This window comes from Bifidobacterium lemurum (assembly GCF_014898175.1).
Lineage (GTDB): Bacteria > Actinomycetota > Actinomycetes > Actinomycetales > Bifidobacteriaceae > Bifidobacterium > Bifidobacterium lemurum.
This window is the reverse complement of the sequence record NZ_CP062948.1, coordinates 632,907-863,592: the sequence shown is the minus strand read 5'-3', so window position 1 is coordinate 863,592 and position 230,686 is coordinate 632,907. Positions and strand designations below refer to the sequence as shown.

158 protein-coding genes, 4 tRNA genes, 3 rRNA genes, 1 other RNA gene and 1 pseudogene (2 of these 167 only partly in view) are annotated in these 230,686 nt (G+C 62.7%); 118 read left to right on the top strand and 49 right to left on the bottom strand.

The annotated features are described in order from the left end of the window. Positions 1–2,182: the 5' portion of an LTA synthase family protein gene (locus tag BL8807_RS03300; RefSeq protein ID WP_226847453.1), read on the bottom strand. The gene continues 107 nt to the left of window position 1, outside the view; only the first 2,182 of its 2,289 coding nucleotides appear in the window; it begins with the start codon at positions 2,180–2,182; the stop codon falls past the left edge of the window. A gap of 147 nt (positions 2,183–2,329) precedes the next feature. Here BL8807_RS03300 and BL8807_RS03295 point away from each other — a divergent pair, with 147 nt between their 5' ends. Further along, the gene (locus BL8807_RS03295; protein ID WP_072724563.1) at positions 2,330–3,244 is read left to right on the top strand and encodes an HAD family hydrolase; all 915 of its coding nucleotides are present in this window, start codon (positions 2,330–2,332) and stop codon (positions 3,242–3,244) included. Here the strand turns inward: BL8807_RS03295 and BL8807_RS03290 are convergent, their stop codons facing one another. After that, positions 3,245–3,841, bottom strand: coding sequence for an NUDIX hydrolase (locus tag BL8807_RS03290; RefSeq protein ID WP_072724562.1), 597 nt, complete (start codon positions 3,839–3,841; stop codon positions 3,245–3,247). Between the two features lie 22 nt (positions 3,842–3,863). Next, the gene (locus tag BL8807_RS03285) at positions 3,864–5,474 is read right to left on the bottom strand and encodes a hypothetical protein (RefSeq protein WP_143147961.1); all 1,611 of its coding nucleotides are present in this window, start codon (positions 5,472–5,474) and stop codon (positions 3,864–3,866) included. 288 nt (positions 5,475–5,762) lie between these two features. On the opposite strand from BL8807_RS03285, the gene BL8807_RS03280 reads away from it, so the two are divergent. Continuing rightward, positions 5,763–6,785, top strand: coding sequence for a hypothetical protein (locus tag BL8807_RS03280; RefSeq protein ID WP_072724559.1), 1,023 nt, complete (start codon positions 5,763–5,765; stop codon positions 6,783–6,785). Positions 6,786–6,971: 186 nt separating this feature from the next. Here BL8807_RS03280 and BL8807_RS03275 read toward each other — a convergent pair whose 3' ends face one another. Continuing rightward, on the bottom strand, positions 6,972–7,664 hold the full coding sequence (locus tag BL8807_RS03275; RefSeq protein WP_072724557.1) for a PIN domain-containing protein: 693 nt from the start codon (positions 7,662–7,664) through the stop codon (positions 6,972–6,974). A gap of 42 nt (positions 7,665–7,706) precedes the next feature. After that, on the bottom strand, positions 7,707–8,147 hold the full coding sequence (locus BL8807_RS03270; RefSeq protein WP_072724555.1) for a helix-turn-helix domain-containing protein: 441 nt from the start codon (positions 8,145–8,147) through the stop codon (positions 7,707–7,709). A gap of 224 nt (positions 8,148–8,371) precedes the next feature. Between BL8807_RS03270 and BL8807_RS03265 the strand changes: the two genes are divergently transcribed. The 5 genes from BL8807_RS03265 (at position 8,372) to yicI (BL8807_RS03245) (ending at position 15,510) form a co-directional block, all read left to right on the top strand. Then, positions 8,372–9,388, top strand: coding sequence for a LacI family DNA-binding transcriptional regulator (locus tag BL8807_RS03265; protein WP_072724547.1), 1,017 nt, complete (start codon positions 8,372–8,374; stop codon positions 9,386–9,388). A 341-nt stretch (positions 9,389–9,729) separates the two neighbouring features. Next, complete coding sequence (locus BL8807_RS03260; protein ID WP_072724545.1) at positions 9,730–11,031, top strand: ABC transporter substrate-binding protein; 1,302 nt, start codon at positions 9,730–9,732, stop codon at positions 11,029–11,031. 122 nt (positions 11,032–11,153) lie between these two features. Next, positions 11,154–12,119 (top strand): carbohydrate ABC transporter permease, encoded by a 966-nt coding sequence (locus BL8807_RS03255; protein ID WP_072724543.1) that lies wholly within the window; start codon positions 11,154–11,156, stop codon positions 12,117–12,119. A gap of 3 nt (positions 12,120–12,122) precedes the next feature. Then, positions 12,123–13,007, top strand: coding sequence for a carbohydrate ABC transporter permease (locus BL8807_RS03250; RefSeq protein WP_072724541.1), 885 nt, complete (start codon positions 12,123–12,125; stop codon positions 13,005–13,007). 88 nt (positions 13,008–13,095) lie between these two features. Beyond that, on the top strand, positions 13,096–15,510 hold the full coding sequence (yicI, locus tag BL8807_RS03245) for an alpha-xylosidase (RefSeq protein WP_193057494.1): 2,415 nt from the start codon (positions 13,096–13,098) through the stop codon (positions 15,508–15,510). 252 nt (positions 15,511–15,762) lie between these two features. Here the strand turns inward: yicI (BL8807_RS03245) and BL8807_RS03240 are convergent, their stop codons facing one another. Continuing rightward, positions 15,763–16,410, bottom strand: coding sequence for a YesL family protein (locus BL8807_RS03240; protein WP_072724536.1), 648 nt, complete (start codon positions 16,408–16,410; stop codon positions 15,763–15,765). Positions 16,411–16,875: 465 nt separating this feature from the next. On the opposite strand from BL8807_RS03240, the gene BL8807_RS03235 reads away from it, so the two are divergent. The 9 genes from BL8807_RS03235 to BL8807_RS03195 all read left to right on the top strand — a co-directional run bounded on the left by BL8807_RS03235 (position 16,876) and on the right by BL8807_RS03195 (position 31,307). Beyond that, positions 16,876–17,928 carry an ABC transporter permease gene (locus BL8807_RS03235; protein WP_226847452.1) on the top strand — a complete coding sequence of 351 codons (1,053 nt, stop codon included), beginning with the start codon at positions 16,876–16,878 and terminating at the stop codon, positions 17,926–17,928. 31 nt (positions 17,929–17,959) lie between these two features. Next, entirely contained in the window at positions 17,960–18,883 is a 924-nt protein-coding gene (locus BL8807_RS03230) for a carbohydrate ABC transporter permease (protein ID WP_072724534.1), read from the top strand. Positions 18,884–18,943: 60 nt separating this feature from the next. Then, positions 18,944–20,710: an extracellular solute-binding protein gene (locus BL8807_RS03225; RefSeq protein ID WP_072724532.1), complete on the top strand. Its 1,767-nt coding sequence runs from the start codon at positions 18,944–18,946 to the stop codon at positions 20,708–20,710. A gap of 145 nt (positions 20,711–20,855) precedes the next feature. Beyond that, positions 20,856–22,325, top strand: coding sequence for an alpha-L-fucosidase (locus tag BL8807_RS03220; RefSeq protein WP_072724530.1), 1,470 nt, complete (start codon positions 20,856–20,858; stop codon positions 22,323–22,325). A gap of 53 nt (positions 22,326–22,378) precedes the next feature. Further along, entirely contained in the window at positions 22,379–24,508 is a 2,130-nt protein-coding gene (locus BL8807_RS03215; RefSeq protein WP_072724528.1) for a beta-glucosidase family protein, read from the top strand. An 88-nt stretch (positions 24,509–24,596) separates the two neighbouring features. Then, a complete protein-coding gene (yicI, locus tag BL8807_RS03210) occupies positions 24,597–26,636 on the top strand; it encodes an alpha-xylosidase (RefSeq protein WP_072724526.1) in 2,040 nt (679 codons plus the stop codon). Between the two features lie 129 nt (positions 26,637–26,765). After that, positions 26,766–28,292: a glycoside hydrolase family 43 protein gene (locus tag BL8807_RS03205; protein WP_072724524.1), complete on the top strand. Its 1,527-nt coding sequence runs from the start codon at positions 26,766–26,768 to the stop codon at positions 28,290–28,292. Between the two features lie 51 nt (positions 28,293–28,343). Then, the gene (locus tag BL8807_RS03200) at positions 28,344–30,374 is read left to right on the top strand and encodes a beta-galactosidase (protein WP_072724522.1); all 2,031 of its coding nucleotides are present in this window, start codon (positions 28,344–28,346) and stop codon (positions 30,372–30,374) included. A 36-nt stretch (positions 30,375–30,410) separates the two neighbouring features. Continuing rightward, positions 30,411–31,307 (top strand): ROK family protein, encoded by an 897-nt coding sequence (locus BL8807_RS03195; protein WP_226847450.1) that lies wholly within the window; start codon positions 30,411–30,413, stop codon positions 31,305–31,307. Here BL8807_RS03195 and BL8807_RS03190 read toward each other — a convergent pair. Both BL8807_RS03190 and BL8807_RS03185 read right to left on the bottom strand, forming a co-directional pair. Continuing rightward, the gene (locus BL8807_RS03190) at positions 31,285–32,079 is read right to left on the bottom strand and encodes a TetR/AcrR family transcriptional regulator (RefSeq protein ID WP_072724520.1); all 795 of its coding nucleotides are present in this window, start codon (positions 32,077–32,079) and stop codon (positions 31,285–31,287) included. The two genes, BL8807_RS03195 and BL8807_RS03190, sit on opposite strands and share 23 nt — an antisense overlap. Positions 32,080–32,118: 39 nt before the next feature. After that, positions 32,119–32,937 carry an alpha/beta hydrolase gene (locus tag BL8807_RS03185; RefSeq protein WP_072724518.1) on the bottom strand — a complete coding sequence of 273 codons (819 nt, stop codon included), beginning with the start codon at positions 32,935–32,937 and terminating at the stop codon, positions 32,119–32,121. 161 nt (positions 32,938–33,098) lie between these two features. Here BL8807_RS03185 and BL8807_RS03180 point away from each other — a divergent pair, with 161 nt between their 5' ends. Beyond that, positions 33,099–34,580, top strand: a complete 1,482-nt coding sequence (locus BL8807_RS03180) for a glycoside hydrolase family 1 protein (RefSeq protein ID WP_072724516.1) — start codon at positions 33,099–33,101, stop codon at positions 34,578–34,580. 25 nt (positions 34,581–34,605) lie between these two features. On the opposite strand, the gene BL8807_RS03175 is transcribed toward BL8807_RS03180, so the two are convergent. Genes BL8807_RS03175 through BL8807_RS03165 form a run of 3 tightly spaced genes read right to left on the bottom strand, consistent with a single transcriptional unit; the run spans position 34,606 to position 36,670 of the window. Further along, entirely contained in the window at positions 34,606–35,175 is a 570-nt protein-coding gene (locus BL8807_RS03175) for an ATP-binding protein (RefSeq protein ID WP_193057493.1), read from the bottom strand. Then, the gene (locus BL8807_RS03170) at positions 35,172–35,915 is read right to left on the bottom strand and encodes a hypothetical protein (protein ID WP_158217119.1); all 744 of its coding nucleotides are present in this window, start codon (positions 35,913–35,915) and stop codon (positions 35,172–35,174) included. The genes BL8807_RS03175 and BL8807_RS03170 overlap by 4 nt, the downstream gene beginning before the upstream one ends. Beyond that, positions 35,912–36,670, bottom strand: a complete 759-nt coding sequence (locus tag BL8807_RS03165; protein WP_072724511.1) for a LytR/AlgR family response regulator transcription factor — start codon at positions 36,668–36,670, stop codon at positions 35,912–35,914. Before BL8807_RS03165 ends, BL8807_RS03170 begins: the two co-directional genes overlap by 4 nt. A 182-nt stretch (positions 36,671–36,852) precedes the next feature. Here BL8807_RS03165 and BL8807_RS03160 point away from each other — a divergent pair, with 182 nt between their 5' ends. The 5 genes from BL8807_RS03160 (at position 36,853) to BL8807_RS03140 (ending at position 46,304) form a co-directional block, all read left to right on the top strand. Continuing rightward, positions 36,853–39,873, top strand: coding sequence for a glycoside hydrolase family 3 N-terminal domain-containing protein (locus tag BL8807_RS03160; protein WP_083570138.1), 3,021 nt, complete (start codon positions 36,853–36,855; stop codon positions 39,871–39,873). Positions 39,874–40,488: 615 nt separating this feature from the next. Next, positions 40,489–42,015 (top strand): 16S ribosomal RNA (locus BL8807_RS03155). A 464-nt stretch (positions 42,016–42,479) separates the two neighbouring features. After that, positions 42,480–45,542 (top strand): 23S ribosomal RNA (locus BL8807_RS03150). 162 nt (positions 45,543–45,704) lie between these two features. Next, a 5S ribosomal RNA gene (gene rrf, locus BL8807_RS03145) occupies positions 45,705–45,821 on the top strand. The 16S, 23S and 5S rRNA genes sit together here, the layout of an rRNA operon. Before the next feature lie 231 nt (positions 45,822–46,052). After that, a complete protein-coding gene (locus BL8807_RS03140) occupies positions 46,053–46,304 on the top strand; it encodes a hypothetical protein (protein ID WP_072727007.1) in 252 nt (83 codons plus the stop codon). A gap of 134 nt (positions 46,305–46,438) precedes the next feature. On the opposite strand, the gene BL8807_RS03135 is transcribed toward BL8807_RS03140, so the two are convergent. Next, entirely contained in the window at positions 46,439–49,222 is a 2,784-nt protein-coding gene (locus tag BL8807_RS03135) for a S8 family serine peptidase (protein WP_072727006.1), read from the bottom strand. A gap of 185 nt (positions 49,223–49,407) precedes the next feature. Here BL8807_RS03135 and BL8807_RS11955 point away from each other — a divergent pair, with 185 nt between their 5' ends. The 7 genes from BL8807_RS11955 to BL8807_RS03100 all read left to right on the top strand — a co-directional run bounded on the left by BL8807_RS11955 (position 49,408) and on the right by BL8807_RS03100 (position 55,211). Then, the gene (locus BL8807_RS11955) at positions 49,408–50,454 is read left to right on the top strand and encodes a CpaE-like family protein (protein ID WP_226847448.1); all 1,047 of its coding nucleotides are present in this window, start codon (positions 49,408–49,410) and stop codon (positions 50,452–50,454) included. Between the two features lie 6 nt (positions 50,455–50,460). Beyond that, positions 50,461–51,462: a TadA family conjugal transfer-associated ATPase gene (locus BL8807_RS03125; protein ID WP_072727003.1), complete on the top strand. Its 1,002-nt coding sequence runs from the start codon at positions 50,461–50,463 to the stop codon at positions 51,460–51,462. Between the two features lie 326 nt (positions 51,463–51,788). After that, positions 51,789–52,760, top strand: a complete 972-nt coding sequence (locus BL8807_RS11950) for a hypothetical protein (RefSeq protein ID WP_226847446.1) — start codon at positions 51,789–51,791, stop codon at positions 52,758–52,760. Positions 52,761–53,002: 242 nt separating this feature from the next. After that, complete coding sequence (locus BL8807_RS03115) at positions 53,003–53,290, top strand: DUF4244 domain-containing protein (RefSeq protein ID WP_072727002.1); 288 nt, start codon at positions 53,003–53,005, stop codon at positions 53,288–53,290. Next, entirely contained in the window at positions 53,290–53,670 is a 381-nt protein-coding gene (locus BL8807_RS03110; protein ID WP_094725315.1) for a TadE/TadG family type IV pilus assembly protein, read from the top strand. Before BL8807_RS03115 ends, BL8807_RS03110 begins: the two co-directional genes overlap by 1 nt. Further along, positions 53,667–54,092, top strand: coding sequence for an Rv3654c family TadE-like protein (locus BL8807_RS03105; RefSeq protein WP_226847444.1), 426 nt, complete (start codon positions 53,667–53,669; stop codon positions 54,090–54,092). The genes BL8807_RS03110 and BL8807_RS03105 overlap by 4 nt, the downstream gene beginning before the upstream one ends. Positions 54,093–54,146: 54 nt before the next feature. Next, a complete protein-coding gene (locus BL8807_RS03100) occupies positions 54,147–55,211 on the top strand; it encodes a diacylglycerol/lipid kinase family protein (RefSeq protein WP_072727001.1) in 1,065 nt (354 codons plus the stop codon). A gap of 56 nt (positions 55,212–55,267) precedes the next feature. Here BL8807_RS03100 and BL8807_RS03095 read toward each other — a convergent pair whose 3' ends face one another. Further along, entirely contained in the window at positions 55,268–55,867 is a 600-nt protein-coding gene (locus BL8807_RS03095) for a TetR/AcrR family transcriptional regulator (RefSeq protein ID WP_072727000.1), read from the bottom strand. 241 nt (positions 55,868–56,108) lie between these two features. Between BL8807_RS03095 and BL8807_RS03090 the strand changes: the two genes are divergently transcribed. From BL8807_RS03090 to BL8807_RS03070, 5 genes are all read left to right on the top strand, one after another. Further along, a complete protein-coding gene (locus tag BL8807_RS03090; protein ID WP_072727012.1) occupies positions 56,109–58,946 on the top strand; it encodes a DNA polymerase III subunit gamma and tau in 2,838 nt (945 codons plus the stop codon). 80 nt (positions 58,947–59,026) lie between these two features. After that, the gene (recR, locus tag BL8807_RS03085) at positions 59,027–59,629 is read left to right on the top strand and encodes a recombination mediator RecR (RefSeq protein ID WP_072726999.1); all 603 of its coding nucleotides are present in this window, start codon (positions 59,027–59,029) and stop codon (positions 59,627–59,629) included. Between the two features lie 285 nt (positions 59,630–59,914). Continuing rightward, positions 59,915–60,679, top strand: coding sequence for an aspartate kinase (locus tag BL8807_RS03080; RefSeq protein ID WP_072726998.1), 765 nt, complete (start codon positions 59,915–59,917; stop codon positions 60,677–60,679). Between the two features lie 47 nt (positions 60,680–60,726). Continuing rightward, the gene (locus tag BL8807_RS03075) at positions 60,727–61,290 is read left to right on the top strand and encodes an ACT domain-containing protein (protein WP_072726997.1); all 564 of its coding nucleotides are present in this window, start codon (positions 60,727–60,729) and stop codon (positions 61,288–61,290) included. A gap of 15 nt (positions 61,291–61,305) precedes the next feature. Continuing rightward, complete coding sequence (locus BL8807_RS03070) at positions 61,306–62,379, top strand: aspartate-semialdehyde dehydrogenase (protein WP_072726996.1); 1,074 nt, start codon at positions 61,306–61,308, stop codon at positions 62,377–62,379. Between the two features lie 45 nt (positions 62,380–62,424). On the opposite strand, the gene BL8807_RS03065 is transcribed toward BL8807_RS03070, so the two are convergent. Then, positions 62,425–63,168 (bottom strand): FadR/GntR family transcriptional regulator, encoded by a 744-nt coding sequence (locus BL8807_RS03065; RefSeq protein ID WP_094725319.1) that lies wholly within the window; start codon positions 63,166–63,168, stop codon positions 62,425–62,427. A 405-nt stretch (positions 63,169–63,573) separates the two neighbouring features. Between BL8807_RS03065 and BL8807_RS03060 the strand changes: the two genes are divergently transcribed. The 3 genes from BL8807_RS03060 to leuA all read left to right on the top strand — a co-directional run bounded on the left by BL8807_RS03060 (position 63,574) and on the right by leuA (position 68,542). Then, positions 63,574–64,194 carry a DUF5701 family protein gene (locus BL8807_RS03060; RefSeq protein WP_072726995.1) on the top strand — a complete coding sequence of 207 codons (621 nt, stop codon included), beginning with the start codon at positions 63,574–63,576 and terminating at the stop codon, positions 64,192–64,194. Between the two features lie 385 nt (positions 64,195–64,579). Next, entirely contained in the window at positions 64,580–66,166 is a 1,587-nt protein-coding gene (locus BL8807_RS03055) for a metallophosphoesterase family protein (RefSeq protein ID WP_072726994.1), read from the top strand. Between the two features lie 462 nt (positions 66,167–66,628). Then, on the top strand, positions 66,629–68,542 hold the full coding sequence (gene leuA, locus BL8807_RS03050) for a 2-isopropylmalate synthase (RefSeq protein WP_072726993.1): 1,914 nt from the start codon (positions 66,629–66,631) through the stop codon (positions 68,540–68,542). A 77-nt stretch (positions 68,543–68,619) separates the two neighbouring features. Here the strand turns inward: leuA and BL8807_RS03045 are convergent, their stop codons facing one another. Both BL8807_RS03045 and BL8807_RS03040 read right to left on the bottom strand, forming a co-directional pair. Continuing rightward, a complete protein-coding gene (locus tag BL8807_RS03045; RefSeq protein WP_072726992.1) occupies positions 68,620–70,386 on the bottom strand; it encodes a family 43 glycosylhydrolase in 1,767 nt (588 codons plus the stop codon). Positions 70,387–70,644: 258 nt separating this feature from the next. Continuing rightward, positions 70,645–72,255: a glycoside hydrolase family 43 protein gene (locus tag BL8807_RS03040; RefSeq protein ID WP_072726991.1), complete on the bottom strand. Its 1,611-nt coding sequence runs from the start codon at positions 72,253–72,255 to the stop codon at positions 70,645–70,647. 122 nt (positions 72,256–72,377) lie between these two features. On the opposite strand from BL8807_RS03040, the gene BL8807_RS03035 reads away from it, so the two are divergent. From BL8807_RS03035 to BL8807_RS03000, 8 genes are all read left to right on the top strand, one after another. Then, positions 72,378–74,534, top strand: a complete 2,157-nt coding sequence (locus tag BL8807_RS03035; protein ID WP_072726990.1) for a family 43 glycosylhydrolase — start codon at positions 72,378–72,380, stop codon at positions 74,532–74,534. A gap of 27 nt (positions 74,535–74,561) precedes the next feature. Continuing rightward, positions 74,562–75,641, top strand: coding sequence for a LacI family DNA-binding transcriptional regulator (locus BL8807_RS03030; RefSeq protein WP_072726989.1), 1,080 nt, complete (start codon positions 74,562–74,564; stop codon positions 75,639–75,641). Between the two features lie 171 nt (positions 75,642–75,812). Continuing rightward, complete coding sequence (locus tag BL8807_RS03025; RefSeq protein WP_072726988.1) at positions 75,813–76,829, top strand: glycoside hydrolase family 43 protein; 1,017 nt, start codon at positions 75,813–75,815, stop codon at positions 76,827–76,829. A 302-nt stretch (positions 76,830–77,131) separates the two neighbouring features. Beyond that, positions 77,132–78,718, top strand: coding sequence for an extracellular solute-binding protein (locus BL8807_RS03020; protein WP_072726987.1), 1,587 nt, complete (start codon positions 77,132–77,134; stop codon positions 78,716–78,718). A gap of 206 nt (positions 78,719–78,924) precedes the next feature. Beyond that, on the top strand, positions 78,925–79,908 hold the full coding sequence (locus BL8807_RS03015; RefSeq protein WP_083570363.1) for an ABC transporter permease: 984 nt from the start codon (positions 78,925–78,927) through the stop codon (positions 79,906–79,908). A 35-nt stretch (positions 79,909–79,943) separates the two neighbouring features. Then, the gene (locus BL8807_RS03010) at positions 79,944–80,903 is read left to right on the top strand and encodes a carbohydrate ABC transporter permease (RefSeq protein ID WP_072726986.1); all 960 of its coding nucleotides are present in this window, start codon (positions 79,944–79,946) and stop codon (positions 80,901–80,903) included. Between the two features lie 149 nt (positions 80,904–81,052). Beyond that, the gene (locus tag BL8807_RS03005) at positions 81,053–81,700 is read left to right on the top strand and encodes a YesL family protein (RefSeq protein WP_072726985.1); all 648 of its coding nucleotides are present in this window, start codon (positions 81,053–81,055) and stop codon (positions 81,698–81,700) included. Positions 81,701–81,753: 53 nt separating this feature from the next. After that, entirely contained in the window at positions 81,754–82,830 is a 1,077-nt protein-coding gene (locus BL8807_RS03000; protein WP_226847442.1) for a glycoside hydrolase family 43 protein, read from the top strand. Between the two features lie 173 nt (positions 82,831–83,003). Here the strand turns inward: BL8807_RS03000 and BL8807_RS02995 are convergent, their stop codons facing one another. Then, a complete protein-coding gene (locus BL8807_RS02995; protein ID WP_083570361.1) occupies positions 83,004–85,382 on the bottom strand; it encodes a transglycosylase domain-containing protein in 2,379 nt (792 codons plus the stop codon). Positions 85,383–85,550: 168 nt separating this feature from the next. After that, on the bottom strand, positions 85,551–86,723 hold the full coding sequence (glf, locus tag BL8807_RS02990) for a UDP-galactopyranose mutase (protein ID WP_094725313.1): 1,173 nt from the start codon (positions 86,721–86,723) through the stop codon (positions 85,551–85,553). A gap of 305 nt (positions 86,724–87,028) precedes the next feature. On the opposite strand from glf, the gene ffs reads away from it, so the two are divergent. Further along, an RNA gene (gene ffs, locus BL8807_RS02985) (signal recognition particle sRNA small type) lies at positions 87,029–87,125 on the top strand. On the opposite strand, the gene BL8807_RS02980 is transcribed toward ffs, so the two are convergent. Further along, entirely contained in the window at positions 87,122–88,384 is a 1,263-nt protein-coding gene (locus BL8807_RS02980; RefSeq protein WP_072726257.1) for an ATP-binding protein, read from the bottom strand. The genes ffs and BL8807_RS02980 overlap by 4 nt on opposite strands. 199 nt (positions 88,385–88,583) lie before the next feature. On the opposite strand from BL8807_RS02980, the gene BL8807_RS02975 reads away from it, so the two are divergent. From BL8807_RS02975 to BL8807_RS02960, 4 genes are all read left to right on the top strand, one after another. Beyond that, entirely contained in the window at positions 88,584–89,549 is a 966-nt protein-coding gene (locus tag BL8807_RS02975; protein ID WP_072726259.1) for a phosphatase PAP2 family protein, read from the top strand. A 163-nt stretch (positions 89,550–89,712) separates the two neighbouring features. Continuing rightward, positions 89,713–92,799 (top strand): type I DNA topoisomerase, encoded by a 3,087-nt coding sequence (gene topA / locus BL8807_RS02970; protein ID WP_072726261.1) that lies wholly within the window; start codon positions 89,713–89,715, stop codon positions 92,797–92,799. Positions 92,800–92,953: 154 nt separating this feature from the next. Continuing rightward, on the top strand, positions 92,954–93,631 hold the full coding sequence (gene tmk, locus BL8807_RS02965) for a dTMP kinase (RefSeq protein WP_072726263.1): 678 nt from the start codon (positions 92,954–92,956) through the stop codon (positions 93,629–93,631). Continuing rightward, positions 93,628–94,782 (top strand): DNA polymerase III subunit delta', encoded by a 1,155-nt coding sequence (locus BL8807_RS02960; protein ID WP_072726266.1) that lies wholly within the window; start codon positions 93,628–93,630, stop codon positions 94,780–94,782. Before tmk ends, BL8807_RS02960 begins: the two co-directional genes overlap by 4 nt. A 197-nt stretch (positions 94,783–94,979) precedes the next feature. Here BL8807_RS02960 and BL8807_RS02955 read toward each other — a convergent pair whose 3' ends face one another. Then, positions 94,980–95,246, bottom strand: coding sequence for an HPr family phosphocarrier protein (locus tag BL8807_RS02955; RefSeq protein ID WP_072726268.1), 267 nt, complete (start codon positions 95,244–95,246; stop codon positions 94,980–94,982). Between the two features lie 209 nt (positions 95,247–95,455). On the opposite strand from BL8807_RS02955, the gene ptsP reads away from it, so the two are divergent. Then, positions 95,456–97,105 carry a phosphoenolpyruvate--protein phosphotransferase gene (ptsP, locus tag BL8807_RS02950; RefSeq protein WP_072726270.1) on the top strand — a complete coding sequence of 550 codons (1,650 nt, stop codon included), beginning with the start codon at positions 95,456–95,458 and terminating at the stop codon, positions 97,103–97,105. On the opposite strand, the gene BL8807_RS02945 is transcribed toward ptsP, so the two are convergent. After that, positions 97,074–97,553: a type II toxin-antitoxin system VapC family toxin gene (locus BL8807_RS02945; protein ID WP_072726273.1), complete on the bottom strand. Its 480-nt coding sequence runs from the start codon at positions 97,551–97,553 to the stop codon at positions 97,074–97,076. The two genes, ptsP and BL8807_RS02945, sit on opposite strands and share 32 nt — an antisense overlap. Continuing rightward, complete coding sequence (locus tag BL8807_RS02940; protein WP_072726276.1) at positions 97,550–97,861, bottom strand: FitA-like ribbon-helix-helix domain-containing protein; 312 nt, start codon at positions 97,859–97,861, stop codon at positions 97,550–97,552. The genes BL8807_RS02945 and BL8807_RS02940 overlap by 4 nt, the downstream gene beginning before the upstream one ends. A 132-nt stretch (positions 97,862–97,993) precedes the next feature. Here BL8807_RS02940 and BL8807_RS02935 point away from each other — a divergent pair, with 132 nt between their 5' ends. From BL8807_RS02935 to BL8807_RS02925, 3 genes are all read left to right on the top strand, one after another. Continuing rightward, complete coding sequence (locus tag BL8807_RS02935; protein WP_072726278.1) at positions 97,994–98,548, top strand: YbhB/YbcL family Raf kinase inhibitor-like protein; 555 nt, start codon at positions 97,994–97,996, stop codon at positions 98,546–98,548. A gap of 151 nt (positions 98,549–98,699) precedes the next feature. Then, the gene (locus BL8807_RS02930) at positions 98,700–100,280 is read left to right on the top strand and encodes a C69 family dipeptidase (RefSeq protein WP_072726280.1); all 1,581 of its coding nucleotides are present in this window, start codon (positions 98,700–98,702) and stop codon (positions 100,278–100,280) included. A 156-nt stretch (positions 100,281–100,436) separates the two neighbouring features. Further along, entirely contained in the window at positions 100,437–101,954 is a 1,518-nt protein-coding gene (locus BL8807_RS02925) for a formate--tetrahydrofolate ligase (protein WP_072726282.1), read from the top strand. A 217-nt stretch (positions 101,955–102,171) separates the two neighbouring features. Here the strand turns inward: BL8807_RS02925 and BL8807_RS02920 are convergent, their stop codons facing one another. Continuing rightward, positions 102,172–102,522 carry a tautomerase family protein gene (locus BL8807_RS02920; protein ID WP_072726284.1) on the bottom strand — a complete coding sequence of 117 codons (351 nt, stop codon included), beginning with the start codon at positions 102,520–102,522 and terminating at the stop codon, positions 102,172–102,174. A gap of 206 nt (positions 102,523–102,728) precedes the next feature. On the opposite strand from BL8807_RS02920, the gene BL8807_RS02915 reads away from it, so the two are divergent. Beyond that, on the top strand, positions 102,729–103,262 hold the full coding sequence (locus BL8807_RS02915; RefSeq protein ID WP_072726285.1) for a GtrA family protein: 534 nt from the start codon (positions 102,729–102,731) through the stop codon (positions 103,260–103,262). A 306-nt stretch (positions 103,263–103,568) separates the two neighbouring features. On the opposite strand, the gene BL8807_RS02910 is transcribed toward BL8807_RS02915, so the two are convergent. Then, entirely contained in the window at positions 103,569–104,993 is a 1,425-nt protein-coding gene (locus tag BL8807_RS02910) for an MFS transporter (protein WP_072726287.1), read from the bottom strand. 246 nt (positions 104,994–105,239) lie between these two features. On the opposite strand from BL8807_RS02910, the gene BL8807_RS02905 reads away from it, so the two are divergent. Both BL8807_RS02905 and BL8807_RS02900 read left to right on the top strand, forming a co-directional pair. Beyond that, positions 105,240–105,899, top strand: a complete 660-nt coding sequence (locus tag BL8807_RS02905; RefSeq protein ID WP_072726319.1) for a histidine phosphatase family protein — start codon at positions 105,240–105,242, stop codon at positions 105,897–105,899. 203 nt (positions 105,900–106,102) lie between these two features. Further along, positions 106,103–107,176 carry a hypothetical protein gene (locus tag BL8807_RS02900; RefSeq protein ID WP_072726322.1) on the top strand — a complete coding sequence of 358 codons (1,074 nt, stop codon included), beginning with the start codon at positions 106,103–106,105 and terminating at the stop codon, positions 107,174–107,176. 89 nt (positions 107,177–107,265) lie between these two features. Here the strand turns inward: BL8807_RS02900 and BL8807_RS02895 are convergent, their stop codons facing one another. The 3 genes from BL8807_RS02895 to BL8807_RS02885 all read right to left on the bottom strand — a co-directional run bounded on the left by BL8807_RS02895 (position 107,266) and on the right by BL8807_RS02885 (position 110,702). Continuing rightward, positions 107,266–108,585 (bottom strand): DUF805 domain-containing protein, encoded by a 1,320-nt coding sequence (locus BL8807_RS02895; RefSeq protein ID WP_094725311.1) that lies wholly within the window; start codon positions 108,583–108,585, stop codon positions 107,266–107,268. A 97-nt stretch (positions 108,586–108,682) separates the two neighbouring features. Next, on the bottom strand, positions 108,683–109,468 hold the full coding sequence (locus BL8807_RS02890; protein WP_072726289.1) for an ABC transporter permease: 786 nt from the start codon (positions 109,466–109,468) through the stop codon (positions 108,683–108,685). 181 nt (positions 109,469–109,649) lie between these two features. Further along, complete coding sequence (locus tag BL8807_RS02885) at positions 109,650–110,702, bottom strand: ABC transporter substrate-binding protein (RefSeq protein WP_072726291.1); 1,053 nt, start codon at positions 110,700–110,702, stop codon at positions 109,650–109,652. Positions 110,703–111,249: 547 nt separating this feature from the next. On the opposite strand from BL8807_RS02885, the gene gltX reads away from it, so the two are divergent. From gltX to BL8807_RS02865, 4 genes are all read left to right on the top strand, one after another. Then, positions 111,250–112,770, top strand: coding sequence for a glutamate--tRNA ligase (gene gltX / locus BL8807_RS02880; RefSeq protein ID WP_072726293.1), 1,521 nt, complete (start codon positions 111,250–111,252; stop codon positions 112,768–112,770). A 392-nt stretch (positions 112,771–113,162) separates the two neighbouring features. Next, positions 113,163–113,235 (top strand) — tRNA-Glu (locus tag BL8807_RS02875). A 39-nt stretch (positions 113,236–113,274) separates the two neighbouring features. Then, a tRNA-Gln gene (locus BL8807_RS02870) sits at positions 113,275–113,346 on the top strand. A gap of 316 nt (positions 113,347–113,662) precedes the next feature. Continuing rightward, on the top strand, positions 113,663–114,988 hold the full coding sequence (locus BL8807_RS02865; protein ID WP_072726295.1) for a metallophosphoesterase: 1,326 nt from the start codon (positions 113,663–113,665) through the stop codon (positions 114,986–114,988). A gap of 163 nt (positions 114,989–115,151) precedes the next feature. Here BL8807_RS02865 and BL8807_RS02860 read toward each other — a convergent pair whose 3' ends face one another. Continuing rightward, the gene (locus tag BL8807_RS02860) at positions 115,152–115,940 is read right to left on the bottom strand and encodes an IclR family transcriptional regulator (protein ID WP_072726327.1); all 789 of its coding nucleotides are present in this window, start codon (positions 115,938–115,940) and stop codon (positions 115,152–115,154) included. A gap of 296 nt (positions 115,941–116,236) precedes the next feature. On the opposite strand from BL8807_RS02860, the gene leuC reads away from it, so the two are divergent. Together leuC and leuD are read left to right on the top strand one after the other, a co-directional pair. Beyond that, entirely contained in the window at positions 116,237–117,640 is a 1,404-nt protein-coding gene (gene leuC / locus BL8807_RS02855) for a 3-isopropylmalate dehydratase large subunit (protein WP_072726297.1), read from the top strand. Positions 117,641–117,821: 181 nt separating this feature from the next. After that, positions 117,822–118,502 (top strand): 3-isopropylmalate dehydratase small subunit, encoded by a 681-nt coding sequence (gene leuD, locus BL8807_RS02850; protein WP_072726299.1) that lies wholly within the window; start codon positions 117,822–117,824, stop codon positions 118,500–118,502. 347 nt (positions 118,503–118,849) lie between these two features. Here the strand turns inward: leuD and BL8807_RS02845 are convergent, their stop codons facing one another. Together BL8807_RS02845 and BL8807_RS02840 are read right to left on the bottom strand one after the other, a co-directional pair. Beyond that, positions 118,850–120,697, bottom strand: coding sequence for a PH domain-containing protein (locus tag BL8807_RS02845; protein WP_072726301.1), 1,848 nt, complete (start codon positions 120,695–120,697; stop codon positions 118,850–118,852). Continuing rightward, a complete protein-coding gene (locus BL8807_RS02840; protein ID WP_159431897.1) occupies positions 120,697–121,419 on the bottom strand; it encodes a PH domain-containing protein in 723 nt (240 codons plus the stop codon). Before BL8807_RS02840 ends, BL8807_RS02845 begins: the two co-directional genes overlap by 1 nt. Positions 121,420–121,634: 215 nt before the next feature. On the opposite strand from BL8807_RS02840, the gene BL8807_RS02835 reads away from it, so the two are divergent. Beyond that, positions 121,635–122,912, top strand: coding sequence for a sensor histidine kinase (locus BL8807_RS02835; RefSeq protein ID WP_072726305.1), 1,278 nt, complete (start codon positions 121,635–121,637; stop codon positions 122,910–122,912). On the opposite strand, the gene BL8807_RS02830 is transcribed toward BL8807_RS02835, so the two are convergent. Then, on the bottom strand, positions 122,887–123,618 hold the full coding sequence (locus BL8807_RS02830) for a helix-turn-helix transcriptional regulator (protein ID WP_072726307.1): 732 nt from the start codon (positions 123,616–123,618) through the stop codon (positions 122,887–122,889). The two genes, BL8807_RS02835 and BL8807_RS02830, sit on opposite strands and share 26 nt — an antisense overlap. A 302-nt stretch (positions 123,619–123,920) precedes the next feature. On the opposite strand from BL8807_RS02830, the gene BL8807_RS02825 reads away from it, so the two are divergent. Both BL8807_RS02825 and murA read left to right on the top strand, forming a co-directional pair. Then, entirely contained in the window at positions 123,921–125,135 is a 1,215-nt protein-coding gene (locus BL8807_RS02825; protein WP_072726309.1) for a beta/alpha barrel domain-containing protein, read from the top strand. A 395-nt stretch (positions 125,136–125,530) separates the two neighbouring features. After that, complete coding sequence (murA, locus tag BL8807_RS02820; RefSeq protein WP_072726311.1) at positions 125,531–126,856, top strand: UDP-N-acetylglucosamine 1-carboxyvinyltransferase; 1,326 nt, start codon at positions 125,531–125,533, stop codon at positions 126,854–126,856. Positions 126,857–127,080: 224 nt separating this feature from the next. Here the strand turns inward: murA and BL8807_RS02815 are convergent, their stop codons facing one another. Further along, positions 127,081–128,622 (bottom strand): MFS transporter, encoded by a 1,542-nt coding sequence (locus BL8807_RS02815; RefSeq protein WP_083570248.1) that lies wholly within the window; start codon positions 128,620–128,622, stop codon positions 127,081–127,083. 133 nt (positions 128,623–128,755) lie between these two features. Next, complete coding sequence (locus BL8807_RS02810; protein WP_072726313.1) at positions 128,756–129,457, bottom strand: TetR/AcrR family transcriptional regulator; 702 nt, start codon at positions 129,455–129,457, stop codon at positions 128,756–128,758. Positions 129,458–129,813: 356 nt separating this feature from the next. On the opposite strand from BL8807_RS02810, the gene argS reads away from it, so the two are divergent. Both argS and BL8807_RS02800 read left to right on the top strand, forming a co-directional pair. Continuing rightward, positions 129,814–131,640, top strand: coding sequence for an arginine--tRNA ligase (gene argS, locus BL8807_RS02805; RefSeq protein WP_072726315.1), 1,827 nt, complete (start codon positions 129,814–129,816; stop codon positions 131,638–131,640). A 122-nt stretch (positions 131,641–131,762) separates the two neighbouring features. Further along, positions 131,763–133,442: a diaminopimelate decarboxylase family protein gene (locus BL8807_RS02800; protein WP_072726317.1), complete on the top strand. Its 1,680-nt coding sequence runs from the start codon at positions 131,763–131,765 to the stop codon at positions 133,440–133,442. A 278-nt stretch (positions 133,443–133,720) separates the two neighbouring features. On the opposite strand, the gene BL8807_RS02795 is transcribed toward BL8807_RS02800, so the two are convergent. Both BL8807_RS02795 and nagE read right to left on the bottom strand, forming a co-directional pair. After that, a complete protein-coding gene (locus BL8807_RS02795) occupies positions 133,721–134,242 on the bottom strand; it encodes a PTS sugar transporter subunit IIA (RefSeq protein WP_072726332.1) in 522 nt (173 codons plus the stop codon). 114 nt (positions 134,243–134,356) lie between these two features. Then, a complete protein-coding gene (nagE, locus tag BL8807_RS02790; protein WP_072726335.1) occupies positions 134,357–135,916 on the bottom strand; it encodes an N-acetylglucosamine-specific PTS transporter subunit IIBC in 1,560 nt (519 codons plus the stop codon). A 354-nt stretch (positions 135,917–136,270) separates the two neighbouring features. Here nagE and BL8807_RS02785 point away from each other — a divergent pair, with 354 nt between their 5' ends. The 5 genes from BL8807_RS02785 to BL8807_RS02765 all read left to right on the top strand — a co-directional run bounded on the left by BL8807_RS02785 (position 136,271) and on the right by BL8807_RS02765 (position 143,645). Beyond that, a complete protein-coding gene (locus BL8807_RS02785; RefSeq protein ID WP_072726337.1) occupies positions 136,271–137,587 on the top strand; it encodes a homoserine dehydrogenase in 1,317 nt (438 codons plus the stop codon). A 223-nt stretch (positions 137,588–137,810) separates the two neighbouring features. Continuing rightward, on the top strand, positions 137,811–138,851 hold the full coding sequence (gene thrB / locus BL8807_RS02780) for a homoserine kinase (protein ID WP_072726339.1): 1,041 nt from the start codon (positions 137,811–137,813) through the stop codon (positions 138,849–138,851). Between the two features lie 363 nt (positions 138,852–139,214). Then, on the top strand, positions 139,215–140,804 hold the full coding sequence (locus BL8807_RS02775; protein ID WP_072726341.1) for a Maf family protein: 1,590 nt from the start codon (positions 139,215–139,217) through the stop codon (positions 140,802–140,804). 388 nt (positions 140,805–141,192) lie between these two features. Then, a complete protein-coding gene (locus BL8807_RS02770) occupies positions 141,193–142,194 on the top strand; it encodes an ABC transporter ATP-binding protein (RefSeq protein WP_083570249.1) in 1,002 nt (333 codons plus the stop codon). After that, entirely contained in the window at positions 142,191–143,645 is a 1,455-nt protein-coding gene (locus BL8807_RS02765) for an FtsX-like permease family protein (RefSeq protein WP_072726343.1), read from the top strand. The genes BL8807_RS02770 and BL8807_RS02765 overlap by 4 nt, the downstream gene beginning before the upstream one ends. A gap of 388 nt (positions 143,646–144,033) precedes the next feature. Here BL8807_RS02765 and BL8807_RS02760 read toward each other — a convergent pair whose 3' ends face one another. Next, positions 144,034–144,978, bottom strand: a complete 945-nt coding sequence (locus tag BL8807_RS02760; protein WP_072726345.1) for an AEC family transporter — start codon at positions 144,976–144,978, stop codon at positions 144,034–144,036. Positions 144,979–145,404: 426 nt separating this feature from the next. Between BL8807_RS02760 and BL8807_RS02755 the strand changes: the two genes are divergently transcribed. The 11 genes from BL8807_RS02755 (at position 145,405) to BL8807_RS02705 (ending at position 161,199) form a co-directional block, all read left to right on the top strand. Beyond that, positions 145,405–146,508, top strand: a complete 1,104-nt coding sequence (locus tag BL8807_RS02755) for an InlB B-repeat-containing protein (protein WP_143147997.1) — start codon at positions 145,405–145,407, stop codon at positions 146,506–146,508. Positions 146,509–146,691: 183 nt separating this feature from the next. After that, complete coding sequence (gene dapE, locus BL8807_RS02750; protein WP_162493616.1) at positions 146,692–147,963, top strand: succinyl-diaminopimelate desuccinylase; 1,272 nt, start codon at positions 146,692–146,694, stop codon at positions 147,961–147,963. A gap of 237 nt (positions 147,964–148,200) precedes the next feature. Next, positions 148,201–151,140: an Rne/Rng family ribonuclease gene (locus BL8807_RS02745; RefSeq protein ID WP_420835637.1), complete on the top strand. Its 2,940-nt coding sequence runs from the start codon at positions 148,201–148,203 to the stop codon at positions 151,138–151,140. A 133-nt stretch (positions 151,141–151,273) separates the two neighbouring features. Beyond that, positions 151,274–151,582, top strand: coding sequence for a 50S ribosomal protein L21 (gene rplU, locus BL8807_RS02740; protein ID WP_072726351.1), 309 nt, complete (start codon positions 151,274–151,276; stop codon positions 151,580–151,582). Between the two features lie 39 nt (positions 151,583–151,621). Then, positions 151,622–151,873: a 50S ribosomal protein L27 gene (gene rpmA, locus BL8807_RS02735; RefSeq protein WP_072726353.1), complete on the top strand. Its 252-nt coding sequence runs from the start codon at positions 151,622–151,624 to the stop codon at positions 151,871–151,873. Positions 151,874–152,405: 532 nt separating this feature from the next. Next, complete coding sequence (locus BL8807_RS02730; RefSeq protein ID WP_094725307.1) at positions 152,406–152,702, top strand: hypothetical protein; 297 nt, start codon at positions 152,406–152,408, stop codon at positions 152,700–152,702. 100 nt (positions 152,703–152,802) lie between these two features. Beyond that, positions 152,803–154,077 carry an integrase catalytic domain-containing protein gene (locus BL8807_RS02725; RefSeq protein ID WP_226805655.1) on the top strand — a complete coding sequence of 425 codons (1,275 nt, stop codon included), beginning with the start codon at positions 152,803–152,805 and terminating at the stop codon, positions 154,075–154,077. Between the two features lie 88 nt (positions 154,078–154,165). Further along, positions 154,166–157,717 carry a SpaA isopeptide-forming pilin-related protein gene (locus BL8807_RS02720; RefSeq protein WP_143147929.1) on the top strand — a complete coding sequence of 1,184 codons (3,552 nt, stop codon included), beginning with the start codon at positions 154,166–154,168 and terminating at the stop codon, positions 157,715–157,717. 162 nt (positions 157,718–157,879) lie between these two features. Then, a complete protein-coding gene (locus BL8807_RS02715; protein WP_072723331.1) occupies positions 157,880–159,385 on the top strand; it encodes an isopeptide-forming domain-containing fimbrial protein in 1,506 nt (501 codons plus the stop codon). A gap of 184 nt (positions 159,386–159,569) precedes the next feature. Continuing rightward, positions 159,570–160,013 (top strand): HTH domain-containing protein, encoded by a 444-nt coding sequence (locus BL8807_RS02710; RefSeq protein ID WP_072723333.1) that lies wholly within the window; start codon positions 159,570–159,572, stop codon positions 160,011–160,013. Between the two features lie 4 nt (positions 160,014–160,017). Next, positions 160,018–161,199, top strand: coding sequence for a class C sortase (locus BL8807_RS02705; protein ID WP_083570058.1), 1,182 nt, complete (start codon positions 160,018–160,020; stop codon positions 161,197–161,199). Positions 161,200–161,213: 14 nt separating this feature from the next. Here BL8807_RS02705 and BL8807_RS02700 read toward each other — a convergent pair whose 3' ends face one another. From BL8807_RS02700 to BL8807_RS11945, 4 genes are all read right to left on the bottom strand, one after another. Next, on the bottom strand, positions 161,214–161,549 hold the full coding sequence (locus BL8807_RS02700) for a helix-turn-helix domain-containing protein (protein WP_083570059.1): 336 nt from the start codon (positions 161,547–161,549) through the stop codon (positions 161,214–161,216). Positions 161,550–161,630: 81 nt separating this feature from the next. Continuing rightward, positions 161,631–162,164: a hypothetical protein gene (locus BL8807_RS02695; protein WP_072723337.1), complete on the bottom strand. Its 534-nt coding sequence runs from the start codon at positions 162,162–162,164 to the stop codon at positions 161,631–161,633. Positions 162,165–162,376: 212 nt separating this feature from the next. Next, positions 162,377–162,748, bottom strand: a complete 372-nt coding sequence (locus tag BL8807_RS02690; RefSeq protein WP_072723339.1) for a hypothetical protein — start codon at positions 162,746–162,748, stop codon at positions 162,377–162,379. Then, positions 162,745–163,065, bottom strand: a complete 321-nt coding sequence (locus BL8807_RS11945) for a hypothetical protein (RefSeq protein WP_072723341.1) — start codon at positions 163,063–163,065, stop codon at positions 162,745–162,747. The genes BL8807_RS02690 and BL8807_RS11945 overlap by 4 nt, the downstream gene beginning before the upstream one ends. A 206-nt stretch (positions 163,066–163,271) precedes the next feature. On the opposite strand from BL8807_RS11945, the gene obgE reads away from it, so the two are divergent. Beyond that, entirely contained in the window at positions 163,272–164,948 is a 1,677-nt protein-coding gene (gene obgE / locus BL8807_RS02680; protein WP_072723342.1) for a GTPase ObgE, read from the top strand. 204 nt (positions 164,949–165,152) lie between these two features. Then, positions 165,153–166,286, top strand: a complete 1,134-nt coding sequence (gene proB, locus BL8807_RS02675; protein ID WP_072723345.1) for a glutamate 5-kinase — start codon at positions 165,153–165,155, stop codon at positions 166,284–166,286. A gap of 132 nt (positions 166,287–166,418) precedes the next feature. On the opposite strand, the gene BL8807_RS02670 is transcribed toward proB, so the two are convergent. Then, on the bottom strand, positions 166,419–167,756 hold the full coding sequence (locus BL8807_RS02670) for a polysaccharide deacetylase family protein (RefSeq protein ID WP_083570060.1): 1,338 nt from the start codon (positions 167,754–167,756) through the stop codon (positions 166,419–166,421). A gap of 154 nt (positions 167,757–167,910) precedes the next feature. Between BL8807_RS02670 and BL8807_RS02665 the strand changes: the two genes are divergently transcribed. The 4 genes from BL8807_RS02665 (at position 167,911) to nusG (ending at position 170,477) form a co-directional block, all read left to right on the top strand. After that, complete coding sequence (locus BL8807_RS02665; protein WP_072723347.1) at positions 167,911–169,119, top strand: pyridoxal phosphate-dependent aminotransferase; 1,209 nt, start codon at positions 167,911–167,913, stop codon at positions 169,117–169,119. A 112-nt stretch (positions 169,120–169,231) separates the two neighbouring features. Continuing rightward, a tRNA-Trp gene (locus BL8807_RS02660) sits at positions 169,232–169,307 on the top strand. A 34-nt stretch (positions 169,308–169,341) separates the two neighbouring features. Beyond that, entirely contained in the window at positions 169,342–169,566 is a 225-nt protein-coding gene (secE, locus tag BL8807_RS02655; protein ID WP_072723350.1) for a preprotein translocase subunit SecE, read from the top strand. A gap of 44 nt (positions 169,567–169,610) precedes the next feature. Further along, on the top strand, positions 169,611–170,477 hold the full coding sequence (nusG, locus tag BL8807_RS02650; RefSeq protein ID WP_072723352.1) for a transcription termination/antitermination protein NusG: 867 nt from the start codon (positions 169,611–169,613) through the stop codon (positions 170,475–170,477). Positions 170,478–170,559: 82 nt separating this feature from the next. Here the strand turns inward: nusG and BL8807_RS02645 are convergent, their stop codons facing one another. Next, entirely contained in the window at positions 170,560–171,273 is a 714-nt protein-coding gene (locus BL8807_RS02645) for a FadR/GntR family transcriptional regulator (protein WP_072723354.1), read from the bottom strand. A gap of 156 nt (positions 171,274–171,429) precedes the next feature. Here BL8807_RS02645 and BL8807_RS02640 point away from each other — a divergent pair, with 156 nt between their 5' ends. The 7 genes from BL8807_RS02640 to rplA all read left to right on the top strand — a co-directional run bounded on the left by BL8807_RS02640 (position 171,430) and on the right by rplA (position 178,433). Next, positions 171,430–172,611 (top strand): acetamidase/formamidase family protein, encoded by a 1,182-nt coding sequence (locus BL8807_RS02640; protein ID WP_072723356.1) that lies wholly within the window; start codon positions 171,430–171,432, stop codon positions 172,609–172,611. 53 nt (positions 172,612–172,664) lie between these two features. Beyond that, a complete protein-coding gene (locus BL8807_RS02635; RefSeq protein WP_072723358.1) occupies positions 172,665–173,645 on the top strand; it encodes an ABC transporter substrate-binding protein in 981 nt (326 codons plus the stop codon). 155 nt (positions 173,646–173,800) lie between these two features. After that, complete coding sequence (locus BL8807_RS02630; protein WP_226847440.1) at positions 173,801–174,538, top strand: ABC transporter permease; 738 nt, start codon at positions 173,801–173,803, stop codon at positions 174,536–174,538. 50 nt (positions 174,539–174,588) lie between these two features. After that, positions 174,589–175,422 (top strand): ABC transporter ATP-binding protein, encoded by an 834-nt coding sequence (locus BL8807_RS02625; protein WP_226847439.1) that lies wholly within the window; start codon positions 174,589–174,591, stop codon positions 175,420–175,422. Between the two features lie 10 nt (positions 175,423–175,432). Beyond that, positions 175,433–177,019: an AtzH-like domain-containing protein gene (locus tag BL8807_RS02620; protein ID WP_235815968.1), complete on the top strand. Its 1,587-nt coding sequence runs from the start codon at positions 175,433–175,435 to the stop codon at positions 177,017–177,019. Positions 177,020–177,293: 274 nt separating this feature from the next. After that, positions 177,294–177,725, top strand: a complete 432-nt coding sequence (gene rplK, locus BL8807_RS02615) for a 50S ribosomal protein L11 (RefSeq protein ID WP_072723365.1) — start codon at positions 177,294–177,296, stop codon at positions 177,723–177,725. A gap of 15 nt (positions 177,726–177,740) precedes the next feature. After that, entirely contained in the window at positions 177,741–178,433 is a 693-nt protein-coding gene (rplA, locus tag BL8807_RS02610; RefSeq protein ID WP_072723367.1) for a 50S ribosomal protein L1, read from the top strand. Positions 178,434–178,808: 375 nt separating this feature from the next. On the opposite strand, the gene BL8807_RS12240 is transcribed toward rplA, so the two are convergent. From BL8807_RS12240 to BL8807_RS02600, 3 genes are read right to left on the bottom strand one after another with little or no spacing between them, the layout of a single operon-like run. Further along, the gene (locus tag BL8807_RS12240; protein WP_476727157.1) at positions 178,809–178,958 is read right to left on the bottom strand and encodes a GHKL domain-containing protein; all 150 of its coding nucleotides are present in this window, start codon (positions 178,956–178,958) and stop codon (positions 178,809–178,811) included. After that, a complete protein-coding gene (locus BL8807_RS12090; RefSeq protein ID WP_193057492.1) occupies positions 178,895–180,109 on the bottom strand; it encodes a GHKL domain-containing protein in 1,215 nt (404 codons plus the stop codon). Before BL8807_RS12090 ends, BL8807_RS12240 begins: the two co-directional genes overlap by 64 nt. Before the next feature lie 38 nt (positions 180,110–180,147). Next, complete coding sequence (locus BL8807_RS02600; protein WP_072723372.1) at positions 180,148–180,855, bottom strand: LytR/AlgR family response regulator transcription factor; 708 nt, start codon at positions 180,853–180,855, stop codon at positions 180,148–180,150. A 209-nt stretch (positions 180,856–181,064) separates the two neighbouring features. Between BL8807_RS02600 and BL8807_RS02595 the strand changes: the two genes are divergently transcribed. Beyond that, on the top strand, positions 181,065–183,950 hold the full coding sequence (locus tag BL8807_RS02595) for a glycoside hydrolase family 3 N-terminal domain-containing protein (protein ID WP_072723374.1): 2,886 nt from the start codon (positions 181,065–181,067) through the stop codon (positions 183,948–183,950). A gap of 160 nt (positions 183,951–184,110) precedes the next feature. Here BL8807_RS02595 and BL8807_RS11935 read toward each other — a convergent pair whose 3' ends face one another. Then, on the bottom strand, positions 184,111–185,118 hold the full coding sequence (locus tag BL8807_RS11935; RefSeq protein WP_072723376.1) for a PucR family transcriptional regulator: 1,008 nt from the start codon (positions 185,116–185,118) through the stop codon (positions 184,111–184,113). A gap of 292 nt (positions 185,119–185,410) precedes the next feature. Between BL8807_RS11935 and BL8807_RS02585 the strand changes: the two genes are divergently transcribed. Further along, the gene (locus BL8807_RS02585) at positions 185,411–186,862 is read left to right on the top strand and encodes an ATP-binding protein (protein WP_226847438.1); all 1,452 of its coding nucleotides are present in this window, start codon (positions 185,411–185,413) and stop codon (positions 186,860–186,862) included. A gap of 84 nt (positions 186,863–186,946) precedes the next feature. Here BL8807_RS02585 and BL8807_RS02580 read toward each other — a convergent pair whose 3' ends face one another. Then, entirely contained in the window at positions 186,947–189,085 is a 2,139-nt protein-coding gene (locus tag BL8807_RS02580; protein WP_370737528.1) for a DUF6020 family protein, read from the bottom strand. Positions 189,086–189,438: 353 nt separating this feature from the next. Here BL8807_RS02580 and BL8807_RS02575 point away from each other — a divergent pair, with 353 nt between their 5' ends. After that, positions 189,439–197,607 (top strand): Spy0128 family protein, encoded by an 8,169-nt coding sequence (locus BL8807_RS02575; RefSeq protein ID WP_072723380.1) that lies wholly within the window; start codon positions 189,439–189,441, stop codon positions 197,605–197,607. Positions 197,608–197,695: 88 nt separating this feature from the next. Then, the gene (locus BL8807_RS02570; protein ID WP_143147930.1) at positions 197,696–198,349 is read left to right on the top strand and encodes an HTH domain-containing protein; all 654 of its coding nucleotides are present in this window, start codon (positions 197,696–197,698) and stop codon (positions 198,347–198,349) included. Here BL8807_RS02570 and BL8807_RS02565 read toward each other — a convergent pair. Beyond that, positions 198,233–198,820, bottom strand: a complete 588-nt coding sequence (locus BL8807_RS02565; RefSeq protein WP_072723381.1) for a biotin transporter BioY — start codon at positions 198,818–198,820, stop codon at positions 198,233–198,235. The two genes, BL8807_RS02570 and BL8807_RS02565, sit on opposite strands and share 117 nt — an antisense overlap. A gap of 241 nt (positions 198,821–199,061) precedes the next feature. On the opposite strand from BL8807_RS02565, the gene BL8807_RS02560 reads away from it, so the two are divergent. The 7 genes from BL8807_RS02560 to BL8807_RS02525 all read left to right on the top strand — a co-directional run bounded on the left by BL8807_RS02560 (position 199,062) and on the right by BL8807_RS02525 (position 216,756). Further along, a complete protein-coding gene (locus BL8807_RS02560) occupies positions 199,062–201,068 on the top strand; it encodes an ATP-binding protein (protein ID WP_083570063.1) in 2,007 nt (668 codons plus the stop codon). Continuing rightward, a complete protein-coding gene (locus BL8807_RS02555) occupies positions 201,065–202,720 on the top strand; it encodes an acyl-CoA carboxylase subunit beta (protein WP_083570064.1) in 1,656 nt (551 codons plus the stop codon). Before BL8807_RS02560 ends, BL8807_RS02555 begins: the two co-directional genes overlap by 4 nt. Before the next feature lie 221 nt (positions 202,721–202,941). After that, positions 202,942–212,490: a type I polyketide synthase gene (locus BL8807_RS11930; RefSeq protein ID WP_226847437.1), complete on the top strand. Its 9,549-nt coding sequence runs from the start codon at positions 202,942–202,944 to the stop codon at positions 212,488–212,490. 390 nt (positions 212,491–212,880) lie between these two features. Next, complete coding sequence (locus BL8807_RS02540; RefSeq protein ID WP_072723383.1) at positions 212,881–214,707, top strand: alpha-amylase family protein; 1,827 nt, start codon at positions 212,881–212,883, stop codon at positions 214,705–214,707. Positions 214,708–214,869: 162 nt separating this feature from the next. Beyond that, positions 214,870–215,349: a holo-ACP synthase gene (locus tag BL8807_RS02535; RefSeq protein ID WP_072723640.1), complete on the top strand. Its 480-nt coding sequence runs from the start codon at positions 214,870–214,872 to the stop codon at positions 215,347–215,349. Between the two features lie 51 nt (positions 215,350–215,400). After that, positions 215,401–216,420: a biotin--[acetyl-CoA-carboxylase] ligase gene (locus BL8807_RS02530; RefSeq protein WP_072723385.1), complete on the top strand. Its 1,020-nt coding sequence runs from the start codon at positions 215,401–215,403 to the stop codon at positions 216,418–216,420. Between the two features lie 262 nt (positions 216,421–216,682). Beyond that, a tRNA-Gly gene (locus tag BL8807_RS02525) sits at positions 216,683–216,756 on the top strand. Positions 216,757–216,983: 227 nt separating this feature from the next. Here BL8807_RS02525 and BL8807_RS02520 read toward each other — a convergent pair. Next, entirely contained in the window at positions 216,984–218,252 is a 1,269-nt protein-coding gene (locus BL8807_RS02520; protein ID WP_072723386.1) for a Fic family protein, read from the bottom strand. A gap of 300 nt (positions 218,253–218,552) precedes the next feature. On the opposite strand from BL8807_RS02520, the gene BL8807_RS02515 reads away from it, so the two are divergent. The 10 genes and pseudogenes from BL8807_RS02515 to BL8807_RS02470 form a co-directional block, all read left to right on the top strand. Further along, the gene (locus BL8807_RS02515) at positions 218,553–219,326 is read left to right on the top strand and encodes a hypothetical protein (RefSeq protein ID WP_226847436.1); all 774 of its coding nucleotides are present in this window, start codon (positions 218,553–218,555) and stop codon (positions 219,324–219,326) included. 126 nt (positions 219,327–219,452) lie between these two features. Beyond that, positions 219,453–219,722, top strand: coding sequence for a 30S ribosomal protein S15 (rpsO, locus tag BL8807_RS02510; protein WP_072723388.1), 270 nt, complete (start codon positions 219,453–219,455; stop codon positions 219,720–219,722). A gap of 338 nt (positions 219,723–220,060) precedes the next feature. Next, positions 220,061–222,727, top strand: a complete 2,667-nt coding sequence (locus BL8807_RS02505) for a polyribonucleotide nucleotidyltransferase (protein WP_072723390.1) — start codon at positions 220,061–220,063, stop codon at positions 222,725–222,727. 228 nt (positions 222,728–222,955) lie between these two features. Beyond that, positions 222,956–223,522, top strand: coding sequence for a LemA family protein (locus tag BL8807_RS02500; RefSeq protein ID WP_072723392.1), 567 nt, complete (start codon positions 222,956–222,958; stop codon positions 223,520–223,522). Between the two features lie 272 nt (positions 223,523–223,794). Next, entirely contained in the window at positions 223,795–226,035 is a 2,241-nt protein-coding gene (locus BL8807_RS02495; protein ID WP_072723394.1) for a DUF2207 domain-containing protein, read from the top strand. 315 nt (positions 226,036–226,350) lie between these two features. Next, complete coding sequence (locus BL8807_RS02490) at positions 226,351–227,211, top strand: aldo/keto reductase (protein ID WP_072723396.1); 861 nt, start codon at positions 226,351–226,353, stop codon at positions 227,209–227,211. Between the two features lie 301 nt (positions 227,212–227,512). After that, positions 227,513–227,799, top strand: a pseudogene (locus BL8807_RS02485) (nucleotidyltransferase family protein). Further along, entirely contained in the window at positions 227,786–228,187 is a 402-nt protein-coding gene (locus tag BL8807_RS02480; RefSeq protein WP_072723644.1) for an HI0074 family nucleotidyltransferase substrate-binding subunit, read from the top strand. Before BL8807_RS02485 ends, BL8807_RS02480 begins: the two are co-directional and overlap by 14 nt. A 407-nt stretch (positions 228,188–228,594) precedes the next feature. After that, positions 228,595–230,100: an extracellular solute-binding protein gene (locus BL8807_RS02475; RefSeq protein ID WP_226847435.1), complete on the top strand. Its 1,506-nt coding sequence runs from the start codon at positions 228,595–228,597 to the stop codon at positions 230,098–230,100. Positions 230,101–230,111: 11 nt separating this feature from the next. Continuing rightward, on the top strand, positions 230,112–230,686 hold the 5' portion of the coding sequence (locus BL8807_RS02470; RefSeq protein WP_083570066.1) for an ABC transporter permease. The gene runs 397 nt beyond the window's last position; 575 of the gene's 972 nt are visible here — the first part of the coding sequence; it begins with the start codon at positions 230,112–230,114; its stop codon lies beyond the right edge, outside the window.

Here is a 230,686-nt window from a genome sequence, read left to right as displayed (position 1 = left end):
CTGATAGATTATCGGGATCCATTAGGTTCCCGTACGCATCCAGATAAGTGACGGCATCATCTTCTTCATTGTCTTCAGATTGGGTAACGGCGCGACTCATGGCAGGGATTTCCTGATGCAGTCTAGAAAGCATTGCGAGATAGGGCGAGACTTTGGCATTCATATGCTCCGCTGCTGATGACATGAAATAGTTGGATGAAGTGAATGCGGAGGACTCGGCGGCAAGTTTGGTCGAGTTTGAGGTTGAAGCCTGATTCGACCATATGAAATAGTCGGTCTCGTGCAAAACCACTGCATTGTCGGGATTCTCTGCCGCGGTGGAATAGATGCCTGGCAGATGGTCGCCGTAGAAGATGACAGTGATTGGTTCGTTGATTTGATTGAGCTGATTCAAAAACTCAGTGGTGACCTGATCGGTGATGCTGATGCCCTTGACGTAGGTTTCAACAGAAACTCGTTCCTCGTCGCCTAGGGAAGAAGTGTCGACGTTTTTGAATTCATTGTCTTCATAGAAATCGTTGTAGGGCATATGATTTTGCATGGTTACCAGTTGAATGAACTGCGGAGATTCGTGAGCATCGCTGTTCAGTTCGTCAAGCACATTTTGATATGAAGACTCATCGCTGATATACCATGCGCTGCCGATTACATCCTGATGCTCGATAGGCGGATCGCTGTCAATCGTCATGAACTTTGAGAAGTTGAACCGAGAATAGTTGGTGCCTCTGAAATACATGTTCTTGTTGAAAGGATGAAAGGCGATTGAAGCGTCTTCACCATATGCGTCATTCCAGATTTGGTTGAACGCGTACGGATTTGTCTGGCTAGGCACTAGCTGTTGGTACGGCACGGATAAACTTGCGTCAAAATTACTTAGGTTCAAGCCGGTCAGTGCCTGATATTCGATATTCGCCGTGCCCCCACCATATCCAGGAGAAAGCATCAGGCCCGAAGTGGTGACTTCTTTAAGCTGTCGGATATTCGGCATGGGATCGATATCGAAGGAAATCCCCGGAACTCGTAGCGGGTCGGAAAACGTTTCCGACAGCACCATGATGACTGTGCTGTCCGTAAGGTTATTGGCTCGTGAGGCATTGATGGTACTAGCTTCGGTTGAATATCGTTCAGCTATTTCTCGCATGGTTTCTTCGCTGTATCCTTCCGGTTCGTCCATGACTTTGGCATGAGCAAGACGCAGGAAGGTGAGCGCTGGGCCGTTATTGCTTGCGTCTCCCAGTGCATTCCACATTTCGGGGGAGTCTCCGAATGATTGAGCGAATCGATATGACCACGAGTTGGTGGTTCCCAAGTTCCACGTAAATGAAAACACCAACACGCATGTGAGGGCGGCGGCGAGAATACGCGTGAGAACCAGCGTGATGTTCTTGAAACTGACGAAACGGCTGGGGCGCCAGGTCACAGGAATCAGCGGACCTCTGCGGTCAAGAATCTGCAAGGCAAAGCAAATGCAGGCGAACCAAATCAAACCTGTAGTCGCCGTCTTCACAAGCCCCATTCCGTCTTCTGGTATGAATGACATGATTTCGGTGGAATTGCCTCCTGCGACGAAGTTCAAATCCGCGAGAATGATGGGCTCGCTGCGAAGCTGCACTTTGAAATAGTTGGCGACGGAGAAGGCCGTTATCACGGAGCCGAATATCGCCGTTGGAATCCAGAATCGATTCATAAGAAGGATCAGTGCCAAATAGATCACGCCAAGCACAATAAAATTGAGCAATGCCTGATATTTCTGTTCCAGCCATATCTGACTAATGAATTGCGTGACACGACCCGCAACGCTGTTGAGGATCTTGGTCGTGTCATCCACTGCGTCGGGGTCATCGTACTGCGGTTCGGTGTACATGCTTGCCTGCAGGAACACCACAGCTGTGGCAGTGACCAGTGTGAAAACAATCGCATAGAGGGCGAACGACAATTGTGGCCGCTTGCCCCAGATAAGACGAACACCGTGCCAGATGCGACGAAGTCGCCCAGACTGGCGAATACCTTCATCGGCTTCGCGTTCTTCCCGGGTGCGCTCCTTCTTGTCAGAAGCGTTCTTCTTGAGCCCCTCCGCGGTGAGATAGTCAATATAGCTGGTGTTATATCGGCTGGTGTCTTGTGGTGCTTCTGATGCCCTACTGCTGCTATTCATTGCGCCTTCACTTTTCTTCTTCGACACTACAGGTAATGCATTGTAACTGAACAATCTGGGATTGCTGACTGGCACTGGTACGGTGCATTTGGCGAGGTCAACTTACTGTGGTCTCAAGTTGCCGGTCTTCGGCACGCAAAAGAGTTAGGATGAAAACGGTCCTTAAGGAGGAGTATGGCAAACATCATCGCAGTGGTATGGGATTTCGATAAAACGCTCGTCGACGGATATATGCAGGACCCCATTTTTGAAGCGTATGATGTCGATGCCCAGACTTTCTGGCATGAAGTTAATGCTCTGCCCGAGAAGTATATGCGTGAACAAGACGTGCGCGTGAACAGCGACACAATTTATCTCAACCAGTTCATTAAAGAAGCGCAATCTGGAGGCAGGTTTCAAGGTCTGAACAACGAACAACTCAAAGACTTTGGGTCGAAACTGAAATTCTATCCAGGCGTGCCTGACATCTTCAAGGAGACGACTCAGCTGGTTGAAGGTAACGAAGCGTTCTCCGAGCGTGACATCAAAGTTGAGCATTACATCGTGAGCACTGGAATGGCACCTGTGATTAAAGGTTCAATCGTAGCCCAGTATGTGCGCGGCATTTGGGGATGCGAACTCATCGAAAAGAAAAATGAGGATGGGACTCGTGTAATCAGTGAGCTGGGCTATACCATCGACAACACCTCGAAGACGAGGGCTTTGTTCGAAATCAACAAAGGCGTACCTGTTGAGTCCGGTATTGATGTAAATGCGAAGATGCCGGAATCAATGCGTAGGGTTCGGTTCGAGAACATGATTTACATCGCGGATGGACCGAGTGACATTCCCGCTTTTTCAGTTGTGAACCGTTACGGTGGATCCACTTTCGCCGTATATCCGAAAAAGGACGACAAAGCCTTCGCCCAAGTGGAACAAATGCGTGAAAGCGGACGCATAGACATGTATGCCGAAGCGGATTATCGAGAAGGAACTACGGCGAATATGTGGATTAAACATAAGATTGAAGAACTTGCGAAACGCATCGTCGACCAAGAAAAGGCGAAGGTGGCCTCGTCGGTTCAAGGCGCGCCAAAACATTTGGTCTAATCAGTCGGCGGCTTCATGCTGCGCCATCCACAACGCGAAACCTGCCAAGGTGATGCCATCGCGAATCTCGCCACGGCGAATCAGCTTGCTGATTTCATCGGGAGACAGCCAAGTGAGATTGGTCAACTCCCAATCCGAAGAGGAGCCATCGTCAAGCGTGAGATCATCGACCGCGATTTCCGCCACGGCAATGGAGTCTTTCAACACTCCCGTATCCGCATGAATGATATTCAGAATGCGCACATGATCCAAGTTCGCTAAGATTCCGGTCTCTTCCTGCAATTCACGCGCGGCGGTTGTTTCGGGCTGTTCGCCGGTTTCGCCCATACCGCGAGGGAACTCCCACTCGAAATCACCCGTGGTCGCGCGCCAATGACGTGCCAGCAGTATCTCGCCGTTTCTGACCGCGATGCATACCGCTCCCGTGCGGGCATCCTTCACCGAAGCGTAATGCAAGGTGAGGCGTTCGCCGGTGGCGTTCACTACGGCATCGGCTTGCGTCACAGCGAAACGTGCCGGACCTTGGTCCTGATACACCACACGTTCGCCGGTAACGGTCAGCGGAGGTGCGGGTTCCTGCTGGCTGGTCATGTTCATATGCTCTCCTCAGTCTGGCGTCTCATGCCAGATATACCACGGTCTTCGACGAAGAGCGCACTCCTCGAATCCATTTCAGAACATCGACGAAATTGGGAACCATGCCGAGCAGCCATGCCACAAACACAATAAGCCATATCGGCGCGTTGCCGTTCAGCCACACATTGTCGGAGAGCGCGGTGAGCAACGCCAAAAGGGCGGCGAGTCCAGCGCCGAACAGTATGTTCTTGCCATCGTCCATAAGGCTGCGTTCTTCGGAGGCTTGCTGTACGGAGTATGCCACATTTCTGGTGCTGAGGCGTTGTTCGCGCTTTGGTGTGCTGGGATCGCACCGGCGCCAGCGTTCAATGGTGGAGCGGCTTTCGTAACAGAACGTGGAGAATCGATTAAATGGCATGTCGCCAAGCTGTTTGGTGATAACTCCAGCCAGCATCAGTGACGATCCGTCTGTTTTGCCGGCTGACCCGGCGATTTGCTCGAAAGAGTTCGGAGGGGCATCCACAGCGATGAGATATGCGCCGAGATGTCGCGCGAGCGCGCGTTGATAGACGAACTGATACCAGTCTCGCAACATCGTCTTCGATAAAGGCGCTTGGCCGGCATCTGCCACGCAATGCTCGGGAAGCTTAGTCCGGTTGATGCACATAAAAGCGTCGCTGCGCTTGGGCATTGACGAAATGGCTGTCAGCGCGGCGGTGAAGATCGAGCATTGCGTGCCGGAAGTCTTGGAATCCAAGTGGTATCGCTTAGCCAGCATAGGCGCGTACTGCTGTGCATAGCGTTCGAACCAAGGAGTGAACCCGTCACTGTTCGCGCGTTGCCGGACGCGCTCATCGTTCTGGTTCTCGTAGAGAATCAAGCCCTGCTTCTCCGCATCGATCCACTCCTGCCAGCGCTGTGCGAGAAAACGGTAATATTCCTGCTCGTCGCCGTCAGGATGCAGCGCCGCCGCGTAAGTCTGGGCGATCACGGTCGACATCGTCAGTCCGTTCTCTCCAACATGGGCCAGTCGGTCGTCCAGAGTGTCATAGAAGGATTTGCTTAAACCCAAAGCTTCGGCTCGGGTGACCGTATGGTCGAACGCGCAGTATTCCAACGGTCGAATCGTGTGCTGGGAGGCGGTTCCTGCGCAATAGGTGCTGGATGGGCGGATGGACTCGTCCGCATGCGATGCGGCGTCTTGCACGGCTCCCACGGTTGAGATGGTGAACGCCTTCAGGCACTCCTCCAGTGTGTTTTGACGGCCGGAAACGATGATGACGGGGCCGTCCTTATATGATTTGCCGAGAATGCCGTTGACCGTGGTGGGGCCAAGCGCTAGGAAGAACAATCCGTCGAACAGTTGGGCGTCGCTGAGCATGATCTTCCTGCAATACATGAATGCGGTACGGATGATGCCGGCGAAATATGTCGCGATTTCCGTACGATCGTTCAGCAGACGTTCGCACGGACGGCACGTGCTGTTGCGTATCCACATGTCACTGATGTCGGGGATCTCATCATTGGAGCTGGTCGGCTTGGTAAGTTCGAGCCACCGCTTCTTCTGCTCTGTGGAATCGAAATTCGTGATCATCGTGCTACGAAGGCGGGTGCCCTGCGTGGCGTGCGTCTTTGAACGATTCCAAAGTCTCATGAACTCAGTGTAAGCCTTACCCAGACGGCCGCGACTCAATGGCCATGAAGGTGACGCCTGCGCCTTGGTGTCTTGCTGCGTATGGTAGCGCCTGTAAGTCGAGGGGCGTTCGTTGGCGTAAGCTGGCTAATTTCCAAGATTAGGCGCAGGGAGGCAGCAGCAAGCATAGTTGTGGGACGTCATGTTTATGATTGAATCGCTGCGGAATCGTGCTGCCGCCCTGATTCGGGTTGCATGGTATGGAGCCGTTAGCTCTGGGAATGCGTGAAAGGCAAGGAGGTCTCGCATATGACGCAGGAACTTCAATATTCATTGTTGTTCACGACCGAGCCTGAACTGATTCGTGCGCTGGCTGCGGAAATACGCCATCAGCCGGATAGGATTGTCGCGTTGCTTAAAGAGCGTTTGCCTTCCTTGGAACTTGGGGATATCACGTCCGTGTCCTGTGAAGAAAAGCGTATTGATATGGTGCTTACTTTCCGTAAGCAAGAAGAAGTCTTGAAAGTGGGCATCGAAGCAAAATGCGACCATAGCATCGATTCAAACCAGTTGGAGCGGGAACGCGAACATGTCGATGCTCTCATACTACTTGTGTTGGAAAAGCGGGATGCGGAGGATTATCTGAAACAAGTTGACGGTGTAGTCACTTGGTGTGAGGCAATCTCATGCTTCGATAACTCTCGTGTGACGCAATGGGATATCGAGAAGATTCCCGCGACAAAGCGAAGTATAGAGCGGGTGTTCAGCGATGAGATTGTCAGACTGCAAGACAAGATGGATTCAGTCGTATGGAAAGTGTCACATAGCAGATATGGTTCGGGCATGCCGCATATTGACTTTGAAACGAACGAACGCATCACGTTTGAAAATGGGCTTGAGCGTCACTTGCGAGGGAATATCCAAGTTCGTGGACGAGGATATTTAGGTGCACTTGAAGATGTTCGTCTGCAAACTTTTATTGGAATCGAGATAGTGGGCGAAGAGGATTTTCCCGCGCCTTCTATGGGTGTAGAGCCATTGTGGATCGTGAAGTTGAAAGAGCTGGACGGCAAGATATTGCGGCCAGGCGAGAAGGACGTTTACCCGGAATTCGGTTTTCGGAACAAGGTTGGCACTCGGCGTAAGAGTATCCCGAATATGACTGAACTTGTGAACCAATACATTTTTGATAAAAGGTATCTTATTAAAGGGTTTCAAGATTGGGCGTTCGGGGTGAAATCCGCTCCGTATTCGTTGAGCGACCTTAAAGATCGAGCATCGGCGACCGCTGATATCCTTACGCGATGGCGTGACTTGTGTATAGAGGCGTAAATGGTGTGAACTGGTCGCGGACGATTCGCCAGTTGACTGTTTACCTGTAATCCATATACTGGCCTTTGTCTTCGGCTGCCGTGCTGGATGACTCGTCATGTCAGACCGATATATCGTATGCGATGGCGTAGCATACGATATATCGGTCTGCGCGCACATTTCAGGTGTGCGTTTAGCGTTCTGGAGCTAGCAGAAGTCGTCAGACATAAGCTCTAGGTCTGCGACAGCATTAGCTCGAAGCTCTTTTGAGTAGCGTTCGTCGAGTGGCAGCATATCGTTGATTCGTATAGGGCTGAGGCCGCTTTTGCGCATGAGTGCTCGTTTGGTCAGAAATGCGAAGTTTGCACATCCTGCATTGAGCAAAGGCGTTTCCAAGTCGGTGACGCCATCTGCGAACCGACGGCTCCAGTAGTTCAATTCACAAGTCACCGCTTGGTCGAGTAGAACGGCCGAAGTCTCGGCAAGCGCGACGAAGAACTCGTCGGCGGTGTATATGGAATAGGGGAGTTGTGAGCGTTCGTCTTCGTTGAGGTTTGCGTATATCTTGCTGTCGTTGGTGAGGAGCACGTCACAATCGCTGGCTACGGTCGCCGCGTGAAGATGCAGATCATTGGCATCGGCTCCGAGATACCGTGATTGCTCCTCCTCGCAGTTATAAGAGGGAACAATTGTCACGAGCTCTCTCATCTGGCTCAACGCCGCTGCCACTCTATCTCCGGATATCGTCGGATTGTTCCGTCTCAAGTGGTACACGGTCTCAGCGAAAACGTCTTCGCTGGAATAGAGGTCGAAGGGTTTAATATCGCATGTGCTGAAAGCGAAGAGCCAGTCGCGAATCGTCTTGGAATACAAGATGTTGGCATCCACAAAGACCCGCACCCTGGCTCCTTTCGCATTTTAGTGACTAGGAAAAGAGTACTCCTACTCCAGTCCTAAATCCTCGAATTCATCACGCATGCGCAGGAAAGCCTCACGTTTGGAGCGCTGTTGTTGAGTGCGGAATTCGAGTATGTCATTAAGGGCGAAACGATGATGGGATCCGACTTTGTAAGCTGGGATGCGCCCATCTTGCACCAGCTTTAATAAAGTGGGGCGGGAGATTCCAAGCATTTCAGCAGCCGCAGTGGTGCGAAGCTCTTGCGGAGTGGTGGAAATCACCACGCGAGACCCTTTCGCCAGGCTTTCCAACACGTTCATGACGATATTGGAAACGTCTTTAGGGAGCTCCACGCGATGTCCGTTGGCCACCAAAGCTATTTGCGCACGCATGTCCTGCACGTCGTTCACGACGGATGCGACGTTGCATTGAGTATCTGAATCAACGAGAACGGTGAGTTCTCGATCTTTGGATAGAAGTTCCATAGCCGTTCCCCTTTCTTTTTATGGAGTCGGCTACGCCGCGGCCGGCTCCGGTTTGGTTACACTTGCAAGTGAAAACAAGTTCCACTTGCAAGTGTAACCAAACCGGAGCCGGAAACAGCTCGTCGGCGTGTTGAACCATCGGGACATGCAGGTCTTGACGGATGTTTACGATTAGAGAAACGTTTCGATAGACGAAGGTCCAGCGAGGTTGGGAGGCGATGGATATGGCTGGAATCAAAGACGTGGCGGCGCGCGCGGGCGTGTCCATCAGCACGGTGTCGTATGTGATGAGCGGCAAGCGGTCCATCAAGGCCGCAACCAAGGAGCGTGTGATGCAGGCGGCGCGTGAGTTGGGGTATACGCCGTCGCTGAACGCGCGCACTCTGCGCGGTGAGCCGACCAAGGTGTTGGCGTTGAGCTCGCCGATCCACGACTACACCGATTATTCGAACTATGCTCTGTTCTTTTTCGCGCTGGCCACGCGGGCCAAGCGCTACGGCTACGACATCCTGCTGCTGATGCACGAGTATGGCGACCAGGAACTGACCCGTGTGGTGTCCAGCGGCATGGTGGACGGCATCCTGCTGTTGGATGTGCTGATGGTCGACTCCCGCGCCGAGGTGGCGAAGACCTTGGACGTGCCGACGGTCGCGGTGGGATATCCCAGCAATTCCGACGGCGTTTACTCGGTCGATCTGGATTTTGAGCGGATGGGGCGCGAGGTGATCGAGAAGGCGTACGCCTTGGGTCATAGAAAGATATTGATGGTCGGGTCCACAGGCTTCGCCTATGAGGACGGCTCGAACTACCTGGTGAGATGTCGTGACGCCGCGGTTAAGCGTGGGGCCGATCTGGGGGTGTCGGTGATGTTCAAGTCGTCGACGGGCTACGGCATGGCCGACGTCAAGCTGTTGCTGGACGAGGCGTTCAGCGAGGAGCCCGACCTGAGCATGATCATCTGCCAGACGAACTCCGCGCATATCCAGAATCTTCAGGTCGCCTTGCAGGATCGCGGATTGCGTGTGCCGCAGGACATCTCGTTGATGGGGGCGTGCACGTATGGCACGGCGCAGTCGACGCGTCCGGTGGATGAGATGCCGATGCAGCCTTCCCAGGTGTGTTCCCGTGCGGTCGACCTGCTGATGGAAGTGCTGGAAGGGCATCGTCGGGACGTTGGGTATGTGGAGCTGATGTCTCCGGAGTACCTCGCGCGCGGCACGATGGGACTGCGTGGAAACTGATCGGTTCGACAGGCGGCCGGCGCGCATGCGGCGGCATGGTGGCCTCGTCATGGCGCGTCGGCTGTCGCGGTACGTCGGTTGCTGCACTGTGTGGCTGGCGCGGGTGCCGGTTGCGGAGGCATGCGCGCGGGCGGTCGTCGTCATTCTGGATGGCTTGACGGATGTCGGATCCCCTGATCAGCGTGTGAGCGCTCACAGTCGAAATTCGTCGAATTGATTGTCGAAATCAATCGAAATGATTTTGTTTGTTGGTTCATTCGTTTTATTATCTAATCAAGAGGTCGTTCGAAACGATTCGAGGGGCCTTCTTATCAGTAAAGGCGCCGAATCAAGGAGAAACGATGAAGTCATCACGTAAGTTCATTGCCGCCGGTCTTGCCGTGGCCACGATGATCGGCTTTGCCGGTTGCGGCAGCGGTGAAACCGCGCAGGAAGAGAATCCCACCTCCATCAAGATCTGGCACTACGAGGAAGACAACGGCGCTCAGGGCATCGCATGGCAAAAGGCGATGGAGCTGTTTGAAGAAGAGACCGGCATCAAGGTCGAATTCGAGAAGAAGTCCTTCGAGCAGATTCGCCAGAACGCCAGCCAGGTGCTTAATTCCGATGACGCCCCTGACGTTATGGAATACAACAAGGGCAACGCCACCGCCGGTCTGCTCGCCAGCCAGGGCTTGCTGACCAACCTGAACGACTACGTCTCCCAGTACGGCTGGGACGAGAAGATTACCGGATCCCTCGCCGACACTGGCAAGTACAACGAAAAAGGCATCATGGGCTCCGGCGACTGGTATGGCATCACCAACTACGGCGAAGACATCGTGATGTACTACAACCAGGACATGTTCGACCAGTACGGCATCGAAATCCCGACTACCATGGACGAGCTCGAAGACGCCATGCAGCAGTTTGTCGACAACGGCGTGACCCCGCTCTCCGAAGGTGTGGCCGAGTATCCGCTGCAGCACCTGTGGTGGCAGCTCGTGCTGCAGAAGGCCGATGACGAGCTGATTCAGGCGTACGAGATGTACGAGGGCGACGTCGATTGGAGCGACGAGGCCTTCACCTACGCCACCGAAACCATTCAGGACTGGGTCGAAAAGGGCTACATCTCCCAGGATTCCACCGGTCTGAAGGCTGAGGATGCCGGCCAGAACTTCATCAAGGGTAGCTATCCGATGTTCTTCTCCGGCACTTGGTGGTTCGGCCGTTTCCAGACCGACATGGCTGACACCAACTGGACCTTCTCGCTCTTCCCCGAAACCGAAAAGGTGGTCGGTTCCTCCGGCAACATCTGGGTGATTCCTGAGAACTCCACGAAGAAGGATGCCGCCGCCCAATTCATCGACTTCACTCTGAGCGAAGAAATTCAGAACCTCATGGGCAACTCCGGCGGTCTGCCTATCGCCGCCGAGCCGGATGCCATCACCGACGAGAAGACCAAGGAACTCATCACCTCCTTCAATGGTGTGCTTGAGAACAATGCCCTCGGCTTCTACCCGGATTGGCCGACCTCCACCTTCTACGACGAGCTCAACGCTTCCCTGCAGGAGCTTGTGAATGGCACCGCCGACGTCGAGACCGTGCTGTCTCAGATGGAAGAGAACTACAACAAGGGCGTCGAGTCGGCCGGCGTTAAGTAAACAAACGCCAGTCTCCGACACACCTTCCCCGTGATGTGCGGCGCCTAGGCCGAATGGCACAGTGCCAGGCCGGCGCCGCGCCTCAGTCAACGTTGACAAACCTGTTAGGAAGAAGCCCCCCCATGAGCAAACGTAAGACACCGAAGTCATCCGGACAGGCGGCCGTGCGGGAACAGGGCATGTCCCGCATCCCCGGCAGTCCATCAAGCCGATTCTGGCTCTATCTGATTCCCGGCTTCCTGATGTTGCTGTGGATCATCATCATCCCCGCCATTTGGAACATCTATCTGAGCTTCACCAACTACCGCGGCATCAAGCCTCCCACTTGGGCCGGTCTTGACAACTGGATTCGCCTGTTCCAGGACGAGACCTTCTGGGTGTCGTTCCGTAACTCCATTTGGATGATCATCGCCATGGTGGTGATCCCCATCCTTATCGGTCTGGTGCTCGCCTCACTGATTTTCGATGTGGTGCAGAAGAAGTTCGGCGCGAAAACCGCTTCAACGATGCGTGCCATCTACTACTTCCCGCAGCTGCTGCCCATCGCCGTCGCCTCGCTGGTCATGGGATGGATCTTCCGTCCTGAGAACGGCGCTCTCAACGCGCTGCTGGAGGCGATCGGTCTGGGTGGTCTGCAGCATGACTGGCTCGGTAAGCCCGACACGGCTCTGATCTTCCTCATGCTCATCATGATTTGGATTCAGCTCGGCTATCCGCTGGTCATCTTCATGTCCGGTCTGCAGCGTGTGGACCCCGAACTCTATGAAGCCGCCAGCCTCGACGGTGCCAACTGGTGGCAGCGCTTCCTCGCGATTACTCTGCCGGCCATCAAGCCCGAGATTTTCGTGGTGGCGCTGACCTGCACCATCGCCGCTCTGAAGGTGTTCGGTCCCGTATACATGCTCACCAAGGGCGGCCCCGGCACGTCGACCATTGTGCCGTCGTACTACTCATACACGCAGTTCTTCCAGTCGCAGCAGGTGGGCTACGGCGCCGCGATCGCCACCGCCCTGACGGTTGTGATCGTCATCGTGTCGATCCTGTTCACCAACCTGCAGCAGAAGGTTGAGAAGGAAGACGAGGAGTAAGCCATGACCACCGCAACCATACAAGCCAAGTCCGGCAAGAAAACACGCGTGCCCCGCGCCCGCAAGAACCGTTCCGCAGGCGATTGGCTGATTCTGGCGCTTCTGATCGTGGGCGGCCTGGTGATGCTCTTCCCGTTCATTGTCCTGCTGCTAAACGCTTTCAAGACCACCGCCGACTACAACGCGTCCGGACCGCTGTCTTGGCCGAGTGAGTTCAGTCTCGATGGTCTGAGCAAATTCTGGGACCGCGTCAACTTCCCCGAAAAGGTCTGGAACAGCGTGTGGACCTCCGGCCTGGTGGCCGTTCTGGCTGTGATCCTGTCGATGTTCAACGCCTTCGCGCTCGGCATCGGCCGTGTCAAAGGCCGTCGCTGGATCGTGCTGCTGATTATGTTGGCTAACATGATACCGCAGGAGGCGTTGCTCTACCCGCTGTACATTATGTTCAAGGAGATTGGCCTCTACAACTCCCAGTGGTCCATCGTCATCATCTTCACGGTCATCCAAAGCGCGTTCGGTACCTACCTGTTGTCATCGGTGTACGGCACGTTCCCGAAGGCCATTCTTGAAGCCGCGACCATCGACGGCGCGAGCCGCTGGCGCATTTTCAAAGACATCGTGTTCCCGATTTCGAAGCCCACGCTCAGCGTCATGCTCGTGTTCTTCTTCATCTGGACATGGAATGAGTACATGATTCCGATGGCGTTCCTCATCGACAACGCCACACAGACAGTGCCGATCGCGGTCAGCTCGCTGACAGGCGACCGCCTGATGGACGTGACCACTACTGCTGCCGCATCGCTGATCAGCTTGGTGCCGACGCTCATCTTCTACTTGATTTTCCAGCGCACGCTGTCCCGCGGCATCACCACCGGCGCGGTCAAGTAGTCGCACGGCACGCAATAACGCAATATCGAAACCCGGCCTCGGCGTTTTCCTCTTCCCGCCGAGGCCACTACTTTCAGGAGCGAACCTTATGAAGTTCACCAATGGATACTGGATGATCCGCGACGGCGTCGACGCGCTGTACGCCCGCGAGGCATACGAGCTCGGCATCGGCGCGGATGGCGAAAGCCTCAACGTGCTCGCCACCACCAGCAAGGTGCGCGGCCGTTACGACACCCTCAACCTGCCCACGTTCAACGTGGACGTCACCTCGCCCGCGGAAGGTGTGATCCGCGTCGTCGCCCAGCATTGGCAGGGCGCCACCGAGTATCCCGGCTTCCCGCTGAACGCCGATGAGACCGCCGGACGCGACTATGTGTCGGTGAAGGCGGACGGCGAGGGCGACGGCGAGGTCGGCGTGGACGGCGCGACCGTCGAACTGACCACCGGCGGTCTGACCGCGCGTGTGACCAAGGGCTCGCCGTGGAGCCTCGAGTTCCTCGACGCGGAAGGCAAGACGCTGACCGAATCCGCCGGCAAGTCGCTCGCCCGCTTCAAGCTCAACCCGATGTCCGCCGTCAGCGCGCAGCCGGTCGGCGAGTTCGGCGTCTCCATGGACGGTTCCGCGTACGACGAATCCGACGTGTTCTCCGCGATCCAGCTGCATCTGGGCGTGGGCGAGGAGGTGTTCGGCTTCGGCGAACGCTTCGGCGCGTACGTGAAGAACGGCCAGGTCATCGACATCTGGAACGAGGACGGCGGCACCGCATCCGAGCAGGGCTACAAGGACATCCCGTTCTACATGACCTCGCGCGGCTACGGCGTGCTCGTCAACAACCGCGGCCACGTCTCCTTCGAGGTCGGATCTGAGAACACCGAGGCCGTGCAGTTCTCCGTGCCGGGCGAGACGATCGACTTCTGCGTGATCTACGGTCCCACCCCCAAGCAGATCCTCGAGCGCTACACCGCGCTCGTGGGCCGCCCGGCCAACGTGCCGGCGTGGACCTACGGTCTGTGGCTGACCACCTCGTTCACCACCAAGTACGATGAGGACACGATCAACTCCTTCATCGACGGCATGGCCGAGCGTGACATCCCCCTAAGCGCCTTCCACTACGACTGCTATTGGATGCGTGAATTCCACTGGACCGACTTCGAGTGGGACAAGCGCTTCTTCGGCGATATCGAATCCACCCTCAAGCGTCTGCATGAGGACAAGGGCCTGCACATCTGCGCGTGGATCAACCCGTATATCGGCCAGCGCGGATCCATGTTCGCCGAGGGCAAGGCCAACGGCTATCTCGTCAAGAAGGCCAACGGCGAGGTCCGGCAGACCGACTTCTGGCAGGCCGGCATGGGATTGGTCGACTTCACCAATCCGGACGCCCGCGAATGGTTCAAGAACAAGGTCAAGGGCCTGCTCGCGCAGGGCGTCGACGCCATCAAGACGGACTTCGGCGAGCGCATCCCGCGCGATGTGGTGTGGTTCGACGGCTCCCCGAAGCTGTCGATGCACAACTGGTACACCCAGCTCTACAACCAGGCCGTCTTCGAGGCCATCGAGGAGACCTACGGCAAGGGACAGGCCTGCCTGTTCGCCCGTTCGGCCACCGTCGGCGGCCAGACGCAGCCCGTGCATTGGGGCGGCGACTGCGAGTCCACGTTCAACGGCATGGCGCAGACCCTGCGCGCCGGCCTGTCGCTGACGAGCTCCGGCTTCGGCTTCTGGAGCCACGACATCGGCGGCTTCGAGGGCGCGTTCCCCGATCCGGCCGTCTACAAGCGCTGGGTCGCCTTCGGTCTGCTCGGCTCCCACTCGCGCATGCACGGCTCCACCGTGTACCGTGTGCCGTGGCTGTTCGACGAGGAGGACGAGAAGAACGGCGTGGTCAACGCGCCCGGCCAGAGCGCGGTCGACGTGGCCCGCACGTTCACCAAGCTCAAGCTGAGCCTGATGCCGTACGTCTACCAGACCGGTCTGGCCCCGCATATCAACGGCACCCCGGTCATGCGCTCGATGTTCCTGGAATTCCCGGACGATCCGACCGCGCGCCCGCTCGACCGCCAGTACATGTTCGGCCCCGACCTGCTCGTGGCCCCCGTGTTCACCTACTCGGGCGAGGTCAACTACTATCTGCCCGCCGGCACTTGGACCAACTGGTTCACCGGCGAGACCGTGCGGGTGGTCAACGGCCAGTGGCGCACCGAAACCCACGGCTACGACACCATCCCGCTGTGGGTGCGTGACGGCAGCGTGCTCGTCACCAAGCCGGGCGCGGAACCCCCCGACTACGAGTACGGCAAGGACGCGCTGGTCCGTGTGTTCCTCGATCAGGTCGAGGCCGGCGAGGCCGTCGTCACCGAAGTCGATGGTTCCTCGGTGACCTTCACCGCACGCAAGGTCGATGGCGGCGTGGAAGTGTCCAGCTCCGACGGACGCGAGTTCTCCGCGGCCCTCGGCATGGGCGAGGCCGTCGCCTCCACCGGAGGGGTCGCGCGCCTCTGACGCGTGGCATGTCTCCTATCCGACCCATCGGATAGGAGACATGACGAAAGAAGGTCCCGTGTCCGTCACATCCGACGGATACGGGACCTTCCTGTATGATAGTGGGCTTTATGGGAGGCGGCGGGGAGCCGTCTTTGGGGATCGTCCCCTCATGTTTGTGCGGAGTTCGCGTCCGCGAGGCCGGTCCGGTCCGTCCGGGTTTTCCATTTTGCGGGCGGGACTGTGCGCCGCGGCCTTATCCGGGGTTTCGGATCAGTCGTGGGCGTTGACGAAGGTGGGCTGCTCGACGGCTCCGAGGCCGCCGTAGCGCTTGAATCCCCAGAGCAGGAGCAGGGATTTGGCGTAGGCCACCCATGCGAAACCGAAAAGAATCGCCAGAACTCGTATGAAAGGCACGAAATACGCGAGGGCGAGGGCGAACGTGTCAACGCCCAGCAACGCCAGCGAGCAGGGGAACGCCCTCCATGGGAACATCGCGGCAAGCTGCCATTGGCGTTTGAGGGGGTTCGCGAAGCGCGCCTGCAGGGGGAACAGGTATTCCGCGATCAGCACGACGACGATGGCGGCGATGATCAGCAGGATCAATGGTCCGTATGCGGCGTTGGAATCCCATGCGTTCCAGAAGGCGAGTCCGAAAACGATCGCGGCGGCGAGAAGGAACAGAAGAAGTCCTGAGATCAGGCCGTGTTTGAATTCGCGTTTGAAGCGCTTCAGATACTCCCGCACCAGACGAATGTCATCATGGTCGTTGTAGGCGAACAGCGTGCTGTACAAGGCCGCAAGCGCGGGTCCGATGGTCACCATGGGGATGGTGGTCAGAAGAAACACGAGATTCAAAGCGGTGAACCGTACCAGGGTGTTCATAAACTGCCAGAACGGGGCGTTGATATTAAATCGCATCGGTTCGTTCCTTCACTGCGCTGTGGATTGCCACCAATTGGTCATCTCTTATCTATAAGTATATAAATAAAGTACTGCATTGTCCAACGGGCGAGCGCCATCGGCGGACTTTTCCCATGCGGCGCTTCCGTTGGCGCGCGAATGCTTCGTGGAACGAAAGGGTTGTGAAGTGAAGGGGTGTTGCCTGTGAAAATGGCGTATTTGCGCGCCTTTCCGCGTGGCTGTAATAAGAGTTTCCGGTTATTCGGCGCGTTCGCACGCGGTCGTCACGGGGTGTCTCGGGAGGGTTTCGCCTTGAGTCCGTCGTCGCCGTGGGCGGGGAGGCGGCGACGCGACATGGTTAGTCGATTTGACAAACGTAATATCTTATTTATAAACTCCTAAATAACGGTGGTGAGAGCCGGGAGGCGCATAGAGTCGTGCCTGCTGCTTGGCCTCACCCTGCATTGCTTCAAAGGAGACAAAATGCAGACTGTGCCAACCATGAACGGCGAGGCCTCGCTGAACGCGAACGGCGGCGCCAGTGTGGTGGGGGAGGCGAATTCCGCGCCTGCCTCAGGTCCTACCGATCGCCGCGCCGCGCGCAAGGCCAGGAAGATGGCCGAGGCGAACAACTACAACAAGAAGCATGGATTCAGACTGTTCCTGCTGGTGGCGCCGCTGCTGGTCATGGTCGTCCTGTTCAGCTATCTGCCGCTGTTCGGCTGGGTCTACGCGTTCTTCGACTACCAACCGCCGATACCGCTGTCCGAAAGCGAATTCGTCGGCCTGCAGTGGTTCGAGATGATGGTGCAGAACAAAGCCCAGCTTCAGACCATCGGACAGGTGATGCTCAACACCTTCGCCATGTCCGGCCTGAACATCCTGACCTCGTTCCTGCCGGTGATCTTCGCCATCGCGCTCAACGAGATCCGTGCCAAGTGGTTCAAGAACATCATCCAGACGCTGACCACCCTGCCGAACTTCATCTCCTGGGTTCTGGTGTATTCCATCGCCTTCGCGATGTTCTCCTCCACCGGCATGGTCAACGATCTGCTGCAGAACCTGCATCTGATCACCGAGCCGATCAAGTTCCTCGACTCCGCCGACCACACTTGGCTGAAGATGCTGTTGTGGGGCCTGTGGAAGGGTCTCGGCTGGGGCTCCATCATGTACCTCGCGGGCATCGCGGGCATCGATCCGGAACTGTACGAGGCCGCCCAGGTCGACGGCGCGAACCGCTTCCAGCAGATCATCCACGTGACGATCCCGCAGCTGATGCCCACCTACTTCGTGCTGCTCATGCTGTCGATCTCCAACTTCCTGAACAACGGCATGGACCAGTACTTCGTGTTCCAGAACGCATTCAACACCAAGTGGATCCAGGTGCTGGACCTCTACGTCTACAACGTCGGCATGGGTCAGAACAGCCTGTCGCTCGGCACCGCGATCTCCATGCTCAAATCGCTCGTCTCCGTGGCGCTGCTGCTGATCGTCAACTGGCTGTCCAAGCGCACGCGCGGCGTGGGCATCGTCTGATCGACCGGGAAAGATTCAAGGAGCATTCATCATGGCAAGAGTCAAGCAGAGCGTCTCTCCGGCGATGCGCCGCACCCCTGGCGAGCGCGTCTACAACATCTTCAACATCATCTTCCTGTCGCTGTTCGCGCTGATCTGCACGTATCCGTTCTACTACCTGATCATCAACTCGCTCTCCGACAACTCGGCGGCCGCGGCGGGCGAGGTGACCTTGTGGATCCAGGGCTTCCATCTGGAGAACTACAAAACCGTGCTCGGGCTCGACGGCATGGCCACGGCGGCGTGGATCTCCGTGGCCCGTACCGTGATCGGCACCGCGCTCACCGTCATGGCCAGCGCCTATCTGGGCTTCATGTTCACCCAGCAGAAGATGTGGCACCGTTCGTTCTGGTACCGCTTCGTGGTCATCACCATGTACTTCAACGCCGGTCTGATCCCGATGTTCATCACCATGAAGAACCTCGGTCTGACCAACAACTTCTGGGTCTACGTGCTTCCCGCGGTGGTGCAGCCGTTCAACATCATCCTGGTCAAGACCTACATCGAGTCCATCCCGGCCTCGCTGCAGGAGGCCGCCGAAGTGGACGGCGCCAACACCCTGACCGTGTTCGGCAGGATCGTGCTGCCGATGTGCACCCCGATCCTGGCGACCGTGGCCATCTTCTCCGCCGTCGGTCAGTGGAACTCCTTCCAGGACACGCTGATCTACATGACGGACTCCAAGCTCTACTCTCTGCAGTATCTGCTGTACACCTACATCAATCAGGCAAGCTCCATCGCCAACAGTGTGAAGGCCTCGGGCACGGTGAACGCCGCGATGCTGGCCACCGCCGCGACCCCGACCGCCGTGCGCATGACGGTCTCCGTCATTGTGGTGCTGCCGATTATGTTCGTCTATCCGTTCTTCCAGCGCTTCTTCGTCAAGGGCATGATGCTCGGCGCGGTCAAGGGCTGATCCCACCGACAACCATTCGTCATCCGATCATTAACAAAAAGAGATAACAAGGAGGTTCCAATGGAACTCAAGAAGAAGCTCACCACGGCGCTTGCCGCCGGATTGGCTTCGGCGATGATGTTCTCCGTCGCCGCTTGCGGGGCGGACGATTCGTCGAGCGACAACGCCGTGGACGACGGGTCGCTGATGACCGTCGACGTCTTCTCCTCGACCGCGAACTACCAGGGCATGCAGAAGGGCTGGTTCGCGAAGATCGTCAAGGACAAGTTCAACATCGAGCTGAACATCATCGCCCCGAACGTGGCCGGCGGCGGCGACACCCTGTTCGACACCCGTTCCGCGGCCGGCGACCTGGGCGACATCGTCATCGTCGGCACCGGCAACGGCCGTCTGCAGAAGCTGGTCAAGTCGGGTCTGATCGTGGACATGACCGAGTATTACGACGATATGGAGAACGTCCAGAACTACCAGTCCGCCGTCGACGCCGTCACCGAGCTCGCCGGGCAGGACGGCGTGTGGGGCTTCCCGCAGGCCGTGTCCACCTCGTCACCGACCGAGCCGAACGAAGGTGTCGAGCCGGGCGCCGCTCCCTACATCCGCTGGGACTACTACCGCGAGATCGGATATCCGGAGATCAACGACCTCGACGACTTCCTGGACATGCTCAAGCAGATGCAGGACAAGGCCCGCGAGGACACCGGTGAGGACGACATCTACGCCCTGTCCCTGTTCAAGGATTGGGACGGCGATGTGATGCAGAACGCCCAGGCCATCGCCTCCTGGTACGGATATGGCCTGCAGAACTCCATGTTCGTCGCCGCCGACGGCTCCGACGTGCAGTCCGCCATCGACGAGGGCGGCGTGTACGAGAAGGCGTTGGAGTTCCTGAATAAGGCCTACCAGATGGGTCTGGTCGATCCCGAGTCCACCACGCAGAACTGGGACACCCTCTCCACCAAGGTGACCAACGGCAAGGTGCTGGTCTCCCTGTGGAGCTGGCTGGGCAAGCCTCGCCAGAACACCGCCGAGAACAAGGCCAACGGCGTGGGCTTCATGCTCGCCCCGATCGGTGACATGAAGGTCTACTCCGACGGCTTCAAGCCGAACGGCGACACATCCTCCATCATCGCCATCGGCTCCAAGGCCGAGAACAAGGCCCGTCTCGCCGAGTTCATCGACTGGCTGTACTCCCCGGAGGGCGTGTACGCCTCCGCCTCCAACTCGGGCGGCGCCGTGTGCCCCGAAGAGATGTGCTGGACCGTGAACGACGAGGGCCTGCCGGAGCTCACCGAATTCGGCGACAAGGCCATGAACGACGCCAGCGACCTGACCGTCTCCGACGAGTACGGCGGCGGCTCCTACAACGACGGCGTGTCCGCGCTCAACTTCAAGACGGTCGCCCAGAACGACATCGACCCGAACACCGGCGAAGCCTTCAACCAGCAGCTGTGGACCACGGTGCTGAACCAGACCGATGCCTTGCAGGACGATTGGGCCAGCCACATGGGCGGCGCCCAGACCGACATCGAATATCTGGAGAACAGCGGCAAGATCTCCGTCGCGGCGGGCGCCTCGTACGTCACCCCGGAGGAGGACTCCCAGATCTCCACGCTGCGCGCCTCCATCAAAACCGAGATCGTGAACGCCTCGTGGCAGGCCGTGACCGCCAGCAGCGACTCCGAGTTCAAGCAGATCCTCGACGAGATGCGCACCAAGGTCAATGATCTGGACTACGCGTCCGTGCGTGCTGTGGACGAGCAGAACGCCAAGGATCTGATCGCCGCCCGCGAGGCGATCGTCAAGCAGGCCGAATCCGAATCCGAGTGATTCCCGCGGCCGGGGCCGTCCACCGCGATTGGCCTCGGCCGTAACCGACCCACGTGATGCGGGGTGCCGAACCCGGATGGAACCCGGTGGGAGGCACCCCGCTTCATGTCTCCAGACCTTTCCCAGATACGACAGGAGCATCCTGATGATCGACATGCGGCATATCGATGACGTGATCGAATCCGGCCCGTACGAGCCCACATGGGAGTCGCTGTCCCGCGTCGAGGCGCCCGGCTGGTTCCCCGACGCCAAATTCGGCATCTTCACCCACTGGGGACTGTACACCGTGCCGGAATTCCGCAACGAATGGTATTCGCGCAACATGTACATCCAGGGCTATCCGGAATTCGAGCACCATGTGGCCGTCTACGGTCCGCAGAGGGATTTCGGATACAAGGACTTCATCCCGATGTTCACGGCCGAGGCCTTCGACGCCGACGAATGGCTCGACCTGTTCCAGGCCGCCGGCGCCCGCTATTACTTCCCCGTCGCGGAACACCACGACGGATTCCAGATGTACGCCAGCGAACTGTCGCACTGGAACGCCGTGGAGATGGGGCCCAAGCGCGACGTTCTCGGCGAGCTGCGCGAGGCCACGCTGCGCCACGGCATGCATTTCGCCGCTTCGAACCATCGCGCCGAGCACTGGTGGTTCATGGGCCATGGCCGTGAATTCGAATCCGACGTGGCCGAACCGATGTCCCGCGGCGACTTCTATTGGCCCGCCGAGCCGGAACCGGACAATCAGGACCTGTTCAGCGTGCCGCGCCCCGACCGCGAGTTCCTTGACGATTGGCTGCTGCGCGTGTGCGAGCTGATCGACGGATACCGCCCGGAAATGCTGTACTTCGACTGGTGGATCCAGCACGAGTCGTTCAAATCGTATATCAAACGCCTCGCCGCCTACTACTACAACCGGGGCGTCGAATGGGACGTTCCGGTGATCATCTGCTATAAGGACGACGGCATGGCCTTCGGCGCGGGGCTCGCGGATGTGGAACGCGGCGGCTATGCGGCCCCCACGCCGTTCGTCTGGCAGACGGACACCGCCATCGCCCGCAATTCATGGTGCTACACGAACAGCCTCGAATACAAGGGAATCGAGGAGCTTGTCATCACACTGATCGATGCGGTGAGCAAAAACGGCAACCTGCTGCTCAACGTCGGCCCGCGCGCCGATGGTTCGATCGCGCCGCACGACCGTATGCTGCTCGAAGGCATCGGCGCATGGCTGAGGGACAACGGCGACGGCGTGTACGGCACGCGTCCGTGGCGCATCTGCGGCGAAGGCCCCACCCAAGCCGGATCGGGCTCGTTCGCCGACCAGCAGGCGATCGAATGGACGGCCGCCGACTGGCGGTTCACGACGAAAAACGGCGACATCTACGCCTTCTGCCTTAATCCGAGCGGCGCGAAGGAGCTGTCGGTCGCCAGTTTCTTCGCCTATCACGACGGCCGGCGCGCGCCGTTCCACGGCATCGTCGCCGCGGTGGAGCAGTTGGGCGCGGGCCCGGTGGCATGGGAGCGCACGAACGAGGCGCTGCGCATCACGCCCGCCGCGCGGCCCGACGGGCAGGAAAGCATGCCGGTGGGATTCAAAATCACCGTCGCATAACCGACGAACGCCCCACGCCGCGATGGCGGGGACGAATCAGGAAGAGAGGGACCATGACCGTCATCACCGAAACCAATATGACCACGGCGCGCGATCTGCTCGCGCAACTCACGCTCGACGAGAAAATCGGCATGATCCACGGCTCGGGTCTGTTCCGCACCGAAGGGGTGCCGCGCTTGGGAATCCCCCCGCTGCGCATGGACGATGGGCCGATGGGCGTGCGTGCCGAGTTGCGCAACGACGAATGGAAGCCGCTGTACAACACGCGCGACCACGTGACCTACCTGCCCTCGGGATCCGCCGTCGCCTCCACATGGAACCCGGACCTCGCCCGCGCGACGGGCGAGGTGCTCGGCCAAGAGGCCCGCGGCCGCGGCAAGGACGTGATTCTCGGGCCCTCCATCAACATCAAGCGCAGCCCGCTGTGCGGCCGCAACTTCGAATACATGAGCGAGGACCCCACGCTCACCGCGGCCATGGGCGTCGCCTACATCCAAGGCGTGCAGGAGTCCGATGTGGCGGCGTGCGCCAAACACTACGCGGCCAACAGCCAGGAGACCGACCGGCTCGACGTCGACGAGACGATCAGCGAACGCGCGCTGCGCGAAATCTACCTGCCCGCCTTCGAGGAGGCGGTGAGGGACGGCGGCGCGCTGTCGCTGATGGGGGCGTACAACCTGGTCAACGGCGAGCAGTGCTGCGAATCCAAAAAACTGCTCGACGACGTTCTGCGCGGCGAATGGGGTTTCGACGGTTTCGTCGTCTCCGACTGGAGCGCGGTGAAACGCACCAAGCCCAGCGCCGAAGTGGGACTTGACGTGGAGATGTCGGTGACGTCGAATTTCGACGAGTACTATTTCGCGAATCCGCTGAAGGAGGCCATAGAGGCCGGCGAGGTCAGCGAGGCCGACGTGGACAGGAAGGTGTTCCGCGTGTTGTGCGTGATGGACGCGCTGCACATGCTGGGCGACGCCCGCGCCCGCCGCCAGGCCGGCGCCTACGCCACCATCGCGCACGCGCAGACCGCGCTGGACGTGGCCCGCGAATCCGTGGTTCTGCTCAAGAACGAATCCGGCCTGCTGCCGCTCGACGAGCATGCCATGCGCCGTCTGCTCGTCGTGGGGGCCAACGCCGACCGCATCCACTCCAACGGCGGCGGTTCGGCTATCGTCAAGGCATTGCACGAGGTGTCGCCGTTGCTGGGGCTCAACGGACAGCTGGGCGGCAACGTCGAAATCACCTATGCCCAGGGGTATGACGCCAAGCAGGTGGCGCAGGATGCCTCCTGGCAGGAGGAAAGCCTGGAGAACTCCGTCGGGGAACGCGTCGACGATTCCGAACGCGCGCGGGCCCTGCGCGGAGAAGCCGTGGCGTTGGCCCGTGAATTCGCCGCCTGCGGCGATCCCGTGCTGTTCGTCGGCGGACTCGACCACGAGCACGATCTGGAAGGCCGGGACCGTGAGGGCATGGTTCTGCCGTATGGGCAGGACGCTCTGATCGAGGAGCTGCTCGACGCCGCGCCGGACGCGATTCTCGTCTTCGTGGCCGGATCCCCCGTCGAGATGCCGTGGGAGCCCCGCGCCAAAGCCATCGTCTGGAGTTGGTATAACGGCTGCGAGGGCGGCACCGCGCTCGCCGAAACGTTGTTGGGCCGAGTGAATCCCAGCGGACGTTTGCCGGAGAGCTTCCCCCTCTCGTTGGCGGATTGCCCCGCCCATTCGGTCGGCACGTTCGGATCCGGCCTGCACGTCGACTACGCCGAGGACGTGTACGTCGGCTACCGGCATTACGAAACGCGCGGGGTGCCGGTGCGGTTCCCCTTCGGACATGGTCTGTCGTATACGGATTTCGTCTACGACGATCTGGATGTGCGCCGCGTGGACGGCGCGATCCGCGTGGGCTTCACCGTAACGAACACCGGAGTCCGCGCGGGCAAGACCGTGCCGCAGGTGTATCTGGGATTGGAGGGCGTCGGCGAGGACCGTCCGGTCAAGGAGCTCAAGGGCTTCGTCAAAGTGTCGTTGGAGGCGGGGGAGTCCCGACGGATCGTTGTGACGCTTGATGAGGGCAAGGCCCTGCGCTACTGGTCGAACGCGGCCGGGGCATACGCGTCGGCTCCGGAGGCGGGCGTGATGGTCGGCGAATCCGTGCGCGATATTCGCCTTCTTGGGCGTGTCGCATAGCCTTATTTATAGACTTATAAATAAGTCAATACATGACAGGGCCGCTTTCCTCTGGCGGGCGGCCCGCACTGCAAAGGAGCAAGGTCCTATGAAGTTCCTCAACGGAGGCTGGCTGATCCGCGACGGATACGACGTCAAGTACGCGGCCAACATCTACACGGCCAACGTCGAGCCCAAGAAGCTCACGTTGTTCTGCCCGTTCGGCGTGCCGATCCACCACCCGGGCCAGACGCTCGGCGGCGGCATCCTCACCATCGAGGTCACCTCGCCGCGTCCCGACATCATCACCACGCGCCTGATCAACCTGCGCAAGGACCGTTCGAACTGCCCCAGGTTCCAGCTCAACGAAACCGATCCGGACGTCGAGATCACGGAAAACGACGAGGCGTGGGAGTTCACCTCCGGCCGACTGACCCTGAGGATCGCCAAGGGCGAGACCATCGACTTCCAGTACCTCTACGACGGCAGGCAGATCGCGCACTCCGGCTGGCGCGCCAAGGCGCTGGTCACCGATCCGGACGGCCGACTGCACGTCTCCGAACAGCTCGATCTCGGCGTGGGAGAGAAGATCTACGGCCTGGGCGAGCGCTTCACCAACTTCATCAAGAACGGCCAGAGCGTCGAGATCTGGAACGAGGACGGCGGCACCGGCACCGAACAGGCGTACAAGAACATCCCGTTCTATCTGAGCAACAGGAACTACGGCCTGTTCGTGGACACCCCCGGCAAGGTCGGCTACGAAATCGGATCCGAGAAGGTCTCCCGCGTGCAGTTCTCCGTGCCCGGCGAGGAGATGAGCTACTCGGTGATCGGCGGCGAGAACCTCAAAGGCATCCTCAACACCTACACCGACCTGACCGGCAAGCCTCCGCTGGTGCCCGAATGGAGCTACGGCCTGTGGCTGTCCACCTCGTTCACCACCGACTACGACGAGAACACCGTGATGGAGTTCGTCGACGGCATGGCCGAACGCGACATCCCGCTGAGCGTGTTCCACTTCGACTGCCGTTGGATGAAGGAGCTCGAATGGTGCAACTTCGAATGGGACGAGTCCAAATTCCCCGACCCCGAGGGCATGCTGGCCAAACTGCATGAGCGCGGCCTGAAGGTGTGCGCCTGGATCAACTCCTATGTGGGCCAGAAGTCCCCGCTGTTCGAGGAAGGCGCGGCCAAGGGCTATTTCATCAGGAACGCCGACGGCTCCGCCTGGCAGTGGGATCTGTGGCAGGCCGGCATGGCCATCGTCGACTTCACCAACCCCGAGGCCACCGCGTGGTATCAGAACCACCTCAGGCGTCTGATGGCCCAGGGCGTCGACTGCTTCAAGACGGATTTCGGCGAGCGCATCCCCACCAAGGACGTGCGCTACTTCGACGGCTCCGACCCCGAACTGATGCACAACTACTACACCTACCTGTACAACAAGGCGGTGTACGACGTGATTGCCGAGGTCAAGGGCGCGGACGAGGCCATCCTCTTCGCCCGTTCGGCCACCGTCGGCGGCCAGCGGTTCCCCGTGCACTGGGGCGGCGACTGCTCGTCGAACTATCCGTCGATGGCGGAGTCCCTGCGCGCGGGCCTGAGCTTCGGCATGTCCGGCTTCGGCTACTGGAGCCACGACATCGCCGGCTTCGAGGACAAGCCCACCCCCGACCTGTTCAAGCGCTGGACCCAGTTCGGCCTGCTCAGCTCGCATTCGCGCTACCACGGCTCCACCGAATACAAGGTGCCGTGGCTGTACGGCGACGAGGCGGTGGACGTCTCCCGCGAGTTCACCAAGCTTAAGCTGCGTCTGAAGCCCTATCTGCTTGAGCAGGCGAAGGTCACGCATGAAACCGGCGTGCCGATGATGCGGGCCATGGTGCTCGAGTTCCCGGACGACCCCTCCTGCGAGGACATCGACACCCAGTACATGCTGGGCGACGATCTGCTGGTGGCTCCGGTGTTCAGCGAAGACGGCACCGCACGCTTCTACGTGCCGGACGCCGGCGGCGACCACGCGGGCGAGCCGTGGGTCAACCTGATCACGGGCGAAAGCCACGAGCCGGGCCGCTGGTACACCAAAACCTACGACTACCACACCCTGCCGGTGCTGGTGCGTCCGGGCGCGGACCCGCTGAACGCTTAAGCCGGCAATCGAACATCCAAACGCCCGACCGGTCCCGGCGTCGACCGGCGCGAGTCGAGGCGTCCGTAGACAAACGCGAGGGAGAGGCAGCCGTGTCTCTCCCTCGTTCGTCGCAAAGGAGCGGCAGCCATGACCTTATTCAACGTCAAGCCGGCGCGGCGTATCGCCTCCGGCTTCCACCCCGATCCCACCATCTGCGAAAAGCCCGAGGGCGGATACCTGATGGTGAACAGCTCGTTCGAGTATTTCCCCGGACTGCCGGTGTTCGAAAGCGAAGACGGCGAGCATTGGGCGAAAATCGGCGCCGCGATGGACCGCGCCAGCCAATTCCCCTACGAGACGATGTCCAACAACCAGGGCATCTACGCGCCCACGCTGCGGTGGCATGACGGCACGTACTATCTCATCGTCACCAATGTGAACACCGGCAATATGATCCTCACCTCGACCGATCCGCGCGCCGGCTGGTCGGAGCCGATCTGGGTGGAGGGGTGGCCCGGCATCGACCCCAGCCTGTTCTTCGACGACGACGGCAAGGCCTATATCTGCGGCAACGAGGGTGGCGGCGAGGACGAGCCCGCCGGCATCTACCTGTCCGAAATCGACGCGGCGAGCGGCACCGTGCTCACCGAGCGCCGCCGCATCTGCGCGGGCATCACCGGATCCAACCCCGAGGGGCCGCATCTGTACAAGCGCGGCGGCACGTACTATCTGATGTGGGCCGAGGGCGGCACCGAATCGGGGCATATGGAGAACATCGCCCGCGCCGACGACCCCTACGGGCCGTATGAGATGTATCCGGGCAACCCGTTGATCACCAACCGCAGCACGCATCTGACGCTGCAGGCCATCGGCCATTGCGATTGCGCCCACTTCGAGGACGAGTGCACGCTGATGGTGTTCCACGGCACCCGCAACAACGACGAATATCCCGCCCAAGGCTGGATCGGACGCGAACCCTACGCCGTCTGGTTCAACTGGAAGGACGGCTGGCCGGATCTGGCCGACCAATCCTACGACTGCGCGCTCGTCGGCGACGGCGGCTCGCTGGAGCAGGCGGTCGCGTGGGTGACGCCCGCCATCGACGCCGAACAACGTTATCTGGTCGAATCGTCGAATGCGACGGACGGCTCGGCGACGATCGCGGTGCGGGCCCGGGAACAGGATTTCGGCCTCGCGCACGGCGCTCCGCTGATCGGCACGCGCCAGACCGATGTGCGTTTCGCCTTCCAGGCCACGCTGGCTGATCCGAAAAGCCTGGAGACAGGGCGGGCCGGTGTGGTGGTGTATGCCAATTCGGCCCACCATCTCACCATCGCCGCCCATGCGGCGAACGACGGCGTCGTCACCGTGGAGGCCCGCGTGCATAACGCCGGACTGTCCACGACGGTGGGCATGGCCAGCCTGCCTGCGGCGCCGATGCTGACGCTGATCGTGCGCGGCGACGAGCGCGGCTATTATTTCGAGGCGCGCTCCGCCGACTGCGATACGTCCGTGCCGCTGGGGTTCGCGCCCGGCAAGGTGCTGTCGTTCTCCAACGCGGGCGGATTCACCGGCGTGCTGCTCGGCGTGTACGCGCACGGCGGCGGCGAGGTGGCCTTCCACGACGTGACGTACCGTGCGGGCGCGTCTGGCCCGTCGGCCCAGTCCCGCTGAGCCGGTCCCGCACCATCCCGTCCATACCCATCATCATTAAGGAGACCCGCGATGCAACCCCTGTTCGACAGCTTCCTGTTCGGCGGCGACTGGAACCCCGAGCAATGGCCCGAGGAGACCTGGGAGCGTGATATCGAGATGCTCGAGCACGCGCATATCAACGAAGCCACCATCAACGTGTTCTCATGGACGCTGTTGCAGCCCGACGAGGGCGAATACGACTTCGCCACGCTGGACAGGATCGTGGCCCTGCTGGTGCGCCACAAGTTCAACATCGTGCTCGCCACCTCCACCGCCGCACTGCCCGCATGGCTGGTGCGCACCCATCCCGAGGTCATCCGCACCGAATCGAACGGCCGGCGCCACGTTTTCGGCGGCCGCCACAACTTCTGCCCGAATTCCGCCGTGTTCCGCGCGCTTTCCGGCGAACTCGCCTCGCGCGTCGCCGAACGCTACGCGGGCACCCCGGGACTGAAGGCCTGGCATATCGGCAACGAATACGGCGGCGGTGGCGGCATGTGCTACTGCGAGACGTGCGCCGAGGCCTTCCGCGAATGGCTGCGCGGCAAATACGGCACGCTCGAGGCGCTGAACCGGGCGTGGTGCGCGAACTTCTGGAGCCATACGATCGTCGACTGGGCCGACGTGGTGCCGCCGGTGGAATACGGCGACGGCATCGGCACGGAGAAGTCGGTGGTCTCCGGGCTGCTGATGGACTACCGCCGCTTCCAGAACGAGTCGCAGCTCGCCTGCTATGTCAACGAGCGGGACGCGGTGCGCCGCCATGACGCCGCCACCCCGATCACCACGAACCTCATGGGAACGTTCAAAGACCTCGACTACTTCGCATGGGGTCGCGAGATGGACGTGGTCAGCTGGGACAACTATCCCGGCATGGACACGCCTGCCAGCTACACGGCCATGTGCCACGACCTGATGCGCGGCGTGGGCGGCGGCAAGCCGTTCATGCTGATGGAGCAGACGCCGAACCAGCAGAACTGGTTCCCCTTCTGCAAGGTCAAACGCCCTGGCGAGGTGCGCGCGCTGAGCTGGCAGGCCGTCGCCCACGGCGCCGACACGGTGCAGTTCTTCCAAATGCGCCAGTCGATCGGCGGTTGCGAGCGCTTCCATGGCGCGGTGATCGCCCACGACGGCACCGAGGACTCCCGCGTCTACCGTGAGACCGCGGCGCTCGGCGCCGAGCTGGCGCGGGTCGGCGTCTCGCTGATGGGAGCCGAGGTGCATGCCCGGGTGGCCGTCATATTCGATTGGGAAAGCTACTGGTCGCTTGAGGGATGTGTGGGGCCCACTGCGGGATTCCAGTATCCGCAGGAGGTGCATCGCTTCTACCGTGCGCTGCACCGTCGCAATATCCCGGTCGACATCATCCCCAGCACCACGGCGCTCGCCGAACTGAAACGCTACTCGATGGTGGTCGCGCCCGTGCTGATTATGGCGAAACCCGGCGTGGGCGAGGCGATCGAGGAGTATGTGCGCGGGGGCGGACGCTTCGTCACCGGCTATATGTCGGGCATCCATGACGAGCATGATCTGGTGGTTCCCGGCGGATACCCCGGCCCGTTCCGCACGGTATGCGGTGTGTGGGCCGAGGAGATCGACGCGCTGGCGCCGGGCGATGCGATCGAGGTGCGTCTGGAGGATGCGACCGTGCATGGCGAGATCGTCGCCAGCATCATGCATCTCGAAGGCGCGCGGGCGTTGGGCGTCTACGGCGGCGGCGACTTCTACGCGGGAACCCCGGCGGTCACGGTGAACGAGTTCGGGCAAGGACGGGCCTATTACGTTGGAACGCCGCTTGACCAGGCGGGTATGGATCTGCTGTTCGGCGGCATCGTCGACGAGTTGGGCATGGAATCGTACGTCACGCCGGACGGGGTCGAGGTGTCGCTGCGCCACTGCGACGACGGGCGTGCGTTCGTGTTCGTCATCAACCTGACCGGACTGGCGCAAACCGTCGCGCTGCCGCGGCTCGCGACGGGACGGGCGGTGTTGGGAGAAGCCTGTGATTGGGAATCGTGCGACCTCGGCCCCTATGAGGTGCGTGTGGTGGCTGTTGGCTAGACTGGTGTGAGAATCTCGACCAAGAGGAGGCAAATCGTGGGTGCGTCGCGTGTATTGGCGTTCGACGTCGGATTGCATTTCATCCGCTACTCGCTGTTCGTCGACGGGCGTCAGGGCATGCCCGGTACGATCGCCACGCCCGTCGACAGCGCGGAATCGTTCTATCGCGCGCTGGCGGCGGTGGCCGACGCGCAACGCGACCCCATCGACGGCATCACGGTGAGCTTCCCCGGATTCATCGACACCGTCCGGCAGCGGGCCATCACGGCCGGACCTCTGCCGGCGTTGTACGGCCGCACCATCGGCGACGAGCTGAAACGGCATCTCGACCGACCGGTGCCGGTGTGGATGGAGAACGATGCGAATTGCGCCGCGATGGCCGAATATCTCAGCGGCAACGCGCGCAATCTGCGTGACTTCGTGCTTGTCACGGTGGACACCGGCATCGGCGGCGCGGTTTTTCTCGATGGCAAAATCCATCGGGGGCGTGATTGGCGCGCCGGCGAATTCGGCATGATGATGGTCAACCGCGGTTCGGGATACCTTTCGTTGCATGATTACGCTTCGACCACACCGCTGACGCGCGACTACGCCGAGGCGTTCGGGGTGCCGGAGGAGGCGGTGGTGGCCGGCAGTCTGCTGCAGCGCCTGGATGATCCGCAGGTGCAGCGGATTGTGGAGCGGTGGGCGGATCAGCTCGCTACGGGCATCTTCAATGTGATCACGGTGCTGGATCCCGAATGCGTGCTGCTGGGCGGCGCGATCAGCCGCGAGGTGACGCTGCTGCCGCTGGTGCGCGAGGCGTTGGACCGCATTCCCTATTGGCGTGATTTCCGCACGCCGATCAAGCGGTGCCGTCATTCGGGCAACGCTGGGCTGATTGGCGCGTACTACGCGTTTATGACCGAGGTCATGAACGAGACTGTAGCGTGAACGGATGCAGGCATCGCTGCGACTGGGGATCGTATTCCGACGGGCCGAGCATGCCCTCCCACGTGTGCGCGGGGAACAGTTCGTCCGAGAAGTGCAGCCATTCCTCCAACAGATCCAATGAATCGTCCGCCAGCCAGTGGTATTGCAGTCCGTCCATCGCGGACATGGACAGCGTGTACAGGTGGTAGAAGCGCTCCTCGTCGTAGCCTTCGGGCAGGATCCAGTTCATCGAGCGGACAAGCTCCCAGTTGCGCTGCTGCCGGCCGATGAAGAACATATGCGCGGGATGCTCGGGGGTGAGCGCCTCGCCGTTGAGCGTGGCATACAGCCGCACCATTTCAGGGCGCTGCAGGTTGTACAGCACGATATTGAGGCAATAGCGCGGGTAGTACACCACGCGGTGGCCGTCGAAATCGGTGAGCGTGGCCGATGAGGCGTTGAACTCGTCGGCGTCCGGGGTGTCGTAGCCCTCCGTCAGCACCATGCGCAGCAGGTCGTCCTTGGACTGGATGTAGTGGTAGATCGCCGCCTCGGTGATGCCGATCTCGTCGGCGATGTCCTGCAAAGACATGCCCCAGAATCCTTTGGCGGCGATGACCTTCATGGCCGCCTTGAGGATCTGCAGATGACGTTCCTCCTGCGTCATGCGCTTGCGTTTGACGAACGTTCTGCCGCCAGTCACATCGCGGGCGACGGTGTCCACGTCGGACCGCGACGCGGCGGACCAGTTCGTGGGCTCCCTCCGAAACTTCTCCCATGCTGCGACAACCATATCGACCAGGCTCCTTTGCTGCGGATGTTGATGCCCACTCTACCGGAGCGTGCGGTTCGCCCAATCCATGGCGAGTTCCGTCCAGTTCTGAACGGCGGGGAAGATGTTGCCTTTGCCTCCCCACGCGGTCTCCTCATTGGCGAGGGCCAGCCCGTGGCCTCCCTCCGGGAAAAGATGCGCCTCGACGCTGACGGAGGCGTTCTTGCAGGCTTGGATGAGCATAAGCGTGTTCTCGACGGGCACGGTTTCGTCGGGCATGGTGTGCCAGACGAACACGGGTGGAGTCTTCGCGTCGATATGCCGTTCGATCGACAGCGATTCGAGCATGGCGGGATCCTCGGCGAGCCCGCCCAACAGGTTGTCGAAGCTGTCGCGATGGGCGAGCCGGCCGGAGGTGACCACCGGATAGGACAGCATCAGGGCGTTGGGGCGCACCGCGTCCGGATCGTATCCGTGTTCGCGCAGGGTGTCGTCGCCCGCCGTGGTGGCGAGATTGGCCGCCAGATGCCCGCCGGCGGAGAATCCTATGGCGGCCACGGCATCGGGGTCCACATGCCATTCGTCGGCGTGCTCGCGGATCAGTCGCATCGCCTCGGCCGCTTCGAGCAGCGCGGTGGGATAGCGGGACGGAGCCACGGAATAGCGCAGTACGAAAGCCTGGTATCCCGCGGCGAGGAATCGCAGGGCGATGGGTTCCGCCTCGCGGTCGGAGGTCATCGCGTATCCGCCTCCGGGGATGACCAGAACCGCCGGCCGGCGGCGTTCCATATCGACCTCGGGGCTGTTGTCGATGCTGTAGCCGATGAATCGGGCCGCACTGCCGTCGACGCCTGTGATGACGCGCTCCATATACTGCATGTCGGTTCCTTCGCTAAGGCGCAACCGTGTGGTTGCATGTCGTGTGCTTTGAGTATATCATCCTTATTTATAAGGTTATAAATAAACATGGCCGTTTTATGACGTTCATTGGCGGCCGTGTACTGTTGCCTAGTGTATAGGCACCAAGCAAAGGAGCGATCATGACCTATCGATTCCCCGACGGTTTCACCTGGGGCACCGCCACCGCGTCGTACCAAGTGGAAGGCGCGATTCACGAAGACGGACGCACCCCCTCCATCTGGGACACCTTCTGCGCCGAACCGGGCCATGTGTTCGACCATTCCTCCGGTGAGTTCGCCTGCGACCAATACCACCGCTATCCGCAGGACATCGCCCTGATGAAGACGCTGGGCATCGACGCCTACCGCATGTCCGTCTCATGGTCCCGCATCATCCCCGAACTGGGCGGCCCCGTGAACCAGGCCGGCGTGGACCACTACCTGCGCGTGCTCGACGCCCTGCGCGACAACGGCATCAAACCGGTCGTCACGCTTTACCATTGGGATCTGCCCCAATATCTGCAGGATCGCGGCGGATGGCCCGAACGCGACACCGCGCTGCGTTACGGCGAGTATGCGGGCGTGCTGGCCCGCGCCTTCGGCGACCGCGTGGACACCTGGACCACGCTGAACGAGCCATGGTGCGCCGCCTACCTCGGCTACGGGTGTGGAGACCACGCCCCCGGCATCAAAGACCACGCGCAGGCGCTCGCCGCCGCCCACCATCTCAATCTGGCGCATGGATTGGGCGTGCAGGCCGTTCGCGGCGAACTCGGCGACGCCGCGCGTTGCTCGGTGACGTTGAACCTCTCGGTGACGCGCGCGGCCAGCGACTCCCCGCAGGACGTCGCCGCCAAGCGTCGCGCCGACCTGCTCAACAACGAGGTGTTCCTCGGCCCCATGGTGGAAGGCCGCTACGATCCCGAACTTTTCTCCGCCACCGAACATGTGACGGACTGGTCCTTCGTGCGCGACGGCGACGTCGAAACCGCCCACCAGCCGATCGACGTGCTGGGGGTCAACTACTACTCGACCAACACCGTGCGTTGGCGCGACGAGAACTCGGTCGAAGCCGTCGCGGACGACGGTCCCGTGGCCACCTCGCCGGCCGGTCTTGACGTGCACAACGATCCGATCCCCGCGCAGGAATCCGTGGAGACGCTGCCTCCGACCGGCGAACTGACCGCGATGGGCTGGAACCAGGATCCGCAGGGTCTGACCGACATCCTGGTCGAGCTCGCTCAGCGCTACCCGGAACTGGAACTCATGGTCACGGAGAACGGCTCGGCCTGGGAGGACGAGGTCACCCTCGATCCTCAGGTCGAAGGCGTGCCCGCCGGAGACGACGGATTCGCCGTCGTACCGGGCAAGATCGTGCACGATCCGCAGCGCGTGGCCTATCTCGACGCGCACGTCAAGGCGCTCGCCGCCGCCATCGACGGAGGCGCGAACGTGACCGGCTATTACGCATGGTCGCTGCTCGACAACTTCGAATGGGCGTTGGGCTACACCAAGCGTTTCGGCATCGTCCGCGTCGACTACGACACCCAGGAGCGTATCTGGAAGGATTCGGCGCTGTACTACCAGCGTCTGGTCTCCACCAACGGCATTCCCGAAGCGTGACCGAGAAAGCCTCGTCGGTCGCGGTTTACGCGATCGACGGCTTTTCGGGGAATTGCAGCAATACGTTGACGGTGAAGTAATGGTTCTCCGTGCTGAAATCGATCAGTCCCGAGTACCGTTTCACGATTGACCTGACCACACGCAGGCCAATGCCATGGTTCTCCTTATCGGCTTTGGACGTATGGAGCTTGGCGTTGGCCTGCAGCACGTCGTACGCGATGCGGTTGCTGATGGTGATGTGCAGGAAATTCTTCGCCTGGGCGATGGCGATGCGTATCTCCTTGCGGTCCGGGCCGTCCGGCTGCTCCTTGCTCGCGTCAATCGCGTTGTCGAGCAGGTTGAGCATAAGCGCGCAGACATCCTGATCCCGGAACGGAAGATTCGCCGGCACGGACAGATTCGTGACGACATTGATATGGGCCTGACGCGCTTCGGCGACTTTCTGCATAAGAACGAGGTCGAGCGTCGGATTGCCTGTGTCGATCTCCTCCAACGCCGTGAGGCGATAGCTCAACTCGGTGTCCAGATATCGTTCCAACGTTGCGTAATCACGTTGCTTCACCAACGAATCGATGTAGAAGAACGTGTTCTTCAATTCATGCTTGACCTGCCGCAACTGGTCCACGGTGGCTTGAGACCGGCGGAACTGCTCCACTTGGGATGCCAGCCGCACGTTCTGCGTTTGCATCTGTGAGTTTTGCCCAACTCGTCGGTGATGAGGAACGTCAGATAGTACATCAGCATGATCAGCCAGAACATGATGAGATCCGTCATGACGGGAGAGGCCGCCTGCCCCCTCATGATCGGCTGTCCGGACAATGTCGCGATGATGGCCACCGATAAGGTGCACAACGAGAGAATCAGCCAATACCGGCGGGGCAGATGGATCGTCGTGGCGAACCGGGTGAAAAACCAGCCGCATGCCGCGAGCACGAGATAGTACAGCACATGCCAAAGGAATGAGGACACCGGTTCGGAACGCGTCACGGCATTGATGCCGTCGGACGGCAGCATAAGGATGGACTTCAGCACAACGACGCAGAACGTGCAGGTGACGACGAGATGAAGGATGTTCAGCAGGCCGCCGCGCAGCGTGCTGATGGCGAATGCGAAGGAGACCGCGGCCAGAAACAGGCAGTAGACGGTGTAGTTGTCATATGTTGTTTCGATCGGACGATACACCAGGAAAAAACCGGCCGTCGTCGCCACTACGGCGAGCATATGCGCGGGAAGCCGCAGTTTGCGGGGAAAATTGAACGACACGACCAAAAGAATGTACAGCAGCGAGCAGGCCGCCTCGACTCCGGCGGTGGGGAGATTCGAGATGTCCATCATTCCGCTCCCGTCCCGCAGATGAACGACGTGAAGGCGTCCCTGACGGCTTGCTGGTGGCTGCGGCCGATGGGCAAGGTCCCTCGATCGTCCAAAGTGAGCGAATCCCGAGACAGCGCGAAGATGAAACGGCAGTTGACGACATAGCTTCGGTGGCATTGCACAAAGCCATGGGGTTCGAGCCGTTCCGCGATCGCGGATAGCCGGCATTGGATGCGGGTCTTGCTTGTCGTGGTCACGAACAGGCATTGTTTGCCTATGGCTTCGATATAGACCAGTTGCTGGATGTCGAACGAATACACGCGACTGGAATGAAGCTCTTCGACGGAGACGACCTTCTTCGATGATTTGCGGAACTCACGGGCGATGGTCTGCGCCAATAGAGGAAGGGTCTCGAGAAAGTGGCTCTTTCTGAGGAAAAAGAGAGGCTGCACCTCAAACGTCTGGAACACCAGCTCCTCTTTATTGGAGATGAACACCACATGGGATTGGAACCCCAAGTCGCGCAGTCCGCGTGTGAGCTCGATGCCGTTCCATCGCGGCATATCAATGTCGAGGAACAGGATGTCGTAATGCGTCCCGCGTTGTATGGCGGCGAACAGCTGTTCCGCCCGAGCGTATACGTCCAGACGCATGGGAACGCCATGTTCGCTGAGCGCGCGTCGTAAATGCCGTTCGATGAAGTCGAGGCCGTCGATGTCGTCGTCGCATACGGCACCTCGGTATTGGTGGTCCGGCACGGGATTGTTCGAAGCCACGTCGCCTCCTTCACGATTGCTGTCTTAATGGTACAAGGCGTTTGATCCGGCGGCGGCTTGAAAATACGTCGTTCATTCCATATCGCTGTCGTTCGTTCCATACGAACGGAAAGCGCGGATGCTCCAACATACGCTGAACTCGCACATGCATTGGCGCATGTCGGAAACATCAGGAGGAATATATGGCAAAAAGAGAGAATAGGTGGGTCAAACCGCTGGTCATCGCAGCCATCGTGGTCGTCGTTGCCGCGGTGTGCTATCTGGCGTACACGAAAATCTACGACATGCTGTTCGGCGGCGCGGTGGCCGTCAGCATGGAGGACGTGTACAGCACGCTCAACGCGATCAAGTGGCCGATCATCATCGCGCTTGTGGTGATCGTCGCGGCGGTCGCGCTCGGCATCGGCGTGAGGAAACAGTCCACGGAGATCGTCAAGCTCGTCCGCTGGCAGGCCGTGGTGGCGTCCGTGGCGGCGGTGGTCGTCGCTTTCAGCGTCATCACCCTGAATATCGAATATTCGCTGATCAACAAGGTGATGACCGGTTCCGACGGGTTGAGCGCCGCCACGCAGGAAGAGTCTCTTCGACTCGGTGAGGAGATCACCGGCGAGGGCATCGTGCTGCTGAAGAACGAGGGCGATGCCATGCCGCTGAGCACCGATACCAAGCTGAACGTGTTCGGCTGGGCGAGCACGAATCCCACGTACGGCGGAACCGGCTCCGGCAGCGTCGATGAAAGCACCGCGGTCACCCTTCTCGAGGGACTGCATAACGCCGGATTCGAGACCAACGAGACGCTGACGCGGTTCTATGAGGATTATCGTTCCGACCGTCCCGTGGTCGGCATGCAGTCGGTGGATTGGACCGTGCCTCAGCCGACGATCGAACAATACGATGACGAAGGCATCTTCGAAGACGCCCAGGCGTATTCCGACACGGCGTTGATCGTCATCGGCCGCTCCGGTGGCGAGGGAATGGATCTTCCCGATAAGTACTCCAGCGAGTCCAGCTATAACAAATCGCAGAACGGCGGCGACGTCGTCTACTCGACCCAAGAGGATGACATCGATTCCGATAAAAGCTATCTGGAACTGACCAACCGAGAGATCCAGATGGTGGAACGCGTCACGGAGAGCTTCGATTCCGTGTATGTCGTCGTCAATTCCGCGAACGCGATGGAGCTCGGCTGGTTGGACGAATACGACAGCATCAAGGGCGCCGTATGGTGCGGAGGCGCCTCCGCCACCGGCTTCAACGCCTTAGGCGAGGTGCTTTCCGGAGAGATCAACCCCTCCGGCCGCCTGGCCGACACATACGTGTACGATCTGCGGGCCACTCCGACCTATAACAACTATGGCAATTTCGAGTACGAGAACTCGACGGAGATCACGCAGTCCGACGAGAACGTGGCGAAGTTCGTCAATTACGTCGAGAACATCTACGTGGGATACAAGTACTATGAGACGGCCGCCGTTGAAGGAGTCATCGATTATGACGCCGTGGTGCAGTATCCGTTCGGCTACGGCCTGAGCTATACCACATTCGAAGAGGAGATCTCCGGTTTCGAACGCAACGGTTCCACCACCACCGTCGAGATAACGGTGACCAACACCGGTGACACCGCGGGCAAGGACGTCGTGGAGTTGTATTACACGCCCCCGTACTACAACGGCGGCATCGAGAAGGCCAGCACCAATCTGCTTGACTTCGCGAAAACCGACGCATTGGAGCCCGGAGAGTCCCAGACGCTGGAAATCGTGTTCGACGATGAGGATATGGCCTCGTATGACGATCAAATCAACAAGAGCTATGTTCTCGAACACGGCGAATACACCATCACGCTGAACACCGATTCCCACACGGTCGTGGACTCCCGCAGCTTCACCATCGACGACGATGCCATCTACAACGACGACAACGATGGCAAGCGATCCACCGATCTGGTCACGGCGACCAACCAGTTCGACGACGCGCGCGGCGACGTCGTCTATCTGAGCCGCGCCGATCACTTCGCGAACTATGACGAGGCGACCGCGGCTCCGACCGATATGACCATGTCGGAGGAAAGTATGGCCGTCTACCAGAGCAAGGCCACCTTCGACGCCGCGGATTACGATGACGCCGACGCGGAGATGCCCGTCACCGGTGCCGACAATGGCCTGACCATCCAGGACATGACCGGGCTCGATTACGACGACGAACTGTGGGACGACCTGCTTGACCAACTGACCGTTGACGAGATGGTGGCGGGCGTCGCCGATGGCGGCTTCCATATGGTGTCCATTGAATCCATCAATTCCGGCGAGTCGGTGGACGCCGACGGCCCCGCGGGCTTGTCCAGCAATTTCAACGACAGCATGACCGGCACCGCATTCCCTCCGGCTGTGGTCATCGCCTCCACTTGGAACAAGGATCTCGCCGAACAGCGGGGCACGCAGGTCGTCGTTGAAGGCAAGGAGCTCGGCATCACCGGTTGGTATGGCCCCGCGATGAACATCCATCGTTCGGCCTTCTCCGGACGCAACTTCGAGTATTACTCCGAAGACGGCACTTTGTCCGGATTCATCGGCGCCGCCGAAGTGACCGGCGCCACCGAACAGGGCATGATGACGTACATCAAGCACTTCGCTCTCAACGACCAGGAAACCAACCGCACCAACGGATTGTGCACTTGGGCGACCGAGCAGTCCATCCGCGAGATCTACCTCAAGGCCTTCGAGAAGTCCTTTAAGGAAGGCAAGAGCCTGGCGGTGATGTCTTCGTTCAACGCCATCGGCGCGCGTTGGGCCGGCAGCAACTCGTCGCTGCTGCAGTCCGTGCTGCGCGACGAGTGGGGTTTCCATGGAGCGGTGGACACCGATGCCATGGATCCGCTCGCCGATTTCTATATGGATCTCAACCGTGGCATCCGCACCGGTCTGACCCATGGTCTGTCCATGGGAACCTACGATGGTCTGATCGATGACACGGAGTCCGCCGGCACGGTGATCGCCCTGCGTGAAGCCATGCACGAGAACCTGTACGCCGTCGCGAACTCGACCGCGGTGGAGAAGAGCGCCGCCATGCCGATGTGGGCGAAGTGCGTCATCGCGGCCGACATCATCATCGCGCTGCTGCTGGTCGGCAGTGAGGTGCTGGCGGTCCGGGCGTTCATGCGGAGGCGGAACGAAAACGCGGTCACGGTGGTGAACTCCGCCGACTGATGGAATGTGACGGCTGAGCCCATTTCTCCTTTCTCTGCTTAACCGTCATTCGCAAAGCCGGTGAGACGAGTATGTATGTGCATACGCGTCTCACCGGCTTTTTTCAAGGAGTGCGACTTCCGTGCGCGTTATGTGGGTTCGCAGGTCGCGACACGCCGGGTGGAGATGTTTTTCGGGTGTTTTTTGTTTTGTGTGATGCCTGCGGTGTGTGTTTTGGGCGTTGGGATGGTGGTTTTTGTCTGTTTTCGACACGCCGATGGATGCGTGTGTTTGCAGTGGGTTTGGGGGTGTTGGATTGGGGTGGGGTTGCGCTGGTGGCCGGGTTCGTGTAAGTTATCTCTTCGCTGCCTCACAGCGGCGCGGTTCCCTCTCTGGGAGTGGTTGCCGGGGTGTGTGTGGTGGTGGTTTGAGAACTCAAGAGCGTGTTTGTACTACTTCTTTATAGTCAATGATTGCCAGTTCATTGCCCGCCTGGTTTTGCCGGGTCCGCGGGAGCGGTTAATGGGTGGTGAGGTTTTTGTGAGTGGCGTCCTTCCTTATAGGACGTGCTCGTCATTTTCTTTTGGAAAATAATTGTTTGAGAGTCATCTATTCGATGTCTTTCCACGAGGTTTTTTTGTGGAGGGTTCGATTCTGGCTCAGGATGAACGCTGGCGGCGTGCTTAACACATGCAAGTCGAACGGGATCCACCAAGCTTGCTTGGTGGTGAGAGTGGCGAACGGGTGAGTAATGCGTGACCGACCTGCCCCATGCACCGGAATAGCTCCTGGAAACGGGTGGTAATGCCGGATGTTCCACATGATCGCATGTGATTGTGGGAAAGCTTTCGCGGCATGGGATGGGGTCGCGTCCTATCAGCTTGATGGCGGGGTAACGGCCCACCATGGCTTCGACGGGTAGCCGGCCTGAGAGGGCGACCGGCCACATTGGGACTGAGATACGGCCCAGACTCCTACGGGAGGCAGCAGTGGGGAATATTGCACAATGGGCGCAAGCCTGATGCAGCGACGCCGCGTGCGGGATGGAGGCCTTCGGGTTGTAAACCGCTTTTGTTGGGGAGCAAGCGATAAGTGAGTGTACCTTTCGAATAAGCACCGGCTAACTACGTGCCAGCAGCCGCGGTAATACGTAGGGTGCAAGCGTTATCCGGAATTATTGGGCGTAAAGAGCTCGTAGGCGGTTTGTCGCGTCCGGTGTGAAAGTCCATCGCTTAACGGTGGATCTGCGCCGGGTACGGGCAGGCTGGAGTGCGGTAGGGGAGACTGGAATTCCCGGTGTAACGGTGGAATGTGTAGATATCGGGAAGAACACCAATGGCGAAGGCAGGTCTCTGGGCCGTTACTGACGCTGAGGAGCGAAAGCGTGGGGAGCGAACAGGATTAGATACCCTGGTAGTCCACGCCGTAAACGGTGGATGCTGGATGTGGGGCCCGTTCCACGGGTTCCGTGTCGGAGCTAACGCGTTAAGCATCCCGCCTGGGGAGTACGGCCGCAAGGCTAAAACTCAAAGAAATTGACGGGGGCCCGCACAAGCGGCGGAGCATGCGGATTAATTCGATGCAACGCGAAGAACCTTACCTGGGCTTGACATGTTCCCGACCGCCCCAGAGATGGGGCTTCCCTTCGGGGCGGGTTCACAGGTGGTGCATGGTCGTCGTCAGCTCGTGTCGTGAGATGTTGGGTTAAGTCCCGCAACGAGCGCAACCCTCGCCTGATGTTGCCAGCGGGTCGTGCCGGGAACTCATCAGGGACCGCCGGGGTTAACTCGGAGGAAGGTGGGGATGACGTCAGATCATCATGCCCCTTACGTCCAGGGCTTCACGCATGCTACAATGGCCGGCACAACGGGATGCGACATGGCGACATGGAGCGGATCCCTGAAAACCGGTCTCAGTTCGGATCGCAGTCTGCAACTCGACTGCGTGAAGGCGGAGTCGCTAGTAATCGCGAATCAGCAACGTCGCGGTGAATGCGTTCCCGGGCCTTGTACACACCGCCCGTCAAGTCATGAAAGTGGGTAGCACCCGAAGCCGGTGGCCCAACCCCTTTGTGGGAGGGAGCCGTCTAAGGTGAGACTCGTGATTGGGACTAAGTCGTAACAAGGTAGCCGTACCGGAAGGTGCGGCTGGATCACCTCCTTTCTACGGAGAATTCAGGACGACGTTGGTCGTCCGGTGCGAACGCCCCTTCTTCATGGGCCGCCCGTTCGGGTGGCCGGGAGGGGCTGCTGGTGTGGAAACGGTCGTTGGCTTCCGCGTCCTTCGGGGCGTGGGGGAGTGGTGCGGGCATGCTTTTGGGCTCCCGGACCGCCACCCGCGACGAAGGTCGTGGGCGTGGGTCCTCGCCCGTCGGGTCCGTCCCTTCCCCTGTCGGGGTGGTGGCGGCTTGGCGCGCGCGTGGGTGGTTTGAGAACTGGATAGTGGACGCGAGCGAGAACGGGAGGCCTTCGTTGGTCTCTTGTCTCGCTGTTGATTTCGATCGAACTCCTCACTTGTTGTGAGGGTGTTCGTTTGATCGTTTTGTTGATCGTTTAGTGTGATGATTTGTTGTCTAGGAGTTTGCTGGTGTTCTTGCGGCATGCTCAACGCTTCTTTGTTGGGTGTTGGGTGTTGCTTGCAAGGGCGTATGGTGGATGCCTTGGCAGACAGGACCGATGAAGGACGCGAGGGGCCGCGATAGGCCTCGGGGAGCCGCCGACTGGGCTTTGATCCGAGGATCTCCGAATGGGGGAACCCGCCAGCCGTCATGGGCTGGCACCGCCTTCGGGCGGGGGGTACGCAGGGAAGTGAAACATCTCAGTACCTGCAGGAAAGGATATTCCGTGAGTAGTGGCGAGCGAAAGCGGATCAGGCTAAACCGTCCGCGCGTGATACCCGTCGGGGGTTGCGCGGGCGGTGTCGCGGGAACGCGCCTCCGGGCTCCGACGGGCCCGGCGGGAGTGACAAAACCATGTGTCAGGGGAACCGGGTTGAATACCGGGCCGCAGAGGGTGATGGCCCCGTACCTGAACGCGCATGGTCTCCCGGCCGCGTCTCCCAAGTAGCACGGGCCTCGTGGAATCCCGTGTGAATCTGCCCGGACCGTCGGGTAAGCCTAAATATTCCTGTCTGACCGATAGCGAACGAGTACCGTGAGGGAAAGGTGAAAAGTACCCCGGGAGGGGAGTGAAACAGTCTCTGAAACCATGCGCCTACAATCCGTCGGAGCCTTTCGGGGTGACGGCGTGCCTATCGAAAAATGAGTCTGCGAGTCAGTGGTATGTGGCGAGGTTAACCCGTCGTGGGGGATCCGTAGCGAAAGCGAGTCTTAAAAGGCGTTTTAGTCGCGTGCCCTGGACCCGAAGCGGGATGATCTAGCCCTGAGCAGGTTGAGGCGCGGGTAAGACCGCGTGGAGGACCGAACCCACTTAGGTTGAAAACTGAGGGGATGACTTGGGGTTAGGGGTGAAAGGCCAATCAAATTCCGTGATAGCTGGTTCTCTCCGAAATGCATTTAGGTGCAGCGTCGGTTGATTACATCCGGGGGGTAGAGCTACTGGATGCTTGCGGGCCCATATCGGGTACCAATAGCAACCAAACTCCGAATACCCGTGATGCGTATTCCGGCAGTGAGTCGGCGGGGGATAAGCTCCGTCGTCGAAAGGGAAACAGCCCAGATCGTCGTCTAAGGTCCCCAAGCGTGTGCTAAGTGGGAAAGGATGTGGAGTCGCATAGACAGCCAGGAGGTTGGCTTAGAAGCAGCCATCCTTAAAAGAGTTCGTAACAGATCACTGGTCTAGTGGTTCCGCGCCGACAATGTAGCGGGGCTCAAGCACACCACCGAAGACGCGGCAGCAGCCTTTGGCTGCTGGGTAGGAGAGCGTTCCATGCGGGGCGAAGCGGCGGCGTAAGCCTGCCGTGGACCGCATGGAAGTGAGAATGCAGACATGAGTAGCGAAAGCGGGGTGAAGATCCCCGCCGCTGGATGACTAAGGGTTCCGGGGCCACGTTCATCGTCCCCGGGTTAGTCGGGTCCTAAGGCGAGGCCGACAGGCGTAGTCGAATGGACGAACGGGTCGATATTCCCGTACCGGCTTTCAGCCGCCAAAACCGAGGCTTGGAGTACTAACCTCCGGTCTTCGGCTTACTCCTCCTTCGGGAGGGGGATGCCGGATTCCGTTGGGACCGATCCTTGTAGTAGGTCAGCGCAGGAGTGACGCAGAGAGGTAGCCGGCCGCGGAGGTGGTTTTCCGTGGTCAAGCGTGCAGCCCGTCCCCCAGGCAAATCCGGGGGGCGTGAGGGCGAGGCGCGATGATGGGGCCCGTGATGGGCCGAATCCGGTGATCCTGGCTGCCGAGAAAAGCTTCGGCGTTAGGCTGTCGGCCGCCCGTACCCCAAACCGACACTGGTGGTCAGGTAGAGAATACCAAAGCGATCGAGCGAATCCTGGTCAAGGAACTCGGCAAATTGCTCCCGTGCCTTCGGTATAAGGGAGACCCCCTCGCGTGAACCGGCCTGCCCGGGGAGCGTTGGGGGGTGGCACAGACCAGGGGGTAGCGACTGTTTACCAAAAACACAGGTGCATGCGAAGACGTAAGTCGCTGTATATGCACTGACGCCTGCCCGGTGCCGGAAGGTTAAGAGGATCCGTCAGCTTTTTGCGAAGCGGTGAATTCAAGCCCCGGTAAACGGCGGTGGTAACTATAACCATCCTAAGGTAGCGAAATTCCTTGTCGGGTAAGTTCCGACCTGCACGAATGGCGTAACGACTTCCCCACTGTCTCGACCAGGAGCTCGGCGAAATTGCAGTACGAGTAAAGATGCTCGTTAAGCGCAGAAGGACGAAAAGACCCCGGGACCTTTACTATACCTTGGTATTGGCATTCGGTGCGGATTGTGTAGCATAGGCGGGAGGCTACGAGACCACGGCGCCAGCCGTGGTGGAGCCGTCGTTGAAATACCGCTCTGTTCGCATTGGATGTCTCACCTCGACCAGTCATCCTGGTCAGGGACAGTGCCTGGCGGGTAGTTTAACTGGGGCGGTTGCCTCCCAAAGAGTAACGGAGGCGCTCAAAGGTTCCCTCAGCCCGGTTGGCAATCGGGTGGCGAGTGTAAGTGCACAAGGGAGCTTGACTGCGAGACTGACGGGTCGAGCAGGGACGAAAGTCGGAACTAGTGATCCGGTGCCGGCGCACGGACGCGGCATCGCTCAACGGATAAAAGGTACCCCGGGGATAACAGGCTGATCATTCCCAAGAGTCCATATCGACGGGATGGTTTGGCACCTCGATGTCGGCTCGTCGCATCCTGGGGCTGGAGCAGGTCCCAAGGGTTCGGCTGTTCGCCGATTAAAGCGGCACGCGAGCTGGGTTCAGAACGTCGTGAGACAGTTTGGTCTCTATCCTCTGCGCTCGTTGGAATCTTGAGGAGGCCTGCCCATAGTACGAGAGGACCTGGGTGGACGAACCTCTGGTATGCCGGTTGTCGCGCCAGCGGCACGGCCGGTTGGCTACGTTCGGAAGGGATAACCGCTGAAAGCATCTAAGCGGGAAGCCTGCTCCAAGATTAGGATTCCATGGGACCCTCGAGTCCCTGTAGCCCCCATGCAGAACACGTGGTCGATAGGCCGGATGTGGAAGCCCCGCGAGGGGTGGAGCTGACCGGTACTAACGGGCGAAAGGCAACATCCCATCCCTCCCTTCCGGGAGGGGCCGCAAGCATCACCCGGCAAGCCACCGGACGACAAGGAGCACGACTCCGGTCCGCACTGCGATCAAACACGAAACCACGCGTCCGCTAGCCGGTTCCCAACCCACCGACACACCCCCACCGCGGGGCATAACAGAAAGATTTGCGGCGGCCATGGCCTGGGTGAGACGCCCGGTCCCATTCCGAACCCGGAAGCTAAGGCCCAGCACGGCGATGGTACTGCACCCGACAGGGTGTGGGAGAGTAGCACGCCGCCGCACCACACGAACAGGACGGCCCCGGTCGAGCCACACGGCTCCCGGGGCCGTCCCCATACCCACACACACGACAAACCACCAACACAACAAACCCAAACCCGAAACCCCGCCCGGGACGACGGGAAAGGACAGCCGTCACCCCGAACGCAGCCGAGGGATCCCCACAAACAAGCTGGATATGCGTCAACGCGCGACATCAAAACCGAGTCCCATCTATTACGATATGTAATCGTTATGCATTACTTCACACCCAAGCGTTGCCCTGAAACCAACAAAATCATGTACCACGACAAGGCGCAGGCGCTGCGAGCGGCCGACCAGAGCTTTGTCGAGCGTGGAGCGGAACTATGGGTGTACCGGTGCGAATACTGCGGAACCTGGCATCTGACGCATCGCGATCCCCGCGCGTCATACGCTCATGTGCCGCTTAACCAGCAGCTTAAGCCGCACAGTCGCAAGAAGGGATATAAACCCAGACGGCGATAAGCGTCGCCATAACGGAAGCGACGCATGACTATGTGAAGCATAAAACAGACGTAAACACAGAAAAGCCCTCCGTGTGGAATCCCGATGTTGATCAGGATTCCACACGGAGGGCTTTTCTATTTATTCCGCCTCGATTAGCGAGACGCTGGGGTGTGCTTGCGAATCACCAGAACCACAATGCCCGCGGCCACCAGCAGCACGGCCACAATCACAATCGCCCCGACTGCGACGCCTGTGACCGACAGCGGCTTGGATTGGCTGCCGCCATCCGCGGAAGGCTTGCTGCCGTCAGGACCGCTCGGACTGGGATTGGGATCCGGTTCGGGGTCGGGAGTCGGCTCAGGATCGGGATCCGGGGCAGTGACGGTTTGGATGTCGAGAATCGGATCGTCCTCCGTGGAGATCGGCGTCAGACCGTTTGTATGCAGAATCAGCAGCTTGGTATCGTCTGACGCCTCATCGTTTTGAGCCGAAGCGTCGGAGGAGTCGTCAGCGAAATGCACCGGCACCTGCGTGCCTTCGTCATCGGCCCATTGCCACGTGCCGCCATCGGTCTGTCCGCCGTCTCCGAACCAAAGGCCGATGTCGAACGCATCAAATAGCACGGCATTAGCCATATCGATGTAGTTAACAGTGTATTCTTCTCCTTCGATTGTTTCGGTGCGCAAAGCTTGGCCCGCATACGTGCCCAGATACATGGCCATCGTCGCGTCTTCGCTCTCGGAAGTGTATCCCAAAGCGCTCAGACTGATGGGAATGGCCATGGTATTGGAATCAAGCGCCATGTTGTCCGGCAAAGGCTGGACGTCCACGATTTCAGCATTGCCGCCGTCAAGGCGGTACAGCGTGACCGTGGAGCATGTCGAATACTTGGGCGTGCCATCCACGGACTGGCCATAAGCGACTTCAACGGAGTAATCCAGCTCGCCGTCGTTGTTCAGATCCAGGTAAATCAGCGGATACATCGCTGGACCGAGCCGACTCCAAGCCTGATCCGTCACCACGCCCACAATCAGATATCCCTGTGAGGGGTCCTCCAATTGCGGAGCTGTGGACACGAGACCCGCCGCACGAATATCGCCGGAAGCAAGCGTTTGTGTGGAAATCTCATTCGTGTAATGGTCACCCTGCGGATCCTCGGCTATCAGACGCATGGGAATGATTTGCGAAGTATAGGCTTCGCTGCCTTCACCTTGGTTGAGTCCACGTCCGATGACGGAAAGCGTGCCTTCGGTTGCGGAATTTACCGTGATGCTCGTGCTGGTTTCGGACACCGGGCGAGGCGCGGCCACCACAGCCACACGAAGCGGGAAGAACACGTCATCGCCGGACAAATCGGCGGTTGTCTGAGGAACCAGACGGACGATGCCGCTGGCGTCGGTGACATAGTTGCTGGCGAATCCGGTGAGCGAATCGACCGCGTCCTGCGTCGGATCGATGGTGTGACGCATCTCGGAGCGCACGGCGGTGAGTGTGACGTCGAATGTGGCGGTGCCGTTCGCGGGGACCGTGACGCTGCTTGCGCTGAGCGTGTAGCTCACGCCGGGCGTCTCCACTCGCGGCAGATACTCCATGCTATAAGTGACTGAGGTATCCGCGGTGTTCGAGACAGTGAACTGCATGGTTCGCTGATCGCCGTCCTGCAAGACCTGCACGATGCCGAATCCTCCCGTCACCGCAGCCTCGTTGTTGGAAGCGAATACCGTCGCCTCGCTCGCCACCGCGTTCCGCGCGTCGATACGTCCGGTGCCCACACGAAGCGGCCCGTATGCGACGGTGCTGCTCTCATCCGCTGTGGCGTCTTTCTCCGTGGTGACGTCATGGTCAGCGGTATTCATAATCGTGGCCTTCACGCGTGCTGGAGTCCAACCTTCCTCGCCTTCGTGCGCCTGGATGACCAACGCCGCGACACCTGAGACCAGCGGAGTGGCCATGGACGTTCCGCTCATCGATGCGGCACCGTTGCCCGTGGCGGATGAGGCGGAGATGATGCCCACGCCGGGCGCGGCGACATCGGGCTTGACGATGCCACCCACGGAACCGTGGATGCCGCGGCTGGTGAAACTGGCGATGACGTCGGAGAATTCATCGGCACGATCCACTGGAATACTCAGTTTCCAATCCGATGACAACGTCACGTTAAGCGTGCCCTCATCCAATGCCGACTGAATTATCTTATGGCTGGATGCGGTCGCTTTGAACATGGGGATGACGTCGTTGCCGCTGCTGCTGCGGGATGGAAGATTACTGCGCGACACGACCATCACGGCTATGGCGTCGGCGTCGGTCGCATTGTCGGCGACGGTCGTCGTGGAGCACGGCAAGTTGACGTCATCCCAGCTCGCCACCCAAGCGATATTGCCTGCCACGGCCTGTTTGTCCTCAGCTGAATATGCGGAACAACCTCCGACGTTGTCCGGCGAGATCGCGACGACTTCGCCGGTGACGTTGAAGTCCTGAGTCATGTTCATTGAGTATGCCCCGGTGAGGAGTTCTCCGCTGAGGCTGTCAGGAGTGTTCACACGAATACCATCCATCAATGCGCGGCCTGACTGGCTCGCCGCCACGGTGAGCGCGCTGTTGGCCCCGGACGGCGAGCCGGTTATGTTGACGATGTCGCCTTCGTTGCCGGCCGCGATCACTGACAACACGCCTTGTTCAGTGAGCACATCCACCGCCTTTGCATCAGCGGTATCCGGAGGATTGGCTGCCCCGCCGAGCGACATGGACACGATATCGATGCGTTCGCCATTGGTGATTTGTTCTCCCACCCAGTCCAGTGCGGGGACGATGAGTTGGGTGGAATTCGCGGTGTCTCCGAAAACCTTCAGCGCGTAGATGCCCGCTTCAGGGGCGGAACCCGGGGCAATACTCATGGCATGCACATCGGCCTCATTGAGCGCTTCAATGCCCGTCACAACCTTCTCAAGTGTATGTCCAAAACTTGTCATATGCGACGATAGCGTCGAATCGAGGCGAAACGATGTAGTCATGGCAGGCAAAAGCGGTGGATAACACGCCGGCTGGTGGATAACCGCGAGGCTGGAACCACAAGAGCCGATTCGGGTTGCCCGCGCACGGCCGCGTGCGGTTCAATCAGGCCATGAACACTCAACCATGCATTCCAGCAACCCGGCAGCGGTATTACACGCCGCCGCGCCAACTCGCCTCATGCGAACGGCAGCCCGCGCGGGACGCCGCCCGCGGAATCGGGCCGCCGAAATCCACCCATGGCGGGGTCACGCTGGACGGCGATTCGGGAATACTTGTTCCCGCGGCCGGCACCGTGACCGCCTTGGACAACGTGGTCACGTTGTCGGCGGCGCATGCCGGCATCGGATTGAGCACGATGGCGGCCATGCTCGCCTGGACCCTGCAGGAACGCGACCTTGACTGCGCGCTGGTCGACGCCGACCTCGCCACCGGAGGCCTTGACGTGCTGCTCGGCATCGAAGGTGAGCCGGGCACGCGTTTCAACCAGATCGACGCGCCGTTGGGACGTCTGGAATCCGACGCGTTGAACCACGAGCTTCCCCGATGGGAGGGCGTACGTGTCCTCGCCTGCGATCCCTGGAACGCCAAGCAGCCCGACTGGTGGGAGACGCAGGCGGCCATACGGGCGCTCGCCGACGTGAACCATCTCGTCATCGTCGACGCGGGGCGAGGAGACCTGCTCGCCAACGTGCCGGAGCTCGCCATGGCGATGCAGGTGATGGCGGTGGAATTATCCGTGCTGGGACTGGCGCGGGCGAAAGCCCATCTCGCGCGGCTGGCGGCGCAGGACTGCCCACGGCCCGAACTGGTCGGCATCACACCGCGAGGATTGCCGAAATCCGGCAAAGCCGTGGGACTGGACGAGGCGGAGGACTATCTGTCGCGTCCGTTCGTCGGCGGCATCACCCATACCCCCAAACTCTGCGGCGAGATGCTTGAAGGCCTGGGCATCCGCAGGATTCCGCGACACGCGCGCGGCGCTTTGAATCGGCTGGCCGACCGAATCGAGGATCTGATGGCCTACGGACGCGAGTCCGGCGAATCCGATTCCCCCGGATGTGGCATGTTCGATGCTGACAGGGGCGGCCGGGGTGATCTCGGGCTCAGACGCGCGCATGCCGCCCATAAGGACGGCGCGAGGCGCGGAATGAGGTGATGGCGGATGACCTTGCTCGATTTCGGCCCGTTGCGGGAACTGGCCGACGACGCGCGCGTCACCGATGCGGCGGTCACCTGCGATGGCCGCGTATGGGTGGATGTCGGCGACGGCATGCGCGAATATCTGCCGCGCGTGCCGTTCCGTTCGCCATCGGTGGTGCGCGAGTACGCCGTGCGGTTATGCGCGCAGTTGGGAAAACGGCTGGACGACGCCTGTCCCATCGCGGACGCCTCCAGCGTGGAGGGTGTGCGAGTGCATGCGGTGATCGCGCCGCTGGTGCCGCAAGGGGCGGCCATCACCATACGGTTTCCGCGCAGAACTGCGCCGAGTTTGGAACGGCTGGAACAGGACCTGCTGTTCCCTCACGCGTGGCGACGGGTGCTGGCCGGCCTGGTGCGCAATCGGGCCACATTGATGATCACCGGCGGCACCGGCGTGGGGAAGACCACATTGCTGAAGGCCCTACTGGCGCGATGCGCGGAGCATGAGCGCATCGTCACGGTGGAGGAGGTGCGGGAGCTCGGCGTGTTGGGGCGTAGCGACCATGTGTCGCTGGTCGCCCGCGAAGCCAATGTGGAGGGCGCGGGCGCCATCGGATTGCCTCAATTGGTGAAGGCCACGCTGCGTATGCGCCCCGACCGCGTGGTGTTGGGCGAGGCCCGTGGCGAGGAGATCGTGGATTTGCTGCGTTCCTTCAACTCCGGACATCGCGGAGGCATGACCACGCTGCATGCCGATTCGGTGGGGAGGGTTCCGTCGCGGCTGATCACGCTCGGGCTGTTGGCCGGGGTGGAACCGCGTGCGATGGCGATGCTGGCCGGGGACTCGTTCGATGCGGTGCTGCATTTGGAACGCGTGGGCGGCCGGCGGCATATCGCGCAGATCGGCGTGCTGCGCATCAGCGAAGGATTGGGGCTGGTCGGCATGCCGTTGATCGCGTGGAGCGGGGAGGGCGATCCGGTGGAATGCTCCGGCTGGAGGCGGTTCTGCGAGATATGGACATGATGGCGCTCGCCGCGCTGGCCGTCGCGGCGGCGGTGCTGCTCTGGCCCGCGCGAGGGGAGTGGACGGAGCGGCGATTGGAAGCGATGCGGCGTTTGGAGGCGATGCGGCGGCGTGGAACGGGAACATCCTTTGAACGTGAGCGGACCGGTGGGGTCAAGCGGGGCCGGTATGACGGCCGGTACGGCGGCGGACATACCCGTGGAGGTGGAAGGCATGCGGATATGGGGATGCCGTTCGTCGACGATTGCGCCAATCTGGCACAAGGCGGAAAACGTGCGGGTGGGGGAAATCCACGAGGAAGCGGGACGCGGCCAGACGCACAGGGCTTGACGGGAATGCTGGCGGAGGCCATCGCCCATGTGCGCTCCGGCGGTACGGTGGCGCAGGCGTTCGGATTTGACGGCATGCGTGTGTCGGGCGCTCGATTGTCCGCGATCGTGGAGAGCCGGCGGTCGCCGGAGGAAAGCCGGCAGACGGCGAAATATGTCGCCGTCAGCATCGCCGCGGCCTGCCGGCTCAGCGAGGATATTGGCTGCTCGGCGGCCCGATGTCTGCAAACGGTCGCGGCGGCGTATCGTCGCGTGCGCTTGGCCGAGGATCGCAGACAGCAGGCGTTCGCCGTGCCCCAGGCCACCTCCGGACTGCTGAGCGTGCTACCGGCGGGAACGGTGCTGTTGGGGGAAATGATGGGATTGAGTCCGTTGTCGTTTCTGTTGGGAACGGATCGCGGACTTGGCTGCCTGGCATTGGGCGGCTGCTGCTATGCCATCGGATTGCTGTGGAATCGGGCGTTGCTGCGCGGCATGATGACGAATATCGGCATACGCAACCGCGACGTGGGTGGGACTCCCGCCGAGGATAGGGCCGTGCCGTGGCTGACGTTGATTATTGCGATGTTGGATGTGGCGCTGCGGCAGGGCGCTTCGATCCCGCACGCGCTCGCCGTGGTCGGGCGTGTCTGCGGCGGCGAGATCGGCCAAGGGATGGTCCAGGCGGGATCCGCGTTGCTGCGGGGCTCATCATGGCATGACGCGTGGGTGGCGCCATGCGCGGGCGAATCGGCCGCGGACGCGTTCGAGCTGATACGCGCGGCTTTGGAACCGTCGTGGACGCGTGGCGATACTCCGTCGGTGCGGCTGGAGGCCGTCGTCGACCGTCTGGACGCCGACGAGCGTGCGGCCATCGAACGGGCCGCCTCGCGTCTGTCGGTGCGGTTGCTGATGCCTTCGGGATTGTGTTTTCTGCCGGCCTTCGTGTTCGTGGGCATCGTGCCGTCCATTATCTCCTTCGCCATATGACCATAGGGCCATATGACCATATGGCATGCCGTTCGCGTCGTTTCCCGTAGTCGGGTGCCGAAAAAGCGGTGGATAACACGCCGAATGGTGGATAAGTGCGGGGCTGGAACCACATACCCCCGCACAGGATGCGTGGGAGCGTCCTTATGGCGCACAGTGAAAGTGCCGCACCCGATCAGTCGCGGCGCATTATTGGAAGCGGCCGACGCCCGCGCGCCGACCGCCATGGAGAAAGGAACGTCATGAACACGACCATCCCCATCAACGTCGATGGGCATGCGGGCTTCTACATACGGGCCAGGGAGCGGATGCTCGCCCTGAACGCGCAGGCGCGCGAACGGCTGTGTCTGCTGGACTCGCGCCTGAGAACGCTGGCCGCGGAACCTGAGGAAGGCGCGGCCACCGCCGAATACGCCGTGGTGCTGGTTGCCGCCACGGGCTTCGCGGCGTTGCTGGTCACCATCCTCAAATCCGATGCGATCAAGACGCTGCTTACCGGCATCGTCAAAAAAGCGTTGAACGCCGGGTGATGACGATGATCGAGACGATACGACGACGGCTGCGCAAGGCGCGACTGCCGCCCGACCATGGGGCGGCCACCGCCGAATTCGCGGTGGTGCTGCCATGTGTGGTGGTGATGGCGGCGTTGCTGCTCTCATTGACCCAAGCGGTTGTCACCTCGATGGATTGCCGGGACGCCGCCGCCGTCGCCGTCCGCGAGATGGTGGCCGGCGGCGACGAATCGCAGGCGGAACGGGCCGCGGTCCAAGTGGCGGGATCCGATAGCTCGATCGCCATCGTGCGGCGTGAGCGGTATGTGGAGGTGACCGTCACATGTCCGGTAATGCCCGGGCCGATGAATCTGCTGCCGGTGCGAGTCACCGGAGAGGCGACGGGAGTCCTACCGTGACCACGACGAATACGACATGGCGTTTCGCGGCCGTGGCGAATCGGCTCCGCCGACGATTCACGGCCGTATCGGCCTGTGACTGCGGTTCCGGCACCATGGCCGGTGTCATGCTCATCACGGTGGCCGCGCTGACGTTGACGGTGGCGGCCGCCGCCGGCAACCTGCTGGTCTGCCAAACGCAAGCGCGTGCCATAGCGGATCTGGCCGCCATGCAGGCGGCGGTCGCATGGCATCGGGGCGGAACGGACGAACCGTGCGCGCTCGCCGCCGATGCGGCCGCCCTCAATGGCGGACGCATCGGCCGGTGCGTGGTGGACGGCGACGATGTGGAACTCAGCGTCGCCGTCGCCACGATGGTGCCGTTCGCGCCTCAAGTGGAACGCGTGTCTCGCGCCGGGCCGGTGGAATGTCGGAAATCGTGAACGATACCGTTGTGCCTCTGGCGCAATATGCCAGATATTGGTTATCGTTGCGGTATGAGCGAAGTACGGAATCGAAGTCACGTCGTCGGATTGGTGGGCAATCCCACCTCCGACAAAGGACGCGGCGCGAAAGCGACGGAACAGGTGTTCGAACTGCTGACCCAGGCCGGAACCGAACACGGCTTCGGCTGCCTCGAACTGACCGGCGACAGTTTCGACGCTTCGCTGGCCAACGCGCGTGAACGCGCCGACGAATACGATTCGCTGGTGGTGGTCGGCGGCGACGGCATGATCGCCCTGGGCGCCAACGCGGTGGGCGACAGCGGCAAGCCGCTGGGCATTGTGGCCATGGGGTCGGGCAACGATTTCGCGAGAGGCCTCAAACTGCCGGTCAACCGCATCGAAACCGCGGTCGAAGGCATCGTCGGCGCAATCGTGCGCGGATGCACCATCGACGTGGACATGGGGCATGTGCTCGGCCTGGCGGACGGGTCCATCGACCGCTTCTATGCGGGCATGCTGTCATGCGGACTGGATGCGAGCATCAACGACCGTGCGAATCATTCGCGCCTGCCCAACGGCTCCGTGCGGTATTTCGTCGCGGTGCTGGTGGAGCTCACGCGCATGAAGCGGTACGGCTACCACATCAAGGCCACGTTGGCCGATGGTTCGGTTGATGAGCGCGATATCGTCACGCCGTTGCTGACGGTCGCCAACTCGCGGCATATCGGCGGCGGCATCGAGGTCTCGCCGTATTCGCGCTTCTCGGACGGCATGCTCGATCTGGTGTGGATGGACCATGTTCCCAATCTTGGGGAATGCGCGGTCGCCATCTCCAACGCCTATAACGGGCGGCTGTTGGCGTCGAAGGTGTTCGGCTGGGAGCGGGTGCGCGACGTGGAGGTCACGCGCGCCGACGAAGGCGACGAACCGCCGGTGCTGATGGCCGACGGCGAGTACGTCGGTCGGCTGCCCGTACGGGTCACGGTGTGCGACCGGGCGTTGCGCATGCTGGTGCCGCCCGCCGTGAAAGCCGACGAGGAATCTCAGACCAACGCCGATGTGCTGGATATGATCCTGCGCGACGGGCGCGATCCGATGAGTGGTCGTTTCGCCTGACCTGTCCGGTCCCGCGGTGTTTGCCGTCCGGCGGATGGGCCGGTCGTCGAGGCGCGCTATCGGATATACGTCTCGATGTGCAGGGTCTGCGCGATCACGGTCCGCAGCGTGTCGTCGCTGAGGTCGGGATGCGAGCGGATCAGCGAGATCAGGCCGACGATCAGCGTGAAGAACGTCTCGTGCACATGTTGGATCGGCAGTCCGTGCTTGGCTTCGAAATCACGCACGGTGGTGTCGCCGATGTAGTACGCGATGCGGTCCGCCGATCGGTCGATGAACCTGATGTACAGCTCGGCGTTGCCGTCCGCCACCATGCGGCGGGAGAACGGGCTTTCATCGGCGATCAGCGCGCGCAGCAGACGGATCATATCGTCGAGGGCCTTGCCCACATTGCCGGGCTCGCGGTCGTGGTTCCACTGGTCGAGGCGCTCCAGGATCTCGTCGATCACATCGTCGAGCACCGCGTCGGCCACGGCGTCCTTGTCCTCGAAGTAATGGTAGAAGAGCGAACGGGTCATTCCCACGCGGCCGGCGATGTCGGAGACGGTGACTTTGGAGAATCCCTTCTCCAGGCAGATGCTGCGCGCGGCGCTGACGATCGCCTGCCGTTTGTTGTCGCCGCGTGGGGAGCGACGTTCCCCGGTGTTCGCTGCCATGGCGTCTCCTTGCGTTGGTCGTCTCCGATGTGGGTTGACATTATGTTAGCCGGTGTCGCCAACATGGTGGCGTTACGTCAAATCCATACGTATGTTGACGTTATGTCAATCATGTGACATGTCTGAAGTCGGCATGTTGCACAAGGTTTGATGGCGTACGGTAGTGGCGGCACGATAAGGTGGGCGGAGCAAGCTCGCGGCCGTATCGGCCGCAACGGCGAACGAAATGAGTGTGGTCCAGATGGCATTGGCGTTGTATCGGCGGTATCGTCCCGACGCGTTCGAGGGGGTGATCGGGCAGGACCAGGTCACCGTTCCTCTGATGCGCGCCCTCGACGAGGGCAAGCTCACCCATGCCTATCTCTTCTCCGGTCCGCGCGGCTGCGGCAAAACCAGTTCCGCGCGCATCCTCGCCCGCTGCGTCAATTGCGCGCAAGGCCCCACCTCGCATCCATGCGGCGAATGCGAAAGCTGCAAGGACCTCGCCACCGGCGGTCCCGGCTCCATCGACGTGGTGGAGATCGACGCGGCCAGCCACAACGGCGTGGATGACGCCCGCGAACTGCGCGAACGCGCCGGATTCGCCCCTGCCCGCGACCGCTACAAGATCTTCATCCTCGACGAGGCCCATATGGTCACGCAGCAGGGCTTCAACGCGCTGCTGAAAATCGTCGAGGAGCCGCCCGAGCATGTGATGTTCATCTTCGCCACCACGGAACCCGACAAGGTGATCGGCACCATCCGCTCGCGCACCCACCATTATCCGTTCCGTCTGGTGCCCACCGAAGTGATGGGGCCGTACCTCGAGCAGATCTGCGAAAAGGAAGGCATCGCGGCCGAGCCGGGTGTGCTCAAGCTCGCCATGCGCGCCGGCGGCGGCTCCATGCGCGACACGCTCAGCGTGCTCGACCAGCTGATGGTCGGCGCGGTCGACGGCGTGATCACGCATGACGCCTCCGTGGCATTGCTGGGGTTCACGCCGGAGGCTCTGATCGGCGAGGCCGTGGACGCGGTGATCGACCGCGACGGCGAGGCGTTGTACGGCGTGATCCAACGCGTCGTGGTAGGCGGTTTCGATCCGCGTCGTTTCGTGGAGGACCTGCTCGCGCGCGTGCGCGACCTGCTGGTGCTCACCCTGGCCGGAGACCGGGCCGAATCCGTGTTGTCCGACTCCGCCGAAGGCGAGAATATGGACGACCTGCACCGCCAGGCCAAGGCCTTGGGATTGGGCTCGCTCACCGTGATGGCGGACACCATCAACGCCACTCTTGGTTCGATGACCGGTGCGATCTCACCGCGCATGCGTCTCGAACTGCTCGCGGCGCGTCTGCTCGCCACACGCGAAGGCGCGCTGATGCCGCAATCCATGGCGTCCGGCACGCCGGTCGGCGTCGGCGGCAACGCGGCCAATGCCGGCGGAGGCGCGGCGGGCAACGGGGCGTCTGCGGCTTCCGGCGCCCGTTTCGCCGGTGCCGCGCAGCAGGCCCAACCCGTCGAGCGTGCGGGCCTTGCCGGTAACGGCGGTGGGTTCGCCGGCCGTGGTGCGGGCGCTTCCACGCCCTCCGCCGTAACAACCCCTTCGCAAAGCGGTGGCGAAGCGCGGAACGATCGGTCTGAACACACCGACGGTTTCGCTCAATCCACCCAAGCGTCCAAAGCGCAGAATTCCAGCGACAATAACGGTTTCGCCGCTGAACCGGGCGCGGCGGAACAGGCTGGATCTCCCGATTCGAGCGCATCGCATCCGAACGACGGCGTTGCGCAAGACGCCCAAACGACGGATTCGCGCACTCCGGACGAGAAATGGGACGCGCTGGTGGCGGGATTGCCCGAGGATGTGCGCGCCTATGTGGACCGCACTAAGGTGCCGCGCGTGCGGCTTGCGCCGAATCCCGCCAATGGCCGTATGCAGTTGTGGATCAAATTCGATGTGCCGCTGAGCAAATACGCGTTCGCGATGGGCGTGGCCTCCGAACCGGTGGAGGGATCCGCCAAAGTCCAGGATATTCTTCGCGCGGAAGTGCGCAAGATGTTCGGCCCCGATGTGGCGCTCGCCCCCACCAAGAAGATGGCGAACGACGAGATCGCGCCTCCGCTGAGCAAACTGCCGCCCGAGGAGCAGCAGAAGATCAAGGCACGGCTGCTGCAGGCGAATCTGGGCGCGGCCTCCTCGCTGGCGCAGCAGTCCGGTGACGTGGCGGGCAAAACGTCTGGTTCCGACGCTCCGGCCGCCGGCGCGGAGAAATCCGCCGGCGAGACGGCCACCGACGACGACGAAGTTCATCGAGCCCCGTCGGCGGATGACGACCCGTGGGCGCAACCCGCGCCCGTGATCCCGTCGGGCGCGTCCGCCGCACCGGTCGCACGGAACCACGCCGATGGTCAGACTGCGCGGGCCACACGGAACGCTTCCGTGGACGATGATCCATGGGCACAACCTGCGCCAATCGCAACGCGAGCAACGCCATCCAATCCAAACGATGATCCGTGGGCGCAGCCCGTGCGATCGGCCGCCACGGCAAGCAATGTTTCACGAGATGTTTCACAGGATGATGCCGAGCCTGACGGATGGGGCGTTCCCCAAAGTGTGAAACAACCCGTGGAACAATCCATGCCGTCGGCGTCGCCCCATCGCAAAACCGCGGCGGTTCCCGACCTCAGTGATGACGATGATCCATGGAAGGCCGTGCCCCCGCCCAGCGAGCCGCCCGCCTCGGATATGGACGGCGAGCCGTCGGGCGGTCCGGCATACGGGCAGCCGGCCGCGCAGCGTCAAGGATTCGCGCAACACCAGCGGCCTCGGAACGCCGATCCGCGAGCCGCCGCCCCGCAATCCAACGACCCGTGGAACAATCCACAGTCCATGGCGTTCGCGCAATCGGACGAACGTCCCCAACCGCAGGTCGCGGCCGAGGACGACGAGTATTCGATGAGCGACGAATCGTTGGGCGAGGCCACGGCGATGAGCCTGGACGATCTGCGCAAACTGTTCGAGGTCAAAAAGGTCGAGGAATTCGCCGCCGACGATCCGTCCAACCCCCGCAACGTCAAGCACAACAAAAAACAGTCCGGCAACTGAGAGGCCCGATGGCCGGCGGCTGCGGTCGGATAATCTCATAAGGCGGAGCGGATCCGCGGAAGCTCCAGGAAGGATATGGCATGGCACTGGCATATGACGGCGCGATTCAGCGTCTGATCGACGCGTTCGGACGCCTGCCCGGCATCGGCCCGAAAGGCGCGCAGCGCATCGCCTTCCACCTGCTGTCGGCCGACGAACAGGAGGCCGCCGACTTGGCCGACGCCATCGTCGAAGTCAAAGCGAAGGTGCGTTTCTGCGATGTCTGCGGCAACGTGTGCGAGGCCAGCCCATGCTCGATCTGCGCCGACCCCCGCCGCGACCACACGATGATCTGCGTGGTCGAGGAACCCAAGGACGTGATGAGCATCGAACGCACCCGCGAATACCGCGGCCTCTACCACGTGCTTGGCGGCGCGATCAACCCGATGGCGAACGTCGGACCGAACGATCTGAACATCCCCCAGCTGCTCGGCCGATTGAACGGCGACGACGTGCGGGAGGTGATCCTCGCGCTCGACCCGAACATCGAAGGCGAGGCCACCACCACGTATCTGAGCCGTCTGCTCGGCCCCCTCGGACTGAAGGTCACGCGCCTGGCCAGCGGTCTGCCCATGGGCAGCGACCTCGAATACGCCGACGAGATCACGCTCGGCCGCGCCCTCACCGGCCGCCGCGACGCGTAACCCTCGTGCCCTGTCCGGTGCGATCCTGAGCGGAATGGAAGGAACTCGGTGCGTTGCGTTACGCAAGATACCTCGACTCCGCGATGCTCCGCTCGGTATGACGCGCGATTCGAGTTCCTTGAAGCCGGCGATTGACTTTACGACGCCCCGCTCAGTGCGCCGTTGGCGCGGGAGTGTTTCGGATTGTGGGCAGCATTCGCCCAGTCAATGGCTTGGATCCCTATAATCGTGCCGCTTGCGTAGAATTGTCGGCAGGCGAAAACCTTCGAGAAGATAGGACCTCCAGTGGCTCTCATCGTACAGAAGTACGGCGGCTCATCCGTGGCTGACGCGGAATCCATCAAGCGTGTGGCGCGCCGTGTGGTCGAGACCAAAAAGAAGGGCAACTCCGTGGCCGTGGTGGTCTCCGCCATGGGCGACACCACCGACGACCTCATCGACCAGGCGCTCAGCATCGACTCCAATCCGCCCGAGCGTGAGATGGACATGCTGATGACCGCCGGCGAACGCATCTCCATGAGCCTGCTCGCCATGGCCATCCACGCCGAAGGCGAGCGCGCGCACTCCTTCACCGGACAGCAGGCCGGATTCTTCACCGACGCGCGCTATGGCGCGGCCCACATCAAAGCCGTCAAACCCGACCGGGTCAAGAACGCGCTCGACAGCGGCGCGGTGGCCATCGTGGCCGGATTCCAGGGCATCAACGCGAAGGGCGACGCCACCACGCTCGGCCGCGGCGGCTCCGACACCTCCGCCGTCGCGCTCGCCGTCGCGCTGGGCGCGGACGTGTGCGAGATCTACACCGACGTGGACGGCGTGTTCACCGCCGACCCGCGCATCGTGCCCACCGCCCGCCGCATCCCCTCCATCGGCTACGACGCGATCCTCGAGATGGCGTCCTGCGGATCCAAGGTGCTGGCCCTGCGATGCGTCGAATACGCGCAGCGTTTCAACATGCCGCTGCATGTGCGCTCCTCCTTCTCGCACCGCCCCGGCACGCTGGTCGTTCCCGACGACGTCGACCCGCGCACCCTGCCGAATCTCGACTGAGACCTATAACCACTGACAACCCGCCAATTCCGACCGAAAGCAGCATCATGAGCGAAACACAAGAATCCATGGGCGATCTGTTCCCCGATCTGGGCCCCGAAGCGCCGGTCATCTCCGGTGTGGCGCACGACAGCAGCGAGGCGCTGGCCACCGTGCGCGGCGTGCCGAACGAGCCCGGCATGGCGGCGAAGGTGTTCACCGAACTGGCCGTGGCCGGCATCAACGTGGACATGATCGTGCAGGCGGGCTCCGCCGCCGGCACCGCGGACATCTCGTTCACCGTGCCCGAATCCTATGTGCGTCAGGTGCAGGACGCGTTGCTGGAGAAGCACGAGGAGCTGGGATACAAGGAATTCGACGTGGACACCAACGTGGGCAAGGTCGCCGTGGTGGGCGTCGGCATGAAAACGCATTCCGGTCTGGCCGCGAAGTTCTTCACGGCGCTCAGCGAACGCGGCATCAACGTGCTGATGATCTCCACTTCGGAGATCCGCATCGCCGCGCTGGTTCCTCTCGAGGAGCTGGACGACGCCGTCAAGGCTCTGCACACCGCGTACGGTTTGGACGCCGCACAGGTGGAGGCCGTGGTTTACGGCGGCACCGGCCGCTGAGAAAGGACTTGAATTATGGTACGGATCAACGATAAGGGCGTGAACGTCGCCGTTCTGGGCGCCACCGGACAGGTGGGCATGGTGATGCGCCGTGTGCTCGACGAGCGCGACTTCCCCGTCAAGGATCTGCGTTTCCTCGCCTCCGCGCGTTCCGCCGGACAGACGATCTCCTGGCGTGGCCACGATGTGGTCGTCGAGGATGTGGCGACCGCCGATCTGAGCGGCATCGACATCGCCATCTTCTCCGCGGGCGGCGGCACTTCCAAGCAGTGGGCGCCGAAATTCGCCGAAGCCGGCGCGTATGTGATCGACAATTCCTCGCAGTGGCGCATGCACGACAACGTGCCGCTGGTGGTCGCCGAAGTGAACCCGGACGATCTGGACGATGTGCCGGACCGCATCATCGCCAACCCGAACTGCACCACCATGGCCATCATGCCGGTGATGAAGCCGCTTGCCGACGCGTTCGGACTCAAGCGTCTCATCGTCAGCTCCTATCAGGCCGTGTCGGGCGCGGGCCGGGCCGGCGTCGAACAGCTGATGAACGAGGCGAAGGCCGCCATCGAGCAGGGCGCGGACAAGCTTGTGTTCGGCGGCGACGCCGTCGAATTCCCGGCACCCTCCAAAATCGTGCGCACCATCGCCTTCAACGAGGTGCCGATGATCGGCGACATCGTGGACGACGGCAGCGAGGAAACCGACGAGGAGCAGAAGCTGCGCAACGAAAGCCGCAAGATCCTGCATCTGCCGGAGCTCAAGGCCTCCTGCACCTGCGTGCGTGTGGGCGTGTTCACCTCGCACGGCATGAGCGTGAACGCCGAGTTCGAACAGGATGTGACCCCCGATCAGGCGCGCGCGGTGCTCGCCGACGCCCCGGCCGTGGAATTGGTGGATATTCCCACCGCCCAGCTGGCCGCCGGCAAGACCCCGAGCTTTGTGGGCCGCATCCGCCAGGATCAGGCCGTGGATGGCAAGAAGGGGCTCGCGTTCTTCGTGACCAACGACAACCTGCGCAAGGGCGCCGCCCTCAACGCCGTGGAGCTCGCCGAACTCGTCGCCAAGAAGCACTTCGCAGATCAGCTTGCCTGATTGCCGACGGACGGCGCAGCGCGGACTAGCTCGTTTGATGCGTGATTATTTCCGCAGTTCGGTTTTCAGAATCGACTCGATGGGCTCGTAATGGTCGATCACGGCCTGCCGGTAGCCCTCCACATCGCCGTCGATGGCGGTGTGGAGCATTCGAATGTGCGCGTCCGCGGTTTTGTCGAGCTCCTGGCTCACCGGCAATCCGAGCTGGGGCAGCACGGCCATATGCACCACCCACAGGCCTTGCACGAGCTGTTTGGCGATGGAATTGTCCAATGCGTCCAGAATGCCCATGTGGAAGTCGATGTCGTGGTGTCGGAAGGTTTCGCCCTGGGCCGCCATGCGTGACATCTCACACGCCAGTCGCTCCAGCTTCGGCTGCTCGGTGCCTTTGAGACTGGCCACCACCTCGTCGGCGCAACCCATGTCGAGAAAGCGGCGCATCTGCACCACATCGTTGAGATCGGAGAAGTTCCTGCCCACCGACACCAGCGAGCGGAACGTGAGCGTCTCCATCATCGGATCAAGCGAAAGCGAACCGACGAACGTGCCTTTGCCGTGCTCCACCCTGACGATGTTCAACGCCTCGAGTTTGCGGACGGCCTCGCGCACCGAAGATCGGGACGCCCCGATTTTCTCGCACAGCATCGTTTCGGTGGGCAGGAGGGCGCCCGGCTGAAGATGCTCCTGCAGGATGAAGGCGCGGATGGCGTCCATCGTCTCGTCGCAGCGGCTGCGTTGGTTGGCTGGCATCGGCGGCCGCTGTTGCGTGAGCGTCGCCAGCCGCGACATCAAGGCCAGCTCCGTTTGGGGAGGGGTTTCATGGCTCGACGCCGGCGCTGTGGTGGGGTTGGCTTCCATCGTTATGTTCCTTTCCGATGAGCTGCACAACGCCGTCACAGAGATATCAGGCTATGCGCCGGTCGATGACTCGGATAATGTAACCGTTGTTAACTCTTTTACCCACAATAGTCTCTTGATACGGGTGTGTCGCAGAATAAGGTGCATATTGCGCGTAATGCTCCTGTGCGCGTCATAAGCGATGGCCGTGTGGTCCACCTTATTGCCGCTGGAATGCGTGTGGGATGAGTTTGGCTGTTTCCGTATCCGCCTTCGACGGCGGTCGCGGATCCGTTTTCCGCGCCGCTTTGGCCATGTCCGCCTGCGGGGACGGCGATATGCGGTTAAGCTGGAGGCATGTCAAAGGCATCAGCAGAAGCGCGCAAGCAGTTGGACCGTATCGTGGCGTTGGGCTACCCGGACGTGGCGGATATGAGCGACGCCGCCTTCCGGGCGCTCGCCATGCCTCTGATCAACGCGCTGGAACACACCGATCTGGGATCGAACATCCTGTTGGTGCCCACGCGCGAGCTGGTCTCTCCCGAATCGCTGATCGCCAGAACCTCCATCAACCGCATGGCCGGTTTCACCACCATGCCGCCGCGCGACATCGCCAGTTTCCTGCCTCAGGACGGTTTCGAGCCGCCGGAGGGGCCGTTCTATCTGGTGGTCGAGCCCCATACGGGCACCTGCTATGTGAACCGCGAGCCGGATGTGGCGCGCAAACTCATCGATTCCGACGAACGGCTGCCGCTCACGTTGGAGGAGGGGCTGGCCATCGCCACCCAACATCCTGACTGGCTGGAGGTCAAAAACGGATTCAATCTGCTCGGATCGCGCTCGGCGGACGGTCGCGTGCCGAGCATTTGGATGAGCCAGAACGCGCCTCGTCTTGGTGCCGTGTGGCCTAATTCTCGCCACACGTGGCTGGGCAACGCCTTCTGCGTGGCCCGCCGCGGCGTAAGTCTTTTCGGTTAACGCTTTTTGTCGGTTCTTGTTCTTAGCCGATTGGTGTTCTTGACGGTCGGAGGCCTGACCGATCGATCGACGCTTTGGCTGATCGGTGCCCTAAGATGGGCGATGTCTTGACCGGTCGACGGCCTTGGCTGGTTGTGGGACGGTGATTCCCAAGTGCGTATCATCCAGTTGGCACTTGAAGGCTCGAATTGGCACATGCTTGTGTTGATGAACAATAGGCAGCTATTGGAATTCCGCCGTTTTTGGATGCCCCTATGCTGGAGGGCGCGCGAAGGCGGTGCCAACTGGAGGCGTCAAGTGCCAACTGGATGTCGTAAATGTGTTTTCTGGGTGGTGTTCGCCTGTGGCGTTCCGGAAACGCGTCGCCAATGTCTAGAGTGGGACTATGACTTTGCGATTCCGAGACAATGGCGTGTTCCGCGTGCTGCAAATGGCCGACGTGCAGGACGGTCCCGACGTGCTGCCCGACACGATTCGCATGATCCGCGAGGCCATCCGCGCCGCCGACCCCGATTTGGTGGTGTTCACCGGAGATCAGATCCGCGGATATGATCCCGCTTACATCGACACCTTTCTGCGCAGGCGCGGCGAGACGCCCGGCGCCCGCGTGCGCGCGGTCACCTTGGTCGAGGCGAAACTGCGCGGCATCCGTCAACGCAACGCGTTGAACGCGAACCTCGAAGCCGCGGGAGAGCCACTGCCTGCGGACGCGTACGAGACGATTCCGGTCGCCGCTCCCGCGCACAGCACCGCCGCGCTCGACGCGCTGATGGACGAGACGCGCGACAAGGTGCGCCGCACCTTCGCCGGATTCCTCGGCCCTGTGGTCGAGGCGGGCGTGCCGTTCGCCGCCACCTATGGCAACCACGACTTCCAATGCGGCATCTTGCCTGCCGAGCAGGACGACATCTACCGTGAATTCCCCGGCTGCCTCAATCCTGTTCCTCGCCAATCGGACGGTCGTCCGGACAAGCGATCGGCGGTGAGGGACGACGAGGAGGCAACGGCCGCCGCGGGCACGTCCCCAGACTCGGGCGGCACGGGACTCGGCGTCGAGAATGCCGAATCGCCGTTGGCGTTGGAACCCGGCACCTTCGCATTGCCCATCGAAGCCTCCGATGGGTCGGGGCGCGTGGCCATGAGCGTGATGATGGTCAACTCCGGCGACTACGCGGGCGCTCCGGACGAGAACGACGCGCAATACCCTGCCTATGTGGTCAATTCGCGCGGGTTCGACCTGGCTGATTCCGACGGCTACGGCACGCCCTCTCCGGAGGCGATCGCCTGGCTCGGCGACGTGCAACGCGCGCTGGGGGAGCGCAACGGCGACGGATTGCCGGTGCCCGCCATCGCATTCCAGCATATCCCGCCGCAGGAGTTCTACGACTGTCTGACCCAGGTGCCCGCATGGACGCCAAACGCCGTGGAGGGCGCGCGCGCATTCGCCGGACGCTGCTATGTGCTCAACCACGATGTGTGCCGTCCCGGCTCGCGATTGGGCGAGGCCATCGGCTGCGCGGACGAGAATGTGGGCGAGGTCGATGCGCTGCGCGAGGCGGGCGGCTATTTCGCGCTGTTCTGCGGGCATGATCACAAGAATTCGTTCGTCGGCCGCGTGCGCGGTCTGGATTTGGGGTATGCGCCCACCTGCGGATTCGAATGCTACGGTCCGAAGTCGCGCCACCGAGGCGTGCGCCTGTTTGAGTTCCATGAAAGCGATCCGGCCGCCTATGAGACGCGGATGCTCACATGGGGCGAGCTGGTCGGACGCTATTCGAGCGATGAGGTGCGCGTGTGGTTCGAAGACCATTGCGTCACCGACGCAATCGGATTGCGCAACGAGCTTCGCCGCCCGCAGGTCTTCGCCGCCGTGGCCGGCGTGCTTTCCGTGGGCTTCGCCGCCGTGGTGCGCGCCATACTCCGTATCCGTCGCGCCCGTCGCATCCGTCGCGCCCGCCGTACCCGCCGTTGACGCGCTCGGATGCGTGCCGTCCGGAGGTGCTTTGCGGCATATGTTGCCGGGACCTCCTGTGATACCCCCGTCGGATTGCGCCGTGAAACATCGAGATATGGCATGTTTCACGGGATTTTCTGACGGGGGTATACCGGATTGTGCCGTGAAACAGGTCGGGAAGCGATGTTTCACGGGATCTTCTGACGGGGGTATACCGGATTGTGCCGTGAAACAGGTCGGGATGCGATGTTTCACGGGATCTTCCGACGGGGGTGTGCTGGATTGTGCCGTGGGGATGGGCGGAAAGTCCGCGCCGTGGGATGGGCGGGAGACCGTGCCCGGGCGATGGGCGTGATGAGACGGTCGGCGTTGTTTGGGGCCGATGAGCTGTACGATGGGGAGTTACGCATGTTTCGTGCGTGTAAACGACTATGAGCCGGCCCGGGAAGGCCGGCGTGACGCTCAAGCAAAGGAGGAACGATGGGTCAGGATCAATCGTCGGTTTTTGATCTCGCGGCGGTCGCCGCGATGTCCAACGGAGGGAACAACGACCCGCTGCTGCCTCCGGCGCGATTCATCGGTGAGCCGCAGAAGCCCAGCAGGATGCCGTACAACAAGTACGCGTCCTACAGCCAGCAGATTCCGTTCGACTATCCCGAACGCACCTGGCCGGGCAAAAGGCTGGAACGCGCGCCGCGCTGGTGCTCCGTCGACCTGCGCGACGGCAACCAGGCGCTGGTCAATCCGATGGATTCCGAGCGCAAGCTGCGCTTCTGGAACCTGCTCGTCTCCATGGGATACAAGGAGATCGAGGTCGGCTTCCCCTCCGCCTCCGAAACGGACTACGACTTCATCCGCATGCTGATCGAGCGCGAGCTCATCCCCGACGACGTAACGATCGTGGTGCTCACCCAGGCGCGCGAGCATCTGATCCGCAAAACCTACGAATGCCTCAAGGGCGCCAAGCGCGCCGTGGTGCACTTCTACAACTCCGTCTCCGTGCTGCAGCGCGAAGTGGTGTTCCGTCTCGACAAGGCCGGCATCAAGAAGCTGGCCACCGACGCGGCCATGCTGTGCAAGGAGCTGGAAGGCGACGCCGAGGGCATCGACCTGTACTACGAGTATTCGCCGGAATCCTTCACCGGCACCGAGCCGGAATACGCGGTCGAGGTGTGCAACGCGGTGATCGGCGTGATCAAGCCGACGCCCGAGCATCCGATGATCATCAACCTGCCGGCCACCGTGGAGATGACCACGCCGAATGTGTTCGCCGACCAAGTGGAATACGTGTCGAACAATCTCGTCGACCGCGACTCCGTGGTGCTGTCGCTCCACCCGCACAACGACGAGGGCATGGGCGTGGCCGCCACCGAGCTGGCGCTGCTCGCCGGCGCGGACCGCGTCGAGGGCTGCCTGCTGGGCAACGGCGAGCGCACCGGTAATGTGGATCTGGTGACGCTGGGCCTGAACATGTTCACGCAGGGCATCGATCCGCAGATCGACCTGTCGAATGTGCCGGAGATCCGCAAGACGGTGGAATACTGCAACCAGATCAAGATCTCCGAGCGCCACCCCTATGCGGGCAACTTCGTGTTCACCGCGTTCTCCGGCTCGCATCAGGACGCCATCAAGAAGGGTCTCGAAGCCCGTCAGATGGCCGCCGAGCGCGCCGGCGCCGATTTGGACAGCTTCGTGTGGCTCGTGCCCTACCTGCCGATCGACCCGAAGGACATCGGCCGCACCTATGAGGCGATCATCCGCGTCAACTCGCAGTCCGGCAAGGGCGGCATGGCCTACCTGCTCAAAACCAACCACAACCTGGACCTGCCGAAGCGCCTGCAGATCGAATTCGACCGCATCGTGCAGAAGTACGCCGACGAGACCAAGAGGGAAGTCAAGGACGAGGACATCTGGCGCCTCTTCAAGGACGAGTACCTTCCGGTCGAGGAGGGCGGCAAGACGGCCGCCGGCGCCGTGGTGGGCGACGCGGCCGACGAGACGCTGGAACAGTGGGGCCGCCTCAAGCTGCTCAAGGTGTCCGTCTCGTCCGGCGAGGACGGTTCCGACACCGTGCTCAAGGTGACGCTGCTTGACCGCGGTGTGAATATGGGCGACGACTCGGATGACGTCGTGCGTGAGCTGTCCGGCATCGGCAACGGCCCGATCGCCGCGTTCATCAACGCGGTGAGCAGCTTGGGCATCAACGTGTCCGTGATGGACTACGTGGAGCACACGATGACCGCGAGCACCGACGCCATGGCCGCCTCCTACGTGGAATGCCAGATCGGCGAGGAGCCGGAGAGCGAGATCATCTGGGGCGTCGGCATCGATTCCTCGATCATCACCAGCTCGCTGAAGGCGATCATCTCCGCGATCAACCGTTCCGAACGCTGATTCGCGTAGAACGTTCCGCACGCATATGGTGAAGCCCCGAACCTTGTGCTCGGGGCTTCACCATATACCGCGGGATCTTAGATCTTCGCGCCCCAGATCGCCTGGTTGCCGCCGATGGCGGTGAAGGTGAGCGTGGGGCGGCCGTCGGTTTCGCGGGGGAGCACGGCGAACACGCCCGTGTAGGTCACGTCGTCCACGGTGATTGCCATTTCCGCGCGACAGCAGGACGGTCTCCACATGGATTCGCGCAACGGTCGGGATGCGGCGGATGCGGCGGATGCGATGTTCGCGACGGTATTGCTCTGCGGATTGCAGGCGTCGGGATGGGCGGTCTCGCTGGGAGTGGAGCCTGCGGTCTCGCTGGGAGTGGGGCCTGCGACCGTGCCGGATGCGCCGAGCGGACGCCATGATCCGCAGGTGACCGGTCCGTCCGTCTCGCGCGGCAGGTTCGCGTCGGACGTGTCGTGGAACGACACCACGCCGCCTTCGGTCACGCGGCCGTCCTCCTGCAAGGTGACGGCGCGCGGCAGGTTGACGCCCTCCCAAGAGCCGTCCCCGCGCCGCTTGCCGTTGAAATACGTATGCGGATCATGCAGCACGATCTCATACTCGCCGGCCAGTTGATCCCGGGCTGTCGGTGCCATTGCCGGAGCGCCTTGGTATTCGTAGGGGGCGGCGGCCAGCCATCCATCGGGCGTAGGCAGCAGCTCGCGGATATGCGTCTCGTAATCCTCTTCGGCGCGGGCGATGAACCGCGTGTGGTAGACGAGGAAGAGCCGCCCGTCCGAACCGCGCCGCAACACGGAATTGTGCCCCTGCGCGACTTCGACCGTCTCGTCGCACGCGGGTCCGCCTCTCCATTTGACCGACGAGGTGAGACGGATGCCGGTTCCTCTGGTGTGGTTGTTGGGAATCTCGCCTGCGGAAATCGCGGGATTGCCGTTCTGGTCGAAATACGGCCCGACAAGGTTCTTCGAACGGAACAGGCGGATCTGATAGCCGCCCTCGCGGCCGAGCCAGCCGTATGCCATGAACAGATACCACCACCCGTTCTCGCGCACGAAATACGAGCCTTCGCCGGAATTCCAGTAGCCGCCGGCCACCTTCACGCCGTAGTACGGGTCGGCGGCGTCCTTGACGAGCGGATAGCGCGTCGTGTAGTCGCGCAGGCCGGTGGCGGGGTCGAGTCTGAACATCCAGACGCCGCCGAACCACGAGCCGACGCTCATCCACATCTCGCCGTGCTCGCACAGGATCGGCGTCGCGTCGATCGCGTTGATGCGCGTGTCCTTGAGCGACTGATAACGCGCCAGATCGCCGCTGGCCTCGTCTCCCAGCACGCGTGGCACGTCGGTGAGTCGCACGTTGTCGGGTGTGAAGCCGGAGTAGACGACCGGTCCCGCGTAGGTCCAGTCGCCGTTCAGATGCTCGGCGGTGAGCAGCACGATGACGGAGCGGAAATTCGCGCCGTTCACCGACATATACATGCACCATCGGCGCATGGTCTCGTTCCAGATCACGTCCGGCGCCCACGTGTTGCCTTCGAGTTCGCGGTTTTCGGGCTGGCTGGGCCAGTCGCTCCAGATCTCGTCGAGCAGGGCGTGCGGGTCGCGGCTCAGATTGTTGTCGAACCGTTCCCAGCGCACGAGGTCGCGGCTTTTCGCGAAGCGGCGGTGCGTGCCGAAGATGTAGTAGACGCCGTTCTCTTCGACGATGGCGGGGTCGTGGATGGCGACGCGGCCATCGGCCAGCGGATATTCGGCTGGGCGTTCGGCGGTTCCGACGTTGTCGCTGACTGTCTCGCTGACTGTTTCTCCGACGGTTTCGCTGGTGTGTTCTGACATGGGATGTTTCCTTGGATGCGGGTGGACCGGTTCACGGTCCCCTCCGACGGTGGGTCGTCAAAAAGGACCGTGAAACATGTTCGTATGGCGTGTTTCACGGGACTTTCCGACTTCTGATGTCGGAAAGTCCCGTAGGCGGGCGTGTGTCGTGGCCGGGGCGGGACACCTGGCGGATTGAGCCGTCAGCACGCGGCCGGCTGGGGCGGGATTGACCGGAATGGACGAAACGTGTTCCGCGTCACGCCCGGCTGTGGTCGGTCAGAGCTGGGACGCCCAGATGGTGACGTTGTCGCCGAGGGCGGTGAAGGTCATGACCTCCTTGCCGTCCACGTCGCGCGGCAGCTTGGCGAAGTCGCCGGTGTAGACCACGTCGCCGAGGGTGAGGGTCACCTGGTTCGATCCGTCCGCGGCCTCCCATGTGCCGGTCTGGTCGCCCGAGACGGTGCCGTCGGCGTTCAGTGTGATGTTTACGGGCCGGTCCACGCCGATGTATTCGGTGCCGTCCTTGTCGGCCGGATTCGTTTGTCCTTTGAAATACGTGTGTTTGGACAATGTGGCCAGCTCATAGTCGCCGACGATATTCTCCCGCGCGTAGCCGGATGTGTCGGCGACGGCGCCGACGAACTCATAGGGCGCGGCCACCAGCCATCCGTCGGAGGTCGGCAGCAGTTGGCGCACGCGCACCTCGTGCTCCTCGCCGCGTCCGGAGAATCGGGTGTGGTAGACGATGTAGGCGTTGCCGTCATCGTCGACCATGGCGGAGTTGTGCCCTTGGGCGACTTCGATGTCGGCGTTGTCGTTGCCGCTCCATTGGATCGAACTCATCAGGCGGATGCCGGTGTCGCCGGTCCAATTGCCGTTGACCTCTTCGGTGGAGACCGCGGCGTTGCCATGCTCGTCGACGTAGGGGCCGGTGATGTCTTCGGAACGGAACATGCGCACCTGGTATCCGCCCTCCTGCTGCAACGCGCCGTAGGAGGCGAAAAGATACCAATAGCCGTTGGTATGCAGCAGATAGGAGCCCTCGCCGGAATTGCCGTAGCCTCCGCCCAATTTGATGCCGTAGTAGGCGTCGGACCGGTCGGCGACGGTCTCGTAGGTGGTTCCGTAGTCGCGCAGGCCGGTGGCGGGATCGAGTTTGAGCATCCACATGCCGCCGAACCACGATCCGAAGGTCATCCACATATCGCCGTTCTCGTCGGTTTTCACACACGGGTCGATGGCGTTGATCTCCGTGTCGGTCGGGCTGAGGTATCGGGTGATGTCCGCGCCGTCGCCGAGCACTTCGCCCACGTCGGTGCGCTCGACGGTGTTGTTGTTGAACCCCGAATAGACGACGGGCCCCACATAGGTCCAGTCGCCTTCGATGTCGTCGGCGGTGAGCAGCACGATGGTGGAGCGGTAGTTGATGCCGTTGACCGACATGTACATGCACCATTTCTTCATGGTGTCGTTCCACACCACGTCCGGGGCCCACATGTTGCCGGTGAGTTCGGGATTGGCGGTCTGCTTGGACCATTCGTCCCAGATTCCGCCGAGGATGTCGTCGTAATCGGTGCTCAGGTTGTTTTCGAAAGTGGTCCAGTTGACCAGATCGTCACTTTTGGCCCATGCGCGGTGGGATCCGAACACATAGTAGGTGCCGTTGGCTTTGACGACCGATGGGTCGTGGACGGAAACGCGGGCGATGCCGGATTGTTCGGTGACGGTGTCGCGGCTGGTCGCCGTGTTGGCCTGATTGGCCGCCTCTCCGATGCCGTCCGCTGCGGATCCGCCGATGCCTTGTGTGCATCCGGCGAGCGCGCCGACCAGCATGCCGGCTGCGAGGACGGTGGTGGCGGCGTGGCGGAGTGCCGTGATGGGTGCCATATGCTCTTCTCCCCTTCGTTGATGTGAGTTGTTCTGCGTGTTGTCAAATTTGTACAACGATGTAACTCGCGCTATAGTGTACAACGTTGTAAAGGAAAAGGTCAATCCGGAAGGATATCACGATGTTGGGCACCACCTCCCTGCTGTGCTATACCTGCAAGCCCACCAAGCGCGAAGAGGCGAACAACGCCGATATCGCCCTGAGCATGCACCTCGCGCTGCGCTCGCGCGCCTGTGGCGACTGGATGCCGTTGAACGAGAACTACGGCATCTTCTTCGCCGCCGGAGTGCCGAGCGCCGCCTGCTCGCGCGCCGACGGGAATCCTGCGGGAGACGCGCGCGCCGCCTGCGTGGCGGCCGCCCGATTCGGCGTGGACCCCTACGACGACGGCCGTGAGGCAAGCCCGGCGGTCGCCTACGGCGCGGTGATGCCGGAAGTCGACATCGTGCTCAAAAGCCTGCGCGACCCCTACCTGTTCCGTCTGGCCGACGGCGGTTTCGGCATCGCGGCGACGCGCACCGCGCGCGGCGGCGATCCCGACGGGTCGGAGCGTTCGTCGTTCCTGCTGGCCGTCAGCCGCGATCTGACCGATTTCGAACAGCTCGGCCAGGTGGTGCTCGACACCGACGCCGGCGTGAACAAGCCGAGCGTGGAATTCGACCAGAACGCCGGCGAATACCGTATCCGTTGGCGTTCCGACGACGGCGTCGCGCGCATCGCGGTTGTGCGCGACATCGCCGAGGCCGTCGGACGCACGCTTGCCGTGGCCGATGATACGGAGGCGTTGGATGCCGCGGCGGCCGGCCGCGATCCGGCCGGTGCGTGCGCGGACGCCGCCGACGTCTACGGCATCGCCGACGTGGTGCCCGGCAACAGCATCGCCATCACCGAAAAGGAGGCGCGCACGCTGATCGCGCGCTTCGGCCGTATCTACAACACCGGCGCGTCCGTGCGCCCGTACTCGATACCGGCCTCGCTGCGCGGCGAGGAGGCCCGCGCCGCCGTATGGACGTTGCGCAACGTGTGCGCCGAACTCAAGTACTCCGACGGTTCGTCGGCCATGCGCGCGGTGGATTGGGACGCCGACGAGATCGGCCGTCTGAACGACGACCTCGCCGCCGGACGTCTGGTCGCGGGGGATCGCCGCGCCATCCACGGCCGCATCCGTCAGACCGTCTACCCCGTGCCGTTCGCGGTGGAACGCGCCGATCCGTCGGTGTTCGCCTGGAAATGGAACGGAGAGCCGCTGTTCCTGTTCATCGCCACCGAGGACGAGGACGGCAACTGCATCGACCCGCGCGGCGGGCGCACCCATATGCCGTTGCGCGTCGCCTCGTCCATCGCCCAGCTCTCCGATGCGGCAGGCGGCCGCGAGCGTGAGGTCGACCTGCTGGTGCGCGGCGACCTCAACTCCGAAGGCCGCGCGATGACCGGCTGCTTCTGGGCGCCGGAGCTGCACGTGATCGACGGACGTCTGTCCATACTGTTCATGCCCTGCTTCGACGGGCCGAGCGCCAACCCCGACGGCTCGCCCAACGACCGCGCCGGCAAACCGGATATGTGGACGGGAAGCTGCCATATCATGCAGCTCAGGCAGGATGCCGACGGACGCGACCTCGACCCGCGCGAGCCAGGCAATTGGACGGTTCCCGAACCGATTCTCGGCCCCGATGGCGAGGCGCTCAACCCCGTGCAGCGCATATCGCTCGACATGACGGTGATCGTCGATTCCGGCCGTTGGTACTACGCCTGGCAGCAGGTGGGCAGCGTATGGATCGCGGGTTTCGACCCCAAGCGGCCGAACCGCCTGACCTCCAAGCCGCGTCAGATCATCGTGCCGGAATACGCGTGGGACAACGCGATCGCCGAGGGGCCGAACGCGGTGGTGCACGACGGACGCATCTTCCTGATCTACTCGGGTTCGCTGGTCGGCATCGACTACACCACCGGTCTGGTGACCGCCCCGGCCGGCGAGAACACCGACCTGCTCGACCCCGCCACGTGGACCAAACTCGCCTACCCGCTGCAGAAGTCCGGCATGTACAACGGCGAATGGCAGCTCGGCACCGGACACGGCATGTGGTCTCACGACGAGGACGGCAACCTCATCTACGTGTTCCACAACGCCGAATACGAGGGCGGGCGCTACGGCGGCCGCGACGCCCAGGTGCGCCGCGTGCATTGGTCCGCGGAGGGCATGCCCGTCCTCGACCTGCAGTCCACCGAGGAGCTGCATCCGGACTATGCTTGTATAACGATGAACATCACCTTGTCATAAGTGAAGAGACTCTGAAGGAGACGAGAGATGCCGAGAAGATCCAATTCCGGCGAACAGCACGTGGTGACGATGCGGGAGGTCGCCAAGGCGGCCGGAGTGTCGATCAAAACCGTGTCCAATGTGGTCAACGACTACGAGTTCGTCTCCGACGCCACTCGTGACAAGGTCAATAAGGCCATCGCCGATCTCGGCTATACCGTGAACGTTTCCGCGCGCAACCTGCGCACGGGACAGACCGGCATCATCGCGCTCGCGATTCCCGATTTGGCCATGCCGTATTTCGCGCAGCTCAGTTCGTTGGTGATCGATGAGGCCAAAAAACTTGGCATGCGCGTGATCGTGGAGCCGACGTTGTATTCGCGCGAAGGCGAGATCGACGCGCTGCACGGTTCGCAGCAGGCCATGATGGACGGTTTGATCTTCAGTCCGTTGGAGCTGGGGCCGGACGACATCGATCAGCTCGATGTGGATTATCCGCTGGTGCTGCTCGGGGAGCGCATCTTCACCGACAAGGTGGACCATATCGCCACCGAGAACACCGAGGGCGCGAAACGCGCCACGGCGTACCTGCTGCAGACCGGATGCCGGCGCATCGCCGTGGTGGGCGTGCATCCCGGGGAGCGGGTCGGTTCCGCGGCGCTGCGTTTCCAGGGATACAAGGAGGCCTTGGATGAGGCCGGCGTTCCCTTCGACGAGAGTCTGGTGGTCCCCGCCGGCATGTGGCATCGCGCCAATGGCGTGCGTGCGATGAACGAGTTGCTGGACAGCGGCGTCCGTCCCGATGGCGTGGTGGCGTTGAACGACATGCTCGCTTCCGGCATGATGCAGTCGATCCAGATGCACGATCTGAGGATTCCCGACGACATCTCGGTGATCGGCTTCGACAATTCCGACGATTCGCAGTACCTCACGCCCGCGCTGACCTCGATCTCCCCCGGCCTGGAGGCGGTGGCGAGACTGTCGGTGAAGGTGCTCAAGGACCGCATCGACGGCGTCGCGCCGTTCGGTGGGACGCCCGGAGACGCCCCGGTGTTCCGCAAGGTCACGTCGAGTTTGGTGGTGCGTCAGTCGACCCGACCGCTGCCGGACAGGATGGTGCAGTACTGACGATGCTTACGCCGGTCGGAATGGGCCGGCGGCGTTTTGTGTGGAGAGGCCGATGCGTGGCGACGCATCGGCCTCTCTTTTTTACGCGTTAACGCGCCGACTTGTTTCAACGTTGTAAATCTGTTATATTCAACGTTGTAAACTCTGAAACGCAAAGGATTGAGGGAGAACATGGCTGTTTACAACAATCCGGTAGTGCTACAACGAGCCGATCCTTGGGTGGTCAAAGTGGACGGCGAGTACTACTTCACCGGTTCCGACCCCGAATACAACTGCATCGCGATTCGTCACGCGTCGACGATCAACGGATTGCAGTCCGCGCCCGAAACCGTGGTGTGGCGCAAGCATGAGTCCGGCCCGATGAGCAAATACATCTGGGCGCCCGAGCTGCACCGCGTGAACGGCGCGTGGTACATCTACTTCGCCGCGGCCGAGCGCGAGTTCGAGCCCAACGGCATGCCCACGCACCGCATGTTCGTGCTGGAGAACACCGACGACGACCCCACCACCGACAACTGGGTGGAGAAGGGGCGGATCGTCACGCCGATGGATTCGTTCTCGCTGGACGCCACCACCGAGGTGATCGACGGCGTGCAGTACCTCGTCTGGGCGCAGAAGGACTACGACATCCCCGGCAACTCCAACCTCTACATCGCCAAAATGGCCAATCCGTGGACGCTGGACAGCGAGCCGGTGATGCTCACCAAGCCCGAATACGACTGGGAATGCATCGACTTCCTCGTCAACGAGGGGCCCGCCTTCCTCTTCCACGGCGATAAGATCTACATCACCTACTCGGCCTCCGGCACCGGCGTGCCGTACGCCGTGGGCCTGCTCACCGCCGATCGCGACGCCGATCTGCTCGACCCGGCCAGCTGGACGAAGAGCCCGGTGCCGGTGTTCAAGACCTGCGCCGAGAACGGCCAGTACGGCCCTGGCCACAACTCCTTCGTCAAGGCGGAGGACGGCGAGACCGATCTGATGATCTACCACTGCCGCAACTACACCGACATCAAAGGCGATCCGCTGTTCGATCCGAACCGCCATGCCCGCGTCGGCGTGGTGGGCTGGACCGAATCCGGCCCCGACTTCGGCGTTCCCGAGCCGGATGTGGTGTGGACCCCCGCCACCACCGACGTGCTGCCCGCGGACGGAGGCCCGCGCGCCGGCGCGATGCTGGCCGCCTGAGGCGGCGCTGCCGGAGGATTCGTTTCGGCCGGAACGCAATGATTCCGTCCGGAACGCAATGATTCCGCCCCGATACAGTGATTCCGCCCGGGCCTTCCGTCCGGGCGGAACACGCGAAAACCGAAGAGCAACACAGCGTGTCCCGCTGATTTGTACAACGATGAAAATAGTTGTATAATCAAAATTACAACGTTAGAAATCGGAGCTGTGGCGATATGATCGCCGACAAGGAAGTCCTTGGACAGGGCCGGTGGTTCGACGAAGGATTTTGGTTTTACCGCCAAAGCAAGTAAGGAGAAACCATGAAGATCAAGAAGAGCCTTGCGGCCGCCATCGCACTGGCCATGATGGGCACCGTCAGCCTGTCGGCCTGCGGCAGCGACGGCAACGCCACGAACGCCGATGGCAAGCCGATCATCAAGATCAGCCTGATCAAGCGCAGCACCCAGATCGAAGCCGCGGACATGAAGCTCACCCAGGATCTGGAAGCCGCCTGCGACTGCGAGATCGAATGGGAGGAGATCCTCGACACCCAGTGGGCGCAGCAGGCCTCCACCGTGCTGGCCAGCGGCGACGTCGCCGACATCACCATCTGGGGCTACAACGCCGACAACTTCGCCCAGTACAACTACTGGGAGGATCTCTCCGACGACCTCGACTCCATGCCGAACGTGCAGGAATACTTCGAAGCCGTGCCGGAAGCCAAGATGTTCGGCTCCGACCTCGACGGCCACGTCTGGCAGGTGCCCTCCGACTACGGCAACGCCTCCGGCGCCAAGTGGTCCTCCGGCCAGAACCTCATGATCAACAAGTCCTGGCTCGACAAGCTCGGCCTTGAGGTGCCGACCACCTGGGACGAGCTGACCGAAGTGCTCACCGCCTTCAAGGAGCAGGATCCGAACGGCAACGGCGAGGCCGACGAGGTTCCGATGCTGATCAACCAGCTCGGCACCGCCGGATTCGGCTGGTGGAGCCCGTTCCTGCTGCTCAACGGCACCGGCATCAACACCCAGGTGATCACCTCCGCCGGCTCCCAGGGCATGTACGTCAAGGACGGCGTGGTGAACAACTGGATGCTCACCGACAACTTCCGCTCCGTCATCGAGTACTACCATTCCCTGATCGAGGCCGGCCTGATGCCCGCCGACGTGCTCACCCGCGACTCCTCGCTGAACACCGCCGACATCTCCTCCGACGGCGTGACCGCCAAGGTCGGCATGATCTTCGGCTGGAACACCGGCAACTTCGGCGACCTCTCCGACCAGTACGTCTCCATCGAGGTCCCCGCCGCCCCGGGCGTCTCCTATGAGGAGACCACCTGGGAGCCGCAGTTCCAGGACATCTACAACGGCGCCGCGGTCGCGGCCGGCCTGGACGAGGCCCACAAGGCCGCCGCGCTCAAGATCATCGACACCTTCCTCGATCCGGACATCTCCATGGAGTCCTACTACGGCGATCTCGACACCTACATCGAGAACACCGGCGACGGCGTCTACAACGTGATCCAGTTCCAGGACGACCTGTCCACCTTCGGCCTGGCCGACCGCGGCCTGACCTGGGTGCGCGAGGACATGTCCGTCACCGGCGACCAGGACAAGGTGCTGGCCGAGGAGGATGGCAGCGTGTACGCCACCCAGCAGTCCCACATCGGCGAGAACGACCTGATCCCGATGTACACCCGTCTGAGCGCCGAGGACAACACCACCGTCTCCAACAACAACTCGACCATCTGGAACTACGCCCTGCCGCTCATCTCCACCTGGATCCAGGACGGCGGCCTGACCGACGAGACCTGGAACGAGTACATCGAAACGCTCAAGAGCAGCGGTCTCGACCAGAACATCGAGCTGTGGCAGAAGGCCTACGACGACACCATCGCCGCCTCCTGAGCCGAGCATGAGCGCGCGATGACCCCATCCCGCGCATAACCGAAAACAACATAACAGGGCCCGATTCCCTCGCCAACACAGACGTGCGAACGGCAATCGGGCCCTGTGCCACCCGGCCCGGGCAATCGACGCCGTCGCATCGCGCGGCATCGCGCGACGCACTTGTCGCAATCCAAAGATCGCATTTCATTGAGGGAAGGATATCCATGGCTTCCGCAACACGAGGCGCGCACGGCGCCAAAGATCTGTCCTCCGCATCGCGGCAGGCGGGCGACAGCACAGCACAGCGGCCGTCTCTGATGGCCCGCATCGGCAACCACATGTCGCGCTACTGGCAGCTGTGGCTGATGTCCCTGCCCGCGATGATCTTCGTCGGCCTGTTCGCCTACGTGCCCATGTACGGCATCCAGCTCGCATTCCGCGAGTTCGTGCCCGGCGCGGGCCTTTCGGGCGGCAAGTTCGTCGGATTCAAATACTTCATCCAGTTCTTCAACTCCCCGCAGTTCGACGACCTGATCATCAACACGATCCGCGTCTCCCTGGGAACGCTGGTGCTGGGCTTCATCGCGCCGATCATCCTGGCCCTGCTCATCAACCAGATCGCCGGCAAGCGCACCAAATCCTTCGTGCAGACCATCACCTACATGCCGCACTTCATCTCCACCGTGGTCATCGTCTCGATGATCAACATCTTCCTGGCGCCGAACTCCGGCATGATCGGCCGTTTCCTGGGGGAGACGAACATTCTGGGCAACCCGGACGCCTTCGCCCCGATCTACTGGATCACCGAAGTCTGGCAGCACTGCGGCTGGAACTCCATCATCTATCTGGCCGCCCTCGCCGGCGTGGACACCTCGCTGTACGAGGCCGCCAAGATGGACGGCGCGGGCCGCCTCCAGCTGATCCGCTACGTGGACATCCCCACGATCCTGCCCACCTGCGGCATCCTGCTGATCCTGAACATGGGCTCCGTGCTCGGCGTCGGATTCGAAAAGGTCTACCTGATGCAGAACTCGCTGAACCTGTCCGGCTCCGAGGTGCTTTCGACCTTCGTCTACAAGATGGGTCTGGTGTCCAACCAATACAGTTATTCGACGGCCATCAACCTCTTCAACACGGTCATCAACTTCCTGTTCCTGATCATCGCGAACCAAGTCGCCAAGCGGGCGTCCAACACCAGCATCTTCTGATGCGGAAACGAAACGTCAAGAAAGGATCATCAGCCATGAGCGCATCCGCCCCCACGCTCGCCGCCAAGGCCTCCAGCGCAGATATCCCGTGGAACCCCAAGGTCCGTCAGCACAAGACGCTTGGCGACTGGATCGTCGACATCATCATCGCGGCCATCATCGTGGCCGTGGTGTTCGTGACCATCTACCCGCTGTGGTTCGTGGTGATCGCCAGCTTCTCGAACGCCGGACTCGTCTCCCAAGGCGAGGTGGTGCTCTTCCCGAAGGGCATCAATTTCAACGGCTACGTCAAGGTGCTGCAGGAGCCGCGCATCTGGATCGGCTACCGCAACACCATCCTGTACTCCGTGGTCGGCACGCTGGTCAACATGCTGGTCACGCTGCCGGTGGGCTTCGCGCTGTCCCGCGCGGAGTTCAAGCCCCGCCGCGTCATCCTGTTCCTGTTCACCTTCACCATGTTCTTCTCCGGCGGCCTGATCCCGGGCTACCTGCTGATGAAGGATCTGAACATCCTCGACACCATGTGGGTGTTCATCCTGCCGGGCGCCGTGTCCGTGTTCAACGTGATCATCGTACGCTCCTTCTTCGAATCCTCGATCCCCGAGGAGCTGCATGACGCCGCGCAGATCGATGGCCTGGGGTATTTCGGATACTTCATCAAGATCGTGCTGCCGCTGTCCAGCGCCATCATCGGCGTGATCGCGCTGTACTACTTCGTGGGCCACTGGAACGACTACTTCACAGGCCTGATCTACATCAGGAACCAGAACAAGCAGCCGTTGCAGGTGATCCTGCAGAACATCCTGCTCGCCAACCAGGTCACCACGTCCGGTGGCGGCAGCAGCAACGGCCAGTCGATGATCGAACGCCAGCAGCTGGCCGATTCGATCAAGTACGGCATCATCATCGTCTCCACCCTGCCGCTTCTGGTCATCTACCCCTTCATCCAGAAGTACTTCACCAAGGGCGTCATGATCGGCGCCGTGAAGGGCTGATCGACGGATACCGTCCTGCGGAACTCCGACCCCGGCGCTGGTGACCGTACCCCGTACGGCGGCAGCGCCGGTTCATATCCGGACCATCTCCACGACATCGCCTATAAAGGTTTGCATAAGGTATGCCGCTCCACTGAAAGGGGACCGCGATGAAGCGATTCGCCGTCGGTTATGAATTCATCTGCCGTATGATCATGATGGTTGTGGTCGTTCACATCGCCTTCATCGCGCATATGCTGATGGGGTTGGTCGTGGCGGGTTTCTTCCCCTCGATCGCCGCCGCGTACGCCACCTATCGCACATGGCTGTTGGATGTCGACGACCGTTCGTGGACGATGAAACAGACATGGTCTGTGTTCCACCAGGCATGGAAGGCGGAGCTGAAGCCCGCCAACGCGTTGGGCTACCCGCAGTTCGTTGTCTGGCTGGTGCTGATCTGGGAATACTGGCTGATGAATTGGAACGACCTCGGCCCGGTCGGCTATGGGGTCTCCGGAGCCTTGCTGGTGCTCAACGTCGTCTACGGCCTGTTCGTGATGATGTCGTGGGCCGTCCATGTGAACTTCGACGAGCGGCTCTGGTGGCAGGTGCGCACCTCGTTCCAGATGGTGGTGGCCCGCCCGCTGTGTTCTCTGATGCTGGCCCTGCTGTTGCTGCTGGTGGTATGGGCGTACTACACATGGCCGGGGCTGATGGTGGCCTTCGGCGTCGCGGCGCCGGCGTTCGCCGCGATGGGCGCGATCTACTCCTTCGGCAGACTGCCGGGCATGGACGTGCACGTTTTGGAACCGCGCTGACATCGGTTCGGTCCGCTGGAGCGCATGGCGCTTCGAAACAGAAAGGAACGATTGTGAATACACGGAACGACGAGAAGTACGGCTACCTGATGGTCCACTTCCGCGAGGACCCGCACGGCTATGCCGAGCGCATCTATCTGGACCGCTCCGACGGCGACGACCCGCGCCGTTGGATTCCGCTCAACGGCGGCGAGCCGGTGCTCACCTCGGACATCGGCACCACCGGCGTGCGCGACCCGCATATCATCCGCAACCCGGAAACCGGCGTGTGGTACATCATCGCCACGGACCTGCGTGTGTTCGGCGGACTCGACGCCGAGGAGGGCAACGACAACTGGGGCTACTGGAGCCACCACGGCAGCACCGACCTCATCATCTGGGAATCCGACGATCTGCTGCATTGGCGCGGTCCCCGCACACTCGACGTGTCGCGCAGGGCCGACGGCTCGCGCATGGAACTCGGCATGGCCTGGGCCTGCGAATGCCTGTGGGTGCCGGACTACTACGACGAGGATCGCGCGGCCGGCCATGACGGCGGGCGCGGCGCGTTCGTGATGTACTGGTCGTCCCGCCCGTTCGCCGACGACGACCCCGGACACACCGATCCGGACTCGCACGACACCGTGCTGTGGGGCGCGACACGCGACTTCACCAACGAAACGTACGAATACGGCGGCGTGTTCATCGACACCGGCGGCAACTCCATCGACACCACCATGATTCAACGGCCGCTGCCGGACGGCGGCACGCGCACCTACCGCATCACCAAGGACAACAGCCACGGCAACGGCATCTGGATGGACCGCACCGACGCGAAACGCTGGTGGGAGCGGGGCGCGGAATGGACCACGGTCCAGACGCGCATCGGCGCGGAATACGCCGGCGGCGAGCCGGGCGGCGTGGAGGGGCCGGCCGTGTTCGCCAACCATCACAACGATGGGGGAGCGGGCGACGAATGGTATCTGCTGGTGGATGTGATCCCCTCGATCGGCTACCGTCCGATGGTCACCAATGATCTGGACGCGGGCTGGCGTTTGCTGGACGATCCCGACTTCGCTCTCGCCGAGCACACCAAACACGGCGGCGTCGTCTCGCTCACCCGCGCCGAATACGACCGGTTGGCGCGGTAGCGGGCCGCGTCCGCGCCAACCCAAGGGTGCGCCCAAGGATGGACCGAATCGGCGCGGATGGCGGAAGCCTCCGGATGGGCCGAACGGCCTGAACGCATCATCAATGACACGAGAGGCCTCGATTGGATTCGAGGCCTCTCGTGCCATATGCGCCGGATCACCGGATTGCGACGCTAATTGCCGCCGCTGGAGGATGAGCCGCCGGTGCCGGAGCTGCTTCCCCCGTTGTTCTCTCCGGGCGTGGTGTTGGAATCCTCGCCGTCTCCGCCGTCACCGCCGTCGCCTGAGGTGGGATAGTTCGGACATTCGGTGGAATAGCTAGGGTTGGCGGCGCACTGCGCGGCGAGCTCAGCGGCTTGCCTCTGCGCCTCCTCCTCGGCCTGGCGCTGGGCTTCCTCCTCGGCCTGCCTCTGGGCTTCCTCCTGGGCCTCCTGCTGCTCCTGGGCCTGCTGCTGTTGCTGCGCGACGGAGGTGCCCAGGCCCCACGTGCCGTCGGATCCGCCGATCTTGCCGTCGTCCGTGGCCGTGGTGAACTGCTCGACCTCCATGCCTTCCAAGGCCTGGCTCATGTACTCGCTGAACAGATGCGAGGGGTAGCCGGTGGAGGAGACGCCGTAGCCGGCGAATTCCGGCACCACCTGCGGGTTGCCGTTCTCATCCGGATTCCAGATGGCCCACACGTTGAGCAGGTTCGGCGTGTATCCCACGAAGGAGGCGGCGTTCTCGTCGTTCGCGGTGCCGGACTTGCCCGCCACCGGGCGGCCCAGCAGCGTGGAGACGCCGGCGGCCGTGCCATACGAGGTGGTGCCCTGCATGGCCTTCTGCACCAGCGCGCAATCGTTGGAGTCGAACACCTGCTCGTTCTCGGCGGGCGCGTTGTACAGGTCGTTGCCGTCGGAATCCTGCACGGAGGCGACCATATGCAGTGTGTTCTTCACGCCGTCGTTGGCGATGGTGGTGTGGCCCTGCGCCAGATCCCACACGGTGATCGCGTTGATGCCCAACACGTTGTAGGGGGAATCCTCGTCGATCTCGCCGGTGATGCCCGCCTCATGCGCGATTTCGGCGGTGCGCTGCGGGGTGAGCTTCTCGTTGATGGCCATGAACACCGTGTTCACCGAGTTGGCGGTGGCCTGGTACAGGTCGATGTTGCCCCAGTCGTTCTCCAACGCGTTGTTCACCTCGTCGGTGATGCCGGAGAAGTGCTGGTGGGAGTTGCCGTTGAACAGCGTGCTGAAGTTCACGCCCTCCTGCGCCGCTCCCAGCAGGGCGAAGGGTTTCATGGTCGAGCCGGGTTCGAACACCGCCTGATCGCAGTTGTTGAGCTGTTGCGTCAGATAATCCGATCCCGCGTAGACGGAGACCACCGCTCCCGTGTCGGGATCGACCGCGATGCCGCCCACCTGGATGGATTCGGGCATGTCTTCGGGGCGGGTGTCGCCCACGGTCTGCATGATGTCCTGCTTGGTTTTGTCGATGGTGGTGACGATCTTGTAGCCGCCGGTGTCGAGATCCTCCTGGGTGAAGGCCTCGGCGTTGATGAGCTCGCGTTGCACCATGGTGAGCAGGTAGCCGTTCGACCCCTGGTAGATGTTCTGCTGCGTGTTGTCGACGACGGTGGGGAAGGTGGATGCCTCGCTCGCCTCGGTGGAGGTGATGTATCCGTCCTCCTGCATGATGCTGAGCACGCGCTCGAAGCGCTGCTGGGCCATCTCCTCGTTCACCGCGGGGTCCCAGGTCGAGGGCGCGGGGATGATGCCCGCCAGCATCGCGGCCTCCGACAGGGTCAGGTCGTTGGCGTCCTTATCGAAATACGCCTGCGCCGCCGCCTGGATGCCGTACGAGTTGCGGCCCAGGTAGATGGTGTTCATGTAGTTGCACAGCACCTCGTCCTTGCTTTCGGTCTGCGCGATTTTGATGGCGAGGACCGCCTCGCGCGCCTTGCCGATATACGAGGTGGTTTCGCCCATGTAGTAGCGTTCCGCGTACTGCTGGGTGATGGTGGAGCCGCCTTGGCGCGTGCCGGTGGTCACGTTGGTGATGAAGGCGCGGGCGATGCCCTTCAGGTCGATGCCGGAGTTGCTGTAGAAGGTGCGGTCCTCCGAGGCGACGATGGCCTGGCCCACGTAGTCGGGCAACGATTCGCAGCTGATGATATCGCGGTTCTGCTCGGCGTAGGAGCCGATCTCCGTGGTGCCGTCGGCGTAGTAGACGGTGGTTTTCTCCGCCAGCGCGAATTTCTCGGGCTGGGGGATTTCCGTGGTGGCGTACAGGTAGACGAACAGGCCGATGCCGGCGAGCAGCGCGGCGCCGATCAGGCCGCCGATGATGCCCAGCGTCCATTTGAGCACGCGATGCTTGACGGGTTTGCCGTTCTTGCCGTTCTTCTTCTTCGACTTATGCGATCCGGATGCGCCCGTCTTCTTCACGCTGCCGTTGTTCCGTCGGTGGGACGTGGCGGTGCGTGTGCTGCGGCGGGGTCCGCGGGTCGAGGCGGCGCTCGACTCGGCGGCGCCGGCGGTGTTGCGGGCGCGACGTGTATATGAAGCCATGCGTTCCACCGTAACCGTTCCCCCTGAACAAGGCGGTCGATAAGAGCGAAAAACAAGGGTTCGGGGCGTTGATTTTCCCCGAACCCTCACAATTAGACGGCTTTCCCGTCCTTGTCTGGAAACCGTCTGAACGTCCGCTTCATTCCGGAAGTCCGACGGCGGCCGCCCTTACTTGGTGAGCATGGGGGCGATTTTCTTTTCGTACGCGTCCAATGCGGTGGCGATGACCTGGTGCATGTCGTAGTACTTGTACGTGCCCAGCCGGCCCCCGAACACCGTGAGCGGCTCCTTGGCGGCGAGCTCCTCGTATTTCGCGTACAGCTCCTTGTCCGCGTCGGTGTTCACCGGATAGTACGGCTCGTCGCCACGCTCGGCGAACCGGCTGTACTCCTCCCACACCACCGTCCTGTCCGGGTTCTGGCTCTCGCGGCGTTCGGGATTGAAGTTCTTGAACTCGATCGCCCTGGTGTACGGCACGTCCGCGTCCGAGAAGTTCATCACCGGACAGCCGAAATGGTCGCCCTCGTCGTAGCGCACCTCCCTGAAGTCCACCGTGCGCCATTTCAGGTCGCCCAGCGCGTAGTCGAAGTAGCGGTCCACCGGGCCCGTGTACACCACCGGCACGCCCGCCGCCCTGAGCGCGTCCTTGTTGTACGGCTGCGAGGCGTCGAAGAAGTCCACGCCCAGGCTCACGTGGATCCGCTCGTCCGCGACCATGCGCTCCATCCACGCCGTGTACCCGTCGACGGGCAGGCCCTCCCACGTGTCCTGGAAATACCGGTTGTCGTAGTTGAACCGCACCGGCAGGCGGTTGATGATCGACGCCGGCAGCTCGGCCGGGTCCGTCTGCCACTGCTTGGCCGTGTACTCCTTGATGAACGCCTCGTACAGGGGACGGCCGATCAGGGAAATTCCCTTGTCGTTCAGGTTCTTCGGATCCTGGCCCGCCAGCTCGCCCGCCTGCTCCGCGATCAGGGCCCTCGCCTCGGCCGGCGTCATGTGCGCGCGGAAGAACTGGTTGATCGTGCCCAGGTTCGTCGGCAGGGGATACACCTCGCCGTCGTGCGTGGCCCACACGCGGTGCACGTAGTCCGTGAACCCGGTGAACCTGTTCACGTACTCCCACACGCGCGGGCTCGACGTGTGGAACAGATGCGCCCCGTACTTGTGGATCTCCGCGCCCGTCTCCTCGTCCACATACGAGTACGCGTTGCCCCCGATATGGTCACGCACGTCGATCACCTCGACGCGCGCCCCGGCCAGCTCCGCCGCCTGCTGCGCCACCGTCAGACCGAACAAGCCAGCACCGACAACAACCAAATCCGGATAATCCACAGCCATGGAACGCAACCTTTCATCACCGATGTTCGTTTCGCTCCTCATAGTACCCGCACGTGGTCCGGACCCGCCCGAAGCGTGGCTTGACGCGGCGGAGCGTGCGGGTCGTGGTGGTGGAGCGTGCGAGCCGTCGCGGTGGAGCGTGCGGGCCGTCGTGTCGGGGCGTGTGCGGGACGCGGTGGCGGAACGTGCGGGCCGTCGTGCCGGGACGCAGCGCCGGCGTCGCCGTCGGAAGCCCCGCTTGACGCGGCGGAACATGCGGAGGGACGCCGCGCGACACGGCGATGACCAGGGGTGCTGTACACTAGTGAGAGCCTCCACGCGGCGCTATGTCACCCAACTCCCCCAGGGCAGGAATGCAGCAAGGGTAAGTGGCCTCTGACGGGTGCGTGGAGGTTTTTCTATGCGCCGACGAAGGCGTCGGAGCTCCACAGCGCGCTGATGGGGACGGCCCAGAGGTTGCCGGGCCATTTCATGATGCGCGATCCGGTGTAGATAAGGTATCCACGGTGGAAACGTTCGTCCTTGGCGAGATCGGCAAGACCCTTGAAATCCTCCCTGGCGACCTTGGATGAGGATTTGACCTCGACTCCGACGAGTCGGTTGCGCCGGCTCATGACGAGATCCACCTCTTTGGGATGGCTGCCGGATTCGCGCCAGTAGAAGCAATCGGGATGCGCGTTCGACCATTGCACGGAGGGGACGATCTGATTGACGACGAACGATTCCAGCAGATTGCCGTAATCGACCGGATTGGACTGTGGATCCCGCCCTTTGGAAAGCATGGTCTGGATGCTGAGCGAGGTGTCCACGGGGTGGATTTTGGCTCGGGTGAAGGTCTGCCGATTGGGGGTGGTGCGGATATTGGGCAACGCGTGAATCAGGAACCGGCGCATGAAAATGCCGATGTAACGGTCTATGGTGCGGCGGTCCAGCGCCAACTCGTTGCCGAGCGCGCTGGCGTTGAGAATCCCGCCCGGCGTGCAGAGGAGCTTCTCGAGAATGCTCTGCGCGATGACCACGTCGAGTTTTTCGTCGGGGAGAATCGTGTCTCCCAGCACGGCCCGGATGTCGTCGGAGACGAGTTTCTCACGTTCCCACTCGCTGTATTGCGCGTATTCGGCGCAGTATTCGGGGAAGCCGCCCGCCGCCATGAGATCGTACAGATCGGCGCGGGAGATGCTTTCCTCATAGTCGGTGTTCGGCTCGCCCTCCCACAGGTCGTCGACGAGACTGGTCGGAATTCCGCGCAGCTCGCGTTGGGTCAGCGGGCTCATGATGAAATGCTGCGAGCGTCGGGCGAGGGGGTCTTGTCCGTCGAGTCCTCCGCGGTTGATGATCGCGCTGCCGGTGAGCAGGAACTGGGTTTGCCCGGAGGGGAGCGCATCAGCGATTTCCTTGATTTCCAGCGGCAGTTCGGCGATGCGTTGGGCTTCGTCGATGATGACCGGCAGTGTGAGTCCTCCAAGCCAGCCGTGCAGATCCTCCCGCGCCAGTTCGTAGGTGTTCTGGTCCGCAAGCGTTTCGTAGGCGAAGCCGGACGCGGCGAGCTGTTGCCGCATCATCATGGTTTTGCCCACCGCCCGCGCGCCTTCGAGAACGACGATTTTGCGTTTCGCCTGCAGCAGGGCGTCTGCCAATGGCCTGGGAATATACTCGCTCATAATCTAAAGTATACATTGGATGTACAAAAATTTCGACATCGGATGTACAAAAAATAGTGCATCGAATGTACAAAAAATACATTCAGGTGACTTGGCGAGTGGAGTTCCACGACTTGGAGACCATGTGGGTTGTGCGGATTTTGCCGTGAGCGGGCGTGCCCATGGCGGCTGTCTGGGGTGCGGCCGTAGAGTCGTGGGTATGAACGACGAACAAGAACTCGACCGCGGACTCGCCCGTCTTGATCCGCTCGCCATACGGCCGCGCCTCTCCAGCCGCGTCATCTGCCTCGTGTTGGCGGCGGTGTTCCTGGCCGCGGCGTTCGGCGCGTGGTGGCTGGGCGTGTGCACGGCGGAAGGCCAGTCCTATGAGGATATGATCTGGACGTTCTTCGATGAGCCCGTGCCCGGTCTGCTCGGCGGCCTGCTGACCGTGGTGGGGCGGTCCTGGGTGGTGATCGCCGTCAGTTGCGTGCTGGGCGTGCTGGGAGTGATATGCGCCGCCGTGCGCCGCCGCTGGTGGCTGTTGGGGCAGATGGTCGTCTTCGGCGCGCTGTGCGCCGCGGCCGAACTGCTCAAAGGCGCGCTGCCCCGGCCGTTCCTGATCAACACCGAATCGCGCGCGCTGAACTCCGCGCCTTCGGGACACACCATTCTGGCCGCCGCGGCCGGCATGCTGCTGGTGTTGGCGGTCCCTCGCGTCTGCCGGGCGCTCGCCGCCGTTCTCGCCGCCGTCTGGTCGGCGCTGGTGGGAGTGTCCGTGGTCGTGGCCCAGTGGCATCGCCCTTGCGATGTGGTGATGGCGCTGCTGCTGGTGGGCGGCATCGCCATGGTGGTGATGGCGTTCACCCGGCGTTCCGGTATGGACGCGGTGGGGTCCCGCGCCTCGTCGACCGGATCGCAGATCGTGGGCAGCGTGCTGCTCACCGCGGGCCTGCTGGCCGTGGCGTATGCCGCGTATATCGTGTGGCAGGTGCTGCCGGGCCTGTCGGTGAGCGCGTCATGGTCGCTGTCCGGCGCGGTGGTCTCCTCGATGGTGCTGATCGCGGCCTGCGCGGCCGTGGTGTTCGCCTCCGCGTTGGCGATGCGTCAGATCACGGCCTCGCCGCTGACCCGTATCGGTCTAATCGGAGCGCCTCCCGCGCCGCCCGATCCGGCTTCGCGTTGAGATGGCCGGCGTGCGGCGTGCGGATGATACGATCGCACTGAAGCGGATGGTCGCACCGAAGCGGCCGGGCGCAACAGGCGCACCCAATTTGGCGCTTGGCCGTATCGCATGAGTAAGATGACGCCAAGAACCCCGCGATCGTGGGGAGGATGAAGGAGCAAGCATGGCAACCGGCACCAAGCTCGTTATAGTGGAGTCCCCGACCAAGGCCCGCAAGATCGGCGGCTACTTGGGCGAGGGATACACCGTCATGGCGTCGGTGGGCCATATCCGCGATCTCGCGCAGCCCAGCCAGGTCCCCGCCGAGGAGAAGGCGAAGTTCGGCAAGTTCGGTGTGGACGTCAACGACGGGTTCCGCCCGTATTACATGGTGGGCGCCGACAAGAAGCGCACGGTCTCCGAATTGAAGGCCGCGTTGAAGGACGCCGACGAGCTGTACCTCGCCACTGATGAGGACCGCGAGGGCGAGGCCATCGCATGGCATCTGGTGCAGACGCTCAAGCCCAAGGTTCCCGTCAAGCGCATGGTGTTCCACGAGATCACCAAGGACGCGATCAACGCGTCGTTGAGCCAGACCCGCGACGTGGACGGCCATATGGTCGACGCGCAGGAGACCCGGCGTGTGCTCGACCGTCTGTATGGATACGAGCTGTCGCCGGTGCTGTGGCGCAAGGTTGGGCCGGGCCTGTCCGCGGGACGTGTGCAGTCGGTGGCCACGCGTCTGATCGTGGAGCGTGAGCGTGAGCGCATGGCCTTCCGCCGCGCGCCCTACTGGGATGTGGTCGCCACGCTCGGCGCGCCCGACGCGTTGGGGGAGCATACCGAATTCAACGCGCGTATGGTCTCGCTGGGCGGCAAGCGTCTCGCCGTCTCCAAGGATTTCGGCCCCGACGGGCAGCTGACGCCCGCGGGCTTCTCCGACAATGTGCTGCAGCTTGACGAGGCCGGCGCCACCGCCGCGGCTGCCGCGCTCAAGTCGGCCGCGTTCACGGTGATGTCGATGGAGACCAAGCCGTACCGCCGCCGTCCGCAGCCGCCGTTCACCACCTCCACGCTGCAGCAGACCGCGGGCAACCGTCTCGGCATGAGCTCGCGTGCCACCATGCGCGCCGCGCAGGGCCTGTACGAGAACGGCTACATCACCTATATGCGTACCGATTCGGTGACGCTGAGCCAAGAGGCCATCGCCGCCGCCCGCGCCAGCGTGGAATACCACTACGGCAAGGCCTTCCTATCCGACGCGCCCAAGCAGTACGCGACCAAAACCGCCGGCGCGCAGGAAGCCCACGAATGCATCCGCCCCGCGGGATCGCGCTTCCATGATCCGGCCGAACTCGCCTCGAAACTGCCGGTCGACCAGCTGCGCCTGTACACGCTGATCTGGCAGCGCACACTCGCCTCGCAGATGGCCGACGCCACCGGATCGACCGCCACCGTGAAGCTGTCCGCGCCCACAGGCGAGACCGGCGAGGCGGTGTTCCAGGCTTCCGGCACCGTGATCGAATTCCCCGGATTCATGAAGGCCACCGGTGGCGCGGGCGCGTCCGGCGCGGCGAAATCCGCTGCGGCCGGTGCCGACGCCGCCTCCGCCGACGGGTCGGATTCGGCCGCGAAAAGCAAGTCGGTCGGCAAAAGCGCCGACGACAACGCCTCGCTGCCGCCGATGACCACCGGGCAGCGGTTGGCCGCCTCCGAAGTCGTGGCCGACGGTCATGAGACCCAGCCGCCCGCGCGCTACACCGAAGCCTCGCTGGTCAAAACGCTGGAAGCCAAGGAGATCGGCCGCCCCTCCACCTACGCGAGCATCATCTCGACGATTATGGACCGCGGATACGTATACGAGCGCGGAAGGGCGTTGATCCCCAGCTGGCTCGCGTTCTCCGTGACCAAGCTTTTGGAGACCAACTTCCCCAAACTGGTGGACTACCAGTTCACCGCCGATATGGAGAACGGGCTCGACCAGATCGCGCACGGCAAGGAGACCGGCCGCGAATGGCTCACCCGCTTCTACTTCGGCACCGGCGAAGGCGCGGCCGCAAACGCCGACGAGGCGCATGAAGGCCTGCAGCAGCAGGTCGCGCAGCTGGGCGAAATCGACGCCCGCGCCATCAACACCATCGATATCGGCGACGGCCTGCACGTGCGCGTGGGCCGGTATGGGCCGTATCTGGAGGATATGGAGCATACGGACGCCGAGGGCAATCCCAAGCGCGCCTCCCTGCCCGATACGCTCGCGCCCGACGAACTCACCGTCGAAGTGGGGCATGATCTGATCGAGAACCATTCCGGCGGTCCGCGCGAACTGGGTGTGGATCCGGCGACCGGTGGCACGGTCGAGGTGCGCAACGGGCGGTTCGGTCCATATGTGGCGCTGGTGATGCCCGCCGGCGAGGGCGAGACCGCCGCGGCCGGTGCCGCTGGCTCTGCGGGCGCGAAGAAAGGCTCGAAGAAGGCCGATGCCGCGCCGCGTCCGAAGATGGCGAGCCTGTTCAAGACGATGAGCCCAGAATCGCTGACTTTGGAGGATGCGCTGCGTCTGCTCAGCCTGCCGCGCGAAGTCGGCACGTATGAGGAGGCCAACGCCGAAACCGGCGAGGTGAGCCAGGTGACCGTCGCCGCCAACAACGGCCGCTACGGCCCGTATCTGACGAAAACCACGCCCGACGGCAAGTCCGAGACGCGTTCGCTGGGCTCGGAGGACGAGATCTTCACCGTGGACGTCGATAAGGCCAAGGAGCTGTTCTCCCAGCCGAAGTACGGGCGTGGACGCGGGCGCGGGGCGGCCAAGCCGCCGCTGCGCGAGTTGGGTGCGGATCCGGAGACCGGCAAGCCCGTGACCATCAAGGACGGGCGGTTCGGCGCGTACATCACCGACGGTGAGACGAACCGCACGCTGCCGCGCCAGTATGCTCCCGAGACGATCGAGCCGGCCGACGCGTTCCGTCTGCTGGCGGAGAAGCGCGCGGCGGGCCCTTCGACCCGCGGGCGCGGACGTGGCGGCCGCGCCGCTTCGGCGAAGGGAGCGAAGGGCGCGAAAGCCGCACCGAAGGTGAACGCCGCCGAGGCGAAGCGCGCCGAGCGTCGCGCCGAGGTGAGGAAGCTCGCCGACAAGGGATGGGCCAATACGCGCATCGCCGAGAAGATCGGCTCCACCGCGGCTACCGTGAAGGGCGACATCGACTGGCTGACCGCCAACGAAGGGTACACGCGCCCCGCCGTGGTCGCCAAAACCCCGGCCAAAAAGAAGTAATAAAAATGACGAACAGCCCGGACGAACAGCCCAGTGGGCTGTTCGTGACAGCGAACAGACGAACAGTCCAGTGGACTGTTCGTGAACGCGAGTAGCGATAGCGTAAACGAGCGTAGATCGCCAACCGTTGATCGTTGGCAGCAATGAGGTAAAAATGTGCGGACTGTTCATCTCCTTCGAAGGCATCGACGGCGTAGGCAAATCCACCCAAGTCGAGCGTCTGCGCGCCTTCGCCGAGTCCCTGGGTCGTGAGGTCGTGGTGACGCGCGAGCCTGGCGGAACCGCGCTTGGCGCGGCCATCCGCCGTATGCTGCTGCACGGCGTCGACGGCGCGGCCGCGGATATCTCCCCGCGTGCGGAGGCCCTGCTGTTCGCCGCCGATCGCGCGCAGCACGTCGCCGAGGTGGTCCGCCCGGCCTTGGATCGCGGCGCGGTGGTGATCACCGACCGGTATCTCGACTCATCACTGGCCTATCAGGCGGGCGGCCGCGAACTGACGGCTGAGGAGATCCGCGGGCTCAGCATGTGGGCCACGCGCGAACTGCTTCCCGCGCGCACCTACCTGCTGGATATGGATCCGGCAGCGTCGCATGCCAGACTGCGTCATGACGAGGATCGTATGGAATCCGCCGGCGATGGCTTCCAAGCGCGTACGCGGCAGGCGTTTCTCGATTTGGCCGCCGCCGAACCGAACCGCTTCCGCGTGGTGGACGCGAGCCGGACCATCGACGAGGTGTGGGAGGCAATCCGCACGGATTGCGCGGATCTGTTGAATCAGGGACCGTCGGACTATGATCGGTCGGACCGGAAAGAGAACGGCGGCGTGCGATGAGCGTATGGGATTCCATTATCGGGCAACAGCCGGTGGTCGATATGCTCAGCCACGTCGCGTCCGGCGATCCCAAACAGATCACCCAATCCTGGCTGATCTGCGGTCCTCCCGGGTCGGGACGATCCAATATGGCGCGCGCGTTCGCGGCCGCGTTGGAAAGCCCGGACCACGGCTTGGGCGGAGAGATGACGCGCGTGTCCAGCCAGGTGCTGGCCGGCACCCATCCTGACGTGACCGTGCTCGCCACCGACAAAGTGACCATCGGTATCGACGAGGTGCGCGACCTGATCACGATTTCCGAGCAGATGCCCAGCACCGCGCCGTGGCGCATCATCATCATCGAAGACGTCGACCGTATGCTCGAGCGCACCACCAACGTGCTGCTCAAGGAGATCGAGGAGCCGGCCGAGCATTGCATCTGGCTTCTGTGCGCTCCCAGCGCGCAGGATGTGCTGCCCACGATCCGCTCGCGCACGCGCATCGTGAATCTTGCGGTGCCCGGCACACAGGCCGTCGCGGAATTCCTGGAGGCGGACGCCGGCGTGGACGCGCATATCGCACGCCGCGCCGCGAGGCTGGCCGAAGGGCATATCGGCATCGCGCGCATGTACGCCACCGACGAGCGGGCCATGTCGGACCGCGACGAATTGGTTTCGGGCGTGCTGCGGTTGTCGCGCGCCTCGGATGCCGTATTGTTGGCCGGCGACCTTATCGACAACGCCAAGGCGCAGGCCGAGGCGGACGCCGAACGGCGGGCTGAACGGGCGGAGGCGGAGTTCCGCCGCGTGAACGGTTTGGGGGAAAAGGACCGCATTCCGCCGAAGCTGCGCGGTGCCTACAATGACGCCGTCGGCAAGAAGGACGATGCGAAACGGTTCGTCACGCGGCGCACGCGCGACGTGCTCGACCGGGCGCTCAACTCCATCGCCTCGGTGTATCGCGATGTGGCCGTGTTACAGAACAACGCCGAGGATTCCGTCGGGTTGGTGAATCTGGAGAACCGCACGGCGGTCACCGAATTGTCGGCGCGGCTAAGCCGTTCCGCGGTGGTGTCGCGTCTTGATGAGGTGTCCACAGCGCGCAGGCGTCTCGCCGGCAACGGCAATCCCACGCTGGTGTTCGAAGCCCTTTTTTGCGCGCTGATGCCGTGATTGTGGCGAATCTCATTGGATTTCCCGCACGTGCGCATCTTCGCAAAGGATGGAAGTTGAGTTTGGTGTGTCGGATTCGCTTAGCGAGGCCGATTTTTCACACCAAACTTCTCAATCAATCGTTTTACTTGAGTGGGACCGGATGGCCCGGCACACCAAACTCGAAATTGGTCTGAAAACAGTGCCGGGCGGTGGTGCTACTCGGCTTTGGTGAGCGTGGCGATGAGCTCGTCGGCCACGGATTCGGCGTTGTCGCCTTCGACGGTCAGTTCGACGTCGTCGCCCTGCTTGATGCCCAGACCCATCACCGACAGGATCGAACCTGCGGGAACCGGGGCTCCGCCTTGCTTGGCGATGGTGACCGTGCAGCCGGAGGCCGTGGCGGCGCGTGAGAATTCCGCGGCCGGACGGGCATGGATGCCCACGGGATCGCTGATGGTGGTGGTACGGGTTGCTGTTGCCATGGGTGACCTCCTTGGGTCTGAATGCGGCGGCCGGCATTGGCGCTGCCGCGATTGAGCAACGCGACGATCGCGTTGGCTGACGTTCAACGTTTTTAAGTATATACTATTAACAAATTGCGCGTGCGCGCATGACGCGGTATCGGCAAGGGAGTGGATACCCGTTGAAATTGGCCGGATTGCACCGACCGTGATAAAAAAGGAGCCCTCTTATGAAAATCAAGGGTGTTGGTATTGGACGTGGCGTCGCGGTTGGACCGGTGATTCGTATGGCGCCGCCGCTGGCGGAACCGGCGGATGCGCCGCGTGCGGAGGGTGTCACTGCCGAGAGCGAGATCGCGCGTGCGCGCGAATCGCTGGGGCGTGTGAACGCCGACCTGAACCGTAGGGCGGCCGAGGCGGCGCAGGGCGACGAAGGCGCCAAGCAGGCGGCCCCGATTCTCGAGGCGATCGCCATGTTCGCCTCCGACCCCGCGCTGGCCACCTCCATCGAGGGGTTGATCTCAGACGGCAAAACCGCAGAACGCGCGGTACTTGAAGGCTTCGGCCAGATCGAGGAGATGTTCCGCATGATCGGCGGATACCAGGCCGAACGCGCCGCGGACCTTCACGACGTCGGCCAGCGTGTGATCGCCGACCTGATGGGCGTCGCCGCGCCGGGCGTGCCGGTGAGCGACACGCCGTTCGTGCTTGTGGCTGAGGATCTCTCGCCCGCCGACACCGCCGGACTCGATATGGATAAAACGCTCGCCATCGTCACCTCGCAAGGTGGCCCCACCTCGCATACCGCGATCCTCGCCCGCGCCCTCGGCATCGTCTCCGTCGTCTCCGCCGCCGAAGCCGCCGATCTGACCGACGGCGTCACCGTGATTGTGGACGCCGCGCACGGCGAGATCACCGTCGATCCCAGCGGCGAGCAGATCGCCGCCGCCGAAGCCGCCAAGGCGCAGGCCGCCAAGGCCAGGGAGCTGCGCGGTCAGCCGGGCGGCACCAAGGACGGCACGCGTATTCCGCTGCTCGCCAATGTGGGCAAGCCCGCCGACGCCGCCTCCGCTTTGGAATACGGCGCCGAAGGCGTGGGCCTGTTCCGCACGGAGTTCCTGTTCATCGGCAACAGCGAGCCGCCGAGCGTGGAGGAGCAGACCAAGGCCTATATCGAACTGCTTTCGCAATTCCCCGGCAAGAAGGTGGTCATCCGTCTGCTCGACGCCGGCGCCGACAAGCCGCTGCCGTTCCTGACCCCCGAGGACGAGCCGAATCCCGCGCTTGGTCTGCGTGGTCTGCGCACCCTGCGCGCGCATAAGGACGTGCTCGAAGGGCAGCTGCGCGCCCTGGCCGCGGCCGACGCGCAAACCGACGCCGACCTGTGGGTGATGGCCCCGATGGTCGCCGACCAGTGGGAATCCGACTACTTCGTGAAGTTGGGCAAAAGCTTCGGACTCAAGAAGGTCGGCGCGATGGCCGAGGTGCCGTCGATCGCGCTGATGGCCGACAAAGTCGCCGAAGTGGCGGACTTCGTCTCCATCGGCACCAACGATCTGACCCAATACACGATGGCCGCCGACCGCACGCTCGGCTCGGTCGCCGGATATCAGACCGCCTGGCATCCGGCGGTGCTGCGCGCGATCAAGCTGATCTGCGACGCGGGCAACGCGCACGGCATGCCGGTGGGCGTGTGCGGCGAGGCCGCGGCCGACCCCGATCTGGCCGTCGTGCTGGCCGGACTGGGCGTCAACTCGCTGTCGATGACCCCGGTGGCGCTGGACGACGTGCGCGCCGCGCTCGCCGACGTGACCATCGACGAAGCCCGCGCCAAGGCCGCCGCCGCGCTCAACGGCGACTGCTACCAGCCCGCCCAGTAGGTGATGTCGTTCGAGATGACGCGGGCGGATCCCATGGGTTGATCAGGGGTACGTCCGCGTCTTCGAAATCCTTGATGTTGCGTGTGGCCACCGCGCATCCGTTGGCGCGCGCGATGGCGGCGATCTGCGCATCCTGTGTGCTGACGGGCCGGCCCATACGTTGTCGTTTCGCCCTGATGTCGGCGTAGGCTATGACCGCCGCGGCGTCGAAGGCGAAGGTGCGGTTCTGGTAGTACTCCATCGTGCGCGCGATGGTTTCGCAGTACGTCCGCTTGCGCTGCCCCTCCGGCAGCAGCGCGACGCCGAATAGCAGCTCTCCCACGGTGATCGTGGTCAGATGCAGCCGGTCGACCGGGGTCGAGATCAGCCAATCCACCACATTGGGGTTCGGACTCGGGCTCATGGCCTCGGAAACTACGTTGGTGTCGAGAATGACGGGCCGTCTCATGATTCCTCACCTCCGCTTGATGCGGCCGAATCCGCGAACGGAGGGTGGGGCTGGCTGAAATCCCGATCCGGCAGAGGGAGCGGCTCGTCGTCTTCGGTGATGCCGTTGTCGCTCATGATGCGACGGATATCGGCCAGCCAATCCGCGCCGGTGGGGGCGGTCCGGTCTTTCTCCTCGATGTACTTGCGCGTGACCTCCTCGACCACGGAACGCAGTTCGGCCTCGGCGGACCGGCCGTGGTCCCTGGCCATCTGCTTGAACTGCTCGGCCACCTCATCATCCAATTTACGCAGCGTGAATGTCGCCATGGTGCCTCCTTGTGTGCCGAGTGCTTTCGCTGAACCGTATGCCAACAATGCTAGCATAATGCTGTCACATACGCGACGTATGATGGAACAGGACCTGCGGATGGGCGACAGGCAAAGGAAAGAAGGCCAGCAATGAAGATCTCAGCCGATTTCACCGTGATCCCGGACGATTTCGCCAAGGCGGCGGCACCGGAATACCGTACGGGCGGCGTGCCCGTCATCTCCTTCCCGTTCTACATCGACGATGTGTCGCCCGAGGCTCGCTATCTGCATTGGGAATTCACCGACCCCGACTCGATTCCCGTCTGCGGGTTCGAATGGATCCACTGGTCCGTGGCGAACCTGCCGATCGAAGCGCTGATGTTCGACTTCAACGATTCGCACGCGCTCGCCATCCCGCCCGACTTCTCCCGCCAGATGCCGGCGATGATCCCCGAAACCGTGCAGGGACGCAACTCCTCCGCCTCGAAATTCGTAGGGCGCGAGAACGACCCGGCTGTGATCATGCGCTACAACGGGCCGCAGCCGCCTGACCAGGACCACGCATACTACCTGCATGTGTGGGCCACCAAGAAGCCGCTGCCCGGGCTCAACCAGGGCTTCTGGCTCAACGAGATGCACCACGCCCTGCGCGGTCTTGACGAGATCCCCGACCAGACCGGCATCTTCCTGACCGGCAAGGTGTGAGACGGCCGCGTCGCGCCAACGAATGATGGGCGGAGAGACCCGGATGCGAATCCGGACTCCCGCCCATTATGCATACTGGCACGCGCCTTATGTTCCCGCCGCCACGATACACTCGTAGAGGTTTGTTTTCGTCAGAAAGGACGTGCATTTCATGGCCTGCACCACGATTCTGGTCGGCAAGGACGCGAGCTATGACGGCTCCACCATCATCGCCCGCAACGAGGATTCCGCGAACGGCGAGTTCTGCCCCAAGCGTTTCGTCGTCGTCACGCCCGAGGAGCAGCCTCGGCACTACCGCGCGGTGATCTCCCACGTGGAGATCGACCTGCCGGACGATCCCATGCGGTACACCGCCGTGCCGAACGCCGATCTCAAGGAGGGCATCTGGGGCGAGGCCGGCGTGAACGAGGCGAATGTGGCGATGAGCGCCACCGAAACCCTCACCACCAACGAGCGCGTGCTCGGCGCGGATCCGTTCGTGGAGCTCGTGCCCGCCGAGGGCGGGAATCCGGAGATTCCCGGCGGCATCGGCGAGGAGGATTTCCTCACCCTCGTGCTGCCGTATGTGACCACCGCCCGCGAGGGCGTGGAGCGTCTTGGCGCGCTGCTCGAGGAATACGGCACCTATGAGATGAACGGCGTCGCTTTTTCCGATGTGGACGAGATCTGGTGGATGGAAACCGTGGGCGGCCACCATTGGATCGCCAAGCGCGTGCCCGACGAGGCGTATGTGACCATGCCCAACCAGCTGGGCATCGACGAATTCGATCTGGACGACGCGCTGGGCGAGCAGGAGGAGCATATGTGCTCCGCGGACCTGGGCGAATGGATCGAACGCAACCATCTGGATCTGTCGGTCGAACCCTCCTCGCCGTTCAATCCGCGTGACGCCTTCGGCTCGCACTCCGACGCCGACCATGTGTACAACACGCCCCGCGCGTGGTGGATGCAGCGCTTCCTCAACCCCTACGACGAGGTGTGGGACGGCCCCGACGCGGAACACAATCCGGAAAGCAACGACATTCCGTGGGCCCGCCAGCCCGAACGCAAGGTGACGATCGAAGACATCAAATACGTGCTCTCCGGCCACTATCAGGGCACGCCGTATGATCCGTACGGCAAGCTCGGCGACGAGCACACCCGCCACATGTACCGTCCGATCGGCATCAACCGCCAGAGCCAGCTCGCCGTGCTGCAGATCCGCCCGTACCGCCCGCAGGTCTCACGCGCGATCCAGTGGATGGCGTACGGCTCCAATCCGTTCAACACACTGGTGCCGTTCTATGCGAATGTGGAGGTGACTCCGGAGTATCTGGCGGACACCACCACGCGTGTGACCACCGAGAACTTCTACTGGGCCAACCGTGTGATCGCGGCCCTGTGCGACGGCGCGTTCGCCGACACCTCCAACGCGGTGGCGCGTTACCAGGAGAAGACCGGCGCGTACGGGCATGCGATGCTCGCCGCCACGGACGCGAAGATCGCCGACCTCACCGGCATCGCGCTGGACGCCGAATTCGACGCCGACGAGACGGACGGCGACGTGCAGCCGATGGAGCCGGAGGAGATCATCGAGGCTATCCGGTCCGGCGCGGACGCGCGCGGCATCCTCGCCGCCGCCAACCAGGAGCTGGCCGACAAGCTCAAAGCCGACACCGACAAGCTGCTCGACTCCGTGCTGTTCACCCGCAGCATGGCCATGAACAACGGCTTCCACCTTTCCGATTTCTAGAATCCCCGCGCCTCGCTGCGCTCCGTTCGGGATGGCGGAAAGAATGCCTCGTCATCCCGAACGGATGGGTCGTCATCCTGAGTGGATGGGTCGTCATCCCGAGCGGAGTCGAGGGATCTCACTCAGACCGTCAAACCACACCAGAAAGGACCAGATATGACCGATATCAAGGACTTCACCAGCCAGTACGGACTGGTTGAGAAAATCGACGCTTTCGGCTATCTCGACGCGTTGAAAGCCAATCCGGACGCCCCGCGCAAGCACGGCAAAATCGTGCTGGTCACGGCCGACACCCCGCTGATGGCCTCCCGCGGCGAAGGCAAGACCACCACCACCATCGCCCTGATCGACGCGCTCAACAAGCGTGGGATAGACGCGGCCGCCGTGCTGCGCCAGCCGAGCATGGGCATCACCGCCGCCGGTTCCAAGGGCGGCGCGTCGGGCGGCGGCAAGGCCTCCCTGACCCATCCCGAACTCATCGACTGGGGCCTGACCGGCGAGATGGCCGCCATCGCCGCCGCGCAGAACCTGCTCGTCTCCTTCGCGGAGAAGGCCATCGACGAGGGACGTCTCGACGACATCCTCGTGCCGCGCGTCTCCGAAGTGCCGAGCCGCTCCCTGCGCGCGATCACCGTGGATGCGGGCAAGAACAACGTGGCCGAGAAGGTCGTGCTCACGCCGACCTGCGAGCTTATGCAGATCGTGTGCCTGTCGCGCTCGATGGACGAGATCGGCCGCCGTGTGGCCGCGATGATCGCCGGCACCAAGGACGGCAAGGCCGTGACCTTCGGCGAATTCATCGACCTGTGGCGTATCACCGACATGCTCGCCGGCGCCGTGATGCCGGCCAAGACGGAGACCGTCAACGGCTCGCCCGTCTACGTGCATGGCGGTCCTTTCGCCAACGTGTCCATCGGCATTCCGACGCTCGCTTCGGTGCAGATGGCCTGCTCGCTGCATGATGTGGTGATCGTCGAGGCCGGCTACGGCGCCGACGCGGGCGCGCAGAAGTGGCTGGACATCGCCTGCCGCGAGTACGGCGCGCAATGGCCGTCCGCCGCGATCGTCGTGACCCGCGCATCCACGTGGCGCGACGATCCCGAGTTGGCCTGGCGCTACCCCTTCCATGTGGATCGTCTGGAGAAGCTGGATATCCCCACCTTCCCGCTGGTCAATCTGTGGGATGGCGAGGACGATCAGATTCCGGCGCTGCGGGACACCGCCAAGGAGCTGGAATTCCGCGATCCGATCATCGGCAACCTGTACCGCGACGGCGGCGAGGCTCTGGCCCCGCAGCTCGACCAGTTCGTGGACGCGCTGGTCGGTGGCTCGATGCCGGCCGCGCCGCATAGCCACAAGGGCATGCCGTTGGTGGAGAACGTCAGGTGGATCGCCGAACAGGCCTATGGCGTGCCGGCCGAGCGTGTGGTGCTCAAGGACGGTTTCGCCTCCTCCCTGACCGAGGCGAACGAGCTGTGCATGAGCGCCGGAGTGTCGTTGGACGACATGGCGGTGGTCGCGGTCAAATCGCCCGCGACGATGACCGACAACGACAGGGCCGGCGAGGACGAGCGTACGGTGACGCTGAAGAAGGTCGAAGTGCATGCGGGCGCGGGCCTGGTGCATGTGAACCTCACCACCAGCCTGACCACCCCCATGCCGAAGATCGTCTGACGTGTTCCTTTTGTCAGCCTGAGCTTAGGTCGTTTGGCTCATTACTTTCGTCATCCTGAGCGCAGGCCGTTAGGCCGGAGTCGAAGGATCTCGTAACGGTGGAGATCCTTCGACTCCGCTGCGCTCCGCTCAGGATGACAAGGGACAGGCCGTTTGGAATGACGAGGGGGCGTTGCGTCGAGTGGCGCAACGCCCCCTCTTGCGTGGGTGCGGAGTCTTAGAAATTGCCGCCGTTCCAACCCCAGTCGGAGGTGGCGGTATAGCGGATGTAGGTGCGGTCCTGCGGAATGCCGAGCGTGGATTCGAGCGCGGCCATGATCTGGCGGGTGAGCTCCTCCCATACGGAACCCGGCACGGCGGATCGGCCGAGCAGATTGACTTCCACATAGGCGGCCGGAGCGCTGTCGTCGCCGCCGAAATAAATCGGCATATCGTCCTCGAACGGGCACATCAGCCAGCCCTCGGACTTGCCCGGCACGGCGGTGATCGCCTTGCCATAGGCGGATTTGAGCGCCTCGCGCTGCTCGGGCGTGGTGCTGACGGACACATGGGTGTGGATGACGGGCATGATGCCTCCTTGGATTGCGGACGATGTTCCGTACCCATCATAGGTCGCGTCGGGATGCCTCGGCCGTGTCCGGCGACGGCGGGCGGCTCGGAGGAAGCGAAGATATGGGAATGAAGGATTCTCTGTGTGAATGGGGGAGAATCGGCCTGCTGCGTCGTAAGAGACGTGTTTAATGGACGATTGTGAAAAAACTGATCGCACAGCTTATGAAGTTCGGCATCGTGGGCGTCATCGCATTCGTCATCGACTATGGTCTGATGAACCTGCTGTTGGCGCTTCATATGCACAACATCCTCGCCAGCACCATCTCGTTCCTGGTGTCGTTGGTGTTCAACTATCTGGCGAGCATGAAGTTCGTGTTCAAGCACCGCCCCGATATGGCCCGTTGGATGGAGATCCTCATCTTCGTCTCGGCGTCGGTGGTCGGCCTGTTCATCAACGAGCTCATCATCTACATCTCCACATTCGGCATGAACCATGACGCCATGGTCACGCAGCACGCCGAATATATGATCCGCACCAACATCGGCAAGCTCGTCGCCACCGCGGTGGTGATGGTGTGGAACTTCCTGATTCGCAAGTGGCTGCTCGACGACACCCACACCAATGCGATGAACCGTCTCAAGCGCGCCGACAACCGATTGACCCCCGAACAGCTCGAAGCCAAATGGGAGAACAGCTTCTCGCATCGGCTCGGCATGTGGTCGCTGGAGCACACGCCCCAAGGCTGGCCGAAGTAGACGGCGGCACATACGAAAAGCCCGTTGGAATCTGAACTGGGTACAGTTCAGATTCCAACGGGCTTTTCGTGTATTCGTCTCTCCAACGGGCTTTTCTTTATTCGTCATGTCGAGCGGAACGCAGTGGAGTCGAGACATCTCGGCGGACTGAGATGCCTCGACTCCGGCTTCGCCTTCGCTCGGCATGACGAAGAAGAGTGGGGGCTTCGTATGACATGACGAAGAAGAGTGGGGTCTTCGCTCGGCATGACGAAGGAGGAGGGGATGGCATGCCGAGGAAAAGCGCTTCGCTCGGCATGACGAAGTTCACACGGCGACTTCGGTGAGGGTGGGCTGTTCGGTGCTGGACTTGATCTGCTTGAAGCCGATGAACGCGATCACCAGCGAGGCCAACGCCAGCACGGTCACCACCGTGAATCCGCCGTGCGAGCCGTACCGGTCGATGAACTGGCCCGCGATCGCGGAACCGGCCGACGAGCCGATGGAATTCATCGCGCCCATCCACGCCACGCCTTCGGTGAAGCGGGTCGGCGGCACGAGATGCAGCATCAGCTGGTTGCCGTTGATCCACGTGGGCGCCTGGCATACGCCGATCACCAGATAGATGAGCATGATCACCCACAGATGCTGGGCGAACATGAACGTGCCGATGCCGATGTTCACCACGGCCAGGCAGAAGTAGAAACGCTTCCACAGCGGAATCGTCCAGTTCTTCGCACCGTACAGCAGCGCGCCCACCAGCGAGCTGAAGGAGAAGCAGGCGAACACGAAGCCCGTGTACTGCTTCATATCCTGCTCGGTGGCGAAGGCGATGATCGAAATGCCGGTGGCCGACTGGAACGCGCCCAGCGAGAACCAGGTGACGCACACGGCGATCAGACCCGGGCCCCAGATGGACTCCTTGGTGGCGGTCGCCTGCTCGGCCAGCGCCACCTCGATCGCGGCGCGGATCTCATCCTCCGAAGCGCCCTGCGCGCGCTTCTCGCGGCGCACGGTTTCGGCGATGGCCTCCGTCTTCAGAGCCGCCGCCTTGGCGGCCTCATGTTCGCGGTATTCCTTGCGGGTCATTCCGGCCTCGCGCGCCAGATCGCTTTGGCTCGGCGGCTCGGTGCTCAATTCGGTGAGCACCATCAGCGCGCCGATCACCACGCACATGCCGGTGAACGAGAACGCGAGCAGGCCGGAGATCACGGCCAATGTGGAGGCGAGCGGATTGCCGATCACCCACATGCACTCGTCGAACACGCCCGACAGGCTCAACGCGCGGTTCGTGCGCTCGGAATCGCCCTTCAGCAGGCGGGTCCAACGGGCGCGGCTCATCGCGCCCCACGGCGGAATCGCCGCGAGGAATGGCACGATGCAAAACAGCACCCATTCAGGCACATGCGCGTTGATGCACGAGATCATCGCGGTGGCGGCGACCATCCATACGATGATCGTCGGGATGGAAACGCGGCGTTGACCGAACTTGTCGACGAGTTTGCCCAGCACCGGGCTGGCCACGGCCAAAGCGATCGCCTGCACGGCGGTCAGCGCGCCGGCCAGCGAATAGTTGCCGTAGAAATGCTGCACCGAGATGGTGATGGTCATACCGACCATCGGGAACGGCATGCACGCGATCACGGAGCCGATGGAGAAGCGCGCGGTATGCGGTATACGCAGCAGCTCCGCGTACCCGCCGAACAGGCGACGTCCCAGATCCTTGACGACGTTTACTGACCCATGTGACATGACAAAACCACGCTCCTTTCCGCTCCCGATTGGATGTCCCCCGGCGCTTGGCGTCGCACCGGAGCCCTCATCGATACTGATGTGCTGTGTCCATGGTCGCGCAAAGTTTGCGTGAATGAGAAGATCCCTCTTCGCATATTTGCGTCGAAGCAACTCTAATCGCAGCGCCGGCCACGACACGCGGTACATTGGTATATCGATACAAGGATTTTCCCCCATATGGGGCGATGCGAGGAAGGCCGGCAGATGAGCGCAACCACCATACATTTCGTCCGTCACGGCAAGGTGTTCAATCCCGACCATCTGCTGTACGAGCGGCTGCCCGACTTCCACCTGTCGAACCGGGGCCGGCGCATGGCCGAGGCCACCGGCGCCTACATCGCCGCGAATCCGCAGATGAACACGGTGGCGGCGGTCTACTCCTCGCCGCTCGACCGCACGCGCGAGACCGCGGGCGCGATCCTCGAGGCGCTCAACCGGGTGCGCGCCGAACGTGGCGAGGGCGAACTCGAGCTCATCACCGACGAGCGGGTGATCGAGGCGGAGAACGAATTCCGCGGCAAGCGCATCGGCCATGGCGAGGGCGCGCTGTGGAAAAACGGCAACTGGAAGCTCGTGCTCAACCTGTACAAGCCCAGCTGGGGCGAGTCGTACCGGCATATCGCCGAGCGCATGGACGCGTTCGCGCGCGAGAAGGTGGCGCAATACCCGGGCCAGCAGATCGTCGTCGTCAGCCACGAGTCGCCCATCTGGAGCTACCGACACATGCTGGAAACCGGGCATCCCGAACATTGGATGTTCCTGCGGCGCACGGCCCTCGCCTCCGTGACGAGCGTGACCTACGACAACGAGACCGGGCGTGTGATGTCAATCACCTATGTCGACCCTGCGGCCGACGTGAAATAGCGCGAGAATGGAGACGACGCTGACTTGAGCCGTCCGCTCGGGCGGGCGTGGTCTGCGTCGTCGTGAGCGACGAGACCGATGTGACCGATGCGACCGGCATAGCCGGCATGACGGTTGTGACCGGCGTGACGGCCGGCTTGGCCGAGCGAAGGCGGGAAACCCGACATAACGCTTCCGGTGAGGGGAGCGGCGAAGGAGCTGATATGGAAACCGCAGTCATCGAGCATGTGGCGGGGTGCCCCGCGGTGCGTGAGGCCGCCGAGGCGGGCGCCGCGCTGGTGGACCTGTGGCCGCTGACCGACGCGAGGCAGTTGGACAACGACGCGAAATACGCGGAGGAGCTGCAGGTGCGCGTGACGCGCGCGTTCGCCGCGGTGATGACCGGGCTGGACGTGACCATGGCCGATGCGGAATTCGTGTATGAGGGCGCGGACGAGATTCCGGGCCGCCCGCAGGAGATCGTGGACGCGCTGCTGGACGCCAACGACGCCTACGACACGATGGGGGAGTTCTCGGATGGCGGGGATGCGGGACTGCTGTACGAGGCGGCGCGTCTGCTGGGCGTGGAGTGGGACGCTTCGGTGCGCGATGCGGTGGGCCGCGTTATCGCCGATGCGCAGGAGGCGTTGGACGATGGGGAAGCGCAGGCTGATGATGGAGCCCCGGCTGATGGGGAGACGGCCGACGATATGGCGGCGGCTGACGGCGCGGCGGAGGCTTTTGCCGTGGTTGATGGCGATGCCGCCGGTGATGCGGCCGATGGGACTGCCTCCGGAGCCTCGGCAGATGGGAAGGCCGCTGATGATACGGCTGATGGAGGTGCCTCCGGAAGCGCGGCGTCGCTGGCCCGACGTTTCGCGGTGGCGCTGTGCGCGTGCCATCGGCTGGTGAACGCCGTTGCGGGGCCGTGTGACGATGGGGATGCGAATTCGGGTGCGGGCGCTGACGTTGATGGCGGTGCCGCCGCCAGGCGCGTGCTGCCGGTGCTGCTGTTCGTCAACGAGTTGCGGGAGCGGTATGGGATTCCGCGCATCTGTCTGACCGCCGAACAGATCCGCACGCTGGTCGGCACGCGCGAATCGCTGGATGACTTGGTGGAATTCGTCGCCCCACTGGCCGGTGAGGAATGGTCCAAGCATCGCGAGGATGTGCTGTGGGATCCGGACGAGGCGAAGAAACGCGCCAAAGAAGAGGACGAACGGCGCAACAAGGAGGCGCTCGCCGCCAAGTTCGCGCATATCAAGGACGATCCGAACAAGCCCCACGTGGAACTCTGATCAACGAAAAGACCCCTGCCGGGCCGTACCTGCGACTGTCAGACGAATCGCAAGTACGCCCCGGCAGGGGTCTTTACGTATGTTGGCGACTACCGTCCGTACTGGCTTTGGCCGTACGGGGACTGGCCGCTGTCGCCGTCGTCCTGCGGCTGGCCATACTGGGCCGACGGGGCGGCCTGTCCGTACGGGTCGGTCTGTCCGTACTGGGCCGATGGGGCGGCCTGTCCGTACTGATCGGCCTGTCCGTACGGGGCCGACGGATCGGCTTGACCGTACGGCGCGGACTGGGGCGGCTGGGAATATCCGCCATAGGGGTTCTGCTGGCCGTAGCCCATCGGCTGCGTGGGCGTTCCCTGTACGGGCATCCCCGGCATGGGCTGCTGGGGCATCGGCTGATACGGCATGTAATCGTCGTCGAAGCGCGCGCCCTCAGGCTTGGTCGCCGACGCCATGAACACGATATAGACGACGAATGCGATCAGGCTGATCAGTCCGCCGAGGAACATCACACCGAGGCCACCGGTCGCGAAGTCGGCATAGTCTGCGCTGCCGTAGCTGCCCACCGCGCCGAAGAAGAACGCGCCGCCGCCGGCCACTATGATGATCGTGCCGATGCACATCACGCCATAAAGAACGGCCAGCCACCAGCCGGGCTTGTTCGTGTCGTGCAGACGGCGCACGGCCAGCGCCAGTCCCGGAACCAGCGTGGCGATCACCCACAGGGTGCTCAGGAACGACAGTCCGTTCTCGCCGCCGTCGGTGATGATCTGCAGCACGACGTCGACGGCGGCGGCGCACAGCACCCACCACCAGAACTCGCTGCGTGAGGCGCGGCCTTTGAACACCGCGTATTTCTTCCAAAAGCGCAGGAACGCCTCGGGAAGGGGACAACCGTAATACGGCTTGTTCAGCGGCGGCGCGCCACCTGCCTCGGTCGCGTACGGAGCGCCGGCATACGCGCCGGAGGGCGCGCCGTACGGTTGCGCGGGCGGGGCATACGCGTTGGCTGGATTGCCGTACGGGTCGCCGCCGTACGGTTGCGAGGGCTGCTCGTACGCGTTGGGTTGCGTGTAGGGATTGGACTGGTCGTACGGGTTGGTCTGGGCGTACTGATCAGGCTGGGCATACGAACCGGGCTGGGCGTACGGATCAGACTGGGGCGCGACCGCTTGGTATTGCGGCACCTGCGCGGTGGAATCGGCCGGTTGCGCGGTGGAATCGGCTTGGCCCGCGTACTGGACGGGTGATTGCGTGTACTGCGGGGTCTGCGGTGCGGTCTGGTCATATTGCGGCAGCGGCGGCACTTGCGGTACCTGCGGCATTTGCGGCGTCTGCGGGACTTCCGTCGGCTGGGCCCCGGTGCCCGGCGCTGGATCCTGCGGTTGCGGGTTTTGGTTGGGATCAGTCATTGACTCCCCTTTCTCAAGACGGATGGCGTCTCCACCATTCTCGCATATTCCGCCCGAGACCCACGGGTTTCCACGGGTATTGCCCGTGGCGGGAACGTCAGTCGCCGGACTCGTTGAAGGCGATGGTGTCGTCCGGGCCGAGCAGGACGCGCTCGAGAAGCGAGATGGCGCCGATCAGCAGGCCCGTCATCGCGACCACCGCCACGGTGGCGGAGAAGATCAAGGGGGTGCGGAAGGAGTTGAACGCGGCCTGCAGCCAGATGCCCAGACCGTTCATCGCGCCGAGATATTCCGCGGTGACCGCGGTGCCGAACACGTAGGCGGCGGTGATGCGCACGCCGCCGAAGATCTGGCGCGCGGCGACCACCAGTTTCACATGGATCAGCGTCCAGCCGCGGGTCGCGCCGCAGGTGAGCGCCACATCCTCATAGAATCGCGGCACCGCGTTCAGTCCACGTGCGGTCTGCACGGCCACGGGAAAGACGCCGAACACGGCGACGATCACGATTTTGCCGAACGTCGCGAAGCCGAACCAGATCATGAACAGCGGCGCGATGGTGATCAGCGGAATCGTCTGCGCGCCCACCAGCAGCGGTGTGCACGCGCGGTCGAAGGTGCGCCACAGATGCAGTCCGATGCCGATCGCCAAACCGGCCGCCACGGCGATTAGAAAGCCGGTCAGCGCCTCGTAGGCGGTGATGGCGGAGGCCTCCATCAGCTCCGGCCAAGTGTCCGCGATGGAGGCCGCGATCTGGCTGGGAGCCGCGAGCACCCGTTCGGAGACGTGGCCGAGCCGCACCGCCGCCTCCCATACTGCCAGCAGCGCGGCGACGGTGATCGTCGGCGGGGCGATACGGGCGGCAAGCGATGCGCGGGCGGTCATACGTCTCTCCTAACGGGTGTGTTCTTGTCTATTGTGCGGAGCCGTCCCTCATCCGTCATCCTGAGCGGAGGCCGTTAGGCCGGAGTCGAAGGATCTCATCTGCTTTGATTTGTAGGGCGTGAGATCCTTGCGCCTCGCTACGTTCCGCTCAGGATGACGAAAGGACTTTCGGGAATGCGGGCTATTGCGCGAACTCGTTGGTGGCGAGGTCCTCGGCCTGCGGGGCCTGTGCGAGGGGATCGCCGTCGGCGTCCGTATAGGTGCCGGCTTCGTACTGGAAGTCGAGATAGGCCTGGGCATCGTCGAAGTTCACGGTGCCGGGCAGCGACGTGGCGTCGCCGTCGGTCCAATAGGCGCCGTCGAGAATCTCCTGCATCGAAGCCTTGACGAGCGTTTCGTCGAGCTGCGCCGTGGAGGCGGCCTCCACCAGAATCTCAGCGGCCTCGTCCGGGTGGGCGAGCGCGTAGTCGTAGCCGCGCTTGGTCGCCTCGATGAACTTACCCAGCGCCTCTTTGTTGCCGGCGTCGTCCAGCCAGGAGGATTTCACCGCGAAACCAAGCTGGTCCGGATTGCCGGGCACACCCCAGTCGCCGGCCACGAAGCAGTTCAGCGCCGGGCCGTTGAGTTCGGACTCCACGTTCTCCCACGTGGCGTAGAACCCGCCGAAATCACCCTGACCCGAGGTGAGCGTCTCGAAGGTGCTGGTGCCGGCCGTGGCGGTTTCGAACTCGCCGGTGCCGCCCGCGTTCTTGATCATTTGCTGGACGACCGCGGTCTGCTCGGCCGAGCCGAAGCTCACGAAGGTTTTGCCGTCGAAATCCTTCGGCGTGGTGATGTCGGTGCGGGAGGCCAGCGAGCACCAGCGGGCCACCTGCTTCTGCGTCAGATCGAACACGAACTTCAGATCGGAGCCCTGCGCGTTGAACGCCGCTACATTGCTCAACGTGGTGAAGCCGACGTTCGCCACGCCGTTCTCCACGCTGACCTCGGCGCCGGCCTGGGCGGTCGGCAGAATCGTCACATCCACGCCGGCCTCGTCGTAATAGCCCAGTTCCTGCGCCACATACAGGCCGATATGGTTCGTGTTCGGCGTCCAATCCAGCATGAACGACACGGAGGCCGTGGAGGAGTCGGACGAACCGGCGGTGTCATCGCCGCCGCAAGCGGCAAGAGAGGCGATCAGGCAGGCGGCTCCAACCACGGCCGCGGCCTTGCGCAATTCCATCTTCTTCATCTATTCACCTTGCTTTCCGCGCGTTTCCGCGCGCTAACAGGCCTGAAGCGGAAGCGACGGGAAGGTGAGGAGCCCGCGCGCGCATCAGACCATCGTGTGGCGGAACCCTCTGCGGGCGAATCGTGCCGACGCGGGCCGGACGCTGCGCGTCCAACCGCCGTTCGCGGTCATCCCGCCCGATGAGGCCGGTCGATTCCCACGGAACGTCGCCATGCGGCGACGGAGTGTTCCGCACATGAATATCTACTGATGTGTGGCACGGCTGCTGCCACCAACCGCGCGAACGCAACCCATTATAGGGAAGGCGTGGCCATCGGCGCGCGTCCGGGCCGGACGCCCGGTTCCGGTAGGGGGCGGCCGTGTTAGGTGTGTTGGTGTGCCACCCCTTTGCGGTGTTTTGAGGTGAGTCCGGGGTGGCCATGTTGGCCGTGCTGGGTGTGTTGGGTGCGTCGGGCGTGTTGGGTGTGATTGGGCCGTCGAAAGCGGCGGCTCCACGAGCGATTGCGACCTCGGGCGCGCGTCCGAACTACGGGGCACAATATGCCTTATGAGTGAAGCTGAAAACACCAAACCCGAACTGCCCGAGAACGTCCGCGTTCGATTCTGCCCCTCGCCGACCGGCACCCCTCACGTCGGCATGATCCGCACCGCCCTGTTCAACTGGGCCGAGGCGCGCGCCACCGGCGGCACCATGGTCTTCCGCATCGAAGACACCGACGCCGAGCGCGACAGCGAGGACAGCTACAACCAGATCGTCGAATCCCTGCGCTGGCTGGGCATCGACTGGGACGAAGGCATCGACGTGGGCGGCCCGCACGGCCCCTACCGCCAGTCCCAGCGCTCCGAACTGTACAAGGACGTCGCCGCCAAACTGCTTGAGGCCGGCTACGCCTACGAATCCTTCTCCACCCCGGACGAGATCAAGGAACGCAACCTCGCCGCCGGCCGCCCCGAAGCCTTCGGCTACGACGGCTACGACCGGAATCTGAGCGAGGAGCAGAAGGCCGCGTTCCGCGCCGAAGGCCGCCAGCCCGCGCTGCGCCTCAAGATGCCCGACGAGGATGTGGTTTTCGACGACCTGATCCGCGGCACCATCGAATTCAAGGCCGGAAGCGTGCCGGACTATGTGATCGTCAGGCCGAACGGCGACCCTCTGTACACGCTCACCAATCCGGTGGACGACGCGCTGATGGAGATCAACGTCGTGCTGCGCGGCGAAGACCTGCTCAGCTCCACCCCGCGCCAGATCGTGCTCTACCGCTACCTCATGGAGCTTGGCATCGCCAAGCAGATGCCCGTGTTCGGCCATATGCCGTACGTGATGGGCCAGGGCAACAAGAAGCTTTCCAAGCGCGATCCCGAATCGAACCTGTTCAACCACCGCGACAACGGATTCATCCGCGAGGGCCTGCTCAACTATCTGGCGCTGCTCGGCTGGTCGATCGCGCCCGACAACGACGTGTTCTCCATGGACGAGATGGTCGCGAAATTCGACGTGCGCGACGTGAAGGCCAACCCGGCCCGCTTCGACATCGACAAGGCCATTTCGATCAACGCCGAGCATATCCGCATGCTTGAGCCGGCCGACTTCCTGGCCCGCGCGGTGCCGTACCTGCATCGCGACGGCGTGGTGTCCGCGGAAACGTGGGACGCGCTCACCGATCGTGAACGCGAGATCCTGACCGCCTCGGCCGAACTCGTGCAGCCGCGCGTGCGACTGCTGGGAGAGGTGGCCGGCATGGTCGGCTCGCTGCTCAGCGAGGAGGGCTACATCGAGCCGGAGGACGACGCGCGCAAGACACTGAAGGACTCCGCCGCCGACGTGCTCGACAAGGCCATCGCCGCGCTCGAAGGGGCCGACGAGGCGAATTGGAAGGCCGAACCGCTGCATGAGCTGCTCAACGTGGCGCTGATCGACGAAGGCGGCTACAAGCCGCGTCTGGCCTTCGGGCCGGTGCGCGTGGCCGTGTCCGGACGCCGCGTGAGCCCGCCGCTGTTCGAATCCATGGAGATTCTCGGCAAGGAGATCACCATCGCGCGTCTGAAGGGGCTGCGGGCGCATCTGTGACGCTGGGGCGGTGTGGAATCGCTGTGTCGGAGGAGACCCTTGCGGGTCTCCTCCTTTTTGTTTTGCGGAGGTCTTCGTCATCCTGAGCGGAGGTGTTCTTCTTTCTTTTGTCATCCTGAGTGGAGCGAAGCGGAGTCGAAGGATCTCAGGCCCGCCCACCAACAAGACTGAGATCCTTCGACTCCGGCTCTGCCTCCGCTCAGGATGACGTTGATGATGGGTTTGTCAGGTGACAGCCCACTGGGCTTTCCTCCTCCTCGCGTCGCGCGCTTATGTCTTTCCGAAGGAAAGACGGCGCGCGACACGCCGGGCTTGCGCTTGGGCTTGGAGTTGCGTATATTAATCACTCGTTGCGCGGCACACAGCCAAGCGACACAGTGAAAACTGAATACGCCCCCATCGTCTAGCGGCCTAGGACTACGCCCTCTCACGGCGCCAACACCGGTTCAAATCCGGTTGGGGGTACGACGAAACGACTTCTTAGAAGTTATTCGCCATGCCAATTGGGGTGTGGTGTAATTGGCAACACAGCTGATTCTGGTTCAGCCATTCTTGGTTCGAGTCCAGGCACCCCAGCGAATGAATCCCTACGGCGGATGCCGCAGGGATTTTTCATATCATCCGCCTCACTCGATTCGCCGGCGGACAATCCACACGCCGAACCCAGCGATTCCAGTCGTCGCTCATATCGGTTCCTTCCGGCTCGGGTTACAGGCCAATTCGGGTTATAGGCCAAATTATGTGTCCGGCTGTTCCTGTTATTCGGTGGCGTCGGGGTAGGGACGTGGATGTGGAATTCGTTCCAGTCGATGCCGGTGCCTACGGGAGTCCGACGATGTGCGGCAGCTCGACGGAATCGCGCGTCGGCCCACTCTGCATTAAGGTGGAGCCTATGACGGAATCACAGCGCGCGCCCGAAGGCCTATCGACCAAGCCCCGCATCAAACCCGCCGACGCGGGCGACACCCGGCCGGTGTCGGTGTCGGCGCGGCTGGGTCGGCTGCAATTCCACAATTCCGGCAAATTCCGCGTTCTGCAGATCTCCGACATTCAGGACGGGCCGAAAATCGCCAAAGACACCATCGCGCTAATCGAAGCCTCGCTTGACACCGTGCGGCCCGATTTGGTGATCTTCACCGGCAATCAGATCGCCGGATACGACCCCGCCTTCGCCGAAACCTTCCGCAAGCGGCGTTGGAGCGGCGCGCGTGCCGATGCCGACGGCTCGGGCGAATCGAACGGCTCAGGTGGGGGGAACGGTCCGGATGAGGCGACGTTGGACCGCACGCGCGATCTGGTGCGCCGCGCCGCGGCGCAATTCCTGGAACCGCTGGTCTCGCGTGGCGTGCCCTTCGCCGTGACCTACGGCAATCATGACTTCCAATGCGGTCTCGACAACGCCGAACTCGACGCCATCTACCGCGAATTCCCCGGTTGTCTGAACGCGCCGCCCTCACCTGACCATCTCATGCCTGAACAAACCGTGCATACGTGCGCTCCCGGCACCCTCGCCCTGCCGGTGGCCTCCGCCGACCGCGCCGGCAACGTGCTCGGTGTGGTGCTGGTCGATTCCGGCGACTATGTGCATGGCGGCGGATTCGCCTCCCCCTCGGACGAGGCGTTGGCGTTCCTGCGCGAAGTGCCGGCGAAGATAGGCGCGCCCTCGCTGGTGTTCCAACATATGCCGTTGCCGCAGTACTATGATGTGCTCTCCCCGGTCGCCTCCACGGCCGCCTTCGCCATGCAGGGGTATCGCGCGCACGATTACGCGTATTTCGTCTTGGACGGCGAGAAGACGCAGCCCGGCGGTTATCTTGGCGAGGGCGTGAGCTGCCCGGACGAGGACTGCGGCGAATTCGATATGCTACGCGGCGACCACGGCGGTTTCATCGGCGTCTCCGCCGCGCATGACCACCGCAACGGATTCGTGGGTGAACTGGATGGGCTGTTGCTTATCGCCACGCCGACCTGCGGATTCAACACCTATGGGCCTGCGCCGGCGAAACGCGCCACCCGACTGATCGAATTCGACATCCGCCACCCGTACCAGCCGCGCACACAGCTGTTGGAATTCGGTGAGATCGTCGGCAAACCCAGCTCGAAAAAGGCCTACACCTACGCGTTGAACCAGAAAGCCCCGCAGGATGGCGAGGGCGACGATCTGCTGCGCAAACCCAGCCTGTGGCGTCGTGTGACCGCATGGCTGGCGCGCCGCTGAATAACGAGTTGGCACTTGAGGCCTCCAGTTGGCACACCCCTACCGGTGCCGCGACCGGAAACCCTAGTGTTTCCGGTCGGGCTATGAAGGAGTGGGTGCCAACTGGAGGCCTCAAGTGCCAACTGGTTGAATGAGATGTGTCCGGATGCCTTCGGCAGGAGGATTAGCGGCCGGATGAGGCCTTGATCAGCGCGTCGGTCAGGTATTTGCCGGCGGCCATCACCAGCGGCGCGTAGCGGCGTCCGGGCGAGGTGGACATGCGCCCGGTGGGGCCGGAGATGGAGATTGCGGCGATCACCTGGCCGGAGGCGTTGCGGATCGGCGCGGAGATCGAGCACACGCCCTCCTCGCGTTCGTTGATCGACTCGGCCCAGCCGCGCTTGCGCACCTGGGTGAGTTTCGCGGCGGTGAACTTCGCGCGGCGCAGTCCCTGATGCAGACGTTCGGAATCCTCCCATGCCAGAAGGATTTGGGCGGCGGAGCCGGCCTCCATCGACAGCATCGCGCCCACGGGAATGGAGTCGCGCAGACCCGAGGCGCGTTCCACGGCGGCGATGCACACGCGCTGGTCGCCCTGACGGCGATAGATCTGCGCGGATTCACCGGTGCGGTCGAGCAGCGTCTGCAGAATCGGGCCGGCCGCGGTGAGCAGACGGTCCTCGCCGGCGGCGGCGGCCAGTTCGGCGAAGCGCGAGCCAAGCACGAAGCGTCCGTGCTGGTCGCGCAGCACGAAGCGATGGCGTTCGAGCGCGATGGCCAGACGGTGCGCTGTGGGGCGCGCGAGCCCGGTGGCCGCGACCATCTGTCCGAGGGTGGACGGTCCCGATTCGAGCGCGTCGAGGATTTTCACGGTTTTGTCAAGCACGCCGACGCCGGAATGGATCTCGCCATCATCTTCGGGGGGCGATGGGGTAGGGGCGTCGGTGGCGGGAAGTGTGTCATCAAGCGGCATATCGTCCGTATTCTCAAGTTCGGTGGGAGAAGTCATAATCGACGATTATGCCATCTCACATTGTGAAATACCAAATCGTGCAGATGTCCACAGGGTGAGAATCCAACGCTTGAGACGGCCACATAGCGGTCTTGGGTGAGCGAAACGGTGAGATTTCAACGAAACGGCGCGATGCGCGCCAATGCTATCTCATATACCGGCCCCGGCATGAAGTTTCCGGTTCGGCCCAATACGCTGGTTACCACGAACAAGGCGTGAGCACAAGACCTCGCGCGAGAAATCGAGGAGGAACCCGTATGGGAACGACACTGGCCGAGAAGGTCTGGGCCGATCATCTGGTACGCAAGGGCAGCGACGGAGCGCCCGACCTGCTGTACATCGACCTGATGCTCATGCATGAGGTCACCAGCCCGCAGGCGTTCGAAGGACTGCGGCTGGCCGGCCGCACGCCGCGCCATGTGGACCAGCTCATCGCCACCGAAGACCACAACACCCCCACGGTCGACATCGACCGTCCGAATCCGGACGAGACCAGCGCGCTGCAGCTGACCACGCTGGAGAGGAACTGCAAGGAATTCGGCGTGCGTCTGCATCCGCTGGGCGACGCCGACCAAGGCATCGTGCACGCCTTCGCCCCGATCCTGGGCCTCACCCAGCCGGGCATGACCATCGTGTGCGGCGACTCGCACACCTCCACGCATGGCGCGTTCGGCGCGCTCGCCTTCGGCATCGGCACCTCCGAGGTGGAGCATGTGATGGCCACCCAGACGCTGAGCCTGAAGCCGTTCAAAACCATGGCGATCAACGTGGAGGGCGCGCTGCCCGAAGGCGTGACCGCCAAGGACATCATTCTGGCGATCATCGCGAAGATCGGCACCGGCGGCGGCCAGGGCTACGTGCTCGAATACCGCGGCGAGGCGATTCGCCAGCTGTCGATGGACGCGCGCATGACCATCTGCAACATGTCGATCGAGGCGGGCGCGCGCGCCGGCATGATCGCCCCCGACGAGACCACCTTCGAATACCTGAAAGGCCGCCCGCACGCGCCCGAAGGCGAGATGTGGGACAAGGCCGTCGAATACTGGAAGACGCTGCGCACCGACGACGACGCCGTCTTCGACGCCGAAGTGACGCTGAACGCCGCCGACCTGCAGCCGTACGTGACCTGGGGCACCAACCCCGGCCAGGGCCTGCCGATCACGGCGAGCGTGCCGGTGCCCGAGCGGATCGCCGACGCCACCAAGCGCGCCGCCGCCGAACGCGCCATCGCCTACATGGGTTTGGAGCCCGGCATGGCCATCAAGGACATCGCCGTGGACACCGTGTTCATCGGCTCCTGCACCAACGGCCGCATCGAGGATCTGCGCGCGGCCGCCGCGATTATGAAGGGCCATCACAAGGCCGAGTCGATCCACCGCGTGCTCGTGGTGCCCGCCTCCGGCCGCGTGCGCCTGCAGGCGGAGGAAGAGGGACTCGACAAGGTGTTCAAGGACTTCGGCGCGGAATGGCGCAACGCCGGCTGTTCGATGTGCCTGGGCATGAATCCGGACAAGATGGTGCCGGGGGAGCGTTCCATCTCCACTTCGAACCGCAACTTCGAGGGGCGTCAGGGCAAGGGCTCTCGCACGCACCTCGCCTCGCCGCAGGTGGCCGCCGCGACCGCCATCCGCGGCACGATCTCAAGCCCCGCCGACCTCTAAACCCAACCCGAAAACCCGCATATGCGAGTTTGGTGCGCACGGTTGGAAAACCGGGCGAAAACCGAAAATGGAAATGGCTTAATTCCGCCGTTTCTGATGTTCGGATTCCGTCTGGTTTCCGATTCGGGCACACCAAACTCAGCAAGGCCCCCGCGTGGGGCCCGAAAGCAAGGACAAACCCATGGAAAAACTGACTACGCTGACGGGTGTGGGCGTGCCGCTGCGCCGTTCGAACGTCGATACCGACCAGATCATCCCCGCCGTGTTCTTGAAGCGCGTCACTAAGACGGGCTTCGACGACGCCCTGTTCTACGCCTGGCGCCGCGATCCGGAATTCGTGCTCAACCAGAGCGAGTTCGCCAAAGGCCAGATTCTGGTGGCCGGACCGGAATTCGGCATCGGCTCATCCCGCGAGCATGCGGTGTGGGCGCTGCACGACTATGGATTCCGCGTGGTGATCGCGCCGAGCTTCGCCGACATCTTCTACGGCAACACCGCCAAGAACGGCGTGCTGGCGGCTCTTATGCCGCAGGAGTCGGTCGAGCTGCTGTGGAAGCTGCTCGAAGAGGAGCCCGGCCGCGAGATGACCGTGGATCTGGAGCAGCGCACGGTGACCTGCGGCGACGTGACCCTGCCCTTCGAAGTCAACGACTACACCCGCTGGCGTTTGATGAACGGCTACGACGACATCGACCTGACGCTGCAGCATGAGGACGACATCGCCGCCTACGAGGCGATGCGCGCCGAGAAGTTCCCCTTCAAGCCCAAGACGCTGCCCGCCAAGCATCTGCCCGAGCAGCGCATCGAATCCGCCCGGGACGTGGAATATGAATGGTCAGGTCCGTTGTCTTCTTGCAACTAGTGTTGCGAGAAGACTGGTGGACAGCACAGTGTGCTGTCCACCAGGACCTGAGCTGGGGGCACCCGTGACAACGGGTGCCCCCAGCCAGTATTGAGCCGGCCGCAGGCCGTCCCTAATTGCAGGACCGGGTCCGTTGTCGGCTCGCGCCAGAGCATCTCATTTGTTGGTCATCCTGAGCGGAGCACGAAGTGCGGAGTCGAGGGATCTCGTAGCGATAGTCGTTCAGAGATCCCTCGACTCCGCTCCGCTTCGCTCAGGATGACGGAGAGAGATGCTTCGCTTGGAACGGTGGGATAAGGGGTGCTCGGGATGACAGGCAAGGCCCCATCGAGAAGCGCTTCGTCCGTTCAGACTTCCGGAGCCGCCCATTCGGCCAGTTCGGCGACGTGTTTGCTACGGATGGCGTGGAAGCGCAATTCACTCTGTCCGTTCATCACGAACAACGGCATGGACACCTGTTCGACGCCGTTCGCCATACGCCACGGCGTGGTGGTGCGCCGCACGCTTTGCACGCGTGACCGTCGGGTGAACATCGTGCGTTCGCTGAGCGCGCTTGCGCCGGTGACCGCGATGCGCATGGGGGTATGGCGTGCATGGCTCACCTTGCCATCCAACGCGCCCGTGCCGTCGGACCGCAGCTCATAGCCTTCCGTGCGGGCCTTGAGCCAACGGCAGGCGAGCCACCAGACGGTCGCCACCACCCCGGCCGCCACGGCCCACCACCATGGATTGGCATATGCCGGCAGGTCAGGGAAGGTGACCAGCGCGGCGGCGAGGAAGACCAGCGTGACCAGTGTGCCGAGAACGGCAGGCGTGATCAGATAGTAACGTTCCAGCCCCCGGCCGGTGCGGATGACCTCCGGCTCGCGCACATCCCATTCGGGCAGCATGTCCCGCAGCGCGTCCCACACCCGCTTGTCGCTGATGACGGGCAGCACGTTCGTTCCCATCATGGCTTCGGCGTCGCCGGAGGCTGCGGTGCTGGTGCTGAGTCCCACCGCCGCCGAGCAGAGGTGCAGCGCCTTGCGCGGCAGCGATTGTTTGATGGTGATGGTCTGGATGCGGCTGACGGGGATGGTCATGGTGCGGCGGGTGAGCAGGCCGCGCGTCACCACCAGGTCGTCGCCGCGCCGCCATACTTCAAACCCGTAGAAGCGCAGCATCGAGGTGACGATGCTGACCGCCAGCAGGGCCGCGGCCACCGCCAAGGCCAATGCCGCGATGGCGAACGCGCCGCGCGCGACGAAGCCTCCGACGGAATCCGTGGCCACGTCGACCCAATGCGACGGCACAAGATCCTCCAGTTGCTGCACGAATCCCAAGACGACCAATGCGGCGGCGAAGACGCCGATATCGGTGGTCGCGAACAGGATGATGTCGCGCACCGACGCGCGGAACACCGGCCGATTGGGCGCATGCAGGCCGGTCGTGTGGGAGTCGCCCGTGTGTGGTTCGGTCGTGTGTGGTTCGGTCGTGTGGGGATTGAGTGCATGAGGTGTCAGGAGTATGGGATTGGTGCGATTCGAGGCGGCTGATTCTTTGCCGGTGCTTCCGCCAGATGCGCTGTCGGTCGTGCCGCCGGCCATGCCAGCGGGCCCACCCGCCATGCCAGCGGACGCACCCGCCTTGCCGGTGGCCGCATCGCCGCGGACGGCTGGCATGCTGATTGATGCGGCATCCCGCATCCCGACATCAGCCGGAACGCCTTGGTTCGTCGCCGTCTGCCGCAGCCGTTCCAATTCGAGTTGCAGCGCCACGGGCACCGCGTCCAGCGTGATGTCGACGTCGGCCGTGCCGCCGGACGCGACGGTGAGCCGAACCACGTTGAACGGACGCATATACCATGGGGTCGTCGCGCTGATCGCGTGGATCCGGTCGTATCCGATCGCGCGGCGCTTGCGGAAGAACAGTCCGGACCTGAACGACAGGCCGTCGGCATCCAGCCGGTAGCGCGTGTTCAGCCAGATGATCGCCGGACGGACGAGCACCGCCACCGCGGCCAGCACGAGCAGCGCCCACACCCACGGGCCGAAATCCCGCACGATGATCCTAATCGTCACCAGCAGCGACAGCGTCAGACTCACCATCGTCGTTATGGAATCGACCGATTCCACAACCAGCGCGGTCGGATGCAGACGGCGCCATGCGGGACCGGGCTGTGTGAGGTCCGGCGCGGAGTCGAACCGCCCGTCCATCACAGGTCCTCCTTCGCGGCGAGCACGCGCGCGGTGATGAGCTCCACCACCCGCTGCGCCTCGTCGACATCCAACGCCTCGATGGTGTGCTCGCCCACCGCGGTATGCACGATCACCGCCATCAGATCGAAGGCGCGCAGCACCGGCCCCTGCTTGGTGTCCACATGCTGCACGCGGTTGAACGGCACCGTGGTGGTCGAGCGCAGCAGCCAGCCCTTCTTGAGCACCAACTCGCGCTCGCCGATGGCGAAGCGGTTGAACGCGTACTGGTAGGCCGTCTGCAGCGGTTGCACGGCCAGCGAGACGATATCCACCGCGGCGACGACGCCGATGATCAGCCCCGGCCAGAATCCCCACCAATCATTGATCAGACAGACCGCGACGGCCGCGGCGCAACATGCCAATACCACAACCGTCGCAATCGCCTGGTTGAGCAGCCACACCCGCTTCACGCGAGGTGGCAGCGCTCGCCATTGACGCGACTGTTCACCCGTGGAACCCTCCGTACCAGCCCCGTTCGTTTCCGGCGAATCCCACGCGGTCGGCCATTCCTGCGGACGGGTCGACCGTTGGAGCGGACGTTGGGACGATGGCTGCGACTGCGGTTGGGCCAGCGATTGCGACTGCGGTTGGACCGGCGGCTGCGTCTGCGGCTGGGACTGTGGGTTGCGCATGGCCTCTCCTCGGGCGATGCGGTTGTCGGATTGCTGCGTGTGTTTCATAGGATTCACTGTATGTGCGTCCGACGGCCAACCCGCCCGGTTGTACACGTGCGTGGACAGCGCGAAACCGTCCGGCCGCAAACGTTGGCGGGGCGGAAACGCATGCGGTTGTACACGTGCGTGGACAGCGTGGGTTCGCGGACGATCCTGCGGATAAGGTGGGAGGGGCGGGCGGACGGTCCGCAAGAACGGTCCGCAAGAACAGGAGGCCGGACATGGATGTGCGTGTGGCGGACGGCTGGCGACGGCTGAAACGATGGTGGCGCGAGACGGGCCTCCTCTCCAACGCATGCGCGGTCGGCATCGTGGCGATGCTGCCGCTGATGGCGCTCGCCCCGCCGAAAACCCCCGGCGACATGCTGGGAATGCTCGCCGGCATCGCATTGCTTGCGGCCCTGCCGTATATGCCGCAGGTGGTGGGGCCGGCCGGTTTGCCGCTATGTCTTGCGGCGACTTGGATGAGCGGCACGTCGCCGATGGATGTCGGCGTGGTGATCGTCTCCTTCTGCCTGTTCATCGCGATCGGCTATGCGCTTTCCGGATGGGTCAGCGCCGCGGTGGTGGTTGTGTATGCGCTGGTGGAAACCGTCTGTTCCGTGTACTTCGGCGCGCACAGCGCGGCGGTGAGCGGCGTACGCGGCTTCGTGCAGGGGTGGATCGATGCGGGGCGCGAGATGGGTACGGTGCCGCCGCCGAACGCGGCCGATCAGCCCGGGCCGTTGGCTTTGATGGTCAGCGGAACGCTTATCTCCATGATGGTCAGCGGATTCGCCGTGATTCTGGGCTATTCGTTCAGCTCGAACGCGACGGCCAACGCCCGGCTCGCCCGCGAGGAGGCGATGCTCGGGCGCATCACCCGCGAGCAGGAGATCGCCCATATGATTCACGATTCGGTGGCCAATGATATGTCCACCATCGCGATGCTCACCTGGCGCGCCAAAGGCGTCGAAGACGACACGCAGATCCTCGACGCGATCTACGAACGCTCGCATCACGCGCTCAACCGCGTGCACGAGGTCATCGACATCCTCAACGGCAAACGTGAACTGGATCCGCCGCGCCCCGCCGCCGAAGCGCCCGCGTTGGACGTCGCCATCGAGAATCTCATGGATGAGCAGGACCGACTGCTGCATATGCTGGGCTTCGTCGGCTCGTCGCATATCGAGGGCGACTTGCACGCCGACGTGGAGACGGACGATTCTCTACGCGAGACGGTGATGGCGCTGCTTGAGGAATCCTATGCGAATATCGTGCGCCATTGCCCGCCCGTCGAAGGAGGGGACGGCTACGGCGTCGCCGTCGATCTCGATGGCGACGTGATCCGCATCACCGCGACCAATCCGATTTCGCGCAAACCCGCGGTATTGCGCGGCATCCGCCACGGTCGGGGGCTGTCGCTGCACCGCACGGCCGTCGAGTCGCTGGGCGGCATGCTCGCCACCGGCGTGCAGGACGGCGTGTGGATTCTCAACGCCCGGATTCCAACCAGATAGCGATGGCGTGGGCGAGCGAGTTCGCGCCCAGCTTGTCCACCGCACGGTGCGCGTGCGTACGCACGGTCGACGTGGCGACGCCCCACTGCGCGGCGATCTGCTCGTACGACATGCCGCGCGACAGCAGATGCAGCGTCTCCGCTTCCTTCGCGCCCAACTTGGGGGCGGCGGCCTCCCGCGCATCGTCGAACGATCCGGCATCCGCCGAATCGGACCGCCCTGCGGATGGGCCGTGCGTCAGCCGCTCGTGCGCGCGCTCGGCGGTGAGGAACGTGGCCGGACGCGTGGGATCCGGATTGAAGACGCCTCCTGACGCGACCGCACGCAGCGCTTGGGCGAGCTGCGGAACATCCGCTTTGGACGCGATGCCTTGCGCGCCGGCCTCGGCGACCTGCTCGGCATAGGTGTTCGTTGCGAAAGCGGTGATCGCCAGCAGGCGCACGCGACTGGTGCGGGCGCGGATCTTGCGGCACACGCTCACGCCGGTCGACTCGCCCAGCGACATATCCACCATCAGCAGACGGGGACGGGTGTCGGGATCGAGCGCCTTGGCGATGGCCTCCTGCGCGGCGGCCGCGCCCCACATCCACTGCGCGCCGGGCAGCAGCTGCGGCAGAATCCCCTTGATCGCCAGCAGCGCCATACGGTCGTTGTCCACCGCCGCCACCGGAACCGGCAGGGCGGTCGCTCCCTTCGCTTCACTCATACGCTCCAGTGTACTGGCGGCGCGTTGGATTCGACGTATGCTCACAAGCGCCGTCAGCTTATGCAAACGAGACGTATGGTGGCGGTATGAGCACTGGCCGATCCTTGTTTTTCCTGCCGCTTCGCGAACGCCACCGTGCCATACGCGCGGTCGTGCTGTTTCCGTTTGCCGGAGCGGTGGCGGCATGAGCGCCGGATCGCCACCCATGCGGGCGGGCTGACGCGGGGCGCGTCACGGGTCGGTTTGTTGCGTGGCTGACGTATCGTGGAAGCAACGGAACCGACTGACTTTGGGACACCACTATGAGCGATTTTCAGCCGTTTTATGACGTCAATCTGACCTATGAGGACAACTACCGGCGCGGGCCGTTCGGCGCGTTCGCCGAAGCGCTCGCCGGACAAGGGGAAGAGGCGGGAATCCGGGCCGGATCCGGAGCATCCGCCGATACCGACGGTTCCAACGTTTCGGCCGTCATGCCAGTTTTGGAAACGCAGGTTTCTGAAACGCAGGGCGGTGACGCGGATGCAGTTGGCATGCCCGCCGAATCGTTCCTCGGCTTCCCCGTGAACCTGCCGTTCGGCATCCCCGCGGGGCCCCTGCTCAACGAGAAGTTCACCACGGCCGCGTTTCTCATGGGCTTCGATCTGGCCGTCTACAAAACCGTGCGCTCGCGGGCGTGGGGCTGCAACGCCTTTCCGAACGTGCTGGCCGTGCATCCGCGTTCGGCCGATGGCTCGCTGACGCCGGGGTCGGCGGAATTGGACGAAGGCGTGCTCGCCGACACCAATTACGAGCTGCCGATCTCCATTTCGAACTCCTTCGGCGTGCCCAGCCGCGATCCCGACGAATGGCAGCCGGATATGCGCAAGGCCATCGCCGCCGCCGGGACGGGGCAACTGCTGGTGCCGAGCTTCCAGGGATCGCGCGTCGAGGGGATGGATGAGGCCGCGTACATCGCCGACCATGTCACGACCGCCCGGCTGGTGTGCGAGACCGGCGCGGGACTGATGGAGATGAACACGAGCTGTCCGAACGAAGGGCACAACCGGTTGCTGTGCCATGATCCGCAACTGGTCGGGCGCATCACCGAAGCCGTGAAGAATGAAATCGGCGAGCGGCCGTTGGTCATCAAACTCGCCTACATCCCCGACGACGGCGCTTTGGAGACCATGGTGTGCGAAACCGCCGCGCGTGGCCGTGTGCAGGGGTTCTCGACGATCAACACCATCTCCGCGCGTCTGGTCGACGCCGACGGCAATCAGGCGCTGCCCGGCGCGGGACGTGAGCGTTCCGGCGTGTGCGGCAACGCGATCCGCGGCGCCGGACTCGACATGGTGGGGCGTCTCGCCGCGATCCGCGAACGTCTCGGACTGGACTTCGCGATCGTCGGCGTGGGCGGAGTCATCGAACCCGAAGACTACGACGCCTATCGGAAGGTCGGCGCGAACGCCGTCATGTCCGCAACCGGCGCCATGTGGGATGCGACGCTCGCCCGCCGCATCAAAGCCTCCCGCTAGTCCGACGCCCCGCCGTCCGGTTCCCGTTCTTATTCCGAGCGGATCATCCCTCCCACCGACGTTGTGGGCTATTTCGCATCCTTGTCGTTCCTTTTCCGTTTCCCCATCGTCATCCCTTTTCCGTCCCCATCGTCATCCCGAGCGCAGTCGAGGGATCTGAGAGCCTTTGCCGCACTGAGATTCTTGCGTCTCCGCTTCGCTCCGCTCTGGATGACGGCAGGTGCTGCGCTTGGGGCGATGAAAGGAGGGATGTTCCACTGCGGGTGGCGGCTCGAAACGCCCGGAATATCCTCAAAAGGTTCATCCGATGGCGCATTTCACGGGGCTAACACATGCGATATGGCAAACTGAGAACCAGTGTTTTCGCGAAAGCCCGAGAGTCGAAAGAGGTAGCTGTGGTCGAGAACGAAAATGACGTGCTGCATGTGGTGGGCGGCAAGCCGCTGAACGGCAAGATCAAGGTGCGTGGCGCGAAGAATTTCGTGAGCAAGGCGATGGTGGCCGCGTTGCTGGCTCCGGGCACATCGGTGTTGAAGAACGTGCCGGAGATCCGCGACGTGCATGTGGTGTCGGACCTGCTGCGCCTGCACGGCGTTGACGTGGACGTGAACGGAGACAAGGGCATCGTCACCATCAACGCGACGAACGTGCAGTTGGCCGATGTCGCCGACGTGGATACGCTCTCGGGCTCCTCCCGCATTCCGATCCTGTTCTCCGGACCGCTGCTGCACCGTTTGGGCGAGGCGTTCATTCCGGCGTTGGGCGGCTGCAACATCGGCGGCCGACCGATCGACTTCCATCTGGAGACGCTGCGCAAGCTGGGCGCGAACGTGGACAAGGAGCATAAGGACGGCATCCACATCACCGCGCCGAACGGCTTGACCGGCGCGAAGATCCACCTGCCGTACCCCTCCGTGGGCGCGACCGAGCAGACGCTGCTCGCCGCGGTGCTCGCCAAAGGCAAAACCGAACTGTCCGGTGCCGCGACCGAGCCGGAGATCATGGATCTGGTGGCCGTGCTGCAGAAGATGGGCGCGATCATCTCCGTGGACGTGGACCGCACCTTCCGTATCGAAGGCGTCAAGGAGCTCAAGGGCTACACGCACACCGCGCTCACCGACCGCATCGAGGCCGCGTCCTGGGCTTCGGCGGCGCTGGCCACGCATGGCGACATCTTCGTCAAGGGTGCCACGCAGCCCGAGATGATGACCTTCCTGAACGTGTTCCGCAAAATCGGCGGCGAATTCGACATCACGGACAAGGGCATCCGATTCTGGCATCCGGGCGGCGACCTGAAGCCCGTGGCCATCGAAACCGACGTGCATCCCGGCTTCATGACCGATTGGCAGCAGCCGCTGGTGGTGGCGCTCACCCAGGCGAACGGCCTGTCGATCGTGCATGAAACCGTGTACGAGAACCGATTCGGATTCACCAAGCCGCTGGTGCAGATGGGCGCGACGATCCAGCTGTACCGCGAATGCCTGGGATCCCTGCCCTGCCGCTTCCAACAGCGCAACTACAAGCATTCCGCGGTGATCTTCGGCCCCACGCCGCTGACCGGACGCGATATCGAGGTGCCGGATCTGCGCGGCGGCTTCAGCCATCTGATCGCGGCGCTGACGGCCTCCGGCCCGTCGAATGTGCGCGGCATCTCCCTGATCGACCGCGGCTACGCCGACTTCCGCGGCAAGCTCGCCGCCCTCGGTGCCGAAGTCGACTGATTCTTGGGTCTTGAAGTCGCTCGCGTAAAAGCTGTCGCTGAGTTTTAGTCAGCGACGCAAATTACGCGGACATCGCCCGACCTCCGTAAAAAACGCCGCTGACTCGCAATCAGCGGCGTTTTTTACGGAAGTCCGCCGTTTGCCGTGTAAAAACATTCACTGAGTGTGCGTCAGCGATAGGTTTTACGCGAGGCGATGTGGCGGGGTTGAAACGTTCTCCCGACTCAGTCGTCGAAATGGTGGAAGATCGGGGTGCCGATGAGGGTCAGCGCGATCATGGCCAGACCGGAGACGAGCAGCACGGCCGCGACCGGGAACCGGTCGTAGGCCCAGCCGTACAGCATCTGGCCGAGTGGCTGCGCGCACATGGCTAGCGAACTGGCCAGCGACATCACCTTGCCGGTCATCTCCTGCGGTGTGCGCAGTTGGATGGCGGGGATGGCGATGAGATTGGTGAAGCTGCAGGCGATCACCACGGCGCAGCTGAATGCGACCAGAACCGCGAGTTTCGCCCAGTTGCCGATCGGCAGCACGAAGGCGATGCCCTGCGGGATCAGGGCGAGGGCCAGCGCGTACAGCGACGGGGCCATATGGTCGATGGTGAGTCTGGCCGCGACAGTGCCGGCGATGAACGCGCCTGCCACGCCCGCCACGCCGAGTATTCCGTCGCTGAATCCGTAGACGGTGGCGTCGAAGCCGAGCACGGTGCGGATGATGTAAGGGAATCCGACCGCCGAATAGCCAGCGACGACGAAGTTGAGTATGGCGGCGAACATCATGAGTTTGAGGATGTTCGGTCGTTCGTATATGAGGAAGCGCACGCCGGCCTTGAGGTCGTCAAGCACCGAGGGCAGTGGGGTGTTCATGACGGTGACGTTTGGAGCAGTTCCGTCTGGAATGGTTTGGTCGGTTTGGTCGGGCTGAACAGGGAGATTGGTCTGATTGAGGAGATTGGCGGATTCGGCATGGTTGGCGGCTTCGGCCGCGGTGCCTGTGGCTGTCATGTGCGTGGTTGTCGCGTCCGTGACTGCCGCATCGGCGGCGCCGCGCGGGTTGCCGAGGCGGATGAAGCATTCGAGCGCGGCGGCGAGGACGAAGCTCGCGACGGCGATGCACATCATCAGGTGGATGCCGAAGAATGAATACAGCACGCCGCCGAGAAAGCTGGGCAGCAGCGAGGCGAGCTGCTGCACCTGGTTGACGACGGCCATGCCTTGGCGCAGCGTGCCGGAGTCTTGTCCACGTAGCAGTTGGGGGAGCGCGGCCTGCACGGTCGGGGTTTCGAACGCGCCGAGCACCGCGAGCAATATCTGCATGGCGGCCACGGCGGCGATGTTGAAGCCGAGCGCCGCGAACACCAGCGCGCACGCCAGCACCAGCGCGCCGGAGGCCGCGTCGAGCGCCACCATGATGGTGCGTCGGTTGACGCGGTCGGCGAGCACGCCGCCGAGAGGGGAGAGCAGAATCGTCGGCACGATGGAGACGGCCAGCACGGTGGCGAAGGCGGTGGCCGAGCCGGTTTCGTCGAGCACCCACATCGACATGGCGAATCGCAGCGTCATATTGCCGAACAACGAGATGCCTTGGCCCGCGACCAGCAGCACGAAATCGCGCGAGCGCAGCGGGCTGGTGTTGTTTCGATTGCTGTTGCGATGGTTGCGATTGTCGTGACCGTCGTGACAGATGCGGGTGCTGTGGGCTGCATACCTGTTAAGGCTGTCGCGGATATTACGACTTTCTGTGGGATGTGCGGAATCGCGGTTCATGGCTGCCTCCTTACATACCGACCGACGGTATGAATAATGGCCATGGTTATGGCCGGGTGATCGTGATGGTGGTATCGGTTGTGGATTATCGGCTGCGGGTTATCTGTATGGGTGCGGTCGGGACGTGGGACGTTTATTGCGCCGCCGATCCGTCATCGCCAGACCGCTGCGTTGCTTCGCCGGTGTGTGATTCGTCCACGCTGAGGAACGCCGCGTAGCCGTCGGCGAGCTGGTCGGAGAGTTCGTCGGTGAGCAGCGGCACGCCAAGCGAATCGCACATCAGGGCGAGCGCTTTGACGCGATGCCGCAGTTCAGCCTGCGTGCCCGGGTAGAACGTCGGCGCCAGCCAGTAGTTGGTGAGCAACGAGATGATCTCCGCCGCCTCGCGCGGATAATCGGTGGTGATCGAGCCGTCCTCGATTCCCGCGTCGATCAGTTCGAGGAACATGTCGGCCACGGTGGTGCGCCATGCCCTGAGGTTGGCGGCCAGTGTCGTGGGGTCCTCCAGAGTGGGGTAGGCCTCGCCCATCAGTCGCATATGCGGCATGTTCGCCACCGAGTTGGCGATCAGCGCGCGCATTTTGTGCAGGCCGTCCAGCGAGTCGTCATTGCGGATGGGGGAGGCCTTCATGCGCTGGCCGTCCTCCTCGCACAAGGCGTCGAGGATCGTCTCTTTGGAGGCGAAATGGTGGTAGATCGCGCCTTTGGAAAGGTCGCCAAGCTCATCGAGGATGTCGCGCATGGTGGTGTGCTCGTAGCCCTTGGTGAAGAACAGCTTCTGCGCGGCGTCGAGAATGCGGCGTCGTGTGACTTCGGGATGCGCGTTGCGTGCCATGTTCCTCGCTCCTATGGATGCGCTTCGTTTTTGTTGACGTTTGATCTCATTATACATACCGACGGTCGGTATGTCGTGTAATTTACGACGCTGACGAATGCTCAGCGTCGTAAATTACATGGCAGATGGGGAACTTCCGTAAAATGCGACGCTGGGCATTCGTCAGTGTCGCAAATTACGGAAGTCCCCTGTTTGCCGCGTAAAACATGCCGTTGACTGAAACTCAGCGGCGGAATTTGTGGAAATCCGCCTTTTGCCGCGTAATTTGTGACGCTGGCTGTGATGGGTTGGGTTGGCGGGCACAACGGGCGGGCGGTCGGAGCGGCGGTGTCGCTTGTCTCGGTAGACTGGGGAGAATGAGTCCTGAAGCGTTAAGTGCACTGATTTCCACGATTGCCCACAACCTGGTCGCCGCCGGACAGGCCGGCCAGCTCACCGACGACCTCATCCCCCCGGTCGACAAGCTCGCCGTCATGCGCCCCAAGGATCGCGCGCACGGCGACTGGGCCTCCAACATCGCCATGCAGCTGGCCAAAAAAGCCGGCATGAAGCCCCATGATCTGGCCGAGCTTTTCGCCGCCGAACTGACCGCCGACCCCGGCATCAAGTCCGTCGAGGTGGCCGGTCCCGGCTTCATCAACATCACCCTCGACTCCGCCTCGGCCGCCGCCGTGGTGGATTCCGTGCTCGAGGCCGGCCAGGCCTTCGGCAAGAACGACCATCTGGGAGGCGAGACGCTCAATCTCGAGTTCGTCTCCGCCAACCCCACCGGCCCGATCCACATCGGCGGCACCCGCTGGGCGGCCGTCGGCGATTCGATGGCCCGCGTGCTCGAGGCCAACGGCGCCAAGGTCGTGCGCGAATACTACTTCAACGACCACGGCGAGCAGATCAACCGCTTCGCCAAGTCGCTGGTCGCCGCCTGGGCGCACGACAACGACCTCGGCGCGCTCGGCTACAACACCGAAACCCCCGGCGACGGCTACAAGGGCGCCTACATCAACGAGATCGCCGCCCGCGTGCAGGAGGAGGCCAAGGCCGACGGCGTGGAACTCACCGCGCTCGAACACAGCGACGGCGGCCTGGACGACGACGGCCTGCCCGTCGGCGAGGGCGACTCCGCCCTGCGTGAGGAGTTCCGCAAACGCGCCGTGCCGATGATGTTCGACGAGATCCGCAAGTCCATGAAGGACTTCCGCGTGCGCTTCGACGTGTGGTTCCATGAGAACAGCCTGTACGAGGCCGGCGAGGTGGAGCGCGCCATCGACGACCTGCGCGAGCGCGGCGACATCTACGAGAAGGACGGCGCCACCTGGTTCGAATCCACCAAGCACGGCGACGACAAGGACCGCGTGATTCTGAAATCCAACGGCGAATACGCCTACTTCGCCGCCGACATCGCCTACTACCGCAACAAGCGCAAGCGCGAGAACGATCCGGCCGACGTGGCGATCTACATGCTCGGCGCCGACCACCACGGCTACATCGGCCGCATGATGGCCATGTGCGCCGCCTTCGGCGACGAGCCGGGCAAGAACATGCAGATCCTCATCGGCCAGCTCGTCAACGTGATGAAGGACGGCAAGGCCGTGCGCATGTCCAAGCGCGCCGGCAACGTCGTGACCCTGGACGACCTCGTCGAGGCCGTCGGCGTGGACGCCGCCCGCTACTCGCTGGCCCGCACCGACTACAATTCGCCGGTCGACATCGACCTGAACCTGCTCGCCAGCCACACCAACGAAAACCCGGTGTACTACGTGCAGTACGCGCACGCCCGCTCCTGCAACGTGGACCGCAACGCGGCCGCCGCCGGCGTGAGCGCCGACGTGGCCGACCTGTCCCTGCTCGACACCGAAGCCGACGGCGAGGTGCTCGCCGCGCTCGCCCAATGGCCCGCCGTGCTGCGCGAAGCCGGCGACAAGCGCGCCCCGCACCGCGTGGCCCACTACCTCGAGGATCTGGCCGCCGCCTACCACAAGTGGTACAACGTCGAGCGCGTCGTGCCGATGGCCCTGACCGAACCCGAGGAACGCCTGGCCGAGGCCGAACGTGAGGCGCTGCGCATCGCCAAGAATCCCGAACCGGCCCGCGCCGCCGCCCGACTCAAGCTCAACGACGCGGTCCAGACCGTCATCGCGGCCGGGCTTGATCTGCTCGGCGTCGAAGCGCCGGAAAAGATGTGACGGCGGACCACCGCCAGCCAACAACCTTCGAACGTCGCCGCGGGCAACGGTCCCAACCGTCCGCGGCGATGCCGTAATCGTCCCACTGAAGAGCGCAAGAGAACGCAGGAAGGACCGAAGACATGCCCATCACCCCCATCTGGCCCGAAGCCACGGCCGTGAATGAAACCGGCGAACTGACTTTCCATGGCCGCACAGCCTCCAGCCTGCTTGATGAATTCGGCTCGCCGCTCTACCTCATCGACACCGACGAGGTAGCCGTCCGCGCCCGCCGCTTCGTGCGCGCCGCGGCTGACGCCTTCACCACCTCGACCACGCATGTGAGCTTCGCCGGCAAAGCGTTCCTGAGCAAAGAGATCGCGCGCATCGTCACCGAAGCGGGCATGCTCGTCGACACCTGCACCATGGGCGAGATGCGCATCGCCCTCGCCGCCGGTGTGCCCGGCCGCCGTCTCGTGCTGCACGGCAACAACAAATCCGACGAGGAGATCGCGCTCGCCATCGAAGAGGGATTCGCGAAAATCGTGGTCGACGAGCCCGACGAGCCCGAACGCATCGCCCGCATCGCCCGTTCGCTCGGCAGACGCGCGCGCGTGATGCTGCGCGTCACCGCCGGCATCCACGCGGGCGGACACGAATACATCTCCACCGCGCATGAGGACCAGAAATTCGGCGTGCCGCTGCTGGCCGCCGGTGCCGACGCGGGCGTGCTCGACGTGCTCGACGATCTGGCGGGAATCACGCCCGCCGTGGCCAATGCGCGGCTTGCCCAGACCACGGGTGTCGTCGCGAGTGGGGTCGCGAGCGGAGAAGCGGATGGTTCCGCCGCCGGGCAGTCCGCCGAATCGTCCGACTCCGCGCACGCCGCCCGACAGGGAGATTCGACCTCGCGGGATTCCGGCGCGCGCGAACTGCAGTACGACGTGAAATACCCGTACGACCTGAGCCATGAGGAGATCCCCGAGTCCGACCGCGCCCTCGCCGCCGCCATGGAGACCGTGGCCGACGGACCGGCGCTCGCCGTGCTCAAGGACATCCTCGCGCGGCAGGCCGATCTGGAGCTTGTGGGCATCCACTCGCATATCGGCTCCAATATCCACGAGGCCGACGCGTTCATCCAAGCCGCCAAGCGCATGATGCTGCTGCGCAAAACCTTCTACGCGACCGACGCCTACACGCTGCCCGAGGTGGATCTCGGCGGCGGCTACTCCGTGGCCTACACGGACGGCGAGGACCGTATGGACGTCGAGGCCGAGCTCAAACGTCTGGCCGAGGCCGTGCTGGCGACGAACCGCGCGCTCGGCATGCCCATGCCGGCCGTCAGCTTCGAGCCGGGACGTTGGATCGTCGCGCCCGCGGGCGTGACGCTGTACCGCGTCGGCACCGTCAAGCACGTGCATCTGGCCGACGCGCGCGACGCCGCCGGCGAGCCGATCGACGAGCGCGTGTACGTCTCCGTCGACGGCGGCATGAGCGACAACATCCGCCCGGCCCTGTACGGCGCCGACTACACCGCGCGGCTCGCGAACCGGCGTGGGGCGGCCGAGACGATGCTGGCGCGCGTGGTCGGCATGCACTGCGAATCCGGCGACATCGTCGTGCATGAGGTGCGGCTGCCTGCCGACGTGACGCGCGGCGACATCCTCGCCGTGCCGGTCACCGGCGCGTACGGCCGCACGATGGCCAGCAACTACAACCAGGCGCTGATCCCCGCCGTCGTCGCCGTCTCGCACGCCGACGCGCATGTCATGCTGCGCCGCCAGACCGTCGACGACCTGCTCGCTTTGGATGTCAGCGAATAGACGCGCGTTTCCGTCTTCCGTCATCCTGAGCGGAGCGCAGCGTAGTCGAAGGATCTCACGCCCTTGGCCCCAGCAAAAAGCGTGAGATCCTTCGACTACGGGCTACGCCCTCCGCTCAGGATGACAAGAAAAAGGAGCGCTCCGCTCGGGATGACGGGTGAAGCGGTCTGATGGTCTCCGTCCGTGATGACGAAACGGGGTTCCTTCTCAACTGAGAAGGAACCCCGTTTCGTATGGAAGCAGGCTTTCGCTGGGAGTAGTCTCGCAGCGAGACGCGGCTACTTGGTGGTCATCGTGCCTAGCGCGGCGCCGGCGGTGGTATCGCCGGACGTGGTGAGGTCGAGCGCGGCGATGGTGTCCGGATTGGTGAACACCACGATCACGTCGGTGGGCTTGCCGGCGGCCTTCACCGCCTCGAGGTCGACCTTCTCGACGGGCTCTCCGGCGGTGACCGTCTGCCCTTGGGAGACCAGCATCTCGAACGGCGCGCCGCCCAGCTGCACGGTGTCGACGCCGATATGCACCAGCACTTCGACTCCGCTGGGGGTGGTGATGCCCACGGCGTGCTTGGCGTCCGCCACGGTGGTCACCGTGCCGGCGACCGGCGCGAGCACCGTGCCCGAGGTCGGCACGACGGCGAAACCATCGCCGAGGATCTTGGCGGCGAAGGTCTCATCGGGCACTTCGGTGACGGGCTTGAGCGCGCCGTCTACGGGGGCGACGACCGGTTCGCCGGCGGGAGCCGCCGGGGTTTCGGGCGTGTCGTCGCGGTGGAACAGGGAAGAGAATAAGCCGGCCATGAATGGGTCCTTTCGGCTGTGTGCGTACGGATGGTGGGATGGGATATTCCACGGCCGGGCGGATCGGATACGAAATCCGTTCGGCCCGGCCGCGGAGAACTGAACCTATCTCACTCAGGCTTTCTGATGGATCTCCTCCATGGCGTCGGCCACGGCCTGCACCTGGGTGCCGACCACGACCTGGATGTTCTTCGCGTCAAGCACCTTGACGCCCGGAACACCGGCCTTGCGGATGGCGTCGAGATCGACCTTCGAGGTGTCGTGCACGCCCATGCGCAGACGGGTCACACAGTTCTCGATGTCCACGACGTTCTCCTTGCCGCCGAGCGCGTTGTAGAGCGTGCTGGCGAGCGAGGCGTACTTGTCGCCGGCGGGAGCGGCGGCGGGCTTCTTCTCCTCGGCGCCGGTGTCCATGATGCCGGCCACGGCGGCGGTCGCCGCGTCGTCGTCATCGCCACGGCCCGGGGTCTTCATATCGAACTTCTTGATCAGGAAGGTGAACAGGAAGTAGTAGATGAAGGCGAAGACGATGCCCTGCAGGATCAGCATCCACGGCATATTCGCCTGCGGCACGCGCAGGGACAGGAACCAGTCGATGAAGCCTGCGGAGAAGTTGAAGCCTGCGATCCACTGGAAGGCGGCGGCGATGAACACCGACAGGGCGGTGAGCAGCGCGTGCACCACGTACAGCGGGAAGGCGGCGAACATGAAGGAGAACTCGAGCGGCTCGGTCACGCCGGTGAGGAAGGCGGCGAGACCACCGGCCAGCATCAGGGAGCCGACGGCCTTCTTGTTCTCGGGCTTGGCGCAGCGGTAGATGGCGAACGCGCCCGCGGGCAGACCGAACATCATGATCGGGAAGAAGCCGGCCTGGTACATACCGGTGACGTACACGCCCCACGGATGGAATCCGCCGGTGGCGAGGGCCGCCGGGGTGGTGCCGTCAAGGCCGCCGACGCCGTTCCAGAACTTGGTGATGTCGTCGATGCCGGCCAGGTTGAACCAGAACACGTTGTTCAGCGCGTGGTGCAGGCCGGTCGGGATGAGCAGGCGGTTGAAGAACGCGTAGATGGCGGCGCCCACGGCACCCATGCCCATCAGGGACTCGCCGAACCAGACCAGGCCGTTGTAGACGACCGGCCACACGAACAGCAGGATGAGCGAGATGACCGACATGATCGCGGCGGTCAGGATCGGCACGCAGCGGCGGCCGGAGAAGAACGCCAGGAAGTCGGGCAGTTTCGTCTTGCCGAACCTGTTGTAGAGCGCGCCGGCCACGCAGCCGACCATGATGCCGAAGAACACGTTCTTGTTGCCGATGGCGCCGGCGGCGAAGGCCGGGTTCTCAGTGGCGACGGTTTCGGCGTCGAAGCCGAGGAACATGCTCGCGGAGCCCATGATCGTGGTGACGGTCATAAAGCCGACGAGACCGGAAAGCGCGGAGGCGCCGTCCTTGTCGCGGGCCATGCCGATGGCGACGCCAACGGCGAACAGCAGACCCAGGTTGTCGAGGATCGCGGAGCCCGTCTTGCACAGATACGCGGCGACGACGTTATTGCCGCCCCATCCGCTCGGGTCGATCCAGTAACCGATGCCCAGGAAGAGTGCAGCCGCAGGCAGGCACGCAACGGGCAGCATAAGCGCGCGACCAAGCCGCTGAACGTATGCTTTCATTCCTAATCCTCCCTCTTGAGGGTTATGAGCGGTGAATTGTTCTCGCATGACCTTTCTCTCTGTCCGTCGCGTCTCCTCCGCCTTTGGATTCAACGGACGGGCGTGCCAAGCAGCACCGCTTCAATTGACAATGGTACGGCACCGAAAGGCTCGTGTCATCCAATTCGTTAAGATTCTTTCCGATTTGTGTTGGAGGCGAGACATCCCTTGAGCCGCTTAACGTAACGGGCAGTTGGGTTCCGGGGGGTTATGGGGGTGCGCTGTATTTTTGTTAGAGTTCTTATATATACGGCGTGTCGGATTCGGACCGTAGAATGGCCCAGGTAAACGCCGGATGCGAAGGAAGGACCCCTTGTGGCATTTGAGAACGAAACCCCGATCCGTGTAGGACTGCTCGGCGCCGGCACCGTCGGCTCGCAGACCGCCCGCCTTATCGTCGAACAGCGCGACGAGCTCGCGGCCCGCGTCGGACGCCCGATCGAACTGACCGGCGTCGCCTGCCTCGATCCGGCCGAAACCGATCCCTTCCCGTGGATCGACAAGTCCATCGTCACCACCGACACCATGCATGTGGCGACCAATTCCGACATCGTCATCGAGCTCATCGGCGGCACCAACGTGGCTCGCGCCTTCGTGCTCGCCGCCATCGAATCCGGCGCGTCCGTCGTGACCGCCAACAAGGCGCTGCTCGCCAAGTACGGCCCGGAGATCTACGCCGCGGCCGAAGCCAAGGGCGTCGACATCTACTTCGAGGCGTCCGTGGGCGGCGCGATCCCGTTCCTGCGCCCCCTGCGCGAATCCCTTGTGGGCGACAAGGTGACCAGCATGCTCGGCATCGTCAACGGCACCACCAACTACATCCTCGACGAGATGACCACCAAGGGCCTGCAATTCGACGACGTGCTCAAGGACGCCCAGGCCAAGGGGTACGCCGAAGCCGATCCGACCGGCGACATCGAAGGCTATGATGCCGCCAACAAGGCCGCCATCATGGCCACGCTCGGCTTCCACACCGCTGTGGGCATCGACGACGTGACCGTCGAGGGCATCACCAAGATCACCGCCGACGACATCGCCGCCGCCACCGCCGAAGGCAAGGTCATCAAGCTGCTCGCCGTGGTCGAGAACGGCGAGGCCGGCGTCTCCGCGCGCGTCTACCCGGCGCTGATCGACGAATCGCATCCGCTCGCCTCCGTGCGCGGCTCGTTCAACGCCGTGTTCGTCAAGGCCGAGGCCGCCGACGACCTGATGTTCTACGGACGCGGCGCGGGCGGCGCGCCCACCGCCTCCGCCGTGGTGGGCGACGTGGTCACCGTGGCGCGCCACATCGCCGCCGGCACCACCGGCCCGTCCATCCCGCTGTACAAGGACCTGCCCAAGGCGCCGATCAACGCCTCCAAGGCGGCCTTCGCCGTGCGCTTCCTCATCCACGACAAGCCGGGCGTGCTCGCCGCGATCGCCAAGGAATTCGCCGACCACGGCGTGTCCATTAACGGCGTGAACCAGGATTTGAAGCCCACCATGACCGATCCGGGCTATGACGGCGAGATTCAGCAGCTGCGTCTGGTGACCCATCTGACCGACGAGGTGACGCTGCGCGAGACCGTGCAGGCCGTCTGCCAGCTCGACTGCGTGACCGGCGAGCCGTCGATCCTGCGCGTGATGGACTGACGGGCAAACCGCGAGCCGTGACCGACGGAACGCTCCGGTGGGGCGTTCCGTGGGAATGAAGCCGCGAACCGTGACCCCGACCCGGTGGGCGTTCCGTGAGCGCAATGCTGTGAATTGTGTTCGTCAACGCCCGGCGGGAATGAAACCGAACCGTGACCGACAACGCCCCAGTGGGCGTCCCATGGGAATAAAACGCCGCCATAACAATGTCTGTGAGGAAACCATGCGACCTGTAACCAACCGCGTCACCGTGCGCGTGCCCGCCACCAGCGCCAACCTCGGCTCCGGTTTCGACACCGTCGGTCTGGCGCTCGACTACCACGACGAACTCGTGTTCACGGTGTCCGACGACCCGGCCGACACGAGCGCGCATGTGATCATCCACGGCGAGGGCGAGGACACGCTGCCGCGCGACGAGACGCATCTGGTGGTCTCCACCTTCCGGCGCGCCTGCTCCACCTTCGGGCTTGGTCGTTTCGGCTTCACGTTGGAGGCGACCAACAATATTCCGCAGGCGCGCGGCATGGGATCGTCCGCCGAGGCGATCGTCGCGGGCATCGCGGCGGCGGCCGCCTTCGCGCAAAGCGGTGAGCTCAACCGCGACGCCATTTTCGAGCTGGCCGCGAATATCGAGGGCCACCCCGACAATGTGGCGCCGGCCGTGTACGGAGGACTCACCGTCTCGTGGGATTTCGAAACCGGCGAAGGCGTCGGCTCCGTGCCGATTCCCGGCGGTGAGCCGCTGCACGGCGGATTCCACACCGTGAACTATCCGGTGGATGGAGCCGTTACGGCCGCCGTGTTCGTGCCCGACTACGAACTCTCCACGGAAAAGGCGCGGCAGGCGCTGCCTGGGCAGCTGCCTTACCGTGACGCGATCTACAACGTCTCGCGTGTGGGTTTGCTGCCGGCCGCGATGAATCCGCGCGTGCTCGCCCAGACCTCAGGCGACGGCGAGAACGCCGAAGCGTTGGAGCGGGCCGCGCGCGAGGCGAACGCGCTGCTGTTCAGCGCCACGCAGGACAAGCTGCACCAGCCGTATCGCGCGCCGTTGATGGCCCCCTCGTGGGAACTGATCGAAACCTTCCGCGCCAAGGGCTACGCGGCCGCCGTCTCCGGCGCGGGGCCGTGCGTGCTGGTGCTGCATTACGGCGACGCGCGTGAGGCCATCGACGAGGTGGCCGCCGAACAGCTTGCGTCAGGTCACTGGCGCGTGCTGCACCTGCCCATCAACGCCCGCGGCGTCGAAGTGGAGCGTGCCTAGACGGTGCTGTTGAGCGTGTGAGACGTGAATCGGCGTTCGACGGGAGCCAATGCTTGGCGTGCGTTACTGTTGCGCGTGCGGGACGTGACTGAGATGCCTCGACTACGCTCGGTATGACGCAGTCATCGCTTGGTATGACGAAGGACGTCGTTCAGCGTCTCCGCAACCAGTTGGCACTTGGGGCCTCCAGTTGGCACCCGCTCTTGGAGCCACGGCAATGGCCGGCGGCGAAGAAGCTTGAGAAATCAAGATTCCCACCACCGGCCATCTGCAAGGTCAAGCGATCCGGGTGCCAACTGGAGGCCCCAAGTGCCAACTGGTTGTCATCGACATGAGCGGTGGGCTGCTGATAAGGTGTCGGATATGAGTGTTCCGCTGATTCTTGCCTCGAAATCCGTTCCGCGCCGCAATGTGCTCAACTCGGCCGGCGTATGCCCGACGATTCGGGTCTCGCATGTCGACGAGCCGGCCGCATTGGAGCGCGCCGCGCGCGAGGCGGGCGTCGCAGTCGCTGATCTGAGCGTCGACCAGCGTGTGATGATTCTCGCCGAAGCCAAGGCGCAGGCCGTGCATCAGGCATATCGGGACGTCGCCGCCACCGCGGCCGCGGCCCATGGCGAGCGTGTGACCGGATATCCGCTGCGGGCGGCGGAAGTCGCCGAAGCCGGCATGTCCGCCGACGGCGATGACTCCAAGGGCGCTGAGCACGTCGCGCACGCCGGCGGCAATGCGGGTGCGGGTGCGGGTACCGATACCGATGGTGGCATCTCCAAGAACGCTGAACCTTCCAGCATCCTCGCCGGCCCGCAGCTCGATTACTCGAAGGCCTCCGTGGCCACCACACGCGATTTCTCCGGTGTGAGCATCCCCACCGAAACCGAGCCGATCAGCGTGATCGTCGGAGAACAGGCCGGATTGTCGCGTAGCGCGGTCGGTCCGCTGATTCTTGGCTGCGATTCGATGTTCCTGATGAACGGCGAATGCTACGGCAAGCCGCACAGCGTGGAGGTGGCCCGCGAACGTCTGCGCGCGATGCGCGGCCATACCGGCGAATTGTGGACCGGCCACTGCCTGATCGACTTCGCCACCGGCCGTGTGGCGCGCGGCACCAGTCACGCGAAGGTGCATTTCTGCGACTACACGGATGACGACATCGAACGCTACATCGCCACCGGCGAGCCGTTGGAAGTGGCCGGATCCTTTACGTTGGAAGGCTTCGGCGGCGCGTTCATCGACGGCATCGAAGGCGACCCGCACGGCATCATCGGCCTGAGCTTGCCGTTGGCGCGCAGGCTGTGCGCCGAACTCGGCGTCTCCTGGACCGATCTGTGGAATGTGGGCCGCGGCGTCAAAGAGCCCGAAGACAAGGCCAGCGGCGTGGCGCATGCCGAATCGGCGCAACAAAACGGACTGGGCGGCACCCCCAAAAACGCCGTCATCATCCCTCCGAAGGAGAACGTGCACCAGCCCGGCGACGGATGGATCGAGTGCGCGTGCGGCCGCAAGCATTGGGGAACCAACGGCGCGTCCGGCATCCTGTTGGCCCGCCGCGACGAGGCCAGCGGCGAGGTGACCCATGTGGTGATGCAGCATCGCGCGATGTGGAGCGCCGAAGGCGGCACTTGGGGCATTCCGGGCGGCGCGACCGCCGACGGGGAGAATCCGATCGAAGGCGCGCTGCGCGAATCCTACGAAGAGGCGAACATCACCCCGGAAGACATCGAAGTGGTGGGCGCATACCGCGAGGACCACGGCCCGTGGGCCTACACCACGGTGTTCGCGTTCGAAAAGCCCGGTCACCGCGTGGAGCCTAAGGCCAACGACGATGAAAGCATGGAGATCGAATGGGTGCCGGTCGACGACGTGCCCAACCGCAAACTGCTGACCGCCATGCGCACCGACTGGCCGAATTTCGCCGCCCGTCTGCGTGAGCTAGCCGCGCAGGCGCGGTGAGCCGCTGGCGGCCGGATTCCCGTTCCGTAAGGGCGGGAGACACCCCGTCCCTCAAGGCGCGGTTCGCGGCTGGGGCTTGTGCGGTCGGGTTCCGGCGGAGATGCCTCGACTTCGCTCGGCATGACGGGTTGATGACGCGCGGTATGGCGGGTCGAGACACTCGGTATGGTGAGGTTTGGCGCGGCAGGCGGGTTGGCGGCTCGTGCCACTGGCTCGTGTCGTTGTCCCGTGCGCGAACCCGTGACGCTGACACGTGACATTGGCGCGCGTTGCTGGCCCGCGTATTCTCCGGGACGATATGTCCTCCGCAGGAATGAGACGCAGGGCCGGCGCGAATCGTCCCTATGCCTGATGGCCGCCGCCGCGCGCGGACCGTAGCGTTACGGGTATGAACACAATGATTCCCGTACTCACTGCCACCGATCTGGTGATGGACTACTCCGCACGCTCCTCCGCCGCGCCGACCAACCGCGAGCCGGTCGTCGCCGTGCCCGCTCCGAGCTTCCACACGCTCGCTCTCAACCACGTGAACTTCCAGCTGAACGCCGGCGAATCCGTGGCCGTGATGGGCCCCTCCGGCTCCGGCAAATCCACACTGCTGCACGCGCTCGCCGGCGTCATCCAGCCGACCTCGGGCAGTGTGGTGTTCCGCGGCGCCGACATCACCCGCATGAACGACGCCGATCGCACCGCGCTGCGCCGCACCGCCTTCGGCTTCGTCTTCCAGTCCGGCCAACTGCTGCCCGAACTGCCGGCGGTGGAGAACATCGCCTTGCCGATGATGCTCAGCGGCGTCGACTACCGGCAGGCCACCGACACGGCGATTCTGTGGCTGGAGCGGCTCGGCTTGCGCGCGCTCGCCACGCAACGCCCCGGCGAGATGAGCGGCGGCCAGATGCAGCGCATCGCCATCGCCCGAGCGCTCGCCATGCGCCCGGCCGTCGTGTTCGCCGACGAACCCACCGGCGCGCTCGATCAGACCACAGGCCGCGAGGTGATGGGCATCCTCACCCAGGCCGCCCGCGACAACGGCTCGTCCGTGGTGGTCGTCACCCATGATCCGAATGTGGCCGCCTTCTGCGGGCGCACCGTGACCATGCAGGATGGCGTGCTGACCGCGCCGCAAGGTGCCGCCGGCGGTGCGGTTGGTGCGGTCAGAGCGGCCGGTGCGACTAGGGGGACCGGTGCTCCCGGCGCGGCTGGTGTGGTCGGCGCGGCCGGCATACCCAGCGCTGCCGTCATGGCCGGTGATATGAGCACGACCACAGGTGCGGCTGGCGTGACCGGCACGGCTGCTGGTATGCCTGGCACGATCGGCACGGCCGGTGCGGCAGGCATGGCCGCGGGCACACCCGCCGCGCCTCATATGACGCAGGAGGCCGCACGATGAGCACCTTCGCGCTATGGCGCCTCTTCCACCGCCCCGGCACCCGCGGCACGGCCGGCCACACCTCGATGCTCGCCATCATCGCCTTCGCCGCGGCCACCGCGATTTTCCTCACCGTGCTCGGCGGCGTACACGGATTCGTCTGGCGCGCCTCCGCCGACCACACCTTCGCCTGCATGTTCGACTCCGCCTCCTGCGCGCCCGGCACCTACGAGGTTTGGATGAGGCGGCTGACCGACTCGAACGATCCCGCCCAATACGCCTCCAGTTACGTGGTGCTCGCCGTTTTCGCCTGCATTCTGCTGATCGTGCCGTTCGTCGCGCTCGCCGGATCCGCCGCCCGCCTCGCCGCCTCGCGCCGCGACGCACGGTTGGCGGCGCTGCGTCTGATCGGCGTCTCGCAGGCGCAGGTGATGCGGCTCACCGCGCTCGACGCCGCCGGTCAGGCCCTGGTCGGCGCGTTGGCCGGAGTGGTCGGCTATTTCGCGCTGATGCCGGTGGTGATGCTGCTCAATTTCCAAAACCAGCATTTCACCTTCGAGCAACTGTGGGTGGGGTCGCCGGCGTTGGCGGCCGTGATTGTGGGCGTGATCGCGCTCGCGCTGGTCTCCTCGCTGATCACCCTGCGCCGTGTGGCCATCACTCCGCTGGGGGTGACCGCCCGCCAGTCGCAGCCGTTGCCGACGGGTTGGCGCGTGGTGATTTTCGTTGTGGTGTTCGTGGGCGCGCTGGCTGTGCTGGGGAATATGCAGCTGTTCTCCGGACTGGGCGCGGGCGTGCTGTATGCGATGATTTTCGCGATGATTGCCCTGCCGTTCGCGCTGGTCAATCTGATTGGATCATGGGTGGTCGCGGCCCGTGCCCGAGCCAAGGCGCGTCGGCCGAAGGATGCGGCCACGATGATCGCGATGCGTCGCATTCTCGACAATCCCAAGCGCGCCTGGCGCAATGTGAGCGGCATCGCGCTGGCGGTGTTCATCGCTGGCATCACGTCGGTGGCCTCGCTGTTCGGCGATTCCGCGACGCCGATGGGTGCCGACCCCAACGACCCCAATCTGCTGTTCGCGCGCGATATCGGCACCGGCGGACTGCTCACGCTCGCCTTCGCGGCCGTGCTTGCGGCGGTCAGCTGCGGTGTGATGCAGGCCGGCAGCGTCTACGACCAGGCGAACGAGTACCGTCTGCTGGTGTTGGAGGGTACGGATGTGCGCACCCTGAATCGCGCGCGGTTCATCGAGGTGCTGACCCCGCTGACCGTCGTGGTGGTCGTGGCCGCGGGCTGCTCCTTCGCGCTGATGCTGCCGCTGTTCTCGCAGTCGATGACCGCGCCGGCCACGTTGATCAGTTTCGCGGGCGGCGTCGCCCTGTGTTTCGCGTTGGTCTCGATTGGTGCGTTCGCCTCGAACCGCGTGGCTGCCAGCCTCAACCTCACAGACTATCGCGCCGACGACTGAGGTGCGGGGATGCCTGTACCCCAAACGTCGTGCATTTCGCACTTCGACGAAGGATGTGCGAAAACGACGACGTTTGGGATAAGACAGACGTCGTATTTTTCGCACAAGGTCCGTCGAAGTGCGAAAGGCACGACGTTTGGGTCGGTGGTCCCAGCCGACCGTCAGTCCCAACCGACCGTCGGCCTCAGCTGACCGTCGGTTCCAGCCGACCGTTGGCTTCATTCGGTCGTCGGCTCCAGTGGGCCGGCGGCCCCGTCCGGCTGTCGGCCCCAACCAGCCGTTGGTTTCATCCGACCGTTGGTTTCATCCGACTGTTGGTTTCATCCGACTGTTGGTTTCATCCGACTGTTGGTCCCAGCTGACCGTCGGTTCCAACCGGCCGTTGGTCTCAGCCGAGCAGGACGGCGATGATGGCGATGAAGATCGGCGAGGTCATGGTGCTCAGCAGGATGCCGTCGCGGGCGAAGGTGAGGCCCACGTTGTAGCGGGCCGCGTAGTTGTAGACGTTCTGGCCGGTGGGCAGGGCGGCGAGCACCACGCAGGCGTAGAGCTCCGCGCCGCGGAATCCCATCAGGAAGTAGGCCACCAGGAAGGCGATCGCCGGCATCACCACGTTCTTCAGCACGGCCACGGTGATCACGGCCGGGCGGTCGCCCTTCTCCTGCATGGGGCGGGTGCCGTACAGGGACATGCCGAACGCCATGAGGATCATCGGCACGGCCGAGTCGCCGATCATGTCGATGGGGTCGAAGATGAAATTGGGGATGATGAACGTTCCCGTGAGCTGCGAGACCAGAGAGACGAGAATGCCGGCGAGGGAGGCGATCAGCAGCGGCTGATGCAGCGGCTGCTTGACGATCTCCTTCAATGAGACCTTGCCTTTGGCGGTCACGTCGAGCGCGGTGAGCGCCACCGGTGTGAACAACGCCTGCTGCATGACGAGGATCGGCGCGACCAGGGCGGGATTGCCGAGGATGTAGGTGGCGATCGGCAGACCGATGTTGTTCGAGTTGAGATACAGCGAGTTCAGCGCGCCGATGATCGCGTCGGCCGCTTTGAGATGGAAGAACAGGCGGTTGAGCACCAGGAACACCACGCCGACCAGCACGGCGGAGAGGAACGCGACCACGATCGACGGATGGAAGATGTCGAACAGTGGCTCTTTGGAGAGGATCGCGAACATCAGGCAGGGGCTGGAGACGAAGAAGGAGAAGCGGTTGAGCACCATCTGCGCGCTCGCGCCGCCGATGCGCATACGCGCGGCCACATAGCCCACCGCGATGACGATGCCGATCACGCAGAAGCCCTGCATCGCACTGACCAAACCTGGCATAATCCTCACTCATTCCTTTGCAACCCCACCAGTGTGGCATAGAGGACGCTTCTACGTCGAACGATTCTCATCAGACGGCCGGCGGAATGAATCGTTCATGCGACAGGCTTGTCGAACCGGTTTGATTTCAGTGCTTAAAATCCTTGAAAATGACGGAGCCGGCGGATTCTAGTGGTGGTTGTGGCGTCTGGCGTTTATGTTGTTGGTTTAAGTTGTTCCTGTTTTTTCGCCGTCGCCATGGTTGTCCGCCATTCAATCCTCCTCGCGGTAGGCCGGGCGTTGCAACGATCACTAGAATCCGCCCGCGCCATTCTCGTCCCGGGGGGGGGGTATTTTCAAGTATGGATTCCAGGGGTTTTCAAGGAATTCATATTGTGCAATAAGGAACTAGTGCGCGTAAGCGTTTCTAGAGAAAGGTTGGATCTCATGAAGAGAGATCTCAAGAAAGTGCTTGGCGGAGGCGTTCTTGCAGCGGCGATGTTGCTCACCTTCATGCCGGGAACCGCCGTGGCCGCTCCGACCGACGGAGACGGCTCCGCTCAGGTCATTCAGGAAACTAAGTTCTTCACCGTGACCTACAAGTCCGATGGCGTCGTCATCGGTACGGCGACCTACCAGCAGGGCACTCTGTCCCAGGTCTGGCTCAAGGGTGTCGAGCCCGCCGCCAAGGCCGGCTATGTGTTCAAGGGCTACAGCTACAACGGCACCTTCGTGGGCGACGAAGAGAACGCCCCGTTGAGGATGGATATGGTGCTGGAGGCCGTGTGGGAGGCCGATTCCACCTCGGGTGACGGTTCCGACCAGGACAACATGGGTGTCGACGACCCGGTCACGCAATACTTCACCGTGACCTACAAGTCCGACGGTGCCACAATCGGCGAGGCCACCTTCCAGAAGGGCACCCTGTCCCAGGTCTGGCTTAAGACCATCGAGCCCGCCGCCAAGGCCGGCTATGTGTTCAAGGGCTACAGCTACAACGGCACCTTCGTGGGCAACGAAGAGAACGCCCCGTTGATGAAGGATATGGTGCTGGAGGCCGTGTGGGAGGCCGATTCCACCTCGGGTGACGGTTCCGACCAGGACAACATGGGTGTCGACGACCCGGTCACGCAATACTTCACCGTGACCTACAAGTCCGATGGCAAGATCATCGGCGAGGCCACCTTCCAGAAGTACACCCTGTCCCAGATCTGGCTTAAGACCATCGAGCCCGCCGCCAAGGCCGGCTATGTGTTCAAGGGCTACAGCTACAACGGCACCTTCGTGGGCGATGAAAAGGATGCCCCGTTGGTGAAGAATATGGTGCTGGAGGCCGTGTGGGAGGCCGATTCCACCTCGGGTGACGGTTCCGACCAGGACAACATGGGTGTCGACGACCCGGTCGATACCAACAAGACCGATTCCAAGTCCGACACCACTCAGTCCGGTGGTGCCAGCCTTGCGCAGACTGGTATCGCCGTGTCCTTCGTCGTCATGGTGGCGGTTGCTGCTGCCGTGACTGGTGTCATTCTCAAGCGTCGCGTCGCCTGAGCGCGTACGACGATTCTCCGCCGAGAATGACTGAAGACATATAAAGGACTGTCAAAAGCGGAGCGAATAAGGCCGGTGGCCGTCACGAAACGAATACGTGGCGACCACCGGCTTTTCCTATTCGCCGTTCGTGAGCGGGCAATCGGCTCGCCTCTGGATGATGCGGGCGTTAGGATGAACTATATGACGAATGAACGGACCATCATCCCCGCTGCTTCCGAGCTCTTTTTCGATTCCACGTCTCCCCGCGAGACGGCGCTCGCCGCGCTGCTCGAGCAGATCATGGGTGTGTATTCGGTGAGCGACGAGGAGAAGCCGCTTACCGATATGGTCGAGGCGTTCCTCACCAAACAGCCGCATCTGACCGTGTGCCGCCACGGCGACACGCTGGTGGCCTCCACCGATTTCGGCCGCGGGCAGCGCGTGATTCTCGCCGGGCATCTCGACACCGTGCCCGTGATTGACAACTTCCCGCCGCGCTGGCTCGACCCGGCCGCGGACCTGGCCGAAACGTCCGGCGAGGTCGAGCCCGGCGTGGCCAAGGTGCGCCATGACGTCGCCGCCAAGACCGCGCCGGGCGCCCGCGTGATGTGGGGGCGCGGCGCCACCGACATGAAGGCCTCCGACGCGGTGATGCTCTACCTCGCCGCCACCCTCACGCAAGCCAACGCCAAGGCGGACCTGACCTACGTGTTCTACGACCATGAGGAGGTCGTGGCCGAGAAGAACGGCCTGCGCAAGGTGGTCGAGGCCCACCCCGACTGGATCGAAGGCGATTTCGCCATCATCGGCGAGCCGACGAACTGCGGCATCGAGGGCGGCTGCAACGGCACGATGCGCTTCGACGTGGTGGCGCACGGCGTGGCCGCGCATTCCGCCCGCGCGTGGATGGGCAGGAACGCCATCCACGCGGCCGCCGACATCCTGACCCGCCTGAACGCCTACGAGCCGCAGGATATCGAGGTGGACGGCCTGGTCTACCGCGAGGGCCTCAACGCCACGCTGATCTCCGGAGGCAAGGGCACGAACGTGATCCCCGACGAATGCCGCGTGCATGTGAACTACCGTTTCGCGCCGGACAAGTCGCTGCCCGAGGCCAAGGCGCTGATGATGGGCGCGGACGCGGGCGCCCAGCTCGGCAACGGCGAGCATGTGGCCACCGGCGGCGTGTTCGAAGGCTACGGCATCGAGATGAAGGACGAAAGCCCTTCCGCCCGCCCCGGCCTGAGTTCGCCGCTGGCCGCCTCGCTGGCCGCGCTGGTCAAGGAGCGTACCGGCCGCGACCCGCTGGCCAAACTCGGTTGGACCGACGTGGCGCGCTTCGCGATCCTGGGAATTCCGGCCGTCAATCTTGGCGCAGGAGACCCGCTGCTCGCCCACAAACACGACGAGCAGGTGCCCGAAAGCGACCTTGCGCTGATGGCCGACCTGCTGCAGACGTGGCTTTGCCGGTAAAAGTGTGGCATACTGAGAGACGGTGGTTCTGCAAAACCGCCGACGTGCCTGATGGCGTCGATCCCCTCGCGGTTCTTCGACTTGACAACGCGAGCGCTGGTGTCCGCCGTCTGCACACATGGACTTTGATGAGTTTCCTGCGCGAGCGCAGTCGTTGCGCGGCCACGGTGAGAGCGTGGTGTGAGCATCGCCGCAGGCCTGAGATACGACGCGATGCAGCGTGTCGTAAGGAGCATTGTGCCCACTGTGAATCATGATGGGGCCGACGAGGTCGCAACCCCTGAGACCAACGTATCCGTATCATCCGCGTCCGTTTCGGGCGAGCCTGCCGACGCATCGGCCCAGCCCGCCGCCTCGCCCGCGCCCCGTCGCCGCCGCGGCGGCCGTCGCGTGGTGCGTGGCACCGGTGCCGCCGGCGCTTCGGTGGAACTGAAGGTGGAGGACCATTCCACGCCGCTGTTCGAGGAGCCGGTGCTGCCCGAGCCCGCCGCCAAGACGACGAGGACCGCCGGCCGCACGAGGCAGGCCAAGGCCGCGAAGGCCGAGGCCGAGCCCGTCGAGTCCGTCGAGGTCGCCGCGTCGCCTGTTGAGGATGACGACGCCAAGCAGGATCGTCCGGTCCGCCGCACGCGCCGTCGCACGGCCGCCGCGCCCGCCGAGTTGGATCCGCTGGATCCGCCCGCGCCGCCGGTTGTTGATTCCCGTGATGACGACGAGGATGCCGACGAGCGTCCGGTCCGCCGCTCCCGTTCGCGTTCGCGCGTCCGCGTTGAGGATGATTCGTTCATCGAGCGCGCGTTTGAGGTGGTCGACGAGCTGCCGGAGGGCCATGAGACGCCCCGCCGCTCGCGTCCGATGACGTCGCTGCTGTTCCAGGAGCCGGTGATTCCTTTCGATGATGCCGACGATGACCGCCCGTCCCGCCGCGCTTCGCGGGATGATGACGAGGATGATGAGGATCGTCCCACCCGTTCGCGTTCGCGCCGCCGCCGTGGCAAAGCGAACGACGATGAGGATTTCCGCGATGACGAGCGCGCCGGTCGCGCCTCCCGCGGCTCGCGTCGCGATGATCGTGACGACCGCGACGAGAGGGACGAGCGCGGTGGCCGTGACGGCCGGGATGGCCGGGACAATCGTGCCGACCGTGATGATCGCGATAATCGCGACGAGCGTGACGATGACGAGCTGCTGGAAGGCGGTTCCCGTTCGCGTTCGCGCCGCAACCGCCGTCTGAACGCGCAGGAGCGCCGCGCCGCCGCCGAGGTCGAGCAGATCGAGGAGGACCTCGAGCTCGACGACATCTCCTACACGCCGATCGACGAGGAGGAGCCGGAGATCGACGAGCCGCGTTCGCGTTCGCGCCGTCGCCGCCGTTCCCGCTCCAAGTCCGACCAGTCGCAGGAGGCCCGCGAATCGCGCGACTCCCGCGAGTCCCGTGATTCCCGCGATGAGCGCGACGATCATGACGACGCGGACGATGAGGCCGAAACCGTCACCCGTCGCCGCCGTCGCCGCCGCTCCAAGGCCGATTCCGACGATCAGGAGCAGCCGCTGGTGCGCCGTTCGCGCAAGCAGCAGTACATCGACGAGATCACCGACGTCGAAGGCTCGACCCGACTTGAGGCCAAGAAGCAGCGCCGCCGCGACAACCGCCGCGAACGCAGCCGTCAGAGCCAGCTCATGGAGCAGGATTTCCTCGCACGCCGCGAGAACGTGGACCGCCTGATGGTGGTGCGCGAACGCGAACGCCACACGCAGATCTCCGTGGTCGAAGACAATGTGCTCGTCGAGCATTACGTCTCCGACATCCAGGAGGTGCAGACGGTGGGCAACATCTATCTGGGCCGCGTGCAGAACGTGCTGCCCAGCATGGAGGCCGCCTTCGTCGACATCGGCCAGGCGCGCAACGGCGTGCTGTACGCGGGCGAGGTGAACTGGGACGCCGCGCGTCTCGAGGGCCAGCCGCGCCGCATCGAACTCGCGTTCAAAAGCGGCGACCCGGTGCTGGTGCAGGTCACCAAGGACCCGATCGGGCATAAGGGCGCCCGTCTGACCTCGCAGGTCACGCTGGCCGGCCGCTTCCTCGTGCTGGTGCCCTCCGGCGGCATGACCGGCGTGAGCCGCAAGCTGAGCGAGCGCGAACGCAGCCGCCTGAAGAACATCGTCTCGAAGATCGCGCCGAAGGATATGGGCGTGATCATCCGCACCGCCGCCGAGGGCGCCTCCGAGGAGGCCATCGTCAAGGACCTCGAAAGCCTGGTGCGCCAGTGGGAGCGCATCAACGCCAAGCGTGAGGAGTTCTGGCACGGCAAGCGCCCCAAGCTGCTGCAGGGCGAGCCGGATGTGGCGATCCGCGTGGTGCGCGACATCTTCAATGACGATTTCAACAAGCTCATCGTCGAGGGCTCGAAGGTGTACGAGCGTATCGAGGAGTACCTCGACACCATGGCCCCGGATCTGAAGGACAAGCTGGAGCGTTGGGATCCGGCCGAACATGAGGGCAAGGACGTGTTCGACCGCTGGCAGATCGACTCTCAGCTGCGCAAGGGCATGGAACGCCAGGTCTACCTGCCGTCGGGCGGTTCGATCGTGATCGACCGCACCGAGGCGATGACCACCATCGACGTGAACACCGGCCGTTTCATCGGCAAGGGCAAGTCGTTGGAGGAGACGGTCACCCGATGCAATCTCGAGGCTTCCGAGGAGATCGCGCGCCAGCTGCGGCTGCGCGACATCGGCGGCATGGTGATGATCGACTATGTGGATATGGTCATGCCCGCCAACCGCGACCTCGTGCTGCGCCGCTTGGTGGAATGCCTGGCGCGCGACCGCACCAAGCATCAGGTGGCCGAGGTCACCTCGCTGGGTCTGGTGCAGATGACGCGCAAGCGCATCGGTCAGGGCCTGGTCGAGGCGTTCTCCGAGGAATGCCCGACCTGCAAAGGCCGCGGCTTCATCCTGCACGACCATCCCACCGTCTCGGCCGACTACGACGATCCGTACGCGCTGCGCGGCGGCGACCCGTTCGTCAAGACGAACAAGCATGGCCGCGGATCGGACGTCTCCGCCCCGCAGGGCTCTTCGCCGGACGTGAAGGCCAAGCTCGCGCAGGTCGCGGCCGCCGCCATCGCCGCGAACAACGCGGACGACGAGGACGGTGAGAGCGAGGAGAAGTAGGCGACTGCGTGTCGAGCTTGACACGCAGTTGCGTAAGTACACGGGTGGGTGTATCTTTGATAGTCGGTGTCTGGACACGTGGTTCTGCCATGCCGGACGAGAAAGCTTTACCAAACAGTAGCAAGGTAGGATTATGTACGCGATTGTGAAGGCCGGTGGCCATCAGGAAAAGGTCGAGGTCGGCGACGTCATCCTCGTCAACCGTCTCGAGGCGAAGAAGGGTGAGACCGTGGAGTTCCCGGTCGCGCTCGTGGTCGATGGTGCCAAGGTGACCATGGCCGCCGCCGATTTGGCGAAGGTGTCCGTCAAGGCCGAAGTCGTCGACGACGAGGCCAAGGGCCCGAAGATCAACATCCAGAAGTACAAGAACAAGACTGGCGTCGCCCGCCGCAAGGGCCACCGTCAGCCGCTGACCGCCGTCAAGGTCACGGCGATCGCCTGAGCTTTCCATAAACGTTAGTCAGAACCGAAAGGACCAGAAATGGCACATAAGAAGGGCGCATCCAGCTCGCGCAACGGTCGCGATTCATCGCCTCAGTACCTTGGTGTGAAGAAGTTCGGCGGCGAGGCCGTCGTGGCCGGCAACATCATCGTTCGCCAGCGTGGCACCAAGTTCCACCCGGGCCAGAACGTGGGCGTCGGCAAGGACCACACCCTGTTCGCCCTCGCGGACGGCAATGTGAAGTTCGGCGTGCGTCGTGACCGCAAGGTTGTCGACGTGGTCACCGCCTGAACCACCCGAGCTTAACTGCTTTCAGACCGCATCGTGCGCACCCGCGCCGATGCGGTCTTTCTGTTGCCTTTCCTCGTCATCCTGTGGAGATGTTTTGATTTCGTTGCACTCCGCTCAACATGACGAATAACCATTATCAACGTCATCCTGAGCGGACTTGTTTCTTTTTCGTCATCCTGAGCGGAGCACGAAGTGCGCAGTCGAAGGATCTCATCCCCAAGACTCCAAAGCATAAACGGGGGACAGGGGGCGTATCGTCAAAACCTCTATTTTTGTTGTTATAGGCTGAAATTCCAATGAAAAAGCTCTATGAAGGGGGTAAGCTTTTTCGGCGTGTCCCCTGAGATTCCGCGGGCGGCGAGGTGATGGAAACCGTAAAGGGAAGAATGATGGGTGTATTCTTTGCGGTTGACTGAAACGAAGAGACAAAAACAGAGGTGGAAAATGTTGAATACTCCGAAACGGGGGGGGGGGCTCCCTATTTAGGCTGATCGCCGCAACAGTTGCCGTCGCGACGCTGGGGTCGCTTGCGGTGACGAACATCGCCATCGCCGATCCCTCTTCCCAGGGCGATGCCGATGCCTCCCAAAGCGTGCAGCTGGTGCAGAACACCGACGACTCCGATCAGAGCACAGACACCACGCAAAGCATGGACGCTTCGCAAGGCACGGACGTCGATACCCAAAACACGGACGCCCAAAACATCGACGACCAAACCGACGATATCGCCGCCCAAAATGCCGACGACGGCATCAGCACCGCCGCATACTCGAATTATACAGTCAAAGGTCTGACCCCTGCCGGTAGCGACGTTCGTCGTAATGTTTGAGCGCGAAATTGGATTCCGTTCGTCATAAATAATGAGCGCGAAATCCCGCGCGGCCCGCGTCGTTCGCGGGGATGCTTGCCTTATGGAAGGCAGACTGGACATGGCCACGAGAAAACGGCTGACGAACAGGTTCAAGGCGGAGTACGCCAAGGGCGACAAGAAACAGAAGGGCGAGATCCTCGACCGCCTCGAGGCCGTCGGGATGGGCAGGTCCACCGCCCGGCGGCTGCTCACGCAGGCGGAGAGGGAGAAACCCGTGAAAGGCGCGGCGCGGGGCAGGCGGCCGAAGTACGACGCGGGCGCGCAGCGGCTGCTGGAGCGCCTGTGGCTGCTCATGGGCATGCCGTGCGGCCCGTACATGAAGGCCATGTTCGACCAGTGGATTCCCGCGCTCCTGGCGAACGGCGAGCTCGACGGCATCGACGGCGACGCGCTGGACCAGGTGCTGGCGATGAGTCCGTCGACCATCGACCGGCGGCTCAGACCGCTCAAACAGGCCGCCATGCCGAAGGGCGCGTCGCTGACCCGGCCGGCCGCGGAGCACATGCGCAACTCGATCAGGATCCGCAAATGCACCGACGAGACAATCCGCGTTCCCGGCCTGGCCGAGGCAGACACCGTGGCCCACTGCGGGCCCAGCATGAAGGGCGAGTTCGCCCGCACCCTGACGATGGTGGACTACGCGACGAACTGGACCGTGAACGTCACCGCCCGCAACAATGCCAAATCCAACATCAAGGCAGCGGTCGCCACCGCCCTGCCGCTCTTCCCGTTTCCCGTCACCTGCTTCGACTCCGACAACGGCGTCGAGTTCATCAACGACGAGCTCGTCGACTGGCTGCTCGAACAGGACATCGAACAGACCCGCAGCCGCCCGTACAGGAAGAACGACCAGGCCACCGTCGAGTCGCGCAACAACCACGTCGTCAGGAAATACGCGTTCCACTGGCGCTACGACACCGCGCAGCAGCGCGAGCTGCTCAACCGGCTGTGGGCGAAGACCTACGTGCTGCTGAACCTGTTCACGCCCACCCGCAAGCCCGTGCGCGTCGACCAGGGGCGCGACGGGCGCAGGAAGACCGTGTACGACGAGCCCCGCACCCCGTGGGCGCGCGTGCTGGAGCACGACGCCGCCGACCGCGCCGCCGGGGGCGGCGGATACGTCGTCGACGACGCCCGCCGCCGCATCGAGGGGATCATCGCCGCCACCAACCCCGCCCGCCTCAACCGCGAGATCGCCGTCATCCAGGACGAACTCGAACGCGTCAGCCGGGACCGCACCGAGGCGATGGCCCGCCGCGCCGGCCTGGACATGGGATACTTGGGAAAGGCGATCGAACGCATGCGCGCCGACGCCGGACAAAACGACAAATAGATCGCAGGCACCGTTTCGCGCTCACCCATTACGACAAACGAACAACGATTACGCGCTCACTTATTAATGACGAACCTCGGGTAGCACCTTGGACCTGTTCGATTATTGGCTGGAGTCACAGACTGGTGTTAATGACAGCATCAAGAAAGGTGAGGAACTTAAAAGTGCTGGCATCAATGACGGAAAGTATTTGAAATTCACCCCGGGAAGTATTGGAGCGGAATTAGGCAATCGTCCTGGAATCACTGGCGGCAGTATAAACGCTTGGACGGGAAGAACGGCGGTTAAACGCAATAATCAAATGGTTGCCAATGTGAACGGTGGTGCCTTTACCGGCATTGTGGAGAACACGCTTGAAAACGGCTATCCGGTGGTGGCAAGTGGAAATTATTACACGGGAACTGCTAGCACCGGAGACAATACTCTGTCGACAGATACGTCTGAAACTACGAACCGCCAAAGCCTTGATTATTTGTTCAATGCGGATTCCGGGGCTTACAAAGAATCTCATTTGAATGTCGGTGGGCTTTTCCAGCTTAATGACAATGGCTATTACGAATACGACAGCCAAAAGAATTTTGCCTCATACGATGAGAACAGCAACAGTTTCGTTCTTTATAATGCGAGCGCAGTGACTGCAAACAGCATTTCTGTGGCTGATGTCCAGAATGGACAGTTCTATCCCTTTAACACAGCTAGTGATGTGTTTACGGAAAATAACGGAACTTTGCAGAGCAAGGTAAGCCAAGACAATGAGGTTCTGAATCATTTCTTCGGTGTCCATTCACAGTCCACGTTTGTGCAGCCCAATAATGGCAAGGTCAACGAGAATCAGGACATGACCTTTGAGTTCTCCGGGGATGACGATGTGTGGGTGTTCATCGATGGCGTACTTGTTGGTGACGCAGGTGGTCTGCATGATCGTTTGGAGCTCAGCATCAACTTTGCGACGGGTCAAGTCACGGTGCAAAGCGGTGCCTCTTACGATCCTCAGTCAGGCATCTCTGGTTACAAAAAAACTACGACTATCAAGAGAGCATTTGATGATGCCAAGGTGTCGGGCGTTTTCAAGGGCGACACCTTCGCTGACGGCACCTATCACACGCTGGACTTCTTCTATCTGGAACGTGGCGCCGGCAACTCCAATATGAAGCTGCAGTACAACCTGGTGCAGCCGATGAGCAGCGAAATCATCAAGGTTGATCAGAATGGTGAGTCACTAGACGGTGCGGAGTTTGAACTGTATCAGGTCCCACTTAGCGATGGTTACACTGAGGACAATTTCAAGAACGCCACTGACTTGCCTACTTCAAGCAAGCGACTGGCGACGGGAAGCAGCGTCGATGGGAAACTGGTGCTGACTTCGGTGGAAGATCAGTCCATTATCAATTTTGATAAACTCTGGAGCAACGACACTTCGGACAACCACAATAACAGCACGTACTATGCGTTAAAGGAGACCAAGGCTCCTGACGGTTACAGTCGCATGTTGAATTACATGAAACTGAAATATATACGTCCGAGCGCTTCTGGAACGCCTTCCGGCACACTGGTTTCTTGGCCATCGACGTATGAGTCGGATAGTTCAGTGTGGGATACCGGTGCCATAGCGCGAAGCAAGGAGTCGATCACCGCTCCATCCACATTCAGTGGTGTGAATCAAATTCCGGACTGTTACACCGGGAATACTTGCACGACCGACAGCGCATTGGATACGACAACAGGAACGGGAACGATGTATGCCGTGGTGCTGCGACGCGTGGGTAATACAACCGCAACAGATGAAAATGCTTGGCATGCGGTCACCGGAAGCACTGCTGATGGGTGGAGCATCACGCAGGGCACGGCCATGGAAGGCGTTGTTGAAGCCATCCAATCCAAATCCAGTTCTCATAAGTTCACTAAAGATGAGGGAGGCAAATGGAAGGCGACAATCGAAGAGTTGCCGGGATATGCCGGTGACTACTACTACATGCTGGATAACGATAAAAAGTCAGCTGCCAGATACGTTGTGTCAGTGTACTACTCCACTGCGAAAGACCCAAAGGATGTGTCCACGGATAACACATACCGCGTTACTGACAGTGGCTTCGAACGTACGTTCGCCTCTCGCCTCAACGTGCCCAACATCAAGAACGAACTGTTCGTGCAGAAGGTGGACGAGAACGGCGATCCTGTTGCCGGCGCGACTTTTGGTCTGTATAAGGCAGATCAAGTCGAGGTGAGCGGCAACGACACGGTAACCGTGAAGAAGGATGCTGAAAATAATCCTGTTAATCCTGCTGGCGGGCAGGTGATGACGACGAACAGCTGGATAGACGATAACGATCCTGCAACGCCTTCTTTTAAGGGCGCGGCGATGTTCGCTATAAAGAGTGCTGACCAGATTAAGTCTAAGGCGCAAGGTATCAGTGGCACAGCATTGACAAACGGCGTCTACTACCTTGTCGAGATGGAAGCCCCTGCTGGATATCAGAAAACATCCAATGTAAGCAAGATTGTGGTGTCGGACGATGGCATCTTCGCAGACGCTGGTGAAGCTGACGATGGTATCAAAGTCGTGCGAGGCGTTGGACAGCTGGTAGCGACCATGTCCACGTTTGGTTCCACTGGTTCGTTTGATGACACGTTGCGTTATGTAGAATCTGTTGCTGGCTCGGCGACTGACGTGGCGCTTGACGCGTCGTGCAACGCTTCTAAATGTAATGCGGCTTTGACGGCGCCGTCTGCAGGCTTCAAGACTGCCCTCAACACTGCGAAAGCCATTGACGGCAAACTTAAGGTCTCAAACACTGCAGCCGATTCGTTGGAACTCACGTATGGCGGCTCCGGCGCGGCTCTGCAGTATGGTGCTCGCTTTGAGAGTGGTGATTACATGTTCATTTCGGATACGGATTGGCCGATTATCCGAACGTATCAGGCCGGACGCCCGAGCGGTGCAACGGAGGCGGAATCGCGTACTCCTCTGGAATCTGATCAGGTGTTGTCATCCATCGTTACCGGTTCGGTGATGGTGCAGGTGACCAATGAGCATGAAGGCGTTACCTTGGCGGGAGACTCCATCAAGGTCAGCAAGACCGTGAAGGGTGCTGCGGCAGCCGGGGACTTCAGCTTCACGCTGACTGCTGACGAGAATGCCGCCGAGAACATTATCAGCGGATTGACGGATAAAAAGGCGCAGATTCAGATCGCGAAGACTGATTTGCAGCAAGTTGGTACCTCCAAGGAAGCATCATTTGGGGCATTGAAGTTCAAAGTGCCGACTAGCGGCGACGCAGTGACATACACTTTCACGGTCGCAGAAGAAGGAGCTTCATCTCCGCCATCAGGTTGGAAATATGACCAATCCGAATATACGGTGACGGTCAAATTGTCCAAAGGCTCAGACGGCACATGGTCCGCATCGGTGGATTCGGTCCAGAAGACCAAGGACTTCAATGGCGAAAAGCTCGATCCTTCCTCAGATGTGAAGGACAAGGTCGCTGCATTCACCAATCACTATGTGGCGGTGTCTTCGTTGCCGTTGACTGGTGGTCCGTCCTCGATGAACTACACATGGCTCGCCCTGTGCATCGCCGGTATCGGTGTGCTCGGCTGGCTGAGCGTGAACCGGTGGCGCAACCGTCACGTGGTGCAGTAGCCCCCGCTCCATAAGGAGCCCAACGATGTTGCGGAACGCGGCCGATGACGGTCGCTTCCGCAACACCACCCACAGATTTGCGGATCGCGGAGGATGTGTTTCCTTCTCCCCCTCCGCGATTGCAAGAAAAGTATCAAGAAGAAAACGAAAGGAAGGGTTCTCATGAAGATGAGGAAACTTTTTGCGGGTATCGCCGCCGCCGCGACGATGCTCGGTGGTCTCGCCCTAGGCGTCACCACCGCCAATGCAATCGAGGGTGACGCTTCGACGATCACCATCACCGGCGATGTCGCGAATCGTACATTCACCGCGTATCTGCTGGGCACGTACACGAATGTGGTGAATGATGGCACGAAAGCCACTTCTGTGGACTTCACTCAGAATACGGCCTGGAATCCAACAATCGCTGACGCTGCGAAGGCAGCTGTCGGTGACGTTCCTGCTGAGTACACCGGTAATGAGTTGGCGTATATCGCAACCCTGAACCAGACTATGGATGGTGAAGAGCTTCGTAAGTTCGCTGAGACATTGGCCACCGCAACTGATAAGCCTGAACCTCCGACTACAGTCACTACTCGCGATACTGATACTCAGGCCGTTCTGGATGTGCCGACTGAGGGCTGGTATCTCGTGACCGACTCCACGGGTGCTCCGATTCTGGTGGGTACCAAGATTGCGAATCCTCAAGGTGGGGTCTTCGACAAGCTGAATGACACCACTTTGGGTACCGCTGTCGCCAAGCCGACCACGATTCCGACCCCGGTAAAAGAAGTAATTGACGCTGAGGGTCACAAAGTTGATGATCCGAGTGCTTTGGTTGGCTCCACTGTTAGGTTCAAAGTGACCTCCGCTGTGCCGAATTACACTGGCTTTAACACTTATGACTGGCAGATTGAGGATACTCCTTCCGCGGGGTTGACCATTGATCAGTCTTCGGTGACCGTTGCTGTATCCGGCGTTAATTCCTTCACTGACTACACAGCGACTGTTGATAATGGCAAGTTGACCGTGGCCTTCAATGATGTGACCAAACTGACGATTGGTGCCGATATTACTGTCACCTATGATGCCACTGTCACTAAGGATGCTATCAAGGCGGACAACTCTGGCGTGACAAACAGTGTTATCGCCAAGCATGATGGCAAGACGTCCGGTGAAGGTAAAGTGACTGTGAAGACCTTCACCTTCGACTTCACCAAGCAGAACGCTGATGGTGGCGCTTTGGCTGGTGCCAAATTCGTCATCAGGTCTGGTAATAAGTACCTCAAGCAAGATGAAGACACTAAGGCTTGGTCAGAGGTTACCAATGTCGCCGATGCGACGTCATTTACCTCCGCTCAAGACACCGGTAAGGTTGTTTTCGAAGGTTTGGCTGCCGGTGAATACACCGTTGAAGAAACCGAGGTGCCCGAAGGCTTCCTGCAGTCCGTGAAGCCGAGCTTCACCGTGACCATCTATGCCAATGGCACAATCGCTTTCGGTGCGGACACCTTCGGTCTGGTTAACACCACGGACAAGACGGTCAAGAACGTCAAGTCCATCACCCAGCTGCCGTTGACCGGTGCGGCCGGCACGGCGCTGTTCACTGTGATCGCGCTGCTCGTCGCGGGCGCCGCCGTCACGGTCTACGCGAAGTCCCGCAAGACCGCCAAGGCCATGATGGCCTGAGCGTGATTGCTGACGCACTTCGTCAGTGACACATGAAGATTGGGCTCTTCATTCATAGGAAGGGCCCAATCTTTTCGCACATCTGGAGAGTTCTCCGAACCGTCGAACGGCACAATGCGGTCGACGCCATCTCCACCCCACTCCGCCCGCACCGCGTCATCAGCTTATAGGAAGGTCAACGCTCATGACAGACACTTCATTCACCCCTGAACAGCTCGAATATCTTCGCATGCTGCCGGCCGTGAAAAGTGTGAACGGCTCGCATATCTATTATTCATCGCAGTTCCAAAAAGAATGCATGCGCCGGTACGCGCAAGGGGAGCGTCCCTCCAAAATCTTCCGCGACGCGGGCCTAAGCCCCCAAATCATCGGACATAAGCGTATCGAACGGTGCATCGCGCGCTGGAAGCAGCTCGACCATCTGTCCGACGGCGAAGACGGCGACGAAGGCGACGAAATCTTCAACATGCGCCGCGACCCCGTCGATGACAATCGCATGCTGCTGCAACTGCTGATGCAGCAGTCGAACTACACCCAAGTCCTGCAACAGGAAAACACCAAGCTGCGCGAAACCGTCAAGCGGCTCACCGCCGAGGCGGACGGACTGCGGCAGCAACAGCAGCAGTGAACTCATGAAACGCCTGCCATTCCTGCCATCCTTACATTCCTTGCGGTCCCTGCCGTTTTTATCGTCCCTGTCGCCTTTATCGCTCCGGATACGTCGGCCGTACCGGGCGCATCACATACGCCCGGCGCAACAGCCATCCCAGCCGGCAGCTCAGCCCCTCCAGTCGGACCAACTAGAACGGCTACCCCAGTCGGATACGCCCTCCCAATGGGCTCCCATCCCATTCGAGGAAGCCACCGACGTCGCGGATCTGATGCGCAGACGGCGGAACATGGCGCGCCAACTGCTGGCGATGCGGGCGGTGGTGGCGGTGCTGCTGGCGGCGGCGCTATGCATCGGCGGATATCCGCTGGTTCTGCAATACCGGTCGGACCGTCAGCTGGAATCCACGGCGTCGCAGGCGGCGCAGACCGTGGCGGAATGGCCGTATCCGCAAGCGGAGGAATCACTGGCGGCGGCGCGCGCATACAACGAGCGGCTCGCCCAGTCGGGGCAGCCGGTGATGGGCGAGGCCGTCGACCCGTTCGCGCAGGTGCAGGGCGGCTCGCGCGCCTCGAACGAAGAGGATTCGGAGGCGTCGAAAGACGAGGAATACCAAGGCCTGCTGGATACGGGCGGCGGGGTGATGGGCTCCATCCTCATCCCCAGCATCTCCGTGGACCTGCCGATCTACCACGGCACATCGGAAAGCGCGCTGGCGTCCGGCGCGGGGCATCTGTACGGTTCGAGCCTGCCGGTGGGCGGCGAGAACACGCACGCGGTGCTGACCGGGCATCGCGGCCTGGTCGAGGCGCTGATGTTCACGCGGCTCGACGAGATGGAGGTGGGGGACTTCTTCTACATCGAGGTGATGGGGGAGACGCTGGGCTACCGCGTGGACCGCATCACCGTGATCGATCCCGACGACACGAGCCAACTCAAGGTCGTCGAGGGGGAGGACCGCGTCACGCTGATGACGTGCACGCCATACGGCGTGAACACGCAGCGGCTGCTCGTGTCGGGCGTGCGGCAGGAGATTCCGATGCCGATTCCGGATCCGCAGGACGCGCCGCCCGACGTGCGCACTCTGGTGGTGTGGGCCGTGGCCATCGTCGCCGTTCCCGGCCTGATCTTCGCCGTGGTGTTCAACCGCCGCCGCACCGCCCCCTGGCGTCAGATCCGCCACGCCTCCCGCTGGCCGCGGTGAGATGCGGGAATGTCTTATTGGGCCATGGAGGCGTGCTCTTCGGTTACGGTGGCGTGCGCTGAGGGATTGGAAGACATGACGGTTGTCGAAGGCAGTATCTCGTAGGAGATTACATAGCCCAATGCGTTGGCGTAGCGGCGGATGGTGCCGAGGCTGGAATCGGCGTTTCCCTTTTCGATGGCGGACACGGCGGGTTGGGTGATGCCCATACGGAACGCGAGTTCCTCCTGGCTGACGTTTGACCGGCGGCGCAACTCTTTCAGCGACTGTATGAGCCTTTTGTTTTCCTGAATCTGCCATCGCGCCTGTGCGCGCAACGACTCATAGTCCATGTCGTTTGCCTGTTCCATCCCCAACTCCTTATAAACCTAGGTTTATATAAACTATAGCTTATATTTTGTGTCTGGCGTAAGATCGGCGCAGGAAACGAGTCACATCTCGACAAGACCCTTCCAGTTGTGCCGACGACATTCGTCCAATCGGAAAGCGGCCTGTTTCGCTGCCGCGCTTTGTTTGTTCCACGTGGAGTCCGCGTCCGGGTCCCTGACCTTGCACATCAACCATGTGGCGACTATGCCATTCGGAATCTCATAAGGTTCGCCATGAAACAATCGTGAGCCCACATATCCGGCGGTTTTGGAAGAGCGTTTTGCATTGTTCCAATGGTTTTTAATCTCAAAGATACGTTCCGGCTTCGTTGTGGCCGGGTTGATCAGCCGAATTTCATAAACGGGCTCAAGGTCGCCTTGTTTGGCCCTGTTTAAAGTTTCGATGAAATCCTCCGTCGCCTGTGCCGCCTGGTATTTGCTGAAGAACTGGGGCGCGACATATCGCAGAAACGCTTTCTCCAAAGTTTCCACGTCGGGTTGCGGATACCAGAACATATGGTTCTTACTGCCATGCCGTGAACAGATTGATTGCCCTGTGAGGGGCGGCAGGTATTTCGGGGAAAACTTGCCGTTCATGATGTCTCCTTTCCTGCGTGTCTGTTGAACACACGGTAAGGAGTGTCAAATCGCTGTGTCCAGAGAGAACGGCGAATGTGCATCCAACGATGGGCCGTCGGCGAGTTGTGGATAACTGGCAGGCGGGATATAAGCATCCGCAGTGATGACACGGTGTTCTTCGCCACGTTGGGATGCGGTTTGTGTTTGGCCGTGAACATCTATGAATGGCTTTACGATAAGGCGGAGTCAAGCAGACGGTTGATGGCCTCTTCGCGGGAGAGCCCGTGCGCTTCGGCGTAAAGGTCGATTTTCTGGTCGCGTGTGAGTGGCGTGCGTGCGAGGCTTTGGTCCAACGCCTGTCTGGTGAATTCGCTGGCGGTGATGTTCCGTTCCTGCGCGACCCGTTCAACCATGCGCCAAAGCGATTCGGGAACGCGAATGGTATGCGCGCGCATGTCGTTGCGGCGGATGACGAAAGGATCGGGTTCGCGGTGCAGGGTGACGTCTGGTGAGCTGAATCCTTCTTCGGCCTGCTTCGCCCATGCGGCGATCTGTTCCTCGGTGATCGGCGTGCCGTCTTTGGCCAGGTATTGCTTGCTCATGCTTTCCTCCATTCCTCGTAGAACCCTTTCGTCAGATAATTGGCGTGTATCACCAGAGGCGGCGCGTCGGAGGTCTGCACATACACCAACTCGATGGGGCGGAGTTGCGCGTCGAATCCAACCGCGGCCCACCGTGCCGGCTCCGCCTGCGCATCGCGGCTGCGAATCTTCGCCACTCCGATGCGGCTGACGATAGCTGACTCGATCTGCTGTCTGGTGATGCCGTGGGCTTTCATCGCGTGCGGATGAACGTCCACGACATGTCCAGTATAACCGCCTGTATGACTATTGTCATACGCCGAACCCTGTTCATGCATGGCATCATCCTTTCGTGTGCTGACCGCTATGCACAACGGTAGAAAGACACAAAGCCCCATGTCCAGCGCGAATGGTGAATGTGCATCCAGCGACGGAACGCCGACGAATTGTGGATAACTGGCCGACGATCCACATCCGGTCTGCGGGTCGCGCGTAGGGCGCATCGCGGCGAACCCGGCAACCCCGGCATGTAAGGTAGAGCGTTATGAGTGATTTTGTGGATAGAGTGACCGTCCATGTCAAGGGCGGCGACGGCGGCAATGGTTCGGCGGGCATCCGCCGCGAGAAGTACAAGCCGCTGGCCGGCCCGAACGGCGGCAACGGCGGTGACGGCGGCTCCGTGATCTTCGTGGCCGACCGCAACGCCACCAGCCTGCTCGACTACCGTTTCATGCCGCACCGCGTGGCCGGCAACGGCACCATGGGCTTGGGCGACAACAAAGACGGTTCCAAAGGCGAGGATCTGATCCTGCCCGTGCCCTGCGGCACCGTGGTGTTCAGCGCGAAGGGCGCGCAAGGCGGTGAACGCCGTCCCGGTGACCAGCTCGCCGATTTGCGCCATGAGGGCGACCGTTTCGTCGTGGCCGCGGGCGGTTCCGGCGGACTGGGCAACATCGCCCTGGCCAACCGCACCCGCCGCGCCCCCGGCTTCGCGCTGTTGGGCGAGCTGGGTGAGGAGCGCGACGTGGTTCTGGAACTCAAATCCATCGCCGACGTGGCGCTGGTGGGCTTCCCCTCCGCCGGCAAGTCGAGTCTGATCGCCGCGATCAGCGCCGCCAAGCCGAAAATCGCCGACTACCCCTTCACCACGCTGGTGCCGAACCTCGGCGTGGTCATCGCCGGCGACCGCCGCTACACCATCGCCGACGTTCCCGGCCTGATCCCCGGTGCCAGCCAAGGCAAGGGTCTGGGTCTTGAATTCCTGCGCCATATCGAGCGCACGGAGATCATCGCCCATGTGATCGACTGTGCCACGCTGGAACCGGACCGCGACCCGATCAGCGACTACGAGGCGTTGGAGCACGAGCTCGCCGAATACGCCGGCTCGCTGGACCTGCCGTTGGGTGCGATTCCGATTCCCGAACGCCCGCGCGTGATCATCCTCAACAAGGCCGACATGCCCGAGGCCGAGGAGCTCGCCGAATTCGTCAAGCCTGAATTCGAAGCCAAGGGCTTCCCCGTGTTCGTGATCTCCACCGCCAGCCATAAGGGCCTGAAGGAATTGAACTTCGCCCTGTCCGAAATGGTGGCGAAGATGCGCGAGGAAGTGGCCAAGCGCGAGCAGGCCGAAGAGGAGGCCCGCGTGGTCATCAAGCCGCTCGAGCAGGAGGGCCGCCGACGCCGCCGCGCGGACGAGGGCGGCAACGCGCTCGACTTCACCGTGGAACGCAAGGAGAACGCCAACGGCGAATTCTGGTACGAGGTGCTGGGTGCCAAGCCGGAGCGTTGGGTGATGCAGACCAACTTCGACAACGACGAGGCGGTCGGCTACCTGGCCGACAGGCTCGCCAAGCTCGGCGTCGAGGACGAGCTGCGCCGCAAGGGCGCGCATCCCGGCGACGAGGTGCGCATCGGCCGCGGCAACCGTGCCGTCGCCTTCGACTGGGATCCGACGATCTCCGCCGGCGCCGAAATGCTCGACGGCACGCAGCTCGGCGCGCGCGGCAAGGACCTGCGCCTTGAGGAGCAGGACACGCGCGCCCACCGCCGCACCAACGCGGAACGCCGCCGCGAATATCACGAGATGATGGACGCGCGCGCCGCCGTGCGCGAGGCGATGATGGCCGAACGCAAGGCCGGCCATTGGGCCGACCCCTCCATCGACGACGACCGCCACGACGAGCACAGCCTGTTCGGCCGCGGCGAAGACACGGAGGAGTGATTCCGGCGTAGCCGCACCTGCTCGCGCCGCCGGTCCGCGCAGGCCTAGCGCCGCTGGTCCGCCCGCGGCCAGGCCGTCCCGTCCCGTGGACCGTGCAGTCAGAGGGTGGAATGCCGCGGTGCTTACGCAGCGAAGTCGGCGTACAGTGTGACCGAGTAGCCGATCGCCGGACGCGCGGCGGAGGATCGTAAGAGGAGAACGCGAATGTCCACACCATCGCAGGCCGACGTGCGCCGCGCCATCGCCGCCGCGCAGACCGTGGTCGTCAAGGTCGGATCCAGCTCGCTGACCGGCCCCAGCGGCCATTTGGATCCGGAGCGTCTGGACTCGCTGGTGACGGCTTTGGCGCAGGTGCGGCTGATGGGCGCGCGCGTCGTGCTCGTCTCGTCCGGCGCCATCGCCGCCGGTTTCGGCCTGCTCGGTTTCGACTCGCGCCCCGCCGACGTGGCCACGCAGCAGGCCACCGCGGCCGTGGGCCAAGGCCTGCTCATGGCACGTTATGAGACGTCGTTCGCGCGCTACGGCATTCGTGTGGGGCAAATCCTCATCACCGCGGAAGACACGATCCGCGCCACCCAATACCGCAATGTGCAGCGCACGCTGGAACGACTGCTCGACCTCGGTGTGGTGCCGATCGTCAACGAGAACGATTCGCTGGCGTCCAACGAGATCCGCTTCGGCGACAACGACCGGCTTTCCGCGCTCATCGCCAATCTGGTGCGCGCGGACGCGCTGGTGCTGCTCACCGACGTGGACGCGCTCTACACCGCTCCGCCCTCGCAGCCGGATTCGCGGCGCATCGCCTACGTGCCGAACGTGATCGACGCGCTGGGCGACATCCGGGTCTCCGGTGCCGGGTCGAAGGTCGGCACCGGCGGCATGGTCACCAAACTTGAGGCCGCGCGTGTGGCCGCCGTCTCCGGCATCCCCGCCGTGCTCACCTGCGCCGCCAATGCGGGACCGGCGTTGATGGGCGATCCCGTCGGCACCGTGTTCGCGCCGGTCAAGCAGCGGGGTTCGTCGAGGCGACTGTGGATCGGGTTCGCCGCTGAGCCGCGCGGCACGATCGTGGTGGATTCCGGCGCGGCCCAGGCCGTGCGTGGGGGACGGGCCTCGCTGCTCGCCGCCGGCGCGGTGGAGGTCAGGGGCGCGTTCTCCGCGGGCGATCCCGTGTGGGTCGACGACGAGGCCGGCGCGCATCTGGCGCGAGGGCTGGCCGGATACGATTCCGAGGAGATTCCGCAGATGCTGGGGCGCAACACCGCCCAGCTCAAGCGGTTCTTGGGCGACCAGTACGCGCATCCGCTGGTGCATCGCGACAATCTCGTCGTGTTGTGACGCTCTCGCTCGTCCCGCGCTCGCGTTCGTCGTACTCGTTTTACAACGATTTAACCACTCCGCACTCAAAATGGCTTAACGGCGGTAGCGTTATGCCCCCTATGGTTAAAGCGTTGTAATCGACAACCCGCCCTACTGAATCGCCCCGATGAACGTCTCCAACGACCCGGTGCCTTGGATGCGCACACGGTCGAGCACCATCGGATCGTCGCCGATGTTCGCCCAACCGTACTGCGTGGTGAACGCGCACAGCACGCCGGCCTCGCGCACGGCCTCGATCGCGTCGGGCGTGGTGTCTCCGAAGGGGTATGCCAGCGCGTCGAGCGCGCCCGTGACCGCCGCGGACTGCTTGAGATCGTCGATGATCTCCTGCTTGGTCATCGCGCTGATCCGCCCGCCGTGCCCCACATTGCCGCCGGCCTGATGCATGGCGTAGGAATGCGACTGGTATTCCAGATACGGCGTGGCGTAATCCTTCATGCGCTGCGGCGCATTGCCGTCGTTCGCGATGATGAACGACGTGGCCGGCACTTGGTAACGCGCCAGCAGCGCGCCGCCCACGCTCATGAATCCGGGCTCGCCGTCGTCGAAGGTGAGCACGACGCTGCGTTTCGGCAGACTGTGCGTGCCGTCGATGAACGCGCGCACCTCATGCCAGGACGGATAGTAGAAGCCGTTGTCGGTCAGATACCGTAGCTGCTGTTCCAGCGCGCTTGCGGCGATGTAGTTGTTGTTGAGGTCCGCGGGCGGGGTCGCGTCGTCGTACACATAGTGGTACATCAACACCGGGATTCCGCCGTTTTGCGTCTCCATCGAGTCGACCACGCGCACGGTGCGGGTCGCCGTGGCCAGATTGCCCTTGGAATTGCGCACCGAGTACGTCACGGTGTAGTCGCCCGCCGTGTCGGCATCCACCGTGCCGGAGGTTTGGATGGCGGCGGTGAGCACGCCGTCGTCCGGATCGATGGCATGCGCGCCGCCCTCCACATACTCCTCGCCTTTGAGCATGATGGTGGTGGGGCTGCCGTTCACTCCGATGACGATGCCGCCGGGGCTGAGCTCCGGGGCTGCCGTGCGTTCCAGCGTGGCATGCGTGACGGTGGGCGGATTTGGCGAGCCGGTTCCGGTCGTCGTGTCGCGGCCTCGCATCAGCGTCGGTGCGGCGAAAGGCGCGATTACCAGAGTCAGCGCCGCCAGCGCGCACGCGACGACGACGGCCAGCGCCGCCAGACGTTGGGTGCGGGCCTGTCTGACGGCCGCCCGTGCGGATCTGCGGCTGACGTGGCCGCCATGGCTGTAGGCGCGCGAATCGGACGAATGCCGGTGCGCGCCCGCATAGCGGTGTTCTCCGGAACGCCGACGCCCGTCCGTTGTGCGATTCCCGCCCGTCGTGCGATTCTTGTCCGTCGTGTGATCCCCGCCCGTTGCGCGACGTCCGTTTGATGCGCGATGTGAACCTTTCGCGGCCATAGCTCCCCCTGGTATTCCGCTTCGACGCGTTCTTCTCTCGCCCTTAATTATTGCATCACCCCCGTCGATATGGCATGGCCATGCGAGGGGTGTCGCATGTCGGGCATGGGGTTCCCTCTGGTTGGGGTCAGGGGTTAGCATGGTGCGCATGACTATGGCTCAGTGGCAGACCCTTTCCGACCGTATCAACCAAGTGGCTCCCAGCGCGACGCTGGCCGTCGATTCCAAAGCCAAGGCGATGAAGGCCGCCGGTATCGACGTCGTCGGATTCGGCGCGGGCGAGCCGAATTTCCCCACCCCCGACTACGTGGTGGACGCCGCGGCCGAGGCCGTGCGCGATCCGAAGAACTACCGCTACACGCCCACCCCCGGCCTGCCCGAGCTGCGTGAGGCGATCGCCGCCAAAACGCTGCGCGACTCCGGCTACGAGGTCGACCCCGCCCAGGTGGTGGTGACCAACGGCGGCAAGCAGGCCGTGTATTCCATCTTCCAAGTGCTGCTCAACGAGGGCGACGAGGTGATCATCCCCGCGCCGTACTGGACCAGCTATCCGGAGGCCGTGAAACTGGCCGGCGGCGTGCCCGTCGAAGTGTTCGTCGGCGCCGAACGCGGATTCGAGCCCGACATGGACGCGCTGGAGGCGGCGCGCACCGAACGCACCAAGGCGATCATCGTCACCTCGCCCAACAATCCGACCGGTGCCGTGTGGAGCCCCGAAACCATCAAACGCATCGGCGAATGGGCCGTCGAACACCACATCTGGATCATCTCCGACGAGATCTACGAGCACCTGAACTACGACGACGCGCACACCACGTACATCGGCGCGGCCGTGCCCGAATGCCGCGACCAGCTGGTGGTGCTCAACGGCGTGGCCAAAACCTACGCGATGCCCGGCTGGCGCGTCGGCTGGATGGTGGCCCCGCTCGAGGTGGCCAAAGCGGCCAACAAACTGCAGGGACATATGACCTCCAACGTGGCCAACGTGTCGCAGCGCGCCGCTCTGGCCGCCGTGGCCGGCACTCTGGACGCGGTGTATGCGATGCGCGAGGCCTTCGACGTGCGCCGCAAGGCCATCGTCGCCGCGCTCAACGACATCCCCGGCGTGGTCTGCCCGACGCCGACCGGCGCGTTCTACGCCTTCGCCGACATCCACGGCCTGCTCGGCAAGCCGCTCGGCCCCAACGGCACCGTGTCCGAAACTTCCGCCGAATTCGCCGCCGCCCTGCTCGATGAGGCCCATGTGGCCGCCGTGCCCGGCGAGGCCTTCGGCGCGCCCGGATATCTGCGCTTCTCCTACGCGCTCGCCGACGACCAGCTGGCCGAGGGCATGCGCCGTTTCAAGGCCTACGTCGAAGCGTAGCGACACACGGGTTGCTGAAATCGTGATGTACTGCTAAGGTAACTCCTTGGCGGTTTTGCCCCATGCGAACGCGTACGTTCCACGCATCGTGTAGCATGGGCAGAGTTCACCTAGGGAAGTGGCGCAATTGGTAGCGCAACGGTCTCCAAAACCGTAGGTTGTGGGTTCGAGTCCCGCCTTCCCTGCCAAGTTTGATAACCCAGAGCACCATGAAGGACGGATATGGCTAAGAAGAGCAGCACCAAAGCAGTCAAGCCGAATGTCTTCATGCGCGTCGGCATGTTCATCAAGCAGATCATCGACGAGCTCCGCAAGGTCGTGACCCCGACCGCCAAGGAGCTGTTCTTCTGGTCGCTGGCCGTGTTTATTTTCGTGCTGCTGCTGATGGCCCTCGTCACGGGCATGGACTTCGGTCTGGGCAAGCTCGTGCTGTGGGTGTTCGGCTGATCGAATAACCCTGAACCCACCCCAACAAAAGGTGAATAAAACGCATGAGTGATGAAGTGAATCTTGAGAATCTGGATCTCCCCCCGGTTGTCGAGGAGGAGTCCGTCGAGGTTCCCGACGTGAATTTTGAGGCTATTGACGCCGAAGCTCCCGTTGATGAGTCCGCTGAAGCCGAGACGGTTGAGGGGGCCGTCGAGTTCGCGGAAATCGAATCTGAATCCGATGAGGATGAGGACGCCGCTCCCGTCGTCGACGAGGAGACCGGCGAGATCGCCGATGACGACGAACCCGTCGACGCCGGCCAGAAGGCCATCGACGATTTCTCCAAGAGCCTGCGGGCCTTGGAAGGCAAGTGGTATGTGCTGCACACCTATTCCGGCTATGAGAAGCGCGTGAAGGCCAACATCGAGTCCCGCGTCGCCTCCTTCGGCATGGAGGACCAGATCTTCCAGATCGAGGTGCCGATGGAAGAGGTCGAGAAGCACACCGACAAGGGCAAGAAGGTCATCACCCGCGTTCGCGTGCCGGGCTATGTGCTCATCCGCATGTGGCCGGACGAGAACGCCCGCCGCATCGTGCGCGAAACCGAAGGCGTGACCGGCTTCGTCGGCCCGTCCAAGGATCCGGCGCCGCTCAGCCGCAAGGAAGTCGTGGCCATGATGGCGCCGATGATCGCCTCCGAGGCGCTCAAGGCCGCCGGTGACAAGCCCGCCGCCGCCAAGAAGCGCGCGGTCGAGGTCTCCTACGCCGTGGGCGACCAGGTCACCGTCACCGATGGTCCTTTCGCCACGATGGCCGCCGTCATCTCCGATGTGGAGCCGACCACCCAGAAGCTCACCGTGCTCGTGTCCATCTTCGGCCGCGATACGCCGGTGGAGCTGGGCTTCAACCAGGTCGAAAAACTCGCCTGAGCCTAAGCCCATACCAAACCCGTTATGAAAACCCAGCCACTCCGGCTGGGTTTTCGTGTATATGCCCGACCGAATCGTTTTCTCAACGTGACAAGGCGCTGACATCGCGCACGTCTGCCAGATGCCGTTTCATGGTGTGTTCGGCATTATCGCTGTCATGCAAGGTGATGGCTTCGAAGATGAGCTGATGCCCCATATGCGAGATGCGCCGTCCGGTGGGCGTATGATGCGACCGTTCGCGTACGTGCTCCGTGCATTTGAAAGTGAATTGCAGCACGGTCAGCAACAGCGGATTGCCGGTGGCGTGCGCCAGAAGGAGATGGAAGCGTATATCGAGGCGCATGGATTCCTTCTGGCTTAACCGTTCGTTCTCCTCCTGCTGGATGATCTCCCGCAAGGCCGCAAGATGGGTGGGACGCGCGCGTTTCGCCGCCAGAGCGGCGATTTGCGGTTCGACGGATTCGCGAAGCTCGAAGGCGTTGTTCAATTCCGTATCCACGGATTCGAGCATGGAGGCGAGACGCCGTGTGTTCGACATCGGATCGAGCACGGTGCTGCCCCGCCCTTGCACACGTTCGATCAGATGCTTGGATTCCAATTCGGAAAGGGCCTCACGCACCGACGTGCGCGAAATGTTGAAATCGGCGGCCAACTGTCGCTCCGAAGGCAGCCTCGAACCGGGCTTCACCACGCCGTTCATAATGGCCTGCTCCAGATGACTGGCGAATTGGGCGCTGATGCTGCGGCTGGTCAGGTCGATTGGAGGGATGAACGTGTTACCGGAGGATTCAGACATACTCTCATATTGGCATGATGGCCATACCAATTACAAGCCAGAATCGCTGATTGGTCTTCCCTTTGTTTCCCGCCAGTAACAAGTGGGTAACCGCTGGCGGATGTAACGAAAACCGATATGTGAGCCGCCTATTCTTGCAGGCATTCAACGATTGGTATGACCAAAAAGGTGGTTGTGATCATGGGCTGCGTAACGGATACGGTCGAGATGCAGGAACAGATGGTTCACGTTCCCGCATCCGTGGAGAACACGTTATGGGGCGTGCTGCCAATCGGCAAGGACCAACCCATCGCTTCGGTGGCATCGGGGCAGACCGTGGTGATCGACACCATCAGCCATGAAGGCATCATGCCGGATCAGGGGGCGGACCCGGTGCGGTATTTCGGTGCGAAAGGCATCCGACGCGATGAGATACTCGACGACACGATCGCCGTTCCGGAATACAAAACCCACCGCGAAGGGGACGGTTCACATATCATCACGGGCCCCATCGCTGTCCGTGGTGCCAAACCGGGGGATGTGCTTATGGTATCCGTCGACTGTCTCGAACGTCGTACACACTACGGCGTCATCTCCACGCGCCACGGCCGCGGCGTCATGGTCGGCTCCCAGTGGGAGGGCGATTACGGTGCCCTCTGCAAAGTCGTGGAATCGGACGGAACCGAATACGGACAGATGGTGCCCGACGGTGTGGATTTCCACGACGATGCGGCGCTTGCCGCAAGCGGCTACCCGCGTTTCGCACTGCATCCTTTCTTGGGCATTATGGGCGTCGCCCCCGACCTGCCCGAGCGTCCATGCTCCATTCCGCCGTATCGTTTCGGCGGCAATATCGATGTCAACGACATGACTGAGGGCAGCGTGCTGTTCCTGCCCGTACAGGTGGACGACGCCAAATTCTACGTCGGCGACCCGCATTTCGCGCAAGGGGATGGCGAGGTGGCGCTGACCGCACTCGAAGCGCCGCTGCGCGCCACGCTCACACTCACCGTGATCCCCCGGCGGATTGCCAACGAACTCTTCGGCGAATGCTCGGTCCCCTTCGCCTATGCGCGGGGCAAACTGCTGGTGCTCGGCTTGGATAAGGACCTCGACGAGGCGCTGCGGCACAGCGTGCGCCGTGCAATCGAGATGCTCGCCTCGATGTTCCACCTGCCGGAGCGAGTCATTTACCTTTATCTTTCCGCGGCCGCTGATTTCGATGTCTCGCAGGCTGTGGATTTGGTCAGCGGCGTGCATGCTCGCATTCCGCTGGATGATTTCGTCGCGAGGCTACCCGGCGGCGCCGGTGGCTTTCTCAATCGCATCGCCCGCGCGATGCGATCCGCGAACGGCTGATACACGACTTTCCTTCGAAAACTAACTATGAGAGGAACAGAAAGGAAACAACAATGAACAGGAATATGGTGAGAAAAACAGTAGCCGTGGCCGCCACGGTTATGCTCGCGGTCGCAGGCACGATGACGCTTGCGGGTTGCAGCACGGGTGAGCCGGATCATAGCTCCGCCGCGGATAATCCCGATTCCACAACGATTCGTGTGGCCACGCAGCGTCAGCCGCATCTGTTCGCCGCCTATGAATGGTCCAAGTACGTGCCCGAGGGCTATTCGGTCGAAGTGGTGCCGATGGCCAACTCCAACGATGAGAAGGACGCATTGCTTTCCGGTGATGTAGACTTCGCTCTGATGGGCGTGCCGACGGTTATCTCTCAGGCCTCTCAAGATGGCGGCATCAAGGTCATCGCCGGCGGCGCGGATGGAGGATCCGGCCTGATGGTCTCCTCGTCCATCACCACGGTGGACCAGCTGAAAGGCAAGAAGATCGGTTATGTGCCGAACTCCTCGCAGGAGATGGCGCTTCGATTGCTGCTGAAGTCCGCTGGGCTGAATCCGGATTCCGACGTGCAGATGATCAACATCGGCTATTCGGAGATGTCCGAAGCGCTCGCGCGAGGGGATATCGATGCCTTCGCCGGTGCCGAAATGGGCGTCTCCCTCGCGAAACTCGCGGGAGCCAACGAAATCGACTCGATCTACAACACTCAGATCGGCAAGGTGAACATCGCGCTGGCGGCCAGCGACAAGGTCATCAGCGGCAATCCCGATCTGGTCAAAATCGCGATCGCCGCGCATAAGAAGTCCACCGAGGCGCTGTCCGCGGATAAGGCCGCTTGGAAGGACGGCGTGATGAAGCAATTCACCTTCGACTCCGATGCGCTCGACAAGGCCCTCGACAATATGTGGCTCCACTGGGACCTGAATGACGAATACCAGAAGCAGTGCGAGGAGCTGGCCAAGCAGATGGTCGACATCGGTTCGATCCAAACCGCGCCGGAGTCGTCGGCGTATCTTGACGATCAATTCGTCAAGTAATCCGCCGGCAAGCAAGCCATTGTCACGTAACGCATCGAATTTGGGAATCGAGAGGAAGGGATTCGAGGATTATGCACCGCGTCAAGAAAATCGTTCCAAAGGTGTTGTTGGCGTTGCCGGTACCGATTCTTCTAGTGGTTTTGTGGAATCAGGGTGTGAAGTACGGTTGGACGCTTCCTTTTGACATCCGCTTGGCGCGGGTGCCCTCGCCCTCGTCGGTTGTCAAGCGCATCGCCGATCTCGCGGTCGGCGGTTATCTCAACGATCCGTATTCCGCCACGTTGTGGAAGCATATGTACGCTTCGTTGGTCCGCGTGTTCAGTGGCTTCGGTCTTGCCGCCGTCATCGGCGTGCCGTTGGGTGTGCTGATGGGTCGGTCGAAAGTCGCCTCGTCGATGCTGGAACCGACGTTGAATCTGATCCGTCCAATCCCCGTCACGGCCTGGGTGCCGCTGACCCTTATCATGATCGGCATCGGCGACCGCTCCACCATCTTCTTGGTGTTCCTCGCGGCGCTGTTCCCCATCATCCTCAACACGGTCACCGCAGTGGAACAGGTGCCGGAGCGTCTGCTGGAGGCCTCCGCCATGTTGGGCACATCCAGAGCCAAGGCGTTGTGGAAGGTCGTGTTCCCGGCCGCGTTACCTGGCATCATTGGCGGACTGCGCGTGGCGATCGGCCTAGCATGGGCGCTGCTCGTCGTCGGCGAGATGACCGGCATCACCGTCGGCCTTGGCGCCATGATCACCGAGGCCAAGGAAGTCTCCAAAACCGACCTGATCGTGGCTGGCATGTTCATCATCGGCATTCTCGGTTTTCTGAGCGATCGGCTCATCGTATGGATCGTCAAAATCGTGGCGCATCGTCGTCCGGTGCTTCCGGCCAGTAAGTGATTTGAAGGAGAGCAGCAATGCGTATAGGGGCAATTCAACGTCACGCCGGTATGATCGATGTTCAGGGCGTCGGCAAGCAGTATGGCAATGGAACGTATGCCGTCAAAGACGTCAATCTCCACATCGACTCAGGTGAGTTCCTTGCCATCGTAGGGCCTTCTGGATGCGGCAAAAGCACTCTACTGCGTATGATCGCCGGATTCGAAAGCATCACCGAAGGCCAGATTCTGGTCGAGACGCGGCCGGTCAGCGGGCCGGGTCCCGACCGTGGCGTGGTGTTCCAGGACTACGGTCTGTTCCCCTGGCTCACCGTGGAGGAGAACATCGCGTACGGCCCCAAGGAGGCGGGCTACCCGCGCAGCCAAGTGAAGGAGCTGGTGGATAAGTACATCGATTTGGTGGGATTGAAACTCTTCGCCAAGAAGTTCCCCCACGAGCTTTCCGGCGGCATGCAGCAGCGCGTGGCCATAGCGCGCGTGCTGGCCAACACGCCTTCGGTGATGCTGATGGACGAGCCGTTTGGCGCGCTGGATGCGTTGACCCGCGAACAGCTGCAGAACCAGCTTTCCTATATCCAGAAGGACCTCGGCATCACCGTGGTGTTCGTCACCCACAGCATCGAGGAGGCTGTGTATCTGGCAGATCGTGTGGTGGTGATGGGAGATGGCGCGGCCAGCGGCGTGGCGGGCAATATCAAGAAGATTGAAACGATTTCGCTTGATGGGCCGCGTGACACCACCTCCGTGGAGTTCAATCGCTACCGCAGGGACATCTCCGAATTGATTCACGGTAAACGGCGAAGGGAGCGGCGAGCGAATGAGTGGAGAAAGCACAGCCGGACCGCGAATCCCACGAGATCTCGTCGTAGCGGTCGAAGCATATGAACAGGCGTTGATGGCCAATGATGCCGCGCGTTTGTCGGTGATGTTCGCCGACGATTCGGACGGCGCGCCCGTCACACGCGCCGATGATGCGGGCGTGCTGTACGGGCGGCGGTCCATCGCAGGGTTCCGCAAGGCGAGGGCGGCCGCCCCCTCCCGCACGCTGCTTCGGCGTACCTATCGCATGCTGGGTGCCGCCGCGGCCGTGGTGGTCAGCGAATTCGAGAAGACCACCGGCGGCATCGTCCTGCAGACGCAGGTCTGGCAGCTGCTTGACGACGATTGGAAGATCGTCTCGGCGCATTTGACTTATCCTCGCCCTGCCGTGGATACGCGCGTCTGGCGCGTTGCCGGTTCGCCCCTTGTCGCGGGGAAGTATGAACGCGGGACGGAACAACATGACACCGGACTGCCTTTGGCCGGGCTCAGCGTGGCGGTCAAGGACCTTTACGGAGTGGAAGGGCAGATCATCGGCGCGGGCAGTGAGGCGTACCTTGAGGAAGGCGCACCGCAGCAGCGCAACTCCTGGCCGGTGCAACGCCTGCTGGATGCCGGCGCGGACGTGTTGGGCATCGCACGGACGGACGAGTTCGCCTATTCGATCGCCGGCACCAATGTGCATTACGGCACGCCACCCAATCCGCAGGCGTCGGGCCGCATTTCGGGCGGCTCCTCATCCGGATCCGCTTCGGCCGTTGCCATGGGGCAGGTCGACATCGGTCTCGGCAGCGATACGGGCGGCTCGGTGAGGGTGCCCTCGTCCTACCAGCATCTGTGGGGCATCCGCACCACGCACGGGCTGATCCCCATGGAAGGCGTGCTGCCTCTGGCCCAGTCTTTCGACACCGTGGGGTGGATGACCCGCGACTGGCGGCTGCTTGAGCGGGTGGCTGAGGCCATGATTCCGAAGGGCGACGGTCGCCATGTTCCGCAGCCGCGATTGTCCGGCCATGTGGTTTGGGCGGATGAATTGCTGGATCTTGTCAGCGATGACATGGCCCAGGCGTTGGGGCGATGGTTCGATGGGCTGCGCGGCAGCCCCGATCTTGCGCAGGCCGACGTGCATATCGAGCATAGGACGCTGGGCGACATGCTCGGGCCGGATCATGGCGGCGACGCCGCCGATCGTTTGGACGGCTGGCTGAACACGTTCAAAGTGGTCCAAGGGTATGAAGCTTGGTGCAACCATGGCGAGTGGGTGTCGAAGCATTGGCCGACGCTGGGCGACGACGTGGCATCGCGTTTTCGCGTCGCGTCTAAGCTGGGACGGGACGATTATGATGCGGCGTGCGCTCGCAAATCGCGCTACCGCGAAGATGTGCGGCTGGCGCTGGGCAGCGACGTGCTGCTGGTCCCCAGCGCGTCCGGCGTCGCGCCGAGCATTGCCGACGCCTCCATCGGCGGCGAATCCATCGAACGCAGCCGTACTGCCACCATGCGTTTGACCTGCATTGCGGGATTGTCCGGCTTGCCAGCCGTGAATATTCCATTGCGTACGGCCGACGGATTGCCTTGCGGCGTATGCGCCGTGGGGCCTGCGGGCAGCGATGTCGAACTTATCGCCTTCGCCGGGCGTTTGAGCGAACTGGCCTCAGTCTGAGGCTCTTCTTCGAGGCGGCTCCGCCCGACGTGACGGGATGAGGGCTCGGACGTGAGGTGAGAGCGCGGAGATGTCCACTGGAATCGGCATAATGGGAAAGCTTGTGTCTGGAGGGGAGACCCGCCATCACAGCACAGCAATATAAGTTGCGGGAGGAGACCGCCCGCGCTCTGCAAGCCCACGGCGACGAGAAACGAGTCAAGCGTCGCGCGGGAGGCTGGCAAGGCGCGAACGGCGACCGATTGCACCGCGTTATAGAAAGAAGAACCATACTATGGCTCCCAAGAAGAAAGTCTCGGCGCTGATCAAGCTCCAGATTCAGGCTGGCAAGGCCAACCCGGCCCCGCCGCTGGGTCCGGCCCTCGGCTCCCATGGCGTGAACATCATGGACTTCTGCAAGGCGTACAACGACGCCACGAAGGACAAGATGGGCCAGGTCGTGCCGGTTGAGATCACCGTCTACGAAGACCGCTCCTTCACCTTCGTCCTCAAGACCCCGCCGGCCGCGGCTCTGCTGCTCAAGGCCGCCGGTGTTGAGAAGGGCACCGAGAACCCGCTGACCCACAAGGTCGGCTCCGTCACCAAGGCCCAGGTCCGCGAGATCGCCGAGATCAAGATGCCCGACCTGTCCGCCCGCGACGTCGAGGCCGGCATGAAGATCATCGAGGGCACCGCCCGCTCGATGGGCATCACGGTCACGGACTGATAAGGAGAAGGACAGATGGTAAAGCGTTCCAAGAAGTACCGCGAAGCTGCCGAGCGCATCGATCGCAACAACCTCTACACCGCCAATGAGGCCATCGCTCTGATCAAGAGCATGCCCGCCTACAACTTCGACCAGACCGTCGAAGCGGTGTTCCGTCTGAACGTGGACCCGCGCAAGGCCGATCAGCTGGTGCGTGGCACGGTCAACCTGCCCCACGGCACCGGTAAGACCGCCAAGGTCCTCGTGTTCGCCCGCGGCCCGAAGGCCACCGAGGCCATCGAGGCCGGCGCCGACATCGTCGGCGATGACGACCTGATCACCAAGGTCGCCGGCGGCTTCCTCGACTTCGATGCCGTCGTCGCCACCCCGGACATGATGGGCAAGGTCGGCCGTCTCGGCCGCGTGCTCGGCCCCCGTGGCCTCATGCCGAACCCGAAGACCGGCACCGTGACCATGGATGTGGCCAAGGCCGTCGCCGACATCAAGGGCGGCAAGATCGAGTTCCGCGTGGACAAGAACGGCAACCTGAGCTTCCTCATCGGCAAGCTGAGCTTCGATGAGTCCGCTCTGGACGAGAACTTCAAGGCCGTGGCCGACGAAGTCAAGCGTCTCAAGCCGTCCACCGTGAAGGGCCGTTACCTGACCAAGGCGACGATCACCTCCACGATGAACCCGGGCGTTCCGGTCGATCCGAACACTCTCGCCTGAGAGCGGTTCGCGTCGCATCGATGACGTAAACCAAGACCCCGATACCCTTCCGGTGTCGGGGTCTTCGCATATCCGCGACCGCTTTCGTCGTGCTGGGCGAAGTGGGGCGTGGCCAAGGCATCTCGAGATCCCTCGACTCCGCTCGGGATGACAGGAGAAGAAGCTCTGGATGACAGGAGCAGGGAACTCGGGGTGCCGTTGATAATGGTTATTCGTCATGCTGAGCGGAGCGCAGCGAAGTCGAAGCATCTCCACCGGATGGCAGGCAACGCTGGAATGGCGGGCAACGCTAGGATGACGACAGTCCTAATGTATACAAAACTATTCCAAATTAAGAATAGTTTTGTATACGGGGTGATGGGCGCGGTGGACGGATTATTGGTTGAGGGGAATCATCACGGTGATGGTGAACATGTCTTCGTCGATATCCGTCGCCATGCTGCCGCCGTGGCGTTCCGCGGTCATGCGAATGCTGGCGAGACCGAATCCGTGCCAGTCCTTGTCCGGTTTGGTGGTCGTCGGCAGATGCTCGTCGATAAGACGGACGGGGAGGGAGCGCGGTAGTTGCTGCATCGAATCACCGCCATGCTGCCGGAACGGGTGGCTTTGAGGTCGATGACCCGCAGCCGGGAATCCAACGGTGCGACGGCCTCGAACGCGTTGTCGAGGATGTTGCCGAATATCGCATACAAATCAATGGCGTCAAGCTGGCCGAACGCCTTGCCGTCCACCAGATAATGCAATGTGACATTCTGATGTTGCGCCGAGAGCAGTTTGTCCGTGAGTATGGTATCCAAGGCGGGATTTCCGGTTTTGGCCAGCGAATCGTAATGATCCACAGCCTGCTCGATGGAATCCAACGCCTGACTGGTGGGCATGGTCGCGGAGCTGTTCCTCAACAGGTTGATTTGTTTCTTGAGATCGTGGCTTTTGACATTGATCAGGTCGATGGTGTTGCGGCTGAGTTCGTACTGCTGCTGGTTGAGGCGCAGCATGCGATCGGCTAGTTCAGCTTCATGACGCCACCGTGACTGTACTAGCAATCCAGATTGAATCACTAAGGAAAGTAGCGAGCAGAGGATTGCATAGACAAGACAGATGATGCGGGTCGCGCGATTGTCCAGCGGCAGATACATCCATTGCGCGAAGCTGATAACCATGGTGATGGCGAGTACTGTGGCCGAGACGCAGAGCAGCGCCGTGTCGCTAATTCGCTCGCCCTCATGACGGCGGAACAGCCATGAGAACAACAGTCCGAGAGGCAATGCGCTGATTGGAAATTCAGCGGACACCGCTGCGGGGTATTGGCTGAACAAATCGACGCCTAGCGCGATGTTCACTAAATAGATGATGCTTTCGGAACAGTATTGAAGCGCGTATGCGGCAACGCCTTGGAACAAGACTTCTTGCACGGAGATGTGGAAACACCAGCGTATGCCGGCCAGAGTAAGCAGAAAAACAATGACGAACCGTGACAAAGCGAGCCAGTCGGGCAGCTGGAGCATGTAAAGACCAATATTGAGAAGGAAACAAGCCACAACGGTTATCAGCGCACGAGCGACAAACAATGTCTTGCGAGGTTTCTTATACAGCAGTAGTGCCTCTACGAACAATATTTCCAAAGGGAAACTGTTGATTGCGGCGAATGATGGAGGAAGAAGGGTTTGTGGATCCATCGCATATCCTTGTTATGGCTGTCGTCGTCCAAAGAAGATCACTGCATTGCACCAAGATAAGCGGCTAAGGACTGAAGGAACTCGCGCTTGCGTGACCGACTGATTGGCAGCCGTTCATCATGGATAAGCACGTTATCGCCCTGTACGCCACTTACGTATTGCGGATTGACGAGAAAACTCTGGCTGCAGCGGAGGAATCCGTATGGAGACAGTTGTTCTTCGATGGTTCTGAGCGTGCCGTAGGAGGTGACGTTGCCTTTATTGGTATGAAAGATGATGGTGTGCCTGTTCACTTCCACATAGGCTATGGAGGATATTGAGACACGTGTGGTGCTGTTGCGCCCGCTAATGGTGAGTGAGGCTTCGGTGCGTTTGCCGATATGCGCAAGCACATGGCGCATCTTCAAAGAGAACACTTCCGGTGTCACTGGCTTGATGATGTAAGCCAGTGCATTGACGTCGTATCCGTCTGTTGCCAGGCTGGCCACTTTGGTGAGGAACACCAGCGGAACATCGGCATCCATTTGTCGTAGAAGATGAGCTGCCTGCATACCATTGCTGCCGGGCATTTCGATATCCATGAAAATCAAATCCCAGATAGGCCGGTAGCGGTCGAGGAACATATCGGCATTTGCGAATTCGCTGACCTGATATTCCATTGCGTGAGATTCGGCATATGACTGCAACACTGTCAGTAGCTGATTGCGGTCGAGCGGTGTGTCTTCGATGACGGCGATGCGCAGCATGTCCCTCCTTGCTTGTTCATGATTGTACTGTTAGTCCGCGTTTCTCGACCGTATTGCATGTTGCATTCTGTTGTTTGTTTACACCGGCGAGATATGTTGCGAATTATGCCGGATATGTTGTTGGCTCTCGTGGATGACTTGTCTTTGTTGAAATCGAGATACGGCTTTCAAAGAAGCGCCGCAATGTTTTAACAGAGAAAGGTCTCACAATGATTGGCATCAATATCAGCGATGTCATTTCGGTGTTGCAATCGGTCATGCCGCAACTGATTGCCATCGGCGTCGCAATTATATTGGCGACTATCGTCACACTGGCAGTGAATCGCAGGAGCGTTCGTAATGTTGCGGTGCGTAAGCTAGTCCACTCGCAGTCTTGGCTGATGGTGTTGGTCGCCTCGACCATAGCCGTCTGCATGATGTTGTTCGGTCCGCTGGCGACGCTGCTGAACAATGCGTCCATCACCAGATATCAACTGTCGCAAGACACTGTCGCGGACGCGAACGTTCTGGCCGAGGATGTTCAGTCGGAAGCGATCACGCTGTTGAAGAACGACGACGAGAGCCTCCCGCTTGGGGACGATGCCGTCAACGTGTTTGGTTGGGGGTCGACGAATCCGGTGTATGGAGGCACCGGATCAGGATCCATCAGCGACCAGTATGAGAAGGTCTCATTGCTGCAGGGCCTGGAGCAGGCAGGTATCGAGACCAATACGGAATTGAGCGAGCTGTATACGGATTATCGTGCCGATAGGCCGGTCTCTCAGATTTGGAGTGTGGATTGGACGTTGCCTGAAGTGCCGGCTGCCCAGTACTCCGATTCTCTGATTGAGGATGCCAAGGCTTTCTCCGACAAAGCTGTCATCGTTATCGCGCGCGTCGGTGGCGAGGGTGTCGATTTGCCGACGGATATGACCGCCGAAGGTATCACCTACACCAACAACTCCGAGGAATATGCGGATTTCGAGGCCGGTGAGCATTATTTGCAGTTGAGCCAGACCGAGCAGGACCTGATTGATCTGGTCACGTCAAACTTCGATGACGTGACGCTGATTTACAACGGCGCGAACGCCTTCCAATTTGATTTTCTCGATCAGTACCCGCAGATTCAATCCGTGCTGTGGTGTCCTCCGACAGGTCAAACCGGATTCTCTGCGTTGGGTGAAGTGCTGACGGGAGCTGTTAATCCATCAGGCAAGACTTCCGATACATTTGTGAGGAATCTCAAGCAGACGCCGACTTGGAACAACTTCGGCTCATTCTTCTACGACAATGTCGACGAATTCGTACGTACTAGCAGTTTCAGCGGTGCTGATGTGACTCCAAGCTTCGTAAATTACACGGAGGGTATCTATGTGGGTTACAAGTTCTATGAGACGGCCGCCGACGAAGGCGCGATCGACTACGACGCGGTGGTGCAGTATCCGTTCGGTTACGGTCTGAGCTACACCACCTTCTCCCAGGGGATGGGCGATGTGACCTACGCGGACGGCACGGTCTCCTTCGACGTGACCGTCACCAACACGGGCGACACCGCGGGCAAGGATGTGGTCGAGGTCTACTACAACCCGCCGTACACCAACGGCGGCATCGAGAAGACCACCGCCAACCTCGTCGAATTCGCCAAAACCGACGAGCTCGCCCCGGGCGAATCCCAGACCATCTCGATCGAGTTCGAGGACGACGACATGGCCTCCTACGACTACGAGAACGCCGAGGCGTATGTGCTCGAGGCCGGAGACTACGTGGTGTCCATCAATTCGGACTCCCACACGGTGATCGACGAGCAGACCGTCAACGTGGCCGAGACCATCACCTACGACACCGAAAGCAACACGCACGACGGCGACCAGACCGTGGCGACCAACCAGTTCGAGTACGCCGAGGGCGATCTGACCTATCTGTCCCGCGCCGACGGCTTCGCGAACTACGCCGAGGCCACCGCCGCCCCGACCAACTACAGCATGTCCGACGAGCAGAAGACCACCTTCATCAACAACGGCAACTACGATCCGGCCGATTACAACGACGATTCGGATGAGATGCCGACCACCGGTGCCGACAATGGCGTGCGTCTGGCCGACCTGACCGGCAAAGACTACGACGATCCACTGTGGGACGACCTGCTTGACCAGCTGACCTTCGACGATATGGACAACCTCATCGCCAACGCTGGCTTCGGCAATGCGGCCATCGACTCCATCGGTAAGATCCAGCTTACGGATGCAGACGGTCCTGCGGCGCTGAACAACAACTTCACCGGCGTGGGTTCCATCGGCTTCCCGTCGTCGACCGCGTTCGCCTGCACTTGGAATGTGGACTTGGCAACGCGATTCGGAGAGATGATCGCGCGTATGGCCCAGGACATGCACATCTCCGGTTGGTATGCGCCGGCCATGAATATTCACCGCAGCGCGTTTGGCGGCCGCAACTTCGAGTACTTCTCCGAGGACGCTTTGCTTTCCGGCGTGATGGCCTCCAGCGAGATTGCCGCCGTGCAGAAGGAGGGCGTGTATGCCTTTATGAAGCACTTCGCGCTCAATGACCAGGAGACGAATCGCAACAGCATGTTGTGCACCTGGTCCAACGAGCAGGCGATTCGTGAGATCTACCTCAAACCTTTCGAGATGAGCGTCAAGGACGGTGGCGCCACGGCCGCCATGAGTTCCTTTAATTACATCGGCACCACGTATGCGGGTGGATACGCTCCGCTGCTGAATACGGTGCTTCGCGATGAATGGGGATTCCGAGGCTTCGTTGAGACGGATTACTTCGGCAACTTCGATGTCTACCAGAACGCCGATCAAGCCATCCGCAACGGCAACGACGCGATGCTGTCGACGATGGACACCAGTAATCACGTGTCTGACACCTCGGCCACCTCGGTCCAGGCGATGCGCACCGCCGCCCACAACATCCTGTACACCACCGCCAACAGCTGGATGTACGCGGAAGGCGAGCCCGAAACGGTCACTCCGGTGTGGAAGACCATCACTTATGTGGCCATCGGCGTAATCGCAGTGCTGGTCGTGGGATTTGAAGTGCTGACCATCAGGCGCTATCTGTCCCGTCGTGCGGACACGGTGAGTGTCGCATAGATCGCGTAAACCAAGACCCCGATACCCTCCCGGTGTCGGGGTCTTCGCATATCCGCGACAACTTCCGTCATGCCAAGCGAAGTGGGGCCTGAAGCATCTCGAGATCCCTCGACTCCGCTCGGGATGACGAGGGAGTACTTGGGATGGCGACGGGGCGCGCTTAGTGGGCGGTATGGATGCGGCCTAGGGCGATGGCGGTGGTGAGGACGTAGGCTTCGCGGGGGTCGGTGGCGTCCCAGCCGGTGGATTCGGCGGCGCGCTTGAGGCGGTAGCGCACGGTGTTGGGGTGCACGTTGAGTTCCTTGGCCACGGTTTCCAGCGAGCCGCCGCATTGCAGGAAGGTGGATACCGTCAGCAGGGTCGGGTCGTCGGGTCCGCCCGCGGTGAGGCTGCCGTATACGGATGAGACGAGTTCGCGGCGCGCGTCTTCGTCGCCGATAAGCGCGCGTTCGGGCAGCACGTCGTCGGCGCGCATCGGGCGCGGCACATCGTGTGGGGAGACGGCGGGCGCGGCTTTGAGCGCGAACAGTACGGCGCGTACGGTGTGCATCGCGCCGGAGACGCCCTGCCGCGACGGACCGAGGCATACCGGTCGGTCGGCGGCGAAGGCCGGCAGTGTGTGCGTGCAGGTCACTTCGGGGGTGGCCGCGCCGGATTGGCGGACCAATGCGATGACCAGTCCGTCATGTTCCCCGATTAGACTGTCGCCGCCAAGCCCCGCTATGGTGCGGGTGATCGACATGCGTGCGGCTGTGGCCGCCGTGGCGACGGCGGGTCCGCTTGCGGGTATGGGTGTGGGTGTGGGCGTAGCGGCACCCTTGGCACCCTTGGTGCCCACGGCACCGGCGTACCCAGCGGAACCTGCTGCTGCGCCAGTGGTACCAGCGGATCCTGCGGAACCGGCTGCGGAACCAGCGTGCCCGCCGGCGGAGCTGGCGGCACCCTTGGCGGCACCGGCCGCCAATGCGGGGGCGACGGCGGGCGTGCCCGCGATTGCGTAACAGGTGAAGTCGCCGGACCAGCCCAGCAGGGTGAACAGCGAGGCGACGCGTTCGTCGTCAAGACCGTTGAACAGACACTCGAACGCCGTCAGCCGCACGCGTTCGTCGGCGGCATCCGGCCCGTCGGCCAACAATTCGAGGAAGTCCTTGCTCATATCCTCCAGCATAGCCGCCCAATCCTGACGGTTTCGCTATCAGTGTCGAATCCAGTGTTCAATACGACGCGGGATGTCTGAGTGATGGCTGGGGCCTGTTATGGGGGAGTCCAGCTCTAGCGCGAACTCGTCGACCGTCGATAAGTAGTGGCTGTCGGAGCGGTTATCAATTCTTAAGCTCGAAAATTGCAGATATCACATATTCTTAAGCTTGAAAATTGTAAAAAACCATGTTTCCTAATCTTGAAAATTGTAAGAAATCGCGTTTCTTAACAATGAAAATTGTAGAATAAGACAGGCGTACATGAATCCGAACGGCTGCGGAGGCGCTGTATGCTTGGATTCCGATAGACATATGGGGTGGGCGGCAATGGACTTCAAACGTAACGTGTATGACGAATTGCTCGCATGGCGAAACTCTCCTCATCGCAAGCCTTTGCTGCTTCGAGGCGCGAGACAGGTCGGCAAAACCCATATGCTGCGTACTTTGGGCGCTCAGGAGTACCAATCGCTTTCGTATGTCACCTTGTTCAACCAGGATGCCAAAGAGGCGATGGAGCAGGTCAAATCGCCTTCCATGCTGCTCGACAACATGGAGGCGTACACCGGTGTGCGCGCGGAACCCGGAAACACGCTGCTCGTTATCGATGAGGTCCAGGAAGTTCCCGCCTTGTACGAACAGATCAAAACGTTCAACGAGACGTATCCGGACATGCACCTCGCTTTGGCAGGCTCGTATCTTGGGTTGGCGATGCACAGTGGCGTGTCGTTCCCCGTGGGCAATGTGGATATCGTCACTATGACTCCGATGACCTACGCCGAGTTCCTTCGTGCCGTTGGCGACGGTATATTGGCGGACGCGCTTGAGGCGCAGAACATCGAGACGCTGACGGCCCTTACCTCGCGTTTGGAGCAACGCTTCCGTCAATATTGCGTGATCGGCGGTATGCCGGCGGTTGTCGAAGGCTTTATCGAATCGGGATATGCGCAGGCGCGGCGAATCCAAAACGTGTTGCTTTCGAATTACGACATGGATTTCTCGAAGCATCCGTCCAAAGGCGTGGATGTCGAACGTATCCGTCTGGTGTTTTCCCAGGCCATTCCTTCGCATCTGGCGCAGGAGAACAACCATAAATTCATGTTCAGCCACATAGGCAAAGGGGCGCGCGCCTCGCAGTATGAGTCGGCTGTGCAGACGATCGTCGATTCCGGCCTTGCGCTGCGTGTGCACAAGGTGAAAGTGCCGCGTAAACCGTTGCGGCTGTATGAGGATCAGTCGTCGTTCAAACTGTATATGCATGATGTGGGATTGCTGGGCGCCGCTCTTGCCGTAAGCCCGGCGGATATCGTCACCAACGATAGGGGCTTGGTCGAATATAAAGGAGTGATGGCGGAACAATTCGTCTGCCAGGAATTGGTGGCCGCCGGTTTTGCGCCGTCGTATTGGAACAACGACAGTTCCACCGCTGAAGTCGACTTTGTGTTTTCCAGCAGTCGCGGTGTGACTCCTTTGGAAGTGAAAGCCGGAGAAGGGCGCACCAAGCGTAGTTTGCAGGGATTGTGCGCCGAGTATGGGCTGCACGGGTGGCGCGCTTCCATGCGGGGGTACAAGGAGCAGGATTGGCTGACCAATATTCCTTTATGGATGGTCGGCACGATGTTCCGTCCCTCCGGCGAGGAGGATTTCGCTCCTGATGCGGGCGCGGATTTGGGAGCGATCGAGGAACCGGAGAGGACGGAGGCAATCGGCGAATAGGATAATCGTCGCCTGGTGACTACTGATGCGCCGATTGTATGACGGCCATATGGCTGGTTGTGCGCGCAGGCGGTTATGCGACGGCTAGCCGCCGACCGCGCGGCGCTCCTCTCTGGCGTCGCGCCAGAAGGTGAGGCACACGAAGCCGAACACGAAGGCGACGGGCAGCATATGGCGTTCGAAATTGTTCGCCGGCGCGGTGACCATCACGCCCATAAGCAGCAGCAGCGGGAAATGCGTGACCAGCGTGAGCCAGCGCCGCCGTATCACCTCGGCCGCGCCGATCAGCAGCGTGCACACCACGTACAAATTGCCGTGCGTGAACCAGCCCAGCACGGGGATCGCGCCCCAATCCTTGGCGAACTGCGCCACCTGGTCGCGCCAGTCGTGGTTGTAGTACTTGATCCAGGTGGAGTTCTCCTGCACGTACGCGCTGTTCACGTAATAATCCATGGACACGTACGGAGAGGCGGCCACGTCGAAGTAGCCGTAGCATTTCGCCAGGAACGCGTCGAGCGCGATCACCGGATTGTCCAGCACGATTTCAAGCCACGCCTTGTTGAATCCCTCCATATCCTCTTCGGTGACGGAGCGCCACTTGTAGCTCACCTTCTTCGACTGGATGCCGGAGGATTTGACCGGGTCGGCGTCGTTCTGCGAGTAGGCTTCGGCCATTTGGTCGAGGTTGAACACGGGGGCGAGGTTGTCTTTCGCCTCCTGTGAGATGCCGTCCGGGTTGAGTTTGGCGACGCGCGCGATCTGCTGCAGTTGGATGCCGCGGCTTTCGATCGGGTCGCCGCCGATGATCGCCCCCGAGTTGATGGCCATGGCGATGCCGCCGTGGATGATCACGGTGGGCAGCAGCAGCGCGACCACATAGGTGGCCCAGCGCCGCCGGTCGGCGATGATGGCCAGCACGATCTGCGCCGCGACGATATACCACGCGTATTTCGCGGCCACCAGCATCACGCAGGTGGAGAGGATGAACGCGACGATGGTGCGGCGCGGCAGATGCACGACGGCCCGCGCCCCCTCGCGCGCCGGGCGGTGCGTGGCGCGCAGCTCGTACCAGATGCCGAACCACCAGACGAACGCGAACGCGAACAGCGGCGACTTGGTCAGCGAAATCGTCGCGAACACGGGCAGCGGGCAGATAAGGAAGAAGATAAGGATCGCGAAGCGCGCGGGCGCGTGAGCCGCGGCCGGGGAGAGCATCACGCGCATGCCGAGTTCGGGCCTGTCGAATCGGCGCGCCTCGAACCGCGCGCCCTGCTCGGGCCGCGCATAGTCGATGGCGCAGCGTGGCGTGAACGGGAAGGCGCGGCGCGCGTTCAGCCACGGCATGTTGAGGAAGCGGTGCGCGGCGGCTGTGCAGCATCCGACGGCGAACAGCATCTGCCCCGCGGCGAGCGCGACGAGACCCGCGTCGTTCGAGCCGGTGACCGAGCGCGAGAAGGTGGCCACCGCGCCGTAGAGCAGGGTGAGCACGATATTGTGCTGGTCGGTCAGATAGGTGGGATTCTCCGGCCACATGTAGTGCGCGGTGGGGTAGATGTCCATCGGAACGAAGGAGAAGAAGCCGATGTATGGCTGTTCCAGGCCCGTCCACTGGTTCCATGCCCAGCTGAATTCGCGGATCTGCGAACGCACGTCCGCGCCGAAGGCCGCGAGCAGGGTGGTGGGCACCCACAGCCAGCCGATGAACAGGATCAGCGCGATTTTCCAGCGGCGGTCGGTGGCGCGCATGATCCAGCGGGAGCAGGTGGCCGCGGTTCGGCGCATCGTGTGGCCGAATTGGCTGTGCCGGAGAGTGGCGAGTCGTGCGGCGATGCGGGCGCGGGTCGCCGTGGGGATGAGGTGCCGCAGTCGCCGTGGGATGCGATGGCCGTTTGGGTCGGCGGGGTCGGCCGTGGTGCCGAACACCGGTTTGTGGGCGGACCATCGCACGAGCGTGACGATGATGCCGAGCGTTGCGGCGAAGGTGAGGATGAAGTACAGTCCGTTCACCCAGGTGGCGTCCGCGATCGAGCCTTCCTGCCAGTACAGCGGGCCCACCGCGGTGCATAGCGACAGCCATAGGCAGGCCGCTACCGCCAGGGCCCAGCGGGCGATGCCGCCCACCCGCGCGAGCATGGGATGGCGCGGGCCGTGCGCGCCGGCGATGCCGGCCAGGGCGGTGGCACCGGATGATGCGGCGGCTTTGGGACTGGGTTGTGAAGGCATAATGGTCGATTCTACCGTGGATGGCTTGGTTTGGTGTGGGTCATGCCGGAACGTCCATATATCGGTGCGTTGGGGAGTCGTTTGTGACGTTTTGGTGTTCAAAAATGACGATGTGTCCGTGATCGTGGCGGTACGGGGTTAAGGGGTCATACCCCCGTGTAAGATGGTCCGCAGAGTGTTTCCAGATGCATGTGGTATTAGCGCACCTGAGGAGCGCGGAAACGATCCGACAGATTGGTCGGAGAAGCAAGGAGCAAAGAAGATGTCGTTCTTTAACAGAATCCAGCAGGGGGGGGCTACCCAATTTAGCCGATAACCCCAAACACGCCTCAGCGATTCCCATGAAGGATCGTGTGAAGCAATTGTGGGCGATTGTCGCCTCGGCGGCAATGGTGCTGACCGTAGGCGTGGTGGCCGGCACCGCGGCGGCCGCCGTGACCGATGACCGTTACAAGGTCGCGGGCCTGTCGCCGGACGGCATCACGATGAATCTATTCGATTACTGGCTGACTGGGCAGAATGATCCCGACCGTCAGGTGTCGGGAGGCTACAACGTCACCATCACGGGCAACGACAGGGGTATCAATGCCGGCCATACTCTGAAGTTCAATCCGGGAACGGATAACACAGGAAGAGGCTGGAACACGTGGACCGGTACCACCAGTCCCCGTACCGGCATCGTGTCCGACACGTTGGGCAGCGACGGCTATCCCGTGCTGTCGGGCGGCACGGAGTCGCTGGCGTACCTGTTCGACGAATCGACGGTGACCGGCAAGGCGTCGTACAGTAATGTCGGAGGGCTGCTGCAGCTCGACGCTAACGGCAACTACTATTACGACAGCACGAAGAACTTCGCCTCCTACAATTCCGATACCAACAGTTTCGACCTGTACAACACGTGGGGTGTGGCCGCTGGGGGACGCAGTGATGCCGGTCAGTTCTTCCCCTTCAATTCCGCCGAGGATGTGTTCACCGAGCAGGGGAATACCATCACCCAAAGGAACGGCGTCAATTCGGTCTCACTGAATCCGTCCATCAACCATCTGTTCGGTCTGCATATGAGCGCCACGTTCGTGCAGCCCGAAGGCGGTTACGTCTCGACGGGCACGCCGATGGTGTTCAACTTCTCCGGCGATGACGACGTGTGGCTGTATATCGACAACAAGCTGGTGGGCGATCTCGGCGGCATCCACGATATGTCGACGCTGTCCATCAACTTCGCCACCGGTGCCGTGCTGGTCAACGGCTCTCAAAACACCACTCTGAAACAGCTGTTCGGTCTCGCAAACGACACATTCGCGGATGGCACCTACCACACGATGGATCTGTTCTATCTGGAACGCGGCAACACCGATTCCAACCTGCGCCTGACCACGAACCTTGTCTCCGTGCCTGAAAGCGAGATCCAGAAGGTCGATCAGGAGGGAAATCCGGTCAGCGGCGCCGAATTCGCGTTGTATGCGTCGGATGCCGACTATACCGTGGCCGACAATGCCAATCCCATCGCGACCGGTACGACGGGCACCGATGGCATGCTGACCCTTGTGGACCGCACCACCGGAGCTCCGATCAATTTCAGCGAACTGTACGACAACGGTAATGGTACGACGTATTACGTGCTGCGAGAGACGCGCACGCCAAGCGGCTTCCGAACATCGGGGGACGCCCATTTGCGATATGAGAAGCGAGAACTATCCGTAACCGGTACCTTGGCATGCGACAACACATGGGAGACCGGCGTCAACGTCGGCGCGAAGGCCATCGTGACGGCACCGGAGAGGGTGACGGATTATAACGATCAGAGCACATACAACGTCGATACGGACGGCGGATCGGTGTTCGCGGTTCTTATGGCTCGTGTGACCGGTGTGGGGGATCATGCGCCAGCACTTGGTGACGACTGGAAGGTCGTGAGCGGCAATGAGACGAGCGGGTGGACGCTGGGCGAGACCGTCGACTCTATCGACGACATTGAGCGCTTGTTAGGCACCGACGCTGTGCGTACCTTCACCAAGGGAACGGACGGCAAGTACTCGTACAGCTTCGAGGAACTGCCGGGCGACATTTCGCTTTACACCACGCAGGCGGGATCCGATCCGGACTGCAGGTTCTCTGTCGGTTACTACTATCTTGAAAACGATGGCCGCACGGTGCATCGTCTGGTGACGGACGATTTCGGCCGTAACTTCTCCACCCGACTGTATGTGACCGATATGCAGAACCGTCTGGTGGTGCAAAAGGACGACGGCCAGGGGCATTACCTCACAGGTGCCACCTTCGCACTGTATCGTGTCCGTGACACGTATGTGGATGAACCCTCCGGCGAGCGTCGCCCCACTGCCGGTGCCACTGCGGTGCTGACGAACACCACAAAGAACCTCACCCAAGAGGCGGACGGCATTGACCTGCAAGGCGGCGCTCTGTTCCCGACGGGAAATGGATCCTTGGAAGAGGGAACCTACTACCTTTTCGAAACCGAAGCTCCGGCAGGATATAAGAAGAACGACACCGCGGTGATGGTCATCGTCGACGCGAACGGCGTGCATGCCGATGCCGGCGACGCGAACGATGGCATCTCCACCACCGTGGGCGTCGGCCGCGTCGCCAAGTCGATGCTGATCTACGCCAACCCCAATGACGAGCTGGACAGCACGTTGACCGACATCTATGCCACGCGCCGTACGGGCACCTTGACCAATGGCACGTTGACTTGGACGGACTCCACGGATCAGCCCATCAAGCTGACATATGGCGAGTCCGGCAACGGACTGGACTATGGTCCGACTCCAGGACAGGAGGGCACCAATTCGGCGGGCTTCACCACCAATGAAGGATGGCTCTGGTTCACGGCGACGCAGAACAATGATACCGAAATCGCGGGGCGTCCCTCCAAGACGGATTTGGGCGACAGAAATCTCACTGCGTTGTTCTCCGGCAGCATGTTCGTGCATGTGAGCGACGAGCGTGTGCCCAGTCTCGAAGTCACCAAGACGGTGACTGCCGCAGACTCGTCGTATAAGCCGTCTGCGGACACCTCGTTCGCGTTCCAGTTCACGCTGCCTGCCTCCAGTGATAGCGACGGAAAGTACGACGCCGCCGTGTACAACGCGGCTGGTGTGCTGCAGGGCGACACTTTCCGCATCGGCAATGGCGACACGCATTCCATCAAGGACGGCGAAACCATTCGCATCTACGGACTGGCCGATGGCGCTGAGTACACCGTCACCGAGCTGACCGAAGGCGATAATGCGCGTACGGGATACACGCTGACCAGTCGACTGGTCGGTGGTAATCAATATCAGGAGGGCACTCCCGGCGCTTCCATCAGTGGCGCAATCGATCTGACCACTGACGGTACGATTTCGTCCACCAACCAGCTTGAGTTCGTGAACACCTACGAACCCGAGGCAACCACGCTGACCGACGGCGAATTCCAGGCACAAAAGCTGCTGCAGGAGGTTGACTCGGAAGGCAGTCTGGATAGTCGAGCATGGAACGGTGAGTCGTTCGATTTCATCTTGGCTGCGGAAAACGGCACTCCTATGCCCTCTGGGGCCGAAGTGGGTGCTGAGTGGACTGTGCTGTCCAAGCCGGTTACCGATGGTGAACCTTTCGGCTTTGGTGCGATTACCTACTCCCAGCCCGGCAAATACACCTATTTCATCAGTGAGGTCACTCCTGAAGCTTCGGCCCAGATAGAGGGTCTTCGTTACTCTGATGCGCTGTATCAAGTGGTGGTCACCGTTGTGGATGACGGGAACGGCGCGCTGACTCGTAGCGTGACGATGAGCCAGGTAGCTGCCGATAATGGTACGCAAGGTTCCGGCACGGTGTCGGGAGAAAACCCGACTGCCGCCATCGCGAACACCTACGGCGATTCGTCGGCTTCGCTTATCATCAATAAGCAATATAGCGATCAATCGGGCGCGAATGGTCTGACCGCAGACAAGTTCCGTTTCTCTGTGACGGCCCTTGGTGGTGTGGATAATGACGATCCTCAGCTAGATGGCGATGCTGTCAATTTTGAGAATCTCAATTACACCTACGATGCTGCCAGCACGCCGATGCCGACAGAGGGAACGTGCGAGCCGACTGCGGATTCCGCCACCTGCCAAATCAGCAACAGCGCTGCCGGAGACACGACAACGGAAATCCAGTTTGTCGACAACGACAAGGGAAAGACCTACATCTACAAGGTGACCGAGGTCGGCGGCTCGGATACGAGCACGACGAGTGGTATGACCTATGACACGAAGGTCTACTATGCCAAGGTCACCGTTACCGATAACGGCGGCACCCTTGACTCAAGTGTGGTGTATTACCTAGGCACTAGCCCTTCGCCTGGAATCTCGTTCTCCAACACCTACGAGGTGACGTCTACTACGGCCACCATCGACGGCCAGAAGACGTTGGACGGCTTCGCTCTGACGACGAACGACAATCCGTTTAAGTTCGCACTGACTGGAGCGGATGAGGCCACCCGTACGGCAATGACCGATGGCACCATCACCCGAGACGACAACGGCACTGCGGTTTCTGCCGGAGCGACGTTGACCGCTCAGGTGACCGAGGGCTACAAGGGCACGGCAGTTCCGTTCTCCTTCGACAAACTCACCTTCACCAAGGCTGGCGTCTACACGTTCAACGTGAGTGAGAACACGGACGGTCTGACCGACGGCAACGGCATGACCTACGACCGCCATACCTCGACGGTCACGGTCACGGTGGTCGACACGGATGCCTCTGGCAACCATGTCGGAGCGTTGAGGGTCGACTCCATCGTCTACAACAACTCGGCCGCCACCGTGAATACCGAGGATCGTAACGTGACCGATGCCGCCGCGTTCACCAACCGGTACCGTGCGAGCGGAACCTACACCGGCATCGACGTGACGAAGACGCTGAACGGTCACAATATGACCAGTGGCCAATTCAGCTTCACCATCACTCCCGACAGGAGCAACCCCATCGGTGATGCCGAGCTGCCGGTGACGAGTGCCGACTCCTCATTCCGCAATACGGAAGCCGTCGCTTCTAGTGAGACCACCACCATGGCGGGCAAGCTCCAGTTCAATCTGGATCAGGACAATGTGGGGAACACCTACACGTTCCGCGTGCAGGAGACGGGTACCGCGCCCAATGATGGCTATCAGTATGACGCGGAAACCGCCACAGTGTCCATCGCGGTCTTGGCCCGTGAAGACGACAAGAGCCAGCTCTACACGGTGACGACCATCACTAAGGGTGACTACATCCAGACCATCGACAGTCGTGACGCGAACGCAGACCGGCCCACGGTTCCGTTCGTGAACACCTACTCGGCGTCGTTGGACTACGATGCGCTTGGCGGCTTCCAGATCGACAAGACCTTCACCACCGGTGACACGGTCGGCTCGACGGCAAGCGACTTCACCTTCACGGTGACGCCGCAGGCCACGACGAGCACGGACCAGTCCGGCATCACGACCACGGTGACCACCGCCGAGGAAGCGGGCGCGAAGCTCGGCTTCACTGACGACCAGATCACCAACGGCAAGTCGGTGAACACCGGCGAACTGGAGCTGAACGGAAGCCAGACCGAGGCCAAGGCGACCATCAATGCCTCCTCCATCATGGGCAGCAACATCACCTTCACCGAAGCCGACGCGGGCAAGACCTACACCTACACGGTGCAGGAGAACGAGCCCACCGAAGGAAAGACCGGATACAAGTACGACAGCACGGTGTACACGGTCACCATCGGAATCGAGGACAACGGCAACGGCACGCTGACGGCCACGACGACCGTCACCAAGCCGGGCGACAACGGCACCACAACCACGGTCGCTTCGAAGTCCGTGACCACTGGTGCCACCGGTGATGATGCGGGTGCGGTCTCCGTGCCGTTCACCAACACCTATACGCCGGGGTTCGTTACACATACGCCTACGGTGACCAAGGTTCTTGCCGGCAACCGTACGACCGATCTGCAGGATGATGAATTCACGTTCGAGATGACGGTCGCGGCGCAGGATGGCTCCACCGACGGCGTCTCCTACAGTAAGGACGCCGAAGGTAACGATCTGACCACCGCCACCAACAATGCGGATGGTGCGGTTTCGTTCCCCTCGGTCACCTTTACCAAGGTGGGCACCTACACGGTGACCATCAAGGAGCAGGTGCCCGCCGAGGCCGATCCGTTCATGACGTACGACGATCACACCTACAGCTATACCGTGACCGTCACCGACGAGAACGGCACGCTGGTCGCCAACGCGGATACGCAGAACGCGACCGGCAGCCCCACCTTCACCAACACCTATCTGGAGCTGAACTACAGTGCGGCGGGCGGACTGAGGATCACCAAGACGCTCACCGGACGCGATATGACGGCAGGCCAGTTCGAGTTCACTGTGACTCCGCAGGCCGATGACGCCACGGGCACCACCGCGGCCGACGCGGCCGGCAAGCTCGACATCGCCGAGACCGGCGCGACCTACGCCAGCCAAGCCGCCGATAACGGCGACGAGTCGCTGGTGAAGAAGCTGGGCGAATCCACCACCTTCTCGCAGGCCGACGCGGGCAAGACCTACGTCTATACTGTCGCAGAAACCAAGGCGGGTGGCGAAGGCTACGACAACGACACCGCCGTGCGCACCGTGAGCATCGCCATCAGTAGTGATGCGGACAACGCCACGTTGACCGCGACCACCACGGTGAGTAAGCCCGGTGATGAGAATCAGGTGTTCACTTACACCACCGGCGACACCGGCCAGCCTGCGGCCACGGTCGACTTCGTCAACAGCTACAAAGCCACTCCGGCCACGCTGGGCGGCGAAGGAACGGTGAAGATCAACGCCACCAAGAGCCTGACGAATCGTCCGATGGAAGCCGGCGAATTCACGTTCACCGTGGTGAACACGAAGGATGCCGATACCACGGTGGTCAACGGTACCAATGACGCGGACGGCAACGTGAGCTTCGACGGCATCACCTACACCACCGAGAAGCTGGAAGCGGACGCCAAGGCGGGTCTTGCCACCCGCACCGAGGCGCCTGACGGCAGCTACGCCTACGGGTACCAGTACCTCGTCTCCGAGAACACCGACTCGCTGGCGGCGGGTGTGAACGGTGTGGCCACCAGCTTCACCGTCACCGTCACCGTGACGGACAACGGCGAGGGCGACCTTGCCATCGAGGTGGGCTACCCCGAAGGCTCCGACGGCACGCTGGCGTTCACCAACACGTATGGTGCGGATGCCAAGGCCGACCTCGCGGTCAGCGGCACGAAGGTGCTCGCGCTCGACGATCCGAGCCTGGCGCTCACGCTGGGCGACATCGACGGCAAGTACACCTTCACGCTCTCCGGATCCGAAGGCGCGCCCATGCCCGCCGAAACGACGGCCAAGAACGACGCCACGGGCAACGTGAGCTTCGGCACCATCACCTACACGATGGAGAACGTCTTCGGCGATACCGGCAGCTCCGCGGACGAGGCCGACGCCACCAGCGCCCAGCGCACCAAGACCTTCACCTACACGGTGAGCGAGTCCGGCGAGGTGGCGGGCGTGACCAACGACGCCGACACCTCCAAGACCTTCACCGTCACGGTGACGGACAACGGCGACGGCACGATCAACGTGGCCTCCGATCCGGCCCAGGGTGCGAAGTTCACCTTCACCAACACCTATGGTGTGGACGACCAGCCCAGCGCCATCACCGACCAGATCGCGGTGAACAAGACGCTGACCGGCCGTGACATGACCGAAGGCGAGTTCGGCTTCGAACTCGTCGAGGGCACGGGCGACGACGCGAAGGTCGTGGCCGAAGGCACGAACGCGGCCGACGGCACGGTGACCTTCGACAAGATCACCTACACCAAGGCCGGCGAGCACGACTACGTCATCCGCGAGGCCGCAGGCAACGCGGGCGGCGTGACGTACGACGCCACCACCTACCAGGTGCACACCACCGTCACGGACGCGAAGGACGGCACGCTGAAGGTGGCCCATACGCTGGTCAACGCCGAGCAGGCGACGTTCTCGAACACCTACACGGCCGATCCCACCAGCGTGACCATCGGTGCGGGCAAGACCCTCGAGGGACGCGACCTGGAAGACGGCGAGTTCACGTTCGAGCTGAAGGACGCCGACGGCAACGTCGTGTCCACGGCCACGAACGACGCCGACGGACGGATCGTCTTCGATCCGATCACCTACACCGAGGTCGGCGAGCACGTCTACACCATCACCGAGGTGAAGGGCGACGCCGAGGGCGTGACCTACGACGAGACCGCGCATCAGGTCGCGGTCACCGTCACGGACGACCTGCAGGGCCAGCTGGTGGCCACCGTCAGCTACGAGGGTGATGCCGCACCGGTCTTCGCCAACGCCTACGTGCCGCCGGAAACGCCCGAGCAGCCCGCCAAGCCGGAGGGTCCGATCTCGAACACGGGTTCCAGCGTGGCGCTGATCGGACTGACGGCGATGCTGCTGCTCGCCGCTGGTGGAGCGTTCTTCGCGGTCCGCAGGCGTCGCCAGTGACGGCCATGGCGGACATGACGGCGGGCTCCCGCACGGCTGATGCCGGGCGCGGGTCCGCCGTCCCACGAGACGAACGGTCTCGGCAATCATGAATAATTCGGCGGTGCGCGTATGCTACGCGCGCACCGCCGAATCAACATATCAGGGAGAGGTTATGGCCCAATCGTCGTTCACCAAGCAGGAGCGGGAGTATCTGCTAACGCTGCCCGCCGTGCTCAACGTCTCGTCGTCACGCATTCAGTACACCCAGCGGTTCCGCGATGAATTCGTGCGCCGGTACGCGAACGGCGAATCATCCACGGCGATTTTCCGCAGCGTCGGATTGGAATCGTCGTTGATCGGCGGCAAACGCATCGAACGGTGCACCGCCCGCTGGGTGCCGCAGGAATACAAGGAGATGCACCGTCTCAACCGCAAGAATCCCAAGCATGACGAAACCGCCTACGTCGTTCCTGCGATGACGAAGGCGGTGAATGAGTTGCGTCGCTCCGCGATGCTGCCCATGGCTCCGTCTCTGGCGGTCGATGAGGGAGAGGACTCGCGCGATGCCGTGATCGCACGGCAGGCCCTGCTCATCCATCAGCTGGAGCAGACCATCGTCTCGCTGATGGAGCACAACGACGGGTCAGCGGCGCATCAGACCGGCGGCGAAAGCGGCGGCGACGCACGCTTTGACGGCATCGCCGGCGATGAAGCCCGTGGAGGCGAGCGCGACGGCGAGGGGATCCACGCCGGTCAGTAGCGACTGCGCGCCGATGCCGAAGACGTAGACCACCACGACGCAGCCGATCACGGCGGCGAGCAGATATCTACCGGCGGTGAGGGCCGCCGAGATGGGGGAGTCGGTGCGGGCCTGGCCGCGCAGTAGGGCGGTGAGGATCACGCCCGGCAGGAATCCGATCAGGAAGCCGGCGCTCGGGCCGACCAGCGCCATTGTGGAGGCGCCGCCCGCGAACACGGGCAGGCCGAGCGCGCCGGCGGCCAGATAGGTGGCCACGGCGGCGCCGGCCTGCCGCCAGGGCAGCATCAGGCCGGCGAGCATGACCACGAAGGTCTGCAGGGTGATCGGCACCGGCGTGCCGGGGATGGGGACCGCGCCGGCGGCGGTGGCCATCCACAGCAGCGCGGCGAACAGCACGGGTTTCCAAGCGGCGATGAGGCCGCGGCGGGCGAATGCGAGCAGTGTGGCGAAGCGGGCCGAAGTCAGATGCATGATGGCGTCTCCTTGGGTGTTCTTGGGTTTTTTAGGGGCCTTGTTCCCGGGTTTTGGTTTCTTGGGGGCCTTGGAATCAGTCGGTTGATGTCGGATGGTGCCGAAACGGGCGTTCCCCTCGCCCGCAATCCTAGGGAGTCCGCATTACGGTGACGTTTGTGGAACCCGACAAAACATGTTCGTGCGTTTTGTGTGATTCGGATGTTCCATTGTGTGCGAAATCCGAGGATGATTTGACGTTATGGCTCAAATCGTCAAGAAACTTTTGGTCGCGAACCGCGGCGAGATCGCGCTGCGCGTGGTGCGCACCGCCAAGGAGATGGGCATCTCCACCGTGGCCGTCTACGCCGAACAGGACCGCGACAGCCAGTATGTGGACATGGCCGACGAGGCGTACCTGCTCTCCGGCGACACCTACAAAGACACCTATCTCAACGAGGACCTGCTCATCGACATCCTCACGCGCTCCGGCGCGCAGGCCGTGCATCCGGGCTACGGATTCCTCTCCGAAACCCCGAGCTTCGCCTCCAAAGTGACGGCCGCCGGCGCGGTCTGGGTCGGGCCGAGCAGTAGCGCACTGACCGAACTGGGCGACAAGATCACCGCGCGCCGCGTGGCCGTGCGCGCCAAAGTGCCGCCCGTGCCGGGCATCTCCGACGCCGTGCGCGACATCCGCGCGCTGCTCGACTTCGCCCACACGCACGGCTACCCGATCATGATGAAACGCACCGACGGCGGCGGCGGACACGGCATCACCGTCGTGCGTTCGGACGAGGAGCTGCGCCGCTTCTACATGAACCACGACGCGCTGCAGGGCGGCGACCTCGACAGCTACTTCATCGAGAAATTCGTGGACCAGGCCCGCCACGTCGAGACGCAGTCCGGCCGCGACTCCCACGGCAACTTCACCGTCTACTCCACGCGCGACTGCTCGCTGCAGCGGCGCAACCAGAAACTCGTCGAAGAGGCCCCCGCGCCCTTCCTGCCCGAAAGCGTGACGGCCACGCTCAAGGAATACTCGCGCCGCCTGTTCGAAACGGTCGGCTATGTGGGCCTGGGCACCTGCGAGTTCATGGTCACCCCCAACGGCAAGGTGTACTTCCTCGAAGTCAACCCGCGCCTGCAGGTCGAACACACGGTCAGCGAAGAGGTGTGCGGACTCGACCTGGTGCGCGAACAGCTCACCATCGCCGCCGGCGGCGAACTCACCGAAGCGGGCGAACCGCGCGGGCACAGCTTCGAACTGCGCATCACCAGCGAGGATCCGGCCACCAACCTGACCCCCGGCGCCGGCACGCTGGAACGCATCGTCTGGCCCTCCGGCGCGGGCGTGCGCATCGACACCGGCGTGGTGGAAGGAGACACCGTCTCGCCGAAATTCGACTCCATGATGGGCAAGGTCATCGTCACCGCGCAAAGCCGCGAGGCCGCCGTGGCCCGCGTGCGCCGCGCGCTTGACGAGCTGGTGATCGAAGGCGTGCCCACGCCGGTCGCCCTGTACAAGGAGATCTTCCGCAACGACGAGTTCACCGCCGAACACGGCCACGACTTCGCCGTAAGCACCAAATGGCTCGAACGCACGTACCTCAACCGCGAACCCGATGCGGCCCGCTCCGGACAGCCCGCGTCGCTGGCCGCCGGCGGGGCGGGGGAGACGGCGGCCACGCCGACCGAAACCTTCATGATCGAGGTGAACGACCGGCGCGTGAAACTCACCGTGCCGCTCGACATCGTCGAGAACATCACCGGCTCCGCACGCGCCCGCGGCAGCAAGCGCCCCATCCAGCCGCTGCGCGGACAGAGCCTGCACAACGTGGCCGCGGCCGCCGAACGACGCGACGACGGCGCTCGCTCCGGCGTGATCGCCTCGCCCATGCAGGCGGTCGTCACACGCATCGCCGTGGCCGAAGGGCAACGGGTGGGCAAGGGCGACCTGCTCGTGGTGCTCGAATCCATGAAGATGGAGAACTACGTGTACGCGCCCGCCGCCGGCGAGGTGACCAAGATCTTCGTCGGGCCGGCCGACGGCGTCGAAGCCGGCGACACCCTCGTCACGCTGGACGTGGCCGGCGGCGGCCAGCCGGGGGCTGCTGGTCAGCCGGGGGCGGCGGGACGGTCGAACCAGTCGAGTCAGCCCGACCAGCTTGACCAATCCGACCAGCCCGATCAGTCGAACCAGCCCGATCAGTCGAGCCAAGACCAGTCGAGCCAAGCTCACTCAAGCCATGGCGAAGGAGGCGAACGATGACCGACATCATGGATATGCCCGCCGTGCGGGGCGCGGTGGCGCAGGGCGGATCCCTGGCCGGCGGCGAAGCCGGTCCCGGCGGAGGGGCCGGGACCGGCGCGGGCGAACGGCAGCCGCTGCGCACGGCCGTCGTCAAAGCCGCCGAACTCGCGCGCGACGCCGAAGCCAACGCCCGCACGCGTCAGCACGCCAAAAACAAGAAAACCGCGCGCGAACGCCTCGACCTGCTGTTCGACACCGGCTCCTTCGAGGAGATCGGCCGCTTCCAAGGCGGCGACATCAACGACGGCAAGGCCGGCGCGGCCGTCATCACCGGCTTCGGCCAGATCTACGGGCGCAAAGTCGCCGTCTACGCGCAGGACTTCTCCGTGCGCGGCGGCACGCTCGGCACCGCGGAAGGCGAGAAGATCTGCCATCTCATGGACATGGCGCTCGACCTGCGCGTGCCCGTCGTGGCCCTGATCGACTCGGGCGGCGCGCGCATCCAGGAGGGCGTCGCCGCGCTCAACCAATACGGGCGCATCTTCAAGAAAACCTGCGAGGCCAGCGGATACATCCCCCAGATCTCGCTGATCCTCGGACCCTGCGCGGGCGGCGCCGTCTACTGCCCGGCCCTGACCGACCTGATCATCATGACCCGCGAGAACTCGAACATGTTCGTCACCGGGCCCGACGTGGTCAAAGCCGCCACCGGCGAGACCATCTCCATGGCCGACCTCGGCGGCGGACTCGTGCACAACACCGTCTCCGGCGTGGCCCACTACCTCGGCGAGGACGAATCCGACGCCATCGACTACGCGCGCACCGTGCTCGCCTACCTGCCCGGCTGCTCCGACGAGAAACCGCCCGTCTACGCCTACGCCGCCACCCGCGCCGACCGCGACACCGCCAAACGACTGGCCGGCATCGTGCCCGACAACGAACGCCAGCCCTACGACATGCTCGACGTGGTGCGTTGCATCACAGACTATGGCGAATTCGTGCAGGTACAGGAGCTGTTCGGCGCCTCCGCGCTCGTCGGATTCGCCTGCATCGAAGGCCGTCCGGTCGGCATCGTGGCGAACCAGCCCAACGTGCGCGCCGGCATCCTCGACGTGGACAGCTCCGAAAAAGTCGCCCGATTCGTGCGCCTATGCGACGCGTTCAACCTGCCCGTCGTCACCCTCGTGGACGTGCCCGGATACAAGCCCGGCTCCGACCAGGAGCATGCGGGCATCATTCGCCGCGGCGCGAAGGTCATCTACGCCTACGCCAACGCGCAGGTGCCCATGGTCACCGTGGTGCTGCGCAAGGCCTTCGGCGGCGCGTACATCGTCATGGGATCCAAGGCCATCGGCGCCGACATGAACTTCGCCTGGCCCAGCTCGCAGATCGCGGTGCTCGGCGCGGCCGGCGCGGTGAACATCATCCACCGCCACGACCTGGCCAAAGCGCGCGACCAAGGACGCGACGTGGAGGCTTTGCGCGCCAAGTACATCGCCGAATACGAGGAGAGCACCGTCAACGCGAACCTCTCCCTCGAACTCGGCGCCATCGACGCGATGATCGACCCCGAACAGACGCGCGAGGCCATCGCCGAATCGCTGCGCACCCTCGCCGGCAAACGACGGCGCAAACGCACCACCAAACACCACGGCAACCAACCATTATGACCCCGCGCATCCGTCCTCCCTCGTCATCCTGAGCGGAGCCCGTTCCATTTCTCCGTCATCCTGAGCGGAGCCCGCAGGGCGGAGTCGAAGGATCCCAGTGAGATGCTTCGACTCCACTTCGTTCCGCTCAGCATGACGGGTGGGGGAGCCGTTCCGCTCAGCATGACGGGTGAATACCCCGCATACGTAAGACCAAAACACACAACCAGCAAGGACAAGCAATGACAGACACCTTCTTCCTCAGCCGTCTCGCCGCCGAGCCGCACGCGCTCGCCTTCGCCGGCCAGTCCACGCCGTGGACCGCCGCGCTCGCCGACCTGACGTCCGACCCCACGCTCGACGAGACGCTGCGCGACCACGCCGCCGCGGCGGACCGTCTGCTCGCCCCCGTGGCCGCCGACCTGCTCGCCACCACGGGCCGCCCGGTCGACCTGTTCGGCTTTACGCCCGACTCCGCGCGTCTCGGCGCGGCCGCCGACGCCAGCGTCTCGGTCGAAGGCATCGCCCTGACCCAGCTGGGCGCGATGGCCGACGCCGCCAACCTCGGCTACGACGTCGCCTCCGCCCGGCCGGTGGCCGTGCTCGGACACTCGCAGGGCATCCTCGCCGCGCATATCGTCGACGCGATTCGCGCCGCCGGTTCGATCGAAGCCACGCGCGACGAAATCGTCGCGATTCTCGCCATCGCCCGGCTGATCGGCGTGGCCGGCACCCGCCAGGCCCGCGCGCTGGGATTGGCCGCCAAACGCGGCGACGCCACCCCGATGCTGTCGGCCAAGGGCGTGAGCCGCGAACAGGCCGAAACGCTGATCGCCCGCGTAAGCCGCGCCCGCGGTCCGATCTCCATCGCCGTGACCAACGCCGCCGACCACATGGTGCTTTCCGGCCACCCCGAGGACCTCGCCGCCTTTGCCGTCGAAGCCGGGAAGGAGCACAAGCATCAGGCCAAGCTGCGCGACGAGAAGGTGCGCGGCGGCTCCGTGTTCGACCCCGTGCTCGAATACCTCGACGTGACCCTGCCGTTCCACTCGCCGCTGATGGCCGACGCCGTCGAACAGGCCGTCGCCTGGGCCGGTGCCGCCGGACTCGACGAATCCCGCGCCCGCACCCTCGCCGAAGAGGTGCTCGTCAACCATGTGGATTGGGCGGGCCGCGTGCGCGCGCTACTCGAATCCACCGACCCGGCCTCCCTGTGGATCGTGGACATGGGCCCGGGCGTCACGCTCGGCAAGCTTGTCTCCAACCTGGTGCAGGGCACCGGCGTGGGCGTGGTCGAAGCCGACACCATCGCCGCGCGCGCCGGCCTCGCCACACTGGACGGCGAACCCGAACGCACCCAGAACTGGCATGACTTCGCCCCGCGTGTGCTCAGCACGCCTGCCGGCGACAAAATCCTCACCAAATTCTCCGAGCTGACCGGCAAGCCGCCGGTGCTGCTGCCCGGCATGACGCCCACCACCGTCGAGCCGGAACTCGTCGCGGCCGCGGCGAACGCCGGCTACTGGGCCGAACTCGCCGGCGGCGGCCAGGTGACCGCCGAAGTGTTCGACCGCCATATCGCCCGTCTCGAGGAACTGCTCGAAGAGGGGCGCACGGTCGAATTCAACGCGATGTTCATGGACCGCTACCTGTGGAACCTGCAATTCGGCTCCTCGCATATCGTCACCAAGAAGCGCGCTTCGGGCGCTCCGATCGACGGCGTGGTCGTCTCCGCCGGCATCCCCGAGTTGGATGAGGCCGTGGAGCTCGTCAGGTCGCTGCAGGCGGACGGACTGCCCTACGTGAGCTTCAAGCCCGGCACGGTCGACCAGATCCGCCAGGTGGTGCGCATCGCCAAGGCCGTGGCCCCCACCACCATCCTCGTTCAGGTCGAAGGCGGCTCCGCCGGCGGCCACCACAGCTGGGAGTCTCTCGACGACCTGCTCATCAACACCTACGCCGAAGTGCGCGCCTGCGAGAATCTCGTGCTCGTGGCCGGCGGCGGCATCGGCACGCCGGAACGCGCCGCCGACTACATCTCCGGCCAGTGGGCCCGCGCCTACGACCTGCCCGACATGCCCGTGGACGGCGTGCTCGTCGGCACCGCCGTGATGACCGCCAAAGAGGCGCACACCAGCCCGCAGGTCAAGGAGCTGCTCGTCAACACGCCGGGCATCACCTCCTTTGAGAAGAATCCCGACCCGTTCGCGCCCCGCGGCGAACAGTGGGTGCCGGCCGGAGGCTCCGTCGGCGGCGTGGCCTCGGGCCTGAGCCACCTGCACGCCGACATCTACGAGGTGGAGAACGCCTCCGCAGCGTGCGGACGACTGCTCGTGCACGTCATGAAGCATCCCGAAGAGCTGGAATCACGCCGCGACGAGATCATCGACGCGCTGAACGCCACCGCCAAGCCGTATTTCGGCGACCTTGCCGCCATGACCTATCTGGCGTGGGCGCGCCGCTTCGCCGAACTGTCGTTCCCGTGGGCCGACGAGACCTACGCCGACCGATTCCTGCACCTGCTGCAGCGCATCGAAGCCCGCGTGAGCGCGCAGGACAGCGGCGAATTCGCCTCGCTGTTCGCCTCGCGCGCCGACGTGGAGGCCGACCCGTTCGCCGCCCTCGAACGTCTCGCCGCCGCCTATCCGCAGGCCGACGAGATCACCGTGACCGCCGCCGACGTGGCTTGGTTCCCGGTGCTCGTGCGCGAATGCCCCAAGCCCATGCCCTTCGTGCCGGTCATCGACAACGACCTGCTGCGCTGGTGGGGCCAGGACCAGCTGTGGCAGTCCGAGGATCCGCGCTATTCCGCCGACTCCGTGCGCATCATCCCCGGCCCGATCGCCGTGGCCGGCATCACCACCAAAGACGAGCCCGTCGCCGACATCCTCGGCCGCTTCGAGACGGCCGCGCTGGAACGCGTGCGCGGCATGATCGGTGAGGCGACAGCGGCCGAATCCGAGCTGGGCGCCGCCGCAAGCGTCGAGGAGTTCATCCGCAAATCCCCGAACATCTCCTGGGTGGGGCACCTGACCTCCAACCCCGCCTTCGGCACCGAAGCGGGCGACGAGCATTACGAAATCCGCGCCGTCGACGGGAAGAACGGCGAATACGACCTCGACATCCACCTCGACACCTTCTGGGACGGCGATCCCGACGGCGGCGCATCCAAGCACGCCGTGCGCGACATCGTCATCCCCCTGACCGTGCGCTCCGGCGAAACCGGCCTGCTGCCGGTCGTCAACCGCGAGCGACTCGTCGGCCACGTGTACGACATGCTCGCCGCCACCGCCGGCATCGGCAACACCGCCATCACCGGCGACAAGCTCGAAGCCATGCCCGTGATCGAAGGGGCGGATGCCGACGCGGTGTTTGGAGTGGCGCGCGCGTCCTACACGTTGTCCGCCAACCTCGGCTTCGACCATGAGGCCGCCACCGCCGGCACCCTGCCGGGACTTGTCACCTCCCGCATCGCCCCCGACGCGCTGGTCGGACCGGCCTGGCCGGCGATCTACGCGGCGCTCGGCTCCGTGTATGTCAAGGGCTATCCGGTGATCGAAGGCCTGCTTAACGCGGTGCATCTCGACCATCTCATCGAACTCGAGGTAAGCGAGGATGAGCTGCTGGAGCATGTGGGCGAAACCATCGCGCTGACCTCATGGGCCGAGGACTATTTCGAATCCGCCTCCGGACGCGTCGTCACCATCCATGTGGTCCACACCGCCGCCGACGGTGCCGTGCTCGCGCGCGAAACCGAACGCTTCGCCATCCGCGGACGCGTCTTCTCCGACGCGCTGCCGAGCGAGGCGCCGGAGTATGGCGACCTGCTGCGTGTGATGGGCGCGGGGGATGCTTCGACTGCGCTGCGCTCCGCTCAGCATGACGAGGAGGGGGCGAGTTCCGCCCGGCATGACGGGGAGGATGCGAGTTCCGTCCGGCATGCTGGGAAAGAGACGAGTTCTGCTCAGCGTGACGAGGAGGGGGAGCGTTCCGTCCGGCAGGAGGGGGCGAGTTCCGTCCGGCATGACGGAGACATCCGCTTTGAGACGGTCGAACCCACGCCGAGGCGTATGCTGCGCCGCGTCAAGGTGAAGGCGCCGCACGAGATGACCGCGTTCGCGCGCACCTCGGGCGACTTCAACCCGATCCACACCTCCGTGCGCGGCTCGCGAATCTCCGGCCTCGCGGCCCCGCTCGTGCACGGCATGTGGCTGTCCGCCACCGCCCAGCACGTGGCCCAGGCCGTGGACGAGAAAGGCGCGCACTACGAGATCGCCGGCTGGACCTACAACATGTACGGCATGGTCCAGCTCGACGACGAAGTGGAGATCAGCGTCGAACGCGTCGGCAAGGTGCGCCACGGCGGTCTCGCCCTCGAAGTGACCTGCCGTATCGACGGACAGCTCGTCTCGCGCGCCACCGCCATCGCCCGCGCCCCCAAGTCCGCCTTCGTATACCCCGGCCAGGGCATCCAGTCGCAGGGCATGGTGCTCGACGAGCGCGCCAAGTCCCCGGCCGCACGCGACGTGTGGGAGCGCGCCGACCAGCTCACCCGCACCCGTCTCGGATTCTCGATCCTCGGCCTCGTGCGCGACAATCCCAAGGAACTGACCGCCAACGGCGTCACCTACCGTCACCCCGAAGGCCTGCTCAACCTCACCCAGTTCACGCAGGTGGCGCTCGCCACCGTGGCCTTCGCCCAGACCGCGCGTCTGCGCGAAGCCGGCGCCGACATCTGGCCCGCCTACTTCGCCGGCCATTCGCTGGGCGAATACAACGCGCTGAGCTCCTTCGCCGACGTGATCCCGCTGGAAACCGTGCTGGAACTCGTGTTCCACCGCGGCTCCACCATGCACCATCTCATCGAACGCGACGCGCAGGGCCGCTCCAACTACCGCATGGGCGCGCTGCGACCCAACCAGTTCGGCGTGGACGACGCGCACGTCAAGGAATACGTCGCCTCCGTGGCCGAAGCCAGCGGCGAATTCCTTGAAATCGTGAACTACAACCTCGCCGGCCAGCAGTACGCGGTGGCGGGCACCATCGCCGGACTCAAGGCGTTGCAGGCCGACTCCGCGCGCCGTGTGGCCGAATACGGCGGCAGGAAGGCGTTCATGCTGGTGCCCGGCATCGACGTGCCGTTCCACTCCACGCTGCTGCGCAAGGGCGTGCCGGAATTCCGCGACAAGCTCGACGCGCTGCTGCCGGCGTATATCGACTACCGCGGCCGCCTTGAAGGGCGCTATATTCCGAACCTCGTGGCCGCGCCGTTCGAGATGACCCGCGAATTCGCCGCGAAGATCCTCGAGGTCGTGCCCTCCGAGCGCATCCAGGCCGCGCTGGCCGACCCGGCCGTGTGGGACTCCTACGCCGCCGACGACCAGAAGCTCGGCCGCTTGCTGCTCACCGAACTGCTCTCCTGGCAGTTCGCCTCCCCGGTGCGCTGGATCGAAACCCAGGCGCTGCTGTTCGGCAGCGAGACGCAGGGCGGACTGGGCGTCGAGGAATACGTCGAGGTCGGCCTCGGCAACTCGCCGACGCTCGCCAACCTCGCATCCAAGACGCTGGCGTTGCCGGAATTCGCCGGCCGTGACGTGACCGTGTACAACGTGGGCCGCGACGAGGGCCGCGTGTACATGACCGACACCGATTCTCTGGCCGCTGAGGTGGAGGATGAGGTTGAGGAGGTTGCTGTGGCTGCCGCTGCGGCTTCCGTGGCCGCCGATGCCCCGGCTCCGGTCGCTCAGGCCGTGCCTGCCGCTGCGGTTCCCGTCGCCGAGCCCTCCGCTCCGGCATCCGGTGCCGTTTTAGGGTCGTCCATTGTTGACATCCCCTTCAAGGCTTCCGACGCCATCGCCACGCTGCTGGCCTACTCGGCCAAGGTGCGCCCCGACCAGATCGGCGGCAACGACACCACCGACACCCTGACCAACGGCGTCTCCAGCCGTCGCAACCAGCTGCTTATGGACATCAGCTCCGAGCTGGGCGTGGCCAGCGTCGACGGTGCCGCCGAGGCGAGCATCGACGCGTTGAGCGCGCTGGTCAACAAGGTGGCCCCCAACTACAAGGCCTTCGGTCCGGTGTTGAGCGACATCGTGCGCGACCGCGTGCGCGGTCTGCTCGGCGCGGCCGGCATCAAGGTCGCCGGCGTGGAGAAGCGCGTCACCGACGTCTGGCAGCTGGGCTCCGGCTGGGCCTCGCATGTGGTCGCCGCCTTGGTGCTCGAAACGCGTGAGGGTGCGAGCTCCCGCGGCGGCGAGCTGGCCGGCCTGCCGACCGCGGCCGCGTCCAACGCCTCCGCCGCGAACGAGCTGATCGACGCGGCCGTGCAGAAGGTCGCCGCCGCCAACGGCGTGAACGTGGCCCTGCCGAGCGCCGGTGGCGCGGCTGGCGGTGCCGTGGTCGACTCCGCCGCGCTGAACGCCTTCGCCGAACAGGTGACCGGCCCCAACGGCGTGCTCGCCTCCACCGCCCGTTTCATCCTGGGCGAGCTGGGCGTGAGCGCTCCCGTGGCCGAAACCGAATTCGACGAGAACGCCGCGGTGGTGGCCGCCGTCGAAGCCGAACTCGGCTCCGACTGGCCCAAGCAGGTCGAACCGCGTTTCGACGCCGACAAGGCCATTCTCTTCGATGACCGCTGGGCCTCCGCCCGCGAGGATCTCGCCCGCGCGTTCTACAACGACGACGCCTCCGCGCTGTCCGGCAGCTTCGCCGGACTCGGCAAAGCCGTGGTCGACGAAGCCAAGTGGTTCGCCGCCAAGGCGCAGTCCGCCGGAAAGCGCGAGCTGGCCGACGCTTTCGACCGCGTGGCCAACGAGGCGCTGACCCCGCTGCGCTCCGCCGAGGGCTCGCAGACGCGGTTCGCAGGCGACATCGCCGTGGTCACCGGCGTGGCCCCCAACTCGATCGCCGCGCAGGTGGTCGTGGGACTGCTGGCCGGCGGCGCGACCGTCATCGCCACCTCGCACAGCTTCAAGCCGAGCGTCAAAGCATGGGCCAAGCAGGCCTACCGCGAGCACGCCACCGGTGAGGCCAAGCTGTGGCTCGTGCCCGCGAACCTCTCGAGCTACCGCGATGTGGACGCCCTGGTGAACTGGGTGGGCAACGTGCAGAAGAAGACCTCCGGCGCGACCACCACCATCCTCAAGGAAGCCTACGAGCCGAGCCTGTTCTTCCCGTTCGCGGCCCCGCCGGTGCACGGCACCCTGGCCGATTCGGGCGAACTGTTCGAATCGCAGGCGCGCCTGATGCTGTGGGGCGTGGAACGCGCGATCGCCGGATTCTCGGCCATCGGCGCCGACACCAACGTGCAGCACAAGCTGCATGTCATCCTGCCCGGCTCCCCGAACCGCGGCATCTTCGGCGGCGACGGCGCGTACGGCGAGGTCAAAAGCGCGTTCGACGCGATCGTCAACCGCGCCCGCGCCGAAAAGATATGGAGCGAGCGCGTGACCTTCGCCCACCCGCGCATCGGCTGGGTGCGCGGCACCGGACTCATGGGCGGCAACGACCCGCTGGTCGAGGTGGTGGAGCGTCACGGCCTCAAGACCTACTCCACCGAGGAGATCTCGGTGAAGCTGCTCGACCTGGCCTCCCTGGAATCCCGCGAACAGGCGGCGCTCGCCCCGATCGACGCCGACCTGACCGGCGGACTGGGCAACGAGCCGATCGACATCAAGGCGTTGCGTGCCGAAGCGATGCAGGATATGGCATCGAAGGAGAGTGGGCGGAAGGACGAGGTTGGCCCCGACGCCAAGCAGTCCGGCGTGCTGATCAAGGCGCTGCCGAGTCCGCACGTCCCGATCCAGCCGAAGGTGGACCTGGCCGACTGGCAGGGCGTGACCGCGCGTCCCGAAGACCAGATCGTCATCGTCTCCGTGGGCGAGCTGGGACCGTGGGGTTCCGGACGTACGCGCTTCGAAGCGGAACTCGGCATCCACTCCGACGGCACGGTCGAGCTGTCCGCGGGAGCGGTGCTGGAACTCGCGTGGAATATGGGCCTGCTCTCCTGGCAGGATTCGCCCACGCCCGGCTGGTATGACGCCGACGGCACCCTCGTGCCCGAAGAGGACATCCACGAGCGCTACCACGACGAGGTCGTGGCCCGCTCCGGCATCCGCCCCTTCGAAGAGGGCATGGGATCCGACTACAAGGACGGCGCCGACGAGGAGGAGGCCGAGGTCTTCCTCGACCACGACGTGACCTTCGCCGTGCCCACCGAGGCCATCGCCAAGGAATACGTCAAGCTGGACGAGGCGCACACCACCATCGCGCCGGACGCGGAATCCGGCGAATGGAGCGTGACCCGTCACGCCGGTTCGATGATCCGCGTGCCGCGCCGCGCCACCATGACCCGCACGGTCGGCGGCCAGTTCCCGACCGGTTTCGACCCGGTCAAGTGGGGCATCCCCGCCTCCATGGTCGGTGCCGTGGATCCGATCGCGCTGTGGAACATCGTCACCACCGTGGACGCCTACCTCTCCGCGGGCTTCACGCCCACCGAGGTGCTGCAGGCCGTGCATCCGTCGATGGTCGCCAGCACGCAGGGCACCGGTTTCGGCGGCATGCACTCCATGCGCAAGCTCTACCTCGACCGGTTCCTCAACCACGAAATCCCGACCGACATCCTGCAGGAGGCCCTGCCGAACGTCGTGGCCGCGCATGTGATGCAAAGCTACATCGGCGGCTACGGCAACATGATCCAGCCGGTTTCCGCCTGCGCCACCGCCGCGGTCTCGCTGGAGGAGGGCTTCGACAAGATCGCCCTCGGCAAGGCCGACTTCGTGGTCACCGGCGCGATCGACGACATCGGCGTGGAATCCGTGATCGGCTTCGGCAACATGAACGCCACCGCCAACTCCGCCGAAATGTACGGCAAGGGCATCGACGCGCGCTTCTTCTCGCGCGCGAACGACCGTCGCCGCGGCGGCTTCCTGGAATCCCAGGGCGGCGGCACCGTGCTGCTCACGCGCGGCGACATCGCCCTGAGGATGGGACTGCCGGTGGCCGGCGTGGTCGGATACATCCACTCCTTCGCGGACGGCGCGCACACCTCCATCCCCGCGCCGGGACTGGGCGCTCTGGCTGCGGGCCTCGGCGGACGCGACTCCAAGCTGGCGCGCGACCTGGCCAAGCTGGGCGTCACCCCGGACGACATCGCCGTGGTGTCCAAGCACGACACCTCCACCAACGCGAACGACCCGAACGAATCCGAGCTGCACAACACGCTCGCCCACGCCATCGGGCGCACGGAGGGCAACCCGCTGTTCGTCATCTCGCAGAAGACGGTCACGGGCCATGCGAAGGGCGGTGCCTGCATCTTCCAGGTCAACGGCCTGACCCAGCTGTTCGGCTCCGGCGTGGTGCCGGCCAACGCGGCGCTCGACTGCGTCGATCCGAAACTGGAGCGCGACGACCATATGGTGTGGGTCACCAAGCCGCTCAACATCGGCGCGGCTGGCCCGGTCAAGGCCGGTCTGGCGACCTCCCTCGGCTTCGGACACGTGAGCGGTTTCGCCGCGATTGTGAACCCGGGCGCCTTCGAAGCCGCCGTGGCCAACACCGCCGGCCTTGAGGCTTTGGAGGCTTGGCGCGGGCGTGCGAACGCGCGTCTCGCCGCCGGTCAGCGCCGCCTCGAGGAAGGCATGATGGGCCACGCCGCGCTCTACGAGCCGATCGACAACCGTCGATTCCGCGAGAACGGCCGCGGCTACGACGCGCACGAAGTGGAGAAGGCCATGCTGCTGAATGCTGACGCCCGTTTGGGCGCGAGCGGCTTCTTCGAAGCCTGAGCGGTAGGCGTTTGACAACGATTTAACCACTTGACGAGTTCGGCTCCCGATTTTCCGCGGAAAACCGGGAGCCTTCTCGTTGCGGTGGTTAAATCGTTGCTTTCTTAGCGCCGCTTATTTCTTCCATACAAGAAGAAATCCCCATTTTGGCACCTAATTTCTTCTATACAAGAAATTCGTGTCGAAATACGCCCCAATTTCTTGTATGGAAGAAATTGGAGTGGTCACTGCGTATTCACGCACGGGAATCCGAGAATCCGCGTTGCGGCGAAGAGTCCTGCGACACGTCTCGAACCGGTTGAACAGCGCTTGCGGGGCGAGTTACACTATCCCTCAGATCGCATACGCCGACGTATGCGTCCGCACCATACGCAACAAAGGAGTTATCGCATGCAGCCGTCCGCACCCGCAGTCGAAACCGCCGACGAGATCTTCCGCGCTCGCCTCGCCCGCCATCACGACGAGCTCGAGCAGCTGTTCATGGAGCTATACGACGACCCCACCGCGCTCGACGACCTCGAAACGATGATGGCGCAGACCTACGCCGCCCGCCCCGCCGACCTCAAAGCGCTGGATGAAGCCCGCGAATCCGACCCCGAATGGTACAAGCGCGGCGACATGTTCGGCATGACCCTATACACCGACCTCTTCGCCGGAGACCTGAAAAAACTCGCCGACAAAATCGACTATCTCGAAGAGCAGAAGCTCACCTACCTGCATCTCATGCCGCTGCTGCAGATGCCCCATCCCGCCAACGACGGCGGCTACGCGGTGGAGGACTTCAACAACGTCGACCCCACGCTCGGAACCAACGAAGACCTCGCCAACCTCACCGCGAAACTACGCAAAGCCGGCATCAGCCTGTGTCTCGACTTCGTGATGAACCACACCGCCTCATCCCACCGCTGGGCGGAAGCCGCGCAGAACGGCGACCCTGAATATCAGGACTACTACTTCTGCTATGACGACCGCACCATCCCCGACCAGTACGACGCGGTCGTCCCGCAGGTCTTCCCCAACTCCGCGCCCGGCAACTTCACGTGGAACGAGCGTATGAACAAGTGGGTGATGACCCAGTTCTACCCCTTCCAGTGGGACCTGAACTACCGCAATCCCAAGGTGCTCGTCGCCATGCTCGCCAGCGCGCTGAATCTCGCCAACCTCGGCGTGGAGGTGCTGCGCATCGACGCCGTGCCCTACATCTGGAAGCAGCTCGGCACCAACAGCCGCAACCTGCCGCAGGTGCACACCATCGTGCGCATGCTGCGCATCGCCCTCGAATGCGTCTGCCCGGCCGTGGTGCTCAAAGGCGAGGTGGTGATGGCGCCCAAGGAGCTCGCCGCCTACTTCGGCACCCCCGAACACCCCGAATGCCATATGCTCTACAACGTCTCCATCATGGTGAACCTGTGGAGCGCGCTCGCCAACGGCGACACCCGCCTGCTCAAAACGCAGATCGACAAGCTCAACGCCCTGCCCGAAAACTGCTGGTTCGTCAACTATCTGCGCTGCCACGACGACATCGGCTGGGGCCTCGACGAACCCGAGGAGGAGCGCCTCGGCATCGACCCGCTCAAGCACAAGAAATTCCTCTACCATTTCTACGAGGGCGCGGTGCCCGGCAGCTGGGCCATGGGCGAGCTCTACAACTACGACGAAGCCAGCGGAGACGCGCGCAGCTGCGGCACCACGGCCAGCCTGTGCGGCATCGAACGCGCCCTGATCACGCACGACAGGCCCGCGCTCGACGTGGCCGTGAACCGCGACCTGCTCATGCACAAGGCGATGGCGTTCCTGCGCGGCTTCCCGATGCTCAGCTGCGGCGACGAGATCGCCCAGCTCAACGGCTGGGACTACAAGGAGGATCCCGACCGCATCGAAGACAGCCGCAACCTGCACCGCAGCAAGTTCGACTGGGAGAAAGCCGCGTTGCGCTCGCAGCCCGGCACCCTGCAGAACCGGTTGTGGGAGGGGATGGCCGATCTGCGCGCGATGCGCTCCGATCCTTGTTTCGCGGCCGACGCGTGGGTGACCACATGGGACGCGCATAACGATTCCGTGCTGGCCGTGGTGCGCAAGACGGACTCCGGCACGCTGCTGGGCCTGTTCAACTTCTCGAACGCGCCCCAGACCGCCTGGCTTGACAGCGCCGCCGGCGTGGTGCTGCAGCCCAGCGCCGATCTGGCCCCCTACGAGGCGCTGATTCTGCGCCAGTAGGGGGTCCGGCTGCGTCGCAATCGTTTCTCGAATGGGTCTGGCAGCTGGCCTTGCGCGGCTGAATTCGTGTTTCCGTAAAACAGCCGATAATGTATGTTATCGGCTGTTTTACGGAAGTGGGCGTTTCTTGCCGCTATGCTTAGTCGCATGGTGTCGAATTGCATGGGGCTTGGGTACGACGTGGTGGATGTCGCGGCATTGGATGAGCAGTTGGCCGAACCCGGCACCCGCATGCGCAAGCTGTTTTCCGCGCGTGAGATGCATCAGGCGCTACGTCTTGCGTCGGTCAAAGGCGATGGCGCGACCGTGCACCTCGCCGCCAAGTGGGCCGGCAAGGAGGCGGTGCTCAAAGCGTGGGAGGAAGCGCTGGGGGAGCGGCCCAGCCCATACACGCTTGATGACTTCCCGTGGAAGAGCATCGAAATCCTCGACGACCAGCGCGGGCGACCCCGCGTGGTGTTGAGCGAGGACGTGGAGGAGACATTGCGCACGTCACTGGCGTGGAGCGACGGCGAGCCCGGCTGGCTGATCTCCCTGAGCCATGACGGCCTTATCGCCGGTGCCGTGGTGATTCTGGTGCGGCGTGACCCGAACGACAAAAGCTCCGCCGACGAATCGCCACTCGAGCGGATGATGAGCTAGACATCGCCGTCGATGTCGTCAAATCAGACGACTTCGACTACTGTGTCAACCATGATGACAATGTTGAAGGCAATGACGCCCCGCATGCCCCGGACCGAACATGTGGCCGACCATATGGTGGCGATGACGCAGACCGAATCCACGAATTCGTTGGCGCGCAACCTCGTGGATGCCGACGCGCTCGGCTTGACGGACGGCGGACACGGCGGAGTTCCGGTGGCCGTGGTGGCCGCCGATATGCAGACCGCCGGGCGTGGCCGGCTCGACCACACCTGGGTGAGCCGCCCGGGGGAGTCTTTCACCGTCTCCTTCGCCACTGTGGCGCCGCGTGCGATCGCCACGGACGAATCGGTGAACGGATGGCTGCAGATGATCGCCGGACTTGCCGTGCTCGACGGATTGGACAAGGCGATCAGCCAATGCGGCGCGCGGCCGAACCAACCCGACTGCTCGCGCACGCTCAAATGGCCGAACGACATCTTCGTGCACGGGCTCAAACTCGGCGGCATCCTCGCCGAACTGGTGCCGCTGTCGCTGTCTCAGGCAGACGACGCGTCCGATGCGAGTGGCGCGGACGATGCGAGTGTCATGGACGGCGCGAGTGGTGTGGGCGGCGCGGGCGGCGCGGATAATATGACTGACCGGAACATGTCGGGCGAAAGCGCGGCCGACGGTGAGCGTGTCGCGATCATCTTCGGTATCGGCCTCAATCTCAACCTTTCGGCATCCAACCTGCCCACGCCGCAGTCCACCTCGCTGCAGTTGCATGTGGCGGGACTGCCCGACGGGGCGGTGATGCGCGATATGATCGCCGCGGGCATCGTCTCATCGCTCAAGCGTCGCATCACCATGTTCATCGAAGATCCGCAGGGCCAAAGCGCCGCCCTGCGCGACGAGGCCGCCGCGAAGAGCTGGACGCTGGGACGCAGGGTCGAGGCGCATTTCGTGGACGGCGGCACGTTGGAGGGCGAGGCGATCGCGCTGAACGCCGACGCGTCGCTCACCGTGCGTACCGACGACGGAGTGGAGCATGTGGTGCGCACCGCGGACGTGGGCGTGCTGCCCCGGTGATCGCGGCCGTTGTGGGCCAAGCTTTTCTGCGTATCTCGGACGGAACCCGATGTGCGGCTGCTGGGGTGTCGCGGGCGGAGCGGCATATGTTGTTTTAGCGGCCGGCGGCGTTGGGAGTGCGTTATGCTCCGTTTGCCACCGTGTGCTGGGCGGCGCTTCCAATCCGTGTCCTCACGACACACGTTCGAACGATATGCGGGCGCGCCGGTTGCGTGGCGTCCGGACTTATGTATAATAGCCAAGTCGCCAAAAGCGACACCTTGCGGATGTAGCTCAATGGTAGAGCCTCAGTCTTCCAAACTGATTACGCGGGTTCGATTCCCGTCATCCGCTCCACTTTTTTCCTTCCGAAACCCCAATGATTCCAACGGTTTTCGGCACCCCACCAGCAGACCGCGGCGCAATCGCGCATGCGAGTTTTTGCCGTTTAGCGCCTATTTACACCACATTAAGGTGACCTATAAGGTGACCTCTATCGCACCCCGTAAACCCCGCGAAGGAGGCCTAAGGATAACGCTCGAATCGTGACCGCCAAGGTCATCGGCTCGGTCGCTGGTGTGATTCTAGCGGCTGCCGGCATCTTCGGTGTCCGTGCCAGGCAGCAGCAGGTCCCGATATTCGTCGGTGAGGGAATAATAGGCGGGGCGTTGCCCGGTGTGCGTGATTAATCCGTCTCTTTCGAGTCGTTCCAGAGCGTTGTTGACGCGTTTGCGTCCGGCGTGCAGGGTCTGCTCCACCTGTCCTCTGGTGATGCGGTGCGGGGATTCCCCGAACAGCTCCTCCTGTATGAGGAAGAACACGATATTCGATTCGGTGTCGTTGTGTCCGGCGTCCGTGCGCAGCGGCTCGTACATCGTGGCCGCCGCCGCGAGTCTTGCCTGTTTCTCGGACAGGTCGTCGATGATGCGTTTCTGCGCGTCGGCCACGAATTTCAGCATCCGGTAGGCGAACAGGCTCGCATCGCGGCAGTTCAACGGATGCTGCGCATCCTCGAACGCCTTGTAGTAGCGGTCCTTGCCGTCCGAGATGACCGGACTGAGGCTGATGGCGGTGGGCACGCTCAGATGCTGTCTGAGCTGCAGGGCGAACAGGAATCGTCCCGTCCTGCCGTTGCCGTCGTAGAACGGGTGGATGTACTCGAACGCGAAATGGCACATCGCGGCCCTGACGAGCGGCGGCACGCTCCGGTTCCGCAGCAGGGCCAGCCATTGCGTGAGCAGCACCTTGATCTCCGATTCCGGTGTGATGCCGGCGTGTATGCGCCGGTTCGAGGACGGGTCGTCGATGTACACGGGCCCGGAGCGGAAGAGCTCGCCGTCCGGCCTGTCCTCATCGGAAAGCTCTCCGGCCACGACGCGGTCGTAGATGTCTCTGATGTCCTCGAGGGTCTCGGGCGGCGCGTAGTCTTTCGGATCTTCGGAGTTCAGAGTGAGGAACAGCTTCGCGAACTCGCTGAACCGTTTGTTCGGTCCGTCGTTCAGCGCCGCCTCGAGCGCCTCGCTGATCTCCTTGCGGGTGGAGCGCACGCCCTCGATGTCGTTCGTGCTTTCCATCTCGTTGCCTATCAGGTCCATGAGATAGGCGTGCTTCGCGATCGGCGGCAGGCCGTCCCACAGTGATTCGACGTCGTGCTCCCGTTCGCGGATCGCGTCGGCTATGGTGGCGAGCTCGCGGAAGTTGACGACGAACGCCTCGTGTCCGCGCAGCGTGATGCCGGAGCGGAACGTGCTCCATCCGCGGAGCCGCTCTTCGTACTCGCGTTCGGCGGCGTCCTGCGGGCGTTCCGTGGAATTGCCGACGTGGATCGTCTGTCTTATGGTCTTGTAGTCCATTTCCTATTGTTCCTTCCGCACCTTAAGAACCTATTCTATAAGCTTGTTCGGTGCTCTATTGTTCCTTTTGCGGCAAAAGGAACAATAGAGTGTGGGTATTGTTCGTTGTTCGGGTGATTTAATGTTCCGAGGAACAATGGGACTGCTCGTATGCTTCCCTGTACGGAGTGGCAACGACGGCTCGCGATTGGGGCCGCCGCGACTCATCCTGCGGGGCGATTGATTTTCCCGATGGGCGGGGTATCGTAGTCACAGCACAACGAACGGAACGCGCGGCAAGGGGTTTCCATGGTGGACGGCATGAACGAGACCACGAATGCGATCGGAGCGGCATCGGCTGCCGGAACGCCGACCGATGTGGCTTCGACCAATGCGGACACGAGCGTTTCGGACGCGAACGTCTTGGCCGCAACCGCCGAATCGCCGACCGACGTGGCGAAAACCGCGGAACCTAGAGCCATCAAAGCGAAAGTCAGTGCGTCCTCGATCCCCGAATCCGACCTGTCATTGGCGGATATCGGCCGTCGCCGCGCGCATCCCGCGCGTTGGGCGGCCTACATCCTGACGGTGCTGGCCGCCATCATCGGTCCCTACTGGCTGGGCCGCACGCTCGCCGTGAACAACACCGCCTGGCTGGTGGCGCATCTGAGCGGCATCGACCCGCGCGGCATCGCCTTGGTGAGTTGGGCCGTCACCGTGGTGACCTTCGTGGGATTGGCGATGGCGGTGGTCGTCTCGCCCTCCTGGCCATGGCTGATCGTGTTCGTGGTCGGGCTCGCATGCGAACAGTTCGTGGCCGGCCTATGCATTCTCAAAACCAACTTCTGGTATTCCACCTATGTGGTCTACGGCGAGCATTCGGGCCTTGCGAACGCCGCCAATCTGGGCATCCTCGCCGCCGGCGCGGGAGTGGCCGTATTCGCCGTCCTATGGGTGGGCCTGCTGGTGGTGATCAAGAAGGATTCGCCGTTCAACGTGCTCACACGCAGCTGGTCGTCGTTCATCCTCTTTTTCGTGCTGGAATTCGCGGCGCTGCTGATCGTGCTGTTCGGCGGCCTGCTCAACACGGTGTGAGCGCGGCACCCGCCCCAAGTCCCGGCCCTCGCGTATAGTCTCCCTTTGGCGTAATTTCGCCCGCGGATAGAGAGCGCTACGAGCACCGTGCTCGGAGCACCGCGCAACGACCATAAGGAGGATGCCGTGGCACTGACGGCTGAGGAAAAGAACGAAATCATTACCAAGTACGCGACGCACGAAGGCGACACCGGCTCCCCGGAGGTCCAGGTCGCGCTGCTGTCCAAGCGAATCTCCGACCTGACCGAGCACCTGAAGGAGCACAAGCACGACCACCACTCCCGTCGTGGCATGCAGCTCATGATCGGTTCCCGCCGTCGTCTGCTTGACTACCTCAAGAAGAACGACATCGAGCGTTACCGTGCGCTCATCGAGAAGCTGGGTCTGCGCCGCTAGTAATCTTCCGCCCGAGTGCCGCGATTGGCGCTCGGGCGTTTTACATAACTGAATCCACAACTGAAGATGACGGGACCATACCGGCCGCGGCCGGGTGTCCCGTAAACGCACGTCAGGTGCATGTCGCATGTGATCCGAATGAAGACAGGACGATGGCTCTGCGAGCATGAGGCGAGAGGCCGATGCCACTCGCGAGAGGAACGGCCAGAACGACGGCCGGCAGGGATCAGACAGAGGGTTTGACGGAGGAACAACGGCCAAGGGGCCGCGCAGACATGTGACGTCCGCTGAAGAGGACATCGATAGCTAAGGAATAAGAAAACAGAAGGAGGAACCCTATGGAGGGTCCCGAAATCAAGGCCGTTGAGGCCGTAATCGACAATGGATCATTCGGCAAGCGCACGCTGCGCTTCGAGACCGGACGCCTCGCCCAGCAGGCCGACGGTGCCGTCGCCGCCTATCTTGACGACGATTCCATGGTGCTGAGCACCACCACCGCCGGCTCCAGCCCGAAGGAGAACTACGACTTCTTCCCGCTGACCGTCGACGTGGAAGAGAAGATGTACGCCGCCGGCAAGATCCCCGGCTCGTTCTTCCGTCGCGAGGGTCGTCCCTCGTCCGAGGCCATTCTGGCCTGCCGCATCATCGACCGCCCGCTGCGCCCGCTGTTCCCGCACACGCTGCGCAACGAGGTGCAGGTCGTGGAAACCGTCCTCGCCGTGAACCCTGAGGACGCCTACGATGTGATCGCGCTGAACGCCGCCTCCGCCTCCACCATGATCTCCGGTCTGCCGTTCGCGGGTCCGGTCTCCGGTGTGCGTCTGGCGCTGATCGACGGCCAGTGGGTCGCCTTCCCGCGTTGGAGCGAGCGTGACCGTGCCGTGTTCGAGATCGTGGTCGCCGGCCGTGTGGTCGAGAACGGTGATGTCGCCATCGCCATGATCGAGGCCGGTGCCGGCAAGAACGCTTGGCAGCTCATCTACGAGGAGGGCCAGATCAAGCCGGACGAGGAAGTCGTCGCCGGTGGTCTGGAAGCCGCCAAGCCGTTCATCAAGGTGATCTGCGAGGCCCAGGCCGAGCTCAAGGCCATCGCCGCCAAGGAAACCAAGGAGTTCCCGCTCTTCCCGGAGTACACCGACGCGCTGTACGCCCGCATCGATGAGATCGCCCACGCCGACCTCGACGCCGCCCTGACCATCGCGGAGAAGCTGCCGCGTCAGGACCGCATCGCCGAGATCAAGGCGACTGTGAAGGAAACCCTCGCTGGCGAATTCGCGGATATGGACGATGCCGAGAAGGAGAAGGAGATCGGCAACGCGTTCAAGGAGCTACAGCGCCAGATCGTCCGTCGCCGCATCCTCACCGAGGACTACCGCATCGACGGCCGTGGCCTGCGCGACATCCGCACCCTGTCGGCCGAGGTCGACGTGGTGCCTCGCGTGCACGGTTCCGCCCTGTTCCAGCGCGGCGAAACCCAGATTCTAGGCGTGACCACGCTGAACATGCTCAAGATGGAGCAGCAGATCGACGCGCTTTCCGGACCGCAGTCCAAGCGCTACATGCACAACTACGAGATGCCGCCGTACTCCACCGGTGAGACCGGCCGCGTCGGCTCCCCGAAGCGTCGCGAGATCGGCCACGGCGCCCTCGCCGAGAAGGCCATCGTGCCGGTGCTGCCCGGCCGCGAGGAATTCCCCTACGCGATCCGTCAGGTCTCCGAGGCCCTCGGCTCCAACGGTTCGACCTCCATGGGTTCCGTGTGCGCCTCCACCCTGTCCCTGCTCGCCGCCGGCGTGCCGCTGAAGGCACCGGTCGCGGGCATCGCCATGGGCCTGGTATCCGGCGATGTGGACGGCCAGCATATCTTCAAGACCCTGACCGACATCCTGGGTGCCGAGGACGCGTTCGGCGACATGGACTTCAAGGTGGCCGGCACCTCCGAGTTCATCACCGCCCTGCAGCTCGACACCAAGCTCGACGGCATCCCCGCCGACATCCTGGCCGCCGCCCTGCAGCAGGCCAAGGAGGCTCGCACCACGATCCTCGAACTCATCAACGAGTGCATCGACGGACCGTCCGAGATGAGCGAGTTCGCTCCGCGCATCATCACCACCACCGTGCCGGTGGACAAGATCGGCGAGATCATCGGACCCAAGGGCAAGATGATCAACCAGATCCAGGAAGACACCGGCGCCGAGATCGCGATCGAGGACGACGGCACCGTCTACATCTCCTCCGAAGGCGGCGAGGCCGCCGAGAAGGCCAAGGAGATCATCGACCAGATCGCCAACCCGCATGTGCCGGAAGCCGGCGAGACCTACAACGGCAAGGTCGTCAAGACCACGTCGTTCGGCGCGTTCGTGAACCTCACCCCGGGCACCGACGGTCTGCTGCACATCTCGCAGATCCGCAACCTCGCCAACGGTGAGCGTATCGACGCCGTCGAGGACGTGCTCAAGGAAGGCGATTCCGTCGAGGTGATCGTCCAGGGCGTCGACGACCGCGGCAAGATCTCGCTCGCCATCCCCGGCTTCGAGGATCAGGAATCCGGTGCCGGCCGTGGTGGCCGCGACCGTGGTGAGCGCGGCGGTCGCGACGACCGTCGTGGTGGACGTCGCGAGCGTTCCGATCGTGATTATGACGATCGTCCGCGTCGTCGTCGTTCCGATGATCGTGATGATGATTTCGATGATCGTCCGCGTCGCCGCCGCGCCGAGCGCGACTACGACGATATCGATCGTGATTATGACGATCGTCCGCGTCGTCGTCGTTCCGATGATCGTGATGATGATTTCGATGATCGTCCGCGTCGCCGCCGCTCTGCCGATCGCGATGACCGCTCCGATCGTGACGAGCGTCGTTCCTCCGGCCGTGGCCGTGGCTCCGACCGCAACCCGCGCTACGCCACCGACGACAACTACGACGACTACCGTTCCGAGCGTGAGGAGCGTTCCGAGCGTCCGCGTCGCCGCGTCCGTCGTGACTTCGATCCGTTCGAGGACTGATTGATCGGTAAAGTGTGATGAGAAAACCCGCCGCTATGGCGGGTTTTCTTGTATTTGCCGGCGTCGGACGCTCTGCTCTACAACGCTTTAACCACTCGGCTTCCAAAATGGCTTGATTCCGTAGCCGTATATACCCCCTATGGTTAAAGCGTTGTTTTTGAGGCTGCGGTTCGTACCGACGTGCTGGGAGAATGGGACGAATTGAGCTGATCGAACAAAGGAGTGCTCATGATCGCAGTCATTATCGTGGTCGCCGTCATAGCGATTGTGCTGATCTGGGCCGTGACGGCCTACAATAATCTGGTCGCGTTGAAGAACCGCGTGAAGAACGGATGGGCGCAGATCGACGTGCAGCTCAAACAGCGTGCCGATCTGATCCCCAATCTGGTCGAGACGGTGAAGGGCTATGCCACCCACGAGTCGAGCGTGTTCACCGAGGTCACGCAGGCCCGCGCCAATGCACTGTCCGTGGCGAACGATCCCTCCGCCACCGCCGCCGACCGCGCCACCGCGGAAAACCAGCTCTCCCGTACGCTGGTGAACCTGCAGGCCACCGCCGAAGCGTATCCGGCGCTGCAAGCCAACCAGAACTTCCTCGACCTGCAGTCGCAGCTCAAGGTGCTGGAGGAGAAGATCGCCTACGCTCGCCAGTTCTACAACGACGTGGTGCTCAAACTCAACACGGCCATCGAGACGGTGCCGAGCAACATCATCGCCGGACTGTTCCACTTCGAGCAGGCGCAGTATTTCGAGGCCGACGAGGCCGCGCGTCAGGTGCCTCAGGTGAAGTTCTAACAGTTTGACGAAGGAATTCATTCGTCATATGACATCCGTGCGGATGAGATTCCGTTTTCGATATCAGCTGAGTGGAATGTGAGCGTGGACGTACGGTGCCGAGATGTTTCGACTCCGCTACGTTTCGCTCAACATGACGGAATGTGCGTGTCGTTTGATATGACGGATGCTCCGCGTCATTGCAGCACATTGTGCCAACGGATAGGCGTGTGCATTGGCCAGCCGAGTGGTATGGGTAAGGAATCGTGCCAGGAATGCGGGAATGAGGAGACATGAAGAAGAGACTGATAATGGCGGTCGTCATCGCCTTGGTAGGCACGATGCTGGTGACGGCGATAACCTTGCTGTTCGCCGTCGTCGGCACGGACGACGCGGATTTGAGCTATCGCACGCTCGACCTTGAGGCCACCGTGCACGCCAACGGCGACCTGACCGTCACACAGCATATCGACATGAAGCTGCTCGACCGTTCGGACGACGACGGCGACCGCCCATGGAAACAGCTCTACCAGCAGTACAGGCTGAAGTCCGACAATCTCACCGACATCTCCGACATTTCGGTCACCAACGTCACCACGGGGGAGGCCTACACGCAGATCGCGCCGCAGACGCCGAGCGGCATCAGCGACGCGACATGGAACAACGAATACGCGAACCATTGGTATATCGCCGACATATCCAGCGGCGCAAGCAATCCGCAACCCTACGAGCCGGGCGTGGACGGGCTGGCCGTGTCCGGCGGCGATTCCACCGCTTCGTTCAGCAGCAAAAGCGTCGAGATCGGCTGGAACATCCCCGCCACCATCGAAGCGGACAGTCTGCGATTCGATGTGACCATGACCCTCCATGACGTCTCCACCGCGTGGGACGACATCGTCAACCTGCAATGGGAGTCGTTCGGCACAACGAACCAAGTGCCGATCGGCACCGTCACCGGCACGGTGCATTTCCCAGAGGGCGTCGCCGAGAACACGTCATGGGCGTGGCTGCACACGGAACGCACCAGCGAAACCAGCCGAGCCGCCGACGGCTCCCTGCGATTCACCTCCTACGACGTGAAAGCCGGCGACTATCTTGATGTGGTCGCCGCCTACGAGCGGGACGCGGCCGATTCCTCCGCCATCGCGCGTAAGGGAACTGGCGACTATCTGCCCGCGCTCCAAGTCGACGAAACCCGGCAGGAACAGCGGTGGCGCGAACGACAGCGCGACCATGCCATCAGGATGGTGGTGTTCTGGGTGGTTAGCGTGGTCGTCGGCGTCGCGTTGTGCGTGATTGGTCTGCTCGGCGTGCGCAAATCCCTGAAAGCGGCGCAATATCGAGGCGGCCTCGAATACTGGCGCGATCCGCCCGGCATGAGTCCCGCCAGCGCGGCCAGACTGATCGATGTGGTCGATTCGTCCGCCGGCGATCGGGATTCGCGCGTGATGACCTCCACCGTACTCGCCCTCGCCGTGAAAAAAGCCATCGCCATCTATCCGGGACCCTCGGACATGTATGTCGGCATCGATATGAGCCAGGCGAATCCGGTCGGTCTGGCTGGACTGATCGGCTCTGACGCGAATCGTCTCGCCGCCGCGAAGCAGACCAGCACCATGGTGATTCTGCCGGCTGCCTTGAACGGCGAAACGCGGCAGGCGATGGAGCTGAGCCAGTCCGAAAGCGCCTGCCTCGACCTGTTCATCGCAATCTCCAAGCGCGTGGGCGGACCGGTGTTCGACTTGAAGCAGATGGCGAAAGCCTGTAAGAAGTGGGAGAACGGCCATGAATCATTGACGGCGTTCACTGAAGCCTGCGGCAATGAATTCGCGCTGCTGGGCGCCACACGCAACATCGGTGGGCAGGCGGCGGCTTGCGGGATTCTGGGGACGATTCTCGGATTCGTGATGCTGGGGGTCAACTTCAGCGAAGGCAACCTTGCCATGGCGCTGGTCTCCGGCATTCCGGTATTGGCCGTGTCGCTGTTCTGCATATTCGGCGCCGCATACACTGGCCTGACCGAATCTGGGCAGGATCATGCCGGCCGCTGCTTGGGACTCAAACGTTACATGCAGGATTTCTCCGACTTCTCCGACCGCGGCACCGCCGACATCGCCCTATGGGACTGGTATATGGTGTACGCCGCCGCCTTCGGTATCTCCGAACGGGTGGGCAAGGAACTCGCCAAAGCCTATCCGCAGGTCACCGATCCCGCATGGCTGGATGACTACGCCTCCGGTTCGCTGCTGTACTGGTCGTATCGCCCCTACGGCTGGTATGGCTATAGTGCCGGCGCGGCCGCAGGAGCGGCGGCGAACGGTGGAGTGGACGGCCCCGCGTTCGCATTCGGCGGGGACTCCTTCGCGGCCGGATTCGGCGACATCGGCGCGCAGCTCAACGCCGGGTTCGCCGAGGTGCGCTCCACCATCGCCAATGCCGCACCGTCTTCCGGCGGTTCCGGCGGATCGTTCTCCGGCAGCGGCTTCGGAGGCTCCTCCGGCGGCTCGGGAGGTGGATCCTTCGGAGGCCGTTGACGGGTTTTCGTGCTGTGTCCGCCGCTGTGAATCGCTGTACCGTAGTCGGCTTACGTCGAGTATGTCGCTGGTTGTCGCCGTGGCGGTCCTTATGGGCGCTCAAAAGGCCATGGAATCCGCCTGCGAACGAGTTTGGTGTGACCGAACCTAAGAGAGCGCTGTTTTCAGTTTTTAAGAGTGGCGGAATTCCGCCACTCTTGTTGAAGGATTCTGCCAGCTTGCGTTACTTGGACACACCAAACTCAAAAAACGACCTGTTGCGCGTATCGTGGAGGGCGGAACCACCCGTTCATAGCGAGCATATAAGGAGCGCACATGCTGTTTCGTGATCTCGGCCCATTCCATACCACCGCCATCGGCCATGGCGAGATGCCGTTGACCATCGAGAACAACCGCGGCCACGACGTCGGCATCGAAACCCTGCATGCCTCGCTTGACGCGGGCTGCCGCCATATCGACACCGCCTGGGCCTACTACACGCCCGGCGAGGAGGAGCAGACCGGCGAAAAGCTCACCCGTGAGGCGTTGGAATCCTGGAACGGACCGCGCGATGAGGTCACGGTGGCCACCAAGGTGGGCCTGCGCCGCGCCTGGGAGGGCGACAAGCCGGTGTGGCCGCGCGACGGCAAACCCGAACATCTCATCGAATACGGCAAGCAGTCCGCGATGGCGCTCGGCGTCGACTCCATCGATCTGCTGTATCTGCACCGTCACGACCCGGAAGTGCCGTACAACGAGTCCGTCGAAGGCATCAAGGCGCTGCTTGATCAGGGCGTGGCCCAGTGGGCCGGTGTCTCCAACGTCAGCATCGAACAGCTCGACATCGCGCGTGGCATTCTGGGCGACAAGCTGGTGGCCGTGCAGAACCAGTATTCGCCGATTCATTTGGAGACGCAGGATACGCTCGACTACTGCGCCGAACTCGGTCTTGCGTTCGTGTGCTGGAGCCCGCTCGGCGGCTACCGTCACCCGTACGATGAGAGCAAGTTCGACCCGTTCCGCGAAGTCGCGGTCGCGCGTGGCGTGAGCTACCAGCAGGTCGTGCTCGCTTGGGAGCTCGCCAAGGGCGATCACATGTTCGTGATTCCCGGCGCGCACCGCCCCGAAACGATCCTCGACTCCCTCAAAGCCTCCGATCTGGAACTGACCGAGGAGGAACTCGCCAAGCTCGGGTAATTCGTTCCTTCCCGTCGCTCTGATAGGGAATGTGCCTTCCGTCAATCCGAGTAGGAACATGCCTTTCCCTGTCATCCTGAGTCGGGAGAGTCCCTTTTCTGTCATCCTGAGCGGAGCGTAGCGGAGTCGAAGGATCTCGTGCCCGGAAGCGGAAGTTCTGAGATCCCTCGACTGCGCTCGGGGTAACGGGTGGGGCTGTGCTGCGCCCGGGATGACGGGGGATGCATTGCGCTCGGTTTGGCGAAATCCAACTATGATGGGTGGGAGCGGTCTTTGTTCCCTCGAGGAGGTGAGGCGGATGGTGGTTCCTGCGGAGCAGGTGTACGAACAGATTCGGGCCATGTCCGCCGAGGCCGGCGCAAGCAAGGTGGTGGTGTTCGGTTCGCGAGCCAAAGGGACGAACCGGCCTAAAAGCGATATCGATTTGGCGGTCGCCGGCTGCCCGAACTTCTCCCAGCTGGAGGACGCGTTGCAGAACGATTTGTGGTCGCTCCTGAAATTGGATGTGGTCAATCTCGACGAGCCGATCAGTGACGAGTTGCGTGCCGAAATCGAGCGTGACGGGAGGTGCTCTATGAGAAAGTATGAGAACTACGTCGCCGCCCTGCGTTCGCTGGCCCAGGCTCCGCAGCAGGATCTTGATAATGAGTTCGTGCAAAGCGGCATCATTGGTAAGTGCAAGATGCAGTTCGAACTTGGCTGGAAGCTGATGAAAGCGCTGCTCGCCTATGAGGGCGATCCGGTCTCCGCCGCTGGCTCTCCGCGTGACGCCATCAAGGCGGCATTCCAGTACTACGACTTTATGGACGAGAGTCTATGGCTGCGTATGTTGCGCGACCGCAACGATTCCGCCCATGTCTACGATGCGGCTCCTGCCCGCCGCTTGGTAGATACGATCATCACTGACTACATTCCCGAATTCGAACGTCTCCGACAAGGCCTGGCCGACCGGTACGGCTCCCTGTTGTTGTCATAGTCGTTCAGCATTCTGGTTTCGCCGTCTGTTAGGCGGATTGAACACGATGTGGCCGTGCTGGTTCGACACGCCGCTATTCCAGCGAAAACCCTAGGTTGTTGCTGGTGTCGCACTGCGAACATAAATCGATTTCACTGAAATCGATTTATGTGATATTCTTCAAATGTCTCGATGAGGTTCAAGCCCCCAAAAGCAGCGATGCAACATCATCGAGGTCACCCGTCACTCAGCGCAGAGAACTGAAGAATCATCACCGACACTAGCGCGACGCATTTGGCGCGTCGCGCGGTAAAGGAGCAGGTATGTCACGAAAACGAGTCGTCAGACGCGCGACTGCGGCGATCGCCTTGGTCATGTCGATGGCCATAATGCTTGGCGGATGCGGCAGAGGCGAAAACGAAGCCACCGTGGATGAGAACGGCAAACCGATCGTCAACATCACCATCCGTCGCAATGTCACCAATGTTCATATGGAGGATATGGCATGGTCCGATGAGCTGGAAGCGGCATGTGATTGCACAATCCGATGGACCGAAGTGGCTGATAACGCTTGGGGACAGCAGAAGGCCGCCAAAATGGTCGCCGGAGAGTTCCCCGATATCTCGATGTCGTTGTTCGACCCCGCCGATGCGAGCCGATATCCCTCCCAGTTCGAGGATCTCGCCGAACATCTTGACGAAATGCCCAATGTCAAGGAATTCCTTGACGAGCGCCCCATCGCCCGCAAGATGGTGGAGGATGATGGGCATATCTATCTGTTGCCCTCGGATCGAGGCAAAGGCTATCGTGTCTCTGCCACCCACATGTTCATCAACAAGACCTGGCTCGACAAGCTCGGGCTGGACGTGCCCACCACCTGGGACGAGCTGGAGGATGTGCTCAAGGCATTCAAAACTGAGGATCCCAATGGCAACGGCGAAACCGACGAGATTCCGATGAATATCCGAAGCTTGGGTTTCGGATTATGGAGTCCCTTGGTGCTGCTCAATTCCACGGGATTGACAACGAGTTTCATGGGGGCGTCGGCATCCACACAGGGCATGTATGTGGATGACGGCGAAGTGAAGAGCATTCTCACCAGCGATAATCTCAAGCAGGTGATCTCCTATCTGCATAAGTTGGTCGAGGAAGGGCTGATCCCAAAGGATGCGCTTACCCGTGATGGTTCGCAGTACGATGCGCAGACCATCAGCGATGGCGAGACTGCCGTCACCGGTGTCTCCATTGGCTGGTCGGCACAGGGCGAGTACGGCAACCTCTCCGATCAATATATTTCGTTGCCTGCGCTCAAAGCCGAATCGTCGATGGACGAGGAAGACGTGACCTGGGACTATTCACAGGATTTCACGGAATTCGCGTATGCGTTGTCGGTCTCGCCCAAAGCGGCCAATAAGGAGGCCGTGTACAAGGTGATTGATGCGATGTATTCCGAACGAATCTCTGTGGAGCAGTACTACGGATCGATTGGCGAATACGTCACCGACCAAGGCGATGGCACGTATGAGGTGTCCGACAAGGTATACGAGAAATACGTCGACACCCGTGAAGTCGCGGCGCAAGATCGATTTGCCGGGTATATCGCGGATGATGTCACCATCAACAATGACACCAACGCCGATGCGGTGAGCGCCTCCGACGCCGCTTATGCCGATGCGCTCGCTAACGTCGATCCGGTCAAGGATGTCGTTCCGATTTATGTGCGTCCTGACAGTGATGATATGGACACCCTGTCCGAGAACAACACCTCTATTTTCAACTATGCCAATAACCAGTTGGCCACATGGTTGGTCTCCGGTGGCATTGAGGACGAGTGGGACGACTATCTAGCCAAAATCAACGAGCGCACGCTCGGGCTGGATCAGAACATCGGTATTTGGCAGAAGTGGTACAACGCGTATCTGGAAGAGCAGTGAGGAGCAGCACCATGACAACCGCATATCAGAACGTGCCGTCGTCTGTTCCGGACGTGGCAGGCGCAAAGGCCGAACATGAACGCGAACCGTTAGTCAGGCGGCTTGCCGAGCATTTTCGCCGATACTGGCAGTTATGGGTGATGATCGCTCCGACACTGGTGTTCGTCGCGGTATTCGCCTATGTGCCGATGTGGGGCATCCAATTGGCCTTCCGCAAATTCGATCCGGACACCGGATTGGCCGGCGGTGAATGGGTGGGACTCAAATACTTCGACAAGTTCTTCCACTCGGCCCTATTCGGACAAATCATGACCAACACCATCCGCATCAGTCTGTGGACTCTGGCGATGGGATTCATCTTTCCGATCATTCTCGCGCTGTTGATCAACCAGATCGGCTCGAAACGCATCAAAGGTTTCGTGCAGACGATCACTTACATGCCGCATTTCATCTCCGTCGTGGTGATCGTCTCGATGATTAACATCTTCCTCTCTCCCTCCACGGGCATCATCGGCAGATTCTTCGGTGACGAAAGTCTGTTGGGCAGCACCACCGCTATCACCACCGTCTACTGGGTATCCGAGGT

Bases quoted from the DNA above. Each gene is read 5' to 3' on its own strand.
- BL8807_RS11945 (WP_072723341.1), bottom strand. From the start codon at position 163,065: ATGCATGAACAGGGTTCGGCGTATGACAATAGTCATACAGGCGGTTAT.
- BL8807_RS03090 (WP_072727012.1), top strand. From the start codon at position 56,109: ATGGCATTGGCGTTGTATCGGCGGTATCGTCCCGACGCGTTCGAGGGG.
- BL8807_RS02645 (WP_072723354.1), bottom strand. From the start codon at position 171,273: ATGTCTGAATCCTCCGGTAACACGTTCATCCCTCCAATCGACCTGACC.
- BL8807_RS02815 (WP_083570248.1), bottom strand. From the start codon at position 128,622: ATGAACCGCGATTCCGCACATCCCACAGAAAGTCGTAATATCCGCGAC.
- BL8807_RS02845 (WP_072726301.1), bottom strand. From the start codon at position 120,697: ATGGACGGGCGGTTCGACTCCGCGCCGGACCTCACACAGCCCGGTCCC.
- BL8807_RS03205 (WP_072724524.1), top strand. From the start codon at position 26,766: ATGACCTTATTCAACGTCAAGCCGGCGCGGCGTATCGCCTCCGGCTTC.
- BL8807_RS02560 (WP_083570063.1), top strand. From the start codon at position 199,062: ATGGCTCAAATCGTCAAGAAACTTTTGGTCGCGAACCGCGGCGAGATC.
- BL8807_RS03010 (WP_072726986.1), top strand. From the start codon at position 79,944: ATGAGCGCATCCGCCCCCACGCTCGCCGCCAAGGCCTCCAGCGCAGAT.
- BL8807_RS02585 (WP_226847438.1), top strand. From the start codon at position 185,411: ATGAATCCGAACGGCTGCGGAGGCGCTGTATGCTTGGATTCCGATAGA.
- BL8807_RS02955 (WP_072726268.1), bottom strand. From the start codon at position 95,246: ATGGCAACAGCAACCCGTACCACCACCATCAGCGATCCCGTGGGCATC.
- rpmA (WP_072726353.1), top strand. From the start codon at position 151,622: ATGGCACATAAGAAGGGCGCATCCAGCTCGCGCAACGGTCGCGATTCA.
- BL8807_RS02695 (WP_072723337.1), bottom strand. From the start codon at position 162,164: ATGAACGGCAAGTTTTCCCCGAAATACCTGCCGCCCCTCACAGGGCAA.
- BL8807_RS03035 (WP_072726990.1), top strand. From the start codon at position 72,378: ATGTTGGGCACCACCTCCCTGCTGTGCTATACCTGCAAGCCCACCAAG.
- BL8807_RS02810 (WP_072726313.1), bottom strand. From the start codon at position 129,457: ATGGCACGCAACGCGCATCCCGAAGTCACACGACGCCGCATTCTCGAC.
- BL8807_RS02860 (WP_072726327.1), bottom strand. From the start codon at position 115,940: ATGCCGCTTGATGACACACTTCCCGCCACCGACGCCCCTACCCCATCG.
- BL8807_RS03290 (WP_072724562.1), bottom strand. From the start codon at position 3,841: ATGAACATGACCAGCCAGCAGGAACCCGCACCTCCGCTGACCGTTACC.
- BL8807_RS02830 (WP_072726307.1), bottom strand. From the start codon at position 123,618: ATGAGTGAAGCGAAGGGAGCGACCGCCCTGCCGGTTCCGGTGGCGGCG.
- BL8807_RS02670 (WP_083570060.1), bottom strand. From the start codon at position 167,756: ATGGCCGCGAAAGGTTCACATCGCGCATCAAACGGACGTCGCGCAACG.
- BL8807_RS02540 (WP_072723383.1), top strand. From the start codon at position 212,881: ATGCAGCCGTCCGCACCCGCAGTCGAAACCGCCGACGAGATCTTCCGC.
- BL8807_RS02910 (WP_072726287.1), bottom strand. From the start codon at position 104,993: ATGTCACATGGGTCAGTAAACGTCGTCAAGGATCTGGGACGTCGCCTG.
- leuC (WP_072726297.1), top strand. From the start codon at position 116,237: ATGGGAACGACACTGGCCGAGAAGGTCTGGGCCGATCATCTGGTACGC.
- BL8807_RS02935 (WP_072726278.1), top strand. From the start codon at position 97,994: ATGAAGATCTCAGCCGATTTCACCGTGATCCCGGACGATTTCGCCAAG.
- BL8807_RS03065 (WP_094725319.1), bottom strand. From the start codon at position 63,168: ATGTCGCGGCTGGCGACGCTCACGCAACAGCGGCCGCCGATGCCAGCC.
- leuD (WP_072726299.1), top strand. From the start codon at position 117,822: ATGGAAAAACTGACTACGCTGACGGGTGTGGGCGTGCCGCTGCGCCGT.
- leuA (WP_072726993.1), top strand. From the start codon at position 66,629: ATGGGTCAGGATCAATCGTCGGTTTTTGATCTCGCGGCGGTCGCCGCG.
- BL8807_RS02625 (WP_226847439.1), top strand. From the start codon at position 174,589: ATGATCGATGTTCAGGGCGTCGGCAAGCAGTATGGCAATGGAACGTAT.
- BL8807_RS03160 (WP_083570138.1), top strand. From the start codon at position 36,853: ATGGCAAAAAGAGAGAATAGGTGGGTCAAACCGCTGGTCATCGCAGCC.
- BL8807_RS03295 (WP_072724563.1), top strand. From the start codon at position 2,330: ATGGCAAACATCATCGCAGTGGTATGGGATTTCGATAAAACGCTCGTC.
- topA (WP_072726261.1), top strand. From the start codon at position 89,713: ATGGCAACCGGCACCAAGCTCGTTATAGTGGAGTCCCCGACCAAGGCC.
- BL8807_RS03115 (WP_072727002.1), top strand. From the start codon at position 53,003: ATGAACACGACCATCCCCATCAACGTCGATGGGCATGCGGGCTTCTAC.
- BL8807_RS03055 (WP_072726994.1), top strand. From the start codon at position 64,580: ATGACTTTGCGATTCCGAGACAATGGCGTGTTCCGCGTGCTGCAAATG.
- BL8807_RS02900 (WP_072726322.1), top strand. From the start codon at position 106,103: ATGGAAACCGCAGTCATCGAGCATGTGGCGGGGTGCCCCGCGGTGCGT.
- BL8807_RS03265 (WP_072724547.1), top strand. From the start codon at position 8,372: ATGGCTGGAATCAAAGACGTGGCGGCGCGCGCGGGCGTGTCCATCAGC.
- BL8807_RS02565 (WP_072723381.1), bottom strand. From the start codon at position 198,820: ATGCATCTGACTTCGGCCCGCTTCGCCACACTGCTCGCATTCGCCCGC.
- BL8807_RS02665 (WP_072723347.1), top strand. From the start codon at position 167,911: ATGGCTCAGTGGCAGACCCTTTCCGACCGTATCAACCAAGTGGCTCCC.
- BL8807_RS03020 (WP_072726987.1), top strand. From the start codon at position 77,132: ATGAAGATCAAGAAGAGCCTTGCGGCCGCCATCGCACTGGCCATGATG.
- BL8807_RS03070 (WP_072726996.1), top strand. From the start codon at position 61,306: ATGGTACGGATCAACGATAAGGGCGTGAACGTCGCCGTTCTGGGCGCC.
- BL8807_RS02825 (WP_072726309.1), top strand. From the start codon at position 123,921: ATGAGCGATTTTCAGCCGTTTTATGACGTCAATCTGACCTATGAGGAC.
- BL8807_RS02775 (WP_072726341.1), top strand. From the start codon at position 139,215: ATGAGTGTTCCGCTGATTCTTGCCTCGAAATCCGTTCCGCGCCGCAAT.
- dapE (WP_162493616.1), top strand. From the start codon at position 146,692: ATGACGAATGAACGGACCATCATCCCCGCTGCTTCCGAGCTCTTTTTC.
- BL8807_RS03040 (WP_072726991.1), bottom strand. From the start codon at position 72,255: ATGGCACCCATCACGGCACTCCGCCACGCCGCCACCACCGTCCTCGCA.
- BL8807_RS02945 (WP_072726273.1), bottom strand. From the start codon at position 97,553: ATGAGACGGCCCGTCATTCTCGACACCAACGTAGTTTCCGAGGCCATG.
- BL8807_RS03190 (WP_072724520.1), bottom strand. From the start codon at position 32,079: ATGGTTGTCGCAGCATGGGAGAAGTTTCGGAGGGAGCCCACGAACTGG.
- BL8807_RS02840 (WP_159431897.1), bottom strand. From the start codon at position 121,419: ATGAAACACACGCAGCAATCCGACAACCGCATCGCCCGAGGAGAGGCC.
- BL8807_RS03025 (WP_072726988.1), top strand. From the start codon at position 75,813: ATGGCTGTTTACAACAATCCGGTAGTGCTACAACGAGCCGATCCTTGG.
- BL8807_RS03260 (WP_072724545.1), top strand. From the start codon at position 9,730: ATGAAGTCATCACGTAAGTTCATTGCCGCCGGTCTTGCCGTGGCCACG.
- BL8807_RS02535 (WP_072723640.1), top strand. From the start codon at position 214,870: ATGGGGCTTGGGTACGACGTGGTGGATGTCGCGGCATTGGATGAGCAG.
- BL8807_RS02500 (WP_072723392.1), top strand. From the start codon at position 222,956: ATGATCGCAGTCATTATCGTGGTCGCCGTCATAGCGATTGTGCTGATC.
- BL8807_RS03110 (WP_094725315.1), top strand. From the start codon at position 53,290: ATGACGATGATCGAGACGATACGACGACGGCTGCGCAAGGCGCGACTG.
- BL8807_RS03045 (WP_072726992.1), bottom strand. From the start codon at position 70,386: ATGTCAGAACACACCAGCGAAACCGTCGGAGAAACAGTCAGCGAGACA.
- BL8807_RS03015 (WP_083570363.1), top strand. From the start codon at position 78,925: ATGGCTTCCGCAACACGAGGCGCGCACGGCGCCAAAGATCTGTCCTCC.
- BL8807_RS02705 (WP_083570058.1), top strand. From the start codon at position 160,018: ATGAAACGCCTGCCATTCCTGCCATCCTTACATTCCTTGCGGTCCCTG.
- BL8807_RS02495 (WP_072723394.1), top strand. From the start codon at position 223,795: ATGAAGAAGAGACTGATAATGGCGGTCGTCATCGCCTTGGTAGGCACG.
- BL8807_RS03125 (WP_072727003.1), top strand. From the start codon at position 50,461: ATGACCTTGCTCGATTTCGGCCCGTTGCGGGAACTGGCCGACGACGCG.
- BL8807_RS03060 (WP_072726995.1), top strand. From the start codon at position 63,574: ATGTCAAAGGCATCAGCAGAAGCGCGCAAGCAGTTGGACCGTATCGTG.
- BL8807_RS03235 (WP_226847452.1), top strand. From the start codon at position 16,876: ATGCAGACTGTGCCAACCATGAACGGCGAGGCCTCGCTGAACGCGAAC.
- BL8807_RS02755 (WP_143147997.1), top strand. From the start codon at position 145,405: ATGAAGAGAGATCTCAAGAAAGTGCTTGGCGGAGGCGTTCTTGCAGCG.
- BL8807_RS02915 (WP_072726285.1), top strand. From the start codon at position 102,729: ATGAAGTTCGGCATCGTGGGCGTCATCGCATTCGTCATCGACTATGGT.
- rplA (WP_072723367.1), top strand. From the start codon at position 177,741: ATGGTAAAGCGTTCCAAGAAGTACCGCGAAGCTGCCGAGCGCATCGAT.
- BL8807_RS03185 (WP_072724518.1), bottom strand. From the start codon at position 32,937: ATGCAGTATATGGAGCGCGTCATCACAGGCGTCGACGGCAGTGCGGCC.
- BL8807_RS02925 (WP_072726282.1), top strand. From the start codon at position 100,437: ATGACCGATATCAAGGACTTCACCAGCCAGTACGGACTGGTTGAGAAA.
- BL8807_RS11955 (WP_226847448.1), top strand. From the start codon at position 49,408: ATGAACACTCAACCATGCATTCCAGCAACCCGGCAGCGGTATTACACG.
- glf (WP_094725313.1), bottom strand. From the start codon at position 86,723: ATGGCTGTGGATTATCCGGATTTGGTTGTTGTCGGTGCTGGCTTGTTC.
- BL8807_RS02640 (WP_072723356.1), top strand. From the start codon at position 171,430: ATGACCAAAAAGGTGGTTGTGATCATGGGCTGCGTAACGGATACGGTC.
- BL8807_RS03140 (WP_072727007.1), top strand. From the start codon at position 46,053: ATGCATTACTTCACACCCAAGCGTTGCCCTGAAACCAACAAAATCATG.
- BL8807_RS02920 (WP_072726284.1), bottom strand. From the start codon at position 102,522: ATGCCCGTCATCCACACCCATGTGTCCGTCAGCACCACGCCCGAGCAG.
- BL8807_RS02800 (WP_072726317.1), top strand. From the start codon at position 131,763: ATGCCCATCACCCCCATCTGGCCCGAAGCCACGGCCGTGAATGAAACC.
- BL8807_RS02530 (WP_072723385.1), top strand. From the start codon at position 215,401: ATGATGACAATGTTGAAGGCAATGACGCCCCGCATGCCCCGGACCGAA.
- BL8807_RS03215 (WP_072724528.1), top strand. From the start codon at position 22,379: ATGACCGTCATCACCGAAACCAATATGACCACGGCGCGCGATCTGCTC.
- BL8807_RS02580 (WP_370737528.1), bottom strand. From the start codon at position 189,085: ATGCCTTCACAACCCAGTCCCAAAGCCGCCGCATCATCCGGTGCCACC.
- BL8807_RS02795 (WP_072726332.1), bottom strand. From the start codon at position 134,242: ATGGCCGGCTTATTCTCTTCCCTGTTCCACCGCGACGACACGCCCGAA.
- BL8807_RS02635 (WP_072723358.1), top strand. From the start codon at position 172,665: ATGAACAGGAATATGGTGAGAAAAACAGTAGCCGTGGCCGCCACGGTT.
- BL8807_RS02890 (WP_072726289.1), bottom strand. From the start codon at position 109,468: ATGACCGCCCGCGCATCGCTTGCCGCCCGTATCGCCCCGCCGACGATC.
- BL8807_RS03255 (WP_072724543.1), top strand. From the start codon at position 11,154: ATGAGCAAACGTAAGACACCGAAGTCATCCGGACAGGCGGCCGTGCGG.
- BL8807_RS03280 (WP_072724559.1), top strand. From the start codon at position 5,763: ATGACGCAGGAACTTCAATATTCATTGTTGTTCACGACCGAGCCTGAA.
- BL8807_RS03225 (WP_072724532.1), top strand. From the start codon at position 18,944: ATGGAACTCAAGAAGAAGCTCACCACGGCGCTTGCCGCCGGATTGGCT.
- ptsP (WP_072726270.1), top strand. From the start codon at position 95,456: ATGAAAATCAAGGGTGTTGGTATTGGACGTGGCGTCGCGGTTGGACCG.
- BL8807_RS02770 (WP_083570249.1), top strand. From the start codon at position 141,193: ATGAACACAATGATTCCCGTACTCACTGCCACCGATCTGGTGATGGAC.
- BL8807_RS02995 (WP_083570361.1), bottom strand. From the start codon at position 85,382: ATGGCTTCATATACACGTCGCGCCCGCAACACCGCCGGCGCCGCCGAG.
- BL8807_RS02480 (WP_072723644.1), top strand. From the start codon at position 227,786: ATGAGAAAGTATGAGAACTACGTCGCCGCCCTGCGTTCGCTGGCCCAG.
- BL8807_RS03170 (WP_158217119.1), bottom strand. From the start codon at position 35,915: ATGATGGACATCTCGAATCTCCCCACCGCCGGAGTCGAGGCGGCCTGC.
- BL8807_RS02600 (WP_072723372.1), bottom strand. From the start codon at position 180,855: ATGCTGCGCATCGCCGTCATCGAAGACACACCGCTCGACCGCAATCAG.
- BL8807_RS03230 (WP_072724534.1), top strand. From the start codon at position 17,960: ATGGCAAGAGTCAAGCAGAGCGTCTCTCCGGCGATGCGCCGCACCCCT.
- BL8807_RS03250 (WP_072724541.1), top strand. From the start codon at position 12,123: ATGACCACCGCAACCATACAAGCCAAGTCCGGCAAGAAAACACGCGTG.
- BL8807_RS02980 (WP_072726257.1), bottom strand. From the start codon at position 88,384: ATGAGCGAGTATATTCCCAGGCCATTGGCAGACGCCCTGCTGCAGGCG.
- BL8807_RS02760 (WP_072726345.1), bottom strand. From the start codon at position 144,978: ATGCCAGGTTTGGTCAGTGCGATGCAGGGCTTCTGCGTGATCGGCATC.
- BL8807_RS02715 (WP_072723331.1), top strand. From the start codon at position 157,880: ATGAAGATGAGGAAACTTTTTGCGGGTATCGCCGCCGCCGCGACGATG.
- BL8807_RS02595 (WP_072723374.1), top strand. From the start codon at position 181,065: ATGATTGGCATCAATATCAGCGATGTCATTTCGGTGTTGCAATCGGTC.
- thrB (WP_072726339.1), top strand. From the start codon at position 137,811: ATGCGACCTGTAACCAACCGCGTCACCGTGCGCGTGCCCGCCACCAGC.
- BL8807_RS02865 (WP_072726295.1), top strand. From the start codon at position 113,663: ATGACGGAATCACAGCGCGCGCCCGAAGGCCTATCGACCAAGCCCCGC.
- BL8807_RS03095 (WP_072727000.1), bottom strand. From the start codon at position 55,867: ATGGCAGCGAACACCGGGGAACGTCGCTCCCCACGCGGCGACAACAAA.
- yicI (WP_072724526.1), top strand. From the start codon at position 24,597: ATGAAGTTCCTCAACGGAGGCTGGCTGATCCGCGACGGATACGACGTC.
- nagE (WP_072726335.1), bottom strand. From the start codon at position 135,916: ATGAAAGCATACGTTCAGCGGCTTGGTCGCGCGCTTATGCTGCCCGTT.
- BL8807_RS02725 (WP_226805655.1), top strand. From the start codon at position 152,803: ATGGCCACGAGAAAACGGCTGACGAACAGGTTCAAGGCGGAGTACGCC.
- BL8807_RS03200 (WP_072724522.1), top strand. From the start codon at position 28,344: ATGCAACCCCTGTTCGACAGCTTCCTGTTCGGCGGCGACTGGAACCCC.
- BL8807_RS03270 (WP_072724555.1), bottom strand. From the start codon at position 8,147: ATGGAACTTCTATCCAAAGATCGAGAACTCACCGTTCTCGTTGATTCA.
- BL8807_RS03005 (WP_072726985.1), top strand. From the start codon at position 81,053: ATGAAGCGATTCGCCGTCGGTTATGAATTCATCTGCCGTATGATCATG.
- BL8807_RS03075 (WP_072726997.1), top strand. From the start codon at position 60,727: ATGAGCGAAACACAAGAATCCATGGGCGATCTGTTCCCCGATCTGGGC.
- BL8807_RS11930 (WP_226847437.1), top strand. From the start codon at position 202,942: ATGACAGACACCTTCTTCCTCAGCCGTCTCGCCGCCGAGCCGCACGCG.
- BL8807_RS02885 (WP_072726291.1), bottom strand. From the start codon at position 110,702: ATGAAGAAGATGGAATTGCGCAAGGCCGCGGCCGTGGTTGGAGCCGCC.
- BL8807_RS02620 (WP_235815968.1), top strand. From the start codon at position 175,433: ATGGCCAATGATGCCGCGCGTTTGTCGGTGATGTTCGCCGACGATTCG.
- BL8807_RS02570 (WP_143147930.1), top strand. From the start codon at position 197,696: ATGAATAATTCGGCGGTGCGCGTATGCTACGCGCGCACCGCCGAATCA.
- nusG (WP_072723352.1), top strand. From the start codon at position 169,611: ATGAGTGATGAAGTGAATCTTGAGAATCTGGATCTCCCCCCGGTTGTC.
- BL8807_RS03180 (WP_072724516.1), top strand. From the start codon at position 33,099: ATGACCTATCGATTCCCCGACGGTTTCACCTGGGGCACCGCCACCGCG.
- BL8807_RS12090 (WP_193057492.1), bottom strand. From the start codon at position 180,109: ATGGATCCACAAACCCTTCTTCCTCCATCATTCGCCGCAATCAACAGT.
- BL8807_RS03220 (WP_072724530.1), top strand. From the start codon at position 20,856: ATGATCGACATGCGGCATATCGATGACGTGATCGAATCCGGCCCGTAC.
- recR (WP_072726999.1), top strand. From the start codon at position 59,027: ATGGCACTGGCATATGACGGCGCGATTCAGCGTCTGATCGACGCGTTC.
- rplU (WP_072726351.1), top strand. From the start codon at position 151,274: ATGTACGCGATTGTGAAGGCCGGTGGCCATCAGGAAAAGGTCGAGGTC.
- BL8807_RS02710 (WP_072723333.1), top strand. From the start codon at position 159,570: ATGACAGACACTTCATTCACCCCTGAACAGCTCGAATATCTTCGCATG.
- obgE (WP_072723342.1), top strand. From the start codon at position 163,272: ATGAGTGATTTTGTGGATAGAGTGACCGTCCATGTCAAGGGCGGCGAC.
- gltX (WP_072726293.1), top strand. From the start codon at position 111,250: ATGAGTGAAGCTGAAAACACCAAACCCGAACTGCCCGAGAACGTCCGC.
- BL8807_RS02835 (WP_072726305.1), top strand. From the start codon at position 121,635: ATGGATGTGCGTGTGGCGGACGGCTGGCGACGGCTGAAACGATGGTGG.
- BL8807_RS02700 (WP_083570059.1), bottom strand. From the start codon at position 161,549: ATGGAACAGGCAAACGACATGGACTATGAGTCGTTGCGCGCACAGGCG.
- yicI (WP_193057494.1), top strand. From the start codon at position 13,096: ATGAAGTTCACCAATGGATACTGGATGATCCGCGACGGCGTCGACGCG.
- BL8807_RS03100 (WP_072727001.1), top strand. From the start codon at position 54,147: ATGAGCGAAGTACGGAATCGAAGTCACGTCGTCGGATTGGTGGGCAAT.
- BL8807_RS02690 (WP_072723339.1), bottom strand. From the start codon at position 162,748: ATGAGCAAGCAATACCTGGCCAAAGACGGCACGCCGATCACCGAGGAA.
- BL8807_RS02490 (WP_072723396.1), top strand. From the start codon at position 226,351: ATGCTGTTTCGTGATCTCGGCCCATTCCATACCACCGCCATCGGCCAT.
- BL8807_RS03240 (WP_072724536.1), bottom strand. From the start codon at position 16,410: ATGCGATTTAATATCAACGCCCCGTTCTGGCAGTTTATGAACACCCTG.
- secE (WP_072723350.1), top strand. From the start codon at position 169,342: ATGGCTAAGAAGAGCAGCACCAAAGCAGTCAAGCCGAATGTCTTCATG.
- argS (WP_072726315.1), top strand. From the start codon at position 129,814: ATGAGTCCTGAAGCGTTAAGTGCACTGATTTCCACGATTGCCCACAAC.
- BL8807_RS02505 (WP_072723390.1), top strand. From the start codon at position 220,061: ATGGAGGGTCCCGAAATCAAGGCCGTTGAGGCCGTAATCGACAATGGA.
- proB (WP_072723345.1), top strand. From the start codon at position 165,153: ATGTCCACACCATCGCAGGCCGACGTGCGCCGCGCCATCGCCGCCGCG.
- BL8807_RS03285 (WP_143147961.1), bottom strand. From the start codon at position 5,474: ATGAGACTTTGGAATCGTTCAAAGACGCACGCCACGCAGGGCACCCGC.
- BL8807_RS02515 (WP_226847436.1), top strand. From the start codon at position 218,553: ATGAACGAGACCACGAATGCGATCGGAGCGGCATCGGCTGCCGGAACG.
- BL8807_RS02555 (WP_083570064.1), top strand. From the start codon at position 201,065: ATGACCGACATCATGGATATGCCCGCCGTGCGGGGCGCGGTGGCGCAG.
- BL8807_RS02905 (WP_072726319.1), top strand. From the start codon at position 105,240: ATGAGCGCAACCACCATACATTTCGTCCGTCACGGCAAGGTGTTCAAT.
- BL8807_RS02975 (WP_072726259.1), top strand. From the start codon at position 88,584: ATGAACGACGAACAAGAACTCGACCGCGGACTCGCCCGTCTTGATCCG.
- BL8807_RS11935 (WP_072723376.1), bottom strand. From the start codon at position 185,118: ATGCTGGAGGATATGAGCAAGGACTTCCTCGAATTGTTGGCCGACGGG.
- BL8807_RS02765 (WP_072726343.1), top strand. From the start codon at position 142,191: ATGAGCACCTTCGCGCTATGGCGCCTCTTCCACCGCCCCGGCACCCGC.
- BL8807_RS02930 (WP_072726280.1), top strand. From the start codon at position 98,700: ATGGCCTGCACCACGATTCTGGTCGGCAAGGACGCGAGCTATGACGGC.
- BL8807_RS02520 (WP_072723386.1), bottom strand. From the start codon at position 218,252: ATGGACTACAAGACCATAAGACAGACGATCCACGTCGGCAATTCCACG.
- BL8807_RS03030 (WP_072726989.1), top strand. From the start codon at position 74,562: ATGCCGAGAAGATCCAATTCCGGCGAACAGCACGTGGTGACGATGCGG.
- rplK (WP_072723365.1), top strand. From the start codon at position 177,294: ATGGCTCCCAAGAAGAAAGTCTCGGCGCTGATCAAGCTCCAGATTCAG.
- tmk (WP_072726263.1), top strand. From the start codon at position 92,954: ATGTGCGGACTGTTCATCTCCTTCGAAGGCATCGACGGCGTAGGCAAA.
- BL8807_RS02895 (WP_094725311.1), bottom strand. From the start codon at position 108,585: ATGACTGATCCCAACCAAAACCCGCAACCGCAGGATCCAGCGCCGGGC.
- BL8807_RS02960 (WP_072726266.1), top strand. From the start codon at position 93,628: ATGAGCGTATGGGATTCCATTATCGGGCAACAGCCGGTGGTCGATATG.
- BL8807_RS02940 (WP_072726276.1), bottom strand. From the start codon at position 97,861: ATGGCGACATTCACGCTGCGTAAATTGGATGATGAGGTGGCCGAGCAG.